General features: G+C 59.5%; 224 protein-coding genes and 1 riboswitch (2 of these 225 cut by a window edge). Of the genes, 104 read left to right on the top strand and 120 right to left on the bottom strand.

Features of this window, described 5'->3' with window-relative positions; all coding sequences use genetic code 11:
• Positions 1–1189, bottom strand: the 5' portion of a protein-coding gene (locus ACR0AC_RS14815; protein WP_480580400.1) for a helix-turn-helix domain-containing protein. The gene continues 101 nt to the left of window position 1, outside the view; only the first 1189 of its 1290 coding nucleotides appear in the window; its start codon is at positions 1187–1189; the stop codon falls past the left edge of the window.
• 193 nt (positions 1190–1382) lie between these two features.
• Here ACR0AC_RS14815 and ACR0AC_RS14810 point away from each other — a divergent pair, with 193 nt between their 5' ends.
• The 4 genes from ACR0AC_RS14810 to aat all read left to right on the top strand — a co-directional run bounded on the left by ACR0AC_RS14810 (position 1383) and on the right by aat (position 4607).
• The gene (locus ACR0AC_RS14810) at positions 1383–1919 is read left to right on the top strand and encodes a LuxR C-terminal-related transcriptional regulator (RefSeq protein WP_170454086.1); all 537 of its coding nucleotides are present in this window, start codon (positions 1383–1385) and stop codon (positions 1917–1919) included.
• A 150-nt stretch (positions 1920–2069) separates the two neighbouring features.
• Complete coding sequence (gene accB, locus ACR0AC_RS14805; RefSeq protein WP_170520700.1) at positions 2070–2567, top strand: acetyl-CoA carboxylase biotin carboxyl carrier protein; 498 nt, start codon at positions 2070–2072, stop codon at positions 2565–2567.
• 9 nt (positions 2568–2576) lie between these two features.
• Positions 2577–3926 carry an acetyl-CoA carboxylase biotin carboxylase subunit gene (gene accC, locus ACR0AC_RS14800; protein ID WP_170520698.1) on the top strand — a complete coding sequence of 450 codons (1350 nt, stop codon included), beginning with the start codon at positions 2577–2579 and terminating at the stop codon, positions 3924–3926.
• A 48-nt stretch (positions 3927–3974) separates the two neighbouring features.
• Entirely contained in the window at positions 3975–4607 is a 633-nt protein-coding gene (gene aat, locus ACR0AC_RS14795; protein WP_480874405.1) for a leucyl/phenylalanyl-tRNA--protein transferase, read from the top strand.
• Here the strand turns inward: aat and ACR0AC_RS14790 are convergent.
• The 6 genes from ACR0AC_RS14790 to ACR0AC_RS14765 all read right to left on the bottom strand — a co-directional run bounded on the left by ACR0AC_RS14790 (position 4562) and on the right by ACR0AC_RS14765 (position 8439).
• Positions 4562–4930, bottom strand: a complete 369-nt coding sequence (locus ACR0AC_RS14790) for a DUF2155 domain-containing protein (RefSeq protein WP_480874403.1) — start codon at positions 4928–4930, stop codon at positions 4562–4564. The two genes, aat and ACR0AC_RS14790, sit on opposite strands and share 46 nt — an antisense overlap.
• Positions 4927–5379, bottom strand: a complete 453-nt coding sequence (gene mlaD, locus ACR0AC_RS14785; RefSeq protein WP_170454095.1) for an outer membrane lipid asymmetry maintenance protein MlaD — start codon at positions 5377–5379, stop codon at positions 4927–4929. Before mlaD ends, ACR0AC_RS14790 begins: the two co-directional genes overlap by 4 nt.
• Before the next feature lie 12 nt (positions 5380–5391).
• Positions 5392–5775, bottom strand: a complete 384-nt coding sequence (locus ACR0AC_RS14780) for an NADH:ubiquinone oxidoreductase subunit NDUFA12 (RefSeq protein ID WP_170454097.1) — start codon at positions 5773–5775, stop codon at positions 5392–5394.
• Between the two features lie 78 nt (positions 5776–5853).
• Positions 5854–6216 carry a RidA family protein gene (locus ACR0AC_RS14775; protein ID WP_170454567.1) on the bottom strand — a complete coding sequence of 121 codons (363 nt, stop codon included), beginning with the start codon at positions 6214–6216 and terminating at the stop codon, positions 5854–5856.
• A gap of 186 nt (positions 6217–6402) precedes the next feature.
• Complete coding sequence (clpX, locus tag ACR0AC_RS14770) at positions 6403–7671, bottom strand: ATP-dependent Clp protease ATP-binding subunit ClpX (RefSeq protein WP_170454099.1); 1269 nt, start codon at positions 7669–7671, stop codon at positions 6403–6405.
• A 135-nt stretch (positions 7672–7806) separates the two neighbouring features.
• Positions 7807–8439, bottom strand: coding sequence for an ATP-dependent Clp protease proteolytic subunit (locus ACR0AC_RS14765; protein WP_170454101.1), 633 nt, complete (start codon positions 8437–8439; stop codon positions 7807–7809).
• A 348-nt stretch (positions 8440–8787) separates the two neighbouring features.
• Between ACR0AC_RS14765 and ACR0AC_RS14760 the strand changes: the two genes are divergently transcribed.
• The 12 genes from ACR0AC_RS14760 (at position 8788) to ACR0AC_RS14705 (ending at position 17120) form a co-directional block, all read left to right on the top strand.
• Positions 8788–9129, top strand: a complete 342-nt coding sequence (locus tag ACR0AC_RS14760; RefSeq protein WP_170454103.1) for a metalloregulator ArsR/SmtB family transcription factor — start codon at positions 8788–8790, stop codon at positions 9127–9129.
• A 61-nt stretch (positions 9130–9190) separates the two neighbouring features.
• Positions 9191–9328, top strand: a complete 138-nt coding sequence (locus ACR0AC_RS14755) for an entericidin A/B family lipoprotein (RefSeq protein WP_170454105.1) — start codon at positions 9191–9193, stop codon at positions 9326–9328.
• Positions 9329–9638: 310 nt separating this feature from the next.
• The gene (locus ACR0AC_RS14750) at positions 9639–10832 is read left to right on the top strand and encodes a tyrosine-type recombinase/integrase (protein ID WP_480874398.1); all 1194 of its coding nucleotides are present in this window, start codon (positions 9639–9641) and stop codon (positions 10830–10832) included.
• A complete protein-coding gene (locus tag ACR0AC_RS14745) occupies positions 10829–11722 on the top strand; it encodes a hypothetical protein (RefSeq protein ID WP_480874396.1) in 894 nt (297 codons plus the stop codon). The genes ACR0AC_RS14750 and ACR0AC_RS14745 overlap by 4 nt, the downstream gene beginning before the upstream one ends.
• A gap of 198 nt (positions 11723–11920) precedes the next feature.
• Positions 11921–12118 (top strand): helix-turn-helix transcriptional regulator, encoded by a 198-nt coding sequence (locus ACR0AC_RS14740; RefSeq protein WP_480874393.1) that lies wholly within the window; start codon positions 11921–11923, stop codon positions 12116–12118.
• Between the two features lie 116 nt (positions 12119–12234).
• On the top strand, positions 12235–12408 hold the full coding sequence (locus tag ACR0AC_RS14735; protein WP_480874390.1) for a hypothetical protein: 174 nt from the start codon (positions 12235–12237) through the stop codon (positions 12406–12408).
• Complete coding sequence (locus tag ACR0AC_RS14730; protein WP_480874387.1) at positions 12399–12782, top strand: hypothetical protein; 384 nt, start codon at positions 12399–12401, stop codon at positions 12780–12782. The genes ACR0AC_RS14735 and ACR0AC_RS14730 overlap by 10 nt, the downstream gene beginning before the upstream one ends.
• A 191-nt stretch (positions 12783–12973) precedes the next feature.
• Positions 12974–13636, top strand: a complete 663-nt coding sequence (locus ACR0AC_RS14725; protein ID WP_480874384.1) for a DUF7146 domain-containing protein — start codon at positions 12974–12976, stop codon at positions 13634–13636.
• Positions 13633–15153, top strand: a complete 1521-nt coding sequence (locus ACR0AC_RS14720; protein ID WP_480874383.1) for a YfjI family protein — start codon at positions 13633–13635, stop codon at positions 15151–15153. The genes ACR0AC_RS14725 and ACR0AC_RS14720 overlap by 4 nt, the downstream gene beginning before the upstream one ends.
• Positions 15150–15536: a hypothetical protein gene (locus ACR0AC_RS14715; protein WP_480874381.1), complete on the top strand. Its 387-nt coding sequence runs from the start codon at positions 15150–15152 to the stop codon at positions 15534–15536. The genes ACR0AC_RS14720 and ACR0AC_RS14715 overlap by 4 nt, the downstream gene beginning before the upstream one ends.
• The gene (locus ACR0AC_RS14710) at positions 15533–16192 is read left to right on the top strand and encodes a hypothetical protein (protein WP_480874378.1); all 660 of its coding nucleotides are present in this window, start codon (positions 15533–15535) and stop codon (positions 16190–16192) included. The genes ACR0AC_RS14715 and ACR0AC_RS14710 overlap by 4 nt, the downstream gene beginning before the upstream one ends.
• Positions 16193–16640: 448 nt before the next feature.
• A complete protein-coding gene (locus ACR0AC_RS14705; protein ID WP_480874375.1) occupies positions 16641–17120 on the top strand; it encodes an HGGxSTG domain-containing protein in 480 nt (159 codons plus the stop codon).
• Positions 17121–17263: 143 nt separating this feature from the next.
• On the opposite strand, the gene ACR0AC_RS14700 is transcribed toward ACR0AC_RS14705, so the two are convergent.
• A complete protein-coding gene (locus ACR0AC_RS14700; protein WP_480874372.1) occupies positions 17264–17722 on the bottom strand; it encodes a DUF4231 domain-containing protein in 459 nt (152 codons plus the stop codon).
• 285 nt (positions 17723–18007) lie between these two features.
• Between ACR0AC_RS14700 and ACR0AC_RS14695 the strand changes: the two genes are divergently transcribed.
• The 5 genes from ACR0AC_RS14695 (at position 18008) to ACR0AC_RS14675 (ending at position 22839) form a co-directional block, all read left to right on the top strand.
• On the top strand, positions 18008–18490 hold the full coding sequence (locus tag ACR0AC_RS14695) for a hypothetical protein (RefSeq protein WP_480874371.1): 483 nt from the start codon (positions 18008–18010) through the stop codon (positions 18488–18490).
• Positions 18490–18807, top strand: a complete 318-nt coding sequence (locus ACR0AC_RS14690) for a hypothetical protein (RefSeq protein ID WP_480874368.1) — start codon at positions 18490–18492, stop codon at positions 18805–18807. The genes ACR0AC_RS14695 and ACR0AC_RS14690 overlap by 1 nt, the downstream gene beginning before the upstream one ends.
• Before the next feature lie 95 nt (positions 18808–18902).
• Positions 18903–20219, top strand: coding sequence for a hypothetical protein (locus ACR0AC_RS14685; protein WP_480874367.1), 1317 nt, complete (start codon positions 18903–18905; stop codon positions 20217–20219).
• On the top strand, positions 20216–22432 hold the full coding sequence (locus ACR0AC_RS14680) for a hypothetical protein (protein ID WP_480874364.1): 2217 nt from the start codon (positions 20216–20218) through the stop codon (positions 22430–22432). The genes ACR0AC_RS14685 and ACR0AC_RS14680 overlap by 4 nt, the downstream gene beginning before the upstream one ends.
• A 185-nt stretch (positions 22433–22617) precedes the next feature.
• Complete coding sequence (locus ACR0AC_RS14675) at positions 22618–22839, top strand: HGGxSTG domain-containing protein (protein ID WP_480874362.1); 222 nt, start codon at positions 22618–22620, stop codon at positions 22837–22839.
• A gap of 530 nt (positions 22840–23369) precedes the next feature.
• On the opposite strand, the gene ACR0AC_RS14670 is transcribed toward ACR0AC_RS14675, so the two are convergent.
• Positions 23370–23654, bottom strand: a complete 285-nt coding sequence (locus ACR0AC_RS14670) for a DUF3892 domain-containing protein (protein WP_480874359.1) — start codon at positions 23652–23654, stop codon at positions 23370–23372.
• 1233 nt (positions 23655–24887) lie between these two features.
• On the opposite strand from ACR0AC_RS14670, the gene ACR0AC_RS14665 reads away from it, so the two are divergent.
• Positions 24888–25151, top strand: a complete 264-nt coding sequence (locus tag ACR0AC_RS14665) for a helix-turn-helix domain-containing protein (protein ID WP_480874357.1) — start codon at positions 24888–24890, stop codon at positions 25149–25151.
• 255 nt (positions 25152–25406) lie between these two features.
• Positions 25407–26267, top strand: coding sequence for an Abi family protein (locus tag ACR0AC_RS14660; protein ID WP_480874354.1), 861 nt, complete (start codon positions 25407–25409; stop codon positions 26265–26267).
• Positions 26268–26694: 427 nt separating this feature from the next.
• On the opposite strand, the gene ACR0AC_RS14655 is transcribed toward ACR0AC_RS14660, so the two are convergent.
• On the bottom strand, positions 26695–27255 hold the full coding sequence (locus tag ACR0AC_RS14655) for a hypothetical protein (protein WP_480874351.1): 561 nt from the start codon (positions 27253–27255) through the stop codon (positions 26695–26697).
• A gap of 319 nt (positions 27256–27574) precedes the next feature.
• On the opposite strand from ACR0AC_RS14655, the gene ACR0AC_RS14650 reads away from it, so the two are divergent.
• The 7 genes from ACR0AC_RS14650 (at position 27575) to ACR0AC_RS14620 (ending at position 31759) form a co-directional block, all read left to right on the top strand.
• Entirely contained in the window at positions 27575–27799 is a 225-nt protein-coding gene (locus ACR0AC_RS14650; RefSeq protein ID WP_480874350.1) for a hypothetical protein, read from the top strand.
• A gap of 11 nt (positions 27800–27810) precedes the next feature.
• Positions 27811–28506 (top strand): hypothetical protein, encoded by a 696-nt coding sequence (locus ACR0AC_RS14645; RefSeq protein WP_480874349.1) that lies wholly within the window; start codon positions 27811–27813, stop codon positions 28504–28506.
• Between the two features lie 19 nt (positions 28507–28525).
• Complete coding sequence (locus ACR0AC_RS14640; protein WP_480874347.1) at positions 28526–28900, top strand: hypothetical protein; 375 nt, start codon at positions 28526–28528, stop codon at positions 28898–28900.
• A 58-nt stretch (positions 28901–28958) separates the two neighbouring features.
• Positions 28959–29450, top strand: coding sequence for a hypothetical protein (locus tag ACR0AC_RS14635; RefSeq protein ID WP_480874345.1), 492 nt, complete (start codon positions 28959–28961; stop codon positions 29448–29450).
• Positions 29451–29575: 125 nt separating this feature from the next.
• Complete coding sequence (locus ACR0AC_RS14630; RefSeq protein ID WP_480874343.1) at positions 29576–29818, top strand: hypothetical protein; 243 nt, start codon at positions 29576–29578, stop codon at positions 29816–29818.
• Positions 29819–30148: 330 nt separating this feature from the next.
• Positions 30149–30508 (top strand): hypothetical protein, encoded by a 360-nt coding sequence (locus ACR0AC_RS14625; RefSeq protein WP_480874340.1) that lies wholly within the window; start codon positions 30149–30151, stop codon positions 30506–30508.
• Between the two features lie 534 nt (positions 30509–31042).
• Complete coding sequence (locus tag ACR0AC_RS14620; RefSeq protein WP_480874337.1) at positions 31043–31759, top strand: suppressor of fused domain protein; 717 nt, start codon at positions 31043–31045, stop codon at positions 31757–31759.
• 44 nt (positions 31760–31803) lie between these two features.
• On the opposite strand, the gene ACR0AC_RS14615 is transcribed toward ACR0AC_RS14620, so the two are convergent.
• The 6 genes from ACR0AC_RS14615 to lepA all read right to left on the bottom strand — a co-directional run bounded on the left by ACR0AC_RS14615 (position 31804) and on the right by lepA (position 37735).
• Positions 31804–32676: a competence protein CoiA family protein gene (locus ACR0AC_RS14615; protein ID WP_480874335.1), complete on the bottom strand. Its 873-nt coding sequence runs from the start codon at positions 32674–32676 to the stop codon at positions 31804–31806.
• A 1077-nt stretch (positions 32677–33753) separates the two neighbouring features.
• Positions 33754–34203 carry a hypothetical protein gene (locus ACR0AC_RS14610; RefSeq protein WP_170736980.1) on the bottom strand — a complete coding sequence of 150 codons (450 nt, stop codon included), beginning with the start codon at positions 34201–34203 and terminating at the stop codon, positions 33754–33756.
• Between the two features lie 129 nt (positions 34204–34332).
• Positions 34333–34653, bottom strand: coding sequence for a hypothetical protein (locus tag ACR0AC_RS14605; RefSeq protein WP_480874331.1), 321 nt, complete (start codon positions 34651–34653; stop codon positions 34333–34335).
• Between the two features lie 107 nt (positions 34654–34760).
• Positions 34761–34919: a hypothetical protein gene (locus tag ACR0AC_RS14600; protein WP_480874328.1), complete on the bottom strand. Its 159-nt coding sequence runs from the start codon at positions 34917–34919 to the stop codon at positions 34761–34763.
• 232 nt (positions 34920–35151) lie between these two features.
• Positions 35152–35859 (bottom strand): DUF4145 domain-containing protein, encoded by a 708-nt coding sequence (locus tag ACR0AC_RS14595; protein ID WP_480874326.1) that lies wholly within the window; start codon positions 35857–35859, stop codon positions 35152–35154.
• A gap of 76 nt (positions 35860–35935) precedes the next feature.
• Positions 35936–37735: a translation elongation factor 4 gene (gene lepA / locus ACR0AC_RS14590; RefSeq protein ID WP_170454113.1), complete on the bottom strand. Its 1800-nt coding sequence runs from the start codon at positions 37733–37735 to the stop codon at positions 35936–35938.
• 71 nt (positions 37736–37806) lie between these two features.
• Between lepA and ACR0AC_RS14585 the strand changes: the two genes are divergently transcribed.
• The 3 genes from ACR0AC_RS14585 (at position 37807) to ACR0AC_RS14575 (ending at position 40722) form a co-directional block, all read left to right on the top strand.
• Positions 37807–39276, top strand: coding sequence for a hypothetical protein (locus tag ACR0AC_RS14585; RefSeq protein WP_480874323.1), 1470 nt, complete (start codon positions 37807–37809; stop codon positions 39274–39276).
• A gap of 119 nt (positions 39277–39395) precedes the next feature.
• Positions 39396–39704, top strand: a complete 309-nt coding sequence (locus ACR0AC_RS14580; protein WP_480874320.1) for a hypothetical protein — start codon at positions 39396–39398, stop codon at positions 39702–39704.
• Between the two features lie 64 nt (positions 39705–39768).
• Positions 39769–40722 carry a LysR family transcriptional regulator gene (locus ACR0AC_RS14575; RefSeq protein WP_480874318.1) on the top strand — a complete coding sequence of 318 codons (954 nt, stop codon included), beginning with the start codon at positions 39769–39771 and terminating at the stop codon, positions 40720–40722.
• Here the strand turns inward: ACR0AC_RS14575 and ACR0AC_RS14570 are convergent.
• Positions 40719–41162: a low molecular weight protein-tyrosine-phosphatase gene (locus tag ACR0AC_RS14570; RefSeq protein WP_480874314.1), complete on the bottom strand. Its 444-nt coding sequence runs from the start codon at positions 41160–41162 to the stop codon at positions 40719–40721. The genes ACR0AC_RS14575 and ACR0AC_RS14570 overlap by 4 nt on opposite strands.
• A 28-nt stretch (positions 41163–41190) precedes the next feature.
• On the opposite strand from ACR0AC_RS14570, the gene ACR0AC_RS14565 reads away from it, so the two are divergent.
• The gene (locus tag ACR0AC_RS14565; RefSeq protein ID WP_170736964.1) at positions 41191–41883 is read left to right on the top strand and encodes an NAD-dependent deacylase; all 693 of its coding nucleotides are present in this window, start codon (positions 41191–41193) and stop codon (positions 41881–41883) included.
• 45 nt (positions 41884–41928) lie between these two features.
• Positions 41929–42537: a DUF308 domain-containing protein gene (locus ACR0AC_RS14560; RefSeq protein ID WP_170454127.1), complete on the top strand. Its 609-nt coding sequence runs from the start codon at positions 41929–41931 to the stop codon at positions 42535–42537.
• Positions 42538–42639: 102 nt separating this feature from the next.
• Here the strand turns inward: ACR0AC_RS14560 and ACR0AC_RS14555 are convergent, their stop codons facing one another.
• The 5 genes from ACR0AC_RS14555 to meaB all read right to left on the bottom strand — a co-directional run bounded on the left by ACR0AC_RS14555 (position 42640) and on the right by meaB (position 46677).
• The gene (locus tag ACR0AC_RS14555) at positions 42640–43131 is read right to left on the bottom strand and encodes a copper chaperone PCu(A)C (protein ID WP_480874311.1); all 492 of its coding nucleotides are present in this window, start codon (positions 43129–43131) and stop codon (positions 42640–42642) included.
• 43 nt (positions 43132–43174) lie between these two features.
• A complete protein-coding gene (locus ACR0AC_RS14550; protein WP_480874308.1) occupies positions 43175–43525 on the bottom strand; it encodes a hypothetical protein in 351 nt (116 codons plus the stop codon).
• 406 nt (positions 43526–43931) lie between these two features.
• Positions 43932–44219 (bottom strand): 50S ribosomal protein L28, encoded by a 288-nt coding sequence (rpmB, locus tag ACR0AC_RS14545; RefSeq protein WP_170454133.1) that lies wholly within the window; start codon positions 44217–44219, stop codon positions 43932–43934.
• A 191-nt stretch (positions 44220–44410) separates the two neighbouring features.
• Entirely contained in the window at positions 44411–45544 is a 1134-nt protein-coding gene (locus ACR0AC_RS14540) for a Hint domain-containing protein (RefSeq protein WP_170454135.1), read from the bottom strand.
• Positions 45545–45699: 155 nt separating this feature from the next.
• A complete protein-coding gene (gene meaB / locus ACR0AC_RS14535; protein WP_170454137.1) occupies positions 45700–46677 on the bottom strand; it encodes a methylmalonyl Co-A mutase-associated GTPase MeaB in 978 nt (325 codons plus the stop codon).
• 123 nt (positions 46678–46800) lie between these two features.
• Between meaB and hrpB the strand changes: the two genes are divergently transcribed.
• The 3 genes from hrpB (at position 46801) to ACR0AC_RS14520 (ending at position 51446) form a co-directional block, all read left to right on the top strand.
• On the top strand, positions 46801–49263 hold the full coding sequence (gene hrpB, locus ACR0AC_RS14530; protein ID WP_480874304.1) for an ATP-dependent helicase HrpB: 2463 nt from the start codon (positions 46801–46803) through the stop codon (positions 49261–49263).
• A gap of 155 nt (positions 49264–49418) precedes the next feature.
• Positions 49419–49895 (top strand): NUDIX hydrolase, encoded by a 477-nt coding sequence (locus tag ACR0AC_RS14525; RefSeq protein ID WP_480874302.1) that lies wholly within the window; start codon positions 49419–49421, stop codon positions 49893–49895.
• 72 nt (positions 49896–49967) lie between these two features.
• On the top strand, positions 49968–51446 hold the full coding sequence (locus tag ACR0AC_RS14520; protein WP_480580357.1) for an inorganic phosphate transporter: 1479 nt from the start codon (positions 49968–49970) through the stop codon (positions 51444–51446).
• A gap of 11 nt (positions 51447–51457) precedes the next feature.
• On the opposite strand, the gene ACR0AC_RS14515 is transcribed toward ACR0AC_RS14520, so the two are convergent.
• Together ACR0AC_RS14515 and ACR0AC_RS14510 are read right to left on the bottom strand one after the other, a co-directional pair.
• The gene (locus ACR0AC_RS14515; RefSeq protein ID WP_480874298.1) at positions 51458–52432 is read right to left on the bottom strand and encodes a 2-dehydropantoate 2-reductase; all 975 of its coding nucleotides are present in this window, start codon (positions 52430–52432) and stop codon (positions 51458–51460) included.
• A gap of 68 nt (positions 52433–52500) precedes the next feature.
• Positions 52501–53469, bottom strand: a complete 969-nt coding sequence (locus ACR0AC_RS14510; RefSeq protein ID WP_170454147.1) for a pirin family protein — start codon at positions 53467–53469, stop codon at positions 52501–52503.
• Between the two features lie 285 nt (positions 53470–53754).
• Here ACR0AC_RS14510 and ACR0AC_RS14505 point away from each other — a divergent pair, with 285 nt between their 5' ends.
• Together ACR0AC_RS14505 and ACR0AC_RS14500 are read left to right on the top strand one after the other, a co-directional pair.
• A complete protein-coding gene (locus ACR0AC_RS14505; RefSeq protein WP_480874294.1) occupies positions 53755–54243 on the top strand; it encodes a twin-arginine translocation pathway signal in 489 nt (162 codons plus the stop codon).
• A 15-nt stretch (positions 54244–54258) separates the two neighbouring features.
• The gene (locus ACR0AC_RS14500; RefSeq protein ID WP_480874292.1) at positions 54259–54846 is read left to right on the top strand and encodes a ferric reductase-like transmembrane domain-containing protein; all 588 of its coding nucleotides are present in this window, start codon (positions 54259–54261) and stop codon (positions 54844–54846) included.
• Here the strand turns inward: ACR0AC_RS14500 and argF are convergent.
• Both argF and ACR0AC_RS14490 read right to left on the bottom strand, forming a co-directional pair.
• On the bottom strand, positions 54843–55769 hold the full coding sequence (gene argF, locus ACR0AC_RS14495) for an ornithine carbamoyltransferase (protein ID WP_480874289.1): 927 nt from the start codon (positions 55767–55769) through the stop codon (positions 54843–54845). The two genes, ACR0AC_RS14500 and argF, sit on opposite strands and share 4 nt — an antisense overlap.
• 75 nt (positions 55770–55844) lie before the next feature.
• Positions 55845–57032: an acetylornithine transaminase gene (locus ACR0AC_RS14490; protein WP_480874288.1), complete on the bottom strand. Its 1188-nt coding sequence runs from the start codon at positions 57030–57032 to the stop codon at positions 55845–55847.
• Positions 57033–57325: 293 nt separating this feature from the next.
• Between ACR0AC_RS14490 and ACR0AC_RS14485 the strand changes: the two genes are divergently transcribed.
• Complete coding sequence (locus tag ACR0AC_RS14485) at positions 57326–58216, top strand: DMT family transporter (protein ID WP_480874285.1); 891 nt, start codon at positions 57326–57328, stop codon at positions 58214–58216.
• Here the strand turns inward: ACR0AC_RS14485 and ACR0AC_RS14480 are convergent.
• Positions 58198–59001, bottom strand: a complete 804-nt coding sequence (locus tag ACR0AC_RS14480) for an ABC transporter permease (protein WP_480626868.1) — start codon at positions 58999–59001, stop codon at positions 58198–58200. The genes ACR0AC_RS14485 and ACR0AC_RS14480 overlap by 19 nt on opposite strands.
• 128 nt (positions 59002–59129) lie before the next feature.
• Between ACR0AC_RS14480 and ACR0AC_RS14475 the strand changes: the two genes are divergently transcribed.
• Positions 59130–59705: a GcrA family cell cycle regulator gene (locus ACR0AC_RS14475; protein ID WP_170454159.1), complete on the top strand. Its 576-nt coding sequence runs from the start codon at positions 59130–59132 to the stop codon at positions 59703–59705.
• A gap of 26 nt (positions 59706–59731) precedes the next feature.
• A complete protein-coding gene (locus ACR0AC_RS14470; RefSeq protein WP_480874282.1) occupies positions 59732–60355 on the top strand; it encodes an NUDIX hydrolase in 624 nt (207 codons plus the stop codon).
• A gap of 8 nt (positions 60356–60363) precedes the next feature.
• Here the strand turns inward: ACR0AC_RS14470 and ACR0AC_RS14465 are convergent, their stop codons facing one another.
• Complete coding sequence (locus ACR0AC_RS14465) at positions 60364–61440, bottom strand: T6SS phospholipase effector Tle1-like catalytic domain-containing protein (RefSeq protein ID WP_170454161.1); 1077 nt, start codon at positions 61438–61440, stop codon at positions 60364–60366.
• Positions 61441–61626: 186 nt separating this feature from the next.
• On the opposite strand from ACR0AC_RS14465, the gene ACR0AC_RS14460 reads away from it, so the two are divergent.
• From ACR0AC_RS14460 to ACR0AC_RS14440, 5 genes are all read left to right on the top strand, one after another.
• Positions 61627–61923, top strand: coding sequence for a hypothetical protein (locus tag ACR0AC_RS14460; RefSeq protein WP_480874278.1), 297 nt, complete (start codon positions 61627–61629; stop codon positions 61921–61923).
• Positions 61924–62033: 110 nt separating this feature from the next.
• Positions 62034–62762, top strand: a complete 729-nt coding sequence (locus tag ACR0AC_RS14455; RefSeq protein WP_480580327.1) for a dienelactone hydrolase family protein — start codon at positions 62034–62036, stop codon at positions 62760–62762.
• Positions 62763–62841: 79 nt separating this feature from the next.
• Entirely contained in the window at positions 62842–65922 is a 3081-nt protein-coding gene (locus tag ACR0AC_RS14450) for a valine--tRNA ligase (RefSeq protein WP_480874275.1), read from the top strand.
• A gap of 138 nt (positions 65923–66060) precedes the next feature.
• Positions 66061–67224 (top strand): benzoate/H(+) symporter BenE family transporter, encoded by a 1164-nt coding sequence (locus ACR0AC_RS14445; RefSeq protein WP_170454174.1) that lies wholly within the window; start codon positions 66061–66063, stop codon positions 67222–67224.
• Between the two features lie 15 nt (positions 67225–67239).
• Positions 67240–67590: a DnaJ family domain-containing protein gene (locus tag ACR0AC_RS14440; RefSeq protein ID WP_480874272.1), complete on the top strand. Its 351-nt coding sequence runs from the start codon at positions 67240–67242 to the stop codon at positions 67588–67590.
• Here ACR0AC_RS14440 and ACR0AC_RS14435 read toward each other — a convergent pair whose 3' ends face one another.
• On the bottom strand, positions 67591–68373 hold the full coding sequence (locus ACR0AC_RS14435) for a crotonase/enoyl-CoA hydratase family protein (protein WP_170623700.1): 783 nt from the start codon (positions 68371–68373) through the stop codon (positions 67591–67593).
• A gap of 130 nt (positions 68374–68503) precedes the next feature.
• On the opposite strand from ACR0AC_RS14435, the gene ACR0AC_RS14430 reads away from it, so the two are divergent.
• Positions 68504–69613: a pyridoxal phosphate-dependent aminotransferase gene (locus tag ACR0AC_RS14430; RefSeq protein WP_170623702.1), complete on the top strand. Its 1110-nt coding sequence runs from the start codon at positions 68504–68506 to the stop codon at positions 69611–69613.
• Positions 69614–69711: 98 nt separating this feature from the next.
• Here ACR0AC_RS14430 and ACR0AC_RS14425 read toward each other — a convergent pair whose 3' ends face one another.
• The 6 genes from ACR0AC_RS14425 to ACR0AC_RS14400 all read right to left on the bottom strand — a co-directional run bounded on the left by ACR0AC_RS14425 (position 69712) and on the right by ACR0AC_RS14400 (position 78536).
• Complete coding sequence (locus ACR0AC_RS14425; protein ID WP_170454180.1) at positions 69712–70902, bottom strand: aminotransferase class V-fold PLP-dependent enzyme; 1191 nt, start codon at positions 70900–70902, stop codon at positions 69712–69714.
• A 51-nt stretch (positions 70903–70953) separates the two neighbouring features.
• Entirely contained in the window at positions 70954–71586 is a 633-nt protein-coding gene (locus ACR0AC_RS14420; protein ID WP_170454182.1) for a bifunctional 4-hydroxy-2-oxoglutarate aldolase/2-dehydro-3-deoxy-phosphogluconate aldolase, read from the bottom strand.
• A 3-nt stretch (positions 71587–71589) separates the two neighbouring features.
• Positions 71590–73395 carry a phosphogluconate dehydratase gene (gene edd, locus ACR0AC_RS14415; RefSeq protein ID WP_480874268.1) on the bottom strand — a complete coding sequence of 602 codons (1806 nt, stop codon included), beginning with the start codon at positions 73393–73395 and terminating at the stop codon, positions 71590–71592.
• Between the two features lie 2 nt (positions 73396–73397).
• Positions 73398–74843, bottom strand: coding sequence for a glucose-6-phosphate dehydrogenase (gene zwf / locus ACR0AC_RS14410; protein WP_170632942.1), 1446 nt, complete (start codon positions 74841–74843; stop codon positions 73398–73400).
• 164 nt (positions 74844–75007) lie between these two features.
• Positions 75008–77251, bottom strand: a complete 2244-nt coding sequence (gene ptsP / locus ACR0AC_RS14405; protein WP_170454187.1) for a phosphoenolpyruvate--protein phosphotransferase — start codon at positions 77249–77251, stop codon at positions 75008–75010.
• Positions 77252–77297: 46 nt separating this feature from the next.
• A complete protein-coding gene (locus ACR0AC_RS14400) occupies positions 77298–78536 on the bottom strand; it encodes an aspartate kinase (protein WP_170454189.1) in 1239 nt (412 codons plus the stop codon).
• A 165-nt stretch (positions 78537–78701) separates the two neighbouring features.
• Here ACR0AC_RS14400 and ACR0AC_RS14395 point away from each other — a divergent pair, with 165 nt between their 5' ends.
• Complete coding sequence (locus ACR0AC_RS14395) at positions 78702–79058, top strand: hypothetical protein (RefSeq protein ID WP_170454191.1); 357 nt, start codon at positions 78702–78704, stop codon at positions 79056–79058.
• On the opposite strand, the gene ACR0AC_RS14390 is transcribed toward ACR0AC_RS14395, so the two are convergent.
• The 5 genes from ACR0AC_RS14390 to ACR0AC_RS14370 all read right to left on the bottom strand — a co-directional run bounded on the left by ACR0AC_RS14390 (position 79052) and on the right by ACR0AC_RS14370 (position 82103).
• Positions 79052–79690, bottom strand: a complete 639-nt coding sequence (locus tag ACR0AC_RS14390) for an SDR family NAD(P)-dependent oxidoreductase (protein WP_480874263.1) — start codon at positions 79688–79690, stop codon at positions 79052–79054. The genes ACR0AC_RS14395 and ACR0AC_RS14390 overlap by 7 nt on opposite strands.
• A gap of 3 nt (positions 79691–79693) precedes the next feature.
• Positions 79694–80149, bottom strand: coding sequence for a DUF1178 family protein (locus ACR0AC_RS14385; protein ID WP_170454195.1), 456 nt, complete (start codon positions 80147–80149; stop codon positions 79694–79696).
• Positions 80150–80220: 71 nt separating this feature from the next.
• Positions 80221–80682 carry an NUDIX hydrolase gene (locus tag ACR0AC_RS14380; RefSeq protein ID WP_170454575.1) on the bottom strand — a complete coding sequence of 154 codons (462 nt, stop codon included), beginning with the start codon at positions 80680–80682 and terminating at the stop codon, positions 80221–80223.
• A 129-nt stretch (positions 80683–80811) separates the two neighbouring features.
• A complete protein-coding gene (locus ACR0AC_RS14375) occupies positions 80812–81555 on the bottom strand; it encodes an EcsC family protein (protein WP_480874259.1) in 744 nt (247 codons plus the stop codon).
• 53 nt (positions 81556–81608) lie between these two features.
• The gene (locus ACR0AC_RS14370; RefSeq protein WP_480874256.1) at positions 81609–82103 is read right to left on the bottom strand and encodes a GNAT family N-acetyltransferase; all 495 of its coding nucleotides are present in this window, start codon (positions 82101–82103) and stop codon (positions 81609–81611) included.
• A gap of 72 nt (positions 82104–82175) precedes the next feature.
• On the opposite strand from ACR0AC_RS14370, the gene ACR0AC_RS14365 reads away from it, so the two are divergent.
• The gene (locus ACR0AC_RS14365) at positions 82176–82781 is read left to right on the top strand and encodes a flavin reductase family protein (protein WP_480874254.1); all 606 of its coding nucleotides are present in this window, start codon (positions 82176–82178) and stop codon (positions 82779–82781) included.
• A gap of 134 nt (positions 82782–82915) precedes the next feature.
• Here the strand turns inward: ACR0AC_RS14365 and ACR0AC_RS14360 are convergent, their stop codons facing one another.
• Positions 82916–84550, bottom strand: coding sequence for a SulP family inorganic anion transporter (locus ACR0AC_RS14360; RefSeq protein WP_170454204.1), 1635 nt, complete (start codon positions 84548–84550; stop codon positions 82916–82918).
• A gap of 215 nt (positions 84551–84765) precedes the next feature.
• On the opposite strand from ACR0AC_RS14360, the gene ACR0AC_RS14355 reads away from it, so the two are divergent.
• A complete protein-coding gene (locus tag ACR0AC_RS14355; RefSeq protein ID WP_480580297.1) occupies positions 84766–85638 on the top strand; it encodes an S-methyl-5'-thioadenosine phosphorylase in 873 nt (290 codons plus the stop codon).
• 5 nt (positions 85639–85643) lie between these two features.
• Here ACR0AC_RS14355 and ACR0AC_RS14350 read toward each other — a convergent pair whose 3' ends face one another.
• Positions 85644–86507 carry an alpha/beta hydrolase gene (locus ACR0AC_RS14350; RefSeq protein ID WP_480874251.1) on the bottom strand — a complete coding sequence of 288 codons (864 nt, stop codon included), beginning with the start codon at positions 86505–86507 and terminating at the stop codon, positions 85644–85646.
• 170 nt (positions 86508–86677) lie between these two features.
• Between ACR0AC_RS14350 and ACR0AC_RS14345 the strand changes: the two genes are divergently transcribed.
• On the top strand, positions 86678–87307 hold the full coding sequence (locus ACR0AC_RS14345; protein WP_480874249.1) for a LysE family translocator: 630 nt from the start codon (positions 86678–86680) through the stop codon (positions 87305–87307).
• 1 nt (position 87308) lies between these two features.
• On the opposite strand, the gene ACR0AC_RS14340 is transcribed toward ACR0AC_RS14345, so the two are convergent.
• Positions 87309–87482 (bottom strand): hypothetical protein, encoded by a 174-nt coding sequence (locus tag ACR0AC_RS14340; RefSeq protein ID WP_170520607.1) that lies wholly within the window; start codon positions 87480–87482, stop codon positions 87309–87311.
• 324 nt (positions 87483–87806) lie between these two features.
• Between ACR0AC_RS14340 and ACR0AC_RS14335 the strand changes: the two genes are divergently transcribed.
• Both ACR0AC_RS14335 and ACR0AC_RS14330 read left to right on the top strand, forming a co-directional pair.
• Complete coding sequence (locus tag ACR0AC_RS14335) at positions 87807–88346, top strand: adenine phosphoribosyltransferase (protein WP_170454211.1); 540 nt, start codon at positions 87807–87809, stop codon at positions 88344–88346.
• Between the two features lie 169 nt (positions 88347–88515).
• On the top strand, positions 88516–88998 hold the full coding sequence (locus ACR0AC_RS14330; RefSeq protein ID WP_480874245.1) for a fasciclin domain-containing protein: 483 nt from the start codon (positions 88516–88518) through the stop codon (positions 88996–88998).
• 38 nt (positions 88999–89036) lie between these two features.
• Here ACR0AC_RS14330 and ACR0AC_RS14325 read toward each other — a convergent pair whose 3' ends face one another.
• From ACR0AC_RS14325 to coxB, 11 genes are all read right to left on the bottom strand, one after another.
• Positions 89037–90452, bottom strand: a complete 1416-nt coding sequence (locus ACR0AC_RS14325) for an FAD-binding oxidoreductase (RefSeq protein ID WP_480874242.1) — start codon at positions 90450–90452, stop codon at positions 89037–89039.
• A gap of 38 nt (positions 90453–90490) precedes the next feature.
• Positions 90491–91309, bottom strand: coding sequence for an MBL fold metallo-hydrolase (locus tag ACR0AC_RS14320; RefSeq protein ID WP_480874239.1), 819 nt, complete (start codon positions 91307–91309; stop codon positions 90491–90493).
• A 161-nt stretch (positions 91310–91470) separates the two neighbouring features.
• Positions 91471–92055, bottom strand: a complete 585-nt coding sequence (locus ACR0AC_RS14315; RefSeq protein ID WP_170454219.1) for a GNAT family N-acetyltransferase — start codon at positions 92053–92055, stop codon at positions 91471–91473.
• A complete protein-coding gene (locus ACR0AC_RS14310; protein ID WP_480874236.1) occupies positions 92055–93317 on the bottom strand; it encodes a M16 family metallopeptidase in 1263 nt (420 codons plus the stop codon). The genes ACR0AC_RS14315 and ACR0AC_RS14310 overlap by 1 nt, the downstream gene beginning before the upstream one ends.
• The gene (thrC, locus tag ACR0AC_RS14305) at positions 93314–94702 is read right to left on the bottom strand and encodes a threonine synthase (protein ID WP_480874233.1); all 1389 of its coding nucleotides are present in this window, start codon (positions 94700–94702) and stop codon (positions 93314–93316) included. The genes ACR0AC_RS14310 and thrC overlap by 4 nt, the downstream gene beginning before the upstream one ends.
• On the bottom strand, positions 94699–95376 hold the full coding sequence (locus ACR0AC_RS14300; RefSeq protein ID WP_480874437.1) for an SURF1 family protein: 678 nt from the start codon (positions 95374–95376) through the stop codon (positions 94699–94701). The genes thrC and ACR0AC_RS14300 overlap by 4 nt, the downstream gene beginning before the upstream one ends.
• Positions 95377–95631: 255 nt before the next feature.
• The gene (locus ACR0AC_RS14295) at positions 95632–96447 is read right to left on the bottom strand and encodes a cytochrome c oxidase subunit 3 (RefSeq protein WP_170454227.1); all 816 of its coding nucleotides are present in this window, start codon (positions 96445–96447) and stop codon (positions 95632–95634) included.
• Between the two features lie 22 nt (positions 96448–96469).
• Positions 96470–97045, bottom strand: a complete 576-nt coding sequence (locus ACR0AC_RS14290) for a cytochrome c oxidase assembly protein (RefSeq protein WP_170454229.1) — start codon at positions 97043–97045, stop codon at positions 96470–96472.
• Positions 97045–97206, bottom strand: a complete 162-nt coding sequence (locus tag ACR0AC_RS14285) for a hypothetical protein (protein WP_170454231.1) — start codon at positions 97204–97206, stop codon at positions 97045–97047. The genes ACR0AC_RS14290 and ACR0AC_RS14285 overlap by 1 nt, the downstream gene beginning before the upstream one ends.
• Positions 97203–98159: a heme o synthase gene (gene cyoE, locus ACR0AC_RS14280; protein WP_170454233.1), complete on the bottom strand. Its 957-nt coding sequence runs from the start codon at positions 98157–98159 to the stop codon at positions 97203–97205. The genes ACR0AC_RS14285 and cyoE overlap by 4 nt, the downstream gene beginning before the upstream one ends.
• Before the next feature lie 85 nt (positions 98160–98244).
• Positions 98245–99156, bottom strand: a complete 912-nt coding sequence (gene coxB / locus ACR0AC_RS14275) for a cytochrome c oxidase subunit II (protein WP_170454235.1) — start codon at positions 99154–99156, stop codon at positions 98245–98247.
• 176 nt (positions 99157–99332) lie between these two features.
• Here coxB and tldD point away from each other — a divergent pair, with 176 nt between their 5' ends.
• The 3 genes from tldD (at position 99333) to topA (ending at position 104917) form a co-directional block, all read left to right on the top strand.
• The gene (gene tldD / locus ACR0AC_RS14270; protein ID WP_480874228.1) at positions 99333–100754 is read left to right on the top strand and encodes a metalloprotease TldD; all 1422 of its coding nucleotides are present in this window, start codon (positions 99333–99335) and stop codon (positions 100752–100754) included.
• A gap of 238 nt (positions 100755–100992) precedes the next feature.
• Complete coding sequence (dprA, locus tag ACR0AC_RS14265) at positions 100993–102126, top strand: DNA-processing protein DprA (RefSeq protein ID WP_480874226.1); 1134 nt, start codon at positions 100993–100995, stop codon at positions 102124–102126.
• 163 nt (positions 102127–102289) lie between these two features.
• Positions 102290–104917, top strand: coding sequence for a type I DNA topoisomerase (topA, locus tag ACR0AC_RS14260; protein ID WP_480626810.1), 2628 nt, complete (start codon positions 102290–102292; stop codon positions 104915–104917).
• Here the strand turns inward: topA and ACR0AC_RS14255 are convergent.
• Positions 104914–105498, bottom strand: a complete 585-nt coding sequence (locus ACR0AC_RS14255; protein WP_480626811.1) for a TetR/AcrR family transcriptional regulator — start codon at positions 105496–105498, stop codon at positions 104914–104916. The genes topA and ACR0AC_RS14255 overlap by 4 nt on opposite strands.
• A 65-nt stretch (positions 105499–105563) precedes the next feature.
• On the opposite strand from ACR0AC_RS14255, the gene ACR0AC_RS14250 reads away from it, so the two are divergent.
• The 3 genes from ACR0AC_RS14250 (at position 105564) to ACR0AC_RS14240 (ending at position 107410) form a co-directional block, all read left to right on the top strand.
• Positions 105564–105992, top strand: coding sequence for a VOC family protein (locus ACR0AC_RS14250; protein WP_170454244.1), 429 nt, complete (start codon positions 105564–105566; stop codon positions 105990–105992).
• 87 nt (positions 105993–106079) lie between these two features.
• Positions 106080–106784, top strand: coding sequence for a CoA transferase subunit A (locus ACR0AC_RS14245; RefSeq protein ID WP_170736892.1), 705 nt, complete (start codon positions 106080–106082; stop codon positions 106782–106784).
• Entirely contained in the window at positions 106784–107410 is a 627-nt protein-coding gene (locus tag ACR0AC_RS14240; RefSeq protein WP_170520578.1) for a CoA transferase subunit B, read from the top strand. Before ACR0AC_RS14245 ends, ACR0AC_RS14240 begins: the two co-directional genes overlap by 1 nt.
• A gap of 41 nt (positions 107411–107451) precedes the next feature.
• Here ACR0AC_RS14240 and ACR0AC_RS14235 read toward each other — a convergent pair whose 3' ends face one another.
• Complete coding sequence (locus tag ACR0AC_RS14235) at positions 107452–108318, bottom strand: lytic transglycosylase domain-containing protein (RefSeq protein WP_480874220.1); 867 nt, start codon at positions 108316–108318, stop codon at positions 107452–107454.
• A gap of 353 nt (positions 108319–108671) precedes the next feature.
• Here ACR0AC_RS14235 and ACR0AC_RS14230 point away from each other — a divergent pair, with 353 nt between their 5' ends.
• The 15 genes from ACR0AC_RS14230 (at position 108672) to pdeM (ending at position 124347) form a co-directional block, all read left to right on the top strand.
• Positions 108672–108902: a hypothetical protein gene (locus ACR0AC_RS14230; protein WP_170632898.1), complete on the top strand. Its 231-nt coding sequence runs from the start codon at positions 108672–108674 to the stop codon at positions 108900–108902.
• Positions 108903–109175: 273 nt separating this feature from the next.
• Positions 109176–109517 (top strand): hypothetical protein, encoded by a 342-nt coding sequence (locus ACR0AC_RS14225; protein WP_170632696.1) that lies wholly within the window; start codon positions 109176–109178, stop codon positions 109515–109517.
• A gap of 270 nt (positions 109518–109787) precedes the next feature.
• Positions 109788–110666, top strand: a complete 879-nt coding sequence (cpaB, locus tag ACR0AC_RS14220) for a Flp pilus assembly protein CpaB (protein WP_170454253.1) — start codon at positions 109788–109790, stop codon at positions 110664–110666.
• A gap of 193 nt (positions 110667–110859) precedes the next feature.
• Entirely contained in the window at positions 110860–112233 is a 1374-nt protein-coding gene (locus ACR0AC_RS14215; protein ID WP_170454255.1) for a type II and III secretion system protein family protein, read from the top strand.
• Positions 112234–112249: 16 nt separating this feature from the next.
• A complete protein-coding gene (locus ACR0AC_RS14210; protein ID WP_170520576.1) occupies positions 112250–112882 on the top strand; it encodes an OmpA family protein in 633 nt (210 codons plus the stop codon).
• Positions 112883–113082: 200 nt separating this feature from the next.
• On the top strand, positions 113083–114318 hold the full coding sequence (locus tag ACR0AC_RS14205) for an AAA family ATPase (protein WP_170454259.1): 1236 nt from the start codon (positions 113083–113085) through the stop codon (positions 114316–114318).
• Positions 114319–114342: 24 nt separating this feature from the next.
• A complete protein-coding gene (locus tag ACR0AC_RS14200; protein WP_170454261.1) occupies positions 114343–115779 on the top strand; it encodes a TadA family conjugal transfer-associated ATPase in 1437 nt (478 codons plus the stop codon).
• 11 nt (positions 115780–115790) lie between these two features.
• Complete coding sequence (locus ACR0AC_RS14195; protein ID WP_170454263.1) at positions 115791–116759, top strand: type II secretion system F family protein; 969 nt, start codon at positions 115791–115793, stop codon at positions 116757–116759.
• Between the two features lie 10 nt (positions 116760–116769).
• Positions 116770–117744: a type II secretion system F family protein gene (locus tag ACR0AC_RS14190; RefSeq protein ID WP_170454265.1), complete on the top strand. Its 975-nt coding sequence runs from the start codon at positions 116770–116772 to the stop codon at positions 117742–117744.
• Between the two features lie 10 nt (positions 117745–117754).
• A complete protein-coding gene (locus ACR0AC_RS14185; protein WP_170454267.1) occupies positions 117755–118336 on the top strand; it encodes a tetratricopeptide repeat protein in 582 nt (193 codons plus the stop codon).
• A gap of 29 nt (positions 118337–118365) precedes the next feature.
• Positions 118366–119220, top strand: a complete 855-nt coding sequence (locus tag ACR0AC_RS14180; protein WP_170454269.1) for a tetratricopeptide repeat protein — start codon at positions 118366–118368, stop codon at positions 119218–119220.
• Positions 119221–119766, top strand: coding sequence for a prepilin peptidase (locus ACR0AC_RS14175; protein WP_170454271.1), 546 nt, complete (start codon positions 119221–119223; stop codon positions 119764–119766).
• 117 nt (positions 119767–119883) lie between these two features.
• Positions 119884–121191, top strand: coding sequence for an ATPase (locus ACR0AC_RS14170; protein ID WP_170454273.1), 1308 nt, complete (start codon positions 119884–119886; stop codon positions 121189–121191).
• A gap of 40 nt (positions 121192–121231) precedes the next feature.
• Positions 121232–123643, top strand: coding sequence for a ligase-associated DNA damage response DEXH box helicase (locus ACR0AC_RS14165; protein ID WP_480874210.1), 2412 nt, complete (start codon positions 121232–121234; stop codon positions 123641–123643).
• Positions 123644–123684: 41 nt separating this feature from the next.
• Entirely contained in the window at positions 123685–124347 is a 663-nt protein-coding gene (gene pdeM / locus ACR0AC_RS14160) for a ligase-associated DNA damage response endonuclease PdeM (protein WP_480874207.1), read from the top strand.
• Between the two features lie 2 nt (positions 124348–124349).
• On the opposite strand, the gene ACR0AC_RS14155 is transcribed toward pdeM, so the two are convergent.
• The 18 genes from ACR0AC_RS14155 to ruvC form a co-directional block, all read right to left on the bottom strand.
• Positions 124350–125093 carry a LytTR family DNA-binding domain-containing protein gene (locus ACR0AC_RS14155; protein ID WP_170520564.1) on the bottom strand — a complete coding sequence of 248 codons (744 nt, stop codon included), beginning with the start codon at positions 125091–125093 and terminating at the stop codon, positions 124350–124352.
• 206 nt (positions 125094–125299) lie between these two features.
• Positions 125300–126190, bottom strand: coding sequence for a bifunctional methylenetetrahydrofolate dehydrogenase/methenyltetrahydrofolate cyclohydrolase FolD (gene folD, locus ACR0AC_RS14150; RefSeq protein WP_170454281.1), 891 nt, complete (start codon positions 126188–126190; stop codon positions 125300–125302).
• Between the two features lie 51 nt (positions 126191–126241).
• Positions 126242–126547 (bottom strand): chorismate mutase, encoded by a 306-nt coding sequence (locus tag ACR0AC_RS14145; RefSeq protein ID WP_170454283.1) that lies wholly within the window; start codon positions 126545–126547, stop codon positions 126242–126244.
• Positions 126548–126604: 57 nt separating this feature from the next.
• Positions 126605–128281 (bottom strand): formate--tetrahydrofolate ligase, encoded by a 1677-nt coding sequence (locus tag ACR0AC_RS14140; RefSeq protein WP_170623747.1) that lies wholly within the window; start codon positions 128279–128281, stop codon positions 126605–126607.
• A gap of 165 nt (positions 128282–128446) precedes the next feature.
• Positions 128447–129022: an MOSC domain-containing protein gene (locus tag ACR0AC_RS14135; protein WP_170623749.1), complete on the bottom strand. Its 576-nt coding sequence runs from the start codon at positions 129020–129022 to the stop codon at positions 128447–128449.
• A gap of 96 nt (positions 129023–129118) precedes the next feature.
• On the bottom strand, positions 129119–131035 hold the full coding sequence (gene ftsH, locus ACR0AC_RS14130) for an ATP-dependent zinc metalloprotease FtsH (protein WP_480874202.1): 1917 nt from the start codon (positions 131033–131035) through the stop codon (positions 129119–129121).
• Positions 131036–131111: 76 nt separating this feature from the next.
• The gene (tilS, locus tag ACR0AC_RS14125; RefSeq protein ID WP_480874199.1) at positions 131112–132371 is read right to left on the bottom strand and encodes a tRNA lysidine(34) synthetase TilS; all 1260 of its coding nucleotides are present in this window, start codon (positions 132369–132371) and stop codon (positions 131112–131114) included.
• Complete coding sequence (gene ybgF / locus ACR0AC_RS14120) at positions 132362–133186, bottom strand: tol-pal system protein YbgF (protein WP_170454289.1); 825 nt, start codon at positions 133184–133186, stop codon at positions 132362–132364. The genes tilS and ybgF overlap by 10 nt, the downstream gene beginning before the upstream one ends.
• A 4-nt stretch (positions 133187–133190) precedes the next feature.
• Positions 133191–133700: a peptidoglycan-associated lipoprotein Pal gene (gene pal, locus ACR0AC_RS14115; RefSeq protein WP_170454291.1), complete on the bottom strand. Its 510-nt coding sequence runs from the start codon at positions 133698–133700 to the stop codon at positions 133191–133193.
• 84 nt (positions 133701–133784) lie between these two features.
• Complete coding sequence (gene tolB, locus ACR0AC_RS14110; RefSeq protein ID WP_170520554.1) at positions 133785–135104, bottom strand: Tol-Pal system beta propeller repeat protein TolB; 1320 nt, start codon at positions 135102–135104, stop codon at positions 133785–133787.
• Positions 135101–136198, bottom strand: coding sequence for an energy transducer TonB family protein (locus ACR0AC_RS14105; RefSeq protein ID WP_480874195.1), 1098 nt, complete (start codon positions 136196–136198; stop codon positions 135101–135103). Before ACR0AC_RS14105 ends, tolB begins: the two co-directional genes overlap by 4 nt.
• A gap of 15 nt (positions 136199–136213) precedes the next feature.
• Complete coding sequence (gene tolR, locus ACR0AC_RS14100) at positions 136214–136684, bottom strand: protein TolR (protein WP_170520550.1); 471 nt, start codon at positions 136682–136684, stop codon at positions 136214–136216.
• Positions 136685–136687: 3 nt separating this feature from the next.
• Positions 136688–137383, bottom strand: a complete 696-nt coding sequence (gene tolQ, locus ACR0AC_RS14095) for a protein TolQ (RefSeq protein ID WP_170520548.1) — start codon at positions 137381–137383, stop codon at positions 136688–136690.
• Positions 137384–137493: 110 nt separating this feature from the next.
• Positions 137494–137877, bottom strand: coding sequence for a tol-pal system-associated acyl-CoA thioesterase (gene ybgC / locus ACR0AC_RS14090; protein WP_170454300.1), 384 nt, complete (start codon positions 137875–137877; stop codon positions 137494–137496).
• Entirely contained in the window at positions 137874–138497 is a 624-nt protein-coding gene (locus tag ACR0AC_RS14085) for a hypothetical protein (protein WP_480874435.1), read from the bottom strand. Before ACR0AC_RS14085 ends, ybgC begins: the two co-directional genes overlap by 4 nt.
• A gap of 63 nt (positions 138498–138560) precedes the next feature.
• The gene (gene ruvB / locus ACR0AC_RS14080; RefSeq protein WP_480626819.1) at positions 138561–139580 is read right to left on the bottom strand and encodes a Holliday junction branch migration DNA helicase RuvB; all 1020 of its coding nucleotides are present in this window, start codon (positions 139578–139580) and stop codon (positions 138561–138563) included.
• 4 nt (positions 139581–139584) lie between these two features.
• The gene (gene ruvA / locus ACR0AC_RS14075; RefSeq protein WP_480626820.1) at positions 139585–140262 is read right to left on the bottom strand and encodes a Holliday junction branch migration protein RuvA; all 678 of its coding nucleotides are present in this window, start codon (positions 140260–140262) and stop codon (positions 139585–139587) included.
• Positions 140259–140756, bottom strand: coding sequence for a crossover junction endodeoxyribonuclease RuvC (gene ruvC, locus ACR0AC_RS14070; RefSeq protein ID WP_170623761.1), 498 nt, complete (start codon positions 140754–140756; stop codon positions 140259–140261). Before ruvC ends, ruvA begins: the two co-directional genes overlap by 4 nt.
• A 333-nt stretch (positions 140757–141089) precedes the next feature.
• Between ruvC and ACR0AC_RS14065 the strand changes: the two genes are divergently transcribed.
• Entirely contained in the window at positions 141090–141305 is a 216-nt protein-coding gene (locus ACR0AC_RS14065; protein ID WP_170520539.1) for a DUF1127 domain-containing protein, read from the top strand.
• A gap of 100 nt (positions 141306–141405) precedes the next feature.
• Here ACR0AC_RS14065 and ACR0AC_RS14060 read toward each other — a convergent pair whose 3' ends face one another.
• From ACR0AC_RS14060 to ACR0AC_RS14045, 4 genes are all read right to left on the bottom strand, one after another.
• Positions 141406–141750, bottom strand: coding sequence for a hypothetical protein (locus tag ACR0AC_RS14060; protein WP_170454312.1), 345 nt, complete (start codon positions 141748–141750; stop codon positions 141406–141408).
• A 107-nt stretch (positions 141751–141857) separates the two neighbouring features.
• Positions 141858–142730, bottom strand: a complete 873-nt coding sequence (locus ACR0AC_RS14055; RefSeq protein WP_170623763.1) for a 50S ribosomal protein L11 methyltransferase — start codon at positions 142728–142730, stop codon at positions 141858–141860.
• 66 nt (positions 142731–142796) lie between these two features.
• On the bottom strand, positions 142797–144029 hold the full coding sequence (locus ACR0AC_RS14050; protein ID WP_170454316.1) for an MFS transporter: 1233 nt from the start codon (positions 144027–144029) through the stop codon (positions 142797–142799).
• Positions 144030–144102: 73 nt separating this feature from the next.
• Positions 144103–146298: a primosomal protein N' gene (locus ACR0AC_RS14045; RefSeq protein ID WP_480874189.1), complete on the bottom strand. Its 2196-nt coding sequence runs from the start codon at positions 146296–146298 to the stop codon at positions 144103–144105.
• 88 nt (positions 146299–146386) lie between these two features.
• On the opposite strand from ACR0AC_RS14045, the gene fsa reads away from it, so the two are divergent.
• The 4 genes from fsa (at position 146387) to ACR0AC_RS14025 (ending at position 149653) form a co-directional block, all read left to right on the top strand.
• Positions 146387–147040, top strand: a complete 654-nt coding sequence (gene fsa, locus ACR0AC_RS14040; protein WP_170520531.1) for a fructose-6-phosphate aldolase — start codon at positions 146387–146389, stop codon at positions 147038–147040.
• A gap of 205 nt (positions 147041–147245) precedes the next feature.
• Complete coding sequence (locus ACR0AC_RS14035) at positions 147246–147953, top strand: DUF484 family protein (protein WP_170736863.1); 708 nt, start codon at positions 147246–147248, stop codon at positions 147951–147953.
• Positions 147950–148870, top strand: coding sequence for a tyrosine recombinase XerC (locus ACR0AC_RS14030; RefSeq protein ID WP_480874186.1), 921 nt, complete (start codon positions 147950–147952; stop codon positions 148868–148870). Before ACR0AC_RS14035 ends, ACR0AC_RS14030 begins: the two co-directional genes overlap by 4 nt.
• Before the next feature lie 87 nt (positions 148871–148957).
• Positions 148958–149653: a CDP-alcohol phosphatidyltransferase family protein gene (locus tag ACR0AC_RS14025; RefSeq protein WP_170520525.1), complete on the top strand. Its 696-nt coding sequence runs from the start codon at positions 148958–148960 to the stop codon at positions 149651–149653.
• A gap of 6 nt (positions 149654–149659) precedes the next feature.
• On the opposite strand, the gene ACR0AC_RS14020 is transcribed toward ACR0AC_RS14025, so the two are convergent.
• Positions 149660–150127: a hypothetical protein gene (locus ACR0AC_RS14020; RefSeq protein ID WP_480580196.1), complete on the bottom strand. Its 468-nt coding sequence runs from the start codon at positions 150125–150127 to the stop codon at positions 149660–149662.
• A gap of 76 nt (positions 150128–150203) precedes the next feature.
• On the bottom strand, positions 150204–150659 hold the full coding sequence (locus ACR0AC_RS14015) for a methylated-DNA--[protein]-cysteine S-methyltransferase (protein ID WP_480781460.1): 456 nt from the start codon (positions 150657–150659) through the stop codon (positions 150204–150206).
• A 244-nt stretch (positions 150660–150903) separates the two neighbouring features.
• Between ACR0AC_RS14015 and ACR0AC_RS14010 the strand changes: the two genes are divergently transcribed.
• Positions 150904–152319: a di-heme oxidoredictase family protein gene (locus ACR0AC_RS14010; RefSeq protein ID WP_480874183.1), complete on the top strand. Its 1416-nt coding sequence runs from the start codon at positions 150904–150906 to the stop codon at positions 152317–152319.
• Between the two features lie 209 nt (positions 152320–152528).
• Complete coding sequence (locus tag ACR0AC_RS14005) at positions 152529–154487, top strand: hypothetical protein (RefSeq protein ID WP_480874178.1); 1959 nt, start codon at positions 152529–152531, stop codon at positions 154485–154487.
• 41 nt (positions 154488–154528) lie between these two features.
• Here the strand turns inward: ACR0AC_RS14005 and ileS are convergent, their stop codons facing one another.
• The 8 genes from ileS to ACR0AC_RS13965 all read right to left on the bottom strand — a co-directional run bounded on the left by ileS (position 154529) and on the right by ACR0AC_RS13965 (position 165918).
• Entirely contained in the window at positions 154529–157441 is a 2913-nt protein-coding gene (ileS, locus tag ACR0AC_RS14000) for an isoleucine--tRNA ligase (RefSeq protein WP_170454336.1), read from the bottom strand.
• A gap of 163 nt (positions 157442–157604) precedes the next feature.
• Complete coding sequence (locus ACR0AC_RS13995; protein ID WP_480781457.1) at positions 157605–160316, bottom strand: DUF2339 domain-containing protein; 2712 nt, start codon at positions 160314–160316, stop codon at positions 157605–157607.
• A gap of 100 nt (positions 160317–160416) precedes the next feature.
• Complete coding sequence (locus ACR0AC_RS13990; protein ID WP_170623777.1) at positions 160417–160896, bottom strand: DUF2269 domain-containing protein; 480 nt, start codon at positions 160894–160896, stop codon at positions 160417–160419.
• The gene (locus ACR0AC_RS13985) at positions 160896–162212 is read right to left on the bottom strand and encodes an SDR family oxidoreductase (protein ID WP_170454341.1); all 1317 of its coding nucleotides are present in this window, start codon (positions 162210–162212) and stop codon (positions 160896–160898) included. Before ACR0AC_RS13985 ends, ACR0AC_RS13990 begins: the two co-directional genes overlap by 1 nt.
• 86 nt (positions 162213–162298) lie before the next feature.
• On the bottom strand, positions 162299–163009 hold the full coding sequence (locus ACR0AC_RS13980; protein ID WP_170454343.1) for a VIT1/CCC1 transporter family protein: 711 nt from the start codon (positions 163007–163009) through the stop codon (positions 162299–162301).
• Positions 163010–163068: 59 nt separating this feature from the next.
• Positions 163069–164058 carry a YcjF family protein gene (locus ACR0AC_RS13975; RefSeq protein ID WP_170454345.1) on the bottom strand — a complete coding sequence of 330 codons (990 nt, stop codon included), beginning with the start codon at positions 164056–164058 and terminating at the stop codon, positions 163069–163071.
• A complete protein-coding gene (locus tag ACR0AC_RS13970; protein ID WP_480626871.1) occupies positions 164051–164503 on the bottom strand; it encodes an N-acetyltransferase family protein in 453 nt (150 codons plus the stop codon). The genes ACR0AC_RS13975 and ACR0AC_RS13970 overlap by 8 nt, the downstream gene beginning before the upstream one ends.
• Positions 164503–165918 (bottom strand): YcjX family GTP-binding protein, encoded by a 1416-nt coding sequence (locus tag ACR0AC_RS13965; protein ID WP_170623779.1) that lies wholly within the window; start codon positions 165916–165918, stop codon positions 164503–164505. The genes ACR0AC_RS13970 and ACR0AC_RS13965 overlap by 1 nt, the downstream gene beginning before the upstream one ends.
• Positions 165919–166025: 107 nt before the next feature.
• Between ACR0AC_RS13965 and truA the strand changes: the two genes are divergently transcribed.
• Positions 166026–166793, top strand: a complete 768-nt coding sequence (gene truA / locus ACR0AC_RS13960; RefSeq protein WP_480874172.1) for a tRNA pseudouridine(38-40) synthase TruA — start codon at positions 166026–166028, stop codon at positions 166791–166793.
• Between the two features lies 1 nt (position 166794).
• Here the strand turns inward: truA and ACR0AC_RS13955 are convergent, their stop codons facing one another.
• The 4 genes from ACR0AC_RS13955 to ACR0AC_RS13940 are packed head-to-tail and all read right to left on the bottom strand — an operon-like array spanning position 166795 to position 170511.
• On the bottom strand, positions 166795–167757 hold the full coding sequence (locus ACR0AC_RS13955) for a nickel/cobalt transporter (protein ID WP_480874170.1): 963 nt from the start codon (positions 167755–167757) through the stop codon (positions 166795–166797).
• Positions 167742–168467 (bottom strand): DUF1007 family protein, encoded by a 726-nt coding sequence (locus ACR0AC_RS13950; protein WP_480874167.1) that lies wholly within the window; start codon positions 168465–168467, stop codon positions 167742–167744. Before ACR0AC_RS13950 ends, ACR0AC_RS13955 begins: the two co-directional genes overlap by 16 nt.
• The gene (locus ACR0AC_RS13945; protein ID WP_170454355.1) at positions 168464–169267 is read right to left on the bottom strand and encodes a thioesterase family protein; all 804 of its coding nucleotides are present in this window, start codon (positions 169265–169267) and stop codon (positions 168464–168466) included. The genes ACR0AC_RS13950 and ACR0AC_RS13945 overlap by 4 nt, the downstream gene beginning before the upstream one ends.
• A gap of 8 nt (positions 169268–169275) precedes the next feature.
• A complete protein-coding gene (locus ACR0AC_RS13940) occupies positions 169276–170511 on the bottom strand; it encodes an acyl-CoA dehydrogenase family protein (protein WP_480874164.1) in 1236 nt (411 codons plus the stop codon).
• Positions 170512–170638: 127 nt separating this feature from the next.
• On the opposite strand from ACR0AC_RS13940, the gene ACR0AC_RS13935 reads away from it, so the two are divergent.
• Positions 170639–171574: a 2-hydroxyacid dehydrogenase gene (locus ACR0AC_RS13935; RefSeq protein WP_170632835.1), complete on the top strand. Its 936-nt coding sequence runs from the start codon at positions 170639–170641 to the stop codon at positions 171572–171574.
• 5 nt (positions 171575–171579) lie between these two features.
• Here the strand turns inward: ACR0AC_RS13935 and ACR0AC_RS13930 are convergent, their stop codons facing one another.
• On the bottom strand, positions 171580–171936 hold the full coding sequence (locus tag ACR0AC_RS13930) for a hypothetical protein (RefSeq protein ID WP_480626830.1): 357 nt from the start codon (positions 171934–171936) through the stop codon (positions 171580–171582).
• 178 nt (positions 171937–172114) lie between these two features.
• On the opposite strand from ACR0AC_RS13930, the gene ACR0AC_RS13925 reads away from it, so the two are divergent.
• The 3 genes from ACR0AC_RS13925 to ACR0AC_RS13915 all read left to right on the top strand — a co-directional run bounded on the left by ACR0AC_RS13925 (position 172115) and on the right by ACR0AC_RS13915 (position 174411).
• Entirely contained in the window at positions 172115–172945 is an 831-nt protein-coding gene (locus ACR0AC_RS13925) for a bifunctional allantoicase/(S)-ureidoglycine aminohydrolase (RefSeq protein WP_170520745.1), read from the top strand.
• Positions 172946–173046: 101 nt separating this feature from the next.
• Positions 173047–173370 (top strand): hypothetical protein, encoded by a 324-nt coding sequence (locus ACR0AC_RS13920; RefSeq protein ID WP_480580149.1) that lies wholly within the window; start codon positions 173047–173049, stop codon positions 173368–173370.
• 54 nt (positions 173371–173424) lie between these two features.
• Positions 173425–174411: a type I glyceraldehyde-3-phosphate dehydrogenase gene (locus ACR0AC_RS13915; RefSeq protein ID WP_480874159.1), complete on the top strand. Its 987-nt coding sequence runs from the start codon at positions 173425–173427 to the stop codon at positions 174409–174411.
• A gap of 101 nt (positions 174412–174512) precedes the next feature.
• On the opposite strand, the gene ACR0AC_RS13910 is transcribed toward ACR0AC_RS13915, so the two are convergent.
• Both ACR0AC_RS13910 and puuE read right to left on the bottom strand, forming a co-directional pair.
• Positions 174513–175001 (bottom strand): ureidoglycolate lyase, encoded by a 489-nt coding sequence (locus ACR0AC_RS13910; RefSeq protein ID WP_480874156.1) that lies wholly within the window; start codon positions 174999–175001, stop codon positions 174513–174515.
• Complete coding sequence (puuE, locus tag ACR0AC_RS13905) at positions 174998–176416, bottom strand: allantoinase PuuE (RefSeq protein ID WP_480874154.1); 1419 nt, start codon at positions 176414–176416, stop codon at positions 174998–175000. Before puuE ends, ACR0AC_RS13910 begins: the two co-directional genes overlap by 4 nt.
• A 163-nt stretch (positions 176417–176579) precedes the next feature.
• Between puuE and uraH the strand changes: the two genes are divergently transcribed.
• Positions 176580–176936: a hydroxyisourate hydrolase gene (gene uraH, locus ACR0AC_RS13900; RefSeq protein ID WP_480874151.1), complete on the top strand. Its 357-nt coding sequence runs from the start codon at positions 176580–176582 to the stop codon at positions 176934–176936.
• A 205-nt stretch (positions 176937–177141) separates the two neighbouring features.
• Here uraH and ACR0AC_RS13895 read toward each other — a convergent pair whose 3' ends face one another.
• On the bottom strand, positions 177142–178053 hold the full coding sequence (locus tag ACR0AC_RS13895; protein WP_170454373.1) for a LysR family transcriptional regulator: 912 nt from the start codon (positions 178051–178053) through the stop codon (positions 177142–177144).
• Between the two features lie 96 nt (positions 178054–178149).
• Here ACR0AC_RS13895 and ACR0AC_RS13890 point away from each other — a divergent pair, with 96 nt between their 5' ends.
• From ACR0AC_RS13890 to ACR0AC_RS13880, 3 genes are all read left to right on the top strand, one after another.
• A complete protein-coding gene (locus tag ACR0AC_RS13890) occupies positions 178150–179373 on the top strand; it encodes a urate hydroxylase PuuD (RefSeq protein ID WP_170623801.1) in 1224 nt (407 codons plus the stop codon).
• Between the two features lie 144 nt (positions 179374–179517).
• A complete protein-coding gene (locus tag ACR0AC_RS13885) occupies positions 179518–181323 on the top strand; it encodes a BamA/TamA family outer membrane protein (RefSeq protein WP_170520482.1) in 1806 nt (601 codons plus the stop codon).
• Entirely contained in the window at positions 181320–185732 is a 4413-nt protein-coding gene (locus tag ACR0AC_RS13880; RefSeq protein WP_480874147.1) for a translocation/assembly module TamB domain-containing protein, read from the top strand. The genes ACR0AC_RS13885 and ACR0AC_RS13880 overlap by 4 nt, the downstream gene beginning before the upstream one ends.
• Here ACR0AC_RS13880 and ACR0AC_RS13875 read toward each other — a convergent pair.
• Positions 185729–186241, bottom strand: a complete 513-nt coding sequence (locus tag ACR0AC_RS13875) for a thioesterase family protein (protein WP_170454379.1) — start codon at positions 186239–186241, stop codon at positions 185729–185731. The genes ACR0AC_RS13880 and ACR0AC_RS13875 overlap by 4 nt on opposite strands.
• A gap of 217 nt (positions 186242–186458) precedes the next feature.
• Here ACR0AC_RS13875 and ACR0AC_RS13870 point away from each other — a divergent pair, with 217 nt between their 5' ends.
• Complete coding sequence (locus ACR0AC_RS13870; protein WP_170454381.1) at positions 186459–186824, top strand: eCIS core domain-containing protein; 366 nt, start codon at positions 186459–186461, stop codon at positions 186822–186824.
• Positions 186825–186912: 88 nt separating this feature from the next.
• On the opposite strand, the gene fdhF is transcribed toward ACR0AC_RS13870, so the two are convergent.
• The 4 genes from fdhF to ychF all read right to left on the bottom strand — a co-directional run bounded on the left by fdhF (position 186913) and on the right by ychF (position 194263).
• The gene (gene fdhF, locus ACR0AC_RS13865; RefSeq protein WP_480874143.1) at positions 186913–189696 is read right to left on the bottom strand and encodes a formate dehydrogenase subunit alpha; all 2784 of its coding nucleotides are present in this window, start codon (positions 189694–189696) and stop codon (positions 186913–186915) included.
• A 14-nt stretch (positions 189697–189710) separates the two neighbouring features.
• Positions 189711–191414 carry an NAD(P)H-dependent oxidoreductase subunit E gene (locus ACR0AC_RS13860; protein ID WP_480874141.1) on the bottom strand — a complete coding sequence of 568 codons (1704 nt, stop codon included), beginning with the start codon at positions 191412–191414 and terminating at the stop codon, positions 189711–189713.
• Positions 191415–191498: 84 nt separating this feature from the next.
• Positions 191499–192380 (bottom strand): LysR family transcriptional regulator, encoded by an 882-nt coding sequence (locus ACR0AC_RS13855; protein WP_170520472.1) that lies wholly within the window; start codon positions 192378–192380, stop codon positions 191499–191501.
• Between the two features lie 785 nt (positions 192381–193165).
• Positions 193166–194263 carry a redox-regulated ATPase YchF gene (gene ychF, locus ACR0AC_RS13850; protein ID WP_480874138.1) on the bottom strand — a complete coding sequence of 366 codons (1098 nt, stop codon included), beginning with the start codon at positions 194261–194263 and terminating at the stop codon, positions 193166–193168.
• Positions 194264–194465: 202 nt separating this feature from the next.
• Between ychF and ACR0AC_RS13845 the strand changes: the two genes are divergently transcribed.
• From ACR0AC_RS13845 to ACR0AC_RS13815, 7 genes are all read left to right on the top strand, one after another.
• Positions 194466–194954, top strand: coding sequence for an acyloxyacyl hydrolase (locus tag ACR0AC_RS13845; RefSeq protein ID WP_170454392.1), 489 nt, complete (start codon positions 194466–194468; stop codon positions 194952–194954).
• A 79-nt stretch (positions 194955–195033) separates the two neighbouring features.
• Positions 195034–195825, top strand: a complete 792-nt coding sequence (gene trpA, locus ACR0AC_RS13840) for a tryptophan synthase subunit alpha (protein ID WP_170454394.1) — start codon at positions 195034–195036, stop codon at positions 195823–195825.
• 163 nt (positions 195826–195988) lie between these two features.
• On the top strand, positions 195989–197155 hold the full coding sequence (locus ACR0AC_RS13835; protein WP_480874135.1) for an alpha-hydroxy acid oxidase: 1167 nt from the start codon (positions 195989–195991) through the stop codon (positions 197153–197155).
• A gap of 244 nt (positions 197156–197399) precedes the next feature.
• Complete coding sequence (locus ACR0AC_RS13830; RefSeq protein ID WP_170454398.1) at positions 197400–198053, top strand: 50S ribosomal protein L25/general stress protein Ctc; 654 nt, start codon at positions 197400–197402, stop codon at positions 198051–198053.
• Between the two features lie 124 nt (positions 198054–198177).
• Positions 198178–198858, top strand: coding sequence for an aminoacyl-tRNA hydrolase (pth, locus tag ACR0AC_RS13825; RefSeq protein WP_170454400.1), 681 nt, complete (start codon positions 198178–198180; stop codon positions 198856–198858).
• A gap of 82 nt (positions 198859–198940) precedes the next feature.
• Positions 198941–200104 (top strand): serine hydrolase domain-containing protein, encoded by a 1164-nt coding sequence (locus ACR0AC_RS13820; RefSeq protein WP_170454402.1) that lies wholly within the window; start codon positions 198941–198943, stop codon positions 200102–200104.
• 9 nt (positions 200105–200113) lie between these two features.
• Positions 200114–200491, top strand: coding sequence for a DUF2237 domain-containing protein (locus ACR0AC_RS13815; RefSeq protein WP_170623822.1), 378 nt, complete (start codon positions 200114–200116; stop codon positions 200489–200491).
• Between the two features lie 224 nt (positions 200492–200715).
• Here the strand turns inward: ACR0AC_RS13815 and trpB are convergent, their stop codons facing one another.
• The 6 genes from trpB to rpsA all read right to left on the bottom strand — a co-directional run bounded on the left by trpB (position 200716) and on the right by rpsA (position 205657).
• Positions 200716–201963 carry a tryptophan synthase subunit beta gene (trpB, locus tag ACR0AC_RS13810; protein ID WP_170454406.1) on the bottom strand — a complete coding sequence of 416 codons (1248 nt, stop codon included), beginning with the start codon at positions 201961–201963 and terminating at the stop codon, positions 200716–200718.
• A gap of 69 nt (positions 201964–202032) precedes the next feature.
• Positions 202033–202368: a hypothetical protein gene (locus ACR0AC_RS13805; protein ID WP_480580099.1), complete on the bottom strand. Its 336-nt coding sequence runs from the start codon at positions 202366–202368 to the stop codon at positions 202033–202035.
• Positions 202369–202414: 46 nt separating this feature from the next.
• Positions 202415–203056, bottom strand: a complete 642-nt coding sequence (locus ACR0AC_RS13800; RefSeq protein WP_480874129.1) for a phosphoribosylanthranilate isomerase — start codon at positions 203054–203056, stop codon at positions 202415–202417.
• Between the two features lie 10 nt (positions 203057–203066).
• The gene (locus ACR0AC_RS13795) at positions 203067–203417 is read right to left on the bottom strand and encodes a LapA family protein (RefSeq protein WP_170454588.1); all 351 of its coding nucleotides are present in this window, start codon (positions 203415–203417) and stop codon (positions 203067–203069) included.
• A gap of 7 nt (positions 203418–203424) precedes the next feature.
• Positions 203425–203709, bottom strand: coding sequence for an integration host factor subunit beta (ihfB, locus tag ACR0AC_RS13790; RefSeq protein WP_050603110.1), 285 nt, complete (start codon positions 203707–203709; stop codon positions 203425–203427).
• 271 nt (positions 203710–203980) lie between these two features.
• Positions 203981–205657 (bottom strand): 30S ribosomal protein S1, encoded by a 1677-nt coding sequence (gene rpsA, locus ACR0AC_RS13785; protein ID WP_170454410.1) that lies wholly within the window; start codon positions 205655–205657, stop codon positions 203981–203983.
• A 353-nt stretch (positions 205658–206010) separates the two neighbouring features.
• On the opposite strand from rpsA, the gene ACR0AC_RS13780 reads away from it, so the two are divergent.
• Positions 206011–206418 (top strand): hypothetical protein, encoded by a 408-nt coding sequence (locus ACR0AC_RS13780; RefSeq protein ID WP_170623827.1) that lies wholly within the window; start codon positions 206011–206013, stop codon positions 206416–206418.
• Between the two features lie 40 nt (positions 206419–206458).
• Here the strand turns inward: ACR0AC_RS13780 and ACR0AC_RS13775 are convergent, their stop codons facing one another.
• Both ACR0AC_RS13775 and ACR0AC_RS13770 read right to left on the bottom strand, forming a co-directional pair.
• Positions 206459–208144: a tryptophan halogenase family protein gene (locus tag ACR0AC_RS13775; protein WP_170454413.1), complete on the bottom strand. Its 1686-nt coding sequence runs from the start codon at positions 208142–208144 to the stop codon at positions 206459–206461.
• Between the two features lie 213 nt (positions 208145–208357).
• Positions 208358–208873 (bottom strand): hypothetical protein, encoded by a 516-nt coding sequence (locus ACR0AC_RS13770; protein ID WP_170454415.1) that lies wholly within the window; start codon positions 208871–208873, stop codon positions 208358–208360.
• Positions 208874–209093: 220 nt separating this feature from the next.
• Here ACR0AC_RS13770 and ACR0AC_RS13765 point away from each other — a divergent pair, with 220 nt between their 5' ends.
• A complete protein-coding gene (locus ACR0AC_RS13765; RefSeq protein WP_170454416.1) occupies positions 209094–209573 on the top strand; it encodes a YHS domain-containing (seleno)protein in 480 nt (159 codons plus the stop codon).
• A 22-nt stretch (positions 209574–209595) separates the two neighbouring features.
• Here ACR0AC_RS13765 and ACR0AC_RS13760 read toward each other — a convergent pair whose 3' ends face one another.
• Positions 209596–210219, bottom strand: coding sequence for a cytidylate kinase (locus tag ACR0AC_RS13760; protein WP_170454417.1), 624 nt, complete (start codon positions 210217–210219; stop codon positions 209596–209598).
• An 8-nt stretch (positions 210220–210227) separates the two neighbouring features.
• On the bottom strand, positions 210228–211580 hold the full coding sequence (gene aroA / locus ACR0AC_RS13755; RefSeq protein ID WP_170454419.1) for a 3-phosphoshikimate 1-carboxyvinyltransferase: 1353 nt from the start codon (positions 211578–211580) through the stop codon (positions 210228–210230).
• A 191-nt stretch (positions 211581–211771) separates the two neighbouring features.
• Here aroA and ACR0AC_RS13750 point away from each other — a divergent pair, with 191 nt between their 5' ends.
• A complete protein-coding gene (locus ACR0AC_RS13750; protein WP_170520454.1) occupies positions 211772–212578 on the top strand; it encodes a hypothetical protein in 807 nt (268 codons plus the stop codon).
• Here ACR0AC_RS13750 and trmB read toward each other — a convergent pair.
• From trmB to miaB, 8 genes are all read right to left on the bottom strand, one after another.
• Positions 212575–213285 carry a tRNA (guanine(46)-N(7))-methyltransferase TrmB gene (gene trmB, locus ACR0AC_RS13745; RefSeq protein WP_170520452.1) on the bottom strand — a complete coding sequence of 237 codons (711 nt, stop codon included), beginning with the start codon at positions 213283–213285 and terminating at the stop codon, positions 212575–212577. The two genes, ACR0AC_RS13750 and trmB, sit on opposite strands and share 4 nt — an antisense overlap.
• A 165-nt stretch (positions 213286–213450) precedes the next feature.
• On the bottom strand, positions 213451–214632 hold the full coding sequence (gene metK, locus ACR0AC_RS13740) for a methionine adenosyltransferase (protein ID WP_170454425.1): 1182 nt from the start codon (positions 214630–214632) through the stop codon (positions 213451–213453).
• 5 nt (positions 214633–214637) lie between these two features.
• A riboswitch (SAM-SAH riboswitch) is annotated at positions 214638–214686 on the bottom strand.
• 21 nt (positions 214687–214707) lie between these two features.
• Entirely contained in the window at positions 214708–216231 is a 1524-nt protein-coding gene (gene lnt / locus ACR0AC_RS13735; protein ID WP_480874122.1) for an apolipoprotein N-acyltransferase, read from the bottom strand.
• Complete coding sequence (locus tag ACR0AC_RS13730) at positions 216228–217115, bottom strand: hemolysin family protein (protein ID WP_170454429.1); 888 nt, start codon at positions 217113–217115, stop codon at positions 216228–216230. Before ACR0AC_RS13730 ends, lnt begins: the two co-directional genes overlap by 4 nt.
• Before the next feature lie 36 nt (positions 217116–217151).
• Positions 217152–217646, bottom strand: coding sequence for an rRNA maturation RNase YbeY (gene ybeY, locus ACR0AC_RS13725; RefSeq protein WP_170454439.1), 495 nt, complete (start codon positions 217644–217646; stop codon positions 217152–217154).
• A gap of 35 nt (positions 217647–217681) precedes the next feature.
• Positions 217682–218704: a PhoH family protein gene (locus ACR0AC_RS13720; protein WP_170520443.1), complete on the bottom strand. Its 1023-nt coding sequence runs from the start codon at positions 218702–218704 to the stop codon at positions 217682–217684.
• 136 nt (positions 218705–218840) lie between these two features.
• Positions 218841–219605 carry an outer membrane protein gene (locus ACR0AC_RS13715; protein WP_480580062.1) on the bottom strand — a complete coding sequence of 255 codons (765 nt, stop codon included), beginning with the start codon at positions 219603–219605 and terminating at the stop codon, positions 218841–218843.
• Positions 219606–219789: 184 nt separating this feature from the next.
• Positions 219790–221109 carry a tRNA (N6-isopentenyl adenosine(37)-C2)-methylthiotransferase MiaB gene (miaB, locus tag ACR0AC_RS13710; protein WP_170454444.1) on the bottom strand — a complete coding sequence of 440 codons (1320 nt, stop codon included), beginning with the start codon at positions 221107–221109 and terminating at the stop codon, positions 219790–219792.
• A gap of 122 nt (positions 221110–221231) precedes the next feature.
• Between miaB and ACR0AC_RS13705 the strand changes: the two genes are divergently transcribed.
• The gene (locus ACR0AC_RS13705; protein WP_480874115.1) at positions 221232–222095 is read left to right on the top strand and encodes a glycosyltransferase family 2 protein; all 864 of its coding nucleotides are present in this window, start codon (positions 221232–221234) and stop codon (positions 222093–222095) included.
• Positions 222096–222165: 70 nt separating this feature from the next.
• Here ACR0AC_RS13705 and ACR0AC_RS13700 read toward each other — a convergent pair whose 3' ends face one another.
• On the bottom strand, positions 222166–222849 hold the 3' portion of the coding sequence (locus ACR0AC_RS13700; RefSeq protein WP_170623837.1) for a phytanoyl-CoA dioxygenase family protein. 114 nt of this gene lie beyond the right edge of the window; only the last 684 of its 798 coding nucleotides appear in the window; the start codon falls outside the window, past its right edge — the gene reads right to left on this strand; it ends in the stop codon at positions 222166–222168.

Below are 222849 nucleotides of genomic sequence, written 5' to 3'. Positions count from 1 at the left end.
GTACCCCATCCCCGACCGGGCGCACCAACATCGCCGAGCGATAAGCAGGGTCCTGATCGTATCCGGGCGTTGAATGAAGCCAGGCATAGGCGTGGCATTCAAATTCAGCCGAACTGCGCCCAAGCTGCGCGATCTGCTTTCGAACCGGTACCAAGGGACGGCTTAACGCGGTGAACAGCGGCCATAACGGGCAGGCCTCTCCATGTCGCGGCAGAACAAAACCGGGAAGCGGCTTGAAGAACAGGATGCTGCCGGATGCGTCGCACAGAACCAACCCGGCCGGGCGGTGCAGTACACTTTCCGGCAGAAAGGCCAACCGCCGCAGAACCGTTGCAACATCGACCGAAAACAGGCGGGCCAGTTCGATTGGGTCCGGCTCTTTCTCCTCCATCAGCTTTTTAAGCTGGGCAAGCGGCATCGCCCTTGCGTCCTGTGCGCACAGGTCCAGAACCTCGCGCGCCACGGTGCGCGCGGCGGTTGTGTTCAGCCCGTCCAGATTGACATCGGCGGACCCGCCCTCCTCGAGTTCGGGGAAACTGTAACCGCGTGCAGCAAAATGGCTTTCGACCTCCTCCAAGGGTACGCCCCGCGGGTCCGTGGCCGAGTCGCTTTCGTCCAGATAGGTCACCAGCGCCTTGGAGCTGTCGGCCAACCGCTCGGCATCCTGATGAAGGTTCTTGTGAAACCGCTCCTGCCACTCGGCATCAATGTCCTGCGTGTCCGCCAGAATGCCCGCCGTCGAGCGAATCGCGGCTGCCGTCGACAGAACCTCGTGCATCGCGGCCGCCAGATGCGGGTCGTGGGTCAGGCGGTCTGACAGGGTTTCCACCGTGCGCTCTAACGAGATCACCCGCTGATGCATTTGCGCCAGGACACCCGCCCAGCCCGGAAAGCGCCCGGCGAATTCCTCAAGCCCGTCAACCTCAGCCTCTTGCCCGACCGCATCAACCGCCGCCTCTCGCAAGGCCGAGATCAGCGTAGCCTCGATCCCCTGCGTCAGCAGCGATGGCTCAACCGCCAGTGCCCCGGCAATATCGACCAGCAATTTGCCCCCGATCCGGCGGCGATTGTGCTCGATCAGGTTCAGGTAGGACGCAGAAATTCCGACACGACGCGCCAGTTCAGCCTGCCGCAGCCCGGCAATCTGGCGCCGTTCACGTATGCGGCTTCCGGTAAGAGTGTCGCGCATAGCTCCACCTCCTGAGCGTTGCGAATGATCCAGTTGTTTTCAGATTATTCTATTTTTTGCATTCAGTTAAGTCGTACTTTTCACTATGGATTTACAGCTTTGACACCGACGGCAAAAAGCACGATGGCGCAGAATATCCGGCGACTGCGCAAGGCCCCTTCTAATCCACCTCAATTCCCGGCACCATAAGACCATGAGCGACCCCGCATTCGAATACGCCCCCATTGGTCTGGTTGAACTGGAAAACCGGATCATCCGGCGGTGCAATCTGCAATTCGCACGCACCTTCGGGGGCGAGGAAGTCGATTATCGCAACATGCCGCTTTTGCATCTGTACCCTTCGGTCGCTGATTGGGAACGGATCGGGGAACGCAGCCTGCAGGTGATGCGCAGCACCGGCTATTATACCGACGAACGGGTGATGCGTCGGCGCGATGGCGATCTGTTCTGGTGCCGGGCGCGAGGACGGTCGCTGACACCCGACGACCCGTTTCGCCATGGAATCTGGAGCTTCTCCGATATCTCTGAAGAGCGCCCCCTCGTCGAGTTGACCGTGCGCGAACGCGAGGTCGCAATCCTGTCCTGCCGGGGTCTTTCGGCAAAAGAAATCGGCATGGAACTGGGGCTGAGCTACCGCACGATCGAGGCCTATCGCGCCCGCCTGCTTGAAAAATTCGGGGCGCGTAAACTGCCGGAACTGGTGGCGAAACTGTCAGGCATGCCCCTGTGACGCGAAACTGCCTGTGCAGCAGGGGCAAAAGGTTCGTTTTCTCCTGTCAGACTGCGCTTTTCATGACCGGTCGCTTGGCTTATAACGCTGCGTAATCATACCAAAGCCCGCGCGAACAGACGGGCCAAAGGGGAACCGTCGAGGACACTCATGACAGATACCAAACACGAAGCGGATGTGGCGTTCATCAAGGCACTGGCCGAATTGCTGCGCGAAAACGACCTGACCGAACTGGAAGTCATGCGCGAATATGGCGACGACGACAGCCTGAATGTCCGCGTCAGCCGTGCAGCTCAGGCGGTTGCCGCCCCGGTGCAGGTTGCCGTTCCTGCGGCTGCACCCGTCGCACCCGTTGCCGCAGCAGCCCCGGCCGCCGCCGAAGCCCCCGCCGCACAGGAAGATCCGGCCAGCCACCCCGGCGCTGTGACGTCACCCATGGTCGGCACGGTCTACATGCAGCCCGAACCTGGCGCGCCTGCCTTTATCTCGGTTGGTGCGTCCGTGTCCGAAGGCGACACGCTGCTGATCGTCGAGGCGATGAAAACCATGAACCACATTCACGCGCCCAAATCGGGCACCATCAAGCGTGTTCTGGTCGGCGATGGCGATGCTGTGGAATTCGGCACCCCTCTGGTCATCATCGAGTAAGGCGGGCCCATGTTCGACAAGATCCTGATTGCCAACCGAGGCGAGATCGCCCTGCGCGTCATCCGCGCCGCGCGCGAGATGGGGATTAAGACGGTTGCCGTGCACTCCACCGCCGACAGCGACGCGATGCATGTGCGCATGGCAGACGAATCGGTGTGCATCGGTCCTCCGCCCAGCCCGCAAAGCTATCTGTCGGTGCCTGCGATCATCTCGGCCTGTGAGATTACCGGCGCGCAGGCGATCCATCCCGGCTATGGCTTCCTGTCCGAAAATGCCGAGTTCGTGCAGATCGTCGAAGACCATGGCATCACCTTCATCGGCCCCACCGCTGAACATATCCGCGTCATGGGCGACAAGATCACCGCCAAGGACACGATGAAGGAACTGGGTGTGCCTTGTGTTCCCGGATCGGACGGTGGCGTTCCCACGCTGGAAGACGCCAAACGCATCGGTGAGGAATTCGGCTATCCCGTCATCATCAAGGCCACCGCAGGTGGCGGCGGGCGCGGCATGAAAGTCGCGATGAACGCCGCCGAGATGGAAAGCGCCTTCATGACCGCCCGGGCCGAAGGCAAAGCCGCCTTCGGCAATGACGAGGTCTATATCGAGAAATACCTGACCACGCCGCGCCATATCGAAATTCAGGTCTTCGGCGACGGCAAAGGCAACGCCGTCCATCTGGGTGAGCGTGACTGTTCCCTGCAACGTCGCCACCAGAAGGTGTTTGAAGAGGCCCCCGGCCCCTGCATCACCCCCGAAGAACGTGCCAGAATCGGCAAGATCTGCGCCGATGCGGTGGCCAAGATCAACTATATCGGCGCGGGCACCATTGAGTTCCTGTATGAAAATGGCGAGTTCTATTTCATCGAGATGAACACCCGCCTGCAGGTGGAACACCCCGTCACCGAAGGCATCTTTGGCGTCGATCTGGTGCGTGAACAGATCCGCGTTGCGGCTGGTGAACCGATGTCGTTCGGACAGGACGATCTGGAAATCAACGGCCACGCCATCGAGGTTCGGATCAACGCCGAAAAGCTGCCCAACTTCTCGCCCTGCCCCGGCAAGATCACCGCGTATCACGCGCCGGGTGGTCTTGGCGTACGGATGGATTCAGCGCTGTATGACGGCTATTCGATCCCGCCCTATTACGACTCGCTGATCGCCAAGCTGATCGTTCAGGGCCGCGACCGGGCCGAGGCTCTGGCCCGTCTGGACCGCGCTTTGGGAGAGTTGATCGTAGACGGCATCGACACCACCGTGCCTCTGTTTCACGCGCTGTTGCAGGAACCCGACCTGCATAGCGGCGACTATAACATCCACTGGCTGGAGCACTGGCTTGCGGAGAATATGGGCGAATAAAGTCGCAAGGCCGGACGGGTCCACCCGTCCGGCCTTCGGGCATATCCGATGAGCCTGACCCCCGAACTTCTGCTGCATGGATATTCCATCGGCATTTTCCCGATGGCCGAACATCGGGATGACCCGGACCTGTTCTGGGTCGACCCGAAACTGCGGGGCGTGTTCCCGCTGGACGGATTTCACATCTCACGCAGTCTGGCCCGGCGTATCCGCAATTGCGGTTTCGACGTCACTATCAACCGGGATTTTGCCGCAGTCGTCGACAGCTGCGCCGACAGGGCCGACACCTGGATCAACGCCGAACTGCGAGATCTCTATAGCCAGCTTCATCAGGCCGGCCACGCGCATTCGCTTGAAATCTGGGACCATGACCAATTGGTCGGCGGCGTTTACGGGGTTGTTCTGGGCGCAGCTTTCTTTGGGGAAAGCATGTTTTCGCGCCGCACCGATGCCTCAAAAATCGCCCTGGCCTATCTGGTCGATCGGCTTCGCCAAACCGGGTTTCAACTGTTCGATACCCAGTTTCTGACGGCCCACCTTGCCTCACTCGGGGCAATCGAAATACCGCGCAGCCGCTACAGGAAAGCATTGGAAAATGCGATCAGCGCCAGCGCCGATTTTACCGCCCCGATAACTCAGTCGGCCGAAGGTGTGATACAGCGGATCACCCAGACGTCATAGCGCGCGTGATCCAATGCGTTCAGCGCGGGCGACGTGGCGATCATCCAACCATCAAACAGCTGATCGGCTTTGCCGGTTTCCCAGATCGTCAGATAGGCAAAGGCATCGCCCGTCGGGTTGTCCGCCGGATAGCGGCAATCCCCTAGTGCGACGTCCAGACCAAACACCGGCTGAGTCTCGCCGCTTTGCATTTCGACATCGACCGTCTGACCGCTGACCTTGTCCAGGCCACGCAGCATCGCCCCGGGCCCGGATTCAACCTTCTGCTGCGCCGCCGCGCCCGTCGCACAGAGCAGCAGAGCGGTCAGCGCCAGCCCCCTCATTCGCCGCCGTCTCCGGCAACGAATTTGACCAGCAGCGAGATCAGGCTGACCGCGCCTTGTGTGTCCTCAATCTCGTCCCCTGGCTCAAAAAAGAACGGAGAGCCGCCAGGCATCACCTCAACAAAGTTGCCACCCAGCAACCCCTCGGACGAAATCACAATGGCGCTGTCATCGGGCACCAGAATGCCGTCAGAAATCGTGAAGGTCGTATCCGCGCGGTACGTGTCCGCGTTTAGTTCAACACCGGTTACGGTGCCGATCTTGACGCCAGCCAGACGGACATCTGTGCCGACACCAACCCCTTCGAGCGAGCGGAAGGACGCGCCCAGCTCGTAACCAGTGCCGCCCTGCGACAGGCCGGTCGATTGGCTGGCATAAACGCCAAATGCAACGGCAACGGCCAATACGGCGCCACCGACAAAAACTTCGGTCCAATTATGGGTCGACATTGCTCGCCTCTGTTATTCGGGGCTCCAGGCCTCGTAATCTTTGCGCTCGACCGGATCAGGCCTGCGCAACGATCCTGCCGGAGTGTACGCCAATGCAGTGCCCGTCAGGTTTTCCTGATGCGGCTTTTCCCAGGATTTGTGGGGCAGCGGCTTATCGGTCGGTGGCTCATCCCAGGTCCGGTGCAACCAACCGTGCCAGTCCGGATCAACGCGGCTGGCCTCTGCCTCACCGTTGAAGATCACCCAGCGTTTGCTGTCATCCGCATTGCGGTAAAACACGTTACCTTCATTGTCTTCACCAACTTTGACACCCTTGCGCGCTGTATAAAGTTTCGTGTTCAGGGTCGCCCCATTCCACCAAGTCACAGCCTGCAAAAGAGTGTTCAGAAGTCCCATAGGTGATCTCCGGCGTGTTCGTCAGGCAAGATATGACCGAAAGGCGGGCAAAGGTCCAGTACCACCCGCGTGACTGCGTCACTCGGGCAAGAACGCCGTCACTTCGATTTCAATACGATATTTTGGATCGATCAGACCACATTCGATCATCGTCGCCGCCGGAGGGTTTGCGCCAAAGGTTTCGGCCAGAATGGGCCAGCAAGGTTCAAATTCATGACGATCCGGCAACATGTAGGTGACGCGAACAACGTCTGAGAATTCCGCTCCGGCCTCTGCCAGTGCTTTTTCTATGATGGACAACGCAGACCGGCATTGTGAGACAACGTCATCTCCCTGCCCGACGGTCCCGGCGACATGTACCCAACCACCTGCAACCACGGCGCGGCAATACCCGGCCTTGGCTTCGAATTCGCCACCTGAAGAAATACGTTTCACTGCGATCCACCGTACCGAGAACTTAAAAGGACTCCACCACGCAAACCGGATTCATTGCGAGGCTCTGCCTCGCGCTCCGAGATATTTTTAGCCAGATGAAGAAAGGATCCGCACTTCTTCTGTTTCAAAATACCTCGGGGGAATCGTGGCTTGCCACGATGGGGGCAGAGCCCCCCTGAACCGTCGCTTGGGTTAACCTGCGGATGCAGATTCCGGTGCTGCATCTGCGTAAATGATCAGGGGCTGCGCGTCCGAACTGACCGCCTCTTCATTGACGACAACTTCGGTCACGTTCTTCATGCCCGGCAGCTCGAACATCGTATCCAGAAGAATATCCTCAAGGATCGACCGCAGTCCCCGCGCGCCCGTTTTGCGTTCGATCGCTTTCTTGGCAATCGCCTTCAGCGCATCGTCCGTAAAGCCAAGCTCGGCATCTTCCAGTTCGAACAGGCGCTGGTACTGCTTGACCAGAGCGTTCTTGGGCTTGGTCAGGATGGTGACCAGAGCATCTTCGTCCAGATCTTCCAGCGTCGCCAATACCGGCAGACGGCCGACAAATTCCGGGATCAGGCCAAATTTCAGCAGATCTTCAGGCTCGAGATCCTTGAAAATCTCACCCACGCCGCGGTCATCATTGTCACGCACATCGGCGCCAAAGCCCATTGCCGAACCCTTGCCACGTTGCGCAATGATCTTGTCGAGCCCCGCAAAGGCCCCGCCACAGATGAACAGGATGTTCGTGGTGTCCACCTGCAGGAACTCCTGCTGCGGGTGCTTGCGCCCCCCTTGCGGCGGAACGCTGGCCACGGTGCCTTCCATCAGCTTCAACAGCGCCTGTTGAACACCTTCGCCGGAGACGTCGCGCGTGATCGAGGGGTTCTCGGACTTTCGGGTAATCTTGTCGACCTCGTCGATATAGACGATACCGCGCTGCGCGCGCTCGACATTGTATTCGCTGGCCTGGAGCAGTTTCAGGATGATGTTCTCGACATCTTCACCCACGTAACCGGCTTCGGTCAGCGTGGTTGCGTCCGCCATGGTAAACGGTACATCCAGAATACGCGCCAGAGTCTGTGCCAAAAGCGTCTTACCGCAGCCCGTCGGGCCGATCAGCAGGATATTGGACTTGGCGAGTTCAATATCGCTGCCCGCTTTCTGGGCGTGGTTCAGACGTTTGTAGTGGTTGTGCACCGCCACGGACAGCACGCGCTTGGCGGTGGCCTGACCGATCACGTAATCGTCCAAAACCTCGCAGATATCCTTGGGCGTCGGCACACCATCGGATGACTTCAGCCCGCTGGCTTTGGTCTCTTCGCGGATGATATCCATGCACAGCTCGACACATTCATCACAGATGAAAACGGTCGGTCCTGCGATCAGCTTGCGCACCTCATGCTGGCTTTTTCCACAAAAGCTACAGTAGAGCGTGTTTTTGCCGTCACCGCCTGAATTCGTCGCCATGATCTACCTTTCGGGCTTCGTCCCTGCGCCCCTGTCTGCCGGGGCGCCCTTGCGCATGTTCGTGCAGCTTAGGCCAGCACTGTGGCGGCTACAATCTCAAAATGACCCCCGCGCGATGGGCGCGGGGTCCGTCTCTTAGGCCTCTTCCGTGTCCATCTTGGCACGGTTTTCAACGATCTCGTCGATGTGGCCCCATTCTTTCGCCTCTTCCGGGCTCATGAAATTGTCACGATCCAGCGCCTTTTCAACCGCCTTTTTGGTTTGGCCGGTATGACGCACGTAAATGTCATACAGACGATCCTTCAGCTTTTGCGTCTCGGCCGCGTGGATCATGATATCGCTGGCCTGGCCCTGATAACCACCACTGGGCTGGTGCACCATGATCCGGCTGTTGGGCAGCGAGAACCGCATCCCCTTTTCACCACCGGCCAGCAGAACCGACCCCATCGAGGCCGCCTGACCGATCACCAGCGTCGAACATTTCGGCTTGATGTACTGCATTGTGTCGTAGATCGACAAACCGCTGGTCACCACACCACCCGGCGAGTTGATGTAGATCGAGATTTCCTTGTTGGGGTTTTCCGCCTCAAGATGCAGCAGCTGGGCCACGACCAGATGGCTCATCCCGTCATGGATCGGACCGTTGATAAAGATGATCCGCTCTTTCAGCAGACGCGAGAAGATGTCATATGCGCGCTCGCCCCGGCTGGTCTGTTCGACCACCATGGGGACAAGCGTATTCATGTAGGTGTCTACTGGATCGAACATTCGTAACCTGCCTGATTTGCTATGGTTCGGGAGACTATCCCAACAAGTATTACCCGAGTCTTAGTGTCGCCACTGGGGGGCTGCAAGGGGGGCTGCAAACATCGGCCCCCGATTGTGGAATTGTTGGTGGTTTGCGACGGCTGACATGCCTGAAACCGACCTGTTCCGCGAATGCCTCTGGATCATAAGGGACAAGGGTTACGATAAATTCCCCTTACATTCATCACGACATTTTGATTCATGCATATAGGAAAATACGTCCAAACTACGTAACGGAGTGTTTCGCACGCAAAGCACTTATGGAATGAAAACAACGCCCGCTCATCGGGCCTGCAAGGAAAAGAAGTGATGGCCCTTCCCCAGCTATCTTCGGACATGACTCGAGATGATCTAGACCGAATGGTCGACAATGCGACCCGCGCCTCAAACTTTCTGAAGGCGATCAGCCACGAAGGTCGGTTGATGATCCTGTGTCATCTTGTGTCCGGCGAAAAATCTGTAACCGAACTGGAAGAGTTGCTGTCCGCCCGTCAGGCCGCCGTGTCGCAACAATTGTCCCGGCTGCGGTTGGAAGGTCTGGTCTTGCCGCGACGCGAGGGCAAAGCCATTTACTACCGGCTCGCGGATGATCGCCCACGTAAGATGCTGGAAACCGTCTACGAACTGTTTTGTCAGGACGACGTTGCCTAACGCTGGCCCGTCGTTGGAAAAGGTGCTACCGAACACAGGATCGAGCACTAAGGAGACAAGCATGATCCGCGCAATTCTGATTGGCCTGAGCCTGTTTGCACTGACCGCCTGCGAAACAGCCAAAGGCGCTGGTAAAGACATTGAAAAGGCCGGAGACGCGATCCAGAACGCCGCGACCGACGTTCAGGAAAGCATCTGACACGCCCAGCATATTGCGGGGTCGCGTAGAATTGCATCAACATCTTGTTGAAAACCTGATCCGAAGGCGCTAGGCTGACAAGCATAGGTGCATAGACGCGGCATTGCATTTCTGACGTTAAGACGGGGTTCTTTCGTTCGCGCGAAAGAACCCCGTTGCCATTTGCGGGGTCGTAAGTGGTAGCCTGTATGGCTACCCACCCTGATTGCCAACAGTTGCCACACATAGAAATAGTCTTATAAAAAACAGGAACCTTTGTGTTGCCCGTTGCCACCCGTTGCCGTACATTGACAAATAAATGTTGGGTATAATGGTAGGTAAACGCAAAGGAAAGCACCCGCACAATGCACTAGCCCCCGCGTTCGTTAAGTCGGCAAAGGGTCCAGCGCTCTATGCAGACGGGAACGGGCTTTACCTAAAAGTCGATGAAAGTGGTGCGAGCCGCTGGATACAGCGCATAGTGATCCGGGGCAAAAGAACTGAGATTGCTATCGGGTCAACAAAGCTGGTTTCCCTTGCCAGCGCACGGACAGCGGCTCTCGATAATCGTAGGATTGCCCGAGAAGGTGGCGATCCGGTGGCCGCAAAAAAGAAGCACGAGGCTATCCCAACATTCGAGGAAGCCGCCCGCGAGGTTCACAAAGCCAATAAGGCGTCTTGGCGCAGCCCTGCCCACGCAAAGAAGTATATCAGTTCACTTGAAACGTACGCCTTCCCCCACTTTGGCCGGGTCAGCGTTGCTGATGTTGACGGGGCGCATGTGCTGACCGCGCTATTGCCAATCTGGACAACTAAGGACGCCACCGCCCGGCGAGTGCGTCAGCGAATCGGCTCAGTGCTGAAATGGGCGATTGCAAATGGCTGGCGAGCGGACAATCCAGCGGAGTCTGTGAAGGCAGTGCTGCCAAAGCAGGATAAGACAAAGCGCACGAACCGAAAGGCACTGCCCTATCCCGAAGTACCAAGCTGCGTTTCAGATGTTCGTCAGTCCGAAGCAGAAGCGTCCGTGAGGCTGGCTGTAGAGTTTCTTGTGCTTACCGCTTGCCGCTCAATTGAGGTCAGGGAGGCGGTTTGGTCGGAATTCGACTTGGAAGGCCGCGTGTGGGCGATACCGGCTGTGCGAATGAAGATGGCCGAGGCGCACCAAGTACCCCTGACTGAGCGCTGCATCGAAGTCCTGAATGCGGCCCGCAAGCTTCACCAAGGTGAACTGGTTTTTCCCGGACGCATTCATGGCAGGCCCATCAGTGATGCAACTTTGCTCAATGTGGTTCGTGAGCAAGGCTATGACTGCGATGTTCATGGCTTCCGCGCCAGTTTTCGAACATGGGCACAGGAGCAAACAAACTTCCCTCGTGAAGTCTGCGAAATGGCTTTGGCCCACAAAATGGGTGACGAAACAGAGGCAGCTTACGCAAGATCCGACCTGTTGGCCAAACGGCTGGAGCTTATGCAGGCGTGGACAGGTTTTGTCCTGAATGAAAGCGATGGGGTGACAATATGATTCGAGATGAGAACAGGTATTATCCCCCCGGCTATTGCGGCACTTACTATCTGTTGGAGCGCGCCTATTATCATTTGTATCCCGAGCCTCTATCTGATCCCGAGCTAATAGAAGCCGCGCTGCGCTACCTCTCGTTTGAAGAAGATTTGGATAGGTGTATTCGGAACCTGGACGCTGTTGGCTTATCACGAAAGCAAGAGCAGAAGATCCGACGCAGGATAGGCGAGCTTACAACTGAGATTGCACTGTGCAGGTTTGTTGAGCGCGCTATTGCTGACAGAATATTCGACCCGATCCTATCTCTGTTCCCACCGTTTCCAGAGTTTGAATTCCTGCATTTTCCGAGTGACGGCAAGCTATACACAGATGGTCGCTCAGCTACAAAGCCTGACTGGCCCGAACACCAAGGCCCCCCGCACCACATTATTGAAATTGGCTTTGCTAGGTTTCGGCAGGTCACTAACTTGCTTCGCGATAAACTGTTTGCCGGTCAGCTAACGCCTTTCCTCTCTAGCGCCCTGACAGGAGTTTTTGAGTACAGGGACGAGGCATTTTGGCTTGATGTGAAAAACTCGAATTCTTGCTTTCTTTCCGGTCGGATCGCAGCAACAGGAACTGACCTAGAATTGGACGTTATGTTCGAAACGGATCGAGTCGAGGGCCTGCTCCCTGTATTGGGCGCAGAACTCGTGCAGTCTGAGAAGTCCCCCACCAACCGAAAGTACAAGCTGGAACCAACAATCGAGGCCCTAAGAAGGTTGCATCCAGAAGGAAGGCCGGACGCTACAGTGAACGAACTGCAAAGACAGGTGCAGTCGGAAACGGGGGTTCTCGTAGGCAAGACCACAATGGACAAAGCCATAGCAAAAGCTTGGCCGGGCAAAGATTGACGCCACCAAAACGAAATGAAGTGTGGCCAACTTGACCAATTTGGCCAAATGGCGCGCCCAGGATGGCCAAATACGCAGCCAAAATCCGTCAGTCTTTTGATGGGCATAATGGTTAAATTGTAGTATTTTCAAATACTTGTATGTGCCTAGAATAGCTAACCATTGAAGCCGCTGGACGCTGGTTGCCGGTGGCAGACAATGGTGAAAACGATGATAGAGAAGCACTATCGCCGTAAGGAAGTTGAGGAAGTAACCGGGCTGTCGTGCCGTCAGATTTACCGCCTCATGGACCAAGGGGAGTTTCCCCGCCCGGTCAAGATGTCAGCCAATATTGTAGCGTGGAAGGAAAGCGACCTGAGTGGCTTTCTTGAGAGCCGCAAGTCGGTTGCCGCCTAAAACGAAACCCGCGCCATGGGCACACATGGACACGGGACATTCGTTTTCAGTCGGTAGCAATGACTAATCGAAATGTAGCGTGTTCATGCCCTCGGCGCAAGCTTGAGGAAGCAAGCATGACTCTAAAATATCACGCAAACCACTGGCAACCTGATCCGTCCGAGCAGTTCGGATCGATGCCGGTTTTCCCCAACAACGACAACGCACCGCCGCGCCATTTGCTGCGCGACTGCCCGATTGTGGCGCTCCACTGGTTCGGCGTGGAATTGGAGGCGGCTCAATGTCAGTAACCACCACAACACCCCCGACACTCACGCCCCCAGCGAATACGCTTTCTGCGGATCGCTGGGCGGATTTCCCCAACACCACAGCGCCAACGCAGTACCTGATTGAGACGGAAGACGGCAAAAGCCACACCGTCACTGTCAGCAAGAACATGCGGCGCATCTTAGAGGCCCTGATGGTGGGGCCGGTTTACTGCGCCTCGCGGTGCCGGATCGGCGTGTATGTGCATCTGATGCGCAAGGACAAGCAGATTGACATCGTGACCGACGAATACCGCGAACCCGGTTCCGGGCTGGCGTGGTTCGGCGTGTTTCGCCTGAACTGCAAGGTGACCCGCATCAAACCGGACAACGTTGTAAAGGAAGGGGGTGCGTTATGAACGGCCCCGATGCTGCATACCGCCTCGGTGGAACTTGGAAGAACGGGCAGGCTCAAGTGCCTTGCCCGATTTGCCAGCCGGAGCGCCGCCGGGATCAAACGGCCCTGTCCCTCACGGAAGCTGATGGACGGTTGCTGATGTACTGCCACAAGGGTGGCTGCGACTTTCGCGAAATTGCGAAGGCGGCAGGCATGCCCCCGGGTTCGGTAAAAGTCGATCCGGTCGCACAGCGCGAGTCTGAACGCAAACGCAGTGAATACGAAGAATTCAAGCTGCGGCAGGCGCGCGGCCTCTGGGAAGCATCCCGGCCCATCGAACGCACCAAGGGCGAGAAGTACTTACGGGGGCGGGGCATCGCCTGTGAATTGCCGCCGACCTTGCGCTGGGCACCTGACCTGTTTCACAGCCCAAGCACCTCGTGGGCCTCGGCCATGGTGGCACAGGTCACCACAGGCGGCATTCACCGGACATTCTTCGACAAGAGGGGCGTCAGGGTCGCCAAATCCCCAAAGTTGATGTTGGGGCCGTGCGCTGGCGGCTCTGTGGTCCTGTCAGAGGCTGAGGGGCCGCTGGTGGTGTGTGAAGGCATAGAAACCGGCCTGTCCCTGCTGTCAGGGCTTCTGAGCGAGCCTGCGACGGTCTGGGCCACGCTTTCCACATCGGGAATGAAAGCACTGCGCTTACCGGATGAACCGGGGGCGCTGATTGTCGCAACAGACGGAGACCCAGCCGGACGGGAAGCGGGCGACAAGCTCGCCTCTCGGGCACACGCCCTCGGCTGGAAAGTATCGATGATGCCCGCACCAGACGGGCAGGACTGGAACGACGTCCTAAAAGACGGAGCAGTGAAATGAATGTAGCACAACCAATCCCATACAAAGCAGAAGGCCCCCAGCCTCTGCTGCGTGAAATTCCCCGAGGCGCTGACTATCCGGTTGACGCACTGGGGCCACTCTCAGGGTCTGTGAGGGCCGTCCAGCAGGCAACACAGGCACCCGTAGCCATTGCGGCTCAATCGGCCCTGTCAGTTGCGTCTCTGGCGGTGCAGGCTCACGCAGACGTTGAGACCCTGGCCGGGTTCTCGCCCACGTCCCTGTTCTGCCTGACTGTGGCTCAATCCGGGGAACGGAAAAGCGGGTGTGATAAGCTGGTGATGAACGGCGTGCGGGAATACGAGCGCGAGCAATCCAGTGAATACACCGAAGCTAAGGCAGAATGGTCTCTGGCCCATAAGCTCTGGAACGCTAAGCGCGACCGGCTGTTGAAAGAGGCGTCAGGTAGCAAGCCGGACAAAGCCGCTGCTGCGGAAGCAGATTTAAAGGCAATGGGGCCGGAGCCTGAACAGCCTCTGTCCCCGAAGCTGACAGCATCAGAGCCGACGATTGAAGGGCTGGTGAAGCTCTACCTTGTAGGCCAACCCAGCCTTGGGTTGTTCTCGGATGAGGGCGGCGGATTTCTGGGCGGTCACGCGATGAACTCTGACAACCGCATGAAAACCGTCGCCGGGCTTTCCAAGCTCTGGGACGGCGAACCACCTGACCGGGTTCGTGCAGGTGATGGGGCGGTTACCCTGTACGGACGCAGGCTCGCAATGCACCTCATGGTGCAGCCTGTTGCCGCAAGGCCCCTGCTTTCAGATCCGATAGCTTCTGGTCAAGGCTTCTTAGCTCGGTTCCTGATAACTGAACCGCCTAGCAATATCGGCGCACGTTTGAACCGGCCAGACCCGCAAGTAGCAAATGCAGCAGGTGTAGCAATGGCGGGCCGTTTGACCCAGATTTTGAGCCAGCCCGCGCCGGTTGACGAAGATAAGCCGCAAGAGTTGAAACCGAGAGCGCTGTACCTGTCGAGTGACGCCAAAGAACTGTTGTTCGAATACTACCGGGCCACAGAAATGGCACAGGGCAGCGGGGGTGACTTTGACCATATCAAGTCCTTTGCTTCAAAGTCTGCGGAACAGGCCGCGCGCATCGCCGGGGTGCTGACGCTCTGGCAGAATTTGAACGCCCGAGAGGTTTCGTCTGAGGTCATGGCCAATGCCATCCAACTGGCAATCTTCTACCTCGGCGAAGCCAAGCGGCTGGCTGAAACTGCGATGGTTACACAGCGCACCGAGGAAGCCGAGACGTTGCGCAAATGGGTTGTGGAATCCTGGCCCGACCACGCCAACAAGCTCGGGCGAGACAGCAAGACCATCCTGCCGCGCGATGTTGTTCTCTATGGCCCCGGCGCATTCCGGGAAACGCCGAAAGCCAAGTCTCTGCTTTCAACGCTCGCTGAGTATCAGTGGCTTCACCAACTGGACGCGGGAACCGTTGTAGACGGTGCCGCCCGGACATTGGCTTACCGCATAGATAGGGGGCAGGAATGACCTTCTTTTTCGACACTCAGGCCGCATTGGCAAAAATTCAAAATCGGCGGGATACCCCTGCTACATCTGCTACATCTGCTACACAGGAGGGGCAAAATAGGCCCCATGTAGCAAAAGTAGCAAAAGTAGCAGCCCCTACCGGCCAAAATGCAGAAAATCAGGTGGCTCAACCCGCGCCACATAAACCACCCCGACATGTCCCGTCACAGCCCCCAGAGCGTGGACCAGTACCTGACAAGGTAGGCGTAGGTGGCAGGCCCGTCACATGGACCGGCAAAGTCGTCAACCTGGAAGAATGGCGGAACATGACCGACTGGGAAAAGCATGGCCCGAACGGCAAGCACTGGAGCGGCAAAACTCAAAAATGGGAGCAGGCGAAATGAGTGAAGAAAAACAGAACGCAGAACTAGCAAGCGCCAGCACTAGCGTGGCTGAGGCGGACGAAGTTTACGAGGGCCTTTCTGATGCCGAGCGCGCAGCAGTGGTGGAGGTCAGGGAAATGAAGCGGTCACGTGTTCGCGCCCCCAAGCTGGAGCTCAACTTTGACAGCGAAGAGAGACGCCTCGAAATCGGTCATAAGGACAAAAACCCATTGGCTGCCGCTGCACTGGCCATGCATGAACTGGGTACGGCTGACCCCAGGTTCTACGGCGGAATCATCGGACAGGTTTCGATACTTGGAGAAAACGGTAGTGCTGTTTCTGAGAAAGCCTCTGACTTTGTTATGTCCGTCGTTGGCGGAGTAAAGCCAGAAGACGAGATTGAAGCGATGCTCGCGGTCCAAATGGGCGCAATCCACCAAGCAACAATGATGATGGCTCGCAGGCTCAATCATGTCGAAACCCTGCCTCAGCAAGACTCTGCGGAACGTGCGCTAAACAAACTAGCCCGCACATTTACCAGCCAAGTTGAGACGTTGAAACGGTATCGCTCAAAAGCGGATCAGACCGTCCGGGTTGAGCGTGTTGAAGTGAAAGAAGGCGGTCAGGCCATTGTCGGTGACGTACACCACGGGGGGCGGGTTGATGACAAAAAGTGACGACAACCCCATGCAAAAGGCTCACGCTGCTCCGCGATGCACCGCGAAGTCCAAGCGCACCGGCCTTCCATGCAAAAACCCCGCTGTTCGTGGCTGGACTGTCTGCCGGATGCACGGCGCGCGTGGTGGGCACGGTCGCGGAAAGGCAAACCCGGCATATAAGCACGGGATGCGCACCAGAGAGGCTGAAAGTAGCCGCAAGGCTGTAAATGAACTAACTCGCATGGCTCGCGCTCTCAGGCAATTAACGGGCGACATTGGGTAGCCGCATGCACTTATCATTTGGCAGTTTGGAGACCGATACACGCGCGCATGTAAGTGTCTTACTGGTTTGCCGGAAATTAGAGGCGGTCACGAGGACTTGCCGTATTTCCGCGCAGCACTCGCGCGCACGATATGGGGTGTTACCCTGCCGTATTTTGCCACCCCCTAAAAAGAGGGCTATGCAGTGAATGTAACCGGATCCGATATCAGAGCGGCCCGGAAGGCCAGAGGGCTGAACCAGACGGAACTAGGCAAGCTGGTGGGCTGTGGCAGGCACACTGTCAGTTATTGGGAAAACAAGCCCCTGCTTAGCCGCTGGGGCGCATGCGCGAAGATGTGTGAAGTTCTGGGCATCGCCCTGCCCCGCTGGACAAAGTGGCCGCAATTCCGGGATCACCAACTAGAGGCCATGGAACGCAAAGTAGAGGCTGAGCTACAGCGCGTCAGACAAGCCGAGGAACGGAAGAAAGCAACCCGCCGAGTGGTATGTGGCGCGAACACTCGTAAAGGCCGTCCCTGCCGCGCCAAGTCAGAGCCAGGAAAGAACAGGTGCCGGTTTCACGGGGGCATGTCCACAGGCCCAAAGACCGAAGCCGGAAAGCAGCGGATAGCCGAGGCGCAAAGGCGGCGCTGGGCTGCGTACCGAGCGCAGAAGTCACCCTAAGAATACCCTAAGGTTGGTAGAGTAAGTGCGGTGCGCCTAACTCGCACCCCCCTCAAATCCAGACTGAAAAGCCAGCAACACAACTAGCATGGTTGTCCTCATGCCGATGCTTTCAAAACCCAAACCGGTTAGCTTCGAAGCAGTCAACCCTCTACGGCCCTAAGCTGATCCCATTCCTCATTCATCTTATCGATGTTCTTCTGGCATTCTATTAAAATCGACTTGGCCAAACCTTGCGAGAGTGTATCAGTTCCCTCAGCGTGTTCCAGAATGTCCAGAAGTTGTTTGAAGCCTCTGTAGCCGCGCGCGCTTAGCAGCCATAAGTTCTTATGGTTAAACAATTTATCCCAGGCCACTACGACTGAGATTGCAGCGCTCAATACTAGTGCAGCAACTTGCAAAACTGTGTCGTATTGAGGAAAAAACTGGCTCAAACCAATTAGCGATGACGTGGTTGCACCCGCGCACGCAACCGAAAGTGTTATCCACTTTGTTCGTGCCTTATCCCGCTTCCGGTTCCTTTCGGTGCGGTCCAATTGTGCGTTTAATTGCTTCTTTAGTTTCTCTGGATCGACGTCAAATTCCTCTTCAAAAATAGACATCTGTTACCCTCCAATCGACAAATCAATCACGATAGCCAAACGATCCTGCATGGCGTAGTTCGGCATCTAATTGATAGCACAACCAAGGTAGTCCGCGTAACGCAACTTACTTGTTTGACCACTGGCTAGTGCTCCTTGGCCAGTATTCAGGTCATGCAACAAGATGCGCCAACTGCGCAGAAAACAAAGTGAAAATCGAACTGTTGCATGGTGGCAAATCTGCCTACCAAACACTCGGGCGTTCCCGTCCCGTTCTTGCTTTTTGTGGGGTACTATGATACCTCTATGCTAGGTAAATGGGGGCAGAAAATGGAAGCACAGCAGGCACAGGCGGACACGCCACAGGGAAACCCAGTCGGGGGCATTCGCAGCGCAACACTGGATGACATGCCGCGCGTCCTTGAGTTCAGTGAGAAGTTCCACAAGCAGGCCAAACAACCCTTCCCTTACCAACGAGACGCCTCGGAACAATTTGCCCACGCACTCATAGAAAATGACGATGCGGTAATCCTTGTCAGCGGCCACGGCATGATTGGGGGAATTTTGGCACCGACCATGTTCTCGCCCGATTGGGTCATGGCCGTAGAGCTTGCGTGGTGGGCTGAGAGGGGCGGTGTGAAGCTGCTAAAGGCCTTCGAGCAGTGGGCGAAGCGCAAGGGTGCGAATGAAGTTCGCATGACCTCTCTGGTTAACCTGGATCGAGCGGACACCCTGTTACGTCGCTTGTCCTACACACCTATCGAAGTCAGCTACAGGAAGGCGGGCTGATGGGCGTAGAAATCCAAAACATGATGGCCGAGGCTCGTACGGTTTCAACGGACAGCCCAGAGTTTGAAGAACTGTGCGAGTCACTGAGAAATTGCAGTACTTGGCGGTTGATTTGCAAACTCAACGCCGAGCGGGCGAAACATGAACGGCAGAGGGCTGCGCTCAGAAAGTGGTTTGCAGGCGGACGGAAGGGACTGCTTGCACCCGAACTCAAAGCGAAATGGCTGGAACTGGTTCTGGAGTGTGACGGTGTTGAAGCCGCCGTGCGCGAAATGGACCGGCTAACCACAAACGATATGCCGAGGACAATGCAGTGAATCAACTAAACCCGAACATCATCTTAGCGGGCCAGCAACCCGATTTAGTCAACGCCTTTGGTAAAGGCCAAATGCTCCGCGCGCGGCACGACCAAATGCAGCACCAGAACGCCTTGCGGGGGGTTTATCAATCTCATGGCGAGGGCATTCTCTCGGGCAACCCGGAAGCGATGAATGTGCTAGCGCAGATTGATCCGGGCCAAGCCGTCCAGATTCGTGGGCAGCATGACCTGCAGCGCCAGCGTCGGCAAAAAGAACAGTTCGACATGCAGGCCATGGAAATGCGTGTTCAGGAGCATATTGCCGGGAAAGAGGCGGCTGAGATTGAGAGGGACTTACAGTTTCTTCGCCAGGGTCTCGCACAGGCAACAGTTCTTGCTGAGCGTGGCGACATTAACGGGATTAACGGAATCCTGCGCCAAGTCGGACACCCTGACATTGAGTCCATGGACGAGTTTGAGGAAGTGCTCGCGAAATACTCGAACTCAGAGAAAATCATGGCGGCGTATCTGGATCAAACGCCAGACGACCCGGACTACAGCAACTTCAAGGTTGTCGGTAACCAGCTTTACGACCTCTCAACTGAAGGTGGCCCATCTGTTGTCGGCAGCAGCCAATTGACGCCCGGATTCAGCGTTACCACGTCAGACGGCACAACCGTTACGCACGGCTGGCAGGGCAACACCCCGCCGGGCCAGAATGCAAACGCGACGGGAACCCCGCGCGACCCCGGAAAACTCAGCAGCGAGTTGTCCAAGAAGGACGCCGCCACGCTTGAGGAAATCGGCACCGCCGCCCGCACGGCAACCGAAATTGAAAGCCTCGCAACCCAGCTTGAGACGGTAGCGCCTCAGGTGGGCTACACCGGCCCCGGTGGGCAGGTCTACGGCTTTATCGATGATGTGGTTGGATTCCTTCCCGGTGACAGCGGCGCGCGCGGCGCGTTCAAGTCGCTGGCGATGGAAGCGCAATTGACCTTCACCGAGAAAACCAAGGGCGCAATCACGGATCGCGAAATGGGCATGTTCAGAGCTGCCGTTCCGAACCTCAGCCAGACCCAAGAAGGTAACGCATCAATTGCTCAGGTTATGAAAGCTGGGGCTGCACGGACACAGACCCGCGCCGCATTCTTTGAGAACTGGGCGCGCAAGCATGGTAGCTTGGAAGGCGCACAAGAGGTCTGGTCGGAATACATGCGGGATAACCCGCTAATTGCCGAGGATGGCAACGGCATCAAGGCCAACCCCGAGGGTGACTGGCAAAGCTATCTAAGCCGTCAGCCCGCCATGTCCTATACGCCTGACAGCATCCTGCAGATGGACCTCAACCAGCTTAGCATGGTGCCCGTCGAGAAAATGACCGGGCCACAACTGGACGCCTTAGAGCGCCGCTTTCAGGAGTTAAACCAATGAACGGTGACCTACAGCAGCGTATCGCCAACAGGCGCGCGGAACTGGCCCAACAGGGCAATCTGGCAGGAATGCAGGACCGCATTGCCAAGCGTAGGCAGGAACTGTCCGGTGAGGTTGTCGCTACAACTGAGGATGGCGGCAAGGTCTATAAGCGACAGGACGGGTCGCTGTCCTTCACGTCGCCGGGCTTCGCCACCACTGACCAAGCCCGCATTCAGGAAATCATGCATGGTGCACAGCCGGTGGATCTGGTTCAGCGGGACTTTGACCAGCAACGGATTGCAGAAGATCCGGTGGCGGCTCGTGCGCAAGAGTTCATCCAGGGCACCCCGTTCATTGGGGAATGGGCTGACGAGGCGGTTGGAATGGTTTCACCGCAGGCAGCGGAAAACATGCGCCTCACGTCCGACGCAATGGAGCGTCAGAACCCCGGCCAATCAGCGGCGCTCAACGTATCTGGTGGACTGGTGACAGCGGCCCCGCTGGCAATAGGAGCAGGCGGTGCAAAGGCGTTGGATTTCATCGCCAAGGGTTCAAACATGCTCACGCGAGGTGCGAGGGCCGGAGCGGTTGCCGCACCAGCGGGTGCAGTTGAAGGCGCGGCCAGTTTTTCGGGCCGAGGTGATGAAGGCGAGCGCTTGCAGGAGGGTGGCAAAGGCGCAGCCATTGGGGGAACACTCGCAACGTTCCTTGGACCCGTGGCCTCGGTCACTGGTGAGCAGGTTGTCAAGATTGCCCGCCGGGTGAAGAAACTGGATGTTCGCACTATCGCCGACGAGCTTGGGATTTCTCCACAAGCCGCCCGGATCGTCAAGCAAGGTATCATGAGTGACAACTTGGACGAGGCTCAGGCGCGGTTGGCACAGTTGGGCGAGGATGCGCTTCTAGCCGACGCAGGGCCGTCTACAGGCGCTCTACTGGACGCAGCGGCCACAACGGGCGGAACTGCCCTTAAATCGGCTCAGGACGCCGTAGAGGGGCGCTCAGCGCGTGTTGGACAGCGACTGCCCCAGGTTCTTGATACCGTCTTCGGCGCATCCAAGGGCATCAAGACAGCAGCTAAGGAAATCTCGCAGGGCACTTCCTCAGCACGGCAGAAAGCCTATAACGCCGCATACGCCCGCCCGATTGACTATTCCGGGCCGAAAGGCAGGCAGATTGAATCCGTCCTGTCTCGGGTGCCGCCCAATTCTCTGAAAGCAGCGATAGACGAAGCCAACGACGCGATGATTGCGGCAGGTCAACGCAATCAGCAAATCATGGCCCAGATAGCCGATGACGGAAGCGTGACCTTCCGGGAAATGCCGAACGTTCAACAACTGGACGAGATAAAGAAAGCTCTGGACGGCATAGCCCGAGAGTCCGTGGATCAGTTCGGCAGAATGAATGCACGGGGTCTCAGGGCGCGTAAGCTGGCCTCTGAGCTACGGGAAGCCGTAAAGGACGCTGTGCCCCTTTATGGGCGCGCTCTGCGTCTTGGCGGCGATAAGGCTCAACAAGACGAAGCCCTAGTTCTGGGCAAGAACCTGTTGTTCAAGGGAACGACTGTCGAGGACGTGAAGGGCTTCCTGAACCAAGGCGTCTCCAACCAAGCCCGTCAGGCTATTCGACAAGGTGTCAGGGAAAGCATTGAGCAGAACCTGTCCAACGTTCGCCGGACTATCACAGATCCAAACACAGACGCGCGGGAAGCCATGCAACTGGTCAAGGAAATGTCCAGCCGCGCGAATGTCGAAAAGCTGCGCCTCGTACTGGGTGGCCCACGTGCGGATCGGCTCTTGAATGAGCTTGACCGCTCAGCGGCGGCGCTAGAGCTCAGGGCCGCTGTGGCTCAAAACTCCAAGACAGCTATTCGCCAGTCCATTCAGGACCAGGTGGCTGAAGAGACCGCTCCGGGTTTGATGAGACGCACGACCGGCAACATGGGCAACCCACTTGAGGCCGCACGGGAAATATCGCGGTCTATTGCCTCAATCGACCCACGCAGCATGTCTGCACGTGAACGGGGCATGTTTGTGGAAATCGCAAGGGCGTTGACGGGCATCAAAGGAAAGGACGCACAGGGCGCACTCAAAGCCGTGAGAGCGGCGTTAAAGGGACAACCGCTCAAAGATGCTCAGGCGGAACTTATTGGCCGTGTGACGGCGGGTGCATCCGCTCTTGGGCTATATCAGAGCGCCAAGCAATCCCTAGCACACACACAGTCCCGCTAAGGCAGGCGATAATGAAAGGGATCATTCCGAACTGATGATAAATCTGCATGTAGCCCCAGCCGATTGCGAGGACCGTGATGGGGCTGCAAGCCAAAATGAGAATAATTGCAATGTTGATAAGAAGTCTGCGCATAGCACAAACCTAAGCGCCGATGCGCCTCACGTCCAGATAGGAGGGTTAGAACATGTCGAGTGAAACCAAAGTCTGTGGAGCTAACACCCGAGACGGCGTGTGCATGGAAGCACCCGTACCGGGCAAGATCCGCTGTCGCCTGCACGGCGGACTATCGACCGGCGCAAGGACCGCAGAAGGCCGCAAACGTATCTCTGAGGCCAATGTAGCAGCATGGGCGGAACGCAAGCGCCTGATGGCTCTGGCACGTGAACTTGAACAGGTCGGAGCATGAGTTTTCGGACGCCATAAAAAGGGGAGCTGGGCCGAGGGGAGTTAAACCGGAAAGCCCAGCAATATCAAAGGCAGTTCCCGGCTAAGGTAACAGGATAAATGACGGACAGGGACAACAGCACAATCTGGGTAGAGGAACTGAACCCGCCGCATGTCCGTATGGGCTTCACCCACTACCCGTGGCAGAACTCAACCCGGATCGCTGAGCGGGCCAACAAGCTGGCACAGAACTATTCCCGAGGCTGGCACTGCGCATACTGTGGCGAACTCATGCCCGAGTGGAAAAGGATCGACGCTCAGTATTGCAAGGAAGGTTGTCGCAAGATGGCAGCGCGGAAAAGACGCGCTTCGATATCATCCACCAAAGCTAACGGAGTATTCAAATGAGTTTCATTCAACGCGAACTCGACAAAATATCATCCGCACTTCGAGAAAGCCCGGATGCGAATGATAGGGCTGAGCTGTTCGCCGCTCAGCAAGCACTTTCATGGGCACTTGAGCCCAACGGCTACAAGTCACCGATGGCCCAAATCAGGGGCACTCAGGAAGGCTCAGAAGGTTGTTTGGAAGATCCCCGTCCGCTTCCGTCTTAAGGTACTTGTTTCCGTATCGGCTGGTCGCAACAACCACCTTTACTTTGTCGCCATCGACGCTCACGTAAAAATCCCATTCCCCACGTTCGATTTTACCGATGGCGTCTTTTTGGGTCAGCTTCCACTGTTTGTTGCCAAAACCACCAACGTGGGTAATCGCTTCATGGGGACTATATCTGTCGTCTTTGTTGATACATTTTATGTAGGCCCATTTATCTGCCATAGAAATTCTCCAAGTTGAATGCCTTGGAAGCTATCCGCCTAAAGGGTGATTCTGCCAGCTTCGCCTTTCCTCAATGCAGGAAAGCAACTCGCCCGATCCGGTAGCAGGGTGCGTGATACCCGCACTGCTTTTTTGAGGCGGTCCATGGGGCCCTGATTTAGGGCCCCTTGAGACGGGGTGAACGAATTGTGCACCCTCACATATAGGTGAACCCAAACTTGGGGCGTCCTATCGCTTGCTGTCCGGGGTGCGCGTTTCCCGCACCTATGTTCATCCCCCATTGGGGGGCGTACCCAGATCCCGCCGAGGGAGAACGTTTCGTTCCTCCCCATCCGCCCCATAGCTGGGGGCGTCATGACCTTTCCCACAGAATTTCGCGGCAATCAGCACACTGCAAATTTGCAGGAAGCCCACAGGCCCCAAATAGGCCCGTCAGGCACAATTAGCGGTTCGGATGCGACCATGCGTCAGACAGCCTGTTTGCCGCCCTGTGGTCCGCATATCGCCTCTGTGGGGGTGTCGGTATTAACGATACCCTTGCGGCGGCAGGAGTGGCCAACTTGGCCAAGCTTAGAGCGACCTTTGCCCGTTGCCCCATTAATGGTCTCTGGATGCAGCGCCTCATACGCCGCCTATTTTGGCGGGTTAAACTGCGAACGGTGTTCGGTGTTTAGCGGGCTTAATTCTCAGCCGGTTATTACGGCCCAGTCGTAAAAGGTGACACTCAATCACCTTTCCGCAGGTTCTCGCATGAATACAGGCGGTTGCGCATCTTAAAATGGGGGTGCGCAAATTTGCGCATGCTCATACGTGCCCCGCCGTTGGTGGATGGCCTCAATTACGGAAAATCCCGCAATTAGCACGTCCCCCATTGGGGGTTGTCTAGCCGGAACTGCCAGTTCCACCAAGAAACCCCAACCGTCTGTGCGTGCAGACTCTTGGCAAATGTCGGCGCGCGCCGACAATCTTCGGACATGGCAACGGCAGGTTTCGGAACAAGTTGTTCCAATACTCGTCCCCCTAATTAGGAGGTTGGAACCAATCCCGTGTAGCGGATGTAGCAGATGTAGCAGGGGGTAACCGTCGAAACTGAGTTTTTCTGTTTAGCGGTTTTAGCGAGTTTAGCAGGCCCCTACCGTCGATTTCAGGCATTCCCCTCGCCGGGGAATCGTTGCTGTTTTTCGGGTTGTGTTGTCAGTTGCAGTCTACGGACTCACTTGAGGGCTCAAGCCGATGACCAAACTACTGACCATCGAACAGGCAAGCAAACTGCTGAACGTGCCAAAGGGATCGCTACGCGCCGCCGCCGAGGAACATGGTTTCTTGGTTCGCATAGGTCGAGCCGTGCGCATTGACCAAGACCAACTCGGGGATCTGGTTGAGAAGTGCAAAGAGCCGCCTATAAGCCGTTCTTTTTTGATATCTCGGGTGGCATTCACCGTCGATCCGATGAACAGACCGCCTACGCGTCAGCAAAGAGTGCAGCAGATGCACTAAAGAAGCTTGGAAAGCAGTAAAAGAAGGCTTAGCTGAGAACACTACTCATTTATTGTTTTGATAAGCGCCCACTTTTAACTTGATAGTAACCCGACCAGTTCATATATTTTTATTAACAACACCCCCCAGGCGACCAACCGCAAGGTTGAGCTCAATACCGGGGGGTTACTTATTTTTAGGCCACGGATTGATTTGAGATTTAACAAAGCCCCTTCAACTGTCGAAGAACAAACGCGCCTTCTAGTGCAGCGCGGCATGACAATCAGCGACCGATCCGAAGTGAGCAGATGGCTTGAGACGGTGGGCTATTACCGCCTAAGTGCTTACTGGTTGCCATTTGAGCACCCTCCCGAAGGCGGGCGCGCCCGGAGCAAACTTTTTTTGGACGGGACAACGTTTGAAAGAGTTCGTGACCTCTATGTTTTTGACCGCAAACTTCGGTTGCTGTTGCTTGAAGCTATTGAGCGGATTGAAATTAACCTGCGGTCGCGCTGGACCTATCACATGTCCCATGCCCACGGGCCACACGCCCATCTGAACCATCTTTTGTTTAAAGGGGGGACTTTCCATCCTGAACAATTGGCAAGGCTCGCCAGGGCCGTGGATAGGTCCGATGAAGTATTCATTCACCATTACAAAAACAAATACACAGAGCCATACTCGCCGCCGCTTTGGTCGGTAACGGAGCTCATGAGTCTCGGGGAGCTAAGCAAGTGGTTCCAAGCAACGAACGACCAAAGCATTAAGTCCGAGATAGGTAGAGAACTGGGACTTCCAACGCGTGAGGCTACGGAGGGTGTTCTTCAAGTGCTTTCGTTGGTTAGAAATGTATGCGCCCATCATTCGCGCTTGTGGAACAGGCGCTTCGTCAAACGGATTCCCAATATTAGGCGGTTTAGAAGTGACCTCGTCGTTGAGGTAAATGACGGCCAAAAGCAACTCTCGAACCGAATTTATAACACCATGGCTGTCTTGCAGCAGATGCTGCACAACCAGGCGACAGACAGTTCGTTCCCTGAGCGCCTAAAGTCGTTAGTTGATGAGGTTCAAGATGACGACAGACTGGCAATGGGATTTCCCGATGACTGGCGTGACAGACCGGCGTGGAACCTTTGAGTTCAAGACCGAAGGGAGCCGAAACAGCCGCTTATTCGTCCAACTTAAAGCCAGGGTCGCCGGTTTCGTCTATGAATACGAGCAATCAGGCTATCTCCGTTTGGGCCATGGCAGTGGTTTTCGCGGCCCTCCCCAAGCTGCGTCTGCGCTTGCGCATGCGTCATCATCTTCATCTAGGTAAGGCAACCGGTCTGCATACGCGTCGAGGTCGCGGATGTCGTACAATCTGTTCGCGCCAGATACCTTCACGGGAATATCCAAAGTTCGAAGCTTCGAGGCAGATACTCCAAGGTAATGGGCGGCTGCCTTCGCCTGCATCAGGCGGGGTGGGAACTGAAACGTCACTTTAAAACCTGTCTTTTGGTTTTCTTACGCGAGGGCAGTCCAAGGGCGCGCCGAATGCATGTTCACCCATGCGCCCAATGCCTCAACTCAAGTCTTTGACTATGATGAATGGGAGCACAGTTATGCTTTCGTTCAGAAGCGCCTCGTTGCCTGTTGTTCGAACTGCGATAACTGCGTTCGGAACACTTAGAAAATAGTAAACCGGACCAGGAGGGGGTCTCAAACTAGAGCTCGATAATTGAAATCGCCAAGATCCTTTAGTCAGGTCCGCCTGCAGGAAGGTATCAGTTGCATCTGCGGCGCTCGAATCTATTTCGCATTCGCTGAATTGGTCGCAGTGCTTCAACCAAGAAACAAAGCGAGCAATGTGTTCTGGAACGTCTTTGACCGGCTCAACCATTCCATTGACCAACGAGAGTTTTCCGTTGGACTTCACCCCAACTCCAATTGAACCCTTGTCGCTTGCCACAACGAGCTCGACGCCCGGCCTGCATTGGACCGTCAATTGGGTGGCTTCATTCGGTGTCCAAACCACAGCGCATTCTGGCGATGTGTTTTGTGGAAAGGACGGAAAAGTCTCTTGAGCATGCAGGTGGCTTGCCGCCAGCAGTAGCGCCAAGGCAGGTAAAGCGGTTGCCGTCATCACCGACCACCTTTCTTCACCAAAACCACCCCAACCCCGCTTGCTTTGTCGCCCTCGTCAAGGAACTGAATGCCTTGTGCTTCCAATGTGGTTCGTATTGCCTCTACTGTCTCTTGTCGCCCCCCAATTTCTCCGGATGACGCCTCCAGCCTCTTGATAGTAGGAACCGAGATTCTGGACGCATTGGCCAAGTCAGTTTGTGACCACTGCAATAAGGCTCTCGCGGCTTTGACCTGCTCTATTGATACTTTTAGTATTGACACCTATATACCCCTATGCTGATACTTTTAGTATTAATACTAAATCGGAGGAAACAGCAATGACTGAACAACGCGCCAGCGCGAACCGTGGAACTGTGCCTAAGGCCAAGGACGAAATCGTAACCGACGCATTGACCCTGAAAGGCCTAGCGAAAGCACTGGACGCGCTAACGTGGGAAGGTATCCCAGCGGACTGGGGGCCAACCGCTGCTCTAATCCGTACCATCAACCAGCAGGCGACAGAGCATTTCGAAGACCTTGCCCGCCAGCCAGAAACACCCTGAAAGGAGCCGATATGATTGACCGTCGAACCCTCATTCAATCCGCCCCTGTTGCCGCCCTGTCCATCGGCGCAACAGCCGCAGCCTCGGACACCACAGACCCGCATATCGCGTGGGTCGCAGAACATAAGGCGGGGTTCCAGAGTGTTTTCGCACCTGATGCGCCCGACCTTGAAGCCAACAACCCTGTCTGGGTTCAGTGCAAGGAACTTGAAAGGAAGATATGCCGGACACCGGCCAGCACCCCAGAGGGTGCGGCGGCGCAGCTTGAGTTTGCCCTGAGCGATGAGGCCAACTTTGATTTGGTTGGCGGTGTTGCTGGTGACTTGGACGGCCAAGTGCTGGACAACGTTCTGGGCACGCTTCAATCCTTGTCGGGGAAAGTAGGCCGTCCTACCGCGCTAGGCGCAATCGCAGAGGCCACACCCATTGAGCGGCTGTTCTCACGCTGGGAAACGGCACACGCTGAATATGAGCGACTGGCCGAAGAAGGCGATACAAACGGGAAAGGCCGGGGCTATGAACGCGAAGTCGTTGATCCGGCCTATCTCGCGATGGTGGAAATTGAATCCGAGATAATGGAACAGCCCATCGAAGGCCCGCGCGACCTTGCCGTGAAAGTCGTTATCGCCCTGCGCGTAGAGGGTGCCCACGATGAAAACCAGTATCGCACCCTGAACATTGACGCGCTGCGGCTTCTGAGCGTCTGAGATATGAAAGGGGGATAACATGCCGGGCTTTCCAACAATCCCAACCGACACGAATGAGAAGCCCATCCCTGACAACTTGGTTGATGAAATCATAGAACGGATGAGCGAGCTTGATATTGAAGACACTGCACTGGTCGCCCTGAAAATCCATGCACTACGTAGAGATGATGAAAAGCTCAGCACGGGCCTAGACAACTATGCTCTCACGCCCAGGCAGGACAAAGAAGATGTGTCATGCGAAATCGATTTTGACTTGCTCGCACGTTTGAAGTCGATTTGCGATGAGAACGAGGTAGTGTACTGGGGCCGGGTGATTTGCCATAGCGCGTTGCGCGGCGACGAACGTAGGGTTGAAGCAATTCAGGGTTTGATGCGTAGCCGAGTGGCAAACTGAGGTTGCTCCACCAACGGGCGCGGGACTAACTGCGCCCTTTTCTTTTGTGAGATTTGATATGAGCTATTACAGCGTCAACCGCCACTGGTCCGACCAGTTCTTGCCCGAGATAAAGAGCATCATCGGCAGCCACATCCTTCAGGCTGCGCCAGATCCGCTGGACCACTTCCAAGCCACGGATTTGTTGATGCTGGATGCCAAGGACATGCGTATAGCGGCCAGGGTCAGAAGGCACGGTTACGCCGACCGATACCCGCACCAATTCACCATCCGGGCCAAGCTACCGACAGGTGCTGAGACGGAGCTGTCCAAGATAGTGAACGGCCACGGAGACTGGATGTTCTACGGCCATGCGGGGCCAGACGGGCATACTATCCTGAGCTGGTGGCTCATTGACCTCAAGGCGTTCAGGGCGGCGCTGATACGGCATAGGACCACTGGGGCGCACTTGCTCATGGGTGACAAACGCAACGCGGATGGGACGTGCTTCAAGTGGTTCGATATACGGTCGTTTCCGAAGGACCCGCCGTTGGTGGTGGCGCGGGGTTGAGCGCGATGCCACGTCTCCAACCTGACGGTATTTCATTTTAGGGTGTCGTTTAGGGTCCAATATGCGGTTTACCTTCATAGTCACCATGTTAAGTCTTGGGATCAGGTAAGTATCTGGAAGCCCATATGATTTGGAATATTATTGACAATCGGACACGAAGGTATCGCTGGCGTTCCGTCAACGCAGTAATTGAAAATGTAGAGCACGACAATTCCGTGGAAGATACTGATATCTTTGACGAGCAGAACGACTTAGCTCCACTTTATGAGAGTAAGAAAGGGGTTCTGCTGCACGAAGCGATTGAATGGGCAGAACGCGAACCGGGAAAAGTTACGCTGTATCTCTACGACGAAGGTGCCGGTCTTTGAGTTTGAAAATATAGATGGCAGCTTTGTCCGCTTAGCGGACAACTGTCGAAGACAAGACGGACTTTGAAATGACAAGCCAATATGCAGGGATGACTGTCAATGAGCGCCTTGTTGTGAGTGGATTGATGGTCTCATACCAGCAAACCCTAGTTCGAGGGGATTTTGTAAAGGCTGCGGAAATCCTACGCAGGGTTGGTTTAGACGGAGAGAACGTTCGCGTAATTCTGGAAAAAGAAGGTAGCGATAAGCCGTAGCGCAAATCTTGGAGCGGTGCGGCTAGAGTGTCCACCATCCCTTGCGTCCAATATTCCGACACGGTAACGCTCTGTCATGTTCCACATCTATTGCAACGAAAAACTAATCGGAACTTCGGCCCTAGAGAATGGAGACCCACCAATGGGTTGCGCCGAGGGTGTATTCATCGCCGAGGAAGGTTTCAGAGACTTCCGAGCAAACATCGCACCTGAACCTGACTATGATCCGGCCATTAATCGTTGGGTCGGATTATCTGTGCGCACTGTAGATGGTGCCGAGCTCGAATGTTCAGATGTAGTCCTTTTTGAGTACGATTTTGGTGAGCAAAAAGAACTCCAAATCGATGTCTTGGGAATTCCACACCCTCGGTATGAGGAATTGTTCCCTGGACGTCACTCTGACTATGAGTTGAGCCTGGGCGAGGGTAAATCCTGAAGCTGCAAGCGACAGCAATGACTGGTTTATAGCCCAAACCCAAACTCCATTGCGCAACCAAACGCATATCGGCTACAGCTCGTTCTCAGTACGAATAGGGGGCAAGGATTTGAGACTAAGAATTTCCCTGGTACTTGAGACCGAGATTGAGAAGAACGCTCTGGCGGTTGTGTCTCGTCTCAATAGTCTCATCTCAGCCGGTTCTCCGAAACTAGAGAAATATCCTAAAGGCGGCACTAAAGCTTTGCTTGAAAAGGACTTGTCAGAGACCAGTTGGCCAGATGCCTTTTTGACGGGGATGACCTTAGCCCAGTCCTTCGGGCACTCTTGGACTGTCTTGGGTCGCGCAGACGAAGAGCTGAACCTTTTTGGAAGAGAGTTTTCGGTCACAGGTATCGAGTGGGCAGAACTCTCGATGGTTCGCTAGGACCTCAAGTTGGGCGCACCGGCGGCTTTGTCCGGTTTGAGTCTTTTTTGACGGTGCACCGTGAAGCGGCAAAAGTCAGATTTCGTTTAGGCGTTAGGACAAGAGAATTGGACATAAGAACGTACAAGACGCGATTTACGCCGGATTCTTCTCCAGGTTGGGATGCTATAGACGAGCATTTGGTCGCCTGTTTCGGTCGCGCTGAACCGGACTTCCACTTTGGAACGACCCACCGATTTGCGTTGGGCGGACAAGACCCGCTAGACGGCATAAGCGTCTACATCCGCCGCGATCCAAATCATTTGCACTTTGTATCTTATGGCCTGTCCAACCTGTATTACGATGAAGAAGCTGTAGACGGAGAATACAGTGGTTGGGGTTTCGAACTGACATTCCGTCTTGCGTTGGAGGCTTCTGAACTGCCCAACGAGGCGACAGAAGTTCCGCATTGGCCAATGAGTCTCATGCAGAACCTTGCCCGCTATGTCTACAATTCTCAAAAGTGGTTTGAAGCCGGTCATTACATCGATGCGAAAGGCCCAATCAAAGCGGATGCAACCACTGACAAGACCGCCATCGTTTTTTGTAGCGACCCAGAACTAACCTCGGCAGAGACGCCGCATGGACGTTTGGATTTCTTGCAGATTGTCGGCATAACGTCGGATGAGCTTGGCGGTCTCCAATCGAATTCGCTATCCGCCGAATCCCTGTTGGACAAAAAAACTACAAGTCAGCCGCTTCTAATCACGTCACTCGCTCAGGATTGGAATCGCAGTTTTCTCCCTGTGGTCCGTGACAGCAGTGTATCCCCGACCGTTCAATGACGGCGGAAAACGGCGAAACCTGCCCTTAGGCTTTTGCATCGATCCTAAAACCCGCCAGGGAATTTCTTGTAGTGCCTCGTGCTTTCAACCGTCGCATCGCAGTAAAGGTCGTCGCCAGCGAAACAGAGAGCGTGTTTGCAGTAGAGGCAATAGTTGAGCCAGTAGACTTTCCCCTGGAAAGCCTGCCGCTTTGCTGCGGACCTCCATCCGTTTCTTGGTAAATTGTCCAACAGTGCCTTCGTCGGAAGCGGACAAGAAACTACACCACCAGAGGTTTTTCTTGTGCAGCCTGCAAGCCGCTTTGTAGCCTTTGCGTTATAGAGCCATTTCTTCTGTTCGCCGCACTCGATGACGCGCCGTTTGATTTCTTCTTTTGGGGCATCATGCGGTAGTTCCGATACATCAACTTCGAGCGCCGACACTTTCATGGCTTCGTACTGCAGCGCTTTTTCTTCACTAACCGCGTGAGTGACCAGGATTTCGATGCACAGCGTGTGACCACTGGATGAGGCAGTCACGTCAGGAATGATACGTCCCAGACCTCGTTCCAGTTCCACTGTGTCAAATTGAACGCGCTTGGAGGCCGCGACAATATCGTGACCTTGTGGCCAATGACACCTACTCCCTTGATGTAGCCCGTCTGCAACGACAACCTCAGGGAGGACCATTTCCCGTGCCTCAGCAATCACGTCCTTGCATGCAAGGTGCAACGCGCTCTCACCGAGGCGAGTACAATCGACTTTCTGAGCGTGGGCGAAATGATGTATCCGCCGCTTACCCTTCCTCGCAATCAACTGCCCACCGCAACTCGGGCAGACGCAATCGCATGCTAACCCTCGCTCAACCTCACTTATGTGAACGGCCTTGCCATTCTTGCTCGCCCAGCCAGTGTTGTCCCAATTCGACAAGCTATCCATTGCGTTGCTCAATTCGTACCATCAGGAAAGTACCTACGCAGCGATACTAAGCAGGGGCGCTCAGCGTGGCTAGCTCGTTGGCCTCTACTTCAAAGGTGACCATTCCATTCCACAAGGATGGAAATAAACGGGGCTTTCTGCTGGTTGTCGGTTGCGTATCCTCAAACTGAGGAACCGGCGCGCTGCTTTAGAATGATGGAAAAGGCGCGGAGCGGCCTTGAAACCAGCATGAACGAATTTGCGTCCACATCGGCTGCCGTCAAAATTGAATTGTAGGGCAAAATGTTGGGCATTGACTGCAATCGACGGGGTAAATCGAATGCAATCAACATGTTAAGGAGATATTGTGGTAGCCTGTATGGAACCCTGATCTGGAATAGGAAAAGGCGTCAGGTGCGCAGACGCGGTCTTTGCATGCATCCTTTCGGACACTCCTGACGCCTTACCGGTCCGACTTGCCCCGAGGGGTGCATCGATCCAGTTACCTCAGCCCCTTGCGAAACTGCGGCTGCCGCTTTGAACCCGAAGGCCTCCGCAGCGCGCCTGAACCGTTTAAGACGTTGATCTCTCACCACTGGGCGGACACCCAACACTGACCGATCACCGCCTGGCAAACCTTTGCAAACTAAACAAAATCCTAAGATCTGCTCAACTTGCTCCGGCCACCTTGGCCCTTGCGCCCCGCCGCCCTATCCGAAGAAGTGCTGCGGTAATAAGACTGTTACATTGCGCCCTGTTTCCGGCAAGAAAATAGCACTGCAGCATGGAAATTAGACGGGGATAACCTGTTGATATCTGGCTGGAGGGCGATGTGGATAAATCGAGAAGTTTTGCAACCGCGCAGGCTTGGTGCCGGAAAAGTCGAAACACCGGACGCAGGCCCAAAAATCACCCGATGCTGCAGGTGCGAACTTGAAAACAGACGGTCACGCAGCCGAATCCACCCCAAAACCGCCCCGAATCGAACGACTCGGGGCCGTTGATCTGAGAAGCGTTCCGACCTGACCTTAGCTACCTATTACAGGCCGCCGGAATGGACGGCAGGTACCCCCTACATGCGATCAGGCCGGAAACGCTTCAGTTCACCTGTCGTTCCAGAACGGTGCTGTAGGTCGTTCCGGTCCGCAGGCTACGGAAATCCGCATAGATCCTGCCATCCTCATAGCGCGCATCGATCAGCGCGTTCACACCGACGGCTGGCTCGGCCGAGCTTTCGACGATCCCGATCTTGCCCGAGCCGTCCTGACTGATCGAACCGGTCGCCTCATACAACGTCCAGTCATCCATCGCATTGCGCCGCCACATGCTGGGCCCCCAGAACACGTTCTCCTGCTGCGTCTGGATCTCCAGCACCCATTCCGACTGGTTGAACCGAGGCGCATCGCCCGTGGCCGCGTTTGACGGCGACACGGTGGTCTGGCTGGCCGTCCAGGTGCCGCGCAGATCGGGCGTGGTGTCGGCAGCCGCGCTGCCAAGGGCGAGGGTCGAGGCCAAAGCGGCCGCTCCGGCAGTCATATATCTGGTCATGGTCTCTCCTCCGTCAGATCGTGGCCGTCAATGGCCTTGTCGAACAGATTGGGAGGGGGAGAGGCGGTTACAACTTACCTAAAGGAAACTTAACGGCGGGCTCAGCTTGGCGTTAGGTGACGCGCGCCCTCAGGCCCAGGCCAGCGCGGTGCCGAGGATGACCAGGCTGATGCCAAGGACCTCACGATACGAGAAATTCTCGCCGAACAGGAAATACGAGGCGACGGCGATCAGGATGACCTCAGCCCCCAGAATGCCGGTGTAGATGATGCCCAACCGCTCCTCGCGCAGAGCAGCGAGTTCCAGCGTCGCGCCCGCCAGTAGCGTCGCGACGATCAACAGGCCGAGGCCAACACCCGGGATTTTCCACCAGAACTTCATCGCGATCATGGCCACGGAATAGAGCCCCGCCGACCCGAGGGCGATGATGGGGATCATGGATGTGGACATTTGGGCCTCCTGCAGAGGGTTCCGTTGGGTCAAGTGTAGCAGGAGGATGGGGTTGGGGCTGTGAGGTGGTTCACAGTGCCACTCGCTTTTGACGAACAGCGATTTGGCTATTTCTTCCTGAACTCAGAAAACAGAATGCCCAAGCTGACAAGAAATACGATGGCGGCTGTAGGCCAGATACTCTCGCCTTGCGTCACGACTCTTGAAAAATAAAGGAAAACTGCTGCAAGGACGATGGCAATGATTTTCCAAATCAATGAAGCCATCACTGTCTCACTGCCTCTTCGTGCTTTCGCTTTACGCATTCTGAAGGAACAAGCAGCAAGAGCCAATTGATTTTGAGGACTTCAGTACATCAGATTGTGGAGCGGAGGGCAGCGCCGGCCCGAGGGGAGGCGCAAACGCGCCGCCCCATGGGGGCGGGTCGGCGCGGCCCCGGCGGTGCCGCCGGGCGGGACACAATCTTAATTTCCGATTCCCATTTGGATCGGCGGAACTTCAGTTTTCACGCCTTGCCGCTCGACGAGCTTCGGCCAGTTCAACCCGCTTGGGTTCAGTGTAAAGTCTGCGCATTAGCTCAAAACAGAAGTCATGAAGATCATGCGCATCTTCCTTCGTAAGCGTCCCATCATGAGCTCCATCATTGCCGTCTTGCTGGATACACTCAGCAAGCCCTTGCAGATCAGCAGGCAGCCGCTGTTCGTCAAACAGCCACTGGGTTCTAAGACCAAGACTACGACGAATTCTAGCAGGAGGATCTCCATCGATTGGCAGCAAGGCTTTTGTCGCCATGTCCAACGCCAAGCGGTACATCGCGGCCGCTGCATTCCAACACTCTGTTGCTAGACAAGCGTTTCCTTCGCGAATAACGGTATCAATTTCTTCCGGGACATGCTCAGGTGGAGCAGATTGCACCCTGTCACGAAGGGTGATATTGCGTTCAAATTTAACAATATCATTCAATGAACCGCCATAAGAACTCAATAAATTCTGACTTCGAACACCACCAAAGAACCTATCCAGCTCGCGGTTTGAACTCCTTCGGGAAACGATTTTCACGCTCATGGAGTGGCAGCTTCTACACACGCCAGAAATCTCAACAATTTGCATCCAATTGTGACGAACCGCGACCACCACACTAGAATGGACGTCATGGGTGGAAAGAACTGCTCCGCACCGAGGGCAATCCACTACAAACTCAGCCATTTATTGCTCTTTCAAAAGTTCTTTTTGTACAGGCTACGAAGCTCTTGTGAAAACACAACCGGTTAGGTCGCTGCACCTAGCTATCCATTTTCAACGCGCTAATAAACGCCTCCTGCGGGATATCCACCTTCCCGAACTGGCGCATCTTCTTCTTACCCGCCTTCTGCTTGTCCAGCAGTTTGCGTTTCCGTGTGGCGTCGCCTCCGTAGCACTTCGCGGTCACGTCCTTGCGCAGCGCCGAGAGGGTCTCGCGGGCGATGACCTTGCCTCCGATGGCGGCCTGGATCGGGATTTTGAACATGTGGCGCGGGATCAGGTCCTTGAGCTTTTCGCACATCGCCCGGCCCCGCATCTCGGCCCGGTCGCGGTGAACCATGGTCGACAGCGCGTCGACGGGTTCGTCATTCACCAACACCGACATCTTGACCAGATTATCCTCGGTATAGCCGGTCATCTGGTAGTCGAAGCTGGCATAGCCCTTGGTCACCGATTTCAGGCGGTCATAGAAGTCGAAGACGACCTCGTTCAGCGGCAGGTCATAGACGACCATGGCGCGGCTGCCCGCATAGGTCAGGTCCAGCTGGATGCCGCGGCGGTCCTGACAGAGTTTCAGCACGTCGCCGAGGTATTCGTCAGGCACCAGAATAGTCGCCTTGATGCGCGGCTCCTCAAGGTGGTCCACCTTGGACAGGTCCGGCATGTCGGCGGGGTTGTGCAGCTCGATCATCTCACCGTCTTTCATGTAGACGTGATAGATCACCGAAGGCGCGGTTGTGATGAGTTCGATATTATATTCGCGTTCGATGCGGTCGCGGATAACCTCAAGGTGCAGAAGGCCCAGGAAACCGCAGCGGAAGCCAAACCCCAGCGCGGCCGAGGTTTCCATTTCGTACGAGAACGAGGCGTCGTTCAGCGCCAGTTTCTCAATCGCGTCGCGCAGATCTTCGAATTCGGCGCTGTCCACGGGGAAGAGGCCGCAGAACACCACCGGCTGCGCGGGTTTGAAGCCGTCCAGCGCAACTTCGGTGCCGTTGCGATCATTGGTGATGGTGTCGCCGACGCGGGTGTCGCGGACCTGTTTGATGGATGCGGTCAGAAACCCGATCTCACCGGGGCCTAAGGACTCAACCATCTCCATCTCGGGCCGGAACACGCCGACGCGGTCGACGTGATGCAGGGTGCCGTTCGACATGAACTTGACCCGCATGCCCTTTTTCAGCGTGCCGTCCATGATGCGGACCAGAACGATCACGCCCAGATAGGCGTCGTACCACGAATCCACCAGCATCGCCTTGAGCGGCGCGTCCAGATTGCCCTGCGGCGCGGGCAGTTGGGTGACGATGGCCTCGAGCGTCTCGTGGATGCCCTGCCCCGTCTTGGCGCTGACCTGAATGGCGTCAGTGGCGTCGATGCCAATCACATCCTCGATCTGTTCGGCCACGCGGTCACAATCAGAGGCTGGCAGGTCGATCTTGTTCAGCACCGGCACGATCTCATGATCGGCGTCGATGGCCTGATACACATTCGCCAGCGTCTGCGCCTCGACCCCTTGGGTCGAGTCCACGACCAGCAGCGACCCCTCGACCGCGCGCATGGACCGGCTGACCTCATAGGCAAAGTCCACATGGCCGGGGGTGTCGATCAGGTTCAGCACGTATGCCTCGCCATTATCGGCGGTATAGTCGATGCGAACCGTGTTGGCCTTGATGGTGATGCCGCGTTCCCGCTCGATATCCATGCTGTCGAGCAGCTGCTCCTTCATGTCGCGATCCTTGACCGTTCCGGTCTCTTGGATGAGCCGGTCAGCAAGGGTGGATTTGCCATGGTCGATATGCGCGACGATGGAGAAATTGCGGATATGAGCGAGGTCTGTCATGGGTTGGGGATATGTAGAGGAATCGTGGGTTGGTCAAGCTCCGCTCAACACTTGAACTAGGGAAAACCGACATGATGGACGAACTGCCTAACAATACTGTCTTGTTCAGGCACGCTATGCGTCTTTTTCCTCTCGTTTTTAGGCACACTGTCGAAGATGACTATCCCATCTTCAAACTGCATGTATGCCGCACAATTATCAGTGCCTCCACCCTACTGAATTCGCCGACAAAAATGAGCACCGATCACAAGAGACTTATTGGGTTAGATGATCTTTTAGAAGAAGGGGAATACTCGCACCAGAAAGTGCTGAGAGATGTTTCTATTCCGACTTGGAGTAACAGTTCAACCAGCCAAAAAATGACCTGGCTGGAGGCCGCTCCGGTTAGTTCAGCAAAACGAGCTTTGGCCGCCACTTTGGGCACCGATCTAGATAACCAATTCATAATGCCGCTGCAAAATGAGATAGATTTTTTTGGTATACTCAAGGAGTTGAACAAAGACCTGTCTATTGATGAAGTTGAATTGAAGAAGCGCCCTCTCTGGGCCTCGAGACCTGGAGAAGCCGGCGAGGCGGAAGCTCTTCTAACTGTCGGCTTAGAATTTGCCAAACCCAGGGAAGAAGACAAATGGTCATTTTGGAGGGACTGGTACGCCGCCCATTTAGTCGGAGAACCGATGAACCCGGCTCTGGAGGAATGTATCGCATTTTTGCCAGACGAAGTCTGGGAGGCGGGTGTCGATGAGGTAGCACATGGAGTCGAGCGGATCAAAGCTGAGCTGCTTTCAAAAACACTCCCTCAGGCTGAAACGATCGAATACAATCAGGAAACTGAGCGGTTCTACGCCGTACCAATATCCGCTCAAAACTTGTCGCTTCTGTCCGCGACTCTAACCGCTGTTCATGACGCATTGGAAGATGCATTACACGGCGATAATGGCCTAACCATTCGTTCTAGCGAGTTCCGGAAAATCACACGTGTAGTTACTCGATATGGGAACGATCCCCAACAAGCGGAGTTGACCCTAACGACAGTTGCCAAAGGTCTCCGCAGACAAATTTATGAAACCTCGGAATTGCCCAATAACGTAGACAATCTCGCGTTACTCGACGCAGTCGAAGAAAGTGTGCGCGGTATACGAGCAAACCACCCTGAGGTGGCAGCTAATCGAGAACAACTTGCAAAGCAGGCTTTCGGAGAGCTACGAGATGAGGACATGCTGCTGCTGAGCAAAGCCCAGCCAATTTTGGCTGGTATCAGCGAGGGCGGCTTGGCCGAGGATTTTGCGGAAGACATTCCTTCACTTATCAACGATAGTTTATTACCGCTACCAAGTGGTGCCCCCCCTCTGCCTGGAACAGACGCCGCTACTCGCATATTTAGTCGAGTTTCGAAGATCGCATTGCTCATCGACAAAGCCGCAGATTTTCACGACAGCAAAGGTAACAAGGTGGTAAGTCTTGGAATGCAAGCGGTTGGTGTCTCCGGAGTATTGTATGCCGTCGTGCAACTAGGGTTGAAGCTTCTGGGTGTAGTCTGACCGGAAACAAACCGATGCAAATTTTGTGAATTGATTGAAAAGTCAGTTTGATTCATACTCCGCCGCAGACCGAGAGGGGCACAAGACCCGTCCGGGCAGGCAAAAAACGAGGCTCGAGTATGAAACAGTTCCTCCTAATCGCATTTTGTGCGGCATCGCTGACGGCGGTCGCTCCGGCAACGGACGCGTCGCAGATCAAACGGGCATGTCTGGCGTCAGATCGTCAGGCGGCGACGCGGGATCGGTGCAGTTGCATTCAACGCGTGGCGGATCAGGCTTTGACGCGCAGCGATCAGAAAACCGTCTCGAAGTGGTTTGAAGACCCCCATCAGGCGCAGGAATTGAAGATGTCGCGCACGGCGCGCGATGATGCGTTGTGGGATCGGTATCAGAACTTCGGCCAAATGGCGCAGGCGATCTGCAGCTAAACGCTTCCTCTTCTTGACCTGACGCCCGCTGCCCCTCAGAAAAGGCGCAGCGAAAGGACGTTGCATGGTAATGAAAGGGTTGACCCTGCGCGGTCTCGAAGTGTTCGAGGCGTTGGCGCGGACGGGATCGGTGGCGCAAGCGGCCGAGATCACGGGGCTCAGCCAGCCTTCGGTCAGCCAGCAATTGCGAAATCTGGAAAAGGCTCTGGGCACCGATCTGGTGGATCACGGGCGGCGGCCCATGCGTCTGACGCAGGCCGGGCGCAGCTTTCTGTCGCGGGCCGAAGCGGTTCTGGCCGAGTTGCAAATGGCGCAAAGCGAACTGACCGTGATGGACCTGGGGCATCTGACCACTCTGTCCATTGGCCTGATCGACGATTTCGACAATGACCTGACGCCACGGCTGGCCACCTTGCTGGCCGACAGCCTGACCCGGTCGAAATTCAAGCTGATTACCCTGCCCAGTCTGGACCTGTTTGCCGAGTTGGACGCGCAGCGACTGCATCTGGCGGTCTCGGCCCATAGCGGCGAAGTGCTGGAAGGTGTGGTCGAATACCCCCTGGTTCAGGATCCGTTCATTCTGGTGGCTCCCAACGGCGCAGGCTCAGCGGATGCCGTTGTGCAAGAGCTGCCATTCCTGCGCTATGCGCGCGAGCAACTGATCAGCCGCCAGATCGAAAGCCATGTGGCCCGACAACAGATGGAGTTCGAGGAACGGTTCGAGATCGGCTCGCATCTGGCGCTGATGGCCATGGTGGCGCGGGGGTTGGGCTGGGCGATCACGACACCGCTGGGCTATATGCGGGCGACGCGGTTCCATGATGATCTGCAGGCCCATCCCTGCCCGTTTGGCGCGTTTTCCCGGACAATCTCTCTGTTCACGCGGACCGATTGGTCCGATCAGGTTCCGCAAGAGGTCGCCGGGATGATGCGGCGTCTGATGCAAAGCCAGATCATCGATCCCGCCATGGCGAAACTGCCGTGGTTGAGCAGTCAGTTGAAGGTGATGGACGGCTAATCGCCCAAATGGTCCACAAGGCCGTCAACAGCGACCTCGATCAAATCCAAAGCCCCGTCGAAATCCCGCGTGTAGTAAGGGTCGGGCACGTGATCCGCCCCTGTCTGCGGTGCAAAATCTGTCAGCAGCCGTACAGGGGTCTCATTGCCTGAAGGACGCAGGGCTTCGATATCGGCGATGTTGTTCGCGTCCATCCCCACGATCAGATCGAACCGGTCAAAATCTTCAGCCACGAACTGGCGCGCGCGCAGATCGCTCAGGTCGATGTTGCGCGCGCGGGCGGTCTCTTGCATCGGGCCGTAAGGCGGGCTGCCGATATGCCAGCCCGAGGTTCCGGCACTGTCGGACTTGTGTTGAGGGGCACGGGCACGAAACACGCCTTCGGCCGCAGAGGACCGGCAGATATTGCCCAGACAGACAAAGAGGATACGGTGTGTCATGACTCATCTCATAACGCGCCGAGGATATATGGAAAAGATCGTCATTCTGACCGGGGCCGGTATTTCCGCCGAAAGCGGGCTCAGCACGTTTCGCGACGAAGATGGGCTTTGGGCGCAGCACCGGATTGAAGATGTCGCAACGCCCGAAGCCTTTGCCCGCAATCCGGCCCTGGTTCAGGGGTTCTACAACGCTCGCCGTGTTCAAGCCGCGCAGGTGCAGCCCAACGCGGCCCATCACGCTCTGGCCCGGCTTCAACGGGACTGGCCCGGCGAGGTCGTGATCGTGACGCAGAATGTCGATAGCCTGCACGAGGCCGGAGGGGCCGAGGGCGTCATCCACATGCACGGTCTTTTGGCTGGCGCGCTGTGCGCCTCTTGCGGACATCGCTGGACCGCGCCGCCCGAGATGGCCGTGGCCGAGCCCTGCCCGGCATGCAACGCCCCCGCCGCGCGGCCCGATGTGGTCTGGTTCGGTGAGATGCCCTATCACATGGATGACATCTTCGGCCATCTGGCGACAGCCTCGATCTTTGCTGCAATAGGAACATCCGGTCAGGTCTATCCCGCCGCTGCCTTTGTGAGCGAGGCGCAGGCATTCGGGGCGCATACGATCGAGATCAATCTCGAACCCACAGACAACAGCTTTGATGACAGGCTGGTCGGCAAGGCAACCGAAACTGTGCCGCTATGGGTTGATCGGCTGTTACAGGCCAAGACATAACAAACCATCTATAAGCGGACCACATAACCAAAGCGAGACCATGTCATGACAGACCAAGATCCCCGAACCGGTGAAATCATGGACGAAGGCAGCATGGCGGGCCGCGACATGCTGAGCGCGCAATTGGCCAGCCTGTGGTGGACCTTTCTGCTGCGCGGGGTGCTGGCCGGGGCTGTGGGCATCGCCGCCCTGTTCTGGCCCTCGGGCAGTATCGCCTTGTTGCTGAGGCTGGTGGGGGCGTTGCTGATCCTGGATGGCGCGTTGACATTGTTCGGTGTTGGGCGTCGGGGGCTGCTGGGCGGGGCCGCCATTGGCGGTGTTCTGATCGGTCTGATCCTGATGATCTGGCCCGAAGGCACCGTCAAACTGGCGTTTTTCCTGTTGGGGGCTTGGGCGCTTATCATCGGCATCGGTTCATTGGCGGCAGCCGGTCAGATGCACGAACGCGACCCACAGCGCGGCTCGATGCGCGGGTCGGGGTTTGCTGCACTGATTGTCGGGTTGGTGTTGATGATCTGGCCCGCCATTGCGCTCGTGGCGCTGGGATGGGCCATCGCGTTCTCGGCCCTGGCCATTTCAGCCGTCATGGTCTGGCTGGCGATACGTTTTCGCAATGCCAAAAGTCGCGTGGGACTAAAGACGGTGAACCGCTGAACACATACTCACCGACACCGGCCAAAAACGACAACAGGCCGGGCATCGCCCGGCCTGTCGCATGGATGACGGCCGCGGAGCGGCCCGAAGACAGGCGACGTCTTAGTTCGACTCCGATCCGTGCTCGTGCTTATGTTCGTGGCCGTGCTTATCCTGCCGCTCCAGATCGACCGGAACCTCGATCACAATCTCGCCCGCTTGTTCGAAAACCAGCGTGACCGGAACCGTCGCGCCCTGCTCGAACGGCTCTTTCAGACCCATAAACATGACGTGGTCACCACCACGTTTCAGCATGTGCATTTCACCCGCCGGGATGACAAAGCCCTCCTCGACATGGATCATCTGGGCGACCCCGTCATCGTTGATCTTGTGCGTATGCAACTCGACCCGGGCCGATACATCCGAGGTGACACTGACCAGACGGTCATCCGTGTCGCCGGTGTTCTTGATCATCATGAACGCCGCCCCCGCCTTGGCGGCCTTGCCTGCAGACCGGGCGTAGGCGTCGTCGACAACAATTGTGCCCTCGGCAAGGGCAGGACCAGCCAGAATGGCGGTTGCAAGGGCAGCAAACAGAGTGGTTTTGAGGGACATCTTACGTCTCCTTTTTCTTGAGATTTGAGTCTTTTGGAAAAAGTCAGACGATCGAAGGAGGCGCGCGCGCCGGTGTTTGCGGAACAGGCGGTGCAATCAGGCTTTCTGAGGCCCGCAAAAGGGGCAGCATTTCGGGCAACGGGGCTTGGGGCAAAGACGGCTGCGCAATCGCAACCGCCCCCAGCAGCGTCAGCGCATAGTCAGGACAATAGTGCGGGGGGGCCGTCGGTTGCCCGTTCTCGTCCATGTAAACGACAACCGGCCCGTTTCCGGTGCACAGCACCATTTGACCCACAGCCTTGTCCACGCCCCGAGAGACGGCGACACCCTGCCCGGTCAGAACCACAAACAGGCAAAGCACAATGGGGAACAGGCTATGAACAGCAGATCTCATCCTGATCCGCATATAATTCACAGAACGAAAACGCTTCAAGCGCCAAAGGGTCGCGCTTGAAGCGGATCTTAGTAGTCCAGCCCGGGCCGTTTGACGGTGCCCTTGGTCAGGCTGGTGTGGGAATGATTCACCCGACGCTGCATACGGGTACAAGCCAAGTATGCCTTTTTGAAAACACTGGTAAGCAACAGAAAAATATAGAAACTTTTAAATGACATCGGACGGCCCCCGCCAGAAGAATATCCCAACGGTACGTCGCGCCCGCCTGACTGTATGTGAACTAGTTCACGGTTCGGAGATTTTAGTTCCAAATCGTCAACAATAGCGCCACGCCAGAGCACCCCTAACACAGAAAAACCCCGCACCAGACTGGTACGGGGTCAAGAATGCTTGGCAGTGGAAGCAATCAGGCCGAGGCTTGCGCCTTGGCGATTTCCTTCTTCACTTTCAGCGCGTTCGCCGACAGATCTTCGTCCTTGGCTTTGGCCAGGAACGCGTCCAGACCACCGCGGTGGTCAACCGAACGCAGAGCAGCAGCCGAGATGCGCAGCTTGACGCCACGGCCCAGAGCTTCGGACTGCAGGGTGACGTCGTTCAGGTTCGGCAGGAAACGACGCTTGGTTTTGTTGTTGGCGTGGCTGACATTGTTGCCAGTCATCGGGCCTTTTCCGGTCAGTTCGCAACGGCGCGACATGGTTTCTTCCTTTGTTTCTGGAGGCCGGGCAAAATGCCTGCGGCCAAATCACAAGGGGCGCAACCCGAAGTCGCGCCCGAAAACTGGTTGGATGCGTGTAGTGGGAATCGCAGGAAGGGTCAAGACAGCCAGCACGAATTCTTTGCACTATGTCGGCAGGCATTGCCCGGCCCCAAGAACCTGTATCGGGATCAAGGGCGCTGCAACAGGGGTTTGTTGTTTTTCAGATGCCGTGCCACCAGTTTCATCTGATGCCGCCCCTTGGGCACAAAGCGCGCCAGATCCGACTGGTGGTTTATGTCCGCCAGTTCCGGGAATATCCCGAAAATCTCGGCCCGCGCGTCGCGGCTGAGGGATTTCAGCGCCTCGGGGCCGGTGAAAAGGCTTTCGGTCGGTGCGCCTTCAGCTTCGATGATTTCATGCCGGTCGAAGAGAAGGTGAAAATACTCAACCTCCTGCACCTCTTGGTCCACAAAAATACCGGGCAGCGCAGTCAGTTTGATCGCGGGGATCAAAACCTCGGCCGCGCCAAACATCCGTTGGGCGATCTCGGACTGCACCAGCATCCTGTGTTGCCGCGACACCAAAAGGTCCCGGTCCGGCACCCCTTGCCCCAAGGCACCGGCCAATATCCGAACCGGACGCAGCTTGGGGTCACGCTCCATCGCCGCCAGGTCGAACCGCCTTCTGCCCGCCCAGCGGATAGCCTGCAGCCCATTGCCAATGGTGAGAACCATGTCACCGGTCGCTAGGGTTTGAATAGGGCGGTTCCCCTGATCCGTCCGGATCAGGGTATCGCGTGTGAAACAAGGGAAGCCGGCCCCGTTTTCGAACGCCGAATATGTGACAGTCGTGCCCGATGGCAGCGTAAACGATCCGCTGGACAGGGAATAACTGGTCCCTGCCACAACCGTGATCGTCCCGAATGTGCTGTCATTGATCACCGTACCTTCCGGCAGGTTCAGCGTATCGGTGCCCCCGCCGCCATCAATCGAACCCGATACGGTTGAACTTTGAAAGTCCAGCGTGTCGTTGCCATTGCCCAGATTGATGTTCGAGATGTCCGATCCGCGCACAATGACGGTATCGGCCCCGCCTCCGCCGCCCACGGTTCCCACGGTACTGCCGGTGACTGTGATATCGTCATCACCGCCCCCACCGCCTACGATGCCAACAACCGTGCTGTTGGTGACCGTTATCTCGTCATCACCGCGTCGGCCGCGAACGTTGTCAATCGGCGTTCCCTGCGGCGTGCCGTTCAACGTCCCGTTGTCATCGGTGACGTCGATTATGTCATTGCCATTGGTGCCGCGAATATTGGGCATGGTCGGCAGTTCCCGTCTGTCAGCTTAGCACCAGACAAAACCGCCGGGGCCAAGACCGTTTAAAATCAATGTAAAAAGCAACGTATCAACACATTGCGTTCAGACTACACCGACAACCGGTCCCTAGCCAAGCGTTGCGCGCAAGGGCGGCCGGGTCAGTCCGCCGCCAGGGCGGTCAGCATCTGCCGCGCCGCAACCGAGGGGCTGAGCGTGCCTGCGCCGACCTCAGTGCTCAGCCGGTCCATTTCGGCGCGGGCCGAGGGCGTGTCCAGCCGGGCCAGCAGGGCATGCCGAACCTCCTGATCGAACCAGTACCGCGCTTGCGTTGCCCGGCTTGCGGCCCAATACCCCTTGTCGCGTCGCCATTGGCTAAGGGCCTGCATCTCGTCCCAAGCCTGATCCAGCCCATGTTCTTCAACCGCAGAAACGGTCATGGCCTTGGGAAACCCCTCGGGGTCCTGAGGTCGTTTTCGCAGCAGCCGCAGGGCCCCTGCATAATCGGCGCAGGTGCGCGTTGCCGTGGCCTTCAGATCGCCATCCGCCTTGTTGACCAGAATGATATCCGCCATCTCCATGATGCCGCGCTTGACGCCCTGCAACTCGTCCCCGCCAGCCGGGGCCAGCAGCAGCAGGAACAGATCAGACAGTTCGGAGACCACCGTCTCGGACTGACCGACGCCGACGGTTTCGATCAGCACAACGTCATTCCCTGCCGCCTCGCACAGCGCAATGGCTTCGCGGGTGCGACGCGCGACGCCGCCCAGATGACTTTGACTGGGTGAGGGGCGGATGAACGCGTTTGGCTCGCGGCTCAGGCGTTCCATCCGGGTCTTGTCGCCCAGAATCGAGCCACCCGACCGGGCCGAACTGGGATCTACCGCCAGAACCGCGACGCGCAGACCCTGACTGATCAGCATCATGCCGAAGCTTTCGATAAACGTGGATTTGCCGACACCCGGTGTGCCTGACAGACCAATCCGCAGCGATTGGCGGCCAGATTTGGCGAGGTAGGCCAAAAGCTCGGACGCCTGTGCCCGGTGATCGGCCCGGATGCTTTCGACCAGAGTAATCGCACGCGCCAAAGCACGGCGTTCGCCCTGCAAAATCCTCTCACCCAGTTCAGCAATATCCATGCGTGCGACCCTTTTGGAATTTTGCCCTAAATGAAGGGTCGGAACCCTGTTTGTCCAGAGCACTTATGCGTGGTTCCCGCCGGGCCTTCTGGACCTTGCCGCAAGCTTTGGCGATAAGGCGACATGACCCGACTGCCTATCGATGACGCCCTGCCCGAACTGCTCTCGGCCCTGACCGACCATCGCCGTGCGGTGTTGCAGGCTCCACCGGGCGCGGGGAAAACCACGCGCGTGCCGCTGGCCATGCTGCAGGCCGGGCTGTGCGACGGCAGGATCGTGATGCTGGAACCCCGCCGACTGGCCGCGCGTGCCGCCGCCGAACGGATGGCTGAAACGCTGGGCGAGCGTGCAGGCCAAACCGTCGGTTACCGCGTGCGCGGTGACGCCAAGGTCTCAAAACAGACCCGGATCGAGGTCGTTACCGAAGGCATCCTGACCCGGATGCTGCAATCCGACCCGGACCTGCCCGGGGTCGGAGCCGTGATCTTCGACGAATTCCACGAACGCTCGTTGAATGCCGATCTGGGTCTGGCGCTGTGTCTTGAAGTTGCAGGGGCGCTGCGTGACGATCTGATGTTGGTGGCCATGTCCGCAACACTGGATGCCGAGCCCGTCGGGCAGTTGATGGACGCCCCGTTGGTGACATCCGAAGGGCGCAGCTATCCGGTCGAAACCCGTTGGCTGGATCGGCCTTTGGGCACCCAAGCCCGCCGTTTGGATGCGCTGTGCGATCTGGTTGAAGCCGCAGTGCACGAGACTCGCTCAACAGGCGGCGGTGTGCTGGTCTTTTTACCTGGCGAAGGGGAAATCCGGCGGGCTGAGGCTGCTCTGACGCGACGCTTGCCGAAGGACTGCGTTCTGAGACCCCTGTTCGGTGCCCTGCCCTTTGCCGCCCAGCGCGCGGCCATTGCTCCGGTTGAAAACGGGCGCAAAATCGTACTGGCCACCTCAATCGCGGAAACATCGCTGACGATTCCCGATATTCGCGTGGTCGTGGACATGGGACAGGCGCGCCGGGCACGGTTCGATCCGGGCTCGGGCATGTCGCGTCTGGTAACCGAGCGGGTCACTCGGGCCGAGGCAACCCAACGCATGGGCCGCGCCGGGCGTGTGGCTGAGGGCGTCTGCTACCGGCTGTGGTCCAAGGGGGAAGAGGGAGCGCTGGCCGCCTACCCGCCTGCCGAAATCGAGTCGGCAGACCTGACCGGATTGGCGTTGGAGCTGTCCCTTTGGGGTGCGGATGCTGGCGATCTGGCCTTTCTGACGCCGCCCCCAGAAGGCGCGTTGACCGAGGCCAGAAGCCTGCTTGGTATGCTGAATGCCATCGACGGCAAAGGACGGATCACCGATCACGGGCGTCATCTGGCGGCTCTGCCTTTGCATCCGCGTCTGGGGCATATGCTGGTAAGCGCCCGGGCCCAGGCCGCGCCGCTTGCCGCCTTGCTGGCCGAGCGGGACCCGCTGCGTGGCGCTCCGGTCGATTTGGCGTTGCGGTTAGATGCAATACGGGACCTGCGCGCGTTTCAAAGGGGGAAGCCCTGGCAGGTGAACGTGGGCGCGCTGGACCGGATCAAGGCCGAGGCAAAACGCCTGCGGGCCGTCGCCCCACCCCAGACCGACACCCAAAGCCCCGCCGCGATGGCGGCCTTGGCCTATCCCGACAGGATCGGACAGCGGCGCAAAGGCGATGCGCCGCGATATGTGTTGTCAGGTGGCAAAGGGGTTATTCTGGAAAACGACGACACACTGGCCGCAGCCCCCTATCTAGTTGTGCTCAACACCGACGGAAACCCGCGCGAGGCACGGGTTCGGATGGCAGTTCAGATCTCGGAACGTGAGATTCGCGATCAATTCGGCGATCAGATTCGTTGGGTCGACAGTTGCGTCTGGTCCAAACGGGATCGTCGCGTCGTCGCCAGACGGCAGGAGCAATTCGGCGCGATCACGCTTGGGGATCGTATCTGGAAGGACGTGCCTGAAGACGCGGTGGCTGGGGCCATGCTAGACGGCGTGCGCGATCTGGGGCTGCACCTGGACGGAGCCGCCGCCCGCCTTGCCGCACGGGTGGAACTGGTGCGCGTGGACGGGGTCGATTTGCCCGATTTCTCGGTGGACGGCTTGATGAACGCGCTTGAGGATTGGCTGCTGCCGATGCTCACCGGCGTCCGCTCGGCCGAAGACTGGAAACGGTTTGACCTGTTGCACGCCCTGCGCGCCCGTCTGGACTGGACGCAAACGCAGGAACTGGACCGGCGCGCGCCGGGTTCGTTTGTCACGCCTTTGGGTCGCAAAGTTCCCATTGATTACAGTGGCGCAGCCCCGGAAATTGCGGTGCGCCTTCAGGAGCTTTTTGGTGTTACTCAGCACCCGGTTGTCGGGGGCACCCCGTTGAAGATCACCCTGCTCTCCCCGGCGCAGCGGCCCATTCAGATCACCCGCGACCTGCCCGGTTTCTGGGCCGGGTCCTACGCGGACGTGCGCAAGGACATGCGTGCGCAATACCCGAAACACCCCTGGCCCGAAGACCCAACGCAGGCCGATCCGACCCTGCGCGCCAAACGCAGGCATGGCCAGTCGAAAGGCTGAACCAGCCCGATGCACGGCTATACCCCACAAAAAGTCACATATTTTCGCCAAAACAGGCTAAAATTCACCGAAACTTTACGATTTCATTGAAATTACCTGACGTAATTGTTACCTCAGCCGCTCTGAAAGACCTGGGCTTATTTTAGACTGTGCCAATGACACACTGGTTTCGAAACATCTGGGAAGAGGTCGCAAGACCCCTGTTCCTGCGCCCGCGTCGGGTGCAGTTCGCTGCCATGTGCACACGTCAGACCGAAACCGGGATGGAAATTTTGTTGATCACCAGCCGCGACACCGGCCGCTGGGTCATCCCCAAAGGCTGGCCCATCGATGGGCTGGACGGGGCGGAAACGGCTGCTCAGGAAGCGTGGGAAGAGGCTGGCGTCCGGTCCGAGGCGGTCCGGAAAGAGCCGGTCGGTCACTACACCTATGACAAGGTCCTCAAAGACGGGTCTGCACAACCGGTTCTGACAACAGTCTACCATGTCACCGTGGCAGAATTGTCCGAGGATTTCCCCGAAGCCGATCAGCGCACCCGCAACTGGGTCTCACCCGAAACGGCGGCCACCCTGGTTGCCGAGCCGGAATTGCAGTCATTGCTGGCGAAATGTAACGAGATTGCAAAAATTTGATGACAGACACGTTGCCCTGCTGTCCGTAAACCGATAGCGGCCTGTGATCGCATAGATGATCTGATCGAGCCAATGTCGAATACACAATCCAAAGCCCGCTGGCAGTCGCTGGACACCGACCTCCACCGTATTTCGCGCGTCGAAACCGCGAACTCTCATGTCGCGCGCCCGCTGCTGGGACCCGGTCTGGCACTGGCCTTCATGGCATTGGCCGGACTGACGGCTGCGGTCTTTTTCGGGCGCTTTGACGGGGGCCTGATCGTCGTCGCTGCGGCAGCCTTCGGGGCGTATATGGCGATCAATATCGGCGCAAACGACGTGGCCAACAACATGGGGCCCGCGGTCGGGGCCAACGCACTGACCATGGGCGGAGCAATTGCCATCGCCGCTATCGCCGAAAGCGCTGGCGCGCTGCTGGCAGGGGGCGATGTGGTCTCGACCATATCCAAGGGCATTATCGACCCGATGTCGGTGCAGAACAGCAACGTGTTTATCTGGGCCATGATGGCCGCGCTGATCTCATCTGCGATGTGGGTCAATCTGGCCACATGGGTCGGTGCGCCGGTTTCGACGACCCATTCGGTTGTGGGCGGGGTGATGGGCGCCGGCATCGCCGCCGCAGGGATGAGCGCCGTCAACTGGAGCACCATGAGCGCGATTGCCGCAAGCTGGGTGATCTCTCCGGTTCTGGGCGGATTGATCGCAGCCGCCTTTCTGGCGCTGATCAAGGCCAAAATCCAATACCAAGACGACAAGATCGCCGCCGCCCGCCGCTGGGTGCCCATCCTTGTGGCGCTGATGGCCGGTGCGTTTGCCACCTATCTGGCCGTCAAGGGCCTGAAACGGATCGTCAAGATCGAACCCGAGACCGCCCTGCTGATCGGCTTGGCCACTGGTGCGCTGGCGTGGTCGGTCACCGTGCCATGGGTCAAACGAAAATCCGAAGGGCTTGAGAACCGCACGCGGTCGCTTAAAACACTGTTCGGCCTGCCGCTGGTGATCTCTGCCACGTTTCTGAGCTTTGCGCATGGGGCAAATGACGTGGCCAACGCTGTTGGCCCCTTGGCCGCGATCGTACATGCGGCAGAGTTCGGTGATTTCGCCGCCAAGGTCTCTATCCCGATCTGGGTCATGGTCATCGGCGCGTTCGGGATCTCCTTTGGTCTGTTCCTGTTCGGCCCGAAACTGATCCGGATGGTTGGCAGCCAAATCACCAAGCTGAACCCGATGCGCGCCTTTTGCGTGGCCCTGTCTGCCGCGATCACGGTTATCGTTGCAAGCTGGCTGGGCTTGCCGGTCAGTTCGACCCACATCGCGGTGGGGGCCGTGTTCGGTGTTGGGTTCTACCGCGAATGGCACTCGGACCGGCGCTGGAAACAGTCGAACCTGCAACGCCCCAGCGAAAAGCGACTGGCGCGCGAAGAACACCAAAGGCGCAAGCTGGTGCGGCGGTCGCATTTCATGACCATTGTTGCCGCGTGGGTCGTCACCGTACCGGCAGCGGCGACCATGTCTGCGTTGATCTTCTGGGTCTTGACAGCCTTCGCGTGAGGCCAGAGCCGTCAGGGCCGGATTTGATCCGGTGTCAGCCGGGTCGAAGGCTGTTGCAGGATCAGGTCTGAAACGCGCGTGCAAATCGGTGTCGGCACCCCGGTTTTCTGACCCAGACGCATGATCTCACCCTGCAGCGAGTCGATTTCCGTCGGCCGACCCTCCATCAGGTCATAGGCCATCGAGGTTCGCGCCGCCGGATCGATGGTCAGCATTTTGGACGCGATGCGGGTGAACAGAGGCGTCGGCAGGCGCAGAATGTGCGGCGTCATCCCGGCAGGCAGCGGGGTGGTCGAGGCAACTGGCTGGCCCGCCGCTTTCAGAACGGTCAAAGCCTCGACCATCTGGTCGGCCATCAGACGCCGCCAGTTGCGATCCGTCAATTGATCCACCAGCGTCAGACCTGACAGCGCATTCAGGGCGTTGTTGAGGTTGATCACCAGTTTGCCCCACTGAACCGCCTCGATCCGGTCGCTTTCCGAGACGGGCAGGTCCGGGCTGCTCAGCCGCGCCGCCAAACCGCCGGGGCCGCCTTCGATAACAATGTCGCCCGAAGTCGCCCGGTGATAGGCCCCCGGATCGGTCGGCACCACGTTGAAGGGCACCATCCCGGCGCGAACGTCATAACCGGGCAGGATGTCTTTCAGGACGCGCGCGTTCTCCATCCCGTTTTGCCAGGACAGGACGGGGATGTTTTGTGCAGCGTTCGACGCAATCAACTCGGCCATTTGGGACGTGGCCCCGGATTTCACGGTCACGATGACAAGCTCGGCCTCGCCCAGACAGGCGGGGTCTTCACTCAACACAAGGGCCTCAGCCGACACAGTGCGGCGCAGCCCGGTGAAATCGGTGACTGTCAGACCATCTTTCCGGACCGGGTCCAATACGCGCGCGCGCCCCAGCAAGGTGACCTCATGCCCCGAGGCGGCAAGCAAAGCCCCGCAATAGCACCCGATACTGCCAGCGCCTGCGACGACAATTTTCATGGCGATCCCTCCGTTCAGGGAAGGATCACAGCGTTACGGGGGCAGAACAACCCTGCCGCCGTATGACGTCACGTTCGACGCGCGAGCCGAGGCTTGGTGCGTTCCAGATCCTCGGAAATCGAAATGAATTCCTGATCGTCACCGGGCGGCAGGTGAAAGGCGCCGTTGGCCCAATCAGCCGTCTTCCATTCCCGCGTCGCAGTTTCGATCTTTTCCTTCGAAGAAGAGACGAAATTCCACCAGATATAGCGATCTTCATTCAAAGTCGCGCCACCCAGAAGCATCAGCCGCGCGCCCAAAGGCCCTGCCTTGACGGACAGCTTGTCGCCGGGGCGAAAGACCATCATGCGCCCGGCCTCGAACGCATCGCCCGCGATCTCAACCGAACCTTCGGTGACATAGACGCCGCGGTCCTCGTGGTCGTCGGGCAGAGGGAAGGACGCGCCGGGATCAAGCTGGACATCCAGATAGAAGGTCTCGGACATCATGGTCACCGGGCTTGTTTCGCCGTAGGCCGAGCCAAGGATCAGCCGCGCGGTGACGCCGGTATCTTGAATACAAGGCAGCGCACCCTGTTTGTGATGTTCGAAATCCGGGGCCATATCCTCATGCTGTTCCGGCAGCGCGATCCAGGTCTGAATGCCAAACAGGCTGTTTCTTTTGCCGCGCGTTTCGTCGCTTGTGCGCTCGGAATGCGTCACCCCGCGCCCGGCGACCATCCAGTTGACCTCGCCGGGGTAGATCATCTGATGCGTGCCAAGGCTGTCGCGGTGTTCGAACTCGCCCTTATACAGGTAGGTGACAGTGCCCAGACCGATATGCGGATGCGGTCGCACGTCGATGCCGCCTTCAGTGATGAATTCCGCCGGACCCATCTGGTCGAAGAAGATAAACGGGCCGACAAGCTGTCGCTGAACCGATGGCAGGGCGCGACGCACCTCGAACCCGCCCAGATCGCGCGCACGCGGGATGATCAGAGTATCCAACGCCGGGTTTTCGGACACGCATTCGGGATTGTGGGTCGGATTCCAACTCATTTCTCTTCTCCCTCAAGAAGCGGCCACTGCACCGCATTGTGTTCATGAGTGCAAATATATACCGCAAAACAAGTAGGGAAAGCGCACGAGCGCACAGTGCCCGTGCAAGCCGATGCCGAAGCGGCCGCCTCGACCCAACCGCTCACACAGGCGTGAGGAGAATCCTGCCGAATACTAAAGGGTAGAAACTCGGAATCCAGCTTGGGTGTGCTATGTTTAGCCATCGATTGCGCCTGAATGGTTGGATCACACAAGGTCGCCGCAGGATCGATAGGAGCGTTATTCATGACCCGTATACTGATGACACGTCGAACCCTTATCGCAACGGGTGCAGCAGCTGCGGTCGGCGTTGCAGTCCAAAGCCCAAACCCGGCGCGTGCAGCAGGTCTTGCCCCCACGCCATCGATGCGGGGCGGGTCGAACAATTACCGCCCCGGCGCACCGATCGTCAAACGGATTGGCGGCGGCGGCTTCTGGATGACCGGAACAGTGCGGCGCGCTGGTGATGGGGCACCCCTGCCCGGTCAGCGCATCCAGATCTGGGCACATACCACCGAAGGGCACGAGCGCGATCCGCACAGCCATGGGGCAACCCTGACCGACGCCAATGGTGAATTCCGGCTGGAAATGCCGCAGATCGTGCCCGCCTTTGGCCAGCCACACGGGCATCTGGCCTATGACAGTGGCGACTTCGAAACCGTGTTCCTGCGCCCGGTCATGTCCAGTGCAAGGGACAAAACCCTTGCGGCGCATTTCGTCCTTCAGCCCGTCTGAAGCGTGATCCGCAGCTTGGCAATCTGGGGGGCGCTGACGGCTGCCTTGCTTGTTCCGCTGATTGCAGCGGCGTCCAGCCCGTATCTGCAATGGCGTGACCCCATCTACATTACCGCCGGGTTCGCGGGTGTTCTGAGCATGGGTCTTCTGTTGCTGCAACCACTTCTGGCAGCCAAGGACCTGCCGGGACCGTCGCCCGTGACCAGCCGACGCTTGCATCGTGCGCTTGGAATAATACTGGTCTTGGCCATCCTGATCCACGTGATCGGGTTGTGGATTACAAGCCCGCCGGATGTCGTCGATGCCCTTCTCTTTACATCGCCAACTCCGTTTTCGGCATGGGGCGTGATTGCGATGTGGGCCGCATTTGGGGCCGCTGTTCTGGGCATCTGCCGGGCGCGCCTGAACCTGCGGTTTCGCCTGTGGCGGTTGAGTCATACGGGGCTGGCGATGATTACAATTCTGGGCAGCGTGATCCACGCCATGCTGATCGAAGGCACGATGGAGATCATGACCAAGACCGCTTTGTGCGTTCTGGTGGTACTGGCGAGCGCCCGGGCGCTCACCAAATTGCGGGTGTGGGATGTCAGGCGGCGGGCCTAGACGCCGAGACACCACCGCATGATCGACTTCTGCGCATGCAGGCGATTTTCAGCCTCGTCAAAAATGACCGAGTTCGGGCCGTCCATCACCTCGGACGTGACTTCTTCTTCCCGGTGCGCCGGCAGGCAATGCATGAACAACGCGTCGGGCTTGGCATGCGACATAAGCTCGGCATTGACCTGATAGGGGCGCAGCAGGTTGTGGCGGCGTTCCTTGGCCGATTGGGAATCGTGCATCGAGACCCATGTATCGGCAACGATCAGATCCGCGCCTTCGACCGCTTTGTACGGGTCCCGTTCCACTACGATCTTCGAGCCTTTCTGGCGAGCAAACCCCATGAATTCTTCCTCGGGATCGAACTGCGCGGGGCCGGTGAAGGTCAGGTCAAACCCGAACTGACCGGCAGCGTGCAGAAACGAGGCGCAGACATTGTTGCCGTCCCCGGTCCAGACCACCTTTTTGCCTTTGATCGGGCCGCGATGTTCCTCAAACGTTAACACGTCGGCCATGATCTGGCAGGGATGGGTACGATCGGTCAGGCCGTTGATGACGGGCACATCCGAGTATTCGGCCATCTCGGTCAGGATCGTTTCGTCGAATGTCCGGATCATGATCATGTCGACATAGCGCGACAGGACGCGGGCAGTGTCGGCGATGGTTTCGCCATGGCCCAGTTGCATGTCCTTGCCCGACAGCACCATGGTCTGACCGCCCATCTGCCGCACACCTACATCAAAGGACACGCGCGTCCGGGTCGACGGTTTTTCGAAGATCAGGGCGACCATGCGGTCCTTGAGCGGTTGTTCGTCGTCCAGTGCTGCCTTGGGGCGGCCCAGACGGGCCTGTTTCATTGCTGCGGCCTGATCGATCATGGCCCGCAGGTCACCCTGATCGGTCATGTGGATATCAAGGAAATGGTTCATATCGTTTCGCTTTTGGCTGATCGGCAGGTGGGGGCCAGCCCCCACACCCCCGGAGTATTTGGGAAAAGATGAAGATCAGGCGGTGGCAAGTTGGCCTTCGACCTGCGCGGCGGCTTTGTCCAGGCGGATGACAGCCTGCGCGATGTCGTCTTCAGTCAGCGTCAGAGGCGGCAGCAGGCGGATCACGTTATCGGCGGCAGGCACGGTAATAACCTGATTGTCGTAGCCTGCATTCACCACGTCCAGATTGGTCGCCTTGCATTTCAGCCCCAGCATCAGGCCAGAGCCACGGACCTCTTCAAAGACGTCCGGATGATCGGCGATCAAACCTTCGAGTTTCTGGCGCATCAGGCCCGCCTTACGGTTAACGCCTTCCAGAAATTCAGGGGTTGCGACGTGATCGATCACCGCGCATCCGACGGCGCAGCCCAGCGGGTTGCCGCCATAGGTCGAGCCGTGGGTGCCTGCGGTCATGCCGCTGGCGGCCTCTTCCGTGGCCAGCACCGCGCCCAACGGGAAGCCGCCACCGATGCCTTTGGCAACCATCATGATATCGGGCGTGATCCCCGCCCATTCATGGGCGAAGAGTTTGCCGGTGCGCCCGACGCCGCATTGGACCTCGTCCAGGATCAGCAGAAGCCCGTGTTCGTCGCAGATCTGGCGCAGGGCTTTGAGTTCCGCGTCGGGGACCGGGCGGATACCGCCCTCGCCCTGAACCGGCTCGATCATGATTGCGGCTGTCTGTTCGGTGATCGCATCGGTCACGCCATCCAGATCACCGAAGGTCAGGTGGACAAAGCCGGGCAACAGCGGGCCAAAGCCCTTTGTCATCTTCTCGGACCCCGCCGCCGCAATCCCGGCCGAGGAGCGACCGTGGAAAGAGCCGTCGAAGGTGATGATCTCGACCCGGTCCGGCTGGCCTTTGTCATAGAAATACTTGCGAGCCATTTTCACGGCCAGTTCGCAGGCCTCGGTCCCGGAATTCGTGAAGAAAACCGTGTCGGCAAAGCTGTGCTCGACCAGCTTGTCAGCCAGCGCCTGCTGCTGCGGGATGTGGTAGAGGTTCGAGACATGCCATATCGCCTCTGCCTGCTCGGTCAGGGCGTTGACCAGTGCCGGATGCGCGTGGCCCAGCGCGTTTACCGCGATCCCCGCGCCGAGATCCAGAAAACGTCGGCCATCCGCCTCGGTCAGCCAGGCGCCTTCGCCCTTCACAAAGGTCAGGGGCGCGCGGTTATAGGTCGGCAGAACGGACGGGATCATCGGATCATCCTTTTCGGGTAGGTTAAGCCCTGTGGTTGATACACAAGGGCCATGGTCGTCAACTGATTTGGTGGGGTTTGCGCGGATTTACAGCGCGCAATTGGATCAAACGGGCCGGTTACGCTGTGCGGCGTCGGCGTCGGAGGCGCAGGATATGTGCTGTTTTGATCATGGCCGGTCGTATAGCGGGATGTGCAGGATCTGAAAACCCCGAATCTGCGCTGATACCCGAAAGGCATAAGGCGCGGGTTTTCCCACTTGCCATTTCCCCGGATGTAACGCACCGCTTGGACATGACACCCACGCCCCAGAACCCGCCGCTTGCGGCTTTGCTGATCTTTGTCGCAAGCGCCCTGATCGCCGCCACGACGCTGTTGGCCAAGGCGTTGGGCACTGACACTTTGGGCCCGCCCTTGCACCCGATGCAAATCAGCCATGGGCGGTTTCTGTTCGCGTTTCTGGTGATCATCAGCGCTGTCGCCGTGCTGCGTCCCAGGCTTCGGCGGCCGCATTGGGGTTTGCACATTGGTCGCACCAGTTTTGGCTGGTTGGGGATCACGCTGATGTTTGCTTCGGTCGCTTACATCCCAATAGCGGATGCCACCGCGATCTCTTTCCTCAACCCCGTCTTTGCGATGGTGCTGGCCATCCCGCTGTTGAAGGAAGGTGTTGGGCCTTGGCGCTGGCTGGCCGCTGCGGTGGCCCTGACCGGGGCGCTTATTCTGCTGCGCCCGACGCCTGCAAGCTTTCAGCCCGCTGCGTTGCTGGCGCTGACGGCGGCGGCGGTGATCGGGATGGAGCTGATCTTTATCAAAAAGCTGGCGGGCCGGGAAATTCCGATTCAGATTCTGCTGGTGAACAATTCGATGGGTCTGGCCATTGCAACGGTCGCCGTGATCGCCGTGTGGCAGCCGCCTACACCTGCCCAATGGGCGGCGCTGGCTGGTATCGGAGGGTTGATGGCCTGTGCGCAGGCGTGTTTCGTCAATGGAATGGCGCGGGCGGATGCGTCATTTGTCGCCCCCATCAGCTATGCAACGCTGATCTTTGCTGCGCTTTACGATTTCGCGATCTTCGACGTGATCCCCGATGTCGTCAGTGTCATCGGATCCTCGGTCATCCTGACCGGGGCACTGATCCTGGTCTGGCGTGAAACACGGCAGCGTCAGGCCTTGAGCCGGTAACCGGTGCGCAGCATCTGCCAGGTGGCGCAACAGACGATCAACGTGGCCAACCCACACACCGCAAACCCCAAAACAGGTGCGCTGTCCGAGACACCGATCATGCCGTATCGCAACCCGTCGATCAGATAGAACACCGGGTTTACATGGCTGATCCGGTTCAGAAGCGGCGGTAGCGCCTCGACCGAGTAGAATGTGCCCGACAGGAAAGCCAGCGGGGTGACGATGAAGTTTGTGATCGCCGCCATCTGGTCGAACTTGTTGGCGAATATCCCGGCCAAAAGCCCCAGGGCCCCCATGAATGCGCCGCCCATGATGACAAAGATCAACGCGACCAGCGGGTGTTGCGGCACGATCCCCAACACCAAAGCCAGCGCAGCCGCAACGACACAGGCGATCAGCACGCCGCGCGCGATACCACCTGCCAGATAGCCCAGAAGGATCTCCAAAGGAGAGAGCGGCGGCATCAGAGTGTCGACGATATTACCCTGTACCTTCGAGATCACCATCGACGAGGACGTATTGGCAAAGGCATTCTGGATCACCGTCATCATCATGATGCCCGGGGCCAGAAAGGTCAGAAACGGCACACCCATGACGTCCGACCGGCTGGGGCCGATAGCGATGTTGAAGATCAGCAGAAACAGACCGGCGGTCACCAAGGGCGCCAGCAAGGTTTGTGTCCAGACCGCCAGAAAGCGCAGCGTTTCGCGTTGCGCCAGCGTATAAAGACCCATCCAGTTGACCGGACCAAACCGTGGTTCACTCTGTTCTGCGGGGCTCTGCATCATCTGACCTCAATCCGATTCGAAGACTGCTTGTAACTCGGGGCGCAGTGATTAGAATAGGGGGCTGACACGAATTCCCAAGGCGGCCCGAATCCGGGGCCGCTTTCCCGTTTTTTGAAAGGCAACCCATGTCCTGGACCGACGAGCGCGTAGAACTGCTGAAAAAGATGTGGGGCGAGGGCCAGTCGGCCAGTCAGATCGCCAAAGAACTGGGTGGCGTGACACGCAACGCGGTGATCGGCAAGGTACATCGTCTGGGCCTGTCGAACCGGGCAACCGGCGCCAGCCCGGCGAAATCCGAACCCAAGGAAAAACCGGCACCCGCACCCAAGGCCGAGGCCAAGCCCAAGCCTGCGCCCAAAACCGAACCGGCGCGCCCGGCCCCTGCCCCGGCGGCGGAAGCCAAACCGGCGGTTCCGGCCCGCCGTCAGATCATCCCTGCCGGTCAGCCATTGCCGCCGCAGCCCTCCGCCAACGAAATCAGCCCCGAGGCGCTGGCCAAGGTCAACGAGGTTGAGAAGAAGGCCAAGAAGCTGACGCTGATGGAGTTGACCGAGAAGACCTGCAAATGGCCTGTCGGCGACCCCGCGACCGATGATTTCTGGTTCTGCGGCCTGCCCGTTGAGGCTGGCAAACCCTATTGCGAGGCGCATGTGGGCGTGGCCTTCCAACCCATGAGCTCGCGCCGGGATCGTCGCCGCTAAATCCGATGCGCCAGGATCCGACTGCGATGGAGGATACCTGGCTTGCCCGGGCAAAAAGACTGCTGGCTCTGGCCGAAACCGGCCAGCATTTCACCAAAGACCCGTTCGACCGCGAACGCTATGACGAGATCGCCGACATGGCCCGCGCCATGCTGGCCGATCTGGGGCGCATCCCTCTGTCGGAACTCGACGGTTTGGTATCCGAACATGCGGGCGGCTACGCCACGCCCAGCATCGACATTCGAGGGGCCGTGATCCGCGACGGCCACATCCTGCTGGTGCGCGAGCGCAGTGACGGCAAATGGGCGATGCCGGGCGGATTTGCGGATATCGGAAGCTCTCCGGCGGAAAACATCGCGCGTGAAGTTTGGGAAGAGGCCGGATTGCGCGTTCGTGCACAGCACCTTTATGCGCTTCGGCACAAGGCACGGCACCCGTACCCGGCAGACATTCGGGATTTCTACAAGCTGTTCTTTCTGTGTGATGAGGCGGGTGCGGCCACACCGAAACCGGGACCTGAGACTAGCGACGTGGCGTTCTTTCCGATGAACTCTCTGCCCGATCTTTCTTTGACGCGGAACCTTGAACAGGACATTCAGGCGGCGTTCGAAGCGTTTCGGTCCCAACACCCCTCGGTACTGTTCGATTAAGCCGAAGGTTACTGCGCCGGATGTGACGGGAAATCCGGCATCGGCACCCAACGCGGCAACTCATCCGGCGCGACCGAGACATGCAGCCGTTCCGACCGATCCTTCCCCACTTTTCGATGCTTGCGCAGCAGGAAAATCTTGCCCCACCCGCGCCACGTGCCAACAGACGGCGCGTGGGCATTTGTGGGGAACCGGTCGCGCCACCCTTCGGGCAGCGGCAGACCGTGCATCTCGGCCTTATCCAGCATCCAGATCAGAGAGATATTGCTAAGCGGTCGCGCCTGCTCAAACCCGTTCAACTGGCCGCCCACATCGCCGTGGCTGCCGCGAAACCAGACCTGCTCGACATGGCCTTGAAAGTCGGGCGTGCATTTCCACAAGACGGGCTCAAAGACTTCGCGGGTCTCATCCAGCGCCATGGCGTGATAGCCGTGCCGGGTGGCGCGACCCAGATGATGGTTGTGAAAGGCATGCCGATCCTCGGCCCAGCGCCACAGCAGCGGCAGGCGTAGACCCAGTGCTTTCACCGTGTCCCACACGCCGATCATCTCGATAGCGATCTCGTCATGGCAAAACTGCTGTCGAAAATCCCGCGCCGCGGCGCCGCTGGGGTTGCACTCGTAATGACGGTAGGCCTGCTTGATATTGCGCTCGGTTGCGTGTTCGGCCTTGAGCAACCCGATCATGTCGATCACCCCGGCCAGGCTGCGCACCCCATAAGCCCCCCGCGAATAGCCGATGAAATAGATCCGGTCGCCCGGCTTGTACCGAGACGCCAGATACCCATACGCCCGGCGGATCTGCCGGTTGATGCCGCGCCCCATCATTACGTCCAGCGAAGACTTCCAGTTTTCCCACTGAACACCAGATTCGTAGAAGACCGAGACCTGACTTCCGGCCTCGCGGCACAGACGGTAGGTGTGACCGGCGTGGGTCTCAAACCCCGGCTCCAGCGTCGACATGGTTCCGTCAAGAATGATGACATGGCTGATCGGCTCGCGATGCGGCGTCTCGGCGGAATGCTCGGATCGCAATGGCCGTCCGAGCCATCCAAGAACCCTCCTACTCAACCGCGACAAATTCATCTTTCAGCACTTCCTATTCGTTTTGGGGTGTGGCGGACATTTCAGCCCGCTGCACCCTGTACGCCTTGGGCACGTCTCCGGCCGTATCTTCCAAGCGACCGGTGCGCCTGCCAAGCTGCCCCGGTCTCTGCCGCCGATCCCGAAGATACAGGTATCGCCAACACAACCGCCGGGGCAAACCTGATCATGGGTATCCCAAACGCCTGGGGCAAGGCACAGGCCATGAACGAAGGCGTGAGCCGTTGCCGATTGGCACCAAGGATCACGGCCAATCTCACCGCCGGATCGACAGCATCCCAAACCAGAGATTTCAAACGCGTTATGACCTTCATGACACTGAAACCATTAACAAAACACAAACAACACAACATATCAGACCAAAGCTATCACCTGAGCGTCGCAGCTACCCCAGATATGAGTTTTTGGGCAGCCGATCTGCTCGCGGTATTGCTATCTGAGTTACAATTTGTAGCAGATTGTTAGCGCATGGTCTGTGACGCGCCTCACGTTGCGAACCCACACCAAAGCAGCGATTTTCGGTACCCGTGCGCCCAAATGTTGCTGCGTTTCAGAAATCAGGTAGCATGCAAGCCATGGCTTGGACACATGACATCGTTTTCCCATTCACAGCCCCGCTGACCGGTGGGCAGAACACCACGCACGATGTTTATGTCGGCGGCAACGGCCCTCCGATCCTTATCCTTCAGGAATTGCCGGGCATCGGGCCTGAAACGCTGGATCTGGCAACCAAGCTGAACGCATCAGGGTTCCGCGTTTACCTGCCGCATTTGTTCGGCACCTATGGCAAGATTGAAATGGCCAAGAACGCCGCCCGGCTGTTTTGCGTGCGAAAAGAGTTCAACATCTTCGCAAGAGGCAAGCAAAGCCCCATCGCCGGATGGATGCGCGCCCTGACGCAAGAGATCAAGCAGCGCGAAAACAGCGCGGGCGTCGGTGTCATCGGCATGTGCCTGAGTGGCAGCTTCGCCCTGACGCTGATGGCCGAAGATGCCGTGGTGGGCGGTGTGGCCAGCCAGCCCGCCCTGCCCATTTTTGGCGGCAAGCACCTGCATATGAGCGCGCAGGACATCGCCGCAGCCTCGGCCGGTATGACGGCGAAAGGCCCCGGACTGGCAATGCGATACGAAGGCGACAAGCTGGCCCCGAAAAAACTGATGGACGCGTTGGAACGGGCCTTTGGCGATCTGCTGGAAACCAAGGAATATCCGGGCAAGGACCACTCGCTTCTGACCCTCGACTTCCACGAACCGGCCTATCAACGCGTCGATGCCTATTTCAAAGCCCGCTTTGGCATGACCTAGGCGCGCAGGCCCTTCCCCTTCCCGCGTCCATTCGCTATTGCAGGCGCTGACCCGAGATTGACGACGCAGGACGCACCCCATGGCGATGGAAAAGACATTCGACGCGGCCGAGGCCGAGGCCCGCATTTACAAGGCCTGGGAACAGGCCGGAGCCTTCAAGGCAGGCGCGAACAAATCGCGCGACGAAAGCTTTACCATCATGATCCCGCCGCCCAACGTAACGGGCGCTTTGCATGTGGGCCATGCGTTCAACAACACGCTGCAGGACATCCTGATCCGCTGGCACCGGATGCGCGGGTTCGACACGCTGTGGCAGCCCGGTCAGGACCACGCAGGCATCGCCACCCAGATGCAGGTGGAAAAGAAGCTGGCCGCCGAGCAACAGCCAAGCCGCCGCGAACTGGGGCGTGAGGCGTTTCTGGATAAGGTCTGGGAGTGGAAAGGCGAATATGGCGGCACGATCATCGAGCAGCTGAAGCGCCTGGGATCAAGCTGCGACTGGTCGCGCAACGCCTTCACAATGGCGGGCGCGCCACGCGACCCGCGCACGGGGCACGAAAATTCTCCGAATTTTCACGACGCGGTCATCAAAGTTTTTGTCGATATGTACAAAAAGGGCCTGATCTATCGCGGCAAGCGACTGGTCAACTGGGACCCGCATTTCGAAACCGCAATCTCGGACCTTGAGGTCGAGAATATCGAAGTCGCCGGTCATATGTGGCACTTCAAATACCCGCTGGCGGGTGGTGAAACCTATACCTATGTCGAGAAAGACGAGGACGGGAATATCGTGCTTGAAGAAGAGCGCGACTATATCTCCATCGCTACAACGCGCCCCGAAACCATGCTAGGTGACGGTGCGGTCGCGGTTCATCCGTCAGATGAGCGGTATGCGCCAATCGTTGGAAAACTCTGTGAAATCCCGGTTGGCCCGAAAGAGCATCGCCGTCAGATTCCAATCATCACCGATGATTATCCCGATCCTGATTTCGGCTCGGGCGCGGTGAAGATCACCGGCGCGCATGACTTCAACGACAACATGGTGGCCAAGCGTGGCGGCATCCCGATGTACCGCCTGATGGATACCAAAGGCGCGATGCGGGCCGATGGTGCGCCCTACGCCGACGAGGCTGGCAAGGCGCAGGAATACGCCCGTGGGCGCGCGTTCACCGAGAACGAGATCGACGCGATCAACCTCGTGCCCGATCACCTGCGTGGGTTGGATCGGTTCGAGGCGCGCGCGAAGGTCGTCGAAGAGATCACCGCTGACGGTCTGGCCGTCATGACCCGCGCCGACAACCCGGTTCTGGGCACCAAACTGGGCGAAGATGACGACCCGGCGGCGCTGGTCCCGCTGGTCGAGAGCAAGCCGATCATGCAGCCCTTCGGCGACCGCTCGAAAGTTGTGATCGAGCCGATGTTCACCGACCAGTGGTTCGTCGATGCTGAAAAGGTCGTCGGCCCCGCGCTGGATGCGGTCAAGGACGGTACGGTCAAGATCATCCCCGAGTCGGGCGAGAAGACCTATTACCACTGGCTGGAAAACATCGAGCCCTGGTGCATCTCGCGCCAGCTATGGTGGGGGCATCAGATTCCGGTTTGGTATGGGCCACGTGTGGTCGATATTTCCGATGAAGATGTAAATGGTTGGGAGTACGACTACCTCAACCCAGTACATTTTTGTGCGCCGACTATCGACGAAGCCAAGTCGAAGGCGATGGAGTACTACTACGCAAATGCTGGACCCGATGCCAAATGGGTCGGTGAAGCTCAGGATGCCATCCATGCGCATGATATGGGCGACGAAGCTGGATACATGCTTCCAGTTGCGTTGTGGCGCGACCCCGACGTCCTCGATACATGGTTCTCGTCCGGCCTCTGGCCCATCGGTACGCTGGGTTGGCCCGAGCAGACCGAGGATATGCAGCGCTACTTCCCCACGGATGTTCTGATCACCGGCTTCGACATCCTGTTCTTCTGGGTCGCCCGGATGATGATGATGCAACTGGCCGTGGTGAATGAAATCCCGTTCCACACCGTCTACCTGCACCAGCTCGTCCGTGACGAGAAGGGCAAGAAGATGTCCAAAACCACCGGCAACGTCATCGACCCGCTTGAGATCGTGGACGAATTCGGTGCCGACGCGCTGCGCTTTACCAATGCCTCGATGGCGGCGATTGGCGGCGTGTTAAAGCTGTCCAAAGAGCGCATCACCGGCTATCGCAACTTCGGCACCAAGCTCTGGAACGCCGTCCGCTTTGCCGAGATGAACGAGGTCTTCACCGACGCCGTGCCGCAACTGGACGTCGCCGACCTGAAACCCAAAGCTGCCGTGAACCGCTGGATCATCGGCGAAACCGCCCGCGTGCGCGAGGAGGTCGACGCCGCGCTGGAAAGCTACCGCTTCAACGACGCCGCCAACGGGCTCTACGCCTTTGTCTGGGGCAAGGTCTGCGACTGGTATGTGGAACTGTCCAAACCCCTGCTGCAAGGCGATGACGCCGAGGCGCAGGCCGAGACCCGCGCCACCATGCGCTGGGTTCTGGATCAGTGCATGGTCCTGCTGCACCCGATCATGCCCTTCATCACCGAGGAACTCTGGGGTCTGACCGGCGACCGCGCGAAAATGATCGTTCACGCCGACTGGCCGAGCTACGCCGCCGCTGACCTGATCGACGCGGACGCGGATCGTGAGATGAACTGGGTGATCTCGGTGATCGAAAACACCCGCTCGGCCCGTGCGCAGATGCGGGTTCCGGCGGGCCTCTATGTGCCGATGCTGGTGACGGAAATCGATGCAAACGGCCAATCAGCATGGGACCGCAACGAGACGCTGATCAAACGCCTTGCGCGGATCGACAGCCTGACCAAAGCGGATGAACTGCCCAAAGGCACGATCTCAATCGCCGCCCCCGGCGCGTCTTTCGGCCTGCCGCTGGCCGACATCATCGACATCGGCGCGGAAAAGGAACGGCTGGAAAAAGCCAAAGGCAAGCTGGCCAAGGAACTGGGTGGCCTGCGCGGGCGTCTGAACAACCCCAAATTCGTGGCTTCGGCCCCGGAAGAGGTGGTGGCAGAAGCCAAAGCCAACCTCGCCGCCCGTGAAGAGGAAGAGGCGAAACTGAACGAGGCGCTCGCCCGTCTGGCCGAAATCGCCTGATCTTCATCTTTTCGCAAATACTCAAATCCCGAACCCCGCCTCTCACCCGGCGGGGTTTTTTATGGGCGGCACGGCTTTCCCCTTGCTGATCATGGCCCGCGATTGTTAGCAATTTGCTCAAACAACCCCGAGGCAGCAATGGCGCACCCCCTTCCCCCCGTGCAGACAATCTCGACCGGCCTCGTGGTGGCGGTGGTCGGGTTCTTCAGCTCTTTTCCGATTGTGTTGCAGGGCCTTGCGGCGATGGGCGCCTCGGGCGCTGAATCCGCATCCGGCCTGATGATGGCGGCGATTGCGATGGGGCTGGCGGCCATCATCCTCAGCCTTTGGCACAAGCAGCCAATCAGCGTGGCATGGTCCACGCCCGGTGCAGCCCTGCTTGCGGTCTCGGCCACACCTGCTGCTGGCTTTTCGGGGGCCGTCGGCGCGTTTCTGTGCGCCGGAGCCCTGACCGTTCTGGCCGGGCTCTGGCGGCCATTGGGGCGGCTGGCCGCGGCGATACCGACGACACTGGCGCAGGCCATGCTGGGCGGAGTGCTGCTGCCCCTGTGCATCATTCCCTTCAAAGCGGCGGTCGATCTGCCGTGGCAGGCCCTGCCGGTGATCCTGACCTGGTTCATTGCGGGCCGTTTCAACCGGCTGTTCGCCGTCCCCGCCGCCGTGGTCGCGGCGGCCATCGTCGTTGTCCTGAACGCCGGAGGCAGCCCGGTCCGCCCCGAGCATCTGGTGGCCGCGCCGGTCTGGACCATGCCCACATTCTCGGTCGCGTCCGCTGTCGGGATCGGCATCCCGCTGTTCATCGTCACCATGGCCACGCAGAATATCCCCGGCATCGCGGTGATGCGCAGCTTTGGCTACACGCCGGATGCGGGCAAGCTGTTCCCGGCGGTCGGAGGGGCCAGCTTCCTGTCGGCCCCGTTCGGAGCGCCCGCCACCTGTCTTGCCGCAATCACCGCTGCGATGTGCTCGAACGAGGACAGCCACCCGGACCGGGACCAGCGCTATTGGTCGGCGGTCATGGCGGGGGTGTTCTACTGCCTGTTTGGCGTCTTTGCGGTGGCGATCACCGGATTTGCCGCCCATGCCGACCCGCTGTTGATGGGAACCCTGACCGGAGTTGCGCTGATCGGCGTAATGGCGAACGCAACCTTTGCCGCGCTCGAAGTGCCTGCCGAACGTGAAGCGGCCATCCTTACCTTTGCCATCACCGCTTCGGGGATTACCGTTTTTGGGTTGGGTGCCGCGGTCTGGGGACTGCTGGCGGGCGGCATTGCCTATCTGGCGACAAACCGAATCCGCTAGCTGCCGGGACCAAGATTGAGGTACAGTGAAGACGTGTTTGGACCGCTGGGAAAACTGATCGAACGCCAGATCAAAAAGGCGCAGGCCGAAGGCCAGTTGCAGGGGCTTGAGGGCGAAGGCAAACCCCTGCCCGACCGGTCTGCCGAGGCGCAAGGCGATCCCGCCATTGCCGCCGGGCACCGGATCATGGCGCAGGCCGGTGTGCTGCCCGAAGAATTCGAGATCCGGAAAAATCTGGACGCCGCCCGCAAGGATTATGCCGCGCTGACCGACCCCGAGGCCCGCAAGGCCGCCATGGCCCGCATCGCCGAACTTGAGATGCGATACAACATGGCCCGCGATGCGCGACGGGCCTTCATGCGGTGACTATTTGAACTCGGGCTTGCGGCCCTGCATCTGGGCCATCACGACCTCCATCTGATCCGGCTTGCCGATCAGTTCCACCTGCGCGGCGGACTCCTCAAGCAGCACGTCGGCGCGGGGCCGGGTCTCGGCCACATCAATCAGCCGTTTCGCCGCACGGATGGCCGAGGGGCTTTTGCCCGCGATGTCTTCGGCCAGTGCCTGCGCCTCGGTCAGCGGATCGTCCGAGAGTTTTGTGACCAGCCCCCACTCGGCGGCCTGTGCCGCGCCGATGGGGCGCGCGGTGTAGGTCAGCAGGCGCAGCACATCCGAGCGCACAAGATTCGGCAGCAGAACCATGCCGCCCATATCCGGGATGATGCCCCATTTCATCTCCATCAGGGCCAGCTTGGCCTCGGGGTGGGCGATGCGGATATCCGCGCCCAGCGCGATTTGCAGCCCGCCGCCATAGGCCACGCCCTGAATGGCGCAGACCACCGGCACCGGCACGCGCCGCCAGATCATCGCGACCTCTTGCAAGGGGTTGGCGTCCTCATGCGTGCGCGGCATCAGCATCTCGTTCGGATCGGCCTGCGCCAGCCCCGCCATGCTGGCCATGTCCAGCCCGGCGCAAAAGCTTTTGCCTTCACCCGACAGCACAACGGCGCGGGCGTCCGAGGCCGCGACGTCCTGCCCGGCCGACACAATCGCCTTGAACATCGCGTCATCCAGCGCATTCATCTTGTCGCCGCGTGTCAGCGTTACGTGGGCAATGTGGTCTTTGTATTCGACGGATACGCGCGCCATGCAGGGCCTCCCAACTCTGGTTTTTGTCAGCATGCCCCGAAAGGCGGGCCGAGTTCCACTGCGACGTCAGGGCAAAGGCCGGCCTTGGCTGAGCCTTGTCGAGCCGCGCGACTTGCGTTTATCTGCACGTATGACCGGACCACGATACACATCCCTTGCGCAATCCCTGCCTGCCACCGTGCCCTTTGTCGGTCCCGAAACACAGGAGCGTCAGCGCGGCGCGCCCTTCACCGCCCGGCTGGGCGCAAATGAAAGCGTGTTCGGCCCTTCGCCGCGCGCAATTGAGGCGATGCGACAGGCAGCGACCGAGATCTGGATGTATGGAGATCCGGAAAACCACGATCTGCGCGTTGCTCTGGCCGACCATCATGCTGTGTCAGCCGAGAATATCGTGGTTGGTGAAGGCATCGATGGGCTGCTGGGCTATCTCGTGCGTTTGCTTGTAGGTCCGGGCGACGCGGTTGTGACCTCGGATGGGGCCTATCCGACGTTCAACTATCACGTCGCGGGCTATGGGGGCGTTTTGCACAAGGTGCCCTATGCCGCAGACCACGAAGACCCGTCGGCCCTGTTTGCCAAGGCCACCGAGGTTGGAGCCAAGCTGGTTTATCTTGCCAATCCGGACAACCCGATGGGCAGTTGGCACAGCGGGGAGGATATCGTGACCGCGATGGAGGCACTGCCCAAGGGCTGCCTGCTGGTGCTGGACGAAGCCTATGTCGAATGCGCGCCCGAAGGTACGGCAGCGCCGGTATCGGCAGAAGACCCGCGCGTGATCCGAATGCGCACGTTTTCCAAGGTCTACGGGATGGCCGGAGCACGGGTCGGCTATGCGATTGGTGCGTCTGAACTGATATTGGCCTTCAACAAGCTGCGCAATCATTTCGGGATGAACCGCGCGGCACAGGCCGGGGCGCTGGCCGCGTTGGCGGATGGGGCCTGGTTGGCGCAGGTTCAGGGTTTGATCGACGCGGCTCGGGATCGGATCAACCAGATTGCGCGGGACAATGGGTTGGTGCCCTTGCCCTCGGCCACCAATTTCGTGGCGATTGACTGCGGTCGGGATGGTGTCTTTGCCAAGGCAGTATTGGAGTCGTTAGTCGCGCAGGGAATCTTTGTGCGGATGCCTTTTGTTGCCCCGCAAAATCGCTGTATCCGGGTCAGTTGCGGGACGGATGCTGATCTGGATGCATTTGCGGTCGCGTTGCCCAAAGCGCTGAACGCGGCGCGCGGGATGTGATCGGCGCAGGGGGGGCTGTCTGCCCCCCAATCGCGCATTGCGCGATTTCCCCCCGAAGATATTTTTGGCCAGATGAAGCAGCGGATCCTGTTGAGGGGTTACCCCGCAAGAACGGCAGCTGCAGCATCGAGCGCGCCTGAGCCGCGGGGAATGTTCAGCGCAGCAAGGCCGGATTCGACGCCACCCAGCATCCCCATGATCATCTGCCCGTTTACATGGCCCATATGGCCAAGGCGGAAACAGCCGTCTTCATCCGCCATTCCAAGCCCGATCCCCAGTGTCAGGCCCAATTGGGTCTCGGTGTATCTGCGAAGTGATGTTCCGCGTCCATCGGTCAGGCGTAGCGCGGTCACCGCGTGGCTGCGGTGCTGGCGGTCGGCGATGTTGATGTGCAGGGCATCGCCCTGGGACCAGATCTCGCAGGCGGCCCAAACGGCTTGTGCCAGACGTTCGTGGCGGGCCCAGACATGCTCGATCCCTTCCGCATGGATCATGTCCAGCGCGGCGCGCAAACCATATAAGTGGTGGGTGGGCGCGGTGCCGTTGAAATACTGGTAGAACAGATCGGGATTGGCGCGCGGCACCCAGTCCCAGTATTGCGAGACGCGGGGCATGGTTGCACGTTTCGCCTGTGCCTTGTCGTTGAAGAAGACAAAACCAACGCCTGCCGGGGTCATCAGCCCCTTTTGGCAGGCGGTCACCATGACATCGACGCCCCAGGCATCCATCTCGAACCGGTCGCAGCCCAGCGAGGCGATGCAATCGGCCATCAGAAGCGCCGGATGATCCAGATTGTCCAGCAGCGCGCGAAGGGTTGGAATATCGTTGCGGACCGAACTTGAGGTATCGACATGCACCGCAAGCACCGCTTTGATCTGGTGGGCGGTATCCGCGCGCAGGGCCTCGGATATCTGGTCGAAATCCCACGGCGACGCGGTGCCGAAATCCAGCAGTTGGACCTTGGCGCCGATCCCATCGGCCATCTCGGCCCAGCCATGGGTGAACCGGCCCGAAGCCGGGGCCAGCACCGTTTCACCCGGTGCGATCACGTTGGACAGCGCCGCCTCCCACGTGCCGTGGCCGTTGGAGATGTAGATGGCGACATTGTGATCCGTGCGGGCCACGCGACGCAGGTCGCGGGTCAACGCGGGCATCATCTCGATCAGCGCGCCTTCGTAGATATTGGGCGACGGTCGGTGCATCGCCTGCAGAACCGCGTCGGGTATGACGGACGGACCCGGAATCGCCAGATACCCGCGCCCCTGCGCAAGGGAGATTTGGTTTGTCATGGGATCAACCTGTATGAATTGATCCTTACCCTAGCGTTGCTTTGGGCGGCGTCAATCCGTCAGGCGGGACGCCTCGCGCGCAAGAGTTTCAATGCCTGCCCAGTCGCCATCCTGCACCATCTGTTTCGGCGCGACCCAGCTGCCACCGGCGCAGACCACGTTGGACAGGGAGAGGTAATCGCGCGCATTTGCCGGGGAAACTCCGCCTGTGGGGCAGAATTTGATCTGGGGCAGAGGTGCTCCGATCGCTTTCAATGCGGGCGCGCCGCCCGAGGCTTCGGCAGGGAAGAATTTCAGCATGTCATAGCCCCGTTCCAGCAGCGCCATCGCCTCACTGGCGGTGGCTGCGCCGGGCAGCAGGGGCAGGCCTTCCGCCTCACAGGCAGCAATCAATGCGTCGGTCGCGCCGGGTGAAACACCGAATTGCGCGCCCGCTTCTTTCGCGGCGCGGACATCGTCGGGCGTGACCAGTGTTCCGGCCCCAACGACACCGCCCGGCACGTCGGCCATGGCCCGGATTGCGTCCAGAGCCGCCGGAGTGCGCAATGTGACCTCAAGCGCCGGAAGGCCGCCAGCGACAAGTGCTTCGGCCAGCGGGCGCGCTGTGGCGGCATCGTCCACGACCAGAACCGGAACAATCGGGGCCAGGGAGCAAATCTCGCGCGTGCGTTGGGTTTTGGACATGGCTTACACTCCGAAAATGCTGGCACCGGTGTCGGCGGACCCGACATTGGCGCGGAATGTGCCGAACAGATCGCGCCCGACACCAAATTGATTGGCCGAGAGATCGGCCTTCGCAGGCACCCGGTCCAGAACCCCATCGGTGAGGATTTCCAGCTCACCTTTCACCGCATCGACCCGCACCAGATCGCCATCCTGCAGATATGCGATTGCACCGCCATCCAGCGCCTCGGGCGAGACATGGATTGCCGCCGGAACCTTGCCGGATGCGCCGGACATGCGGCCATCTGTGACCAGCGCAACCTTCTGTCCGCGCCCCTGCAGTATCGACAGAATCGGGGTCAGCGAGTGCAGCTCGGGCATGCCATTGGCTTTCGGCCCCTGGAAACGCACGACAACAATGACGTCATCGGTGAACTCACCGGCTTTGAAGGCGGCTTTGACTTCGTCCTGATCGTGGAACACGCGGACCGGGGCTTCGACCACCTGATGTTCAGGCGCGACGGCAGACACTTTCATGACCCCGGTGCCCAGATTACCGGTCAGGCGCGACAGGCCTCCGGTGGGTTGGAACGGGTCCTTGGCTGAACGGACGATCTTTTCGTTCAGGCTGTGGCCCGTGCCGTCTTGCCACGTCAATTCTCCGCCGATCAGCTTGGGTTCTTTGGTGTAGTTGTGCAGGCCCTGCCCAGCGACTGTCAGTGTGTCGGGATGCAGCAGGCCATCCTCGAGCAAGGTGCCGATGGTGTAGCCCAACCCTCCGGCGGCGTGGAAGTGGTTCACGTCGGCCAGACCGTTGGGGTAAACCCGCGCAACCAAGGGGACCACGGCGGAGACGTCCGAGAAATCCTGCCAGTCCAGCACGATACCACCCGCGCGGGCCATAGCGATCAGGTGGATCAGCAGGTTCGTGGATCCACCGGTAGCCATAAGACCCACGATCCCGTTCACAAAGGCGCGTTCATCCAGGATCTGGCACACTGGCGTATAGTGATCGCCCAAAGCGCTGAGCGACAGCGCACGGCGCGCGCCCTCTTCGGTCAGGGCATCGCGCAGCGGCGTGTTTGGATTGATGAAGCTGGAGCCCGGCAGGTGCAGGCCCATGAACTCCATCAGCATCTGGTTGGTGTTGGCAGTGCCGTAAAAGGTGCAGGTGCCGGGGCCGTGATAGGCGGCCATTTCAGCGGCCATGAGTTCTTCGCGACCGACCTCTCCTGCAGCGAATTTCTGACGGACCTTGGCCTTTTCGTCGTTCGGCAAGCCACTGGTCATCGGACCGGCAGGCAGGAACACCGCGGGCAAATGACCAAACGCCTGTGCGCCGATCACAAGGCCGGGGACGATCTTGTCGCAGACGCCAAGGAACACGGCAGCATCATAGGTATTGTGGCTAAGCGACACGCCGGTCGCCAAAGCGATCACGTCCCGCGAGAACAGCGACAATTCCATCCCCGCCTCACCTTGGGTGACGCCGTCGCACATGGCGGGCACACCGCCTGCGACCTGAGCGGTTCCGCCTGCGGCGCGAATGGCCTGACGGATCAGCTCGGGGTAGCGCTCGAACGGTTGGTGGGCGGACAGCATGTCATTGTAAGCCGTGACAATGCCGAGGTTTCCGGCAGTACCGGTTGCCATGGCCTGCTGATCATCGCCCGCCCCCGCATAGGCATGGGCCTGACCGCTGCAGGACAGATGACCCCGCGCGGGGCCTTTGGATTTTGCCTGTTCCATCCGTTCCAGATGCGGGCCACGCAGGTCGGCGCTGCGGTCGATGATCCGCTGGGTGACGTCCTTGATGACGGTGTGAACCATTCCTAACCTCCGATCTGACGCCAGCGGCGTCCATCGCGATGCATCAGCATCAGTGCTTCTTCCGGCCCCGAACTGCCCTGATCATACCGTGACGGGCGGTCGCCGCGTTGTTCCCACCCCTGAATGATAGGATCGACCCAGGCCCAGGCGGCTTCGGCCTCATCCCCACGCATGAACAGGGTCTGGTCGCCGCGGATGACGTCCATAATTAAGCGCTCATAGGCGTCCGGGGCGCTGGCATCGTCGCCCAGCGCGTCGGCAAAGCTCATATCCAGCGAGACGTCGGACAGGCGGAAACCGCCCGGACCCGGGTCTTTAATCGTGGTACGCAGGGTGATGCCTTCATCCGGTTGCAGGCGGATCACCAGCACATTGCCGCGCAAGGGGCCGACATTGGGGAAAATCGTATGGGGCGGGTCGCGGAAGAACACCGCAATCTCGGATTCGCGCGCTCGCAACCGTTTGCCCGTGCGCAGGTAGAACGGTACCCCGGCCCAGCGCCAGTTGCCCAGATGGACCTTGAGCGCAATGAAGCTTTCGGTACGGCTGGCCGGATCGCCGACGTGGTCGACATATCCGCCCTCGCCCTTATCCGCACGGTACTGGCCGCGTGCGATGTCTTTGGCATCAACCGGCTCCAACGCCTCGATCACCTTGACCTTTTCGTCGCGCACCGAGTTTGGCGAAAACTTCGACGGGGGTTCCATCGCGGTCAGACACAAAAGCTGCACAAGGTGGTTCTGGATCATGTCCCGCATAGCGCCGGACTGGTCGTAGTACGCGCCGCGCCCCTCGACCCCCACAGTTTCGGCCACTGTGATCTGCACGTGATCAATATGGGTCGAGTTCCACAGCGGTTCGAACAGCGAATTGGCAAAGCGCAGCGCCATAAGGTTCTGCACCGTTTCCTTACCCAGATAATGGTCGATGCGGTAAATCTGATGTTCCTCGAAACAGGCGCGCAGACCTTCGTTCAGCGCCTTGGCCGAGGCCAAGTCATGTCCAAACGGCTTTTCCACCACGATACGGCTGTCGGGTGTCGCAAGACCCTGATCCTGAAGGCGCTTTGCGATCCCCGAGAACAGGCTTGGCCCCACCGACAGATAGAACGCGCGGACCACATCCTCGCGCAAAACGGACTTGAGATCATCCCAGCCCGCCGCGCCCAGCGCGTCCACGGGGACATATTCGACCCGCTCAAGAAAGCGGTCCAGCGTGGCCTTGTCAAAGCCGGGCGCGAATTCGTCCATCGATTTGCGCACCTGATCCCGGAACGCGGCGCTGTCCATATCTGACCGCGCTGTGCCGATGATCCTGGCGTCTTCCGGCATCTGGCCCACCTGGAACCGATGATAGAGGCCCGGAATGATCTTCCGCTGCGCCAGGTCACCTGTCGCACCAAACAGCACCAGGTCGAACGGATCCACCGGAATTACGCGAGACACCATGGCAAGGTTCCTTTCGAATTCTCTGTCGTCAGCTTAGCACGACCGGCTTTTTCGGCACGAAGCGCCCAAAACGCGAAACTGTTATCGCTAACATTTAAGGCGTCAATAGAAAGGCCGCGAAGAAAAATCAAGCTTGGATTTGCGGAATGCGACAGGTTTTCCACCTATGGCTGGTTGCGCAGCCACTCCATCACCGATGGCCTTACGGATTGCTCACCCCTGTGGCGCGCATCCGCGATAATTTTGCGCACATCCTGCAGGTTCGAGCGCAGAAGAAGGGTTTTGACCGGACCAATCGAAGCCGGGCGCATCGACAAGGTCCGAATCCCCATGGCCGCAAGACACAGCGCCTCGACCGGACGCCCGGCATCCTCACCACAGAAGCTGAGCGGGGTGTCCGAGATATCGCAGCGTTCGACGATACGCTCGATAAAGCTGAGGAAGCTGACATTCAGCGTGTCATAGCGGCGGCGGACCAGTTCGTTTTCGCGGTCGGCAGCAAAGAAAAACTGCTTCAGGTCATTGCCACCGATCGAGATGAAATCGACCTCGTCAAAGAATTTCTGCGGCGCGAACCCCAGCGAGGGCGTTTCCAGCATCGCGCCCACTTCCAGCGTTTCGGGCAGTACGTGACCCAGACGCTTTTCCCGTTCGATGGTCTTGTTGACTTCCCACCGGGCCTCGCGGAATTCATCGGCCTGCGCGACAAAGGGGAACATGATCGTCAGCGGCCGCCCGTTTGCGGCCCGGATCAGCGCCTGCAACTGCATCCGCATCACGCCGCGCTTGTCCAGCCCAACGCGGATCGCGCGCCAGCCCAGCGCCGGGTTCGGCTCGGCCACGTGCTTCATGTAAGGCAGTACCTTGTCCGAGCCGATGTCGAGCGTGCGGAACACCACACGCTTGTCGCCCGCCGCATCCAGCACGCGCTTGTATTGCGTCACCAGTTCCGACCGTTTGGGCATCTGGTTGCGGACCAGAAACTGCAACTCGGTCCGAAACAGTCCCACGCCTTCTGCGCCCGAATTGTCCAGCGACGGCAGGTCCGCCATCAGTCCCGCGTTCATGACCAGATTTATCCGCGCGCCATCTTGCGTGACGGTCGGCGTTTCCCGGATCGAAGCATAGCGTTCCTGCGCCTTGGCCTGCATCGCGATCTTGTCGCGGAAGGCGCTGACCACAGTGTCCTCGGGGCGCAGATGCACCACGCCCTGATCGCCATCGACAAGGACATGATCTCCGTTCAAAGCCTCGGTCGTGATCCGACCTACATGCACGACCAACGGGATCGCCAAGGCCCGCGCCACAATGGTCGCGTGACTGCCGACAGATCCTTCTTCAAGCACGATACCTTTCAGCGAGCGACCATATTCCAACAGATCACCAGGGCCGATATTGCGCGCCACCAGAATCGGATCGGGCGGCAGGTCGGAACTGTCGGTTTTGCCCTGCCCTGTCAGAATGCGCAGCAACCGGTTGCTGAGGTCATCCAGATCGGCCAGCCGTTCCCGCAGATACGGGTCGGTCACCTGACCCATACGGGCACGGGCCTGCGATTGTTCCTTTTCCACCGCCGCCTCGGCGCTGAGGCCAAGCGCGATGTCCTCTTCCATCCGGCGCATCCAGCCCTTGGAGTTCGCGAACATCCGATAGGCTTCCAGCACCTTCAACTGATCCGAGTCGCCGCCCTGAGAAATCTCGAGCATCTTGTCGACGCCGACACGCAGTTCTTCGACCGCTTCGACCAGACGCTCACGCTCGCGATGCGGATCGTCGGCAATCGGGTTGGTGACCACCACGCGGGGTTCGTGCAGCCAGACATGGCCTTCTGCCGCCCCTTCCTGCGCCGGTCCGCCCCGCAGCAGAACAGATTGCTGGTGCAACGGCGACAGGGCCGCGCCCTCGCCGACAAAGGCGCCAAGCTCGGCCATTTCGGCCAGTACCATGGCGACAACTTCCAGCGCATATACCTCGTCCGAGGAAAACTCGCGCGCCTCGCGGGATTGCACGACCAGCACGCCCAGCTTCTGACCAAGCCGCTGCACCGGGACACCCACAAACGAGGAATACCGCTCCTCGCCGGTTTCGGGCATGAAACGGAAACCTTTGGCCGACGGCGCATCGGCCGTATTCACCACTTTGCCGGATTTGGCGACGCGCCCCACCAGACCTTCGCCCAGCCGCATACGGGTCTTGTGAACCGCCTCGGGCGACAGACCTTCGGTTGCGCAAAGCTCAAGGGTTTCCTCATCCCGGAACAGGTAGATCGAGCACACCTCGCGCTGAATGCTGTCCGCAATCAGTTGCGTGATCCGGTCAAGACGTTCCTGACCGGCGGCCTCGCTCGCCATTTCTTCGCGCAGCCGCCCCAGCAGCTTGCGGGATTCTGTTTCGGTGCCGTCCGCCATGGCCCACCCAAATTAGTGTGTCAGGCGAAACCTTTGGCCGATCAGCTTAGGCCGCCTTGTCCAGTTCAAAGGCATCATGCAGTGCCTGAACCGCAAGTTCCATGTATTTCCTGTCGACCAGCACGGAAATTTTAATCTCAGAGGTTGTAATAACCTTGATGTTGATCCCCTCATCCGAGAGCACCTTGAACATCTTGGCCGCCACACCCGATTGCGAGCGCATACCGATTCCCACAACCGAGACCTTGCAGACATCGTTATCCGCAACCAGTTCGGCATAGTTCAGCTCGCCCTTTTCCTTGATCGCCAGCAGCGCCTTTTCGGCACGGGCCACCTGATCGGTCGGGCACGAGAAGGTCATGTCTGTGCGCCCCTCGTCCGAGATGTTCTGCACGATCATGTCCACATTCACGCCCTCATCGCTGAGCGCAGTGAAGATGATCGAGGCGATACCGGGGCGGTCGGCCACCGATACAACGGTCATCTTGGCTTCGTCGCGGGAATAGGCCACACCGGCCACAACATTGGATTCCATGATATCCTCCTCGTCGCAGACCAGTGTACCGGCCTCGTCGGATTGTTCCTCAAAGCTTGAGAGAACGCGTAATTTCACCTTATAGCGCATCGCCAGCTCGACCGAGCGGGTTTGCAGAACCTTTGCGCCCAGCGAGGCAAGTTCCAGCATCTCCTCGAACGAAATCCGGTCCAGCTTGCGCGCCTTTTCACAGATGCGCGGGTCGGTCGTGTAGACGCCGTCCACATCCGTGTAGATATCGCAGCGCTCGGCATCAAACGCGGCGGCGAAGGCCACAGCGGTCGTGTCCGACCCACCGCGACCCAGCGTTGTGATACGGCCTTCCGGGCTGATGCCCTGAAACCCGGCCACAACGGCAACCTTCATGCCCTCACCAAACTTCTGGTTCAGGTTATCGGTCGGAATTTCCTCGATCCGGGCGGCGGAATGCGCCCCGTTGGTCAGCAGCGGCACCTGCCAGCCCTGCCAACTGCGCGCCGGAATATCCATTTCCTGCAAGGTCAATGCCATCAGGCCAGCGGTCACGTTTTCACCCGAGGACACCACGGCATCATATTCGCGCGCGTCAAACAGGGGCGAGGTTTCGTTGACCCAACCCACAAGCTCATTGGTCTTGCCGGACATGGCCGAGACGATGACGATCACGTCGTATCCCTTGGCCACTTCGACGCCCACGCGCTTTGCAGCGCGGCGGATGCGGTCAAGGTTGGCGACCGATGTGCCGCCGAATTTCATTACGAGTACGGGCATGGGGGCTGGTGTCTCCGCGCCTTGGACTTATGGTTCCGTGCCTCATATTCGAGGGGGGGAACAAGGGCAAGGGCGCAAACAGGCTTTGCCTGCGACGCAGGGCCGCTTTACAATGGGCGGGCGTGGTGTCAGCCTGCGCATCGCAATCATTCCAAGAGGTTATTCATGCTCCGTCTTGCCGCTGCCTTCGCCCTTTTGTCCTCTGCCGCCACGGCTCAGGTTACAAGCCTGGCTGGAACCGATGGTCAGAACGCATTGGGCACAATCCCATGCGCCGCAAACGCCGGAGATCCGCTGAAAACCTGCAATGCCGAACTGCGCCGGCGCGACGATGGCAGCGCAACACTTGCCGTTGGTCTGGGCAATGGCGAGGTGCGCAACATCTATTTCACCGATGGCATTCCCGATTCCAGCAGCTCGACCTCGAAACTCACCTATGAGACCCGTGGCGATTTGCTGGTGATCTTCATCGAACCCGGTGAGGTTTATGAACTGCCCAAGGCGGCCCTGAACACTCAGTAGGCGTGCGCCTGCCCGTCATAGGTTTCAAAACACCCCGAGGTATCCAGCGACAAGCTGTCGAAACGGTCAATCAGGCCGGATACGGCCTGATCCAAATGGATGTCTGCGGCCGATCCGCCCATATCCGTCTTGACCCAGCCGGGGTGATAAATTCCTACCGCAATACCGTCCGACCGCAGATCGGTGGCCAGGTTCCGGCCCAGGTTCAGCACGGCGGCTTTGGAAGACCGGTAGATATAGCTACCGCCCGGCGCACGTGTGTGTGATGCCATCTGAGATGAAATGATCGCAATCCGACCCCGCGCCGCGCGCAGGTTCGGCAACAGCGCCTGAACGGTCAGAAACACACCGGTCACATTTGTCGCAAAACTCTGCGCCCACATCTCGGCCGGGTAGCCATCAATGCCCTGCCCCTTGTCCAGATAGACCCCTGCATTGCAGATCAGCAGATCCACTGGCTGTCCCTGCAGATGATCCGCCATGGCGCTGTGGTGCGCGGGGTCAGACACGTCCAGACGGATTTCGGCACTGTCGTCCCGCGCCGTCCCCGTCACCTGATGGCCGTCGTTACGATACTGATCTGCCAGCGCTTTTCCGATACCGCGATTGGCCCCGGTAATCAGGATATGCATGTCTCAGTTGGTCTTTCTGCTGGGAACAAAGGGAAGCGGCGCAACTGGCACACCATCTTCGATCAGGGCTTTCGCCTCATCCGGTTTGGCCTCACCATAGATCGCCCGATCCGGCGCTTCGCCAAGATGGATTTTCCGCGCCTCGCTGGCAAAATCCTTGCCTACGTAATCCGAGTTTTCCTCGACCTTGCGCCGCAACTCGGCCAGAACTTTTTGGACATCGGGCGCGGGGGTTGCCACGCTGACATCGTTCTGCGCCGGCGCCGGAGCCTCTGGCTGTTTCGCGGCGCTGCGTGCAGGACGAACGCGCGGTGTCATGATCGCCTTTTCCACCTGCGCGCTGCCACAAACGGCACATGTCACAAGCCCCGCCGCCGCAAGCTTGTCATACGCTTCCGCTGACTGAAACCAACTTTCGAAAGTGTGGCCTTCACGGCATTTCAATGCGTATTGAATCATGGTCCGTCCAAAAATCGATTGCCGAATAGATACCGACCGACAAGGCAATATCAAGCCCCTCTGGCCGCCCTTCAATGCAGCCGAGGCTTAAAGTCGCGCAATATCGCGGCAAGTTCAGGTGACGCAACCTTTGCGGCCGCTTTTTTGGGCGAGAACCACTCTCGCCTGCGCTGCCCTTTCTCGGGAAAATTCCGAGCAACGGATTTTACGTATAGCGGGAAAACATCCACCATACACAGCGCTGGCCCTTTCCTGGCGCGCAGTTTGACAAAGGGAAATTGCCCCAGTTTTTGCGGGCTGCACCGCCCAATGATACCGGCTTCTTCCCAGGCTTCCTGCGCGGCGGTCTCAGCCTCGGACAGCCCCTGCATCAGCCAGCCTTTTGGAATGATCCACCGATGGGTTTGGCGCGTCGTTATCAAAAGAACTTCAGGCCGCCCTTTCTCGATCCGGTAGCACAAGGCGGCTGCCTGCGGCAAAACCGGAAGATTTCCGGTGCCGTGCAACAGATCGGATGAAAGCCGGGCATTCATCGCTGCCAATCCCTTCCGCCATGAGGGTCATGCCTGTCTGCCAGACCGCCGGTTTTTATCCTATTTTGCGGCCCTTACGTGTCTGGATACCACATAATGACGCTCAAGCCAAGGAACAGGCGGATTGGCCTACATTCTGGCCGACAGTTTCCGCACCAGTTCGTCATGTGGAATATCGGCGTCAATGGCCAGTCGGCGCAGGCCGAAATGCACATGAGCGATCTGCTGGTAGTAGCGTGTATAGACGTAATTGGTGCCGCCTCCGGCCAAGGCGCCCAGCACCGGTACAGACTGCGCCGCCAGCTTTTGCCCCAAGACAATCGACAGCCGAGGTGCCACAGCAGCAATCAAGCGCTGCATCGCCGGGCCCGTCAGCGTCAAACGCACGGAAAAGAACCCCAGATCCGCGCCATCATCATAGGACATCGGTCCAGCCGCCGACAGAACCCGAACGCAATCGAACTTGACGTTTTCCTCAGCCGGATCAAAGCCTTCCCGCGCCGCCGCCCCCTGAATAGAGCGCAGTAGCATCGCAGTCGTTGCAGGCAGTTCCATCAAAGCGGTGGACAGACCGCCCATTCCGCCCGCTGCCCCCATTGCGGTTGTCACAGCGGTATTGACCCAGGGTTTCTGATCCGGAATTGCGCGACGCGAACCCTGTGCCGCATGAATCGCCAACCACAGCGCCCGTTCCGTCGCTCCGGTCAGGCCCTGACGCACAGGGTCGGGCAATTGGTCCAGCAGAGACTCCGCCGATCCGCCCAGCGCGTTCAGCAGTTTCACTCCGGCCCCGCCAGCGGATTTGTAATGTTCCGCCAGCCGGTCCAGCTCGGCCTCGGCATCTACATTTTCGACAAGAACCACGTCCTGCATCTGTGCCCTCCTGTCATGGAAACATCGGGGCTGACGAGCGCGGTTTCAATAGCTCAGCGCATCCAGCGTGTAACGGGGCCGCGCACACCGACCCACGCATCGGGGTGCAATTCCAGACCCAAAACTCGGTCCGGGTTGGTCGGTGGGGGCATCTCCACCCCGCTCAACCGGGCAAAGCCAAACCGCGCGTAATAAGGCGCATCTCCCACCAACATGACCCGTTTCCACCCTTTGGCCTGCCCGGCCTCGACCCCGGCATGGATCAGGTATCCGCCCAATCCTTCACCCTGATGCGTGGGGTGCACCGCCACTGGCCCCAGCAGCAACGCATCATCCGCACCCACATGGACCGGCCAGAACCGAATAGCCCCTGCCAGAATACCCTGCCCGTCCCGTGCCACCAGTGATAACCCGGAAACCGGAGGGACATCGTCGCGCAGACGATAGGACGACAGCGCCTCGCGCCCCGGTGCAAAGCACAGGTCATAGAGGGCCTCGACCTCCCACCAATCGCCCGGCTCTTCCGGCCTGATCCCGAATTGCTGCACGCTTGCCCTCTTTTCCTTGCTGGCAATCGCCCTAGCACTTCGCTACGCCTTGGGCAAACGCTTGGAGATCAGATGTTCTATCGCCCCGAAGACGGCCACGGCCTGCCGCACAACCCGTTCAATGCCATCATCACGCCCCGCCCGATCGGCTGGATCTCATCCCGCGACGCGGATGGGATCAACAATCTGGCGCCATATTCGTTCTTCAACGGAGTCGCCTACACGCCGCCACAGGTGATGTTTGCAACCACCGGCACCAAGCATGATCAGAACGGCGGCAAGGACAGCATTGCGAATATCGAAGCCACACAGGTTTTTTGTGTAAACGTCGTCGCCCATGCCCATCAGGACGCAATGAACGCAAGTTCAGCGGGTTTGTCAAAAGAGACCGACGAGTTTGCACATGCCGGTTTGACACCTGTCGAGTGCGAAACCATCCTATGCGCCCGGGTCGCTGGCGCGCCAGCAGCACTGGAATGCAAACTGACCAAGATCGTCACCTTGCCGGGCGAAGCCAACAGGGTCGTATTCGGCGAGGTCACAGGCATCCACCTCCACGACGACCACATCCGCGACGGGAAATTCGACGTGACCTCATTCAAACCGCTGGCCCGGCTTGGGTATCGGGATTATTCCGTGGTCACCGAGCTATTCTCGCTGAACCGCCCCGACGATTGACGGGGTTGGGGGCTCTGCCCCCGCCGCGCTACGCGCGCCTCCCCCGAGGTATTTTCAGCCAGATGAAACAAGGGATCCTTCATTCATCTGACCCCAAATACCTCGGAGCGCGAGGCAGAGCCTCGCATAAAGACTCAGTGCCCGCCCAGAATGCCCGTGCGAACAGAATAGTCGACGGCAAGGCCATAATCCGGGTCATCGTCGCTATCCACCATCAGGTGGCCCGCCTTGTTCAGCAGTTTGTGGCAGTCGTGGCTGAGATGGCGCAGCATCACGCGCTTGCCTGCGGCCTCATATTTACCGGCAATGTTCTCGATGGCCTGCAGGGCGGACTGATCGACGACCCGGCTTTCGGCGAAGTCCACGATCACCGTGTCGGGATCGTTGGGCACATCGAACAACTCAACAAAGCCGTCTGACGAGCCAAAAAACAGCGGGCCCTGGATTTCGTAGACCTTTGCGCCTTTCTCGGTTTCGGAGTCGCGCGTGACCGCATGGATGCGCTTGGCATTGTTCCAGGCATAAGCAAGCGCCGAGACGATCACACCGACCACAACGGCAACCGCAAGGTCTTCCATCACGGTCACGACAGTCACCAGAACGATCACAAAGGCGTCCATGGCAGGGACCTTGCGCATGATCTTGAACGAGTTCCAGGCGAAGGTGCCGATTACCACCATGAACATCACGCCCACTAGTGCGGCCAGCGGGATTTGCTCGATCAGCTTCGAGGCAAACACGATGAAGATCAGCAGGAACAGGGCGGCCGCGATGCCCGCGATCCGGGTTCGGCCACCGGATTTCACGTTGATCATCGACTGACCGATCATCGCGCAACCACCCATGCCGCCAAAGAAACCGGTGACAATGTTCGATGCGCCCTGAGCGATACATTCCTGCGAAGCTCCGCCTCGTTTGCCGGTGATTTCACCCACAAGGTTCAGCGTCAGCAGGGATTCGATCAGGCCGATGGCAGCCAGAATGACGGCATAGGGCAGGATGATTTCAAGTGTTTCCCAGTTCAAAGGCACCATCGGGATGTGGAACGCGGGCAGCCCGCCTTCGATCGAGGCCAGATCGCCGACGCGCGGCACGTCCAGGCCAAAGCCGATCACCAGCGCCGCAACCACCAGAATACCGGCCAGTGGCGCAGGAATGATGCGCGTGATCCGAGGCATCACCCAGATCACCGCCATGGTCAGCGCCACAAGGCCCAGCATGGTATACAGCTGCGCGCCCGAGAGCCACTCGCCCCCGCTCATCCCATGGCCGGTGTTTTCCATGGAACCGGGCACTTTGAACTGGCCCATCTGCGCCAGAAAGATCACGATGGCCAGACCGTTCACAAAGCCCAGCATCACCGGGTGCGGCACAAGGCGAATGAACCGGCCCCAATGCATGGCACCGGCGATGACCTGCAAAATACCCATCAGAACCACAGTCGCGAACAGGTATTCCACCCCGTGTTGCGCCACCAGTGCCACCATCACAACGGCCAAGGCACCCGTTGCGCCCGAAATCATGCCCGGGCGACCACCGATCAGAGCCGTGATCAGACCGACCAAGAACGCCGCGTACAGGCCGACCAGCGGGTGCACACCCGCAACAAAGGCAAACGCCACCGCTTCGGGCACCAGCGCCAGTGCCACCGTCAGACCCGACAACAGCTCGATCCGCAGGCGCGAGACGGTCAGCCCCTCGTCCGGAACCCAACGCAGATCGGGTTTGGCTATACGGTTGGCAAAGCTTGCCAGCATGGCTCGGGGCATGAGACGGTCCTGTGGGTCGTTATGTTCGCGCGAAGGGGGCCTTCTACCGGTTAAGCCCGGGCTGAGATACCACATTAACGGGAACCCGCTATGCATTTCTTGCATAACTTCACCCTTAGGACACGTGCACAAGACACAAACAGTTGACTGCACTTGCCAATTTGATCGCCGGGTCGCAGAACTCGGGTATCAGAAATTCAGTGCGGAGGCCGAACGTGACCCAAACAAAAATCGCCGTGATCGGAGGATCGGGTATTTATGACATCGATGGCCTGCAAAACGCGCAATGGGTCACGGTCGAAACGCCATGGGGCGCACCGTCCGATCAGATCCTGACCGGATCGCTGGATGGGGTCGAGATGGCCTTTCTACCCCGCCACGGGCGCGGGCATGTGCATTCGCCCACCGAAGTGCCCTATCGCGCCAATATCGATGCGCTGAAACGCTTGGGCGTGACGGATGTGATCTCGGTCTCGGCCTGTGGATCGTTTCGCGAGCATATGGCTCCGGGCGATTTTGTGATCGTCGATCAGTTCATCGACCGGACGTTTGCACGCGAGAAAAGCTTCTTTGGCACCGGATGCGTTGCGCATGTCAGCGTTGCCCACCCCACTTGCCCGCGGCTGAGCGATGCGTGTGAGACCGCCGGTAAGGCTGCAGGTATCAACATCCATCGCGGCGGAACCTATCTGGCGATGGAGGGGCCACAATTCTCATCTCTGGCCGAATCCAAAATGTACCGCGAGCAATGGGGCTGTGATGTCATCGGAATGACCAATATGCCCGAGGCGAAACTCGCCCGTGAGGCCGAGCTTTGCTATGCCTCCATCGCAATGGTGACAGATTATGACAGCTGGCACCCGGACCATGGCGAGGTTGATGTCACCGCCATCATCGCAACCCTGACCGGCAATGCCGAAAAGGGACAGGCGTTGGTCAAAGGTTTGCCATCCTTGTTGGGGGCCGTGCGCGTGCCCTGCCCGCACGGATGTGACCGGGCATTGGAATATGCGATCCTTACGGCCCCGGAAAAGCGCGATCTGGTCATGCTGTCCAAGCTGGACGCGGTGGCCGGGCGAGTGCTTTGATGCGCTCAGGGCTGGGGCAGCGTGTCCTGAACCACCTGCCACAGCCCATGTGACCACAAATCATCATGTGTTCCACCGATGATCAGATACAGGCTGGCCGTATCCTCGGCCAGTGACGCCAAAGCCTGTCCGTGATGGGAAGGAACGACCGTATCCGCCGAGCCGTGGAAGATCAGCGTTGGGACCTCGATATCCGCGATGATATCACGGGTGGCGAAATGGTCCTTCATCAACGCTTTGATCGGCAGCCACGGGTAACGCTCACCCGCCACGTCAACGGTTGCGGTAAATGGGGCTTCAAGCACGAGCAACTCGGCCGCTGGACGCTGCGCCGCAACGGCCGCCGCGACTCCCGTGCCCAGGCTTTGGCCATGCAAAACGACGGGTTTGCCCTGATCGTTCAGCCAGTCGAACAGTTCCAGCCCATCCGACACGAACGCCACCTCGGACGGCTCACCTGCGCTGCCGGGATAGCCGCGATAGCTGGGCGCAAGCAGTCCGTAGCCGCTGTTGAGGATTTCCCGAAGGCGCTCAGCCCGATCGCCCAGATTGCCGCCCTGACCGTGGAAGAACAACACGGTTGGCGCATCTTCGGTGACTGGCGGCGCTGACCATGCGGTCAGTTCGGTTCCATCCGACATGGGCAATGAAATGACGTCCACATCCGCCAACCCGATTGCGCCGGGTTCTGGCAAATCCCCCATCGGTTTGAACAGCAAGTTGCGTTGATTGACGTACATGTATCCGACAGCAGCCAGATACAGAACGGCGACCAAAGCAAACAAGGCGACAAACAGCCGGATCACGCGACGCGTACCGGGCGCATCGCTTGGCGCGGTGCCCTGCCCTACTTTTTGAGTTTGGTTCATCGATGACTCCGCCGAATGCAGTGATGCCCTTAGTCTGGGGGCCGGTTTGCCAGATTCAAGAAACATACGCCAAGCTTAATCTAGGGTTAATGTTGTGGCGCTCACAGCAAAACTCTTGACCCCAGCGCGCCAAATGGGCTTGCTGCGGTTTGCACAAAACCGGGTGAACCATGTCTTTCGAACTCTGGCTGGCCTTTGTCGCCGCATCAACTGCGCTGCTGCTGATCCCTGGACCAACGGTGTTGCTGGTCCTCAGCTACGCGCTGTCCAAGGGGCGCAGCGTCGCCGTGGCCTCGGCCACCGGGGTTGCGCTGGGTGATCTGATTGCAATGACGGCCTCGCTTTTGGGGCTGGGCGCGCTGGTTCTGGCCTCGGCGACGTTATTCACCGTCCTGAAATGGGTCGGAGCGGTCTATCTGGTCTGGTTAGGGCTAAAGCTGCTGCGCAGCGCACCGTCTGGCGGATTGACCCCGGTAGAGACCGGGCGCGATGTAACCGCCCGAGGCGTCTTTGGTCACGCTGCCGCAGTGACCGCGCTGAACCCCAAATCCATTGCGTTCTTCATTGCCTTTGTGCCCCAGTTCCTGCGCCCCGCCGAGCCTCTGGGTCCGCAATTCGTTATCCTGATCGGCACATTCGTCGGCCTTGCCGCGCTGAATGCGCTGGCCTATGCGCTGTTGGCCGACCGGTTGCGCGTGATGATCGGACGCGCGGACGTGATTACCGCCCTGACACGCGCCGGAGGGATCGCGCTGATCGGAATGGGGATCGCAACCGCGGTACTGCGCCGTCCCGCCTGACCTATTCCTCGGCGTTTTCCTTCATGAAACCGCGAATAAAGCGGCGGATTTCGCGCGCTGCCGAGGTGTCGAGCTCTTTGCACAATTCAACAAAAGCATCGCGTTCATCTTTGTCCAGACGCAAGACCAACTGACTGTTTTTCTTGGTGGAACCCTTACCGTCTTTCTTTGCCACGCGTCTTTTTCCCGTCTGAACCTTGAATCTCTTTGCGATGCAATGTATATACATGGCATAGAAGTTGTAGATATCGGGCACATAACAACAAAAATAGGATTATGGCAATGAACCTTCATACTGCTCAGGCATTTCTTTTGCGAGATCAGCGCAACTGGCGCAAACCACACTTGTCGTGGTTGCCCGCTGCGCTGTACCGATATTACGGTTTGCCGAAGGCGTCCCCGGACCGCCGCAAATAGGCGCAGGCGGTATTCTTTTCTTGCATGACTGACCCCGATGGGCCAAACAGCCCGGCGTGTTTTGACGCCAAAGGGTTGCCTCATGTCCAGAAACAAGACGGTCAAAGATTACATCCGGACCATCGTCGATTTCCCCCATGAAGGGATCATGTTCCGCGATGTGACGACCCTGTTTGCCGATCCCCGCGGGTTTCGCATGGCCATCGACCAGATGCTGCACCCCTACGCGGGTGAACGGATCGACAAGGTTGTGGGGCTGGAAGCGCGCGGGTTCATTCTGGGCGGTGCCATCGCGCACCAGCTTAGCGTCGGTTTTGTGCCGATCCGCAAAAAGGGCAAACTGCCCGGCACCACCATCAGTCAGGATTACAAACTGGAATACGGCGAGGCGATTGTCGAGATCCACGATGACGCCATTCTGCCCGGCGAGAAAATCCTGGTGGTCGACGACCTGCTGGCGACAGGCGGCACTGCGGCGGCCGGGATCAAGCTGATCGAACGTTTGGGTGGCGAAATCGTTTCTTGCGCTTTCATCATCGACCTGCCCGAGCTTGGCGGGCGCAAGGTTCTGGAAGAGATGGGCATGGATGTGCACATCCTTTGCGAATTCGAAGGTCTTTGACCCAAACAAAATCACATATTTTTGAGTGGAAATCTGAAATGGCTCGGGCTTAGCCCGGCTTCGCCAGTTTTCAAGCCAATTCTTTGCGCGTTTCATGTGATCTGTTCCATGCGCCCGGCGTATCCCGGTTGATGCTGCTGAGAGCATCCCAAACCAGGGAGACTACGTTATGTTTCGCAAATTCGCCGCCGTCAGTGTTGCTTCAATCCTTCTGAGCACCTCGGCCATGGCCGATGGCCACGGCAAAGACATTGTCGATACCGCCGTCGCCGCCGGAAGCTTTGAAACCCTTGTTGCAGCTGTTCAGGCAGCCGAGCTGGTGGATACGCTGAAGGGCGAGGGCCCGTTCACCGTGTTTGCCCCGACCGATGAAGCCTTTGCAGCGCTGCCCGAAGGCACGGTTGCGGACCTGCTGAAGCCGGAAAACAAAGACCAGCTTGTGGCGGTCCTGACCTACCACGTCGTGCCGGGCAAAGTGATGTCGGGCGATCTGTCCGACGACATGACCGCTGCGACCGTTCAGGGTGGTGACATCACCATCGATCTGGACTCGGGCGTGATGGTCAATGACGCCAACATTGTTCAGGCCGATATCGAGACAAGCAACGGCGTGATCCACGTCATCGACAAGGTGATCCTGCCTGCGTCCTAAGCACTATTCTTCATGGCCCGGTCCCGGCTGGGCCGTGATCACATCTTTAGAACAGCGCCCGGGTTCATGATGCCCTTTGGGTCCAAAGCCGCCTTGATCGCCCGCATGGCAGAAAGTTTCGTCGGTTCAGAGAAATGCTGAAGATCTTCTGTCTTTAGCCGACCTATCCCATGTTCCGCGCTGACAGATCCTTCGAACGCATGCACGAGATCGTGCACCGCCTGTTTGACCAGCATGCGGTCTTCGGCAAAATCTGCCCGGCTCTGCCCCTTGGGCGGAAATACGTTGTAATGCAGGTTGCCGTCGCCCAGATGACCAAAGCAGTTGATCCGAAACGGCCCCAGCGCCCCGATAATCTCAGCCCCATGCTGAATGAACTCGGGGATCGCCGAAATCGGCACTGAGATGTCGTGGCTCGAGACCGAACCGATCAAGCGATTTGCTTCGGGGATGTTTTCCCGCACCGCCCAAAGCTCCTGACGCTGCGCCTCGCTTTGCGCGATCACCCCGTCATTGACCAAACCCCTTGCACTCGCAGCGCTGAACAGGGCCTCCAAAGCGTCATACGGGTCTTGCCCGGCAGGCAGGCCCAGCTCGATCAGAACGGACCAGTCTGGCGGCGTGTCAAACGGCTGGCGCACATCCGGCAACACCTCGGTCAAGAAGTCCAGCCCCTGCCTATGGATCAACTCAAACGTACTGACCGTCTCGCCCACCTGATCGCGCGCCACGCCAAGCAGATCAATCGCGGCCTCGGGTGAAGCAACCTGAAAAATCGCGGTCCCGGTCGCCGCGGGGCGCGGGAACAGCTTTAGCGACGCCGCCGTGATGATCCCCAACGTGCCTTCGGACCCAATCAGCAAATTGCGCAGATCATAGCCCGTGTTGTCCTTCCGCAACCGGCTGAGACCATGCCAAATCTCACCGGTTGGCAGCACGGCTTCAAGCCCAAGACACAGATCGCGGGCGTTGCCATAGCGCAGCACATTGACCCCACCCGCATTGGTCGCAAGGTTGCCGCCAATCCGGCATGACCCCTGCGCCGCCAATGCCAGAGGAAACAGCCGGCCCGCCGCCTCGGCCGCCGCCTGCACATCGGCCAGCACAGCGCCCGCTTCGGCGATCATGACATTCTCGGTGGGATAGACCTCACGTATCGCAGTCATGCGTTCCAATGAGATCACCAACGGGGTCGGCCCGTCGGGCATCACCTGCCCCCCGACCAGACCTGTACCGCCGCCATAGGGCAGAACGGGCACCGCCTGATCGGACGCAAGCCGGACCAGAGCGGAAACCTCTTCGACCGAATGCGGCAAAGCCAACAGGCCCGACTCCCCGGAAAACCGACCGCGCGGTTCTTCCAGATATCGCTCTGAAATCGGGCGCAGCACATCGATCCCCACGGTTGAGCGGATCAGGTCTGCAAGATGGTCATCAGCGGGGTTCAGGGTCATTGCTCTTCATTGCCCAAGGTGCACGGCACCCACAAGCCTTATTCCAGATCAATCAGATATTCCGGCTCAAGCACCACAACGGTTGGCCGGTCAGGCAACGTGCGCAACGATACGGTGATTTCGGACGTGCCTTCACGCACAACAGGGAACTCATCACGGATATCGACCAGAAACCGATCCAGCGAGAAACTGGAAAACCAGTGCATCGGGATGATGACCGAGCTTTTCAGCCGCCTCAGCACCGAAATCATGTCGGGCAATGGCATTGTCGTACCCCCATCCACCGCCGCCATGACCACATCCAACCGCCCCAGCGCCGCGAATTGCTCGTCCGAGGGCACGTGGTGCAGATGCCCCAGATGGCCGAGGCACAAGCCCTCAACCTCGAACACAAAGATCGAGTTGCCCTGCTCCTCAACCCCACCATAGACCGAGCGGATATCGGTCGAAACATTGCGCACCAGCATCTCACCCAGATCAAGGTAGTGATCGATGCCCTGACCGAACTCGCCCCATCCCGGCAGAACATGCGGGATCGCGGGGTCCGGGTGGGCCGTCCAATGGGTGCTGTGGGCGTGGTTCATGGTCACGATGTCCGGGATCAGGTCGGCACCACCGATGAACCCGGTGAAATCCGTCACTGCGTTCAACCCGCCGCGCGTCTGGATCAGAAAAGACGCATGGGCGACATAACTGATCCGGACCGAAAACTCAGGCACAGGGTCCTGCCAGGCCGCCTTGTGGATATACGCGATCCCCGGAGCTGCATCCGCAATGGCGATGCAATGGCTCGGCCGCCGCTCTTGCGCTGCGGCCCCGCCCGAAATCACCATCAATGCCGCAACCAACCAGCGCATACCCAGAGTGTAGCGCAGAACGCCCCCAAGTCATGCGCTTTAGTTGTGCATGTCAGAACGGCACAAATCAGGTGCCAACTTTTGTGCGACATGCCCCTTGTTCATCTGGCCAAAAATATCCCGGGGGAGTCGCGGCCTGCCGCGACGGGGGCAGCGCCCCCTTACCCCGCGTCCGTCTTGCCGCGCCGATCCGATCGAAGACTCGCGTACAGAACATGCGTCCGCCACCGCCCATTGATCTGCAAATAGGACTGCGCGACGCCCTCGTATTTGAACCCCGAGCTTTCCAACAACCCTCGAGAGGCCGCGTTTTCCGGCAGACAGGCCGCCTCGATCCGGCTCAGATCCAAACGCGTGAAAGCGTGGTGAACAACCGCCCCAATGGCCTCGCGCATGTAACCACGGCGTGCGAATGCCTGCCCGGTCCAATACCCCAGCGTGCCCGCTTGCGCCGGGCCGCGACGAATATTGTCCAGCGTGATTGCGCCCAACAGCACGTCATCTTCACGCCGGAACAGGAACAGCGGAATGGCGGTGCCGCTGGCAACCGAGCGCTGCGCCCAGTAGACGCGATTGGTAAAAGATTTCCGGCTCAGATGGTCCTTGGCCCAGATCGGCTCCCACGGGGTCAGGTAATCTTTCGAGGATCGCCGCAGCGCGGTCCAGTTGTTGAAGTCGGAATGGACGGGCGGGCGCAGGCTCAGGCGCTCGGTTTCGAGTTTCAGCTTGCGTCTGCCCAACAGCATCACGCCGCACGCCTCTCCTGCAATTCCGCCAGCAACGGCGCGCCCGAAACGGGGCCATACAGCGCCAGCGCCGCCGGGGCCTGCACCGCCATCTTCTCGGCAAAGGCACGTACATCCTCGGTGCTGACCGCGTCGATCTTGGCGACCGTATCCTCAAGCGAGGGCACCCTTCCCCAGATCTGCACCAGACGCGCCAGGCGTTCCGCGCGGTTCGACGGGCTTTCCAGCCCCATCAGCATCCCCGCCTTCATCTGGGCGCGGGCGCGGGCGACCTCTTCGGGGCTCATGTCCTCGGCCGCGCGCTTCATCTCATCAATTGTGATCGTCGCCAGTTCGCCCACCTGATCGGCCGAAGTTCCGGCGTAGATCGTGGTCGTGCCGGTGTCGGCATAGGCCCCGGTCTGGGCAAAGATCGTATAGCACAGCCCGCGTGTCTCTCGCACCTCCTGAAACAGGCGTGAGGACATGCCGCCGCCCAAGGCCGTCGAATAAATCTGCGCCGTATAGATCGCATCGTCGCGGTAGCCCGGACTTTCCAGCGCCAGCGCGAAATGGGCCTGCTCCAACTCTTTCTCCTGCCGCGCCTCACCGCCGGTGAAACGGGCCGCTTCGGGGATCAAACCCTTGCGCGGTTGCAGATGGCCAAACATTTCTTCGGCCAGTTTCATCAGCGCATCGTGATCCACGGCACCCGCCGCGGACAGGATCATCTGCTCGGGTCCGTAATGCTCGGCCACAAAACCCGACAAATCCTCACGCGAGAACGCGCTGACCCGCTCGGATGGTCCCAAAATGGTCCGGCCCAAAGGCTGGTCGTGATAACTCTGCTCCTGCAACCAGTCAAAGATCACATCGTCGGGCGTGTCATAGGCCTGACCGATTTCCTGCAGGATCACGCCGCGCTCGACCTCAATCTCGCGCGGGTCAAACACCGGGTTCAGAACGATGTCTCCGATCACATCCATCGCCAGCGCCACATCGTCTTTCAGAACGCGCGCGTAATAGGCCGTCACCTCGCGCGAGGTATAGGCGTTGATATAGCCGCCCACATCCTCGATCGCTTCGGCGATTTGCAGCGCGGATCGACGCTCGGTTCCTTTGAACGCCATATGCTCAAGGAAATGCGCGATGCCGTTCTGTTCGATCCGCTCATGCCGCCCGCCGGCGGTCACCCAGATGCCGATGGCCGCCGATTGCAGCCCCGGCATATGTTCACTGACGATACGAAAGCCGTTCTTCAGCTGGTCCTGTCTGACTGTCACTCAGCAATATGCCTTCTGATATGATCCTCAAGGGTACCCAGATCATTGGCAATCCGTGTCACCCGTTCCGGACGTTCATACAGATCAGACATGCGGGATGGAAGAGGCGGATGTTCGCCGCTCGCCTTCTCGACCGCCGCCGGGAATTTCGCCGGGTGCGCGGTGGCCAGAGTGATCATCGGCACGTCCGCCGCGCGCTGCGCTTCAGCGACCTTGATACCGACGGCGGTATGCGGGCAAACCAGCTCGGCGCTGTGGGCGAGCGTGGATTTGATCGTCTCCAGCGTCTCATCCTCGGACGCGCGTCCAGAGTCGAAATTCTCGCGCAGCGCCTCCATAGCGCCCTGACTGACGTTGAAGCCGCCATTCTTGAGTTCATCCATCAACTGCGCCACGACGCTGCCATCCTCGCCATAGGCGTAATACAGCGCGCGTTCAAAGTTCGAGCTGACCTGAATATCCATCGACGGGCTGATCGAGGGGATAGTGTCGCCCTTGAAATACCCCTCGCCCGAGAGACAGCGATGCAGGATGTCGTTCTGGTTCGTCGCCACCACCAGACGGTCGATGGGCAGGCCCATGCGCTTGGCGATGTAACCGGCAAAGATGTCGCCGAAATTTCCGGTGGGCACAGTGAAACTGACTTTGCGATGCGGCGCGCCAAGGCTGGTGGCCGCCGAGAAGTAATAGACCACCTGCGCCAGCACGCGGGCAAAGTTGATCGAATTCACGCCCGCCAGTTTCACCCCATCGCGGAAGTCGAAATCGTTGAACATATCTTTCACGGCGGCCTGACAATCGTCAAAATCTCCATCCACGGCCAGAGCATGAACGTTGCTGTCGGCGGGTGTCGTCATCTGACGGCGCTGCACCTCGGAGACACGGCCATGGGGGAACAGGATGAACACATCCACCGCATCCAGCCCCCGGAACGCCTCGATGGCGGCCGAGCCGGTGTCGCCGCTGGTCGCCCCCACGATGGTCACACGATCCCCGCGCCGTTTCAGAGCCACCTGGAACAGCTGACCGATCAACTGCATGGCGAAATCCTTGAAGGCCAGCGTCGGCCCGTGGAAAAGCTCCAGCAGGAAGTGGTTCTCGTTCAACTGCTTCAGCGGCGCGCGGGCGTCGTGGCCGAAACCTTCATAGGCGCGGGCGATGATGTCCTTGAACTCATCCTCGGCAAAGGACCCGCTGACATAGGGCCACATCACCCGAAACGCGATTTCCTCATAGGGCAAACCGGCCAAAGCGGCGATCTCGTCGTGGCTCATCACCGGGATCTCGGCGGGCAGGTACAGGCCACCATCACGGGCCAGCCCGGTCAGCATCGCCTCTTCAAAACTCAGTTCGGGCGCCTGCCCACGGGTCGAGATGTATTTCATGTCGCGTCACTTTCAGAATTGGCACGGCTGCGCCACAGGAAGTACCCGGTCATCACGGCCCAGACCAGAGCCAGACCAAACCAGGTGATTGCATATTGCAGATGATCATTCGGAATGCCGGTCGTGCTGACGGGCAAGGGCGTGATGCCGGGGTCGGTTTGCGACCGCGCGATCAGCAACACCGGCTCTGCCCCCAAAGCAGCGGCCAGATTGGGCACGTCGCGGGCAAACCAGATGTTGGCGTCGATATCGGCGTCGGGCGTGTAACTGTCGATCTCATCGGGCCAGTGCAGGTTGCCGGTGATCTGCATAGGCCCGGTCAGGCGATCGGTCTGTTTCGCCGTGGTGGGTACAAATCCGCGATCCACCAGAATGGTCCGGTCTTGTGTGCTGAACGACTGGATGATGCGATACCCTGCGCCGACCTGCTTGACCGAGACCAGAACGTGGATTTCACCCGGTTCCATGTCGCCCTCGACGACGACCGGCAGGTATTTGTCAACACCCTCGGACGGTTGCTGCGGCAGCGCCACAGGGTCGGCTGAAATGCGGCTTTCAATTTCGGACAGCACACCCTGTTTCCACGCCAGCCTTTGCACCTGCCACACACCCAGCGACACCAGCACGCTCAAACCGGCAAGGCCGAAGATCAGCAGAAACAAAAAGCGGCGCATGGCGGGGGCAAACCTCATTGCAGGAACCGGCGTCTTGTTAAGGGCGGCGCGGGCCGGATTGCAACCACGCAATTGTATCGGGCGCAATCTTGCGCCCTTGAAGCGCTTTTCGTTTGTTTTGAATCAGAATACGCTGCCTCTCCCTTCGGTCGAACGCGCATTCTGATGAAAAAGTCTAGATAAAACGAAAAGCGCCCCAATCGAGAAAAAGCCGCCCCAAGGGGCGGCTTTTGCAATTGGATCACCGGATCGGCGTTACATCAGCGGGGCCTGGCCCCAGATGTAGACGGCGAAGAACAGGAACAGCCAGACGACGTCTACAAAGTGCCAGTACCAGGCAGCAGCTTCGAAACCCACGTGCTTTTCAGGGGTAAAGTCGCCCTTGAGCGCGCGGATCAGACAGACAGACAGGAAGATCGTGCCGATGATCACATGCGCGCCGTGGAAACCGGTCGCCATGAAGAAGTTCGAGTAGAACTGGTCGCCACCAAACTTCCAATCCTCATGCGCGAGCAATTCATAATATTCGAAACCCTGCAGCGCGGTGAACGCGATGCCCAGAACGATACCGATGGCCAGACCGTTGATCAGCGCCTTGCGGTCATTGTCGTGCACCAGCGCGTGGTGCGCCCAGGTGATCGCACAGCCCGACAGAAGCAGGACCAGAGTGTTGATCAGCGGCAGGTGGAACGGGTCAACCGCATGGATATCCGGCTGGATGTATTCAGTGCCTGCATAGTCGTACATCGGGTACATGCGATGTTTGAAGAACGACCAGAACCAGGCAAAGAAGAACATCACCTCGGACATCACGAACAGGATGAAGCCATAGCGCAGACCGATGCGCACGACCGGCGTGTGATCGCCCTGGCGGCTTTCGACCACCACTTCGGACCACCAGGCGAACATGGTGTAAAGAACAGCCACCAAACCGGCCCAGAACATCCATGGCGTGATGCCGTGCATCCACAGGACGGCTCCGAACAGCATCACAAAGCCCCCAATCGCGCCGACAAGCGGCCAGATTGAGGGGTTCAGAATGTGGTAATCATGGTCTTTTGCGTGTGCCATCAGTGTCCCTCACCTAAAGGCGTTAGTTCGTGTTTGTATCGGTCTGCGCGTCCAGGGCGGCAAAGCCCTCGGGCAGGTCAATTTCGTAGAATGTATACGACAGAGTGATCGTATGCACATATTTCGCTTCCAGATCCTCGACCATCTCGGGATCGACGAAAAAGCTGACGGGCATCTCTACCCGCTCGCCCGGTTGCAGCACCTGTTCCTCAAAGCAGAAACAGGCGATTTTCTGGAAATAGCCGCCGGCCGAATATGGCGCCACATTGTACGACGCTTGCCCCGCGATGGGGCGGTCGGTCGGGTTGTAGGCCTCATAAAAGGCCAGACCAGTCTCGCCGATGCGCACTTCCATCTCACGTTCAACCGGTTTGAACTCCCATGCCATGCCCTTGGCCTTTGAGGCATCAAAGCGAATGGTGACGGTGCGGTCCAGGATGTCTTCGGGGGCCGCTTCGGCCACGCCGGTGGTGCCGCCAAACCCAGTGACGCGACAGAACCAGTCGTAGAAGGGGACAGCGGCCCAGGCCAGGCTGCCCATCAGGACAACCACACCCACCGTTTGTGCAACCGTCTTCTGCGGGCCGGTCAATGCCATCAGTTCTGTACCTCCTCAGTCGCCATGCCAAAGTCTGTGCCCGACACTTTCACGACCGTCAGGCCAAAAATGATCACGATGAACGCCGCCAAGGTCAGGCCGACCCCAAGGTTGCGGCCAAAGCGGCGTTTATGCAGTTCGTGGCTTTTGCGCAGGCTCATGACCAGCCTCCCAAGCCGTAAGGTTTCAGCAGGGCTTCGACCAGAATAGCCCCGAAATGCAGGAAGAGGTAGAGAAGCGAAAGCTTGAAGAACCCACGCTCGACTTTGAAGTTGTCTGCCTCGGAATCGTCCTCGGTCCGGCGCGCGATCTGCCATGCGCCGCGCAGGAACAGCGCGTTCAGCACCAGCGCGACGGTCAGATAGACCGGGCCGCCAATGCCCGAGAAGGACGTGCCGACTGCCAGCAGGGCCAGCAGCACGGTGTAAACCAGAATATGCCAGCGTGTTGCGCGACGACCATGCGTGACGGTCAGCATCGGCACGCCTGCGTCGTCATAGTCCGAGCGCATGAACAACGCCAGCGCCCAGAAATGCGGCGGTGTCCACATGAAAGTCAGGGCAAACATCAGCCAGGGCTCGATCGACATCGACCCGGTTGCCGCAACCCAGCCGATCACCGGAGGGAACGCACCCGCAGCGCCGCCGATCACGATGTTCTGCGGCGTCGTGCGCTTCAGCCACATCGTATAGACGACCACGTAGAAAAAGATGGTGAAGGCCAGAAACGCACCCGCGAACCAGTTGGTCGCAAGGCCCAGCATGATTACCGACAGACCGGACAGGGCCAGCCCAACTGCCAGCGCCTCGCCCTCTTCTACCTTGCCGGAAGGGATCGGGCGGTTCTTGGTGCGCTTCATCACCCTGTCAATATCCGCGTCCCACCACATGTTCAGCGCGCCCGAGGCTCCGCCGCCGATGGCAATGAACAGGATGGCGCAAAAACCCACGAAGGGGTGCACCGCAACCGGAGCTGCCAGCAGACCGACCAAGGCCGTGAACACGACCAGAGACATGACGCGGGGCTTCAGCAGGGCGAAGTAATCGCCAAAGCTGGCCTCATCCGCGTGCGCCTGTGCGGTCGTTGCGCTGGCATTGATGCTTGCGTCGGTCATTCCTGGTCCTTTTGCGGCGAAAGCTGCGCGATCCACCGCGCAGCTGGCTGTTTATTGCAGACAGGTCGCCCTGCCCGCACAGTGCTTAGTTCGAAGCAACCTGATAGCTTTGCGGCAGGCCCGCATATTCGTCGATCGCGCCTTGCAGCCACTGTTCATAGGCCGCTTCGCTGACGACCTTCACAGTGATCGGCATATAAGCGTGGTCCTTGCCGCACAGTTCCGAGCACTGACCGAAATAGATGCCTTCCTTGTCAGCCTCGAACCACAGCTCGGCCAGACGTCCGGGCACGCCGTCCTGCTTCACGCCGAAGGACGGGATGGTCCACGAATGGATCACGTCCGAGGCGGTGACTTGCATCACGATAACTTTGCCAACCGGAACAACCACGGCAGTGTCGGTGGCCAGCAGCCACTCATCATCGCTATAGCCCGAGTCGGCCAGCTTGGCGCGCATCGCATCGTCCAGCACGAACGGAGTGACGTCTGCATCCGCAGGCCGCGCACCTTCGTCCAGCGTGGCCGGATGACCCAGCAGATAGCTGTCAAACGCGAAATCGTGATCGACATATTCATAGGTCCAGTACCACTGGTTCCCGACCACCTTGATGGTGATGTCGCCTTCGGGAATCTCTTGCTGCTTGAACAGCACCGGCAGCGAGAAGGCACCGATAAAGACCAGAATCAGGATCGGGCCCAAGGTCCACGCAATCTCGACCGGGGTGTAGTGCGAGAACCGCGCCGGGGTTGGATTTACACGCTGGTTGTAGCGCACGATGCAGTAAACCAGCAGTGCAGCCACAAACACGCAGATCAAGGTGATGATCACCAGAATCATCGTATCCAACTTGTGGATGCCTTCGGCAAGGCTGGTGGCCGCAGGCTGGAACCCAAGGCCGCCATCGACCGGCTTGCCAATAATCTCAAGCTCCTGAGCCATGGCGGGAAGGCTGGAGAGGGCTGTCATAAAGCCCGAAAGCATCAAAGCATTCTTCATGTTCTGTCCTGATCGTTTGATCTTTGCGTCCCTGGCGAAAAGGTGTGAATCGGTCGCACCTCTCCCGTTGTCTTTGGCCGCGTTAAAAACCATATTCCTGCTGGTAGATAAAGCAAAATGCTTGCGTCAAACAGACGCTATTTTTGATCTGGATCAAACCCGAAAGGTCCCAACCCATGGCTCAAGCCCCGTTTCGCCCCTTTGAAAACGCTCTGCCGCATGACGAAGCGCTGTCTATACTGCAGTCCGCGACAGCCGGGGCCGAGGACGGAGAGCTGTTTGTCGAGCGGCGAAAATCCGAGGCTCTGGTCTTTGATGACGGGCGTTTGCGCACCGCATCCTACGATGCGTCCGAGGGGTTCGGCCTGCGTGCGGTACAAGGTGAGGTTGCCGGATATGCCCATTCGACCGAGGTTTCGATCCCGGCACTAAAGCGCGCGTCCGAGACGGCGCGACTGGCCGTTGGCGACGGTGGCGGTACTCTGGCCGAGGCCCCGCGCGCCACCAATACGCGGCTTTACACGGACGAGGACCCCATCGAATCCGCCGCCTTTCCGGTGAAAATCGAAACCCTGCGCGAGATTGACGCCTTCGCCCGCGACCTTGATTTCCGCGTCGTGCAGGTCAGCGCCTCAATCAGCGCCGAGGTGCAAGAGGTCGAGATTCTGCGCCCCGATGGTGTGCTGGTGCGCGATGTGCGCCCGATGACACGGGTCAATGTCTCGGTGATTGTCGAACAGAGTGGCCGTCGTGAAAGCGGCTCGGCAGGCGGTGGCGGGCGCATTGGCCTAAGCGGGCTGCTGGATCCGACCGATTGGCAGGACAAGGCGCGCGAGGCGTTGCGAATCGCTCTGGTCAATCTGGATGCGGTCCCTGCCCCGGCTGGCGTGATGGAAGTGGCGCTTGGCCCCGGCTGGCCCGGCATCCTGCTGCACGAAGCCATCGGTCATGGGCTTGAAGGCGACTTCAACCGCAAGGGCAGTTCGGCCTTTGCCGGGTTGATGGGCCAGCAGATCGCCTCGAAGGGCGTCACGGTGGTCGATGACGGCACGATCTCTGACCGTCGCGGCTCGATCAGTGTGGATGATGAGGGCACGCCCAGTTCGCGGACCGTGTTGATCGAAGACGGGGTGCTGACCGGCTATATGCAGGACCGCCAGAACGCGCGCCTGATGGGCGTTGCGCCCACCGGCAATGGGCGGCGGCAAAGCTATGCGCACAAACCCATGCCGCGCATGACCAACACTATCATGCTGGGCGGTGAGGCTGATCCGGCCGCGCTGGTGGCCGATATCAAGGACGGTATCTGGGCCGTTGGCTTCGGGGGCGGTCAGGTGGATATCACCAACGGCAAATTCGTGTTCTCCTGCACCGAGGCGTATCGGGTCGAAAACGGCAAGATCGGCGCGCCGGTCAAAGGGGCCACGCTGATCGGGGACGGGCCGTCCGCGTTGAAGCGGTTTCGGGGGCTGGGCAATGACATGGCGCTGGATCCGGGGATGGGCACCTGCGGCAAGGATGGCCAATGGGTTCCCGTTGGGGTCGGTCAGCCCACGGTTTTGATGGATGGTTTGACGGTCGGTGGCTCGGCCGCCTGAGTCGGACGAACCAGTTATTCGGAAGGCGCAGGGTTAACCTGCGCCTTTCTTTTGGCTTCGTGTCAACGCGTTCCACCGATTGACAAAAAATTCACTGCAGATTTTGTTTTGTTAAATTTCAACAGTTTAGCGAATGTTCTTGCCATTTCTCGAAAGAGATTGCGTATAATTTTCCAAGATTCACAGGCTGTTAACCCGCGCAATCGTAAACCAGTTCTGCAATCAGGCGGAGCATCGGATGACCGAAGAGCAGCTTTCTTCCAATCACCCCCCACTCCCACCCACCACGGAAGAGGACAGGTTTTCCTGGCTCCGTCTGTTGCGCTCGCGCAAGGTTGGTCCGGCGACGTTTCGTCGGCTTCTGCGCGAACATGGCTCGGCGCAGAATGCGCTGGCCGCGCTGCCGGAAATGGCACGCGCTGCCGGAATTGAAGGGTATGAAATTTGCCCCCCCGGCGTGATTGAGGCGGAGCTCAAGGCCGCAAAAGCCGCCAAAGCGCGGCTTTTGTGCCTTGGGTCCGCCGATTTCCCAGATGTCTTGAACGATTTGTCCGACGCCCCGCCGATGCTGTGGGCGATTGGGGATACGTCCGTCCTGAAACGGCGGTCGATTGCCATGGTCGGCGCGCGCAATTGCTCGTCCCTGGGGGCCCGCATGGCGCGCGGGCTGGCGAAAGAGCTTGGCGAGAAAGGGTTCGTCATCGTCTCGGGGCTGGCCCGAGGGATCGATACGTCCGCACATTTGGCCTCGGTCGATACCGGGACGATTGCGGTTATGGCCGGTGGTGTGGATGTGATCTACCCGGCTGAGAATACGGATCTTGCACGGGACATTGCCGAAACCGGCCTGCGCTTGTCCGAACAACCCATCGGCGTGACCCCGCAGGCGCGGCATTTTCCGCGCCGCAACCGGATCATTTCAGGTCTGGCGCAAGCGGTTGTGGTGGTTGAAGCCGCAGCCAAATCCGGCAGCCTGATCACGGCCCGCGACGCTTTGGATCAGGGGCGCGAGGTTCTGGCCGTGCCCGGACATCCGTTTGATGCACGCGCCGCGGGGTGCAATCTGCTGATCCGCGACGGGGCAACTTTAGTGCGCTCGGCGGAGGATGTGATTGACGCCTTGCCACCTGAACACGCCGAGATGTTCAGGGAACCGCTCTCCCCGGTTGCACCCGACCCAAAGCCAGCCTCCAACCCTGCCGCGCTGCATAACGAAATTCTGATGCGGCTGGGGCCCTCACCCATTGCCGAGGACCAGTTGATCCGAGACATCGCCGCGACCGCAGGGGAAATCGGCCCCATTCTGGTCGATCTGGAACTGGATGGGCGGATTCAACGCCAACCCGGCGGTCTTCTGTCCTTGGCCGGTTGACGCCAAAGTGGCGACAAAACGGGCCGTTAGCCCACCGGAAGACGCACCAAATCGACGCGCCCCCGCCGGTGACCAAAGGAACGCATTGACAATTCGATCTTGCCGCACACATTTTGCACGGCCATACAAAGCGCAAAGCCCGTCGAGCGAGGATTCCTCTTAAATGCCCGTAGTTGTTGTAGAATCTCCGGCCAAAGCAAAAACGATCAACAAGTATCTTGGCCCCGACTACACGGTTCTGGCCTCATACGGTCATGTTCGCGACCTGCCGCCCAAGGACGGATCTGTCGATCCCGACCATGAATTTTCGATGAAATGGGAGGTTGGAAATGACAGCCGTAAGCATGTCAAAGCCATTGCCGACGCGCTGAAGGAAGACAACGCGCTGATCCTCGCCACCGACCCCGATCGCGAGGGCGAGGCGATCAGCTGGCACCTGCAAGAGGCGCTGACCAAGCGCCGCTCGATCAAAAAGGACACACCGGTCAGCCGCGTCACCTTCAACGCCATCACCAAAGAGGCAGTGACCGAGGCGATGCAGAACCCGCGTCAGGTCGACATGCCGCTGGTCGAGGCGTATCTGGCCCGTCGCGCGCTGGACTATCTGGTGGGCTTCAACCTCTCTCCGGTTCTATGGCGCAAACTGCCGGGTGCCCGGTCGGCAGGCCGGGTGCAATCGGTCTGCCTGCGCCTGATCGTCGAGCGCGAGATGGAGATCGAGGCGTTCAAACCGGTTGAATACTGGTCCGTGCGCGCGCTGTTCGAAACACCGCGCGGCCAGACCTATGAGGCGCGTCTGGTCACTCTGGCCGGGAAGAAACTGGATAAGCACGATCTGGCCAATGCCACGCAGGCGGAACTGGCGGTTCAGGCGATCACCAGCCGTGCGCTGAGCGTTACCTCGGTCGAGGCCAAGCCTGCGGCCCGCAACCCCAGCGCGCCCTTCATGACCTCAACCCTGCAGCAGGAGGCCAGCCGCAAGTTCGGCATGGGCGCACGTCACGCGATGCAGGTGGCGCAGCGGTTGTATGAGGCCGGATATATCACCTATATGCGGACCGACGGCATCGACATGGCGCCCGAGGCTGTAGCCGCCACGCGTGAGACAATCGCGGATCGTTATGGTTCCGAATATGTGCCAGACAGCCCGCGCATGTATAAGAACAAGGCCAAGAACGCGCAGGAAGCCCACGAATGTATCCGCCCGACGGATATGTCGCGCGACGCCAAGGCACTGAAAGTCACGGATGAAGATCAACGCAAACTTTACGATCTGATCTGGAAACGCACCATTGCCTGTCAGATGGCCGCTGCACGGCTGGAACGCACAACCGTCGAGATCGGCAGCGATGACGGTCAGGTCGGCCTGCGCGCCACCGGTCAGGTGGTGCTGTTCGACGGATTCATGCGCGTCTACGAAGAAGGCCGCGACGATGTGGCCGACGATGACGAAAAGCGCCTGCCGCAGATCATGCAGGGCGATCCGGCGCGGTTCGCCAAGGTGTCGCTGCGTGATCAGTTTGCCAAAGCCGAAGATAAAGCCGCCATTCTGTCCGACAACGAAGCCGTGCTGGCGCTGCAACATCACACTCAACCGCCCCCGCGCTATACCGAGGCCACGCTGGTCAAGCGGATGGAGGAATTGGGGATCGGTCGCCCCTCGACATACGCCTCGATCGTGACAACGATTCAGGACCGCGAATATGTGCGCAAGGACAAGAACCGGCTGATCCCCGAGGAAAAGGGCCGGATCGTCACGATCTTTCTGCTGAATTTCTTCCGTCAGTATGTGGGCTACGAATTCACCGCCAATCTGGAAGAAGAACTGGATGATGTCAGCGCCGGTGACCGCGACTATAAGGACCTTCTCGGCAAGTTCTGGCGCGACTTCTCGGCTGCGATTGGTGAGACGTCGGAACTGCGCATTTCGGAAGTGTTGGACAGGTTGGACGAAGCGCTTGCGCCTCAGTTGTATCCGCCGCGCGAGGACGGGTCCGATCCGCGTGTCTGCCCGAAATGCGGCGTGGGCCAGTTGCACCTGAAAACCTCACGCACCGGCGGCTTTGTCGGTTGCGGCAACTACCCTGAATGCAACTACACCCGTCCCATCGCAGGTGAAGGGGCCGAGGGCGAGGAACGTCTGCTGGGCGAAGATGCGGGGGACGAGATCTGGCTGAAATCCGGACGGTTCGGCCCATATGTTCAGCGCGGCGAACCAACGCCCGAGAACAAGAAACCTCCGCGCGCCTCGCTGCCCCGCGGGTGGAGCAAGGATGACTTGGATCTGGAAAAGGCGCTGACCCTGCTGTCCCTGCCCCGCCAGATCGGCGAACACCCCGAGGGCGGTATGATCACCTCGAACTTTGGGCGGTTTGGGCCTTACCTGATGCATCAGCTGGCCGACGAGGCCAAACCGGTTTACGCCAATCTCAAAGACCCCAACGATGTGTTCGAGATCGGCATGAACCGCGCCGTTGAGCTGCTGGCCGAAAAACGCGCCAATCCGGGGCGCGGTCGCCGTGCAGCCGCCAAACCCTTGAAGGAACTGGGCGAGCACCCCGATGGTGGCGCGATGCAGGTCCTGGACGGACGTTATGGGCCCTATGTGAAGTGGGAGAAGGTGAACGCCACCATTCCCAAGGACATCAAGCCCGAAGACGTAACGCAAGAGATGGCCATCGAACTGGTCAACGAGCGGGCGGCGAAGAAGGGCACCAAGAAAAAGGCGGCCCCAAAGAAGAAAGCCGCAGCGAAGAAGACGACCAAGAAGACAACGGCCAAAAGCTCTTAACTGCGCGTTGCGGCCTCGATCAGTCGGGTCATGACCTGAACATAAGGCTTTTGCGGTTGTCCTTGGGCAATGGCCAATGCTGCGCGGTCGTAAGCGGCCGACAAGACGTCGGACAGCGCCTCAAGTTCAGCGGATTCAACTTGCGGCAACGCCGCTGCAAGCCCCTCGTGCAGACTGCGGCGGCCGCCGCCTGCATCGATGGCTGCCATTTCCTCGTGTCCCAGCACGGCGGGGCCGTCAATCAGTAACAAACGAGCCCGCCCGGATACACGCATGGCCTGAAAGAACGCCATGCTGCCTGCAGTCATCGGCGCCTCGCCCGCGGACTGTGCGCTTTTGTCGATCGCTTGCGCCAAGGCTTCAGCCTCGGCCCTGACAACAGCGCGGAAGAGGTCCTGCTTGTCCGTAAAGTGATGGTACAGCGCGCCACGCGTGACATTTGCGGCGCGCACGATCTCGGGTGTCGACGTGTCCGCATACCCTTTTTCAACAAACAACGCGCGGGCGTATGAAATCAGACGGGCACGCATCGCTGCGCGACGATCTGCATTCGGTATGGGTGTCGTAGTTTTTTCTTGCATACATACAGCCTGTATGTTTATTTCAACATACATACAGATTGTACGTAAATTTGAAGGAGCGCAACATGAAGACCACACAATATTACCCCGTCATCCAAACAAACGATGTGCAAGGCACTGCCGAATTCTATCAAACTCACTTTGGGTTCAGCCCTGCCTTTGCCGCCGACTGGTACGTTCACCTGCAATCCGACACGGACCCCAGCGTCAATCTGGCGATTCTGGATGCCCATCATGACACTATTCCAGCCGCTGGGCGTGGTTGTGCCGCCGGGCTGATCCTGAACTTTGAAGTGGCCGACGCAGCAGCTGAATACGAGCGACTGACCCACGCTGGTCTGCGAATTCTGAAACCGCTCTGCGATGAAGATTTCGGTCAACGGCACTTTATCGCTGCTGACCCCAACGGGGTATTGATTGACGTGATCACCCCGATCCCGCCCTCTGCCGCCTTTGCGGAACAATACAGCGCAGATGCTTTGCCGACCGGGTAGAAATACCTACGCGCTTTGGTTTCATTGACTTCCCAATGACGTGGCGGCACAACCTGCGGCATCACCATGTCATTGGGGGAGTTTTCCATGAAGAAAATCTATGCCAATGCCTCTGAGGCACTCGACGGAGTGCTGTCGGACGGCATGCTGATTGCGGCTGGCGGGTTCGGCCTGTGCGGTATTCCCGAACTGCTGCTGGATGCGATCAAACAATCCGGCGTGCAAAACCTGACTTTCGCGTCCAACAACGCGGGCGTCGACGATTTCGGCATCGGTATTCTGCTGCAGACCAAGCAGGTCAAAAAGATGATCAGCTCGTATGTCGGTGAGAACGCGGAATTCATGCGTCAATATCTGAGCGGCGAGTTGGAGTTGGAGTTCAACCCGCAAGGCACTTTGGCTGAACGGATGCGGGCTGGCGGCGCGGGCATCCCCGGGTTCTACACCAAGACCGGCGTCGGCACCGTGATTGCCGACGGCAAAGAGCACAAAGACTTCAACGGCGAAACCTACATCATGGAAGAAGGCATTTTTGCCGATCTGGCCATTGTGAAGGCGTGGAAAGCGGATGACACGGGCAACCTGATTTTCCGCAAGACCGCTCGTAACTTCAACGTCCCTGCTGCGACCTGCGGCAAGATCTGCGTGGCCGAGGTGGAAGAGATCGTGCCGCGCGGCTCATTGGACCCTGACCAGATCCACCTGCCCGGCATCTACGTGCATCGCATCATTCAGGGCGAGCATGAAAAGCGCATCGAACAGCGCACCACCCGCAAGAAAGAGGACGCATAATGCCCTGGGACCGCAATCAGATGGCCGCCCGCGCGGCGCAAGAGCTTGAAGACGGCATGTATGTGAACCTCGGCATCGGCATTCCGACGCTGGTGGCGAACTATGTGGGCGACAAGGACATCACCCTGCAATCCGAGAACGGTATGCTGGGCATGGGCCCCTTCCCGATTGAGGGGGAAGAGGATCCCGACCTGATCAACGCAGGCAAGCAGACGATCACCGAATTGTCCCGTACCTCGTATTTCGACAGCGCAACGTCCTTTGCCATGATCCGGGGCGGCAAGATTGCTGCGGCGGTACTGGGCGCGATGGAGGTCGATGAAGAAGGCGATCTGGCCAACTGGATGATCCCCGGCGTGCTGGTCAAGGGTATGGGCGGCGCAATGGATCTGGTGGCCGGTGTGGGCCGTGTGATCGTTGTGATGGATCACACCAACAAACACGGCAAATCCAAGCTGCTGAAAAAATGCACCCTGCCGCTGACCGGCAAGAAGGTGGTGGACCGCATCATCACCAATCTGGGCGTTCTGGATGTGGTTGAAGGCGGTCTGAAGATCATCGAATTGGCCGAGGGCGTGACCGAAGACGAGATCCGCGCCGCGACCGAAGCGCAATTGGTCAACTGAACCTGACCAAAAAGAAAGCCCGCCATCCAAGGCGGGCTTTTCTATCTGCTGGTCTGAAACACGCACCCGTCCGAGATCAGATCGGGCGGTGTGGTGCACAAAGCCCGCGCAATCTGAAACGCCGCCAGAACTTTGGGCACATAGTCCCGCGTTTCCGCATAAGGCGGCACTCCGCTGTGTTTGCGCACTGCGCCCTCGCCCGCATTGTAGCCAGCCAGAACAAGAATCGGGTCGTTACCGAACTCTTCCATCAGCCAGTTCAGGTATTTCACCCCCCCGGAAATGTTCTGACCGGGCTGTAAGCTGTCGCTGACGCCGAACCGAGCCGCCGTTGCGGGCATCAACTGCATCAATCCCTGCGCGCCTGCGGAACTTACGGCATCGGCGCGCCCGGCGGACTCGACGGCGATCACGGCCAGGACCAAAGCAGGCGAGACGTTGGTCCCAACGGTCGAGCGCAGAATCTCGATCCCCTGCTCTTGCGCGATGTTCTGCAATGTCTGCAAACGGGGGGACCTGATGCTGGTCGCGGCCAGCGCGTTGATCGCATCATCCAGACGCCCCGCCCCAGCCTGCGCCATCTCGGGCGATACGCGATCCCAGAACGCCTTATAGGACCCTTTGGGATTGCTTTTGACGCCTGCGTCAGGCGCGGTGGCGGGCGGAACCTTGGCGCGTTTGATGATTTCTGGCACCACAAGCTCGGTGCCGGTGCTGGGCGCAGAGGGCCGTGCTGCGTGTTCTTCAGGTGAAATCTGCACGGTCACGCGCCGACGCTCGCCCGGCTGTGGTGCCTTGATCCTTTTGTATACGCCACGGGGTTCGGGCTCGGTCGCGACCGCGGGCGCAACACCAGATGCCAGAAACACCAGTGCACCGGCGCATGTAAGTGCGTCCCGGAGATTCATTTGCCTGCCTCATGTTCTCTTTTTAGGTGATTTGAACCTCAAAACGTCCCGCAAGGCCAGAAAAACAAAGCGAATTGGGGCAATTTCGCCTCATTTGGCGCAATTTTGCACCGCCCACCCCTGAATCACATCGATTGTTTGTATTTTTATCTCTTGTATTTCAATGCTTTACGCAAATCGTATCTAAAAAGTTAAGGTTGACGAAAAAAAATATGCGTTTGGCCCAATTCCTGCCACGCGCAACGGGCAAACATAGATGCATACCGAGACGGACTGGAGCGGACTGAGAGAGAAAGCTCTGAAACACGCCAAGGTTTAACAGACTTATTTTGATCCTTTAGGAGGGACGTAACATGATCAAGTTCTTCAAGAACTTCCGCAAAGACGAAGACGGCGCAGTAACAGTTGACTGGGTTGTTCTGACCGCAGCAGTCATCGGCCTGGCAGCCGTTGCATACAACCAGATCGAAGGCGGCGCGACCGGCCTGGCGACTGACGTGAACACCGCTCTGAACGCAGCGACCATCTCGACCGGCGACAACACCGGCGCAGAAGGCGGCATCACCACGGCTGGCAGCAACTAAGCCAGCGCTTCGCAAAAAAACAAACCGCGCCAGTTTGGCGCGGTTTTTTTGTTGGTGCACAAACATCAATAAGATGCACGCTGGGCTTTGCACGCAAGGGTCTCTTTTTCTGACGGCTCAAAGTGAGAAATCCGGCAATCCTCGGACTAAGGCGTGAAATTCAATCTTTGGCCGCATTTCCGCCACTGACATCACGCTAAAATGAACCCAGGAAACTTGCACCCGGAAATAGGGCTATTGGGCTCTCGGGAACTGAGAGGGCGGAGAGGAAACATGCTCAGATTCGTTAACCGATTTTCGAGAGAAGAAGAAGGTGCCATCACCGTTGATTGGGTTGTGTTGACCGCCATGATCATTGGGCTGGGCTCGGCATTGTTTTTTGCTATCTCCACTGCGACGGACGACTTCGGCGGGAATGTGAACACAGCCCTAACAAGCGCAACCATTAGCACTGGTGACAACGACAACGCCGGCGGTATCACCGTTGCCGGTACCGCTGGCGGAAGCTCAGGGGCTGGATCATCTGGTGGTAGCTCCAGCGGAGGGTCTTCTTCGGGCAGCAGTTCCAGCGGAGGATCGTCTTCAGGTGGCGGAACAGTGGGTGGCGACGGCTAAGGCCAGACGCAACTTCCCAAAAAATGAACGTGTTGACACGACCGTTGATAGCGTGGCTTTGACGGTCGTTTTTCGCGCACCCCGCCAAACGAAGTTGCGACTGCTCTTCTTCCTAGGTTCGGCTGCAATCCTGTAGACGAATAGTAAAAATCCACGCTTACTGGCAATTTTGTCCCACATTTCGACACAATTGCCGTTTAGGAATAATGCTGTTCAAAAGTCGCGCTACTGTCGCTAACTTTTTGACCGACGAAATTATGAGGTGCATACATGCGAGCGGTATTCGGACTTGTTCTGATTGTCGGGGTGGCTTTGGCCGGGGGCGCGGTTTACATGGCGCGCAACTATATTGCCGAGTACCAGAATGAACTCGCCCGCCAGAAGCAGGCAGCGGCCGAAGCGCTGGCGAATGCTCAGGTCGAAGTTGTTCCAACGGTGACGGTATACGTTTCGAATCGACCTCTGAAATATGGTGAGCGCCTGACACAGGAAGATGTGCGTGCCGTCGACTGGCCCGAAAACGCGATCCCGGAAGGCACGTTCACTGAAATTGCCGCCCTGTTCCCGGAGACCGGCCCGCAAGAGCGCTTTATTCTGAGAACAATGGAAAAAGACGAGGCCATTCTGGCCGTTAAGGTCACCGAACCTGGTGAGAAGGCCGGGCTGACGTCTCGTCTTGAAAAAGGAATGCGCGCTTTTGCCATCAGCGTTGATGTGGCATCCGGCGTTTCGGGTTTTCTGCGCCCTGGCGACAACGTGGACATTTACTGGACCGGCTCCAGCGGTACGACCGAAGGGAACACCGGCGGGATCACGCGCTTGATTCAGACGAGCATTCAGCTTGTTGCCGTGGACCAAAGCACAGGTTCAGATGTGACAGGGACAACGATTGCACGAACTGTCACCGTCGCAGCCACACCGGAACAGGTCGCTGCGTTGGCTCAGGCACAAAACACGGGCCGGCTTTCTCTTGCCCTTGTAGGGGTTAGCGATGAATCGGTTGCAACTGCGATCGAAGTCGACCAGCGAAAGCTCTTGGGTATCGAAGAGACAGCGCCTGCACCGGAAGTCGCCAAGGAACAGATTTGCACCACGCGCATCCGCCGTGGCGGCGATACGTTCGAAACCCAGATCCCCTGTACAAACTGACGTCAATTCAGAGCGTTACAGGTTAAGAGCCGCGCCATTCGCGCGGCTCAATTTTTTGTTATTGTTGCCTATTGTCCACATAAACAAAATTCCAGAAACCATTGATTATTGCAATAAATTCGGAATTCGCGCAGTCTTTTGAACCATAGGGCATAAGACCCAAAAACGAGGCGTGATCGGAGAGGCAGGTCACATGACAATACGTTCCTGGATCAGCGCAACCCTGCTGGGGTTGACGCTTGTTGTGGGCCCGGTCGGCGATGCCGCCTGGGCTGAAACCCTTCGCGTGGTCAAAAAGGGCACAGTGGAAACACTGGAAGTTCCAATGAACCGCGCGATCGTTGTTGAAAGCGAGCAACCTTTTGCAGAACTCAGCATTGCCAACGCGGGCATTGCTGACATTTCGTCGCTTTCCGATCGTACAATTTATGTTTTGGGTAAAGCACCCGGTCTGACGACGCTGACGCTGTTTGACGGCGCCGGTATGTTGTTGGCCAACGTTCGGGTCCGGGTTGCCCCGGATGTGACCGAGTTCAAAGAGCGTTTGCGTCAGATCCTGCCCGCCGAACCGATTGAGGTTCGCACAGCGAATGACGGCATCGTTCTATCCGGTACGGTTTCAAGCGCAGCCAAACTGGCCCGCGCACTGGAATTGGCGGAACGTTATGCGCCTGAACGCGTTTCGAACCTGATGTCTGTTGGCGGCGTCCAGCAGGTCATGTTGAAAGTACGGTTTGCGGAAATGAACCGCTCTGTCGCGAAAGAGCTCTCTTCAACGCTTTCCATTGCAACCGATGACTTTGTTGGTGGTTTCAACCCGCAAAACCTCGTGCCGCCTGTCACTGTTGAAAACGGTGTGCTGCTGTTTGGCTTCGGGGTCGGGTCGGCGCAGGTCAATCTGCTGTTGCAAGCCTTGGAAACCAAGGGCCTTGTCCGCAACCTTGCTGAGCCGAATCTGTCAGCTCTGTCCGGTCAGGAAGCGTCCTTCCTTGCGGGCGGCGAGGTTCCAATCCCGGTTCCTCAGGACGATGGTGTCGTGGCCATCGAATTCAAACCCTTCGGTGTCGAAATGCTGTTCACGCCACGGGTTGTGGACGGCGATCTGATTAATCTTGAAATGGGCACGTCGGTATCGAGCATCGACACCAGCTCAAGCTTCACGATCAACGGGGACAACGTTCCCAGCTTTATCGTGCGTCAAGCAAAGACCACCGTGGAACTGCGCGACGGTGAGAGCTTTGCCATCGCCGGGCTTCTTCAGGACAACTTTGTCGATCAAGCCAGCCAAGTTCCCTGGCTGGGCGATGTTCCCGTCCTTGGCGCCCTGTTCCGCAGCGCCGATTTCCAGCGGGATCAGAGCGAACTCGTTATCATCGTCACCGCACATCTGGTATCACCGATACGCGGCGAGGCGCTTGCTCTGCCAACCGACCGTGTCAAGCCACCCAGTGAGTTCGACCTGTTTATTAACGGTAAGACAGCACGCACGACCCGCGCAGGTGTAGGTGCCGCTTCTGAAGTCGCCAAACAGGATTTCGGCAGCTCATACGGCTACGTCCTGGATTGATGAGGAGGATAGACCAATGAACAAGTGGATCATCACACTGGGTCTCACGGTCGCCGTCTCGGCCTGTACACGTGAGGCCGGTTACGAAGCCGACCAAGGGGCCTTTGGCAACGCGACGCTTAACAACGTTCAGGTTATGAATGGTGAACTGTCTTATGCTGAGATCCTGAGCCGTCGCTTTGCGGCTGATGTGCCCAGCCAGATCAACTTTGCCTTCGACAGTTCGCAACTGGATGCATCCGCCCAAAGCATTCTGTTGCAGCAAGCAGACTGGATCAAACAATTCCCCGAGGCACGGTTCCGGGTCTATGGGCACACAGATGCCGTCGGTTCAAACAGTTACAACCAGAGCCTGGGTTTGCGCCGGGCGCAGGCAGCGGTGAATTTCCTGGTCCAACAGGGTATTTCCCGGTCCAGATTGGAAGCCGTCGTATCCTTCGGCAAAACCCAGCCCCTGGTTGCTACTTCGAATCGCGACCGCCGCAATCGCCGCACAGTGACCGAGGTGTCAGGCTTTGTGGACGGTGGCCCGCAGACGCTGGACGGAAAATACGCCCAGGTCATTTACCGCGAATACGTCGAAAGCGCGACGCGACCGAGTTACATTGAAGATTCTTCCAATGTAGCCGACTCGGGGAGCGGTGGATAATACGACAGAAATGGGCGACATCGTCGCCCATTTCCCTACAATTGGTTCTTTTGCGCCAAATTCTCGCCCAACTTCACAGCGACATTGTCAACAATTGGGTGACCTGCGGCCTGAATTGACCGCATAGGGGCGACAGCAAATCAACCGGCACGATATCCGTCCGCAAGAGAAGCTGGCCTCTCTCAACGAGGATATTGTTTATGACCAGCGCGACGCCGCAAGATGACAACACCGGTATCTTGGCTTGCACGATCAGCCGGGATGTCCAGAACTTCGACCTGCTCATCGAAGACATGGAAGCCGCGCTGGGCGAACGGTGGGGTGATCTGGGCTTTGCCGAAGCGCTGGCCTTTTTCAGCCAGCCCGAAGCCGAATCACTGCAGTTTGTTGCGCTGGCCATCGATGGCGAGGATGAGGATAACCTGTCTTTGATGGGCGAGATCATCACCCAGGCAAAAGACAAAAAAATCAAAGTGGTCCTGATCGCCGAGGACGTCACACCTGCTGCCCTTCACCAATTGCTGCGCAAGGGCGCGGACGAGTTTGTCCCCTACCCTCTGCCCGAAGGCGAATTGCAGGAAGCCATCGAGCGGATGAACCAACCTGACCCTGTTGCCGTTGCGCAGGCGGCCGCGGTGCCGCTGGCGGGCGGAGATGCCAAAGAAGGTGCCCTGTTCGTTGTGCATGGTCTGGCCGGTGGTGTCGGATCGACCACAATGGCGGTGAACCTTGCGTGGGAGCTTGCCTGTGTTTCCGACAAGGACGCACCGACTGTTTGCCTGATCGATCTGGATCTTCAATACGGCACCGTTTCCACATATCTGGATCTGCCGCGCCGCGAAACCGTGTTCGAAATGCTGTCGGATACGGCCAATATGGACGATGAGGTCTTCTCGCAAGCGCTTCAAAGTTATGAAGAAAAGCTTCAGGTGTTGACAGCGCCCTCCGATATGGTCCCGCTGGACCTGATCACGCCGGAAGACATTCAGCGCGTCATCGACATGGCGCGCAAGCATTTTGACTATGTCATCGTGGACATGCCCAAGACGCTGGTTCTTTGGTCTGAAACCGTTTTGCAGGCGGCGCATGTTTATTTTGCCATGATCGAGCTGGACATGCGGTCGGCCCAGAACGCGCTGCGCCTGAAACGCGCCTTGCAGGCCGAAGAACTGCCCTTCAACAAGCTGCGCTTTGCCCTGAACCGTGCACCCAAATTCACCGACCTGAATGGAAAAGGCCGGGTCAAACGTATGGGCGAAAGCCTTGGGATTTCGATCGATCTGCAACTGCCGGATGGCGGTAAACCCGTGATGCAAAGCGGCGATCACGGTCTGCCCTTGGCAAGTTCTGCGGCAAAGAACCCATTGCGCCGCGAATTCGCAAAACTTGCGAAATCACTTCACAGCCTGGGCAGCAGCAGCGCCGAGGCCGCGTAAAACCATCCCAAGGGGGGATAAGCCGTGTTTTCAAGATACAAGAAACAGCCCGAAGCGCAGCCAGTACAAGCGCCGTCGAAAGCGCCTGAAGCGGCTGCACCGGCAGCGGCCCCTACCCCAAACGCCGTGGCCCGCAAACCACTGCAAAAGAAATCGGCCGAGGCGATGGGTTCGGACCGCGACCGCAAACGCAAAGAGCGTCTGGGCGAGATTAAGATCGAACTGCATCGCGAGCTTCTGGAAAATCTGAACCTCGCAGCGTTGGAGAACGCGGGTGAAGCGGAACTGCGCGCGGAAATCAGCGCAATCGCCAGCGAAGTGCTGGAAGCCAAGAACATTGTTCTGAACCGCGACGACCGGACCCAGCTGAACAAAGAGCTCTACGACGAAGTCACCGGCCTCGGCCCGCTGGAAACGCTGCTGCAGGACGACACGGTCAACGATATTCTGGTCAATGGTCCGCAGCAGATCTTTGTGGAACGCGCCGGTAAGCTGGAACTCAGCGACATCACGTTCAAGGACGAAAAGCACCTGATGCGGATCATCGACAAGATCGTGTCCGCCGTGGGCCGTCGTGTTGATGAATCAAACCCTTATGTTGACGCCCGTCTGGCCGATGGCTCGCGTTTCAATGCGATGGTGCCGCCGATTGCCGTCGATGGCTCGCTGGTTTCCATTCGTAAGTTCAAGAAAGACAAGCTGGGCATTGACGATCTGGTCAATTTCGGCGCGTTTACCGAAGAAATGGCCGCCTATCTGCAAGCTGCCGTATCGACCCGTCTGAACATCATCGTCTCGGGCGGTACGGGTTCCGGTAAAACGACCACCCTAAACGCCCTGTCCAGCTTTATTGACGATGCCGAACGCATCCTGACCATCGAGGATACGGCGGAACTCCAGCTGCAACAGACCCATGTGGGCCGGATGGAAAGCCGCCCGCCCAACGTCGAAGGCAAGGGTGAGGTCAGCCCGCGCGACTGTTTGAAAAACGCCCTGCGTATGCGCCCCGACCGCATCATCGTTGGCGAGACGCGTGGCGCGGAGGTGATCGACATGCTGCAGGCCATGAACACCGGTCACGACGGATCAATGACCACGATCCACGCCAACTCGGCCCGCGATGGTATATCGCGTCTGGAAAACATGATCGCGATGGCCGGGATTGAAATGCCGATCAAGGCCGTACGCAGCCAGATCTCATCCGCTGTGAACCTGATCGTGCAAGCCAGCCGTCTTCAGGACGGCTCGCGCCGCATGACTTCGATCACCGAAATCACGGGGATGGAAGGCGACGTGATCTCGATGCAGGAAATCTTTAGGTTTCAACGTGTTGGTCTGACACCCGACAACAAAATCATCGGGCATTTCACCGCCACGGGTGTGCGCAGCCACTATTCCGAACGCTTCCGTCTTTGGGGCTTTGATCTACCGGCGTCGATCTACGACCCAACCACAATGTAGGAGAAACTTACATGCAAGTGCCTATGGAGGCGATCATCTATGTCGCCATCTTTGTGGGGGTTCTCGCCTTGGTCGAAGGCATCTATCTTGTCGCCTTCGGCAAGTCGATCAGCCTGAACAGCCGCGTCAACCGTCGCCTCGACATGCTGGAAAAAGGCGCCGGGCGCGAGCAGGTGCTGGAACAGCTGCGCAAGGAAATGCAACAGCATATGAAATCGCAGAGCATCCCTCTGTATTCATTGCTGGCAGACAAGGCGCAGAAGGCGGCCATCGCGTTCTCGCCCCGCCAACTGATCATGATCATGTGCCTTGTGTCAGTTGTGGCATTCATGGGGCTGAGCATCGGAACCGCCACTGAGATGGTTCTGCGCGTCGCCATCTCGATCGCGATTGGCGTTGGTGGCGTCTACGCCTGGGTCAACCACAAGGCCAAAAAGCGCATGGGAATGATCGAAGAGCAATTGCCTGACGCTGTTGAACTGATGGTACGCTCGCTGCGGGTTGGTAACCCGTTTGTGTCGACTATTCAGGTGGTTGCGAACGAAGTGCAGGACCCGCTAGGCACCGAATTTGGTGTCATCGCGGATGAATGCGCCTATGGTCGCGACGTGGGCGAAGCGCTGAAGGATATGGCCGAACGTCTGGATATGCAGGACTTGCGGTTCCTAGCGGTTGCCGTGGGTATCCAACAGCAATCCGGTGGCAACCTTGCTGAGATTTTGGCAGGCCTGGCCCAAGTCATTCGCGCCCGGTTCCGCCTATTCCGCCGCGTCAAGGCGATCACGGCCGAAGCACAATGGTCCGGTAAATTCCTGTCCGGCTTCCCAATCTTCTGTCTGGTTTTCGTTTTGGTAAAAGATCCCGGATACTACGACGAGGTTCTGGACCACCAGTGGTTCATCCCGGCCTGTTTCATCGTTGGTATCATGTTGACGCTGAACCTGATCGTCATGAAGATCATCACAAACATCAAGGTCTGAGGGCGATCCCATGGAGTTTCTGACAAAAATCAATGATTTGCTTACGGAGAACTTGGGAGAGTTTGGCCCTCTGATCGTGGTTGGAATTCTTGGCCTTGTCCTGATCGGTGTTGCTGTCTCGCTGATGATGAGCCAGCCCGAGGATCCGCTCAAAAAGCTTCAGCGCGCCAATGCGGCACCAAAGGCAACCAAGAAGGACAAGAAAGACAAGCTGCGGCACGGCAGCCAGAATGAGCAGCTTGAGAAATTCGCAACTTTCCTTGAGCCGAAGGACCAGGAAGAATACTCGGCCGTCCAGCTGAAACTGAGACAAGCAGGTTATCAGTCCAAGGACGCGGTTCGGTTTTTCCACTTTGCGCAGTTCGCCCTAGGGATCATTGGTATTGTTCTGGGCGTTCTGTTGATAACCGTGTTTTCCGGTGACCAGGAATTCACCACTCAGCAAATGGTCATCCGGGTGCTGTTGCCGGGCGGCGTGGGATACATGATCCCGAAATACTGGATCACGCGCCGGGTCGCCGAACGGCAAGAGGCAATCACGTCCGGGTTTCCTGATACACTCGACCTTATGCTGGTCTGTGTCGAAGCAGGGCAGTCCCTTGATCAGGCCATCGTGCGCGTCGCAAGTGAAATGAAATCCTCCTACCCCGACATCGCTCAGGAATTTGAGGTCGTCGCCTATGAGATGAAGGCCGGTAAGGACAAGGACACCGTTCTGCGGGACTTTGGAACCCGTTGCGGTGTGCAGGATGTCAGTTCATTTGTGACCGTGATGATCCAATCGGCAACATTTGGTACATCGATTGCCGAAGCTCTGCGGGTTTATGCCGGTGAAATGCGTGACAAACGGGTCATGCGGGCAGAAGAAGCCGCAAACAAGTTGCCTACGAAAATGACTCTGGTCACAATGATGCTGACGGTGCCGCCGCTGTTGATCATTCTGGTCGGCCCCTCGGCAAACGTGATTTCGAGCTTCGGTCGCTGATGGATCGCTTATGAAAACAAAACTCAGGTGTGTCCTGTCCCGGCTACGCCGATTGCTTCAAGCCACTGTGGTTATCGCCACGGTGGCTTCTTGCACTGAAGGCGGTCTGTCCAATGGGCTGGATGCGCCGGGCGTCGATCCCAAAGGCAAGTCGGTCGACCACATCACCGTTGGCAACCGGTTGATGGCAGCGGGTGAATACGAACTTGCGTTGGAGAGCTTTACCCGCGCCGCATTGGATCAGGGGATGACCCCGGAGGTCCTGACCTCGATGGGAACCGCCAATGTTGGGCTGCGTCGATTGGGTCAGGCGGAGCCCTTACTGCGGCAGGCGGTCGAGGATGATACGGACTGGCCCATCGCCTGGAACAATCTGGGTGTTCTGCTGATGGAATTGCAGGAATACCCCGAGGCCGCTCAGGTCTTTCAACGGGCCTTTGCGCTGGACAATGGCGAAAGTGACGCAATTCGCGACAATCTGCGCTTAGCACTCGCAAAAATGGAAAATCCTGTTAATAATACCCCCCAAGAACAAGAATATACGCTGGAGCAGCTTGGCGACGGGCAATTTACGCTACGCAAGATCCAGTAATCGAGGCAAGAGCAGTAAAGGACGCAAAAATGCGCCACCAATTCTTGATTCCATCCCTCATTCTCAGTGGGCTCATTCTAGCCGCTTGCGAAAAGGAAACTGCCGAAGAAAAGGTTGAACGCACGTTTCAGGAAGTGAACGTCATCGACGAAACCAACCTGAACGATGTTCTACTGAACGCGGCCGACCCGAATGAGGCGGTGACCTATTTCCACAACGCAGCCAGCAAAAGCCCCAACCGGATCGACCTTCAACGCGGTCTGGCCATTTCACTTGGGCGCGCCAAACGCACGACCGAAGCGGTATCGGCGTGGAAACGCGTGACGACCATGAAAGGGGCCAACAGCTCGGACAAGGTCGAGTACGCGGATGCGCTGGTCAGAAATGGTGATTGGGCGCAGGCGAAATCGGTTCTGGACACGGTTCCGCCAACCTATGAGACGTTCAAACGTTACCGGCTTGAGGCGGTCGTGGCCGATTCCAGAAAAGAATGGAAACGCGCAGACCATTTCTATGAAACTGCGGTTGGCCTGACCACGCGCCCGGGCAGCGTGATGAACAACTGGGGGTTCTCAAAACTCTCACGCGGGCAATACGCCGAGGCAGAGCGTTTGTTCACCGATGCGATCCGGCAAGACAGTTCGCTGTTTACCGCAAAGAACAATCTGGTTCTGGCCCGCTCTGCACAGGGAAATTACAGCCTGCCGGTTGTTCCCATGTCACAGATCGAACGGGCGCGCCTGTTGAACACTATGGGGATCTCGGCTGTGAAGCAGGGCGACGTGACCACAGCCAAGAACCTGTTCCGCGAGGCGATCTCGACCCATCCGCAGCATTTCGACGAAGCCGTCCGTTCGCTGCGCGCGCTTGAGGAATCCACCTAAATGGACATCCCTGTTCGGGCGGCGGTGTGGTTCCTGCCGTTCATTCTGCCGATCTGTTTCTATGTCGCCTTCACCGATATGCGTGAGATGCGGATCAAGAACCACGCCGTTGTGGCTTTGGCGCTGGTCTATGTGGTTGTCGGGCTGATCGCCCTGCCCCCGTGGGCGACCGGCACACTCAGCGGAAAGCTGGGGCCATTCCCCGTCGCTTTTCCGCCTTATGTCTGGCAATTGCTGCATCTTCCCGTGATCCTGATCGCCGGAATGGTCCTGAATGCCATCGGCGCTGTTGGCGCGGGTGACGCCAAGTTTCTGGCGGCGGCTGCACCGTTTGTCTGGGTTCAGGACTTGGGTGTCGTGCTTGCGATTTTGATGGCAACCGTTTTGGGTGCCGTAGTCACGCATCGGCTGGCCCGCCACACCCGCTTGCGCGCAATCGCGCCGCATTGGGAAAGCTGGGACCGGGGCAAAAAGTTCCCGATGGGCCTTGCCCTTGCCGGAGCTTTGGCGATGTATTTGATTCTGGGCACTGTTTACGGTTCGTAAACTATCATCACCGCGCCATGTCGCTGCCTTGGTCCCGCCATAAAGCTGGGCCAGATTTCCCACAAGTCGCCCGTTTGCGGGCATTTGTGTGATTTTTTGGATGGACGAGCGTCGCTCATGAATATGCAAGCTTCCTCTGTTATGGCCCCTCCTGCCCCCAAAGGTTTGGGGGAGATGCAGCTCCCGCTGGTGATGATGCGGGACATTCTGCTGAAAACGATCTTCCGTAAGAACGCCAGCACTGTGTCCGAAGTTGCCGAGGCGGTCTGCCTGCCCGGTTCGGTCACGCAGGAACTGATCGACATCGCGCGCGAACAGAAACTGATCGAAGCGACAGGCACCCTGAACGCCAATAGCGGCAATGAAATGGGCTATCAGCTGACCGATGCAGGCAAGGCCCGCGCATTGGACGCGCTTAGCCAGTCTGAATATTTTGGCGCGATGCCGGTGCCGCTGGACGTTTATCGCGAGCAGGTCAAGCGCCAGTCGATCCGCAACATTCAGGTCACGCGTGAGCAATTGGTCGGTGCCATGGGCCATCTGGTCCTGCCCGATAGCCTGTTGGACCATCTTGGTCCGGCGGTCAGTGCGGGCCGCTCGATCCTGATGTATGGCCCTCCGGGCAATGGTAAATCCTCGATTTCGAACGGTATCCGCGATGCTTTGGGCGACAATGTTTATGTGCCCTATGCCATCGAATATGCCGGTCAGGTAATCACCGTCTATGACCCGATCGTGCACACCGCGATCGAGCAGGAAGCCGACGACCCCAACAGCCTGCGCCGCCGCAAACGGTTCGACTCGCGCTATGTGCAATGCGAACGCCCCACCGTTGTAACGGGTGGTGAACTGTCGCTGTCCATGCTGGATCTGGTCTACAACCCCACCGCGCGGACCTATCAGGCCCCGTTGCAGTTGAAATCGACCGGCGGCATCTTCATCGTGGACGACCTTGGCCGTCAGGCGGAACCGCCGCAGGCGCTGGTCAACCGCTGGATTGTTCCGCTGGAAGAGAACAAGGATATTCTGGGCTTGCAATCGGGTGAAAAGTTCGAGGTGCCGTTTGACACGTTGGTCATCTTCTCGACCAACTTCCACCCGAACGAGATTTTCGACCAAGCCGCCCTGCGCCGGATCTTTTTCAAGATCAAAATCGACGGCCCGAACCAGGAGAACTTCCTGAAAATCTTTGCCATGGTGGCCCGCAAACGCGGCATGCCGCTGGATGAGGCCGCTCTGGTCCACCTGTTGAAGGTCAAATACCCGACCATCGACAATATCTATGCGAACTATCAGCCGATCTTCCTGATCGATCAGATGATCTCGATCTGCGAATTCGAGGGCATCCCTTATCAGATGAGCCCAGACCTGATCGACCGCGCCTGGGCCAACATGTTCGTCAAGGACGAGAAAATCGTCAAATAACGCCGTGCCATTCCGGCACGAGGGCGGTTAATCTGCGCCTATGACGCAGATTCCCGCCCGGATCACCGATTGGTTTTCGGCCAAAGGCTGGTCCATCCACCCCCATCAGCAAGACATGTTCGACCGGGCGCGTGATCCGGCCACGCTGCTGACCGCCCCCACCGGGGGCGGCAAGACAATGGCCGGGTTTCTGCCGTCTCTGGCTGAACTGGCCGAGGGCGCACATAGCGGGTTACACACGATCTATGTCTCACCGCTGAAAGCCTTGGCGGCAGATATCAAACGCAACCTTCGCACGCCGGTGGATGAGATTGGCCTGCCCATCCGCATCGAAGACCGGACCGGCGATACATCCGCGACGCAAAAGAAACGTCAGCGCGCTGACCCTCCGCATATTCTACTGACAACGCCCGAAAGCCTTGCCCTGCTGACCTCTTACGAGGACGCTCCGCGCATGTTTGATGGGGTGCAGAGGGTGATCGTGGATGAAATCCATGCCCTTGCCGAAAGCAAGCGCGGGGATCAGTTGATGCTGGCGCTGGCACGGTTGCAAACCCTCTGCCCCGATCTGCGCCGCGTCGGCCTGTCGGCGACGGTCGAAGACCCCGAAGGGATCGCCCGCTTTCTGGCGCGGCACCCGGACCCGTGCCGGATCATACAGGCCGACCCCGGCCCTGACCCCGACATCGCGATGCTGGCAACCGAGGAAATGCCCCCGTGGTCGGGTGGCGGCGCGGCTTATGCGATCCCGGCAGTGCTGGAGCAGGTCCGGCGGCACAAGACCACGCTGATCTTTCACAATACCCGCGCGCAGGCCGAGATTTTCTTTCACAATCTGTGGCTTGCCAATGACGAAGGGCTGCCCATCGGCATTCATCACGGCAGTCTGGACCGTCAACAGCGTGAACGGGTCGAGGCCGCCATGGTGCGTGGTGATCTGCGGGCCATCGTCTGCACCGGCTCTTTGGATCTGGGCATCGACTGGGGGGATGTCGATCTGGTCATCCAGATCGGTGCGCCCAAGAACGTGAAGCGATTGGTGCAGCGGATCGGGCGGGCGAACCATCGCTACAACGCGCCGTCCAAGGCCCTTTTGGTGCCTGCCAACCGGTTTGAAGTGGTGGAATGCGTCGCCGCGCTAGAGGCTGCAAAAGCGCATGAACTGGATGGCGAGCCACGCGGCGCAGGCCCCCGAGATGTGCTCTGCCAGCATATCCTGATTGCGGCGGCGGCGGGGCCGTTCGAGGCTGACGCACTGTTCACGGAAATGACCTCAGCCGGGCCTTTTGCCGATCTGACCCGTCCGGAATTCGACGCGTGTCTGGAGTTCTGCGCAACCGGTGGCTATGCCCTGCGCGCCTATGACCGCTGGCAGCGGCTGCTGCAGCGTCCCGATGGGCTGTGGCAGTTGCGCGACCCCCGCGCCGCCGCGCGCATCCGTATGAACCTTGGGACGATTCAGGACACCGACACCCTGAAAGTGAGCCTGAAACGCAACCGCGGCGGCAAGCCACTGGGCGAGGTCGAGGAAGGCTTTGCCGCCTCGCTCACGCCCGGAGACACCTTCCTGATCGGCGGCCAGATCGTGCGCTATGAGGGCCTGCGCGAGATGGTGGTCGAGGTCAGCCGTCGGGCCGACAAAAAGCCCAAGATCGCCACTTTCATGGGGACGAAATTCGCCACCTCAACCCAGCTGAGCGACCGTATTCTGCGTATGTTCGCCCAACCCGACTGGCCGCAACTGCCCCGCCACACCGCCGACTGGCTGGCCCTGCAGCGGGACATGTCCCGCCTGCCCCAGCGCAACCGCCTGCTGATCGAAAGCTTTCCCAGCGACGGGCGCGAGCATCTGTGCGTCTACGGCTTTGCCGGGCGCAATGCGCAGCAAACGCTCGGCCTGTTGTTGACCAAACGGATGGAGGAGACGGGTCTGGCCCCCCTTGGCTTTGTCGCCACGGATTATGCCACCCTGATCTGGGGTCTGGACGCGGTCACGGACCCCAGCCCGCTGTTCCGTCTGGACGCGCTGCGGCAGGGGTTGGACACGTGGCTGGCGGGAAATGCCGTCATGAAACGGACCTTCCGCGCCTCGGCCACAATCGCCGGTCTGATCGAGCGCAACACGGGCGGGCAACGCAAAAGCGGGCGGCAGGCGACGTTTTCATCGGACATCCTGTATGACACGCTGCTGAAATACGACCCGGACCACCTGTTGATGCAAATCACCCGCGAAGAAGCCATGCGCGGTCTGGTCGATTTTGGCCGGATCGAAGCGATGATCGCGCGTATCGGCGACCGGATTGATCTGATGCGCCTTGATCGGGTTTCACCGCTGGCAGCACCGCTGTTTCTGGAAGTCGGCAAAATCCCGGTCAAAGGCGCGGCCGAGGAACGCTTGCTGGCAGAGGAAAGCGCCCGCCTGCTGGAAGCCGCCGGGCTGGACAATCTGTAAAATACCTTGCGTGCAACACTGAAACATATAATGAACTTACCATGAACAAACTGGGATTTTCCTTTTGCAGCGCGGATCTTTTTGCCCTGCCCTCCGGCGCGCTCTGGTGGCCGGGGCAGAGCATGCTCTGCGTCTCGGACCTGCATCTGGGCAAGTCCGAGCGGATAGCGCGGCGCAGTGGTTTAACCCTTCCGCCTTATGACAGCCGTGAAACGCTGGATCGGTTGTCGGCGGACCTTGACCGGACAGGGGTTGAGGTCGTGGTTTGTCTGGGTGACAGCTTTGACGATCTCGACGCCTCAAGCGCTTTGGCGGCGGATGAAAAGCTGCGAATAGCGGCGCTGCAAGCTGGACGACGTTGGATTTGGATCGAAGGCAATCACGATCCGGGACCGATCGAGCTGGGCGGCGCACATTTGTCTGAATGGACCTGCGGGCCGCTTGTCTTTCGCCACATCGCACAACCCGACGCAACAGGCGAGGTTTCAGGGCATTTTCACCCCAAAGCGCGTTTGACGCTCAGGGGCAGGTCGATTTCCCGGCCTGCCTTTCTGCTGGACCACGCCCGGCTGATCCTGCCAGCCTACGGAACCTATACCGGCGGGCTGCGCAGCACAGACGATGTTCTGACGACGCTATTGGGACCTAGGGCCAAGGCCATTCTGACCGGCCCAACCCCTCAGATGGTGCCGATGCCACGTTAGGCTCAGATCAGCCCGTCCTCTTCCAGCATTGGCTTGTACTTGCGGCTGACAGGCACGAGATCGCCATTGACCAGTCGCAGGAAGGTTTTGCCCTCGGCCTTCTCGACACCCATGATCGACGCGTCCGTAACCCAATGCGAGCGATGCGAGCAATGGCCCGGTACAGGCTCCATTTCATCGATGGCGTCTGTCAGTCGGGACCGAATTGTGAACGTCCCCTCAGAGGTGACGACATCCACGTTGTGGTCCTTCACGGTCAGGCGGAAAATCTTGCCTTCGAACCCGGCGGGCAACCGTCGGACCAGTCGCGGCTGGACAGGTTTTTCTTCGACCTCCCGCGTATGCAGATCACCGCGGCGGACCAGCACAAGACCTGCGGCGAACAGGATGCCGTAGACGGCGACCGCATGCGCCTCGGGCGCCATCTTGCCGATACAGGTGAAACACACCCAGGCCAGCAACCACAACATCGGCGTCAGCAAAGCCAGCATCACGGTGGCAAAAGCAAGATCACGCCACGGCAGTTTGACCAGCACCAATTTGTCACGCAGCAGTTTCCGGGCAGTCCATGTCGCGCTGAGCGCGATGATCATCACACCGACCCAGAACACAAGGCGCAGACCGAACGGCAATTCCCCGTCCATGAAGGGCGGAAACACATAAGCCAGCAATGGTAGAAAAACGAGCGCCGCGACGATGCGCTGAGGGCTTAGAACAGTTCTGATCTCACTGACTTCGATATTCATACGTATTCCGAGCGCAATTTCCCGCGTCACACAAACACTTGCCCGGAAAACTGCGGTCTTACTTAGTAACCACTTGGAATATCGGACATATCACGAAATCGAATACAAGCAAACCCATTCAAAGAAATGCCCTGCCCCCGGATATAGGGGACAGGGCATCTTGAATATTCCGGGTTATGGCACAGGGTGCACCCGCGCCAGCAGGGTCAAGCGGTCAGACCTTCGGGTTCCGGCAGACCGTTGGCACGACAGCACGCGGTCAGTGTGTTGGCCAGGAGGCAGGCAATGGTCATCGGACCGACGCCCCCCGGAACCGGAGTGATCGCGCCTGCGCGCTCAGCCGCGCTGGCATAATCCACGTCACCCACAAGTTTGTTCTTGCCGTCACGTTCGATGCGGTTAATGCCCACGTCGATCACGGTGGCCCCTTCCTTGATCCAGTCGCCCGGCACCATCTCGGGGCGGCCCACGGCGGCCACGACGATATCGGCGCGGCGGACCACATCCGGCAGGTCCTTGGTGCGAGAATGCGCGATGGTCACGGTGCAGCTATCGCCCAGCAGCAGTTGCGCCATCGGTTTGCCCACGATGTTCGACCGCCCGATCACAACCGCATCCATCCCGGACAGCGAGCCATGGTGGTCGCGCAGCATCATCAGACAGCCCAGTGGCGTGCAGGGCACCATCGACTTCTGACCGGTCCCCAGCAGACCCACATTCGAGATGTGGAAGCCATCCACATCTTTGGCCGGGTCGATCGAGTTGATCACCAGGTCTTCGTTCAGATGCCCCGGCAGCGGCAGTTGCACCAGAATGCCGTGCACCGCCGGATCATTGTTCAGCCTGTCGATCAGCGCCAGCAGATCCTCTTCCGAAGTGTCGGCCTCCAGCTTGTGCTCGTACGAGTTCATGCCGACCTCGACAGTCATCTTGCCCTTGGACCGCACATAGACCTGGCTTGCCGGGTCCTCGCCCACCAGCACCACCGCCAGACCGGGCGTGATGCCGTTTTCCTCTTTCAGCTTTGCGACCTGATCGGCGACCTGAGCGCGCACCTTAGCGGCAAAAGCCTTCCCGTCGATAACCTGGGCTACCATCCTGTGATCCCTTCTTTCAAAACGGATCGGGCGCAGGAAGCGCCCGGTTTCTCAGTCAGGGCCGAGCACGCGCTCTTCCCGCGCGATCGACCAGTCAATCAAAATGCGCCACAGCTTTTCGGCCAAATCCGGGTCCATGCCCAATTCGTCAGAGCTTGCGCGCACGCGCTGCACCACCTCTTCAACACGATCCGGGATACGGGCCGGCAGGCCCTCGGCCGGTTTCAACTGGGATGCGCGGTCGATATAGCCCGCGCGCGTCACCAGCAATTCGATCAGTTGGCGATCCAGCTTGTCGATCTGAACCCGCAACTCCGGCATCGAGTGACAGTCTTGCGGCAGTGTCAGAATGGACATTTTAATCTCCTGTGGTCCGGGGATACCCCCGAACCACGAGATGTATCATTCAGGCGCTTAGAACAAGCCCTCGATCTGGCCTTCGTCGTTGAGGCGAATCGTCTCAGCCGCGGGTTTGCGGGGCAGGCCGGGCATGGTCATGATCTCACCGCAGACAACCACGATGAAGCCCGCACCGGCGCTTAGCCGCACCTCGCGCACCGGAACCGAGTGGCCGGTAGGCGCGCCCCGCAGGGTCGGGTCGGTCGAGAACGAATACTGGGTTTTCGCCATGCAGACCGGGAGGTTGCCATAGCCCGCGTCTTCCCATTCGCGCAGCTGATTGCGGATCTTGTTGTCGGCCAGAACCTCGTCAGCGCGGTAGATGCGCTTGGCGATGGTTTCGATCTTTTCGAACAGCGGCATCTCGTCAGGATAGATCGGCGCGAAGTTCGCGGTGCCGCCCTCGACGATTTCGACCACTTTCTCGGCCAGCGGAGCCGAGCCTTCGGACCCCAGTTCCCAGTGACGTGACAGAACCGCCTCGACCCCGTGATCGCCGCAATAGTCTTTCACGGCCTTTACTTCGGCATCGGTGTCGGTGACAAAGTGGTTGATGGCGACCACAACCGGAACACCGAACGATTTCACGTTTTCGATGTGACGGCCCAGGTTGGCGCAGCCCGATTTCACGGCATCAACATTCTCGGCACCCAGATCAGCCTTGGCCACGCCGCCGTTCATCTTCATCGCGCGCACGGTGGCAACCAGCACCACAGCCGACGGAGCGATGCCCGCTTTGCGGCACTTGATGTTCATGAACTTCTCGGCACCCAGATCGGCCCCGAAACCCGCTTCGGTCACGACATAGTCTGCGACTTTCAGAGCGGTCTTGGTCGCGATGACCGAGTTACAGCCGTGTGCGATGTTCGCGAACGGGCCACCGTGGACAAAGGCCGGGTTGTTTTCCAGCGTCTGCACCAGGTTCGGCTGCATTGCGTCCTTCAGCAGCACGGTCATTGCGCCCTCGGCCTTGATATCGCGGCAGTAGACCGGGGTCTTGTCGCGGCGGTAGGCGACGATGATGTCACCCAGACGCTTTTCCAGATCCTTCAGGTCGTTTGCCAGACACAGGATCGCCATAACCTCAGAGGCCACGGTAATATCAAAACCGGCCTCACGCGGGAAACCGTTGCTGACGCCGCCCAGAGACGCCGTGATCTGACGCAGGGCACGGTCGTTCATGTCGACCACGCGACGCCATGCAACGCGACGGGTGTCGATCTCGGCCTCGTTACCCCAATAGATGTGGTTGTCGATCATCGCCGACAGCAGGCTGTGCGCGCTGGTGATCGCGTGGAAGTCGCCGGTGAAGTGCAGGTTCATTTCCTCCATCGGAACAACCTGCGCATACCCGCCACCTGCAGCGCCGCCCTTCATGCCGAAGTTCGGGCCGAGCGAGGCCTCACGGATACAGATCATCGCGTTCTTGCCGATGCGGTTCAGACCGTCACCCAGCCCCACAGTGGTCGTGGTCTTACCCTCACCTGCCGGGGTTGGGTTGATCGCGGTTACAAGGATCAGCTTGCCGTCTTCACGGTCCTGCACCGAGTTGATGAAGTCCTGGCTGACTTTCGCCTTGTCGTGGCCATAGGGCAGCAGATCGGCGGAATCGATGCCGATCTTGGCGCCGATTTCCTGAATCGGCTTCTTGTTCGCTTCGCGGGCGATTTCGATGTCGGATTTGTAGCTCATTGGCCAGGGTCCCTGATTGAATGCCTTGCAAAACCGACGCAGCGCGTCGGCGCTGTGCAACCCATACAGTCGTACACAATTCCGATGGCTATGGATTCCGACATATTCATGCCGCGAAACGGCGTCGCCGGATATCGTGAGTTTCAAATCGGAAACGAATGGGCCTTATGGCTGCCAGATTGGCTGATCAGGGACAAACAATCGCAATTTGTCGCCAATTCGCAGGGAACCGGGTCGTTCGACCCAACCCGTCACCCCGCGCCGCCCTTTGGCTGCGGGTTTGAAGGCGGCACCGTGACCGCTGTGATCCTGTTCAATCTCACGCCCCGGCAGAACGCAGGGGGCGTTTTCCATATCCACGGTGATCGTCGCACCGTTGTCGGCCTGCAAACGCGAGGATGGGGGAACATGTGAAAAATCGGGAATACCCTTCACGACAATCGACGCCCCAAGGTACGACGGATCGAGATCATCCACCCCCATCTCAGTCGCGATCCCGGCCAATTCCTCGGCTGACAGGACCGACAGCTGCCTGACGTTCCTGATCTCGGTGCCCTGCGGATACAGGTTCTTGACGCGCACGCAGGACGCCCGGTTAAGCCCTTCATGCCGTTCGCCGCGCACACCTTCGAAATCTAGCTTCAAGGTTTCAACCGGCTCAGCCCGCAACGACTGCCCCGCCGGTACATGGCCCAGCCAGATCACTTCGCCTGCGTATTCGGTTTCGCGCAAAAACGGCATGGGCCTTCCCTTCTTATCAGCGTCCTTGCGCGCATAATGCCCAGCACCGACCTGATGAAAAGAAAAAACCCGTAGGCTGGCTCCGGGTTTTTTTGTTTATGCAGTCGGCTCAGGTTCCATCCCACCTTCGGGCGGAGATTTCTTCGGCTTGGTCTTGGGAATGGCCGTAACGCTGGGCGCGCTGCCCTCATCCGTCTTGTCGCCTTCGTCGTCGCCTTCGGTGGGCGACTCGCCATTCATGACGCGCTTGATCTCATCGCCGGTCAGGGTTTCGTATTCCAGCAGCCCCTGCGCCAGACGTTCCCAAGCCTCGTTCTTGTCGGTCAGGATTTTATGTGCGCGCTCATAGCCTTGCTGGATCAGGCGCTTCACCTCTTCCTCAATCAGCTCTTTGGTGTGCGCAGAAACCGAGAAACCGGCGGTGTTGCCCTGATAGCCTTCATGCGCTTCGGCATAGTCGATATTGCCGACCTTGTCCGACATGCCCCAGCGCATGACCATCGCGCGGGCCAGTTGGCTGGCCTGCATGATGTCGCCAGCCGGACCGTTCGAGACGTGATCTTCACCGTATTTGATGACCTCGGCAGCCTTACCGGCCATGGTCATGGCCAGCTTCTGCTCACACTCATCGCGGTGATAGTTCAAACGGTCCATTTCCGGCAGAGACACAACCATACCCAGCGCACCACCGCGCGGAATGATCGTCGCCTTATAGACCGGATCGCACAGCGGCAGTTCAAGACCGACCACAGCGTGACCAGCCTCGTGATAGGCGGTCTTTTCCTTCTGGTCCTGGGTCAGCACCATCGAGCGGCGCTCGGCCCCCATCATCACCTTGTCTTTCGCGTTCTCGAAATCCTCCATGGTGACAAAGCGGCGACCCACACGTGCGGCCATCAACGCGGCCTCGTTCACGAGGTTTGCCAGATCGGCACCCGAGAACCCCGGCGTCCCGCGCGCGATGATGCGCAGATCGACATCGGGGCCCAAGGGGGTCTTGCGCGCGTGCACGCCCAGAATTTTCTCACGGCCTTTGATATCGGGGTTGCCAACGGTCACGTTCCGGTCAAACCGGCCCGGACGCAGCAGCGCGGGGTCCAACACGTCTTTACGGTTGGTCGCGGCCAGTATGATCACGCCTTCATTGGCCTCGAACCCGTCCATCTCGACCAGCAACTGGTTGAGGGTCTGTTCGCGTTCGTCGTTGCCACCGCCATAGCCTGCGCCACGATGGCGACCCACGGCGTCGATCTCATCGATGAACACGATACAAGGCGCGTTTTTCTTGGCCTGCTCGAACATATCGCGCACGCGCGAGGCACCGACACCCACAAACATTTCAACGAAATCCGAGCCCGAAATGGTGAAGAACGGCACACCCGCCTCACCCGCAATGGCACGGGCCAGCAGCGTCTTACCGGTACCCGGAGGGCCAACCAGCAGCGCGCCCTTGGGGATCTTGCCGCCCAGACGCGAGAATTTTTGCGGGTTGCGCAGGAATTCAACGATTTCTTCCAGCTCTTCCTTGGCCTCGTCGATACCCGCCACGTCGTCAAAGGTCACACGGCCATGCTTTTCGGTCAGCATCTTGGCCTTGGACTTGCCAAAGCCCATCGCACCGCCTTTGCCGCCGCCCTGCATCCGGTTCATGAAATAGACCCAGACACCGATCAGCAGCAGGAAGGGCAACAGCGTGATCAGGAACGACTGGAAACCCGATTGCTGCTGTTTCTCAGCGCGTACGGGGATGTTTTCGTCGATCAGCAGTTTGGTGACCTCGGCATCGCCGGGTTTGATCGTCACGAATGTCCCGCCGGTTTCTGTGGTATAGCGAATCTGTTCGCCATCCAGCGTCACATTCTTGACCTCACCGTTCTGCACGGCGCTGACAAAGTCGGAATAGGTTCGTTCATTGCTCTGAAGTGTTCCGCCTGGTCCGCTGAACAGATTGAACAGTGCAAGGATCAGCAAGAACAGAACGACCCAGAAGGCGATATTGCGAGCGTTGCCCAAGGAAATTCTCCCAAAAGATATCAGCAGATGGGGATCTGCCGGGTTGTCTCTTAAAATAGAGAGGATTGTGGCAGGTTCAATGCGATAAAAAAGAAGCGTAGAACTCGGGCCGGTTCGGCGCGGGCTCTGCGGTCCACCCATTCGGGAAACCTGCCAGAGGGGCCGCGCACAGGTCATCCCCGCGCCAGACCGCTGGCGAGGACTGCAACGCAAGGCGCGGGCGACCGGTCGCGCGCCAATCCGGCAGCAACGCCAGACCGGCCTCACCCAATGCGCGAATTTCTACGCCTTGGGGTGCGGGGCCGGTCAGGACCCAGCGATCGTCCCAACTGTCTGACGGGGTTGATGAGAGGTTGCAGACGGCCTGAAACTCTCTGCAAATCCAAGTATTCCCGCCCCTTGGCACCAGCAGGCAGCCGTTCAACGACCCGGCCTGCCCGCTTTGCAGGGCATCAATGGCCTGATCCACGGCCGTTTGGCGCGGGGGGTAACCGGGTCCGGAAATCCAGGCCACTATGCAAATCAGTACGCGCCGCTGGATTTCAGCGGGCAGCGCGGCAAACGCCGACCGATCAAGACACACGTCCCCGTCCACAACTGTGGTGGTCTTGCGTGCGGAATCCTGCGCATAAAGCGCCAGTGCCTCACGCGCTTGTGCAAGATTTTTTGCCACACGCGAAAGGGATTCTGCAGTTACGCCCAAAGGTTCCAGCCCGGCCAAAGCCTCGCGCGCCTTGATCCGGTCGAACCTTTTGTCCTGATTCGATGGGTCCTCGACCCATGTGACGCCCGTTTGGGTCAGGTGGTCACGCAGGCGTTGACGCGTGATCCCCAGCATGGGCCGGATCATTTCGATGGCGTCCCGATGATGCGAGACGGGCATCGCTGCCAAACCGGTGACACCAGCGGCGCGACCCAGTCGCATCAGCACCGTTTCCGCCTGATCATCCGCCGTGTGACCCAAGGCAATCATCGGAATCTCATTCTGCCGCGCCCAGTCCGTCAGCAGGGCATAGCGCGCCTGACGCGCCTGATCCTGCAGATTGCCCTTGCCGTCCCAACCTTGCCATTTCAGAACGTCGTGTCGAAGGCCAAGTTCAGCCGCCTGCCCTGCAACCAGCCGGGCCTCCTGCGCGGCTTCTGGGCGCAGGCCGTGATCCACGGTTGCGATGCGTAGGTTAACACCGTCGTTCGCCGCAATCTCAGCCAGCAGATGCATCAACGCCACCGAGTCACCCCCGCCCGAGACGGCAATGCCCAGCCGTTGCGGCAACCGTTCAGGCAGCCGCGCGCGAATCTCGGATGTCAGGCTGGTGGGGGTCTTGTTCAAGAACACCCCAAGGTGGCCATTTCCTGCGTGGCGCTTGCCGCCGGGCCAGAGGAGGGGAAGCGCACGCCAACCTCGCTGAGTGTTATGCAAGCCTGTTCGGTCTGGCCCAAACGGCCAAGCGCCGCGCCAAGTTCGAACAGAGCATCGGGCGCAACGGCCCCCTCGGAATCCCCGGTGAAGCTGGCCAGAAACGCCCGCGCCGCCTCGCGTGTGTCACCCAGACCTTCCAGCGCCTGCCCGCGTTTCAGATGCGCTTCGGGAGCCAACGGACTACCGGGATACGAGGTATCAAACTGTGCAAACATCGTCGCGGCGGTCTGGAAATCGCCATCGGCCAGCGCTTGCGAGGCATCGTCGAAATCGGCCCGCTCACCCACCGCCAGTTCACCTTGGTCCGAGGTACTGGGCTGCGTGGGCGCAGGGGTGATCGCGGCGGTCGTCTCAGTTTCTCCGCCCAGCGTTGACGTCTCTCCCAAAGTGGACAGATCGCCACCTTCCAGTTCGACCAATCGGAACTCAAGATCCCCGATCCGGTTGGTTCCATCGGTCACGATATTCTGCACCCGCTGGTTCAACTGCTCGGTCTGGCGTGTCAGCCGCTGCAACTCGGCCTCAATCGCGTCTACGCGCTCAAGGACCGAACTGCCGGACAGGTTTGGCGCGGGCGAGCCGGTGGTCGAAAACTCGCGCTTCAGGCGCTGTATTTCCACATGCAGCACCGTCAGTTCCTGCCGGATATCCGCCAGCGTCTGCTGATCCTGCGCTTGTGCCACGCCCGCCGTTGCAACAACTGCGGCCAAAACCCATCCTGCAAGTCTCATCGTCTTACCCCAAGGTTGAACCGGTCAGCACCGTCACCGCGCGGCGGTTTTTGGAATAGCAATCCTCGGTGCTGCAAATCTCGATCGGGCGTTCTTTGCCGTAGCTGACAGTGGTCAGACGGTTGCCCGCCACCCCGCGCGAAATCAGAAACTCGCGCGCTGCATTCGCGCGCCGTGCGCCCAGTGCCAGGTTGTATTCGCGCGTTCCCTGCTCGTCCGCGTGCCCTTCGATTGTGGCCACGTAGTCCGGGTTGGCCAGCAGCCAATCCGCCTGCCCTTGCAGTACCGTTTGCGCCTGTGGCGACAGGGTCGACTGATCCACCGCAAACAACACCCGATCCCCAACCGTCTGCTGGAAATACGCGGGTGAGCGTGGATCACTTGGCGAACCCGGTACAAGCGCGCCACCAGCACCGCCCGAGCCGAAGCCCCCCAAATCCGAAGGATCATTGCTGGTGCAGGCCGCAACAACGCTCAGCGCGCCCACGGCCAGGATTTTGCCCAATACGTTCATCTCATGTGCCTCGTCGTTTTGTTTATTGCCGCCTGTCTATCACAGAGACGGTTTCTTGTGAACTTTGCCGCGCTTTTGCGGTGATCAATTCTGCAACGGTCCCCAGGACGGGTCGCTGCCCCCGTCCGGCGTGCGCACCGGGCGCAGGTTTCGACCTGATATATCCACCGAATACAGTGTCGCCCGACCGCTGGCACCCTGCGTTTCGCGGGTAAACATGATGACGCGCCCGTTCGGCGACCATGTTGGCCCTTCATCCAGGAAGGAAGAGGTCAATAGCCGTTCCTCATCTCCATTGGTGCGCATCACACCGATATGGAACCGGCCTTTGTTTTGCTTGGTGAACGCAATCAGGTCACCGCGCGGAGACCAGACGGGCGTGCCATAGCGGCCCTGACCAAAGCTGATCCGCGTCGCCTCACCGCCATTAGCGGGCATGACATACAGCTGAGGCGTGCCCGAACGGTCGCTTTCAAAAACGATCTGGCTGCCGTCCGGCGAATAACTGGGGGCAGTTTCAATGGCAGGTGTGTTGGTCAGGCGTGTGCTTTGGCCCGAGGCCAGATCCATTTTCCACAAGTCAGTATTCCCGCCTTGGATCAGCGAATAGACAATCGACCGCCCATCCGGCGAGAAGCGGGGCGAGAAGCTCATGGTGCCGCCCTGCGTGTTCAACTCCTGCCGCCGAACGCTGCCCACGTCCAGCACGTAAATGCGCGGGCTGCCGGTTTCGTAACTGGTATAAAGCAGCCGGTCCCCGGTCGGCGAAAAGCGCGGGGCGAGAACGATGGCGGAACTGTCGGTCAGGTACTGAACATTCGCCCCGTCGTAATCCATGATCGCCAACCGCTTGAGGCGCTGATCCTTGGGGCCGCTTTCCGACACAAACGCAACACGGCTGTCGAAATACCCGCCCTCGCCGGTAATCCGGCTGTAGACCTGATCGGCCACCTTATGCGCCATCCGCCGCCACCCGTCGGTGGTTCCGGCCAGTTGCAGACCGTTGCCCAACTCCTGCCCCGAGAACACATCCCACACCCGGAACCGGACCGTCAGACGTTTACCCGAGACATTCACCGCCCCGGTCACCAGCGCCTGCGCGTTGATCGCTTTCCAGTCCGCGAACTGGACAGGCGCGTCAAAGCTGCTGACACGGCTGATGAACGCGTCCGAAGAGATTTCGCGGAACAGCCCCGTTCCGGTCAGATCAGCCGCGACGACCCGGGATATATCAATTGCATATTGCGACGCCGAAGGCCCGTCCGGCACGAAATTCGGAACCGCAAAAGGCAAGGGTTCGATGATCCCTTCGTCGATTTCCAGACGCAACGGCCCGCTTTGCGCGTATACCGGGGCCGACATCAGGGTCAGACCAAGGAAGAGGCTGGTCAGAAGTTTCATCATTTGATCCGCATCCTCTCGGGATTGAATGTAATCTCAATATCCTGCCACTGATCGTATTTGTCAGCAGGCAGATCGTATCCACGCGCGCCGCAGCGCAAAATTGCGCGCCGGGCGGCCTGATAAGCCTGATTTTCAGCGCCTGCCGACCCACCAGAGCTGTCCAGCAGCCGAACGCTTCCCCCAATAACCGTTCCATCGGGGTTGAGCGAAAAACCAACGACCACAACGACGTTCAGTGCGTCGGTCGACAATGACCCAACATTCCAGCACTGGGACACCGCCACGCGCATGGCGTCTTTCTCGCCACTGGTCAGCGGCGGGCCGGACGGTTCGCTGCCTCCGCCCAAGGCTTCGGCCAAGGCGTCATTGATGGCATCATCATTGGTTTGCGCCGGGGCTTCCGGCTCGGGATCCGGGGTTTCGGCGACCTCTGGTTGCGGCGCGGGCGCAGGGCGGTTCGGACGCACACGTGGACGGGGCGAGGTCAGCGGCGATTGCTCCTCGGTTTCCTCGGCCTCGGTCACGATCTCGGGCGCGGCCTCTTCCGGGGCGGTCTGATCCTGCTGTTCCTGCTGCGTCTCGGCTCCCTCGTCCAAGGACACTGGCGGCGTTTCCACCTCGTCCGGCTTGGCTTCGGGCGGCGGTGGCGCGATGGCTTCGGGCGCGACCCGCTCGGACGGGCTGGGCTGCGCCTCGGGGCCCGGCGGTAAGGGCAAGGCTGCCGTTTCCGGCTCGGTCAGGGTTGGCGGTTCTTCCGGCAACTCGGGCTCTGGCGGGATTTCAACCGTTTCCGGGACGGTCTCAGGTTCCGGCTCTGGCGGGGCCACCGGCTCAGGCCGCGGCTGTTCTTCCGGCGTCGCCTCGGGGGTGCTGGCCTCGATCTCAGGTTCCGGCGGTTGTTCCAGAGTGCCGGGCTGTTCCGGCACCTCGGGCGCGTCGGTCTGCGCACGCAGCGCCGCAAACTGCTCAGACGAAATCACGGAAACATCCTGCACAGCCATCGGCAACGGCTCGGACCGGAAGGTGCCACCGAACAGGGCCCAGCCGATCAGGCCGACATGCGCAATCGCTGAGATTTTGGTGCCGGTATCCACCGCGCAACCCCACCTTTACCCGTCGTCCAGCGTCGGCCCGCCGGTATCCGTCACCAGACCCACATTCGAAAAACCGCCCGCATTCAGCGCGCCCATAACCTGCATGACCTGCGCGTAGGGGATCGCCCCATCTGCCCGCAGGAACACACGGTCACTGCTGCGTTCCGCCGCGATGGCGCGCAACCGTCCCACCAGTTCTTCCCGCAACACATCCGTCGTCTGGATCTGAACACGACCATCGGCTGTCAGCGTCACGGTCAGCGGCTCTTCACTGTCGCCGGGCAGCGCACTTGCGGCGGTTTTGGGCAAATCAACCGGCACGCCAACTGTCAACAACGGGGCCGCCACCATGAAGATGATCAGCAACACCAGCATGACATCGACAAAAGGCGTCACGTTAATCTCGGCCATAGGCTGCGCGCGCCCACGCCGCCGTCCGCGTCGGCGCCCATTCCCGCCCGCAGGTTGCTGAACCGCCGCCCCCATGTCTCAGCTATCCAACTGACGCGACAGGATCGTCGCGAATTCATCGGCAAAGGCTTCGTAACCGCCTACAATCCGGTCACTATCCGCGCTGAGCTTGTTGTAGAAAATCACCGCCGGGATCGCAGCCAGCAGGCCCAAACCAGTGGCCAACAACGCCTCGGCAATCCCCGGAGCGACCACGGCGAGGTTGGTGTTCTGCTGCTCGGCAATCTCGATAAAGGCATTCATAATGCCCCAAACGGTTCCGAACAGGCCGATAAACGGCGCGGTCGATCCGACGGTGGCCAGAATGGGCAAGCCTTTCTGCAAGGTCTCAGCCTCTTTCGCGATGGCCACGTCCATCGACCGATCAATCCGCGCCGTCGCCCCGGCGATCAAGCCGCCATCGGTGCGATGCGACCTGCGCCATTCGATCATCCCCGCTGCAAAAATCTTCTCGGAACTGCCATCGGGTTGCGAGCCGATCTGCTCGAACAGCTCGTCCAGAGGGTTCCCGGACCAAAAGCTTTCATCAAACACCTGCGCCTCGCGCCGCGCGGCCCGGTAGTTGATGAGTTTCTGGATGATGATACCCCACGACCAGATCGATGCCCCGATCAGCATCAGCATCACCAGTTTGACGATAAAGGTCGCGCGGGCGTACAGCCCCCACATGGAGAAATCGATCTCCTGCGCCAGCGCCAGCGTTTCAGCTTCCATGAACCTGCTCTTTGTTTTTGCCTGACGGCCGTTCGTTTGGCCTTGTTTTGCCAAACGCTAACGCAGTTGGGGCTGAAAAGCCAACAGAACCACCCTTGCCCTACAAATTGTTACATCAATGCGCGAATCTCTGCCGGAAGGCGGATCGGCTTGCCGTCCTTGTTGATGCACACAGCGGTGACCGAGGCGCGGAATATCTCGGTCTCACCCCGCCGCACAAGCTGCGCCATGGTCAGGCGCACGCCCGATATGTCGGTCACTTCGGTTTCGACAATCAACTCATCATCGAACTTCGCAGGCGAAAGGTAATCGGCCTCGACCCGGCGCACGACCCAGACAATGCCTTCCTCGCGCATGGCGTTCTGGTCGTTGCCAAGATTGCGTACCCAATCCGAACGCGCGCGCTCGATAAACCGCAGGTAATTCGCGTGATAGACGACGCCGCCCATGTCGGTGTCTTCATAAAAAACGCGCACCGGGTAGATGTGTTTCATTGCGACGGCTCCAACCGGGCAAACAGCCTGAGCGCATGTGACACATCCTGCGCCGCCCCCGGCAAAACAGGATCATAAGCAGCCCGGATCAGCCCGGCAATGTCAGGCCGCAGGATCGTCGCCCCGCCCGCCACAGCCAAGGGCGACTGCGCGCGAAACGCGGTGTCGGACCACAGCAGGATGGTCTGCACCACCTGACTCAGCGCAAGGGTTTCCGCAGGCACCTTGGACAATTCCTTATCCATTCGCAGGAACACAAAGGCCGCCCGGATCGCGCCATCTTCTTCAAACCTGAAAATCCGGTATTGATTGGCATCCGCTGCCAACAATCGCTCGACCAGAGGGCCAAGATCGGGAACCAGACGATCCAGATCCGGCACCTCCAGCAGTTCCTGCCAGTCGCGAAAGAAAAACACCATGCAGTTGGCACCCAATTCAGGGTCAGTCTCGGCCATCTTGTGCCCGGCCAGCGTCACGACTGCCTCGAACGCGCCCTTCACTGTTGCAAGCGTCTCATCCTCAACCCCAAAAACGATCGGCACGATGGGCCGCCCCCACCGCGCAAACAGAAACTCACCGCTTTCGCGCGTGAACAGCGCCTCGATCTCTTCTGGTGTCACGCCCAACCCTTCTTCTTGTTTCAAATGCGGCCGCCGGAGGCATAAAATCTAACGCGCGCCGCTTCAACCAAACAGATCGCTTTGACCCTTTGGTGCGGCCATCCCCAAATGCGTCCAGGCCTTCTGCGCCAACATCCGCCCGCGTGGCGTGCGCTGGATCAGGCCCTGCTGCAACAAATAGGGCTCGATCACCTCTTCCAGCGAATCCCGGCTTTCCGACAAAGCCGCTGACATTGTCTCAATCCCCACAGGCCCACCGCCGTAATTCTCGGCGATCAGCTTCAGATACCGCCGGTCCGCACCATCCAATCCCAGATGATCCACACCCAGCCGCGTTAGTGCTCCGTCAGCCAGGTCGCGGGTAATCCGCCCGTCGCCTTCAACAATCGCAAAATCCACCACCCGCCGCAGCAACCGCCCTGCGATCCGAGGCGTCCCGCGTGACCGCCGCGCAATTTCGCGCGCGCCATCATCATCAGCGGGCGCGCCCAGCTTGCGGGCGTTTCGGGTTACGATCTCGTGCAACTCATCCACCGTATAGAACTGCAACCGCGTCGGGATTCCGAACCGATCCCGCAGCGGCGTCGTCAGCAGCCCCATCCGCGTCGTCGCCCCCACCAGTGTAAACGGCTGCAACTCGATCCGAACCGTCCGCGCAGCGGGGCCTTCGCCGATCACCAGATCCAGCTCAAAATCCTCCATCGCGGGATAAAGCACCTCTTCCACCGCAGGGTTCAGGCGGTGAATCTCATCGATAAACAGCACATCGCGCGCTTCGAGATTGGTCAGGATCGCCGCCAGATCGCCCGCCTTGGCCAAAACCGGGCCGGACGTCATGCGAAAGTTCACCCCCAACTCGCGCGCCATGATCTGCGCCAGAGTCGTTTTCCCAAGCCCCGGAGGCCCATGGAACAGCGTGTGGTCCATCGCCTCGCCGCGTTGCTTGGCGGATTGGATGAAAATGCGCAGGTTGGCCCGCGCCTCGGCCTGACCAATGAACTCATCCAGACCCTGCGGGCGCAGGGCACGGTCGTTATCCTCGGGCAACGGATCGGGGCGCAGGGTGGGATCAGCGTCTACCATTCACTCACCCTTTCGGTGCCAGTAGTTTCAGCGCAGCGCGGATCAGGTCCGCCTCACCCGCCTCCGGCAGGTTGGCCGCCGCTTCGGCCACGGCCGAGGCCGCCTCGGACGGGCCATACCCCAGATTGGACAGCGCAGACAAAGCCCCGGCCGATGCCGCAGCCGAGCCCGAGGCCGCTTTTGCCGCCCGCCTTGGTGCAGGCGCAGGTTCGGACGGCTCAACCACGTCCAGCGCGGGACCATCCAAAGCCTCGGTCACAGTGCCGCCCATGGCCATCACACCCGGCGCCTTGTCTTTCAGGTCCAACACGATCCGCTGCGCCGTTTTAGGGCCCACGCCCTTGGCCGCCTTGACGGCAGCCCAATCACCCAGCGCAATCGCACGGCTCACGCCATCCGGCCCCAACGCCGACAGAATGGCCAGCGAGACCTTAGCCCCCACACCCTGAACCGAGCAAAGCAGCCGATGCCACTCCTTCTCGACCAGCGACAGGAATCCGTAAAGCTGCATCAGATCTTCGCGCACGACCATGTCGGTATAGATCGAGGCCGCCTCGCCTACGCCGGGCAACGCCGCCATTGTCCGGTCCGAGCAATAGACGATGTACCCAACCCCGCGCACGTCGATCAGAATGTGATCCGCCGCGCGATAGTCCAAACGCCCCGTCAGCTTTCCGATCATGCCCGTACCTCTTTCACCCGCGATTGCTGCGTCTTGCCGTAATACGCATGACAGATCGCAATCGCCAGCGCATCCGCCGCGTCCGCGCCTTTCGGCGCACAGCCGGGCAGCTGCAGTTTGACCATGTGAAGAACCTGTTCTTTCTCGGCATGGCCGACGCCGACCACGGTCTTTTTGACCCGGTTGGGTGCATATTCCCCCACCGGCAGACCGGCCTGCGCCAGTGTCAGCAGGGCAACCCCTCGCGCCTGACCCAGTTTCAGGGTCCCTGCCCCGTCCTTGTTCACGAATGTCTGTTCGATTGCGGCCTGATCCGGCTGATGATCCGCGATAACCTCGACAATCTGATTGTGCAGGGACAGCAGCCGTTCACCCAGATCATCCCCATCCGACTTACACAAGCCATTGGCAACGTGGCTCAGGCGGCTGCCATTTGATTCGATGACGCCCCATCCCAGGGTTCTCAGCCCCGGATCAATGCCCAGAATTCGCATGTTGTGCCTCGGCCTGCTCGGGTTATGTGATGTTTTTTCAACGCCTAGCACGAAGCGTGAACATTTTCCAAGCGAATTGACCGGAAGTCTGAAAACGACACCAGTATCCCACCCGCGACCCAAAGGTGTATTTGCGACCTGAAACGGGTCTGAAAGCGGCACCCGGATGAAGGTAAATTCACCAAATATTTAAGGGGATTACAGCCTCGTGAAGCCTTGCAAAAAATGCATAGGACACATGCAAAAAATGATCTTGTGAAGGTTATATGACAACACTAGATGCCGCTCAGATCGACTGATCAAACGTAAACACAAACCAGAAGGAAACAGGATATGGCTGCACTGGACACCACCCGCATCGCCACCACTGGCTCGTTCGGCCTCGCTGGCCGTATCGGCGCGTTTTTCGTATCGGCGTTCAACGTCGCTGCAGAATGGAACGACGCCCGCGCAACCCGCAAGGCGCTGGCTGGCCTGACGGATCGTGAACTGAGCGATATCGGCCTGTGCCGTGGCGATATCGACGACATCATCCAGCGTCGTCGCTAAAAGCGGCGACCGCGTATAGGCCCCTTCCTCCTCCCTGAGGGGCAAAAAAGAACACCGCGTGCCATTCAGCATGCGGTGTTTTTTTCTTCAGGAGGTTCGTTTAGTAGAGAATTTTGTTCAGTTGGACCGCGAGAGTCTCGGACAGAGGGTCAATCTGCATGACCCAGGCACCCGCTTTCTCGACCGAGGTTCCTTCGTTCAGGCTGTCGATCCGGAACTGGTACCCCGTTGGTCCGAGGCTGGAGAGCAGGAACGCCTTGAACCCGAAGAACCCGAGCAGACAGAACAGCAGCACCTTTGCGGGCACCGCAGATCGGACCCGCTGTGGTTTCATGACAACCAGGCCGTCTTTGCGCATCGTGGCGCGGTAGCCCCGGCTCATCTTCTGATGTTTCTTGTTCAGGCGATGAACGCGCTGATCGAAATCCAGTTGCTTTACCGTCATGGCAGCCTCCTCAAAACCGCCCCCCTCGACTTGATTGGAAAACGGTAAGTAGAGATTGCGACAAAAGCGTGGCGAAAATCCACAAAACTCCTGTAAATGGCCTAAATTCAGCCCTGTTTGCTTAAGATTAGCGTCGTCCATTCACCAATCTCGGCTCGATTTGCCAGATTAAATCCATTTTGGGAATAAACGGTTACAACATCATCGGCCTGCTCATTCAGGATTCCCGACAGAATGGCATAGCCTTCGGGCCGCAGATTCGCGGCGATTTCCGGAGACAGGGCCACCAGCGGACCTTTGAGGATATTGGCGAAGATCAGGTCGTAAGGTGCCAGGGCCTGCAACTCGGAATGGTCAAATCCCGCCGCCTCGACACAGCGCACGGCACCGGACATGCCATTGGCGGTCAGGTTTGCTTCGGCTACATCGACGGCAACCTGATCGATGTCGCTGGCGATGATGTCGCCATCCCAAACGCGCGCGGCGGCCATGGCCAGAACGGCGGTTCCGCAGCCGATATCGGCCACTTTCGAGGCGGTGAAGCCTTGATCCAGCAAATGATCCAACGCTTTCAGACAGCCCAGAGTCGTGCCGTGATGTCCGGTGCCAAAGGCCATCGCCGCCTCGATCAGCAGCGGAATGCGGCCTTCGGGCAGTTTGTCGGCATCATGGCTGCCATAGACGAAAAACCGCCCCGCCTCGACCGGGGCCAGTTCACGGCGCACATGGGCGACCCAATCGGTTTCGGGCAGTTCCGAGACGACAAAGGGCTTGGCGTCAAACGCAGCCGCAAGCACGGCCAGCGCGGTCTCATCCGGCGCTTCGGTGAAATAGCCGCCAACCTCCCACAGGCCCGAGCCGTCTTCGACCTCGAACACGCCGACACCGGTTGGTTCCGGGTCCAGACGCTCCATCGCTTCGCCCAGACCTTCGGCGGCGGTCTTGCCGGTCAGAGTGGTAAGCGCGGTGAATGTGGGCATGGGGGCCTCCTGTCTCAGTTGAAACAGCGCCTATGGCGCGGGCCCGCCAAGGTCAAGCACTGGTGCTTATTCAGCGGGGGCCGGGGCGTATTTCGCCAGGATTGTTTCATTGCCCGGTTCCGGGTGGCGCGGGATCAGCAGCGACAGCGCCAACGAGATCAGCGCCATCGCCGCGGCCAGCCCGAACACCGCACCGGGTGAGACGACCCACAGCAAGCCCAGAAGCGCAGGCAGGAACACCGCCGCAATGTGGTTGATGGTAAAGGCCACCGCCGCCGTGGGCGCGATATCCGCCGGGTCGGCGATTTTCTGGAAATAGGTTTTCAGGGCCAGCGCCAGCGCAAACAGCACGTGGTCGATCACATAGAGGATCGCGGCCAGCAGCACGCCCCAGCCGAACCAGTAGATGCCGCCATAGGCCGCGAAGACAATCGCAAGGCCAGCGTATTCGAAAATCAGCGTGCGGCGTTCGCCGAACCTGGCCACCGCTTTTCCCAGCAGCGGCGCGGCCATCATATTGATCATCAGGTTGATCAGATACAGGCTGGTCAGTTCGTGCACTTCGAACCCGAATTTCTCGACCATCATGAAGCCCGCGAAGACGACAAAGATCTGCCGCCGCGCGCCAGCCATGAATTGCAGCGCGTAGTACAGCCAGTAGCGGCGACGCAGTATGATCTTTTTGGTCTGCGGCGTCGGCGCGTCGAATTGCGGATAGGCAATCAGGCTGAACAGCGCCAGCAGGACGGTCACGCCGCCCGCAGCCATGAAGACGAAGTTATAGGACAGATCGAACCGGTCCCAGGTCAGCACGATCAGCCCATAGACCACCATCGTCGCGGCTGAGCCCATCGCCACCAGCCAGCCCAGCACCTGCGGCGCGCGGTCCTTGGGCAGCCATTGCAGTTGCAGCGACTGGTTCACCGTCTCGTAATAGTGAAACCCGATCGAGCTGAACAGCGTCACAAACAGCAGCCCGCCAAGGCTGGGAAACCACGCCGTGACCGCCGTTGCCACGCCCAGCATGATCAGCGAGATCATCGCTAGAACCTGCTCGCGGATAAAGATGATCACCGCGATGACACCGACCGCCAGAAAGCCGGGGATCTCGCGCACCGTATGCAGCAACCCGATATCCGCGCCGTCGAAATTCGCCACTTCGATAACGAAGTTGTTCAGCAGCGCGCTCCACCCGTTGAAGGCAATCGGCATGGTCATCGCCATCACGAACAACAGCGTGATGGGGCGGCGCCAGAACGGTAGGCTTTGCGCCTCGGAAAGCGGCATGGGTTTCAGCATGAGACCCCTCTACGCCTATTTTCGCAGCTTGGCGAGGGGTTTGCTGCACAGCCGCCCTGCGCAGATGCAGAGGTCAGTAGAAACTCTGCGGATCGATATCCACGGTCAGGCGAATATCGCCTTTCAGACGCAAAGGCGCGATCCAGCGGGCGATGGCGTCCTGAATAGGAGCACCCTTGGGGGCCTTGACCAGCAAACGCACGCGGTGTCGGCCCCGAATACGGGCAATCGGCGCGGGTGCGGGGCCAAAGACCTGCGCGCCGATCTGGCGCAAAGGCGCATCGTTGCGGGCCATGGCGTTGCCGATGTCGAACACCGGCCCGACCTCTGGCCCCGACAAGACGATCCCGGCCATGCGCCCATAGGGCGGCACCCCGGCGGCTTGTCGCCCAGAGGCCTCGGCCTTCCAGAAGCCTTCCTCGTCGCCCGACAGAATCGCCCGGATCACCGGATGTTCCGGCTGAAAGGTCTGTAGCAGAGCCTGCCCCGGCTTGTCGGCCCGCCCTGCGCGCCCGGCCACCTGCCGCATCAACTGGAACGTCCGCTCGGCAGCGCGCAGATCGGCACCATGCAGGCTGAGGTCGGCGTCAATCACGCCCACCAGCGTCAGCTTGGGAAAGTTGTGCCCCTTGGCCACCAGTTGCGTGCCGATGACGATATCCGCATCCCCTTCGGCAATCTCTTCGATCTTGGCCTTCAGCGCCCGGGCCGAGTCGAACAGATCGGAACTGAGCATCGCAATCTTCGCCTCGGGAAAGGTTGCCTCGGCCTCTTCCGCCAGCCTCTCGATCCCCGGCCCGACCGGGGCAAGCTTACCCTCGACCCCACAAGACGGGCAGGTTTCAGGCATCGGCTTGGTCTCACCGCATTGATGGCACATCAGGCGTTTCAGGAACCTATGTTCCACCATGCGCGCGTCGCAATGGTCGCAGGCGATCTGCTCGCCGCAGGCCCGGCAAAGGGTCACGGGCGCATAGCCGCGACGGTTGATGAACAGCAACGACTGTTCGCCCCTCTCGATCCGCTGCCGCACCGCCTGCCGCAGCGACGGAGAAATCCACGTCCCCGGCTGCATCTGCTCGGCCCGCATGTCGATGGGCTTCATCTCGGGCAGAACCGCCGCCCCAAAACGCGAGGTCAGGTCGAGCCGCTCATACTTCCCCGCTTCGGCATTGGCCCAGCTTTCCAGCGACGGCGTCGCGCTGGCCAGAATCACCCGCGCGCCACAAATGGCCGACCGCAAAACCGCCATGTCACGAGCGCTGTAATGCACGCCGTCTTCCTGTTTGTACGAGGTGTCGTGTTCCTCATCGACCACGACCAGCCCCAGATTGCGGAACGGCAGAAACAGCGCCGAGCGCGCGCCGACCACCAGTTGCGCATCCCCCTGCCCGACCATGCGCCAGACCCGACGACGCTCGGTCATAGTTGCCCCCGAATGCCATTCCGCCGGGCGCGCACCAAACCGCGCCTCGACCCGGGTCAGGAATTCGGCGGTCAGAGCAATCTCGGGCAGCAGCACCAGCGCCTGCCGCCCCTGCCGCAGCGCCTCGGCCACGGCTTCCAGATACACTTCGGTCTTGCCAGACCCCGTCACGCCTTTCAGCAGCGTGGTGCCATAGTCCCCGGTCCGCTGCCCGGCCTGCAACCGCGCCACAGCTGCGGCCTGATCCTCGGTCAGGTCCTTGCCGGGCAAATCCGGGTCCAGATGCGGATAGGGCAGATCGCGGGGGCTGTCCTCTTCGCGCACCGCGCCCTGCTTGACCAACCCTTTGACAACAGACGAGGTCACACCCGCCTGCTCGGCCAGTTCCTTCAGCGTGAAAGCCAGGCCGCCATAGTCGCGCAACACCTCAAGCACCCGCGTCCGGGCATCGGTCATCCGGTCCGGCTCACGGTCGCCCAACCTGTAAATCTTGCGCATCGATGGCGGATCACCCAACCCCGGCGCGCGCGTCGCCAGACGCAGCATCGCAGGCATGGGTGTCAGCGTGTAGTCGGCCACCTTGCCCAGAAACAGGCGCATCTCTTCCCGCATCGGCGCAACGTCCAGAACGCGGATCACCGACCGCGCCTTGGCAAGGTCAAAACCGCCCTGCCCCGGCCCCCAAACCACGCCCAACACCTTGCGCGGCCCCAACGGCACCTCGACAAACGCGCCCAGAAAGCACCCACCCTCGGGCGCTTTGTAATCCAGCGTCCGGTCCAGCGGCTGCGTTGTCAGCACCGCAACCAGCTCTCCTTCGTCGAAAAATCCGTTAGCGCTCACGGCATATCCTATGCAGGGGGTTCCAGCAGGGGTTTCTTTGAGGTAAAGCCATCCGCGACCAAGGCCAACCCATCAAAGGACTGCCCTCATGAAATTCTTCGTAGACACAGCCGAGATCGACGCCATCGCCGAACTGAACGATCTGGGCATGGTGGACGGTGTAACCACCAACCCCTCGCTGATCCTGAAATCGGGCCGCGACATTCTGGAAGTAACCAAAGAGATCTGTGATCTGGTCGACGGCCCCGTGTCCGCCGAAGTGGTCGCGACCGAGGCCGAGGACATGATCGCCGAAGGCCGCAAACTGGCCAAGATCGCGCCGAACATCGCGGTCAAAGTACCGCTGACATGGGCCGGTCTGAAAACCTGCAAAACCCTCAGCGACGAAGGCCAGATGGTCAACGTCACCCTGTGCTTTTCGACCAATCAGGCGATTCTGGCGGCCAAAGCGGGCGCAACCTTCATCTCGCCCTTCATCGGCCGTCTGGACGACATCAACCTCGACGGCATGGACCTGATCGCCGATATCCGTCAGGTCTATGACAATTACGGTTTTGAAACCGAAATCCTCGCCGCCTCGATCCGTACCGTGAACCACGTGACCGACAGCGCCCGCATCGGTGCAGACGTGATCACCGCACCACCTGCCGTTATCAAGAAACTGGCCGATCACCCGCTGACCGATAAGGGCCTTGAAACCTTCCTGGCCGACTGGGCCAAAACCGGTCAGAAGATCCTCTGACCTCAAAGCCTTAGCGCCCGCGCGGCACCGACAGGTGCCGCACTCGGCCCAACTGCAAACGCCTGATCCCCGGATCAGGATGTTGCAGGCGGGAGCCGTTCGAGCACAGATCGCACCAAAATCCACCCATACGTGCATTTTTTCCAAGGCAATCCCGACCTGTCATGGTATAAGCCGCCAAAACAAAAAACCGACCGGACGGGACATGAGCAGCAACCCAAAACTCGAGGATAACCTCCGCGCCGCGATTCTGGCCAAGCCCGACGCGTTGCTGGACGACAAGGATCTGATGCAGGCGCTTGTGGCCGCCAATGAACAGGCGCGCGGCGACAATGTGATCGACCTGCGCGGTATCGCCATGCAACGGCTTGAGGCCCGGCTGGACCGGCTGGAAGACACGCACCGCTCGGTCATTGCCGCGGCTTATGAAAACCTGGCAGGAACCAATCAGGTGCATCGCGCCATTCTGCGGCTGCTGGAACCGGTCGAGTTCGAGGACTTCCTGAAGGTTCTGGGCAATGACGTGGCCGAGATCCTGCGGGTCGACCGCGTCACGCTGGTTCTGGAAACCACCGTGGTGCAGGACGATCCCGCAATCGACAAGCTGGGCGGTGTTCTGACCGTCGTCGAGCCCGGTTTTGTCGATACCTACCTGACCTATGACCGCGGCGGCCCGGCCCGCGAGGTCACGTTGCGCGAAATTCAACGCGCAAACCCGCGCGTCTATGGAACCGGCGCAACTCATCTGCGGTCCGAGGCCTGCCTTAAGCTGGATCTGGGCGTGGGCCGTTTGCCCGGCATGATCGTGATGGGCGCGTCGGATCCGCGCCACTTTACCCCGCAGCTTGGCACTGATCTTCTGGCCTTTTTTGCAGGCGTGTTCGAACGGTCGATGCGTCACTGGCTGTCGTGAGCCTGATCTCCCCGGCCTGCCGGGACGCCGTCCAACACTGGTTGGAGAGCCTCAGCGCGCTGGCCGGGCGGTCGGACAACACGCAAACCGCCTATCGCGGTGACGTCACCGATTTCCTGTCCTTCATGACCCTGCATCACGGGGATCGTCAGGGATTGGCCGCTTTGGAACGTATTACCGTATCGGATATGCGGGCCTGGATGGCGGATCAGCGCGGATCGGGCGTCGGCGCGCGGTCACTGGCGCGTAAACTCTCCGCTGTCAAAAGCTTCTACCGCTGGCTGGCCGAGCGTGAAGGGTTCGAACCCACCGCCGTCCTGTCCACCCGCGCGCCCAAGTTCACCAAGAAACTGCCCCGCCCCCTTGCCGAAGACGCCGCCCGCGCGATGATCGACACGGTCGAGCTGCAATCGACCTCGGACTGGGTTTCTGCCCGCGATGTGGCAGTGGTCACTCTGCTTTACGGTTGCGGTTTGCGGATATCCGAAGCCTTGTCCCTGACCGGAGCCGACGCCCCGCTGCCTGCAACCCTGCGCATCATGGGCAAAGGTGGGAAAGAGCGCATTGTTCCGGTCATACCCGCCGCGCGTGAGGCCGTGACCCGATACCTGAAACTCTGCCCGCACCCTCAGGCCAACGATGCGCCCTTGTTTCGCGGCGTGCGCGGCGGGCGGCTGAACCCGCGGGCCATTCAGGGTGCGATGGCCAAGGCGCGGATGCAACTGGGCCTGCCGTCAACGGCCACACCTCATGCCATGCGACACAGCTTTGCCACCCACCTGCTTACGGCCGGGGGGGATTTGCGTGCAATTCAGGAACTGCTGGGCCACGCCTCATTATCGACCACTCAGGCTTACACAGCCGTCGATACCGCGCGGTTGATGGAGGTTTACAACCGTGCGCATCCCAAAGCGTGACGCCTGGAACGCTGCGTCCTGAAGACTTCTGCAACTTAAGCGGGCTTTTGATTTGCATCTCGCCAACGCATCGTACATGACAGCCGCATGACACTTAGATTCAAAGCATTAGCCGTCCATCTTTTCACCGCAACGGGCGCCGTTTTCGCCATGCTGGCCATGCTGGCCGCCGTCGAGGAAAAGTGGAGCCTGATGTATCTGTGGCTTGTCGTTTCCTTCATCGTTGATGGCATCGACGGTCCTTTGGCCCGACACTATCACGTCAAGAAAAACGCGCCGGAATTCGATGGCGTCCTGCTGGACCTGATCATCGATTACCTGACCTACGTGTTCATTCCGGCCTATGCCCTATTCAAATCCGGGTTGATGGATGGCTGGACCGGGTGGTTTGCAATCATTGTCATCACCTTTGCAAGCGCGATGTATTTTGCCGATACGCGCATGAAAACCAAGGACAACTCCTTTTCCGGCTTCCCCGGATGCTGGAATATGGTGGTTATCGTGATTTTCGCGCTTGAACCCAACTTCTGGTTCAGCCTGGTGCTGGTGACATTGCTGTCGATTGCAATGTTCCTGCCGCTGAAATTCGTCCATCCCGTACGGACCGAACGCTGGCGCAGCCTGACCTTACCGATGGCCTTGGCCTGGACATTCTTTGCGGGCTGGGCAGCCTGGGTCGATTTCCACCCTGAAAGTTGGGCGCATTGGGGGCTGGTTGTCACCAGCCTGTATCTGACCTTTGCCGGTATCGCGCAGCAGATCATACCGCAGCGCAATGCTTAGGCGGGGTTACAGGACGTCCTGAACCTCGAACTCGGTGCCGTTATGGGTAAAGACATCTCCAGCCTGTAGCCCAACCATGGCCAGATAGATCGGGCTTTGCGTTGAAATGCCCATATAGGTTTTGCCGTCCACGTCAAACCGCGTCGTGGAAACGCAGACAACAAAGCGGCGGTTGTTGAACTTGATGATCGCGCCCGGCTGCACCGTATCGGTCAGGCCGAAATCGGTGTTTTCAATGACGTCGATCTTGGCATGGTGCGCATGGACCGGGGCGTCAAAAGCGGCCGCCAGATCCGCATTCTCACGCGAGGCCGCGATATCGTCCTTGTCGTGGCCCTCGCGGTCATCCAGCTGAGCGTCTTTCAGGAAGGCATCGTAATGCGCCTGAGCGGTCGCCAGTTCCTGCGCCTCTAACGACATCAGCTTGTCAATAATGGCCTTCTTGCGGGCGGCACGGTCTGCGTCGGTCATCATGCAATAGGATCCTTCAAAATCAGCATCAAATATAAGTTGAGCATCCGGATTTCGGATTGCAACTGATTTCCGTCACTCAGATCAACAGGCCCGCTGCCTTTTCATGGCGCAAAAGGGCGACCTTCGTCTCGATCCCGCCATCACCGGAAAACCCGCCCAGACCGTTGGCGGCCAGCACCCGATGACAGGGAATAATGACCGGGATCGGGTTTGCCCCGCAGGCTTGCCCCACCGGCTGCGCAGGTTGGCCCAGCTCTTTTGCGATGTCCCCGTAAGTGCGTGTCTCACCCAATGGGATCGCGTACATCAGATCGCAAACCTGCTTTTGAAACGCGGACCCTTCGACGCAGTACGGCAGGTCGAAACGGTCAAGCTGACCCGCATCATAGGCCCGCAACTGGGCCGCGGCCTCGCGCAGCAAAGCCGTCGGTTCACCTTCGTCTGCACCATGCCAAACAAGACGCCTGACAAAGCCGTCCTGCTCTTCCACCCCAAGGCATCCAAAACGCGTTTCAACGGCAATCATCGGCATGTCGCGATGCTGTCAGAGCGGGCTCAGTTTCGCAAGGCTCGGCGCTCATCCACTTAAACAAACACGCATTCACATAAAACGTTGTCGTGATGAATTGTTATCCCTAACGTGAGGGCAGCTGAATTCAACGCCAATGGGGGATGGGATGCGAAATCAGATTCGCGTTATTGTTGTAGGTTCGCTTGTTTTATCAGCTTCAGTTGCTTTGGCCGAAACGCCTCCGCCAGTCGATCAGAAAGACCTGATGTCGCGGTTGGGCAAGGACCGGCTCGAGGCTTTCGTTTATGCCTTTGAGGCCGGCGACGAAATAACCGAAGCGGACTATACGATGGAGCGCGGGGTTGGTGCACGCGTCTCAGATGGCCAGTATTTCTCGCGCCTGCCACGCGCCGATCTGGCCAGCGCCGGGGATTGGGCCGAACATTTTCCCGCCCGCGAAGGCGGCCCTCAGGCGCATTCGTGCATTTCCTGCCACTCGGCCCCGCTGGCCAACGGGGCGGGACCGATGGCGATGAACGTTGTGATCGACCCGACGCATTCGGGTGATCCATCCAGCTTTCTGGAACGCAACACCCTGCATCTGTTCGGCCTTGGCGCCGTGCAGCGGGTCGCCGAGGAAATCACCCAAGACCTGAAGCAACAGGAAGCCGCGCTGGCCAAGGAAACCTGCGAGGAAAGCTTCCCGATCAAGCACTATCTGGTGTCCAAGGGTATTTCCTTTGGCGCGCTTACAGCCTCGGCCGAGGTGGACGAAACAACCTGCAAGGCCAACATTAACTACGATGAGGTTTATGGAATCGATGAGGACCTGATCGTGCGTCCTTTCGGTTGGAAAGGCTTGCACGCGACCCTGCGCAGCTTTGCCAGAAGTGCGGCCCATAACGAGATGGGAATGCAGGCGGTCGAGTTGGTCGGAAACGAGGACGGGGATTTCGATGGCGTGACCGGCGAACTGACGGTCGGAGACGTCACCGCTGTCACGCTCTATATGGCCGCGTTAGAGCGGCCAACCTCCAAGCTGGAACTTGCGGAACTGGGTCTGGTCGAGTTGACCCAGGATGAGAAATACAAGCTGTTGCGCGGCGAACAGAGGCTGGTGGATGCCGGGTGCACGTCCTGCCATGTGCCAAGCGTCGATCTGAGCAACGCGGTGTTTTCCGAACCCAGCGCCGTGCCGGGATATAGCGAGGAAGAACTGCCCAGCGGCGCAATCGCTGCCAAATTGGGTTTGGACGGGAAAAACCCCATGTGGTTTGACCTGACCAAAGATCAGCCCAACAACCGGATCGCAATGGCCGATGGCAGCGAGGTCCATTTGGGCGCGTTCCCAAGCAAGGGCGAGACCGGCGCAACCGTGTTCTGGTACACCGATTTCCGCCGTCACGACATGGGTCCCAAGCTTGCCGATCCGATTGACGCTTATGGCTTTGGTGCCTCAGTTTGGCCCACGCGGTCGCTGGCGGGTGTCGGCTCGACGGGTCCGTGGCTGCACCACGGCCATGCCACCACATTGCGAGAGGCGATTATGGCCCATGGCGGCGCGGCGGAGCTTAGCAAGAACGCGTTCATTGCGCTGCCCGAGGAACAGCAGGACGAGTTGATCGCATTCCTCGAAAACCTTGTGATCGCGAATTTCGATCCCGAGGAAGAGGAAGGCTGACCGTCCGCCTGACAACGCCGCAGAAGCCCAAGTTCATCCTGCGCCTGCCTGCTGAAACAGCGCGGGCGCAGTTGGTCTTGGCCGGGCCCAGTTGGCCAATTCCCGCGTCGCAAATTTAGACAAATCGCCAGATAAGCGCGTCCTTTTGGGAAAACCCTCGGCCCGTGCTATGCTGATGGCATTGTTTTATGCGTTGGAGTTTTGGGGGAATGGGACGGCATCTTGTCCTCACAGTTCATGGTATCGGCGAACAGAAACCCGGTGAAACGGTAGATCAGGTAGTTGGCGCGGCCACGACCTGGCTGGACGGGCGACCCAAACCCCCGATCGAGGTCGAACGCGGCATGATCGAGCTGGCCGAGACAACGTTCAACGGCACCCCGCGCAATGCCAAGCTCTATAAGGTTAATCTGCGGAAAGTAACCAAACCCTCGGTCCCCAGCGACGAGGCCCTGTTTGCCGAGGTTTATTGGGCAGATCGTTCGCCCGCGCCAAAAGGGGCCATCAAGACAATACTGGATCTGATCTGGGTGGTTCTGGCGCTGGGCTATCTGGCGATGGACAATGTCGAACAGACCCATCAGCGCAAGAATATAGCCCCGGACGCCCCCAACGGCAGGAACACTTTCGCCGCACAGTTGGTTCATCTGTTCACCTGGATCTTTTTCGGCGCGGTCGCGACCCTGAACGCCTATCTGTTGCTGGGCGCGGCGGTGATAATGATCGACAGAATCCCGGTCGGATTTTTTCAAAGCCCGACATTGCTGTTCTGGCTGCTTCTCACGCTTTACGCGGGCGGAGCTGTTGTTGGTCTGCTGCGTGGTTTTTCCGCCCCGACCTATCTGCGGCGGGTATTTTGGCGTGGCATGTTCGGAATGGGCGTCGTTCTGGCACTTGGCCTGGCCCTCGGGCCGGTTGGCGCTGAATTTCGCAACTGCATCCCGTCAGAGACAACTTTCTGTCCTTTGATCCTGGAACCCTTTGTGGGCTTTCAGATCTACATATTGTCGGTCTTTTGGGCCACGCTGATCTTCCTGACACTATTTCTGTACTTGATGTCCGCCGCCCCCATTCAGATCAACGACAATCTGACAGAACACAGGCGGCTTTATCCAAGCATTTGCGCCGGCATGATGATCTTCTGGATGTTCTTCATTTCGGGCTTGTGGCTAACCATCGAACAGATGTTGAAAACCGTTGATTTCTTGTCGGACGGTCAGCTCCAGACCTTGTTCGACGCCAACCTGCGCGACTCGATCGAAACGCTAAGCGCCGTGTTCATCGCCATCGTTCTGTTGCTTTTGGTCGGTGGCGGGCTGTTTGCCGGTCGCCGAAAGTTCAAGGCGAACCTGCATGCCCGCAACGGGCTGATCAGCCGCGCGATTGTCAATCGGTTTGCGCAATGGGTCTTTTTGTTTGGGGCGATTGTGCTGGTTCTGGTGACGATCCGCGAGATTGTCACGAACCCGCACCATGGCTCTGTCTGCAAAACCACCCTGAACGACGCTTATGTCATTGCCTGGGCTTTGGATCGGCTTGCTTGTTTTCACGGTGAGATCGGCCTGATCGTGCTGGGCGCGACGGCCTTGATGTACCGGTTTTCGGATTTTGTTGCTGCCGGGCTGGGCGTGGCGCGGGACATTGTGACTTATGCCATTCGCGACAGATGTTTCATCAGCGCAGATCTGAACAGCAGAATCCACAACTACCCGGACCGTACCGCCATTGACGAGCGGTTCTATCGCACAATGCACTATGTGCTGGACGTCTTTCCGGCGGACCATATCACCGTGATCTCGCACTCTCAGGGCACTGTGATTGCGACCCAGATGTTGGCCGACCCGCGGGTGCAACGGCTGATAAACGGGCGGAACCTGACATTGATCACGATGGGCTGCCCGGTCACGCATATCTACCAGCGCTATTTCCCCGAGATGTTTACGGTCGTTGCCGGTAAACTGAATGCCGCGTGGTTCAACATCTTCCGGCAGGATGATTTCGTCGGCACTGAAATCGAAGGCGGCCTGATATTCTCGGATCGCAACATATCGGTCAATCCCGGAGGGCATTCCGGGTATTTTACCGATTATGAGGTCTGGAAAGCTTTGACGGATCCGAAAATCGGGTTCGACCTGTTCAACCCGACACCTCAGACCAAGCAGTCCTGAACTGAAATCGCCCCCTCAGATACCCGAGGGGGCGGTTCGCTTTAGCCCAGTGCTTCGTTGCAGCGTCCACATACGCCTTCATGCGCGTGCAGCCCGACATCCGGCAGGATCTTCCAGCAGCGCTGACATTTTTTTCCCTCGGCTTTCTCGAAAATCACCGCGACGCCTTCGATTTCCGGCACGCGGAACGCCTCGGCCGGGGCTGGATCGCCCGTGACGGTCAAGCCGGAGGTGATGCACATGTCATCCACGTCAAACGTCGCCAGCAAGTCGCGGGTTTCGCCATCCTCGACATTTACAATCGGCGCGGCCTCAAGGCTCGATCCGATCACCTTGTCCTGGCGCTGCACCTCAAGCGCGGCGGTCACGGCGCGGCGCACGCGACGAACCTTGGCCATGTTGGTTTCCAACTCGACGTCGCGCCAATCGGCGGGCGTTTCGGGGAAATCCACCAGATGGACCGAACTGTCGTCGCCCGGGAACCGCTCCAGCCAAACCTCTTCCATGGTGAAAACCAGAACAGGGGCCAGCCATGTGGTCAGGCGGTGGAACAGGATGTCCAGCACCGTACGGGCCGAACGGCGGCGCAGGGTATCACCGTCGCAATAGAGCGCGTCTTTGCGGACGTCGAAATAGAAAGACGACAGATCGACCGTGGCAAAGGTAAACACCGCGCTGAACACACCCTGGAAGTCGAAGGACGCATAGCCCTTGCGCACCTGTTCATCCAGTTCCGCCAGACGGCTGAGCACCCAGCGTTCCAGACGCGGCATGTCCTGCGGATCGACCCGGTCGGCTTCGGTAAAGTCTGCCAGAGAGCCCAGCATGAACCGCATCGTGTTGCGCAAACGGCGATAGCTGTCAGCGGTGCCCTTCAGGATTTCCGGCCCGATCCGCTGGTCAGCGGTATAGTCGGTCTGAGCAACCCACAGGCGCAGGATATCCGCGCCGTATTGCTTGACGATCTCCTCCGGGACAATGGTGTTGCCCAGCGACTTGGACATCTTGTTGCCCTTGGCGTCCAGCGTGAAGCCGTGGGTCACCACGTTCCGATATGGCGCGCGTCCCTTGGTGCCGCAGGCCTGCAGCATGGACGAATGGAACCAACCACGATGCTGGTCGGTGCCTTCCATGTAGACATCGGCGATGCCGTCCTCGGTCCCGTCCTCACGGTCGCGCAAAACGAAGGCGTGGGTCGAACCCGAGTCGAACCACACGTCCAGCACATCGAACACCTGGTCGTAGTCGTCCGGGTTGGCAATGCCGTCCAGCACTTGCTCTTTGAAGCCTTCGGTATACCAGATATCCGCGCCGTCCTTCTCGAACGCCGCCTTGATGCGGGCGTTCAGGTCTGCGTTGCGCAGCAGGTAATCCGCGTCGGTGGGCAGAGCACCTTTCTTGGTGAAGCAGGTCAACGGCACACCCCAGGCGCGCTGGCGCGACAGAACCCAGTCCGGGCGCGCCTCGATCATCGAATACAGACGGTTGCGGCCGGTCTGCGGCGTCCATTTCACCAGCTCGTCGATGGACCGCAGCGCACGTTCGCGGATGGTGTCGCCCATCTCACCCATGCCGTCATCCAGCTTGCGGTCGACCGAGGCAAACCACTGCGGCGTGTTGCGGTAGATGATCGGCGCTTTCGAGCGCCACGAATGCGGATAGCTGTGCTTGATCTTGCCGCGTGCCAGCAGCCCACCAACCTCGACCAGCTTGTCGATCACGGCTTTGTTCGCATCACCCTCACCGCCCTTGCGGGACAGGATGTATTTGCCGCCGAAGAACGGCAGATCAGCGCGGAACGAGCCATCGTCCATCACGTTATAAGTGATGACCTGCTCGAGCATCCCCAGATCGCGGTACAACTCGAATTCTTCCATCCCGTGTGACGGCGCACAGTGGACGAATCCGGTGCCTTCGGTGTCGGTCACAAACTCAGCGGCGCGGAAATCGCGAAGATCATCCCACTCGCCATTGCCGCCCTCGGCCCCGGCCAGCGGGTGGGTCAGTTGCACGCCTTCCAGTTCATCGGTGGTTACATCGCGGACACGGGTCCACTGGTCGTCGTTCAGACGGGCACGGCCCAGCACATCCGCGGCCAGATTGTCGGCCAGCAGGAACTTGTCGCCAACACTGGCCCAGCATTCGTCCGGCGTGTCGGTGACTTCGTACAGGCCGTAGGAGATATCCTTGCCGTAAACGACCGCCTTGTTCGACGGCATGGTCCACGGAGTCGTCGTCCAGATCACCACATAGGCATCATCCAGATCGCCTGCATTCACGACCCTGAACTTCACCCAGATGGTAAAGCTTTCCTTGTCGTGATACTCGACCTCGGCCTCGGCCAGCGCGGTCTTTTCAACAGGCGACCACATTACGGGTTTCGAGCCCTGATAGAGCGTGCCGTTCATCAGGAACTTCATGAACTCGTCGGCGATCACTGCCTCGGCGTGGTAGTCCATGGTGATATAGGGATCGGCCCAGTTGCCGGTGATGCCCAGACGCTTGAACTCTTCGCGCTGGATATCGATCCAGCCCTCGGCGAACTTGCGGCATTCCTGACGGAAGTCGACGACGTTCACCTCGTCCTTGTTCTTGCCTTTCTTGCGGTACTGCTCCTCGATCTTCCATTCGATGGGCAGACCGTGGCAGTCCCAGCCGGGCACATAGCGCGCGTCAAACCCCATCATCTGATGGGACCGCACGATCATGTCTTTGATGGTCTTGTTCAGCGCGTGGCCGATATGCAGGTGGCCGTTCGCGTAGGGTGGGCCGTCATGCAGGGTAAAGGGCGTGCGGCCCTCTTTCTCGCGCAGGCGGTCATAGACGCCGATCTTTGCCCAACGGTCCAGCCATGCGGGCTCGCGCTTGGGCAGGCCGGCGCGCATGGGGAAATCGGTCTTGGGCAGGTTCAGCGTGTCTTTGTAGTCAGGTGTTTGGGTCGTGTCGGCGCACATTGGGGGCGTCCTTTGGGTGATCTGGTCGTACTAGGATCGAAGCGGTCGGTGCGAAGTCTCAAACACCTTTGCCCGGCGTCTCGAGGATCAGAGCGCCGGGGATATAATTCGAATAATGATGGCCAAACGGTCAAACATGCCCGCGCTTATATGACGCCCGCTCTCAATGGTCCAGAGGTTCCGAGCCTTGCGGCAAATGGCGCAGCTTGGCCCAACGATTGAGCCATGCAAGCCCCGCCAGCGCGAGGCCCAGCGCCAGCAGCGAGAAGACGCGGATCAGACCGCCAAGGCCCGCGATGTCGATCAGGAACACCTTGGCCACGGCCAGCCCGATCACCGCCAGCCCCGCCTTGCGCATCAGGTCGGACCGCCGCGCGAGCGATTGGTAGAACAACGCCGCACCGACAATCAAAAGGGTCAGGGTATAGGTATAAAGCTCGGGCTGGGTTACGCCGTTGCCCTCGTACATGCCCTCGGCACCCTGCCAGACATGGCGGATGGTCAGGCCCAGCCAGACGGTCACTAAACCCGCAGCCACACCATAGCTGACCTGCCGCAAATGCTTGGGCATGGACGTAATCCTCCAGGCCGAAAACCCGATGGCCAGTGCGGGGATCAGATAGGCCACCGCCAGTGTGTTCAACAGCGGAGGGCCCAGAACCGGCTCGGCCAAGGGGTTCAGCAACGGATTGCGATCTACCAGAGCTTCGACCAGACGCAGCACCCCGTGACCAGCGAAGAAGATCGCCAGAGCATAGCGCGCATAGGTCAGCTTGCCGCCCAGTTCGAAGCGTTGCACCTGCGCATAGGCCAGCAGCAGCCAGATGACGGACAGCAGGCCCAGACCCCAATGGCTGTTCTCGGCCCCGCCCTCACCAAACGCCTCCAGCCAGCGCAGCAGAAGCAGCGATAGCAAAATGCCTCCGGTCGCCCAGGCCGCGCTTTCGAGCAGCAGCTTGGCAATCGGGCGATCCAGCGGTTTGATCAGCACCCAGCCGACAAAGAACCCAAGCGTCGCCGAAGCGTAGACCAGCGCCATCTCGGCAAGTGGTGCGCTTTCGGCCCAGCGCAGACCGGGGTCCAGAACCAGCCGTACGGTTACCGTGAACACACCTGCCCAGATAAACCAGCTCATCGGCGGCAAAGTGAACCGGCGATCCAACGCCGCAGCGACCACGATGGTCACGACCAGCGCAATCGTTAGCGCTGCGGAACTGAGGACGATCACGCAGGCAAAGGCCAGACAGGACAGCGCTGAAAGCGTGGCCAGCGCGGGCCGCATCCGGTTCTCGCCATCAACGCGGGCGAAGCGTTCCGCTATACCAACCATCACCGCACCCAGAACGATGGCGTGCAGCGCCCAGGGGTACGGGCCGATCACCTTGGCCGGATGCCAGCCGACCTCCAGCGCGATGGCCATGGCGGGCGCGAACACGGCGGCCGCCCCGGCCCATATGGCGGCGTATCGGTCTGCGTTGCAGGATCGCCAAGCCGCAAGAACTGAGACCAGCACGCCCAATGCGACCAGTATCGTGACAACTAACGGGGCGTCTGCTTCGGGCGTCTCGGCATAGGTGGCCGCGAAGGTGCGCGCGACGGTGCCGTTTTCGAGGCCATGCGCGACGACAAAGCCGATCAACCCAACAGCCGGGAACACCGTGGCATCCTGCAAGGCAGGCGCGTCCTTGGCCCACAAAAGCAGTGCCAGAGCCAACCCGAGCAGCAAGCATGTGGTCAGCCAGAACTCACCCGCTGAATCCGCCCAGTGCAGGGACAGGATGGCCGAGCTGACGGCCACTGCGGCAAATGCCACGCGGGTCGGGAAAGCAGGCCACGGATCACCCTTCTTGCGCCGGATGATCTCGGCCACCATGGGGCCCGCGTGATCGGGCCAGATGCGCCGGTTGGGGATCGCAATGGCCAGAAGTGCCAGCACGGTAACGCTGGTCAGATAACCGGGCTCGGTCAACGGGGAAGACAGAACCAGCAGCAGGCAGGCAATATAGGCGGCAAAGAGCGTAAGCACCGAAATCCAGGCCCAGCGCCGCACCGTATCGATGCCCAGACCCAGCAAGGTCAGGATGACAAAATACCCATACAGCCATGTCGGATCATCGGATGAGCCTCCTACCATAAAGGGGGCCGAGAAGGCTCCGATCAGTCCCACAGCAGCCAGCAGCGGCCCGTGGAACCAGCCCAGCACCAGACCCACCAGCGCGACAAGAACCATGCCAACCAACGCCGTTTCGGGAGAGATCAGGTCATAGAGTTGCCGGGCGGCCAGAATGCCGCCGAACAATGTTACCAAGCCCGCACCGGAAAAGACCGATGGCAGATACGCGGTCGAGGCTGTTTCGTCATCGCCGAACCTGCGGCGAATGACTTCGCCCACCACGATCAGCGCGACCCCAAAGGCCAAAGATGCCGCGACCCGCGCAGCCGGTGGCAGCAGCCCATTTTCAACCCCGTACTGAACCAGAAAGATACCGGCCAAGGCCAAGGACAGGGCCGAAACCGCATAAAACCAGTTCTCGCGCAGCCACAGCCCGAGGGCCGCAAAGCGATCCTGCCGGAAAACAACGGCCCCTGATGGCTCGGTCTCTTCGGCAACCGGAGGATCCTGCTTTTGGTCAGGTGGCGACCATGGGCCGGGCGCGGCCTCTGATGCGGGCAAATCCACCTCGGCTTTTGGCTCTGGCGCCGATGCCACGGCCTCTGGCAGTTCGACCTCAGCCTGACCCGGCGACAGCGCCTGTACTTGCCGCTCAAGGTGCTCAACCCGGCGGCGCAAGCGCGCTTGGCCAACCAAAAGCACGACAATCGTTACCGGAATGGCCAGTACAATCAGGCCAAGAAGAACAAGCAGCGATTCCAATTCAGGCTCCGTTCAATATCGTCCGGGCAAGCTATACCGCGCGAGCTATCGGGCGACAGTACGGAAATCCCGGTACCGTCGCGGTGTTGCGGGAAACACGCTAAAGGACCGAGATCGCCGGGCGCGCGATCATGAGCCAAAGGATCACCAGCACCGACAGAAAAGCCGGAATTCCGCATATAAACCAGATACGGAACAGGCGGGTGTAGTCTGCGGGCATTGGGCTTCCTGCATCCGCAGCAACCCGCGCATAGGCCCGCAGCCTGATCTGTATCCACACCACCGGCAACCAGAACAACCCGGTCAGCACATACAGCACCAGCGACAAGGCGATCCAACCCTCGCTCAGCGACCAGCCCAACCGCCAGGCCAGCGCGGTCCCGGTGATCGGCTGCAGGATGACGGCGGTTGTTGTGAAGATCAGATCAGCCAGCACCACGATGCCTGCGGTATGCGCAATCAGATGTGCGTCCCGGCTACGGTGTGCCATCAGCATGAAAAACGCGATGCCAGCGCCGGTTCCCAACAACACGCACGCTCCAATGACATGCAGCCAGAGCAGGATCAGATCGGGGTCCATCAGCGGCTCTCCAACATCGGAATGGCAATCAGGGACAAGGTCATTGCAGGAAGCACTTTGACCAACGGACCCAGCGGATCGGCCCACAAGCCGGGCACCAGAACCGAGGCTGAAATCAGGTAAATCAGCGCCACCCCGATCTGCGCCAAACATGCGCGGGTGGCCCAGGGCCGCCACAGAATGGCCAGCCCAAGCGCAATGTCGACCACCGACCAGAACGCCACGCCAAGCATCGCGACGGGCACCGCCCATCCTGCCCCGATCAGGACCTGCGCCGCATTGGACAGCCCCAAAAGCCCGAAAAGACCTGAGAGCAGCCAAAACAGGCTCAGCACCCCAACGACCAGTGGCATCAGAAGGGTCATGCGCGCGGTCAGCCTGTGTTCGCGACCGCAGGGCAATCCGGCGTAGATCTGCGGCAAGGACGCCAGCGCCTGCCCCGAGGCCTGCCGAAATGGTGCAGGATCACCGATCACGCCTTGCGCCATGACCGTCATTGCCGTGCTGCGCAGCGGGGATCGCCACCCCAACCGACCCAGCAGATCAGCCCCGGCAGCGATGGGTTTGATCAATGCGGACGGAATCCTCAAATGGGTCGAGGCTGGGCGAAACCCAAGCCAACGACGCGTGGCCGCAACCACCTCTGCCAGCGGATGGGGCGTATCCTCGACCAGATCATAAGTGCCTTGCGGCAGCCGATCCATGGCGGCAGACAGAACGACGCGACACAGATCCGGCATTCCGATGCACTGCACAGGGGTGTCCGGATAAGCCAGCGGCTGTACCCACGGGATCGCGGCCAGCATGCGCAGCAGCGCGGTACCACCGTAGTCGCTCTGCCCAATCACCAGCCCTGGCTTCAGCACCCAAAGCGGCATGCCCGAGGCCCGCAAAGCGGCGTCCCCGGCGGCTTTGGTGTTCAGGAATGGCGTCGGCGCATCCGGCTCAGCCCCAATGGCCGAGATTTGGATCACCGCGATTTCCCGTGCAGCGCAAGCCTGACCCAAGGCCGCGATTGCAGTGTGGTGGACCACTTCAAGATCGTCCTGCCCGCCATCCTGCAGGGCACCTGCGCAATTGACCACGATATCGACCGATTGCAGCAGGTCCTGCCAGTCCTTCGATCGGTTCAGATTGCGCAGATCGCCCTGTATGAGTTGTGTCCCCGGAAGAACCTTGTTCCCCATCGGCAAGTTGCGCACCAGCCCGCGCACGCTTGCACCTTCAGCCGTCAGCGCACGCGCAACAGCGGCGCCGATAAACCCGTAGGCGCCCAGAATCAGTATGTTTTTCCCACACAGATCGTCAGAATGCATTGGTTGTCAAATCCGTTTTGCCTCAGCCTAACGGAAACATCGGAACACGCCAGACAGGTCAGGCGATCTGCGACAAAGCCGCAGGGTCAGGGGTGAAACAAGGACCCCACCAGATAGGCAATAAGTGCCGCCACGCCGCCGATCAGCAGCGTCTCCAAGCCCGAACGCCACCACGGGGCCAGCGACCAGCGGCTTTTCAGCGCTCCGATGGCGAAAAAGACGCCCATCGTCATCCACGCCGAAACAGCGAAGGCGTTGTTCAGCGACACCAGAAACGGCAACAAAGGGATCATCCCGGCCACCAGAAAGGCAAAGAACGTGGCAAGAGCGGCCTTCATCGGGTGCGGATCGACACTGCCCAGCCCATATTCGCCTTCGATCATCAGGTCTATCCAGCTTTCGTGGTTCGAGGTTATGGCCGCGGTCGCATCCTCCAGCACGGGCCCCGATAGACCCTTCTGCGCCAGAATCGCGCGCACCTCGTCGCGTTCGCCTTGTGGGTAAAGGGCGATGTGGCGTTCCTCGATGGCGCGGATCCGCTTGATGTTGTCCAGTTCCGCCTTGGTGCCCGAGTAGTTGCCCGCCGCCATGGAAAACCCATCGGCCAGAACATTCGCCAACCCTAGCGCCACGATGACAAAGGACGACAACCCTGCCCCCGCAACACCTGCCACGATGGCGAAGGTGGTGACCGAACCGTCGATACCGCCATAGACCACATCGCGCAGAACGCCGCGCCCGGGCGGGGCATTGATCCGCTGGGCGATCTCCTGCTGGCTGTGACCGTGATCTGTCATGGCTGGCCCTCCGTCACATTCAGTGTGACGAATGGCTGGCAGGTGCGCTTTGCGTCAGATCAACCCTTGGAAAACAGACCCTTCAAGGCGCGTTTGATCACGGCCCTGGTCGACGGTTTGTGACGATCCGAGAACGGCAAGGGTCTGCACACCTCCATCGCGGCAACGCCAACCCGGGCGCTGAGTGCGCCGTTCACCAGCCCCTCACCAAACCGGCGGGACAGTTTGCTGAGGACCGAGCCGCCCAAAACCGGCTCCAACAAATCGTCGCCCACTGCGACTGCGCCGGTTGCGACCAGATGAACAAAAACGGCGCGGGTCAGACGCCAACTGCCCAGAAACCCGGCCCGCCCGCCATAGATTTCCGCTATCCGCCGGATCATCCGCAGCGAGGCGGCCAAAGCCGTCACCACATCCGCCAGCGCCAGCGGCACCAAAGCGGTCACAGTCGCCACCTGCCGGGCAGCCGCCTCAACCTCGCGGCTGGCGGCAGCGTCCAGAGGGGCCAGAATTTCATCTTCGGCTAAACCCAGAAGGCCTGAGGCGTCAAATTGCTCGGGCATTCGTTCGGACAGGCGGTCGCGGCCCCATTGGGTCTCATGCCGACCTTTGTAGAAGGCGATCAGGCGAGACGTAACAGCACGGGCCTTGGCAAGATCGGCGTCGGCCAGCGCTTCATCCGCAGCGCGGCGCAGCCCGTCGACACGGGACAGACGGCCAATCGCCGCCAACTCCCGGATTGCGATGATCAGCGCGACAAAAACCAGCGCCGCGATCAATCCAGTGACGATCCACCCCAGCACAGGCGCGCGGGCGACCAGCGAGGTGGCGAAATCCCATGCGGCGACCGAGATCGCAGCGCCAACAACCGCCAGCGCCAAGCCCCAGAACCACCGCGACAGGGCCGAGGGCTTGCGGGCAGCAATTCGGGCCGCGCTTTGCATCGCCTGACCCTGAGGCTGCGCAAGGTCCGGCACCGGCGGGGCCATGGCCACGTCGGCGGCGGGCGCATCTTCCTCGAGATCGATCAGTACCGGGCCTTTAGCCATGTGCTGCCCTTTCGATACGCCAGACATATTTGATATCCGGCAGGTTTTCATCATTGTCGGCCCCGTCGCTGCGGGCAACCTCGGCAAAGCCATGACGTTCGTAGAACCTGCACGCGTCGGTATTGGCCTGAAAGGCAAAGAGGCTGAGTTGCGGGTGTCGCGCCTTGGCATGGTCGAGCAACTGCGCCCCGATCCCCTGCCCGCGCGCAGAGGCCGTCAGGTACAGCGAATGAATATCCGATCCATTCAACGCCAGAAACCCAACCACCCCATCCGAGGTTTCAGCCACCGTGACCCAGCCCTGATCAATCATGCGACCGCAAAAGGCGATGGTTTCGGCGCAGCTATGCAGTTCCGGCATCCAGTCGTTTTCGCGGGCAAACCCGTGCAGGATTTCCCCGGTCGTTCCGGCATCGGTGCTGCGGGCCGGGCGCAAAGTGACCATCACAACCGGTCTCCGATCAGGAACTGCGCGGCCCGGTCCAGCCGGATATGCGGTGGGCCATCGCCGGGGCGTAGGGTCAGATGCGCCGGAGCGAACCTCATGAAGCCAAAATCATCGCCCAGCCAAGTCTCGGCCCCGTTCCGGGCCGGGCCCAGCAAGTGGGCCGGATCGTCCGGCAGCTCACCGGGGTAAAACGCCGCCTGCTTGCCACTGTCCTGCAACGTGCCGCGCACGCAGGGCAATTCGACCCCGTCATGGCTGCGCATCTCTTCGGTTGTGGCCCGCAGCGAGGCCAGCGACAGCGCCGCTGTTTCGGCCCCCGCAAAGCTTGCCCGGTCGCGCGCCTCACGTGTCAGCGCCTCCATGATCGCGGTCAGGCGGGGGTGCTGCGTGTGATGCAGGTGATCGGCCTTGGTGGCGGCGAACAGGATGCGTTCGACCCGTTTGCCCAGCAGCAACTGGCTGAGCCACGCGTTACGGCCCGGACGGAAAGCCGACAGGATATCGCCCATGGCCCGGCGCATATCCTCGACCGCTTGCGGGCCTTTGTGGATCGCGCCCAGCGCATCGACCAGAACCAACTGCCGATCAATGCGCGAGAAGTGGTCGCGGAAGAACGGCTTTACTACCTGCGCCTTGTAGGCCTCATACCGCCGCTCCATCTCGCGCTGGAGGGTACGGCGGCGCGAGGGCTCGGACACCGGCAATGGCGCGAAGGTCAGAACCGGAGAGCCTGCCAGATCGCCCGGCAGCAGGAACCGCCCCGGCGTACAATCGTAGAACCCGACCTCGCGTGCCTGATTCAGATAGGTGGTAAATGCGGAAGACAGGGCCTGCGCGGTCGGTTCGTCATGAATGGCTGTCAGATCGGTTGCGCGGGCTTGTTTCAGAAACTCTGCCGCGTCAGGTCGGTTTTCGATGCGCGAGAGGGTCTCGCGCGACCAATCCTCATAGGATTTGTCCAACAGCGCGAGGTCCAGTAGCCATTCACCCGGATAGTCCACGATGTCCAGATGCACGGTGCGCGGCCCCTGTAGACCGGCCAGCAACCCGGCAGGACGTGCCTTGAAAGACAAGCGCAACTCGGACACGGCGCGGGTGCTGTCGGGCCAGTGTGGTTGAGGGCCAGTCAGGTCGGAGAGGTGCGATTCATAGTCAAATCGGGGGACGATGTCGTCAGGTTGCGGTTGCAGATAAGCGGCGTTGATCCGGCCTTCCTGCTGCGCGACAAGGCCGCTCATGCGGCCCCGGTCAAGCAGGTTTGCCACCAGCGAGGTGATGAAAACCGTCTTGCCAGATCGCGCCAGACCGGTGACGCCCAGACGGATGACCGGCTCGAAAAATGTCTCGGACACGCTGTCGCCAATGGTTTCGACGCCGCGCACAAGACTGTCTGCCAGGGATGAGATGACCAAACTGTCGCCCCGCAATTATCGTTTTGCCCAAGATAGGTAGCCGCCTTCGGACATGCCAGTGCTTTCGCCCCCTTGCCCGTTTGCGCGCCGCACGCTACCAGCGGCGCATGCCCAGATATGCGTTGAAAGTCGAATACCAGGGGGAACCGTTTGCCGGTTGGCAGCGGCAGAAGGACTTGCCGTCGGTACAGGGTGCCATCGAGTACGCCTTGTCCCGCATTCAACCGGGCGATCACACCATTGCCGCCGCCGGGCGTACCGATGCGGGCGTGCATGCGCTGGGGCAAGTGGCCCATTGCGATCTGATCAAGGATTGGGACCCGTTCCGCCTGTCCGAAGCGTTGAACTATCACCTCAAGCCGCAACCGGTGGCCATTGTGCAGGCCGCGCAGGTCGCGGACGACTGGCATGCGCGGTTCACGGCGGTCGAGCGCCAGTACCTGTTCCGCATCCTGATGCGCCGTGCGCCTGCGACCCATGACAAGGGGCAGGTCTGGCGCGTCAATCATCAACTGGATGTCGATGCCATGCAGAAGGGCGCCGACATGCTGATCGGGCGGCATGACTTTACCACGTTCCGCTCGTCGATCTGTCAGGCGGCCAGCCCGGTCAAAACTCTGGATGAGTTGCGGGTCGAGCGGGTTCAGGGCTTTTCCGGCCCCGAGGTTCATTTCCACGTCCGCGCCCGGTCCTTCCTGCACAATCAGGTGCGCAGTTTCGTCGGCACGCTGGAACGCGTTGGCGCGGGCTCGTGGTCACCCGAGGACGTGCGCGACGCGTTGCAGGCCACCGACCGCGCGGCCTGTGGGCCGGTATGCCCGCCGCAAGGGTTGTATCTGGCGCGGGTCGGCTATCCCGAGCCGGTTTTCGACTGACCTAGATCGCGCGCAACAGCAGACCACCCGCTATTACCGCGATCACCAACCCCGCCACCAATTCGATGGTCGGGGCCAGAACGGAGGCAAACCGGGTGGCCGAGGCCGAAGCAAGCAGCCCGCCGCGCAGCCCAAATGACGTCCAGCCGACCAAGGTAGTAACCAGTGCCGTGCCCAGCGCCATCGAGAAGGCTCCGGCGATACCGACCATTGCGATACCCATCTGCCAGGTCAGAATCAGAACGAACAGCGCGCCGGTACAGGGGCGCGCGGCTATGCCTGCGATCAGGATGATCGCCTCGCGCAGGCTGCCGACATTGGCGACTTCTTCCGCGCTGGGGCCGTGGCGGTGGCCGCAATCCGAACAGACCTCGCCCTCGTGGTGATGATGGTGGTGGTGATCGTGATCGTGTTGGTGGTGATGGTCATGGTCGTGATCATGGGCATGGGAAGGCTTGGCGTCGTTACGGGACCGCCTGACAAAGCTACGTACACCACGGAAAACCAGCCACAGGCCAATCGCGGAAATCGCCGCGTAGCTGATGGGGGCCATTACCTGCTCGGTCGTGCCTACCAAGGTCTCGCGCGACAGCTGAAAAACCAGCACTCCGGCATAGACCAAAACAACCGCCGTCACCGCCTGACCAAGACTGGACAGCACACTGATCGCGGACAAGCGCCAGAACGCGACGCGGCGGCCCAGACCGTACCCTCCGATCAGGACCTTGCCGTGACCGGGGCCGATCGCATGAAAGAACCCGTAGGCGAAACAAACGGTCAGTAGCGTTGCCACAGCCTGAGGCTGCTCGGCCCGCGCTGCCCGCAAGGCCCGTGCGATCTGATTCTGGAACTCGCGCTGCTCACCCGCGGCCCAGGCGGCGAGGCTGTCAAAGCCACCGCTTCCCCAGAACCAGGCCAGCAGGCCAAAGGCGATGGCGACCGGAATAATCAGGTATTTGGACATGACACGAGGATCTCAGTCGCGAAGTTCTCGCCCACCAGCGGGATGTCGTTTTCCTCCAGATCGTAATCCGCGTCCAATGTCAGCAGAAACGCCCGCATCTGCGCCAACTGACCATCGATATCGGGATCGACACGCTCGATGAAACATGTGGACGGGCCGGACACGGTCACGGGCCGGTTGACTTCGTATGCTGTATAATAGGTCTCATCAAACGGTTTGGCCGACAGGGCGTCCGCAGGTACGGCACCGCCTTCGACCTGACGCAGATGCGTGGTCACGACGCGCCCGTTCTCGGTTGTCGCGTGGGGTTCCAGCGGACCGGACAGTTTGACCGGCACGCCACCAGCAGTCACCACCAGATCGCCGTTGTAACCTTCGATCCATTGCGCGTCGAACCCGGTCAGGAACGCTTCTTCGCTTTCTGTCAGGACACCATCTGCGTCCTGATCCAGCTTCAAATCCTCCAGAACCAGCAGCGAGTAAAACTCGTCATACGCCCAGGTCACGCGCACATGGGTCAGGTTGCCTGCCTCGTCCACGATGAACTCCAACCCGGTGTCGATGAAGACATGCGGGTGGGCCAGCGCGGGGATCGGCAGGCAGCAAGTCAGAATGGGTATCAGCCAACGCATGACGGCAAGATAGGGCGGCAACACCGCAGCGGCAATGCGTTTCCCCGCTGCACCGCAGAAACCGGCCGAGCGCATCATGTGGGCGGGAACAGAACCAGCGTTTGCAGCGCTGTCCCCACTGGCCCTTCGGTATCATACAGAACCGATTGCGACATGCCGACGCCCGAAGGTTGCCAGTGCGAGATCGAGTCGGCTGCCAACCAGTCCGAGACCGGCTCGCGATGGATATTCACCGTCAAATCGGTGTTCATGAAACCCATTTCCGCCGTTGGCGCGTTCCACGAGATACCGTTGCCGCAATCGGCCAGCGGGCAAAGCGACTGGATCGGCGATTGCACCTCACCCTCCAACAGGTTCGGCGTGCGCATCCAGATGGCTTTCGGCCCGGCCCCCTGTTTGCCCCCAGCCGGGTATCTGATGTCGCTGTAATGGGCAAATCCCGGAAGGTCGTGGCGCAATTCTCCGATCGGGAAAGGGCCATTGACCGCATCCTCGAACCGCAGCGGAGTGACTTGGACATTGGGCACTGTGCCCAGATCACGACGCGCCAGATGCATGGTTGTCGCCGTAGCGCACAGGGTGTCGTCCAGATCGTGCACCGTCACCCGCGTGGTGGCGAGCGTTTTGGTGTGGCGAGTAGTCTCTGCCGCCACCCGCAAGCCCGACAGGGGCAGAGGGCGCAGCAGATCAACCGTCAGACGGGTCAGCATCTTCTCGGGCCCAACCTCGGTTTCAGCAGCGCGCACGATCAGGCCACTGACGGGCCCCGCGTGACAATGATCGGCTGACCAGGGGCCGCGCGCCGGGTCGTTGCCGACAAAAGCCCCATCTTCTCGCTGATGAAAATAGGCGAGGTTGTCGAATTCGTACCTGGTCATGTGGTGCGTCAGACCTTTTCCTGCGTATGTTTCTTCAACTCGGCCCGCGCGACCTGACGGCGGTGAACCGCGTCAGGTCCGTCGGCCAGTCGCAGTGTTCGCACATGGGTCCAGGCGGTGGCCAGAGGTGTGTCCTGGCTGACCCCCTGCCCGCCGAACATCTGCACCGCCTCGTCGATCACCTTCAGCGCGACCCGAGGCGCGACCACCTTGATCTGGCTGATCCACGGCGCTGCAGCCAGCGCATCGCCCTGATCCATGTACCACGCCGCTTTCAGACACAGCAGGCGGGCCATCTCGATCTCCATCCGGCATTCGGCGATGATGTCGTAATTGGCACCCAGCTGCGCCAGCTTCTTGCCGAACGCTTCACGCTGCATGGAACGTTTGCACATCTGCTCCAGCGCGCTTTCCGCCTGACCGATGGCACGCATGCAATGGTGAATGCGCCCCGGCCCCAAGCGGCCCTGCGCAATCTCGAACCCGCGACCTTCGCCCAAGAGGATATTCTCTGCGGGCACGCGCACGTCGGTAAACCGAATATGCATATGGCCGTGTGGCGCGTCGTCGTGGCCGTAGACCTGCATGGGTCGCAGAACCTCGATCCCGGGCGTATCGGCAGGCACCACGATCATCGACTGGCGCTTGTGCTTTGGCTGACCCTCGCCGCCGGTTTTGACCATCACGATATAGACCTTGCAGCGCGGATCGCCCGCGCCGGATGACCACCATTTCTCGCCATTTAGGACATAGTCATCGCCGTCCCGCACGCAGGCCATCGACACATTGGTCGCATCGGATGAAGCCACATCCGGTTCGGTCATCAGATAGGCCGAGCGGATCTGGCCGTCGAGCAGTGGCTTCAACCACTGTTGTTTCATCGCCTCGGTGCCGTAACGCTCGAACACTTCCATATTGCCGGTGTCGGGGGCGGAACAGTTGAACACCTCGGCCCCAAGGGGGGTCTTGCCCATCTCTTCGGCGAAATAAGCATATTCAACCGTGGTCAGCCCGAACCCTTTGTCGCTGTCGGTCAGCCAGAAATTCCACAGACCGGCGGCCTTGGCTTTGGCTTTCAGCCCCTCAAGGATTTCGGCCTGGCGTTCGGTATATTGCCAGCGGTCGTCCTTGTTGATCTCGGCCTGGTATTCTTCTTCCAGCGGCATGATCTCATCCCGGACCATGTCGGCGACACGTTGCAAAAGGGCGCGGTTTTCCTCGCGCAAACCAAATGACATATTCATGAAATTCCCTCCTGCCGGGTGAAATCCGGGCTGTACCTTACGGACCGAGGATGGCTTAACTGTTGCGACTCTGTCCAGTTGCGTGACGGAACGTCACCACGTTCAATTTCAAGGGAAGGAACCGCCCATGGCGCTGTTGATAGACACCGGCCTGACCAACTGGATCAGCGATGCGGACATCGCCAATGACATCCGGTCCGCGATCCCCGGTGCCGATATTCGCACGCCGGACGCAATCGGCAACGCCGATGAGATCACGATGGTTGCGGTCGTGGGCCTGAAAGACGACCACCTGCACCAGCTGCCGAACCTGAAACTGGTGCAAAAGCTTGGGGCGGGCGTAGAAACGATTGTCGGCAATCCCAACCTGCCGGATCACATGCGGGTTGCGCGCCTGAAACCGGATGCACCGGCACAAGGCATTGCCGAATGGTTCGTCGCCTACATTCTGCGCGCCCAGCGTCACATGGCATTTCACGAAGCCGCGCAGGCCCGTGCTGAATGGCTGCCCAAGGAACCAACCTTCACGCCCCATACAACCGTCGGCGTTCTGGGTCTGGGTCATATCGGGGACCGCACGGCGCGAATGCTGCGCGCTGTCGGGTTTCAGGTTCTGGGCTGGAGCCGGTCGCCTAAGCAGATCGAGGGCGTCACCTGCGTGCACGGCGACGATGCCTTGCCCGGTCTGCTGGGGCAGTGCGATCATGTCTGCGCCATCCTGCCCTCGACCCCGCAAACGGTGGGTCTGTTCGACGCGCAGATGCTGGCGACTATGAAACCCGGCAGTCAGCTATTGAACGCCGGTCGCGGCGATCTGATTGACGAGGGTGCGCTGATTGCCGCGCTGGATCAGGGCACGCCCGGCCATGCAATTCTGGATGTGACGTGTCACGAGCCGCTGCCAGCCGACAACCCGCTTTGGCAGCACCCAAGCGTGACGATCACGCCCCATGTGTCCGGTTGGCATCTGGGCGATGCGCTGTCGGATGTGGCAGAAAACTTCCAGCGGCTGACAACCGGCGCGCCACTTCTGAATGAGGTCGACAGGGCGCGCGGTTACTAGCGCAATCAGGGCGCCATCACCCAGTTGCCGCCCGCGTCCTTGCATTGACGGGTTCTGACCCCGCGCGAGGCCTCTTTGCCTTCGGGCTGAATGTCGTGTTGCAGCCGGACGCAATTGCCTTCGACCGCATCAATCCGGATTGTCCCCTTTGATCCGGTCTCGACATTGCTCCACCCGATCTCCTTGCCGACGCTGGGCGTGCCGTCGGTCAGCAAGCTGCGCGAGGCTTTGTTTGCCACCTCGAAATCCGCAGGCGAAAGCCCCATTTCGGCGATGATTCGGGACAATGGTTTGGCCGAGGCGGTCGTCGTAACGCCTGCCATGCTAAGTAGTGCCAATGCGAAAAAGACCCGGGCTTTCATTTCTGCCTCGCTGAACTGAAATCAATTTTGACTTCAAGGATATACCTGCGCGGGGGCGCGGCCAACCCCTATGGCGGCGACCTTCAAATTATCCCGAACAAACCTATCGCAAGCCCAGCGCTAGAGGCCACACCCGGTTTGGTCGCATAGTGCAACGCAAACGAACCCGAGGCATATGATGACACACCCAACCTATTTTTCGCCCCTCGGCGGGCACCCCGGCCAGGACCAGCTTTTGACCGACCGCGCTGTGTTCACAGATGCCTATGCGGTCATTCCCAAGGGTACGATGCGCGACATCGTGACCAGCTATCTGCCGTTTTGGGAGGGCACGCGCCTGTGGGTCCTGTCGCGCCCGCTCAGCGGCTTTGCCGAGACGTTTTCGCAATACATCATGGAGGTTCAGCCCGGCGGTGGCAGCGATCAGCCGGAAACAGACCCACGCGCTCAGGCCGTTCTGTTTGTGGTCGAGGGGGCCGTGCATCTAACGCTGAACGGAACGGAATACGGTTTGGATACAGGGGGATACGCCTATATCCCACCGGGCGCGGACTGGGCATTGCACAACCGATCCGACGCCGTGGCGCGGTTTCACTGGGTTCGCAAGGCCTATGAGGCCGTGAACGGGCTGCCCGTCCCCGATCCGATCATCACCAATGAACGAGACGTGACGCCTATCGAGATGCCCGGAACCGAAGGGCGCTGGTCCACAACGCGCTTTGCCGACCCGCAGGACCTGCGCCATGACATGCATGTCAACATCGTCAATTTCGAACCCGGCGGCGTGATCCCCTTTGCTGAAACCCATGTGATGGAACACGGGCTTTACGTGCTGGAAGGCAAGGCCGTCTACCGGCTCAATCAGGACTGGGTGGAGGTCGAGGCGGGCGATTACATGTGGCTACGCGCCTTTTGCCCGCAGGCCTGTTACGCGGGTGGGCCGGGGCGATTCCGGTATCTTCTGTACAAGGACGTGAACCGGCATATGCCGTTATCCTTGCCCCGCTAAACCCGGTTTCATCGCCTTTTACCCCTGCAGGGGTTCACAGCGGCCCCGGAATTTGCTGAAATCCCAGCAAATTCCATTGTTTGAGTATTGGAGACTGGCTGATGAAACTGCGTACCCCCCTGATGGCTCTGGCCGCATGCGCCATCGTGGCCGCAACCTTGTCCACGCCGGTCGCTGCCAAGGATGAGACCAAATCGGTCTTTGTCATGAGCCGGACGTGGGCCGTGACCAAAGTCTCGGACGAGCCGGTCATCTACCGCGCCACCCGCGACAACAACAACCTCAACCCGTTCGGCCCGCCCCCGCGCCTGCGCACCCTGCAGGCCATCGCGGCGATCCAGCAGGCAACCGGATGCAAACCGATCGTGGCCAGCATGTATCAGAACATCTCGGGGCAGTTCTTCTCGCAGGTCAGTTGCGGTTGAAATTGGTACAATACTTTCGTTGAGATCGCCTGATCTGCCTGCCATAGCTTGCGCATGAAACTCGCGATCAACGGATTCGGCCGCATCGGCCGCACGATCCTGCGGCAGGTTCTGGCCCAGCCGCGAGGATCAGATATCGAGCTGGTGCTGATCAACGACATCGCACTGCTGGACACCTGCGCCTATCTGTTCAAATACGACAGCACCTTTGGCCCCTATGCGGGGGACGTGTCCGCCGGTGACGAAGCCCTGATCATAGACGGGCGCACGGTGCCGATGACGCACAGTTCCGATCTGGCGAATATCGATCTGTCAGGCGTTGACGTCCTGCTGGATTGCACCGGCATTGCACGCTCATCCGATGTCGCCCGCCGGGGTCTGGCGGCTGGCGCACGCAAGGTGCTGATCTCGGGGCCCTCGCCCGCCGCTGAACTGACGGTGGTTTTGGGTGCCAATGAGGATCAGCTGGGCGACGCCAACATCGTCTCGAACGCGTCCTGCACCACCAATGGCCTCGCGCCGCTGGTTCGGGCACTGGATCAGATCGGCGGCATCGTCTCGGGCCATATGACGACCATTCACTGTTACACCAACAGCCAGCCGATGGTTGACGCGCCGCGCGGCGATCTTGCGCGTTCGCGCGCAGGGGCGCTGTCGATGGTGCCAACCACCTCCAGCGCAACCCACCTGATCGACGTTGTTCTGCCGCATCTGGCCGGACGGATTTCGGGCGCAGCGGTGCGGGTTCCAACTGCCAGCGTTTCGGCGGTGGACCTTGTGGTGACGCTCGGGCGCGGCATGAGCGAACAGGCTTTCGACACCGCGTTTCGCGAAGCGGTCGAGGCTTCGGCGGTTCTTGGCTGGACCGATCTGCCTTTGGTCTCGTCCGATCTGCGATCCCGCCCCGAATCGCTGGTTATCGCAGGCCCCGAGACCCGAATGGTCGGCAACAATCAGGTCCGTGTCTTCGGCTGGTATGACAATGAATGGGGCTTTTCCGCCCGCATGCTGGACGTGGCCCGTTTGATGGCGACGGGTTGATCCGGACTGACCGCAGCGGGCGGGCCTGCCCGCGCGCTGCCCGGCCCAACGGGTCAGCGCGCATCTTCGATGCGTTCTGACCGGGCGGGAGCCTTCCGGGGTTAGCCCGCAATCACCTCATAGGGGGTGTCGAACCAGAATTCCTCGAGGTTCGCACCCTCACCGATGCGATCCACCACGGCAAACAGGCCCGGGCCGTGCAAAGGCGTCAGCACCCCATGCCACGTACCGCGATGATAGTTCACGGCCTGCCCGGCTCGTGTCATGAACGCCCTGGGCCGCCCAGGCTGCCCTCCTTCATCGGGTGCTACGACGACCAGAAACGGCTGATGGGTCATCGGGATAAGCGCCTGACTGCCCTCCGGGTGCCGCTCGACCATATCCAGCGCATATGGCAGCGCGCGCGGGTTGGCGTTGAACAGGCTGATCCCGGCGCGCCCGTCGGTGAAATCCAGCAGCGCCCGATCATGATACCGGCCACACTGCCCCTGGTTGATGATCTTGTCGGCATCGCCAGACACTTCGATCACATCACCAAAAGGCGCAAATAGCTTGGCAGTCAGCGGCTCGGCAACGATCTGGCGGCTCATGAGGGCAACACGTCCCGCAGCCGGAATTCGGCGATGCGTTCAACCTGACGGCAGGCCTCGGCAAACTCGGTATCGCGATCCTGTTCAATCCGCCGCTGAAAGGCCGCAAGGATCGAGGCCTTGTCATGATCCCGCACCGCAATGATGAACGGAAATCCGAACGTTTCAGTGTACCGCGTATTCAATTCGGTGAAGGTCGCGCGCTCCTCATCCGTCAGCGCGTCCAACCCGGCCGAGGCCTGCTCGGACGTGCTTTCCTGCGTCAACCGCTTGGCCTGCGCCAGCTTGCCCGCCAGATCAGGATGCGCTGTCAGAACCCCCAACCGCTCGGCCTCAGAGGCCGACCGGAAGATCCGCGCCAAAGCGTTGTGCAACCCGCCTGCGGTGTCATGAGCAGGCCCAAGTTCCAGATCATAGGCCCGCTCGGCAATCCAGGCCGAGTGTTCGAAAATGCCCCCATAGGCTTCGACAAACGCGTCCCGTCCCATCTGCGACGGCTTCGGATGGGATTGCGGCGGGTGGGTCTGTGCCCAGTGTTCAGCAATCTGCAACCGGGTGGCAAACCACACATCCGAGAAGCTGCGCGCGTATTCCAGAAAACGTTTCAACGCCATGACGCGGCCCGGTCGCCCAATCAAACGACAATGCAACCCGATGGATAGCATCTTGGGCGCCCCCGCCTGCCCTTCCTCATACAATGCGTCGAAACTGTCCTTGAGATAGGAAAAGAACTGATCGCCCGCATTGAACCCTTGCGGCGTGGCAAAGCGCATATCGTTGCAATCCAGCGTGTAGGGCACGATCAGCTGATCCCGACCGTCGATCTGTGTCCAATAGGGCAGATCGTCGTCATAGGTGTCGGCGACATAATCGAACCCGCCCTCTTCGGCCACCAGACGCACCGTGTTCTCGGAACAGCGCCCGGTGTACCAGCCGCGCGGGCGCTCACCGACGACCTCGGTGTGAAGCCGGATCGCCTCGGCAATTTCGGCGCGCTCCTGCGTCTCGGGCATGTCTTTGTGTTCCACCCATTTCAGCCCATGGCTGGCAATCTCCCAACCGGCGTCTTTCATCGCGGCCACCTGATCCGGCGATCGGGCCAAAGCCGACGCCACGCCGTAAACCGTGATCGGCAGGTCCTGCATCAACCGATGCAGCCGCCAGAACCCGGCCCGCGCGCCGTATTCATAGATCGATTCCATGTTCCAATGGCGCTGGCCCGGCCATTGCGCCGCGCCGACGATCTCGGACAGAAACGCCTCGGATACGGCATCACCGTGCAGAACGCAGTTCTCGCCGCCCTCTTCGTAATTCAGTACGATCTGGACGGCCAGCTTGGCCCCGCCCGGCCATTGCGCCGCTGGCGGGTTGGCACCGTATCCAATCATGTCGCGGGGGTATCGAGGCGGTTGCATGGCGTCTTCCGGTTTTGGATGTTTCGACAGGCTTATCCTAGAAATTCGCCGATGATTATCAAATCAATCCGAACGCTGTTTCCGGTTCTTTCGGCATTTCCCCTGTTTTGATCTTTGCGCCACACTGTGGCACAGCAAAGCGACGCATCTGAGGGAGGCATTCGTGGCAGGCTATCTGACAACTCATGTTCTGGACACCGCCCGGGGCTGCCCCGCCGCCGGGTTGAAAATCGCGTTGTACAGCGTGTCCGGCAATTCCCATCGCAAGCTGGTCGAGATGGAAACCAATGCCGATGGTCGCACGAACAGCCCGATCCTGCCGCGGGAGACATTCAAGACAGGCACATACGAGCTGATCTTCTTCGCCGGCGATTACCTGCGCGCGACAGGACAAGACGGGGATGACCCCCTGTTTCTGGATCAGGTGCCGATCCGGTTTGGTATGTCCGACCCCGAGGCACATTACCACGTGCCCCTGCTGCTTTCCCCTTACGGCTACTCGACCTATCGCGGCAGCTAACCCTCCCGCCGGTCAGAGACCCTTTCAGGGTCCCTTCCCGTTGGGCCCAGCGCCGTGCCCTGCGCCCGGCGCGATTGCGCTTTTATCAATGGCAGCGCCACACCGGATCCCATCGCCCCCGCGCCGCAGCATAGCTGCGGCGCCCGGCCCACCGCTGTGCGGTGCCGGAACGACACAAACAGGGGGGGGAGCCCTACCCGGCTGGCTATTCCGAGTTTCGGACGACTTTTCCGATCCGCTCGATCATGAAATCCATGAACAGCCGCGCCTTGGGGTCCTGATGGCGGCGGTGTGTATAAAGGCACGCCATCTGCACCGGCACGGGCGGCGTTTCCTGCGCGACGGCCACCAGACGACCAGCGCTTAGGTGATCGGCCACTTCAAACACCGGCTTCATGGCAATGCCCTGCCCGGACAGCGCCCAATCTGTCAGGACGTCTCCGTCATCACATTCGAACCGGCCTGACACCGCATAGCGTTTCGGGCCGTCGGCGGTTTCCAGCATCCACTGAAACTCGGTCGCGCCAGGAAAGCGCAGGTTCAGGCATTCGTGTTTGTCCTTCACCAGATCAGCCCCCGTTGCAGGCATACCCCGCCGCGCCACATAGTCGGGGGCAGCGCATAGCACGCGCTGGCAATCGGCGATTTTGCGGATGCGCAAGGTGCTGTCCTCGGGCTGACCGATGAAAAAGGCCAGATCCAACCCCTCGGTCGTCAGATCAACGGACCGGTCCGTCAGGCGCAAACGCACATCGATCTCGGGGTATTCCGCCAGAAAATCAGGCACATGCGGGGCAAGTAACCGCCGCCCCACCCCCAGCGGAGCCGCCACGAACAGAGACCCGCGCGGGGCTTCGGTCAGGTGCGTCACCTGCGCTTCGGCCTCATCCACCGCATCCAGCACCGCCACCGCGCCGGGATAAAACGCTTTGCCCTGCTCGGTCGGTGACAGGTTCCGCGTCGTGCGTTGAAACAGACGCACGCCCAGATGATCCTCAAGCTGAGAAATCCGCGCCGAGGTCACAGCCGGTGAAATCCGCAAATCGCGCCCGGCGGCGGACATGCTGCCCAGATCATAAACCCTGACGAAGGTGCGGATATTGTCGAGATAGGACATCTTATCGTTTTTTTTGATACAGTTTGACAATATACGGGAATACCGAAGAAAAGCCCGTTTGCCTAGTGTGGCGGCAACCAATCGGAGACCTCATTCATGTACGACTTTGCCGTGTTCTGGGACTGGATGGCATTTGCCGTGCGCTGGCTGCATGTGATCACGGCCATGGCGTGGATCGGATCGTCCTTCTACTTCATCGCGCTGGATCTGGGCCTGAACCGCAATATCCCCGGCCCTGCGGATGGCGAGGAATGGCAGGTGCATGGCGGCGGCTTCTACCACATTCAGAAATATCTGGTCGCGCCCGAGCGGATGCCCGACCATCTGACCTGGTTCAAATGGGAGAGCTATTCAACCTGGCTCAGCGGTGCGGCGCTGTTGATGATCGTCTACTGGGTCGGCGGAGAACTATACCTGATCGACGCCGAAAAGGCCGATCTGGCACTGTGGCAAGGCATTCTGATCTCGGCAGCGTCCCTGACTATCGGATGGCTGGTCTATGACTTTCTGTGCAAATCCGGTCTGGGCGAGCGTCCAACCCTGTTGATGGTACTGCTGTTCGTCCTGCTGGTGGCTATGGGCTGGGGATACAACCAGATTTTCACCGGGCGCGCGATGATGCTGCATCTGGGGGCCTTTACCGCCACGATCATGACGGCCAACGTGTTCTTCATCATCATGCCGAACCAGCGCATCGTTGTGGATGACCTGAAGAACGGGCGCACACCCGACCCGAAATACGGCAAGATCGCCAAGCTGCGTTCGACCCACAACAACTATCTGACCCTGCCGGTTCTGTTCCTGATGCTGTCCAACCACTACCCGCTGGCCTTTGCGACCCAATACAACTGGATCATCGCCGCGCTGGTGTTCCTGATGGGCGTCACCATCCGGCACTATTTCAACACCCGCCACGCGCGTGCAGGCAACCCCACCTGGACCTGGCTGGCAACCGCCATGCTGTTCATCGCCATCATGTGGCTGTCGACCGCACCGATGTATGAACCGGTTGAAGAGGCCGAGGCGCAGCCGTTGACGCCCTATGAACAGAAATTCGCAGCAGCCGAAGGGTTTGAGCAGGCACACGACATCGTTCTGGGGCGCTGTTCCATGTGCCATGCACGTGAGCCGGTTTGGGAGGGCATCCTTTGGGCCCCCAAAGGCGTTTTGCTGGAAACCGAGGCGGATATTGCCCGCAACGCGCAGCAGATTTACCTGCAGGCCGGTGTGACCCATGCGATGCCGCCGGCCAATGTGACCTTTATGGAACCAGAAGATCGCGATGCCATCATCCGATGGGTCCGCAACGCCGGGCTGTAACGCGGTCACGGATCACGGCAATTCGGCGCATCGCGCGATTAACCCCTTCCCCCAAACGGTTTCAGATGCTCTAACTTGAATTCAAAGAGCCGTGCAGAAACACGGCACAAGAGATTTCGACTCGGGGGCAGTTGGAGCCAACTGATGCAGGGAAGCAAGCCGCGACGCGGTCTGAGATGCTGGCTATTGGGCGCTGTCGCCGCCCTTGCGCCAACAACGCTGGTTGCGTTGGAAACCACACTGACCGCCCCCGGAGCCCCCAAGGAAGTTGTCGAGCGCCTGAAAGAAACCTCTTCCGTCGCCACCGCCGAAGATCGCGGGCTGGACACGCCGCTGGAAATTCTGTCTGCCGCCCTGTCGGATTATCGGACGCTGGTGCAGATCCTATATGACGAGGGGTATTTCAGCCCGGTCGTCAGCATCAAACTGGACGGGCAGGAAGCAGCCGAGATGAGCTCGCTCACCGTTCCCAATCAGATCAACCGCGCGGTTATCACAGTGGAAACCGGCCCGACCTTCAAATTCGGCACGGCAATTGTGCAACCTCTGGCCCCCGACACGGTGCTGCCCGAGGAATTCGCCACCGGCAAGCTGGCCACCACGGGCGCGATCCAACAGGCGGCCTCGGCCGGTGTTCAGGCGTGGCGGGACGCGGGTCATGCCAAGGCAAGTGTGGCCGGGCAGCGAGTGATCGCGCGCCATGCTCAGGCGCGGCTGGATGCAGAGATTGATCTGGACCCGGACAGGCGACTGACTTTTGGCCAGATGTTCATCAAGGGCGACACCGATGTTCGCCACCGGTCGATCGAAAAGATCGCGGGCTTTCCCAGCGGCGAGGTCTATTCGCCCGCCAAAATCCAGAAAGTCGGCACGCGCCTGCGCCGCACCGGAACCTTCAACGTGGTGTCCCTGCAAGAGCGTGAGAAACCGAACCCAGATGGTACGCTGGATTTCGATGCGACCTTCGAAGACCTACCCAAACGCCGTCTGACCTTCGGTGTCGAGCTCGCATCCCGCGATGGTGTCGACGTCACCGCCACCTGGACCCACCGCAATGTCTTTCGCCGGGCCGAACGTCTGCGGTTCGAGGCCGCCCTGCGCAATATCGGCGGGGCCGAGGATCTGGACGGACGCATTGGCCTGCGACTGGATCAACCCGACCGGCTGGGCCCGGACGACAACACCTTCTGGAGCGCGCTGCTGGAGCGTCGAAACACCGACAATTACAACGTGACCGTGGCATCGCTGGCTTATGGTGCGCGGCGCACCTTTTCGGATCAGCTATACGCCGAAGCGTCGGCGGGCTTTCAGTGGTCGAACGCAGATGATGCCTATGGTGACGGGCGCAAGTTCCGGTATTTTATCCTGCCATTCCGATCCGAATGGGATCAGCGCGACAGCAAGGTCAGTGCGACAAAAGGGTTTTATCTGGATTCGCAGGTCATGCCGTTTGTTGGGCTTTCGGGTACGGATACCGGCATCCGGCTGTTCTTTGACGGTCGCGCCTATACCAGCCTTGGAACCGGTGGCAGGCTGGTTCTGGCGGGTCGGGTCCAGCTGGGCTCGGTCATCGGGCCACCACCGGATGGGGTGACGCCGGACTTTCTGTTCTTCTCAGGCGGGGCCGGGACGGTGCGCGGGCAACCGTTTGAAAGCCTTGGCATTCCGGTCGGCACCGGCGTTGCGGGCGGCAAATCGTTCCTGGGCTTTTCGGGCGAGGTGCGCGGCAAGATCACCGACACCCTGTCGCTGGTCGGGTTTTATGACTACGGTATCGTAGACACGTCCTCATTCGTCGGCACCGGGGCCGAGGATCATGCCGGGGCTGGGCTTGGGGTCAGATATGATCTGGGCGGTTTTGGTCCGCTGCGCTTTGACCTCGCAGTGCCTGTTCAGGGCGACACGGGCGATGGGTTGCAATTCTATATCGGGATCGGACAGGCCTTTTGATACAGCGTCTTTCATACCCCGTTCTGGTCGTCACACTGACCTGCGCGCCGGTTGCGGCATACGCACAGGACGAAGGCGGCAGCATGATCGAGCGGTTCCTGCAGGACACGCTGTCGGGAGACGATCAGAACGTCACTGTAAAAGGCTTGGAAGGCGCGCTGAGTTCACGCGCAACGATAGAAGAGATCACGGTGGCCGATGACGAAGGCGTTTGGCTGACGATCAAAGGGGCGGAACTGGACTGGAACCGTCTTGCCCTGATCCGGGGCCGGTTTTCAGTCAACGCCCTGACCGCGCAAGAGATCGACGTGGCCCGCGCTCCGGGCACTACAACGACTGAAGCCCCACCCCCGTCAGCAGAAACCCAGCCGTTTCAATTGCCGGAATTGCCGGTCTCAATCGAAATCGGCGAGATTCGGATCGATGAGCTGGCCTTGGGCGAGCCCTTGATCGGCGTGGCCGCGGAACTGACGGTCACTGGCGACCTCTCGTTGGCGGACGGTACACTGGACACAAATCTCGACATTACAAGGCTGGACCGTGCAGGGGATGAGATCACGCTGGCGGCAGGGTTCCAGAACTCGAACAGTCAGATCGATCTGGATCTGAACGTGACCGAAGCCTCGGGCGGGTTGATCTCGACTGCGTTGAAAATCCCCGATAGCCCGCCCATTGGACTGACCGCCAAGGGATCAGGGCCGCTGACAGATTTCACCGCCGATATCGGACTGAGCAGCGACAACCAGCAACGGGTGGCCGGTCAGGTCAGGTTGCGTTCGGCAACGGCCGAGGATGAAACGGCCGAAGACGGGATTGCCTTCACTGCGGACCTAAGCGGTGATCTGACCCCCTTTGTCGCCGACGACATGGATGTATTCTTTGGTCAGGACACGCGCCTGTTTGTCGACGGCAAAACACAGCCCGAGGGCGCATTGCAGATCAGCGATCTGGATTTCACGTCCCAGGCCCTGAATCTGGAAGGCGAATTGCAACTGGCGGCGGGTGGGACCTTGCAACTGGCCGCATTGCAGGGGCGCATATCACCGCCCAATGGGGAAACTGTTGTCTTGCCAGCCTCGGGCGGCGAAACTTCGATTGAAGCCGCTCAAATCTCGGCCCTGTTCGATCAGGCGAATGGCAATCTGTGGGACCTGAGTCTGACGGCCAACGCGTTCAAATCGCCTCAGATCAGTCTGGACCGGGCGCAGATCACCGCGCAGGGCACGCTGGAACAGGGCGACATCGTCAACGTCGATGGCGACGTGCAGGCGGCGCTGGACGGGCTTGACCTAGCAGACCCTGCGCTGAACACCGCGCTGGGGGGGCGGATCACGCTGGACGGGGTGTTCGACTATGGCAGCGATCAGTCGCTTGACCTGTCGGGGTTCGAGCTGGTGGGCTCGGACTATACGCTGGGCGTCGATGCGCTGATCAGCGGTTTGACCAGCGGGCTGGCCGTGGATGGCTCGGCCTCGCTGGACGCAACAGATCTGTCCCGGTTCTCTAATCTCGCGCAGTTGCAACTGGGCGGGCAGGCCTCGGCCCGGCTGGTGGGCAAAGGCTCACCGCTTGAGGGCAGCTTTGATGGCAAGCTAGAGGTCAAGGGCAGCGATCTGTCCACCGGGCGCGACGACATCGATCCGGTAATCCGGGGCGAGACAACAATCATAGTCGATGCCAAGCGCGGAGCCGATGGAATCACGCTGCGCGACTTTACCTTGATTGCGGATGCGGCACGGGCGCAGGCAAGCGGGACGGTCACAACCCCTGATGGCAACCTGTCAATCGACGGTCAGGCCAAACTGTCCGCGCGCGATCTGTCAGTTTTTTCCGGTCTGGCGAAACGCGAACTTGGCGGCTCGGTTCAGGCCAGCCTGCAAGGGGCCGGAACGGTTCAGACCCTTGAATTCGACGGCACAGCCAGTGTTACGGCACGCGACATCAAAACCGGGATGGCCGAGATTGACCCCCTTCTGAAAGGCGAAACCATTGTCGAATTCGACGGGGCGCTGTCGCAAGATCAGATCACGATCCGCGAGGCAACGATCAACGGGAATGCCGTAACGGCCCAAGTCGCGGCCACGATTGACGATCCAACCGGCGACATTGCTTTCGATGGCGCAACCAGTGCGTCTATTCCCGACCTGTCGCTGTTCTCGGGCCTTGCGGGCCGCGATCTGGCGGGATCGGTCAGCGCCAGTGTCCAAGGGAGCGGGGCCGTTAAAACGCCTCGGTTTGATGGTAAGGCCAGTATGACAAGCCGGGACATCAAAACCGGGATGGCAGATATCGATCCGCTTCTGACAGGGCAAACTTCGGTCGAGTTTGACGGGGCCGTGTCTGAGGATCAGATCACGATCCGCGAGGCCAAGGTCAACGGAAACGCCGTGACAGCCCAGGTCGCGGCCACGATTGACGATCCCACCGGAGATATTGCGGTTGATGGCTCGGCCAGTGTGGATATTCCCAACCTGTCCTTGTTCTCGGGCCTTGCAAGCCGCGATCTGGCGGGATCGGTCGAGGCGCAGCTTCAAGGCAAGGGCGCAGTGGGCAGCAAGGCATTCGATGTGAACGGCAGCGTCATGGCAGATGACATCCGCGCGGGGATCGAGCAGGTGGATGCGCTGCTGCAGGGGCGCACGACTCTGACCGTGGATGCCCTGAACGATGAGAACGGGTTGAACATCCGCACCTTCCGCCTGAAAGGAACAGCCCTTTCCGCCAATGCTTCGGGTCAGTTGAGCCGCGAGACCGGGGGGCTGAACTTTACCGCCGCCCTCGACGATCTGGGGCGGTTGTCGGAAACACTCACCGGACCCCTGAAACTGGACGGCAATGTTGCGCCAACCGGATCGGGGCTGGAAGGCACGGCCAATTTGCAGGGGCCCGACAGCTCTTACGCCAGCCTTGTCGGAACGGTTGATACCGATGGCTCTGCCGATCTGGACTTTGACGCCAAGCTCAACCGGATCGAGCGGTTTGTGCCCGATTTCCCCGGCACCGTCGCAGCAACCGGCAATGCAAAGCGGTCAGACGGGGTCTGGACCATTGATGCCAAGGCTGAAGGACCTGCCGGGATCAACAGCACCGTGGCGGGGACCTTCGACGAAACCGCCAGCACGGCTGACCTGAGGGCACAAGGCGGCGTAAACCTTGGCATCGCCAATATCTTCATCACACCGAACAAGATCGAAGGTGCGGCCCGGTTCGATCTGGCGCTGAAGGGCGCACCGGCGCTTGAGTCCCTAAGCGGGTCTATCACCACATCCGGAACGTCCTTTGCGATTCCAACTGCGGGACAGACGGTGACCGGGATCAGCGGGTCGGTTGATCTGGCGCAAAGCCGCGCCACCATCTCAATGAATGGCGGCATGCGCGCCGGTGGCGGGTTTACCGTGTCTGGCCCGGTCGATCTGACGCCGCCGTTCAACGCCCAGATCACCACCGCATTGAACAGCCTCGTGCTGACCGATCAACTGCTGTATGAGACAACGCTCAACGGTCAGATCGTCATGGCGGGGGCTTTGGCCGGAAACAGTTCCCTGTCCGGTCAGATCACGTTTGAGGAAACCAATATCAACCTCGCCGCCGCCTCGGGTGCCGTGGGCGCGGCACCAATCCCCGAGATCACGCATATCGGCGAAAGCCGCGCGCAATATGTCACCCGCGAACGGGCGCAATTGGTGGTGAAAGAGGAAGCCGCCCAAAGCGACTCGCGCATTGCGCTGGATATCAGTCTGCTGGCCCCCAAAGCCGTCTTTGTGCGCGGGCGCGGCGTGAACGCGGAACTGGGTGGGCGGATTTTCATCGGAGGCACGACACGATCCGTTGTCCCCTCGGGCCAGATTGAACTGATCCGGGGTAATTTCGATATTTTGGGCCGCAGGCTGGCCCTGACCAAAGGGATCGTGACACTGCAAGGCGATCTGACCCCGTATATCGAGTTCGAATCGTCTGCCAGCACCTCGGATGGAACCGCCACGATTGAAATCGCCGGGCCGCTGGATTCCCCGGAAGTCGATGTATTCTCGGACCCCGAACGCCCCGCCGAAGAGGCGCTGGCCATGTTGTTGTTCGGCAACCGGTTCTCGGAACTCTCGCCGTTTATCATCGCGCAAATGGCGGCGTCGCTGGCGCAGCTCAGCGGTGCGGGCGGTGACGCCACCAAAGGGCTGCGCGACTCTACCGGCGTCGACACAATCGATATCGGCGCGACCGAGGGCGGCGCAGGTCGTCTAGGCGCGGGCGCGTATCTCAGCGACAACCTCTACACGGACTTCACCGTCAACACCGAGGGCGATACCGAGGTGAACCTGAACCTGGACGTGAATGATAACTTTACGGTCCGGGGCACGGTCGATGGCAGGGGCGAAACCGGCATAGGCCTGTTCTTCGAGCGCGATTACTAACGGCGAATACCGATTGAGCGACCGATCTGAGGGGCGCTCTCCAAGGTTTTGTGGTCTTCCACCATCCGCGCCAGGCGCGCAATGGCCCAATCCGGGTAAGCAACCGACCGCCCGGTCTGATGGCTGACATTCATGAACAGCGCCTCTTGCGTCGCGCAGACGGCGTTGTCTTCCTCTGAGATCATCTGAGCGAAATAGAGGCCGCGCTTGTGATCAGCGTCCAGCAATCGGAACCGAAAGTAGAACGGCGCGCCAGCGATCACCTCACGCAAAAAATGCAGATGGGCCTGCAGAATGTATGGCCCCTGCCCGTAGGCCTGTACCTGAGGTTCACCAAGCCCCAGATGTTCGACCAGCAGAACCTCGAAGGCATTGTCGAAGGCGACGCCGTAATAGCCCACATTCATATGGCCGTTATAGTCGATCCATTCCGGTTTCACGCCAAAGCCCCGGATTTCCACAGGGGTCGGGTAAGGTCCGTCATATCCGGACAGGGGGCTATTGGTCATCTCATGTCGTCTCCGCTGGGTCAGAATATGAGGCCGATAAACTTCCCGTCTGTCCAGTGTGGAAGTGCGTGACCACAACTCTGCGCTACCTACGTGGGATAAAATTCAATCCTTTCTCAAAAAGTAAAAAATCTGATTTCTATATGTGAAACGTGTCACTGAACCCAGAACCGGGTCGGCGCAAAAAAGGCTTCGAAATCAATACGGAGAGCCATTTATGAAAGCGGAAGAAGCCGAGAAAATCGTCGGGGCATTGAAAAACAAAAAGGCGAAAGTAAAGGCGATCGGAACCGAAGTGTCCGGGACCAAGGCAACCAAGTTGGAAAAGAAACTGCGCGACGGGTTGGAAGGCGCGTTGGGTGCCGACCTGTCCAAGGTCCGCGTTCACATCGGCGGGAATGCCGCCGATATCCGCAAAGAGCTAAAGGCAAAGGCCTTCACCAACGGAAACGACATTTACTTTGGCAAGGGTACGGATTCAAAGAACAACAAGTTGATTGCCCATGAAATCACTCATGTCGTGCAGCAGGCAAAAGGCAAGATGCCAAAACCCCAGAAAGGCAAGGTTCTGGTCTCGGGCTAATTCTTTCCGGTCGTGGGGAACAAAAACAGTGCAACCAAGGTCGGCTCTTGCTTGGGCCGACCTTGGTCGTTTCAGAAGGCTTTCCTGCCTATTCCGCCGCGATAGCGTCTTCGATCTTTTCGACGCGAATGGCCGAGAACTTGAACTCGGGGATTTTACCGTAAGGGTCGATGGCCGAGTTGGTCAGGATATTCGCCGCCGCCTCGACATAGGCAAACGGGATGAACACCATATCTTCGGCAATCGCCCGGTCGGCCCGCACCATGATCTCAATCGAGCCGCGACGCGTGGTCAGGCGGATCGTTTCGCCCGGCTCGATCCCCATCAGTTTTAGCTGACGCGGGTTCATCGAACAGTTCGCTTCCGGTTCCACGGCGTCCAGAACGGTGGCACGGCGGGTCATCGACCCCGTATGCCAATGCTCCAACTGACGGCCCGTGGTGGCGATCATCGGGTATTCGTCATCCGGCGCTTCATCCGGCGGGATGACACTGGCCGGGGTGAACCGCGCCCTGCCATCCGCGCGTGGGAAGCCATCGCCAAACACAATCGCCTGCCCCGGGTCGGTTTCGGAAAGCGACGGGTAGGTGATGGTTTCGGTCTCAAGCCGCTCCCACGTGATGTTGTCCAGCGAGGCCATGGTAAGCTTCATCTCGGCAAAGACCTGAGACACATCGGTGTAATCCCAGTTCAACCCAATCCGCTGCGCCAGTTCTACCGTGATCTTCCAATCCTCGCGCGCTTCGCCCGGAGGGGTCACGGCGGGCCGCACCCGCTGCACCTGACGGTTGGTGTTCGACACCGTGCCGTTCTTTTCATACAGCGCCGAGGCGGGCAGGATGATATCGGCATAGTTCGCCGTTTCGGTCAGGAAAATGTCCTGCACGATCATCAGATCCAGCTTGGCCAGCGCATCGCGCGCGTGGTTCACATCCGGGTCGGACATGGCCGGGTTTTCGCCCATGATGTACATGCCCTTGATGTTGCCCGCATAGGCTTGATCAATGATCTCGGTAACGGTCAGGCCCTTCTCGTTCGAAAAGTCGTCCGAGTTCCAGACGTTGTTGAATTTGGCGCGAATACCATCGTCCATGACCGACTGGTAATCCGGCAGGAACATCGGGATCAGACCTGCGTCCGAGGCGCCTTGCACGTTGTTCTGCCCCCGCAGCGGATGCAGACCCGCGCCGGGCTTGCCGACATTGCCGGTCATCAGGGCCAGCGAGATCAGACAGCGCGAGTTGTCGGTGCCGTGAATGTGCTGGCTGACGCCCATGCCCCAGAAGATCAGACCGGCCTTGGCCTGCGCAAAGGTCCGCGCGACGCGGCGCAGTTGGTCCGGCTCGATGCCGCAGATCGGGGCCATCGCCTCGGGCGTGAAGGCGCGCAGATGCTCTTTCTCGGCCTCCCAGTTTTCGGTCCAGCGGTGGATGTACTGGCTGTCATACAGCTCTTCCTCGACGATCACATTCATGATCGCGTTCAGCATCGAGACATCGGCCCCCGGACGGAATTGCAGCATCTCATCCGCAAACTTGCGCATGCCGACACCGCGCGGGTCCATCACGATCAGCTTGCCACCGCGCTTGGTGAACTGCTTGAAATAGGTCGCGGCGACGGGGTGGTTTTCAATCGGGTTCGCCCCGATGATGATCGCCACATCCGCGTTTTCGATCTCATTGAAGGTCGCGGTCACAGCACCTGAGCCCACGTTCTCGATCAGCGCTGCCACGGATGAGGCGTGGCACAGACGGGTGCAGTGGTCAACGTTGTTGTGCTTGAAGCCCTGACGGATGAACTTCTGGAACAGATACGCCTCTTCGTTGGTGCATTTGGCCGAACCAAAGCCCGCAACGCTGCGCGGGTCTTCTTCGCGCAGGGCTTTCAGCTTGGAGGCGGCCAGATCCATCGCCTCTTCCCAGGTCGCTTCGCGGAAATGGGTGCCCAGATTGCCGGGATCGACGTTCAGCCCCTTTTCAGGCGTATCCTCGCGCCGGATCAGCGGTTTGGTCAGGCGGTGCGGGTGGTGGATATAGTCGAACCCAAACCGGCCTTTGACGCACAGACGGCCTTCGTTCGCGGGGCCGTTGATCCCTTCGACATATTTGACCTTACCGTCCTTGACCTTCAGCGAGACCTTGCAGCCAACGCCGCAGAACGGGCAGACGCTTTCGGTCTCGGAATCGTAGTCCTTGCTGTCGCCCTTTTGCTGATCGTCCAGCACGGTGGCAGGCATCAGGGCGCCGGTCGGGCAGGCCTGAACGCATTCGCCACAGGCCACACAGGTCGAATCCCCCATCGGATCGTTCTGGTCGAACACCACCTGCGCCGTATGCCCGCGACCGGCCATGCCAATCACGTCATTCACCTGCACTTCCCGGCAGGCACGGACGCAGAGGTTGCAGTTGATGCAGGCGTCCAGATTGACGCGCATTGCAACGTGGCTGTCGTCCAGCAGCGGGATTTTCTCGGCCTCTTTTGCCGGGAAACGGCTGTCTGAAACATCGTTCAGCTTGGCCATATCCCAGAAATGGCTTGAGGTGTCATGCGCCTCTTCGGGCTGGTCGGCCACCAGCAGTTCCATGACCATCGCGCGCGATTTCTCGGCGCGGTCGCTGTCGGTCTTGACCACCATGCCGTCCGCCGCCGGACGGATGCACGAGGCGACCAACGTGCGCTCGCCTTCGACCTCGACCATACAGGCGCGGCAGTTGCCGTCGGGGCGATAGCCCGGCTGCGGCTTGTGGCACAGGTGCGGAATGGTGAACCCCTGCCCCTTGGCGGCTTCCCAGATGGTCCAGCCTTCGGGCACGGTGACGTCTTCGCCGTTCAGGTTGAAGGTGACGGTCTTGTTTGGGCTTGCATCAAGCATGGCTCTGTCTCCCCTCAGATTTCATCAGCGAAATGTTTCATGACAAGGCGGATCGGGTTCGGGGCCGCCTGCCCCAGACCGCAGATCGAGGCGTCGCCCATGACCTGACACAGATCCTCCAGCAGGTCCTGATCCCACTTGTCCGCCTGCATCAGCTTCACTGCCTTTTCACAGCCCGCCCGGCAGGGCGTGCACTGGCCGCAGCTTTCATCTTCGAAGAAGCGCAGCATGTTCAGCGCCGCATCGCGGGCGGTGTCCTGATCGGACAGGACCACCACGGCGGCCGACCCGATAAAGGTGCCATGCGGTTGCAGCGTGTCGAAATCCAGCGGGATATCATCCATCGATGCGGGCAACAGGCCCGAGGACGGCCCACCCGGCTGATACGCCTTGAAGGTCTGCCCTTCGGCCATGCCACCGGCAGCCTCGATCACGTCCAGAATGGTCGAGCCCGCAGGCAGCAGGTAGACCCCCGGCCGCGCCACCCGGCCCGAGACCGAATAGCTGCGGAGGCCCTTACGACCATTCTTTTCTGTGCTGTTGAGGCATTCCGGACCTTCGCGGCAGACTTTGGTGACCCAATACAGCGTCTCAACGTTGTGCACCAAGGTCGGACGGTTAAAGACCCCAACCTGCGCCACAAACGGAGGACGATGACGCGGCAAGCCCTTCTTGCCCTCAATCGACTCAATCATCGCGGATTCTTCACCGCAGATATAGGCACCGGCACCGCGGCGCAGATCGATATAGCCTTTCTCGACAATCCCCGCGTCTTCCAACGCGGCGATCTCGGTCGCGAGAATTTCTAGCACCGCCGGATATTCGTCGCGCATGTAGATAAAGCAGGTCTCGGCCTCGACCGCCCAAGCGGCGATCAACATGCCTTCGAGGAAGACATGCGGCGTACGTTCCAGATAGTAACGGTCCTTGAACGTGCCCGGCTCGCCCTCGTCCCCGTTCACGGCCAGATAGCGCGGGCCTTCGTTCATGCGCACGAAACCCCATTTCTTGCCGGACGGGAAGCCAGCGCCGCCCAGACCACGCAGGCCCGAGGCCAGAACGTCCTCTTGCACCTTCTCCCAATCGCCGCTGTCGCGCAGGTCTTTCAGCTTGGCATAGCCGCCATTTTCGGCGTAGGCGGCAAAGGTTTCGTAGTCGGGCAGATGAGCGTGGGTGTCACCTGCCGCAATCGCCGCCTGCACCTTTTCGGGGGTGGCGCGGTCGATGTGGTTATGACCGATCTCAAGCACCGGAGCCGTGTCGCAGCGGCCCATGCAGGGCGCGCGCACGACGCGGACCTCAGCCGGGTCCAATCCGTCTTCCAGCGCCTTCTGCAACTGCTGGGCACCGGCCATTTCGCAGGACAGGGAATCGCAGACCCGGATGGTCAGCGCGGGCGGGGGCGTCTCGCCCTCTTTCACCACGTCGAAATGAGCGTAGAAGGTGGCGGTCTCATAAATCTCGGCCTGCCCGATCCGCATTTCGACTGCCAAGGCGGCGATATGGTCGGCGCTGATATGGCCATGCGCATCCTGTATCAGATGCAGGAACTCGATCAGCAGGTCGCGGCGACGCGGGCGGTCGCCCAGCAGGCGTGTGATTTCCGCCTGCGCCTCATCCGTGAACTGACGGCCTTTGGGCGTGTGCCGCCCCTTGCCTTTACCTGACTTCCAGACGCCCTTGGGTGCGCCTGATGGCTTGGTGTCTAATGGTGCCATGATGCCCTCCGATTAAGGCCCGTGTCTCATCAGACTAACATATCGTCAAATCGCTTGTCGCAATCGTACGATAACGACAGCTTATCACCGCAAAGACGTCACCACAGCGCGCAGGGCCTCGACCGTGGGCAGCTCCGGGTCGCGGGTCAGGGTCGCCAGACAAATCGGTTTGCTGACTACGGGATCGACCAGAGGCAACACTCGCGTCCCCCTCAAATCGCCCAGCGCCCGCACCAGAACCCGGGGGACCACGGTGGCCGCCAACCCCTCACGCGCCATCACCATCGAGGCGGTGAAGCCGCTGGTTTCAGCCACCACATCCGGGTGCAGGCCCTGTTCAGCGAAAATCCGATCCAGAATGCGCCGGTTCTGCATCTGCGGCTCCAACAGGCTGAGCGGGAATTCGGCCACCTGCGCCCATGGGATCGGGCCGGTTTCATCCGTCATGTGGGACGGGACCAGCAGCACATAGGTCTCTTCATACAAGGGTTGCACCTGCCGCAGATCGGTGCCGATGCTGTCGCCATAGGTGATGCCCGCATCCAAACTGCCCTCGTCCAGCCGGTGCTGGATCGCGGTCGCGGACATGGTCTCGATCCGCGTGACGATACGGGGATGAGCGTCCCGCAACCGCTTGACCAGACGCCCGGTGAAAGCAATCGCAGTCGGAATCACGCCGAGGATCAGCGTACCGGTGATCTCACCCTTGGCGGCTAGCACCTGCTGTTCCAATGCCTTGGTGTCGTCCAGAATGCGCCGCGCCCGCTGGACAATCATCTCGCCCTCTTCGGTCAATCCCTGAAACCGGTTGGCACGGCGGACGATTGACACACCCAGCCGGTCTTCGAGGTTGCGGATACGCATTGAGAAGGCGGGCTGCGAAATCCCGCATTCTTCAGCTGCCTTGGCAAAATGACGATGCCGCGCAAGGGCGCTGAGGAGTTGGAGGTCGCGGATTTCGATCATTTGGAGATGTTTCTGATACAAGGCCACCGGGTTTTACACGATACCGAAGTGGGGCGCACGCCTTTGTGCACGAACAAGAACTCAATAACCACATTCTGCTTGTCCTTAGCATATTTAGAAAGGGAGAGCGCGCGGTCGACAGGATCCAGCCTGCACTTACCGCTTTAATAAAATACAGTGGTTTCATAAGGTAAGGTGGAATGAATGACAGAGCTGAATACGTTTGTAGTTGCGGTGAGAGTCCTAATAAACAATGCTTGATTTTGATCCCGGCCAACTAACCTTGGCCGCGCGCCGAAAAATAATTAAGCGTGCACGGCGAAATGTCAGTTCAGAAGTCGTCCTGATTTTGACTGCCGGTTTCGCATTGCTGTTGATAACGTCGTTTTGGTTTGGAAACCTGACGTTTCTGCCGCTAGCAGGAATACTGAACATGCGACCAACGGTAGTTTGGATTTGCTTGTCCGCATTCCTCTCAGGCGCTGCCGGCTTGGTTCACGGACTAATCGGAGTAAAGGTTGTTTCGCGTGCACGGGAACAGGAGTTCTTGATTCATCAATTCGACGAACTAAGAAACCGCTCTTAAAAAAAGATCAGTCGATCACCAAGCAGGCAACCGGCAAAAATCTAGTTAGTAGAACGATCCCCGCCCGGCCTTACGCGGCCAGCGACGGATCATTTTGTCACCAAGCTCGGCCGACGCGACGCCTATGCGTTGCAAGCCTTGCTCTACTGGTGACTTAACCAAAATAAGGCACGTCGCAGGCGACCTAACCAGTTCCGGTTCAGGTATTAAACAAAAAGTGCATCACATCGCCGTCCTTGACGATGTAGCCCTTGCCCTCGGCCCGCATCTTGCCCGCCTCTTTCGCACCCTGCTCACCATTCGCAGCGATGTAGTCGTCATAGGCGATGGTCTCGGCGCGGATGAAACCCTTTTCGAAATCGCCGTGGATCACACCAGCAGCCTGAGGCGCGGCGGTGCCGGTGCGGATGGTCCAGGCGCGGGCCTCTTTCGGGCCGACGGTGAAATAGGTTTCCAGTTTCAACAGGTCGTAGCCCGCGCGGATCAGGCGGTCGAGGCCGGGTTCTTCCAGGCCCATCTCTTCCAGGAACATCTGCGCTTCGTCCTGTTCCAGCAGGCTGATCTCTTCTTCGATCTTGGCGCTGATGATGACATGCGCGTTACCCTGCGCGGCGGCCATTTCGGCCACGCGGGCCGAATATTCATTGCCCTCGGCGGCTTCTTCCTCGGACACGTTGCAGACATAGAGCACCGGCTTGGTGGTCAGCAGTTGCAGCATTTTCCACGCTTTGGCGTCCTCGTCGGAGACTTCGACCAGACGCGCGGGTTTGCCGTTTTCCAGCATGGCCTGCGCCTCGGCCAGCAGACGCTCCTGCTGCTGCGCTTCTTTGTCGTTACCTTTCAGCTTGCGCACCAGATTGGCACGGCGCTTTTCGATGCTTTCCAGATCGGCCAGCATAAGCTCGGTCTCGATGGTATCGGCATCGGCTACCGGATCAACGCGGCCATCCACATGGGTCACATCGCCATCTTCGAAACAACGCAGCACATGGGCAATGGCATCGGTCTCGCGAATATTGGCCAGAAACTGGTTGCCTAGCCCCTCGCCCTTCGAGGCCCCTTTGACCAGACCGGCAATGTCCACGAACGTCATCCGGGTCGGGATGATCTGCTTCGATGAGGCAATCGCCGCCAGCTTATCCAGCCGGTCGTCAGGAACCGCCACATCCCCCACATTGGGTTCAATGGTGCAGAACGGGAAATTCGCCGCCTGCGCCGCCGCGGTCTTGGTCAGCGCGTTGAAGAGGGTCGACTTGCCCACATTCGGCAGACCCACGATTCCCATTTTAAAGCCCATTGCGGCCTCCTGAAAGCGATGTGACGGCGTCTTCTATGCACCTGCGGTGGAATGCGCAAGCAGTAGCGTGACGCGAAACGGACCGAGCCCAAATGGCCACATCACGAAACTGTTCCTAAATCGTGTTCTTGCGCGAATTGAAATTTACATCTTACGATAACCACTTAGCGCGTAACGATGTAACAGCCTTAGAAATACGGTTATGAAGAAGTTCCTTTTCGCCTCTGCTTTGGCGCTTGCCCTTCCTGCAGCAGCCCAGGCTCAATCCTTGATTTTTGGTGCCGGATACGCGGATTTTTCCGATGATGCCGCCGATGATCAGGCCCTTGTTTCGCTGGAATACCAGCATCAACCCTTTCACCAGGCGACCCGGTTCAGCGCCGGTTGGGGTGCGGCCCTGTCAGTTGACGCCGATGGCGGCGCCCATCTCGGGGCCGGTCTGATCGGGGTATACAGCCTCAATGACCGCTGGTTTGTCGAAGGCAGCGTGATGCCGGGATACTACAATGAAGGCAGCGATGAAAACGATCTGGGCGGCAGTTTCCAGATCCGCAGCCTTCTGGGCCTCGGCTATACGCTGAATGGCGGCGACAAGATCTCGGTTGCGATCACCCACAAGTCGAACGCCAGCACGCAGGACCCGAACCCGGGCGTGAACACCCTGCTCTTGCGGTATCATCTGGGCTTCTGATCCGTTCTGGTCCGGGCGGGATTGATTTTCGGTGAAACTTTCTGCACATCAGGTCCAAACCTGATTGCAAGGACATCCGATGACCCGTATCGACGCCAAGTTTGCCGCCCTGAAAGCTGAAGGCAAGAAAGCATTTGTTGCCTATGTCATGGCCGGCGACCCCGATTATGACACCTCGCTGGAGGTGGTCAAAGGGTTGCCGGGCGCAGGCGTGGATGTGATCGAGCTGGGTTTACCCTTCACCGACCCGATGGCGGACGGCCCCACCATTCAGGCCGCAGGCCAACGCGCGCTGGACGGTGGGATGACGTTGCAGCGGACGCTGGATCTGGCGCGCGCTTTCCGTGAAAGCGACGACACCACGCCGATTGTGCTGATGGGCTACTACAACCCGATCTACAGCCGGGGCGTGGACGCGTTTCTGGCGGATGCCAAGGCCGCGGGAATCGATGGCCTGATCGTTGTTGACCTGCCGCCGGAAGAAGATGAAGAGCTTTGCCTGCCCGCTCAGGCGGCGGGCCTGAATTTCATTCGCCTGGCCACGCCAACAACCGACGACAAACGCCTGCCGCGCGTGCTGCAGAATACCTCGGGCTTTGTCTACTATGTCTCGATCACGGGCATCACCGGCGCGGCAGAGGCCGAAGCCACCAATGTCGGACCCGAGGTCGCACGGATCAAATCCGCGACCGATTTGCCCGTCATCGTAGGCTTTGGCATCAATACGCCTGAAAAATCGCGCGCGATTGCAACTGTTGCAGACGGCGCGGTCGTCGGTTCGGCCATTGTCAGCCAGATCGGCGCAGGCAAGCCGGTTGCCGAGGTGCTGGATTTTGTCAAATCCCTGTCCGACGGGGCCCATTCCGTCTGAATAAACGCATCCTAAACTACTTGAGCAAAGCCGCAGCCGGGTCACCCCGCTGCGGCTTTTGTTTTACCGGGGAGTGAACACGGAAAAGGCAATCACGAAAGGCGTAGTGAGGATCTTCAAAACTTGGTAAGAATTTCTAACCAAAACCTCAAAGGTCTGCTACATGCCCGTGATTACCAATATCGATGACCTCAAACGCATCTATGAACGCCGCGTGCCGCGCATGTTCTACGACTATGCGGAAAGCGGCAGCTGGACCGAGCAGACCTTTCATGAAAACAGCTCGGATTTCCAACAGATCCGGCTGCGCCAGCGGGTCGCGGTGGACATGGCGGGGCGTTCGACAGCGTCGCAAATGATCGGACAGGATGTATCGATGCCTGTTGCGCTTGCGCCTGTCGGACTGACCGGAATGCAACATGCGGATGGGGAAATGAAAGCCGCCAAGGCCGCCGAGGAATTCGGCGTGCCGTTCACCTTGTCCACCATGTCCATCAACTCGATCGAGGATGTGGCCGAGCACACAACCAAACCGTTCTGGTTTCAGCTGTATACGATTAAGGATACAGACTACGTCAGCCGACTGATCCAGCGCGCGAAAGATGCAAATTGTTCCGCTCTGGTCATAACGCTGGATCTGCAAATCCTGGGCCAGCGGCACAAGGATCTGAAAAACGGCCTGTCCGCCCCGCCCAAGCTGACCCTGAAAACCATCGCGAACCTGATGACCAAATGGTCTTGGGGCATCGAAATGCTGCGCGCCAAACGGCGAGAGTTCGGGAATATCGTTGGCCATGTCGAGGGCATTTCAGATGCGTCCTCGCTGGGCGCATGGACCGCGGAACAGTTCGATCCAAGCCTGGACTGGACGAAGGTCGAAAAGCTGATGGAGCAATGGGGCGGTAAGGTGATCCTGAAGGGTATTTTGGACGCCGACGACGCAAAAATGGCGGCCAAACTGGGGGCAGACGCTATTATTGTGTCAAACCACGGCGGTCGCCAACTGGACGGCGCGCTCAGTTCGATCCGGGTGCTACCGGAAATCATGGATGCGGTTGGCGGAGATACCGAAGTGCATCTGGACAGCGGCATCCGGTCGGGGCAGGACGTTCTGAAAGCTTTGGCGCTTGGTGCGAGAGGCACCTATATCGGCCGCGCCTTCGTCTATGGCCTGGGTGCGATGGGACAAGCCGGTGTGACCACCGCCCTTGAGGTGATCCAAAAAGAGCTCGACACCACTATGGCGCTTTGCGGGGAACGCAAAGTGACCGATCTGGGCCGTCACAACTTGTTGGTCCCCGAAGATTTTGGTGGGCGTTGGCAAAGCTGATGGGCGTGCGCAGGGGGCTCTGCCCCCGCCGCCCTTCGGGCGGCTCCCCCGAGATATTTGTAGCCAGATGAAGCATGGATCCTTTATTCATCTGGCTATAAATATCCCGGAGCGCGAGGCAGAGCCTCGCAAAAAGGAAAACCGCCAAAAACCCCTTTCCAAACCCAATGAATCAAGCTAAGGACGCGGCTTCACGCGGGCATACAGCCTTGGAGGATGCCCGCCCTAACATTGGAGAATTATCATGGCTGGAGAGATTCCTGATCTCGTAGCTCTGGAACGGACGGGGACAGGCAAGGGCGCCGCTCGTCAGGCACGCCGCGACGGCATGGTTCCGGGCATTGTTTTTGGTGGCGATAAAGAGCCGCTGCCGATTCAGATCCCGTTCAACGTTCTGTTCAAGCGCCTGAAAGCGGGTCGGTTCAAGTCGACACTGTGGAACCTGAAGGTCGAAGGCCACGAAGACGTTCGCGTCATCTGCCGCGACGTTCAGCGTGACGTTGTCAAAGACCTGCCGACCCACCTGGACCTGATGCGCCTGCGCCGGACCACCAAGATCGCGCTGTACATCCCCGTTGAGTTCATCAACGAAGAAGCAGCACCCGGCATCAAGAAGGGCGGCGTTCTGACTGTCGTCCGCCCGGAAGTCGAACTGATGTGCACCGCCGGTGACATTCCTGAGAAGATCACCGTTGATCTGACCGGCCTGAACATCAACGACGTTGTCACCATCTCGTCGGTTGATCTGCCTGCTGGCACCAAGCCGACCATCGACCGTGACTTCGTGATCGCCAACATCTCAGCGCCGACCGGTCTGTCGACCAGCGACGATGAAGAAGGCGAAGAAGTGGCCGCGGACGAAGTAGAAGTCGTCGGCCAGGAAGCTGCAGAAGAATAAATCCGGACCCAACGATTTGGATTTTGAAACGGGGCTCATTTCGGGCCCCGTTTTCTTTTGGTCGGGCTGGAATCGGGTGGTATTCCGTGCCATCAACCCCCTGCACTGCACGAAGGACGAGACGATGAAACTGTTTGTCGGATTGGGGAACCCGGGTTCAAAATACGCCCGCAACCGGCACAATATCGGCTTCATGGCCGTGGACCGGATTGCCGAGGATCACGGGTTTAGCCCCTGGAAGTCCAAATTTCAGGCCGAGATCGCCGAAGGGCGTCTTGGCGGCGAAAAAGTGCTGCTGATCAAGCCCCAGACCTTCATGAACCGTTCGGGTCAATCCGTGGGCGAGGCGATGCGGTTCTACAAGCTGGACTCGACCGACGTGACGGTGTTTCACGACGAATTGGATCTGGCCCCCGGCAAGGTGCGCGTCAAGGCGGGCGGCGGGCATGCCGGGCATAACGGTCTGCGTTCGATCCACGAACATATCAGCCCGGCCTACGACCGGGTTCGGCTGGGCATCGGGCATCCGGGGCGCAAGGAAATGGTGTCGCCCTATGTGCTAGGCGATTTTGCCAAAGCCGATGGCGATTGGCTTGAGGATGTGCTGCGCGGTGTCTCGGATGGTGCTGGGCACCTGGCCGATGGCGATGGCGGCAAGTTCATGAATGCGGTCGCCCTGCGCACCGCTCCACCGCGATCATCCAAACCCCCTGCAAAACCGGCTGCGCCTGCCATCAAAGCCGAACCAGAGCCCCAGCCGGACGACCGTTCGGCGATGCAAAAACTGCTGGATAAGTTCAAGTAGAATCCGCGTGCAGTGCCGCCACGTCCCAATCGCGAATTGAACGAACCGCGTTCTACAACAATCCGCAAATTGGAGGAGATCTATGAGAAAATTGTTGAAGTGGGTGCTGCGCATCCTGCTCATTCTGGTGCTGGCAGCGGCGGTTGTCGGATTCTGGAAGCGCGAAGAGATCAAGCGCCTGATGGCCGTGAACTCTCTGTTTTCGGAGGAGAAAATTGTCTACAATTTCTCTCATATGGATGAGGCATTCCTGACGGCGAACCTGCCGCGCGGTGACGGGCCGGTGTCCGAACTTCCTTATGGCGCTGGTATCGAGCTGCCTGACGGAACCGACCAATGGCTTGAGGAACGGTCGCTGACATCCTTGCTGGTGATCAAGGACGGGCAGATTCTGTTCGAAGACTATTATCAGGGCACCACGCCCGAGGATCGGCGAATCTCCTGGTCGGTCGCCAAAAGCTATCTTGCCACCTTGTTCGGTATCGTGATGGCCGAGGGGGCTATCGACTCGCTGGATGATCCGGTGGTGAAATACGCGCCAAGCCTGAAGGGCACAGCTTATGACGGCGCGACGATCCGCAATGTGTTGAACATGGCCAGCGGCGTCACCTTCGACGAAGACTATCTGGACTACGACTCGGACATTAACCGGATGGGCCGCGTTATTGCTTTGGGCGGTGAGTTGGACGATTTCGCGGCCTCGTTGCAGGACACGTTCGTAACCCCGGGCGAGGATTGGCAATATGTATCGATCGACACCCATGTCATCGGCATGGTGATCCGTGGTGCGACCGGGCGCAGCGTGACAGACCTGTTGACGGAAAAGGTCATACAGCCGCTGGGTCTGGAACAGGATGGCTTCTACATCACCGATGGTGACGGGGTTGCGTTTGTGTTGGGCGGTCTGAACTTCACCACCCGAGACTTCGCCCGGTTCGGTCAGATGATCCTGCAAGAGGGCGAATACAACGGAAAGCAGATCGTTTCGGCTGAATGGATCGCCGAAGCCGTTGCGCCCAGCGCCCCGACAGCGCCCGATGAATACGGCTACGGCTATCAATGGTGGATCCCGCCCGGCGCGCATGAAGGTGAATTTATGGCCCGTGGTGTCTATGGACAGCACATCTATATCGACCGGGCGCGCGGTGTTCTGATCGTCTCGACGGCTGCGGATCGTAAGTTCCGTGAACCGGGCATGAACGATGTGAATTTGGGAATGTTTCGCAAGATTGCCGAAAGCCTGTAAGGTAGGTCCATGCAAAAGCAGGACAGCATCAATGTGTTGGGGGGCGTTCTCGCCCCCTGCTCGCGCGATCCCCTGACCGGGTTCTTCCGCGATGGGGCCTGCAACACCTGTCCCGAGGATCAGGGCAGCCATACGGTCTGCGCCGTGATGACCGCCGAGTTTCTGGCCTATTCGAAATATGTCGGAAACGATTTAAGCACCCCACGTCCCGAATTCGATTTTCCCGGCCTCAAACCCGGCGATAGCTGGTGCCTGTGCGCGGGTCGGTTCCTGCAAGCCCATGACGAGGGCTGCGCCCCGCAGGTGCATCTTGAGGCCACGCATCATCGGGCGCTGGAGATTGTGCCGCTGGACATATTGCGTCAACACTCCACCAAGACCGACTGACGCCACCTGAAATTCGGCATCAAAGACCACAGCCCGCCACGACCCGATAAGCCAACGCACCCCGAGAACTTACGAGGGAGCACCTGAGCTTTATCGCAATGAACCGTTTTTAGGTCCGTTTGGCACCGCGTAATTCGAAGGGCTAGAGACCGCTCAGCACGAAGGACAAAGAAAAACCGGCCCCCACATGTGGGCCGGTTCTATCCGTTCGAAGGTTTCAGCGCTTAGTCCGCCGTGCGGCCTTCGGTGTCTGACATGTCGAAGTTCAGGTACTTCGCAACGGTCTGCACATCCTTGTCCCCGCGACCGCACATGTTCATGCAGATCAGGTGATCTTTGGGCAGATCGGGCGCGATTTTCATCACATGGGCCAGCGCATGGCTGGGCTCAAGCGCCGGAATGATACCTTCGGTGGCGCAGCACAGCTGGAACGCCTCCAGCGCTTCTTTGTCGGTGATTGCGACATAGTTTGCGCGACCAATATCATTCAGCCACGAGTGTTCGGGCCCGATACCCGGGTAATCCAGCCCGGCAGAGATCGAATAACCTTCGAGGATCTGGCCATCGTCATCCTGCAACAGATAGGTGCGGTTGCCGTGCAGCACACCGGGGCGACCACCGGTCAAAGAGGCGCAGTGTTCCATCTTCTCGTTCACGCCCTTACCGCCGGCCTCGACGCCGATGATATTGACCTCTTTGTCGTCGAGGAACGGATAGAACAGGCCCATCGCGTTCGAACCACCGCCAATGGCGGCGATGATCGTGTCAGGCAGACGGCCCTCGGCCTTCATCATCTGCTCTTTGGCTTCCTTGCCGATGATCGACTGGAAGTCACGGACCATTGCCGGATAGGGGTGAGGGCCAGCGACGGTGCCGATGCAGTAGAACGTGTCGCGCACATTGGTTACCCAATCCCGCAACGCGTCGTTCATCGCGTCTTTCAGCGTTCCTCTGCCGCTTGTCACCGGGATCACCTCGGCCCCCAGCAGACGCATGCGGAACACGTTCGGGGCCTGACGCTGTACGTCATGGGCACCCATGTAGACGATGCATTTCAGGCCGAACTTGGCGCAGACGGTGGCGGTGGCAACGCCGTGCTGCCCTGCCCCGGTTTCGGCGATGATCCGGGTCTTGCCCATACGGCGTGCCAGAATGATCTGGCCCAGCACGTTGTTGATCTTGTGTGCGCCGGTGTGGTTCAGCTCGTCACGTTTCAGGTAGATCTTCGCGCCGCCCAGATGCTCGGTCAGGCGTTCGGCGTAATACAGCGGCGAGGGGCGGCCCACATAATTGGCCCACAGATCATCCATCTCGGCCCAGAAGGTCGGATCATCCTTGGCCTTGTTGTATTCCTCTTCCAGCGACAGGATCAGGGGCATCAGCGTTTCACTGACGAACCGTCCGCCGAAGATACCGAAACGCCCCTGTTCATCGGGGCCGGACATGAAAGAGTTGAAAAGATCGTTGGCCATGGGTGTCTCCACTCGTCGTACCCGTTGTTCATAGGAGGTGGCGGCGGGATTTGCCATGGGCAAAACGCATCATGACGCGCGATCTGTGTACTGCTGCCAAACGTCCACGGCCTGCTGGGGCGTCGGTACGCCAATGCAAGGAAAGTGATAAAACCGGTTCACATTTGCCAGCCGGTCAGCCGCCAGCATCACGCGGCGATGCGGGCCGGATTGCGCGAAGGTCAGCATCGCCTCGATATCCTGCCAGACGCTGAGCGAGAAATAGAGGCCCGCCTGATGGAACACGTCCGCATGGACGCATAGCGGGTCGCCCTTGGCCTGATGCAACGCCTGTCGCGTGCGCCAGAAGAACTCGGGCGCGTTGTACCAATGTTTCAGCGAAATACCGCCAATGGCTGCCAGCATGTTCCATCTCCCCTTGCAGGAGATACGAAACAAGGCGCGGATCAGATCACCCCAGCGCGGCTGCGAAGGCTTTGATCAGGGCCGCGTCCTTTTCGCCCGGGGCCGATTCAACGCCGGATGAAACATCGACCTGCTGCGCACCGGTCATGCGAACAGCCTCTGCCACGTTTTCAGGCGTCAGGCCGCCGGCCAGCATCCAGGGACGCCGCCAGTATTTGCGACCGGCCAGCAAGCGCCAATCAAAGGCCAACCCGTTGCCGCCGGGAAGCTCTGCATTGCGGGGCGGTTTGGCATCGATCAGCAGTTGGTCGGCCACATCCGAAAACAGGTCAATCGCGGCCAGATCCTCGGCCTCGGCCACGCCAATGGCTTTCATCACAGGCAGGCCGTAGCGGGTACGCACCTGCGCCACGCGGTCGGGGCTTTCCTTGCCATGCAGTTGCAGCATGTCCAGCGGGACGGTCGAGGTAATGGCGTCCAATTCCTCATCCGTCGCGTTGACGACCAAGGCCACTTTTGCGACGCCTGCCGGAACCTGATGCGCCAATACGGCTGCGTCTGCTGCCGTCACATTACGGGGCGATTTGGAAAAAAACACAAACCCAACATAGCCCGCCCCGGCCTCGGCCGCAGCGCGCACATGTTCAGGGGCGGACAAGCCGCAGATCTTGAACCTTACATCGGACATTGGGTGCGCCTTAGCTGGCTTCGTCCAGAATGGCCAGAACTTCGTCTTTGCCTTCGTTCTGCTTTTTCTTCAGCTTCTTGACTTCACGCTCAAGCTTGCGGACTTCGCCTTTTTTCACGGTCGCGTCCTTGCGATGCTTGTGCTCGCGCAGCCATTCCCACAGGAACCCGATGACCAGACCGGCCACAACGCCACCCAGCACCACCAGAAACAAGGGCAAAGTGGTGGTCAGATTGAACCCCAGCAATTCGGCCAGAGCGTCAGGCATCAGCTTGAGTTCAACCGATTGAACATTGGCCAGAGACACCGAAATCAGGATGATCCCCAGGGTCCCGAGAAAAGCATATCGAAGGTAGCGCATCATGGGGTCAGGCTTTACCGTTCAATCGGTCCCTTAGCAACTTACCCGTCTTGAAAAATGGTACACATTTTTCTTCGACCTGAACGGTCTCACCGGTGCGGGGGTTTCGCCCGACACGGGCATCGCGCTTTTTCACAGAAAATGCACCAAATCCGCGCAGCTCGACCCGGTCGCCGCGGGCCATGGCATCTGTCACTTCCTCAAATACGGTGTTCACGATCCGCTCGACGTCACGCTGATAAAGATGTGGATTTTCGTCGGCAATCTTCTGAATCAATTCTGAACGGATCATTCGTACTACCCCTCCCAGGCGGCCGGTGTGACAGGTCTACTGTTCTGACAGTATAGGGAAAAAGCCGGATCAGGGGAAAGCAAACTATGGGCGAAGGCATGGGAATTTGGCGCGGACTCACGCGATTTTTTGCCAGTTTTCCCGTTTTCCACACTTAATGCGCGAGCGATACCCCGAATAAGCCGATGAATCGGAACATATTGATTCGCAACAAAAACGGCCCCGCGCGGGTGCGCGAGGCCGTAATTCATGATTGGGACTGCGCCCGGGCTTAGTCGCCCGATTTCAGCGCTGCACCCAGGATATCGCCCAGCGATGCGCCCGAGTCGGAAGAACCGTACTGTTCCACGGCCTCTTTCTCTTCGGCGATCTCGCGTGCCTTGATCGACAGGCCCAGACGGCGGGTCTTGCTGTCAACGTTGGTGACGCGAACGTCGACCTTGTCACCGACCGAGAAACGCTCGGGGCGCTGTTCGGCACGGTCACGGCTCAGGTCCGAACGGCGGATGAAGGACTTCATGCCTTCGTATTCGACCTCGATGCCGCCATCTTCGATAGCAGTCACTTCGACAGTGATGACCGAGCCACGCTTCACGCCGCCCACGGCTTCGGCGAACTTGTCACCGCCCAGGGCTTTGATCGACAGCGAGATACGCTCTTTCTCGACGTCCACTTCCGAGACAACCGCCTGAACGACGTCGCCCTTGCGGTAGTTCTGGATCGCATCCTCGCCACGCTCGTCCCAGGACAGGTCGGACAGGTGAACCATGCCGTCGATGTCGCCTTCGAGGCCAATGAACAGACCGAATTCGGTGATGTTCTTGACTTCGCCTTCGACCTCGGTGCCCTCGGGGTGGGTTTCTGCAAACACTTCCCACGGGTTGCGCATGGTCTGCTTCAGGCCCAGAGACACGCGACGCTTGGCGCCGTCGATTTCCAGAACCATAACGTCGACTTCCTGGCTGGTCGAAACGATCTTGCCGGGGTGGACGTTTTTCTTGGTCCAGGACATCTCGGACACGTGCACCAGACCTTCGACACCGGCTTCCAGCTCGACGAACGCGCCGTAATCGGTGATGTTGGTGACGCGACCCTGATGAACCGAGCCCAGCGGGTATTTCGCAGCAACCAGATCCCACGGATCTTCCTGCAGCTGCTTCATGCCCAGGCTGATGCGGTGGGTCTCTTTGTTGATCTTGATGACCTGAACCTTGATGGTTTCGCCGATCGTCAGGATCTCGGACGGGTGGTTGACACGACGCCATGCCATGTCGGTGACGTGCAGCAGGCCGTCAACGCCGCCCAGGTCAACAAATGCACCGTATTCGGTGATGTTCTTGACGACACCCTCGACGGTCTGACCTTCGGACAGGTTGCCGATAACCTCGGCACGCTGTTCGGCACGCGATTCTTCCAGGATTGCGCGGCGCGACACAACGATGTTGCCACGGCGGCGGTCCATTTTCAGAATCTGGAACGGCTGCTTCAGACCCATCAGCGGGCCAGCGTCGCGCACGGGGCGGACGTCAACCTGCGAGCCGGGCAGGAACGCAACTGCGCCACCCAGATCGACGGTGAAGCCACCTTTGACGCGACCAAAGATTGCACCTTCGACGCGCTGGTCGTCGGCATATGCTTTTTCCAGACGGTCCCATGCCTCTTCACGGCGAGCCATCTCGCGCGAGATGACGGCTTCGCCACGGGCGTTTTCTGCGGCGCGCAGGTAAACTTCGACCTCGTCACCTACAGCGATTTCAGGGGCTTCGCCGGGATTTGCGAATTCTTTCAGATCAACGCGGCCTTCCATTTTGTAGCCGACGTCGATGATGGCTTGGCCGGCTTCGATCGCCAGAACCTTGCCTTTGACAACAGAACCCTCTTCGGGTGTGTCCATTTCGAAGCTTTCATTCAGGAGGGCTTCGAATTCCTCCATGGATGCGTTAGCCATGTGGCGTTGTTTTCCTTTACATACGTTTTTGCTGGCCGAGCGGTTGTCTCCGCCGGTCTTGTTTGATGGTGCCTTCAGGCGTGATCCGGGGCGCATCCGATTACACAAACACAAAGGGCCGAGGTGACCCGGCCCTGCTCAGATACGTCATCCGGACGTTGACCGCCCGTGTTAAGACGGGTGCTCTATAGCGGGTTGGGTCCGGTCCCGCAAGTCGAAAGCCATCTGCGCCCGAAGACATGCCCGAACTTGCCGGTTTCACAATTACTTGATGCCGCGCGTGTCCGGTTGCCCCCGCTGGCGGGACACGGCACCTGACGGTCAATCACAACAAGACACGGAGCCGTCGCCCCATGGGAGAGTTCGACCTTATCGTTTCACAGCAGCCACAGTGGATTCAGATCTGGATGAAAATCCTGACCCTCGGGGCCTTTATCCTACCCTTTGCGCTGCTGATCTGGCGGCAATCGCGCCTTGTTGCGGTTGTCACGGTCGTCGGCACCGTGCTGGCGGCGCTGGGGGTCAAGTTTATCTTCACCCAGATGGGGTATGTGCGGCTGATGGGGCTGGGCCATATCCCGTTCTGGACACCGCTGGCCATTTACCTGTGGTTCCAGCAGGCCCGCGCCGATATGCCGACGCCGCCCCGGTGGATCATCCGCTTCGCCCTGCTGACAATCGTGATCTCGCTTGCCTTCGACTACATCGATGTGATCCGCTATCTGCTGGGTGAGCGGACGCCGGTGCCTGTACCGGCGTAAACCGTCACCATCTTGGTTTTTCGCGCACCCGAAGGGCTTGCTAGAACAACTGCAAGTCCTTCTCGCCGCGTTGAATCTCGGCAAGGTTCGGCATGTTCTGCACCACCAGCGGCGCCGGAGCCGTACCGGGCATCGCCACTGTAGGTTTCGCCGCAACGGCCTTGTCAAAGGCAGGTCGCTTCAGCTCACCCCGGATATCGCGCAGCAGGGTCTTGTGGTCCGGCATCGTCTTGAGGATCTGCGCAAGGTCCACTTTCGCGCCCTTCCACCACTGGAACCAGATCGGCTTTTTCAACGGACGAATACGATCCCGAATGCCGGTGCCATATCCCGTGTCATAGACCTGTTTGCCCAAAAGCACCGTCTGATAGACGCGGAAATTGAAAAGCGTTGCAAACTCGATATCGTGTTCCATCGGCAGGCGGTGCTGCCACAGTTCCAGATTCTCGGCCAGTCGATCCGGGATTTTCATCTCGGTGCGCGCGTCGATCCAATATTGATCATCCGTGCGGTTGCCCAACCGGTAGTGCAGACAGATGAAATCCAGAACCTCGTCATACAGCTTGTTCACCTGCCGATTGTATCTGTCGCGCAACTGCGGCTCGATGTCCCGCGTGGGCAGATGCTCGGCAAACCAGCGGACGGCGTGGTCGATCATGTGGATCGCGGTGCTTTCCAGCGGCTCGATGAATCCACCGGACAAGCCGATAGCGACGCAGTTCTTGACCCAGGCATTGCGCACGCGCCCGACGCGCATCGGGATGACGCGCGGCGTCAGACCTTTGCCGCTGTCGCCCAGCCATTCAAGGTATTCATCCGCCGCCTGATCATCGGTCCGATGCGCCGACGAATACACATATCCGGTGCCCACACGGTTATAGAGCGGCACCCGCCACGTCCAGCCCGCACCCAATGCAGTCGACCGCGTGACGCTTTCGATCTTTTCCGGATCGGGATGTTCGACCTGCAACGCCATGGCGCGATCATTCGGCAGGTATTCAGAGTAGTCCTTGAACGGCTCGCCGAGGGCCTGATTGATGATCAATCCGCGGAAGCCGGTGCAATCTATGACCATCTCGACGTCATGGCGGCCCTTGCGTTCCAGCATCAGGTGGCTGACATTGCCCTGCTCGTCCAGTTCGACCGCCTGCACCTCATCCTGAATATGTTCGACGCCGCGCTTGGTGCAGACCTTAGTCAGCATGCCTGCAAATTTCACGGCATCCAGATGATAGGCATAGCCAAAGCGCTGCTCGAATTCCGGCTGCCCCAAGGCCCGCGCGCCTTTGCACAGACGGGCCAGATCGTCATGAGGTGAGATCGATTGCGTAAAGTCCCGATCCCCATTGCCAAAACGCAGGAAATACTCGGCGGCCTCCAACCCCTCAAGCAACTGCCCATGGGCAAAGGGGTTTACGTAGTCGATCCGATTGCCCTTGGCGTCTTTGTTCCAGTTGCAGAACTTCACGCCCAGCTTGAACGAGGCATTGGTTTCACGGAAAAAGTCACGCTCGGAAATACCCGCCTGACGCAGTGTGACCGGCATGCGCGGTACTGTCGCCTCGCCCACACCCACGGTCGAGATATTGGGGCTTTCGATCAGGCAGATGCGCGGGCGGTCTTTGGGGGCGGATGTGCGGGAAAGCACCATTTCGAGGATAAGCGCGGTCATCCATCCCGCCGTGCCGCCACCCACGATGGTGATCTTGCGCAAACGATTGTTCATGTATTTCTGTCCCTGTTGGCTTGGGGGATTTTATGGCTGCTACCCCTTATTGTTTGGGGTTTTTGTAGCAGCTGTCCCTTTTTTGCTATGGGAGACTATAGCATCTTTCTTGTGTCCAGCTAGGGTCTATGACGCTATATTTTGTTGGGGGTTCCAACACCGCCCGGACCGGTGAATGCTGCAAGCGGCAGGCATCAAGTTCAACGTAAACCCCTAGATTTCCTCGCCCTTCTTCAGCAAGTCCTCGATCAGCTGCCGCTGCAACTCATCGCTGTCGCCGCCACCGAATTGAATCGCGCCACCGGTATAGGATGTGCCATAGGTTGCGGCGATATTCACCGTCTGCGCCAGACCCGAGATCAGCTGGTCTTTCTGCAAGGATGCAAGCGGGTGGATGAACGTCGCCCAAACGGTTCCGTTGGCAATCGCGTAACGGGCATCAAGGGCGGTGTCGAAATTGGCCTGCATCATGCGGTGAAGTTCCTCTTTCGACAGCTCATCGGCACTGCGAACCGCCACCATCGCACGCATCCGGTTGGTGCTGACATCGGTGACAACCAGAACCGGCACGTCCGAGATCGTAAGCTGAAACCCTGGCCCAATCGGTTGCGCCTCGGGGTCCAGGGCAAACAGGATTTTGCCCAGCCTTTCATAATCCATCGGAGGCTCAGCCTCTTGGGCGGCAAGACTTCCGGCCAGTAACATCAGCGCAAGGGCGAGGCGGATCATGATCAATCTCCTGCAAGTGTCCAGCCAACCATAGGCGCTGCGACAGACCCTGACCAAACAAAGCTTAGTGAACAGGATTTTATGCAAGGCCTGCAGGTTTGAACGATCTGCAAGAAACGCGGACCTTCCTGCGATAACGCGTTCAAAACCCCGCCTCTATGTCTGTTTCACAGGCCGACACCCGGTTCGGCCCGAAACAGAAAATGAAAAGGACTACACCATGAAGAAACTTGTTTTGACCTCTCTGATCGCAACCCTGCCGCTGGCCGCCGCACCCGCTTTTGCGGCAGATGAAATCAATGTGTCCAACGGCATCTCCGCCGCCGGAGCGCCATTGGCCGCCCACGGAGTCGACCTTGTTGCGCTGGTCAATGACGGCAACCCGGTCGAAGGTTTTGCGACCCATTCCGCCACCTATGACGGGGCGTCCTACTACTTTACCACCGCCGCAAACCGCGAAGCGTTCGAGGCCAACCCAGCCGCCTTCCTGCCACAACATGGTGGCTTCTGCTCGTTTGGTGTTTCGGTCGGCAAGAAGTTCGACGGCGACCCGGATCAATATCTGGTCGCAGATGGCAAGCTGTATCTGTTCCTGAACGCCGAAACCCGCGCCGCCTTCCTGAAAGATGTTGCGGGAACGGCGAAAACTGCTGACGATCAGTGGTCAAAGATTCAAAGCATCGCCGTGGGCGAGTTGTAATCTGACCGATCTGCCCGCGTCGCTACCGTGTCGCGGGCAGTTTCTTTGTTATCACCGCAAGCGCCTCGGCCAGGGCTTCGTCGATGCTCAGGTCGGACGTATCCAGAAGAACGGCATCATCCGCCGCTTTCATCGGGGCTGTGCTGCGTTCGGCGTCGCGGGCATCGCGCTCGCGCACATCCTCAAGCACCTGTGCCCGCGTCACGTCGGCCCCTTTGGCGTGAAGTTCCAGAAACCGCCGTTCCGCCCGCACCTCGGGGCTGGCGGTGACGAACAGTTTCACCTCGGCCTGCGGGCAAATCACGGTACCAATGTCGCGTCCGTCTAGAACCGCCCCCCCTGCCCGCCGGGCAAAGGCACGCTGGAAATCAACCAATGCGGCTCGTACCTCGGGGATCACAGCCACTTTGGACGCGGCCTGAGCGATTTCTGCCGTGCGCAGATCACCCTGATCCAGTTCTTCTGCCGTCAGGGACTGCGCCGCTTCCACAGCTTCCACACCTTGCAGCGTACGGCGGCCAACCGCGCGGTACAGAAGCCCCGTATCCAGATGCGCAAACCCGAAATGCGCCGCGACGGCCTTTGATACTGTGCCCTTGCCCGCCGCAGCCGGACCATCAATCGCAACGGTGAAACTGCTTGTCATTGTCCGACTTACCGATTGTTTCTGACAAGCTGCGCCCCAAGGCGCGCCATCAAAGGCTCGAAGATCGGGAACGAGGTCGCAATCGGGCCCGCATCATCCACCGTCACAGGGCTCTTGGCGCCCATCCCAAGGATCATGAAGGACATTGCAATGCGGTGATCCAGAAAGCTTTCACAGGTGCCGCCGCCGGGGGTGTTGCCAATGCCCAGCCCCTCAACCGACCACCAGTCGTCGCCTTCGTTCACCGTGACGCCGTTGGCCCGCAAGCCGCGCGCCATCGCGTCGATCCGATCGCTTTCCTTGACGCGCAGCTCTTTCACGCCGCCCATCATGGTGGTGCCGGTGGCGTTGGCCGCAACGACGGACAACACCGGGTATTCGTCGATCATCGACGCCGCGCGCTCGGGCGGAACTTCAATCCCCTGCATATTCGGAGAGTATTTCGCGCGCAGATCGGCAACCGGTTCGCCGCCCTCTTCACGCTCATTCTCATAGGTCAGGTCCGCACCCATTTCGCGCAGCGTGGTGAACAGGCCCGCGCGGGTCGGGTTCAGGCCGATGCCCGGAACCAGCACGTCCGAGCCGGGCGTGATCAGCGCCGCGCAGACGGGGAAGGCCGCGCTGGAGGGATCACGCGGCACGGCAATGACCTGCGGTTTCAACTCGGGGCGACCGGTCAGGGTGATGACCCGCCCCTCATCGGTGTCCTCAACCGTGATTTCGGCCCCGAAGCCCGCCAGCATCCGTTCGGAATGGTCGCGCGTGGCCTCTTGCTCGATCACCACGGTTTTGCCGGGCGCGTTCAGACCGGCCAACAGAACAGCCGACTTCACCTGCGCCGAAGGCACGGGAACCTCATAGCGCACCGGCACAGGCTCTGCCGCGCCCACGATGGTCATCGGCAAACGCCCACCCGAACGGCCCACCGATTGCGCCCCGAACAGCGCCAGAGGATCCGTAACCCGCGCCATCGGCCGTTTGTTCAGGCTGGCATCGCCAGTGAAGGTCGCCGTGATCGGGCAGGTCGCCATCGCACCCATGATCAGCCGCACGCCGGTGCCCGAGTTGCCGCAGTCGATCACCTGATCGGGTTCGGCAAAACCGCCGACACCCACACCGTGAACGGTCCATTCGCCGCCGCCGTGATCTGTCACCTCGGCCCCGAAGGCGCGCATGGCCTTGGCGGTGTCCAGAACGTCCTCGCCCTCCAGAAGGCCCGAGATCCTTGTCTCACCAACCGCCATCGCGCCCAAAATCAAGGACCGGTGCGAGATCGACTTGTCGCCGGGGACTTCGGCAGTACCGGTCAGCGGACCGCAGGGATGCGAAGTCATCGGAATGGGCGTACCGTGTCCGGACATGGGGGCTCCTTTTGCGCTATCAGTGCCCAAGCCGCTTAGCGAATTGGGACCGGTTGGTCCAGCGTCAAAGGTCCCGCAAAACGCCGCTTTGGTCCGGCGAACGGCTAATTCTGTGAGAAACGCCGCTTCGGTGCTACAATACCGCCATTCGATTTGATTGATTGTTGAACCTGACATTGAAGGAACACGCCATGGCCGACGCCTTACCCCTGATGGCCCGAGGGCCCCGAGACCTGTTTCACCCCAAAGATCCACTGCGCCCTGAAAGCAAGATTGAGCAAAGGCTGGCTTTCCTTGTCGGCCTCGTTGCCTTCGGCCTACCGTTGATTCTGGCCGGCGGAGCAATCTTTGGCGGCAGCTGCTTTCGCGACAGTATCAGCCATTTCTACTATGCCCAGTTTCTGGGGGCGATCTTTGTCGGGTTGCTTTATTTCGTTGGTGGATTCCTGATCGCCTATACAGGTGATACATTCTTTGAGGACACGCTGAGCAGCGTCGCCGGGTTCGGCGCTTTTATCGTTGCCTCAGTCCCCACATTAGACAGCGGCTGCGAAAGCCATCAGACATTCCTGTCGCGCGTCTTTGTCGAGGTCAAAAACGCCCCGCCCATCAAGGTCGGCCAGGCACCGGATCAAGGCTTTTTCAACCTGTTCAGCACCGCCAGCAACTGGCACATGATCGCCGCAGGCATTCTGTTCGTCTATCTGGGTCTCTACTGTCTGATCGTGCTGAAACGGGTCATCCCGCAACGGCACGAGAAGGACGGCGTGATGATCGACAGCAAGCGGCGGCGCAACAAGCTTTACAGCATTTGCGGATTAACCATTCTGGCCTGCGTCGCGGTGCTGGCGATCAAAGGCGAAATCGGCGGGCCGGGTTTCCTTAAATGGTGGAACAGCCTGAACCTGACCTTCTTTGTCGAGGCCATCGCCTTATGGGCCTTTGGGATCGCATGGTTTGCCAAAGGGCGTGCATTCCCTGCGCTGAACGACAGCTAACCCAGTCGACGGAACGTCAGATAGTGGGGCGTACGCCCTTCGCGCAGCGCCTTCTGTTCGTACCGGGTGGAAATCCAGTCGTCCCACGGCTCGCGCCAGTCCGAGGGGCGCTCGGCCAGCCATTCGAACCCTGCGCGGGGGACTTCCTCAAGCGTCTGGCGAACATAATCGGGAATGTCGGTCGCAACCCGGAAGATCGACCCCGGCTTCAGGGCGCGGGCCAGAGGTTCCAGATGCTCGGGCGTGACAAAGCGGCGGCGGTGATGCCGCGTTTTGGGCCAGGGGTCAGGATACAGCAGGAAGGCGCGTGAGATACTCGCCTTAGGCAAAACGTCGAACAGGTCGCGGGCATCGCCGGGATGTACGGCCAGGTTTTCAACCCCGGCCTGACGGATCTTGCCCAGCAACATGGCGACGCCGTTGATATAGGGCTCGGCCCCGATGATCCCGATATCCGGATTGCTTGCGGCCTGATGCACCAGATGCTCACCCCCGCCAAAGCCGACCTCAAGCCAGACCTCCTTTCCGCCGAACAGGGCGTCAAGGTCCAGCGGGTGGCGTTCGGGATTGCTGTCCCAATCCACTGCGCCCGGCGACAAAGCGTCAAGGTCTTCGTTCAGATACGTCTTCTGGCTCTGCTTCAGGGTCTTGCCCTTGAAGCGGCCATAGAAGTTTCTGCGGGGGCGTTGGGGGGTCTCGGTGCTCATGGCGGTCGCCTTACTGTGACAACTCACGAGTGGCAAGAGGCAGAGGTGGGGGCAAGCCCGTCGCCCTTGGTTTCTCGGACCAATGGCGCAACCAATAGCGACCGCCGAGATATTTCAAAAAAAGAAGAGCGCGCCCGTCAGGGCGCACCTTTTGATAGCAGAAAGTCAGACCGCCGCTTTCAACGCATCCGTCAGGTCGGTCCGTTCCCAGCTGAAACCGCCATCAGCATCAGGTGTGCGCCCGAAATGGCCATAGGCTGCGGTACGCTGGTAGATCGGCTTGTTCAGTTGCAGATGCTGGCGAATACCGCGTGGGGTCAGGTCCATGACCTGCCCGACGGCCTGCTCAATCTCGGCATCCGAGATTTGCCCTGTACCATGCGTGTCCGCGTAGATCGACAAAGGCTTGGATACGCCAATCGCATAGCTGAGCTGAATGGTGCAGCGTTCGGCCATACCCGCGGCAACTACGTTCTTCGCCAGATAACGGGCCGCATATGCAGCCGAGCGGTCCACTTTGGTCGGGTCTTTGCCCGAGAACGCGCCGCCGCCATGCGGGGCCGCGCCGCCATAGGTGTCCACGATGATCTTGCGCCCGGTCAGACCGGCATCGCCATCGGGGCCGCCGATCACGAACTTACCTGTGGGGTTCACGTGCCATTCGGTTTCGTTGGTCAACCAGCCTTCGGGCAGAGTTTCGCGAATGTAAGGCTCAACAATGGCGCGGATGTCGGCAGAGCTTAGCGCCTCGTCCAGATGCTGGGTCGACAGCACGATCGAGCTGACGCCAACCGGTTTACCGTCGCGATACACAACCGACAGCTGCGATTTGGCGTCAGGGCCCAGCGCAGGCTCGGACCCGTTTTTACGCACCTCGGCCAGACGCCGCAGGATCGCGTGCGAATACTGGATCGGCGCGGGCATCAGCGCGGGCGTTTCGGTCGTTGCGTAACCGAACATGATGCCCTGATCACCAGCACCTTCGTCCTTATCGCCCGAGGCATCCACGCCCTGCGCGATATGGGCCGATTGTTCGTGCAGCAGGTTCGTCACCTCGACCGTTTCGTGGTGGAACTTGTCCTGCTCGTAGCCGATATCCTTGATACAGGCGCGTGCGATCTCGTCGATGCGGCCCATATAGTCGTGCAGCTTTTCCTGATCAGACAGACCTACTTCGCCACCAATCACGACACGATCCGTGGTCGCAAAGGTTTCGCACGCCACGCGTGCTTCGGGTTCTTCATTCAGAAATGCGTCAAGGACGGCATCCGAGATCCGGTCGCAAACCTTATCCGGGTGCCCTTCGGAAACCGATTCCGAAGTAAATGTATAGTTCTGTCTGGACATAAAAGTGCTCCATTAAGATTTCTCTGTCACGCCAGGAAGCCGTTGTGACAGGCTTTTGCGGGGATACGCGCCTTGTTAAACCGGGTCAATCGGTAATTCAGATCGCCCCCTGCGGGCAAAGGCCAAGACACCGGCAAAAAGCAACAAAAGCGCGACAAAGACAGCTTTATCCCCGATTTGGGAATAAATGGTCTGAGCCTGCGGTTGTGGCAAAACGGCATCGACATAGCCCGCCTCACCCAAGGGCAAGGACGCGGTAACCCGACCCAGCGGGTCGATCATCGCCGACACTCCGGTATTGGCGGCGCGCATCAGGGGCAGGCCTTGTTCAATGGCGCGCATACGAGCCTGCACCAAATGCTGGTAGGGGCCGGACCGGGTGCCGAACCACGCATCATTGGTGATCTGCAACAGGAAATCCGCCCGCCCCGGCGCGTCGTTGACGTCCTGCGGGAACACGGCCTCGTAACAGATCAGCGGCACGGCACGGCCCAAGGCGCCAATGTCCAACAGCTCTGGCCCCGGACCCGCGCTGAAGCCGTGGCCCGTCGTTGCAGCCAGACCGTGAATGCCGAACTGGCCGAGCAGATCGCCAAACGGGATGTATTCCCCAAACGGGGCAAGATGGTGCTTGTCATAGAGCCCTGTCCGCGCGCCGACCTCATCGAGATAGATCATCGAGTTATAGATCCGCGGGCCGTCGCCGCGCTGAATGCCCAGCACGACGGGCGTGCCCTGCGCCGCATCGGCAATGGCTTCGAGATATGGATCGGCGCTGCTGAGCCATGCGGGAACCGCGGTTTCCGGCCAAACGATCAGATCGGGCCGCGGCTCGGCCGCGGTGAACTCGATCTGCCGCATGAAGAACAAGGGCGCATAGGCCGGGTCCCATTTCTGGTGCTGAGGCGCGTTTGGCTGGACCAGCCGCACTGTGTTTTCGGTGTTCAGAACAGATGGCCTTGAACCGGCATAGCCCAGTGTCAACGCAACGCTTGCCACAACAAAAACGGCGGGTACAAGAAACCCACGCCCGGTTCGCTGGCCCGTCAGCGCCGCACCAACAGGAAGCGTCACCATCAGCATCAGCGCCCCCAGACCGTAAGGCCCAATCAAGGACAAAAGCTGCGCTGCAGGCGTATCGATCCAGACCTGAGCCAGTCCAGCCCAAGGAAATCCGGTCAGCACATATCCCCGCGCAAACTCGGCAAGCGACAGGGCCAAAGCCAAAAACAGGGCCTGTCGCATTGCGGTCCCGCGCCCGTGCGAGACCCAGAACGCCGCCGCCCAAAACAGCGCCAACCCACCCGCCATGAAGACAAGGGCGAAAGGGGCCATCCAGGCGTGGCGTTCTGCATCTACCTGAAACGGCTCGATAATCCAGCTTAGAGCATGGGCGAAATATCCGGTCGCAAAAGCCCAGCCCAACCAAGCCGCACGAGCACGGGTTTCAGATGACAGGAACAGCGGAGCTATCAGCACAAAAGCCAGCAGAGTGGCGACCCAGTACCCGAAAGGGGCCAGACCAAATGCGCCCAGCGCCCCCATCGCGGCGGCTGCAACAAATCTCAGGCTGAAGGGCCAGCCCCGGACAGGGGTCATGCAGTCACGTCCGGCAGCATGACACGCAGGCGTTTGATGCGCCGGGGATCGGCGTCCAGAACCTCGAACTCGGGGCCTTCTGGGTGCAGGACGACCTCGCCCCGCGCAGGCACGCGACCCGACAGCAGGAACACAAGACCGCCCAAAGTGTCGATTTCTTCCTCGTCCACATCCTCGTGGCTGGTCAGGGACCGGCCGATCTCGGCCTCGAAATCCTCAAGCGGCACGCGGGCCTGAACGATGTAGCAGCCAGGCTTTTCCTGAACCCATAGCTGATCTTCGTCGGCGTCATGCTCGTCGGCGATCTCACCCACGACCTGTTCGATCAGATCCTCGATGGTGACCAGACCATCGACGCCGCCATATTCATCGATCACAAGCGCCATGTGGCGGCGTTCGGTTTGCATCTTGGTCATCAGCACACCGATCGGCATCGACGGCGGCACAAAAAGCAAGGTGCGCAGCATTGACACCAGATCGAACTCGGCCGATCCGCCGTTGAACCCATGCGTCAGCGCGAAATCCTTGAGGTGAACAAACCCAAGCGGCGTGTCCAACGTCCCTTCATAGACCGGTATGCGTGACAGGCCGCTTTCGCGGAACAGCTGCGCCAACTCGTCCTTGGTGGTTGTCGAGGGAACCGAGATGATCTCGGCCGTGGGGATCGCAACGTCTTCGACCCGCATCCGGCGCAGGTTGATCATGCCTCGGGGCTGATGGGCCGCGACCTGCTGGCCGTTGACAGAACTTTCCTGATCTTCGTCCTGACCGGTAAACGCGTCAAAAATCCGAGAAAAGAAACCGCTTCTCTCAGCTATTTCCGTGGTGCTGTCCTGTGGTTGCGCGCTGTGCGCCGCCCTAGAACTGCCGTCTGTGTCGCCCATTTTCCTGTTCCAATTGTCCGGGTGAAAGTACCCGCTTCATCCATTATATGGGTTATCGATACCCAGTTTGCCAAGTATCTCGACCTCAACAGCCTCCATCAAGGTGGCATCCGGGTCACGAATGTGATCATAGCCCAGCAAATGCAACATTCCGTGAATGATCAGATGTGTCACGTGATCATCTGTGGATTTCCCCGCCTCGGCAGCCTCGCGCGCGCAGGTGTCATATGAGATCGCGATGTCGCCCAACGCAATTTCGCCAGTGAAATCCGGATCGGGCCGGTCGGGTTTGCCGCCCGGCTCCTCGGCGGCAAGATCCTCGGCGGGCCAGCTGAGCACATTCGTGGGCGTGGGTTTGCCCCGGAACTCAGCGTTGAGCTGTGCGATGCGGTCGTCATCGCAGCCCAGAACGCTGATCTCGCAGATTTCGGCGTCCAACGCGCAATACTCCAGAACCGCCGCAATTGCTGGCTTGGTCAACGCCTCCAGCCCCTGCCAACGCGCATCTTCGATTGTTACTTCCAGGTTCATATTGTCAGCCCAAAGCCCCGTTTCGGGGCCATGGATCAACCTGTCTCACGGCCCGCATCGGCCTCATACGCTTCGATAATGGCGGCGACAAGCGGGTGGCGCACCACATCCTTGGACGTGAAGTAGTTGAAACTGATATTTGGAATGGTCTTCAGCAGACGTTCGGCATCGGCCAGCCCCGATTGCACGCCGCGCGGCAGATCGACCTGCGACCGGTCGCCGGTGATGACCATGCGGCTGCCCTCGCCCAATCGCGTCAGGAACATCTTCATCTGCATCGTCGTGGCGTTCTGCGCCTCATCCAGCACCACAAAGGCGTTGGCCAGCGTGCGACCGCGCATGAACGCCAGCGGAGCGATCTCGATTCGCTTTTCCTCGATCAGTTTCGCCAGCTGCTTGCCCGGCAGGAAGTCGTTCAGCGCGTCATAAAGCGGCTGCATATAGGGATCGACCTTGTCCTTCATATCGCCGGGCAGATAGCCCAGCTTTTCGCCCGCCTCGACGGCAGGACGGCTGAGGATGATGCGATCCACGTGTCCCCCAAGGAACATCGACACGCCAACGGCCACGGCCAGATAGGTCTTGCCGGTCCCCGCCGGCCCGATGCCAAAGGCCAATTCGTTGTTGAACAGCGATTGCACATAGGCTTTTTGCGCATCCGTGCGCGGCTCGACCAGTTTCTTGCGCGTCTTGATCTCAACCGCGCCGCCCTTGAACATCTCAAGCTGATCGCCGTCGCGACTGCCCGTGCCCTGTTCGGAATTGCCCATGCGCAATTCGCGGTCCACATCGGCGGCTTCGACGTCGCGGCCACCCTCCAGACGGGCATAAAGCGACTGCAAAACCTCAATCGCCTGCTTCTGAGCATCCTCTTCGCCCATCACAACCAACTGGTTGCCACGGCGCACGATCTGCACGGACAGCTTGTGTTCGATGTCGGTCAGATTGCGGTCATATTCGCCGCAAAGATCAATCAACAAACGGTTATCGGGAAACTCTACAAACGCCTCGCGCTGGGGCATTTCATCTTGCGGTGGGGTCAGGGCACCGATGGCCAATCCGTTCTCCTGTCTTGGCGTTTCACCCCGAGCGTAGACAACAAATCTTGGTGGGCGCAAGCCACAGATTCAAAAATTCCGATTCGGATGACAAAACCGCCAACCGGCCAGCACGAAAGGACATCAAGGACCCGTGTCAGAACGTGTAGTTGAGGCCAAATTTCAGCCCCTGATATCCGGGCGTGGATTTGGTGGAAAAGTCGGATCCGAGATCCACATCGCGCGAGTCGAAGCGGATATATTCATACTCTCCGGTGATCGACCAATTGTCGTTCAACTTATGCTCGGCCCCGATACTGGCCGAGAATCCTCCACGGCGGTCCGAGTCTTCAAACGACTGGCTGGCGAATTCGGACGAGATACTGCTGGTGGTTTCGATATCGCCCCAGACATATCCAACGCTCACGAAATACAGGATACGTCCGCTTTTGTTGGTCAGGCCATTTCGCAGGCGCACGGACAGCACATTCGAAATCTCGGTTCCGCCGCGCACCGTATCGCTGCCGATTTGCGTTGAGACAGTGTCGTCCAACGAGCCGAAATTGTAGCCAACCTCGAACCCGTAGACATAGTCTCGACCCAGGCTTGTCGGGACAACGCCCCGCCAACCGCCGCGGATTTCACCGTAAGATCCGCTAACGTCCTGTTCGCCAATCGCAAAAACATCGGTACTGGTCCTCAGGCCAAAGCGATCATCGCCGCCCGATCCGTAACCTGCCCCCAATCCAAGGTAGAACGCTTGGACATCGCTGCTGTAACGCAACGGGCTGACCACATCCGGTTCGGTGATATCCCCGATCACATCCCCCGCCATGGTCGCACTGGCCAGAATGGTCACGACCGAGGCCACCGGCAAAACACGCCAGGGACCCGGTATTTTCAATGCCCTAAGAACTTCCACTCGTACCCTCCATCACACGTCGACAAGGCCTGTGATTCGACGCCCAACGACAATTGAAAGACGCTTCCATATTCGTCTGTCAAAAATCTGACCTTCGTCGGAACATAGTTCCAAGCAATAAATCAAGGGTAAATTTTGGAAACAAACACCACAATTGGCCATTCATCGACGGATAATCGTCAACCTAAAGCAGTTCACCCGCCAGCGAATTTGCCCCCGATTCGGTGATGCGAACGTCGCGCAGATCTCCAACCGCTATTTCAGGGCCCTTGACGTGAACCGAATGCAGATACTCGGATTTACCCACCATCTGCCCGTCAAGACGCCCGGATTTTTCGAACAGGACACGCACCGTCCGGCCCACCATCGCATCCTGAATTTCGCGTTGATGGCGCGTGATCAAGGCCTGCAAGCGCTGTAAACGATCATCGGCCGCATCCGGATCCACCTGCGCCCGCTCTGCCGCCGGAGTACCCGGTCGGGTCGAGTATTTGAACGAATAGGCATAGCCGTATTTGACCTGCTCAACCAAATCCAGCGTCGCCTGAAAATCCTCTTCGGTTTCTTCCGGGAATCCGACGATGAAGTCACCCGACATAACGATATCGGGACGCGCCGCCCGGATACGCTCGATCAGGCGCAGATAGCTTTCAGCCGTGTGGCTGCGGTTCATCCGTTTCAATATCCGGTCGGAGCCCGACTGAACCGGCAAATGCAGATACGGCATCAGTTTCTCGCAGGTGCCATGCGCCTCGATCAGATCATCCGCCATGTCGTTGGGGTGCGAGGTGGTAAAGCGGATACGCTTCAGCCCATCAACCTTGTTCAACTCCCAGATCAAACCCGCCAGCGTCATGTCGCCATTTTGGCCCGCCCCGTGATAGGCGTTGACGTTTTGACCCAGCAGGGTGATTTCGCGGACCCCACGTTCCACCAGATCCTGCGCTTCGCGGATGATACGATCCGCCGGGCGGCTGACCTCGGCCCCGCGGGTATAGGGCACGACGCAAAAGGCACAGAACTTGTCGCAGCCTTCCTGCACTGTCAAAAACGCCGTCGGGCCGCGCTTGGCCTTGGGGCGGTTCTTCAGCTTCTCGAACTTGTCCTCTTCGGGGAAATCCGTGTCCAGCGCCTTGGCCCCGGTACGCGTCTTGGCCTCCATCTCGGGCAAGCGGTGATAGCTTTGCGGGCCAACCACCAGATCGACCAGCGGTTGACGGCGCATGATCTCTTCGCCCTCGGCCTGCGCTACGCACCCGGCAACGCCGATCTTCAGATCGGGTTTCTCGGCCTTCAGGCCCTTGAACCGACCCAGTTCGGAATACACTTTCTCGGCCGCCTTTTCCCGGATGTGACAGGTGTTCAGCAGAATCATATCCGCATCATCCGCCGACTTGGTCTCGACATAACCCTGCCCGCCCAGCGTCTCGGCCATGCGCTCGCTGTCATAGACGTTCATCTGACAGCCATAGGTCTTGATAAACAGCTTTTTCGGTTCGGACATGGATCGGGCCTTTGCAGTCGCTGGATCGGCGTCATCTATATGCTTCGAACGCCGCTTGCAATGCGGGCGCAATTACCCGAATTTGGCGGAACTTTCCAGCAAGGCGCGAACGAAAACAGGCGATGCAGTACGAATCCCTCGATACCTTTCTGAAATCGGGTCAGTCCGCCCTGCGCAAAGGCCCCGTCGCGCTTGTCTTCGCCGAGGATGAGGTCGAGGTCGAAAGCACGCTGCACCACCATCTGAGCCTGGGGTTCAAATCCGTGATCGCCTTCATGCCCGCCGAGTTCGATCTGAGCGCGGCCATCAGCGAACAGGTGCACCGCGTTACGTTGAAATGCGCCCCGGGGTCCGTTGTCTTCGACACGGTCAACCGCATCACAAAGGCCGCGCCGGGTATCTGGCTGTATTACTGCTACAATGCCGAATACCTGTTCTACCCGTTCTGCGAAACCCGCAGCATTGGCGAGATGCTGGCCTTCCATACCGAGGAACGCCGCGCGTCGATGCTGTGTCACGTGATCGACCTGTACGCGGATGATCTGACGCAATTCCCCAATGGCGTCGCCCCGAACAGCGCCATGCTCGACAGTACCGGTTACTATGCCCACACCCGCCACGACGCCACGGGGCAACCGCTCGACCGTCAACTCGACATGTCCGGCGGTCTGCGCTGGCGGTTCGAGGACCATATCCCCTATGAACGACGCCGCATCGACAGAATCGCCCTGTTCAAGGCCGAAGAAGAGCTAACGCTTCAACCGGACCACACATTCAACCAGCCCGAACACAACACCTATTCCTGCCCCTGGCATCACAACCTGACGGCCGCGATCTGCTCGTTCCGCGCTGCAAAAGCCCTGAAAAGCAATGCGGGCTCCACCTTCGACATCCCCAGCTTCCGCTGGCGCAACTCGGTTCCGTTCCAATGGCGGTCAGGTCAGTTGATGGAGCTGGGTCTGATGGAGCCCGGCCAGTGGTTCTGATCCGCTCTTCATCTGGCCAAAAATATCCCGGGGGAGCCGCGGCTTGCCGCGGCGGGGGCAGAGCCCCCCATCAGCGTTGCAGCAAGACCGGGAACCAATCCTCGCGCAGGCGCTGACCCGGAACCATGTCATGCCCCGGAAATGGCGGTGAGGTCCGGCCCGGACGGTCCACATACCGCGCGTCGTCCCCAACCAACCGCAATGAGAACGCCCTGCGGCGGCTGTCCGAATGATTGCCACGCGCACCGTGCAGCGTGCGGTAGTTGAAGGCCACGGCGTCGCCCGGCTCCATCTCAAACTCAACAACCTTCATGCCCTCGGCATCCGGATCGGGAACGGGAATGTACTGGCCTTCATCCGGAAAGAACCCCTCTTCACTGACCCAGCGGGTCGGCAGAACCTCTTTCTCCCAGCGATGCGATCCGGCAACGCAACGCAACGTGGCCTGTTTCACCGGGTCCAGCGGCGACCAGAAGCTGATGGTCTGCTGCCCTTCGACAAAGTAATACGGCCCGTCCTGATGCCAGGGCGTCGCCATCGAGGTTCCGGGCTCTTTGACCAGCACATGATCGTGGAACATCTGCACACTGTTCGACTGCATCAGATCAGCCGCCACTTCGGCCGCCGGAGAATTCTCAATCACCTCGCGAAACTGCGGAATTCGGGTCCAGTTGCAGTAATCGTCAAAGAACAGGCCGGTTTGACCCTCTTTTCTGTTCTCCGAGGCATAGGGCCCAGGCTCTGCCATGTTCGC

It is taken from the genome of Ruegeria sp. H7, from assembly GCF_056532945.1.
This window is presented reverse-complemented; position numbering and strand designations above follow the sequence as displayed.

What these genes read in the sequence shown, in the direction of transcription:
- mlaD (WP_170454095.1), bottom strand. Translation starts at nt 5,379, where the DNA reads ATGTCGACCCATAATTGGACCGAAGTTTTTGTCGGTGGCGCCGTATTG.
- ACR0AC_RS13930 (WP_480626830.1), bottom strand. Translation starts at nt 171,936, where the DNA reads ATGAAAGCCCGGGTCTTTTTCGCATTGGCACTACTTAGCATGGCAGGC.
- ACR0AC_RS13920 (WP_480580149.1), top strand. Translation starts at nt 173,047, where the DNA reads ATGAAACTGCGTACCCCCCTGATGGCTCTGGCCGCATGCGCCATCGTG.
- ACR0AC_RS14435 (WP_170623700.1), bottom strand. Translation starts at nt 68,373, where the DNA reads ATGGCGCGCGTATCCGTCGAATACAAAGACCACATTGCCCACGTAACG.
- ACR0AC_RS13795 (WP_170454588.1), bottom strand. Translation starts at nt 203,417, where the DNA reads ATGCGCTACCTTCGATATGCTTTTCTCGGGACCCTGGGGATCATCCTG.
- ACR0AC_RS14680 (WP_480874364.1), top strand. Translation starts at nt 20,216, where the DNA reads ATGAACGGTGACCTACAGCAGCGTATCGCCAACAGGCGCGCGGAACTG.
- ACR0AC_RS14050 (WP_170454316.1), bottom strand. Translation starts at nt 144,029, where the DNA reads ATGCTGAAACCCATGCCGCTTTCCGAGGCGCAAAGCCTACCGTTCTGG.
- ACR0AC_RS14485 (WP_480874285.1), top strand. Translation starts at nt 57,326, where the DNA reads ATGACACCCACGCCCCAGAACCCGCCGCTTGCGGCTTTGCTGATCTTT.
- ACR0AC_RS14165 (WP_480874210.1), top strand. Translation starts at nt 121,232, where the DNA reads ATGACGCAGATTCCCGCCCGGATCACCGATTGGTTTTCGGCCAAAGGC.
- ACR0AC_RS14750 (WP_480874398.1), top strand. Translation starts at nt 9,639, where the DNA reads ATGGTAGGTAAACGCAAAGGAAAGCACCCGCACAATGCACTAGCCCCC.
- tolQ (WP_170520548.1), bottom strand. Translation starts at nt 137,383, where the DNA reads ATGGAAGCTGAAACGCTGGCGCTGGCGCAGGAGATCGATTTCTCCATG.
- ACR0AC_RS14175 (WP_170454271.1), top strand. Translation starts at nt 119,221, where the DNA reads ATGGACATCCCTGTTCGGGCGGCGGTGTGGTTCCTGCCGTTCATTCTG.
- ACR0AC_RS13945 (WP_170454355.1), bottom strand. Translation starts at nt 169,267, where the DNA reads ATGACCAGGTACGAATTCGACAACCTCGCCTATTTTCATCAGCGAGAA.
- ACR0AC_RS14755 (WP_170454105.1), top strand. Translation starts at nt 9,191, where the DNA reads ATGATCCGCGCAATTCTGATTGGCCTGAGCCTGTTTGCACTGACCGCC.
- ACR0AC_RS13775 (WP_170454413.1), bottom strand. Translation starts at nt 208,144, where the DNA reads ATGAACAATCGTTTGCGCAAGATCACCATCGTGGGTGGCGGCACGGCG.
- ACR0AC_RS14690 (WP_480874368.1), top strand. Translation starts at nt 18,490, where the DNA reads ATGGGCGTAGAAATCCAAAACATGATGGCCGAGGCTCGTACGGTTTCA.
- trpB (WP_170454406.1), bottom strand. Translation starts at nt 201,963, where the DNA reads ATGGCCAACGATCTTTTCAACTCTTTCATGTCCGGCCCCGATGAACAG.
- ACR0AC_RS14685 (WP_480874367.1), top strand. Translation starts at nt 18,903, where the DNA reads ATGCAGCACCAGAACGCCTTGCGGGGGGTTTATCAATCTCATGGCGAG.
- ACR0AC_RS14565 (WP_170736964.1), top strand. Translation starts at nt 41,191, where the DNA reads ATGGAAAAGATCGTCATTCTGACCGGGGCCGGTATTTCCGCCGAAAGC.
- ACR0AC_RS14610 (WP_170736980.1), bottom strand. Translation starts at nt 34,203, where the DNA reads ATGACCAGATATATGACTGCCGGAGCGGCCGCTTTGGCCTCGACCCTC.
- ACR0AC_RS14420 (WP_170454182.1), bottom strand. Translation starts at nt 71,586, where the DNA reads ATGTCCAAAACCCAACGCACGCGCGAGATTTGCTCCCTGGCCCCGATT.
- ACR0AC_RS14250 (WP_170454244.1), top strand. Translation starts at nt 105,564, where the DNA reads ATGAAGACCACACAATATTACCCCGTCATCCAAACAAACGATGTGCAA.
- ACR0AC_RS14225 (WP_170632696.1), top strand. Translation starts at nt 109,176, where the DNA reads ATGCTCAGATTCGTTAACCGATTTTCGAGAGAAGAAGAAGGTGCCATC.
- ACR0AC_RS14060 (WP_170454312.1), bottom strand. Translation starts at nt 141,750, where the DNA reads ATGACGGTAAAGCAACTGGATTTCGATCAGCGCGTTCATCGCCTGAAC.
- truA (WP_480874172.1), top strand. Translation starts at nt 166,026, where the DNA reads ATGCCCAGATATGCGTTGAAAGTCGAATACCAGGGGGAACCGTTTGCC.
- coxB (WP_170454235.1), bottom strand. Translation starts at nt 99,156, where the DNA reads ATGAAGAATGCTTTGATGCTTTCGGGCTTTATGACAGCCCTCTCCAGC.
- ACR0AC_RS13925 (WP_170520745.1), top strand. Translation starts at nt 172,115, where the DNA reads ATGACACACCCAACCTATTTTTCGCCCCTCGGCGGGCACCCCGGCCAG.
- ACR0AC_RS14240 (WP_170520578.1), top strand. Translation starts at nt 106,784, where the DNA reads ATGCCCTGGGACCGCAATCAGATGGCCGCCCGCGCGGCGCAAGAGCTT.
- ACR0AC_RS14790 (WP_480874403.1), bottom strand. Translation starts at nt 4,930, where the DNA reads ATGAGGGGGCTGGCGCTGACCGCTCTGCTGCTCTGTGCGACGGGCGCG.
- ACR0AC_RS14215 (WP_170454255.1), top strand. Translation starts at nt 110,860, where the DNA reads ATGACAATACGTTCCTGGATCAGCGCAACCCTGCTGGGGTTGACGCTT.
- lepA (WP_170454113.1), bottom strand. Translation starts at nt 37,735, where the DNA reads ATGACAGACCTCGCTCATATCCGCAATTTCTCCATCGTCGCGCATATC.
- pal (WP_170454291.1), bottom strand. Translation starts at nt 133,700, where the DNA reads ATGAACGTATTGGGCAAAATCCTGGCCGTGGGCGCGCTGAGCGTTGTT.
- ACR0AC_RS14315 (WP_170454219.1), bottom strand. Translation starts at nt 92,055, where the DNA reads ATGCTGTTGGGCAGACGCAAGCTGAAACTCGAAACCGAGCGCCTGAGC.
- ACR0AC_RS14600 (WP_480874328.1), bottom strand. Translation starts at nt 34,919, where the DNA reads ATGGCTTCATTGATTTGGAAAATCATTGCCATCGTCCTTGCAGCAGTT.
- ACR0AC_RS13835 (WP_480874135.1), top strand. Translation starts at nt 195,989, where the DNA reads ATGCCCGTGATTACCAATATCGATGACCTCAAACGCATCTATGAACGC.
- ACR0AC_RS14400 (WP_170454189.1), bottom strand. Translation starts at nt 78,536, where the DNA reads ATGCCCGTACTCGTAATGAAATTCGGCGGCACATCGGTCGCCAACCTT.
- ACR0AC_RS13975 (WP_170454345.1), bottom strand. Translation starts at nt 164,058, where the DNA reads ATGGCTAAAGGCCCGGTACTGATCGATCTCGAGGAAGATGCGCCCGCC.
- ACR0AC_RS13875 (WP_170454379.1), bottom strand. Translation starts at nt 186,241, where the DNA reads ATGACCAATAGCCCCCTGTCCGGATATGACGGACCTTACCCGACCCCT.
- ybgF (WP_170454289.1), bottom strand. Translation starts at nt 133,186, where the DNA reads ATGAGACTTGCAGGATGGGTTTTGGCCGCAGTTGTTGCAACGGCGGGC.
- ACR0AC_RS14595 (WP_480874326.1), bottom strand. Translation starts at nt 35,859, where the DNA reads ATGGCTGAGTTTGTAGTGGATTGCCCTCGGTGCGGAGCAGTTCTTTCC.
- ACR0AC_RS14285 (WP_170454231.1), bottom strand. Translation starts at nt 97,206, where the DNA reads ATGAGCCTGCGCAAAAGCCACGAACTGCATAAACGCCGCTTTGGCCGC.
- folD (WP_170454281.1), bottom strand. Translation starts at nt 126,190, where the DNA reads ATGGTAGCCCAGGTTATCGACGGGAAGGCTTTTGCCGCTAAGGTGCGC.
- ACR0AC_RS14455 (WP_480580327.1), top strand. Translation starts at nt 62,034, where the DNA reads ATGGCTTGGACACATGACATCGTTTTCCCATTCACAGCCCCGCTGACC.
- ACR0AC_RS13800 (WP_480874129.1), bottom strand. Translation starts at nt 203,056, where the DNA reads ATGTCCGATGTAAGGTTCAAGATCTGCGGCTTGTCCGCCCCTGAACAT.
- ACR0AC_RS14015 (WP_480781460.1), bottom strand. Translation starts at nt 150,659, where the DNA reads ATGCCGATGATTGCCGTTGAAACGCGTTTTGGATGCCTTGGGGTGGAA.
- ACR0AC_RS14010 (WP_480874183.1), top strand. Translation starts at nt 150,904, where the DNA reads ATGTCGCGGTTGGGCAAGGACCGGCTCGAGGCTTTCGTTTATGCCTTT.
- tolB (WP_170520554.1), bottom strand. Translation starts at nt 135,104, where the DNA reads ATGATGAAACTTCTGACCAGCCTCTTCCTTGGTCTGACCCTGATGTCG.
- ACR0AC_RS14295 (WP_170454227.1), bottom strand. Translation starts at nt 96,447, where the DNA reads ATGGCACACGCAAAAGACCATGATTACCACATTCTGAACCCCTCAATC.
- ACR0AC_RS14135 (WP_170623749.1), bottom strand. Translation starts at nt 129,022, where the DNA reads ATGCCGTTTTTGCGCGAAACCGAATACGCAGGCGAAGTGATCTGGCTG.
- ACR0AC_RS13955 (WP_480874170.1), bottom strand. Translation starts at nt 167,757, where the DNA reads ATGTCCAAATACCTGATTATTCCGGTCGCCATCGCCTTTGGCCTGCTG.
- ACR0AC_RS14725 (WP_480874384.1), top strand. Translation starts at nt 12,974, where the DNA reads ATGCCCCCGGGTTCGGTAAAAGTCGATCCGGTCGCACAGCGCGAGTCT.
- ACR0AC_RS14665 (WP_480874357.1), top strand. Translation starts at nt 24,888, where the DNA reads ATGACCAAACTACTGACCATCGAACAGGCAAGCAAACTGCTGAACGTG.
- ACR0AC_RS14365 (WP_480874254.1), top strand. Translation starts at nt 82,176, where the DNA reads ATGTTCTATCGCCCCGAAGACGGCCACGGCCTGCCGCACAACCCGTTC.
- ACR0AC_RS14555 (WP_480874311.1), bottom strand. Translation starts at nt 43,131, where the DNA reads ATGTCCCTCAAAACCACTCTGTTTGCTGCCCTTGCAACCGCCATTCTG.
- ACR0AC_RS13820 (WP_170454402.1), top strand. Translation starts at nt 198,941, where the DNA reads ATGAGAAAATTGTTGAAGTGGGTGCTGCGCATCCTGCTCATTCTGGTG.
- ACR0AC_RS14155 (WP_170520564.1), bottom strand. Translation starts at nt 125,093, where the DNA reads ATGAATATCGAAGTCAGTGAGATCAGAACTGTTCTAAGCCCTCAGCGC.
- ACR0AC_RS13815 (WP_170623822.1), top strand. Translation starts at nt 200,114, where the DNA reads ATGCAAAAGCAGGACAGCATCAATGTGTTGGGGGGCGTTCTCGCCCCC.
- ACR0AC_RS14635 (WP_480874345.1), top strand. Translation starts at nt 28,959, where the DNA reads ATGAGCTATTACAGCGTCAACCGCCACTGGTCCGACCAGTTCTTGCCC.
- ACR0AC_RS14740 (WP_480874393.1), top strand. Translation starts at nt 11,921, where the DNA reads ATGGTGAAAACGATGATAGAGAAGCACTATCGCCGTAAGGAAGTTGAG.
- ACR0AC_RS14245 (WP_170736892.1), top strand. Translation starts at nt 106,080, where the DNA reads ATGAAGAAAATCTATGCCAATGCCTCTGAGGCACTCGACGGAGTGCTG.
- ACR0AC_RS13970 (WP_480626871.1), bottom strand. Translation starts at nt 164,503, where the DNA reads ATGGTCACTTTGCGCCCGGCCCGCAGCACCGATGCCGGAACGACCGGG.
- ACR0AC_RS13980 (WP_170454343.1), bottom strand. Translation starts at nt 163,009, where the DNA reads ATGACAGATCACGGTCACAGCCAGCAGGAGATCGCCCAGCGGATCAAT.
- ACR0AC_RS14255 (WP_480626811.1), bottom strand. Translation starts at nt 105,498, where the DNA reads ATGCAAGAAAAAACTACGACACCCATACCGAATGCAGATCGTCGCGCA.
- rpmB (WP_170454133.1), bottom strand. Translation starts at nt 44,219, where the DNA reads ATGTCGCGCCGTTGCGAACTGACCGGAAAAGGCCCGATGACTGGCAAC.
- ACR0AC_RS14180 (WP_170454269.1), top strand. Translation starts at nt 118,366, where the DNA reads ATGCGCCACCAATTCTTGATTCCATCCCTCATTCTCAGTGGGCTCATT.
- ACR0AC_RS13895 (WP_170454373.1), bottom strand. Translation starts at nt 178,053, where the DNA reads ATGTCCTATCTCGACAATATCCGCACCTTCGTCAGGGTTTATGATCTG.
- ACR0AC_RS14765 (WP_170454101.1), bottom strand. Translation starts at nt 8,439, where the DNA reads ATGTTCGATCCAGTAGACACCTACATGAATACGCTTGTCCCCATGGTG.
- ACR0AC_RS14025 (WP_170520525.1), top strand. Translation starts at nt 148,958, where the DNA reads ATGACACTTAGATTCAAAGCATTAGCCGTCCATCTTTTCACCGCAACG.
- ACR0AC_RS14380 (WP_170454575.1), bottom strand. Translation starts at nt 80,682, where the DNA reads ATGAATGCCCGGCTTTCATCCGATCTGTTGCACGGCACCGGAAATCTT.
- ACR0AC_RS14605 (WP_480874331.1), bottom strand. Translation starts at nt 34,653, where the DNA reads ATGTCCACATCCATGATCCCCATCATCGCCCTCGGGTCGGCGGGGCTC.
- ACR0AC_RS14695 (WP_480874371.1), top strand. Translation starts at nt 18,008, where the DNA reads ATGCTAGGTAAATGGGGGCAGAAAATGGAAGCACAGCAGGCACAGGCG.
- ACR0AC_RS13750 (WP_170520454.1), top strand. Translation starts at nt 211,772, where the DNA reads ATGGCCGACGCCTTACCCCTGATGGCCCGAGGGCCCCGAGACCTGTTT.
- ACR0AC_RS14730 (WP_480874387.1), top strand. Translation starts at nt 12,399, where the DNA reads ATGTCAGTAACCACCACAACACCCCCGACACTCACGCCCCCAGCGAAT.
- ACR0AC_RS14445 (WP_170454174.1), top strand. Translation starts at nt 66,061, where the DNA reads ATGGCGCACCCCCTTCCCCCCGTGCAGACAATCTCGACCGGCCTCGTG.
- ACR0AC_RS14560 (WP_170454127.1), top strand. Translation starts at nt 41,929, where the DNA reads ATGACAGACCAAGATCCCCGAACCGGTGAAATCATGGACGAAGGCAGC.
- ACR0AC_RS13910 (WP_480874156.1), bottom strand. Translation starts at nt 175,001, where the DNA reads ATGAGCCGCCAGATCGTTGCCGAGCCGCTGACTGCCAAGCTATTTGCG.
- metK (WP_170454425.1), bottom strand. Translation starts at nt 214,632, where the DNA reads ATGTCCAGACAGAACTATACATTTACTTCGGAATCGGTTTCCGAAGGG.
- ACR0AC_RS14505 (WP_480874294.1), top strand. Translation starts at nt 53,755, where the DNA reads ATGACCCGTATACTGATGACACGTCGAACCCTTATCGCAACGGGTGCA.
- ACR0AC_RS14140 (WP_170623747.1), bottom strand. Translation starts at nt 128,281, where the DNA reads ATGAGCTACAAATCCGACATCGAAATCGCCCGCGAAGCGAACAAGAAG.
- ACR0AC_RS14470 (WP_480874282.1), top strand. Translation starts at nt 59,732, where the DNA reads ATGGAGGATACCTGGCTTGCCCGGGCAAAAAGACTGCTGGCTCTGGCC.
- zwf (WP_170632942.1), bottom strand. Translation starts at nt 74,843, where the DNA reads ATGGTGTCTCGCGTAATTCCGGTGGATCCGTTCGACCTGGTGCTGTTT.
- ACR0AC_RS14710 (WP_480874378.1), top strand. Translation starts at nt 15,533, where the DNA reads ATGAGTGAAGAAAAACAGAACGCAGAACTAGCAAGCGCCAGCACTAGC.
- ACR0AC_RS14585 (WP_480874323.1), top strand. Translation starts at nt 37,807, where the DNA reads ATGATGGACGAACTGCCTAACAATACTGTCTTGTTCAGGCACGCTATG.
- ACR0AC_RS13940 (WP_480874164.1), bottom strand. Translation starts at nt 170,511, where the DNA reads ATGAATATGTCATTTGGTTTGCGCGAGGAAAACCGCGCCCTTTTGCAA.
- ACR0AC_RS13885 (WP_170520482.1), top strand. Translation starts at nt 179,518, where the DNA reads ATGCAGGGAAGCAAGCCGCGACGCGGTCTGAGATGCTGGCTATTGGGC.
- ruvA (WP_480626820.1), bottom strand. Translation starts at nt 140,262, where the DNA reads ATGATCGGAAAGCTGACGGGGCGTTTGGACTATCGCGCGGCGGATCAC.
- ACR0AC_RS14035 (WP_170736863.1), top strand. Translation starts at nt 147,246, where the DNA reads ATGAGCAGCAACCCAAAACTCGAGGATAACCTCCGCGCCGCGATTCTG.
- ACR0AC_RS13860 (WP_480874141.1), bottom strand. Translation starts at nt 191,414, where the DNA reads ATGGCACCATTAGACACCAAGCCATCAGGCGCACCCAAGGGCGTCTGG.
- ACR0AC_RS14675 (WP_480874362.1), top strand. Translation starts at nt 22,618, where the DNA reads ATGTCGAGTGAAACCAAAGTCTGTGGAGCTAACACCCGAGACGGCGTG.
- ybeY (WP_170454439.1), bottom strand. Translation starts at nt 217,646, where the DNA reads ATGAACCTGGAAGTAACAATCGAAGATGCGCGTTGGCAGGGGCTGGAG.
- trmB (WP_170520452.1), bottom strand. Translation starts at nt 213,285, where the DNA reads ATGAGCACCGAGACCCCCCAACGCCCCCGCAGAAACTTCTATGGCCGC.
- ACR0AC_RS14290 (WP_170454229.1), bottom strand. Translation starts at nt 97,045, where the DNA reads ATGGCATTGACCGGCCCGCAGAAGACGGTTGCACAAACGGTGGGTGTG.
- ychF (WP_480874138.1), bottom strand. Translation starts at nt 194,263, where the DNA reads ATGGGCTTTAAAATGGGAATCGTGGGTCTGCCGAATGTGGGCAAGTCG.
- topA (WP_480626810.1), top strand. Translation starts at nt 102,290, where the DNA reads ATGCCCGTAGTTGTTGTAGAATCTCCGGCCAAAGCAAAAACGATCAAC.
- aat (WP_480874405.1), top strand. Translation starts at nt 3,975, where the DNA reads ATGAGCCTGACCCCCGAACTTCTGCTGCATGGATATTCCATCGGCATT.
- ACR0AC_RS14235 (WP_480874220.1), bottom strand. Translation starts at nt 108,318, where the DNA reads ATGAATCTCCGGGACGCACTTACATGCGCCGGTGCACTGGTGTTTCTG.
- ACR0AC_RS14550 (WP_480874308.1), bottom strand. Translation starts at nt 43,525, where the DNA reads ATGAGATCTGCTGTTCATAGCCTGTTCCCCATTGTGCTTTGCCTGTTT.
- ACR0AC_RS14205 (WP_170454259.1), top strand. Translation starts at nt 113,083, where the DNA reads ATGACCAGCGCGACGCCGCAAGATGACAACACCGGTATCTTGGCTTGC.
- ACR0AC_RS13730 (WP_170454429.1), bottom strand. Translation starts at nt 217,115, where the DNA reads ATGGGCGACACAGACGGCAGTTCTAGGGCGGCGCACAGCGCGCAACCA.
- ACR0AC_RS14515 (WP_480874298.1), bottom strand. Translation starts at nt 52,432, where the DNA reads ATGAAAATTGTCGTCGCAGGCGCTGGCAGTATCGGGTGCTATTGCGGG.
- ACR0AC_RS14330 (WP_480874245.1), top strand. Translation starts at nt 88,516, where the DNA reads ATGTTTCGCAAATTCGCCGCCGTCAGTGTTGCTTCAATCCTTCTGAGC.
- ACR0AC_RS14625 (WP_480874340.1), top strand. Translation starts at nt 30,149, where the DNA reads ATGTTCCACATCTATTGCAACGAAAAACTAATCGGAACTTCGGCCCTA.
- cyoE (WP_170454233.1), bottom strand. Translation starts at nt 98,159, where the DNA reads ATGACCGACGCAAGCATCAATGCCAGCGCAACGACCGCACAGGCGCAC.
- ACR0AC_RS14615 (WP_480874335.1), bottom strand. Translation starts at nt 32,676, where the DNA reads ATGGATAGCTTGTCGAATTGGGACAACACTGGCTGGGCGAGCAAGAAT.
- ACR0AC_RS14395 (WP_170454191.1), top strand. Translation starts at nt 78,702, where the DNA reads ATGCTCCGTCTTGCCGCTGCCTTCGCCCTTTTGTCCTCTGCCGCCACG.
- ACR0AC_RS14350 (WP_480874251.1), bottom strand. Translation starts at nt 86,507, where the DNA reads ATGAACCAAACTCAAAAAGTAGGGCAGGGCACCGCGCCAAGCGATGCG.
- ACR0AC_RS14065 (WP_170520539.1), top strand. Translation starts at nt 141,090, where the DNA reads ATGGCTGCACTGGACACCACCCGCATCGCCACCACTGGCTCGTTCGGC.
- ACR0AC_RS14170 (WP_170454273.1), top strand. Translation starts at nt 119,884, where the DNA reads ATGAATATGCAAGCTTCCTCTGTTATGGCCCCTCCTGCCCCCAAAGGT.
- aroA (WP_170454419.1), bottom strand. Translation starts at nt 211,580, where the DNA reads ATGTCCGGACACGGTACGCCCATTCCGATGACTTCGCATCCCTGCGGT.
- ACR0AC_RS13985 (WP_170454341.1), bottom strand. Translation starts at nt 162,212, where the DNA reads ATGCATTCTGACGATCTGTGTGGGAAAAACATACTGATTCTGGGCGCC.
- ruvB (WP_480626819.1), bottom strand. Translation starts at nt 139,580, where the DNA reads ATGGTAGACGCTGATCCCACCCTGCGCCCCGATCCGTTGCCCGAGGAT.
- ACR0AC_RS14375 (WP_480874259.1), bottom strand. Translation starts at nt 81,555, where the DNA reads ATGCAGGACGTGGTTCTTGTCGAAAATGTAGATGCCGAGGCCGAGCTG.
- ACR0AC_RS14540 (WP_170454135.1), bottom strand. Translation starts at nt 45,544, where the DNA reads ATGCCCAATATTCGCGGCACCAATGGCAATGACATAATCGACGTCACC.
- ACR0AC_RS13765 (WP_170454416.1), top strand. Translation starts at nt 209,094, where the DNA reads ATGAAGAAACTTGTTTTGACCTCTCTGATCGCAACCCTGCCGCTGGCC.
- ACR0AC_RS13845 (WP_170454392.1), top strand. Translation starts at nt 194,466, where the DNA reads ATGAAGAAGTTCCTTTTCGCCTCTGCTTTGGCGCTTGCCCTTCCTGCA.
- ACR0AC_RS14390 (WP_480874263.1), bottom strand. Translation starts at nt 79,690, where the DNA reads ATGCATATCCTGATTACCGGGGCCAATCGCGGTATCGGAAAAGCGCTG.
- ACR0AC_RS13935 (WP_170632835.1), top strand. Translation starts at nt 170,639, where the DNA reads ATGGCGCTGTTGATAGACACCGGCCTGACCAACTGGATCAGCGATGCG.
- ACR0AC_RS14655 (WP_480874351.1), bottom strand. Translation starts at nt 27,255, where the DNA reads ATGACGGCAACCGCTTTACCTGCCTTGGCGCTACTGCTGGCGGCAAGC.
- accB (WP_170520700.1), top strand. Translation starts at nt 2,070, where the DNA reads ATGACAGATACCAAACACGAAGCGGATGTGGCGTTCATCAAGGCACTG.
- ACR0AC_RS13915 (WP_480874159.1), top strand. Translation starts at nt 173,425, where the DNA reads ATGAAACTCGCGATCAACGGATTCGGCCGCATCGGCCGCACGATCCTG.
- ACR0AC_RS14810 (WP_170454086.1), top strand. Translation starts at nt 1,383, where the DNA reads ATGAGCGACCCCGCATTCGAATACGCCCCCATTGGTCTGGTTGAACTG.
- ACR0AC_RS14190 (WP_170454265.1), top strand. Translation starts at nt 116,770, where the DNA reads ATGGAGTTTCTGACAAAAATCAATGATTTGCTTACGGAGAACTTGGGA.
- hrpB (WP_480874304.1), top strand. Translation starts at nt 46,801, where the DNA reads ATGACCCGACTGCCTATCGATGACGCCCTGCCCGAACTGCTCTCGGCC.
- ACR0AC_RS13950 (WP_480874167.1), bottom strand. Translation starts at nt 168,467, where the DNA reads ATGATGCGCTCGGCCGGTTTCTGCGGTGCAGCGGGGAAACGCATTGCC.
- ACR0AC_RS13830 (WP_170454398.1), top strand. Translation starts at nt 197,400, where the DNA reads ATGGCTGGAGAGATTCCTGATCTCGTAGCTCTGGAACGGACGGGGACA.
- ACR0AC_RS14475 (WP_170454159.1), top strand. Translation starts at nt 59,130, where the DNA reads ATGTCCTGGACCGACGAGCGCGTAGAACTGCTGAAAAAGATGTGGGGC.
- fdhF (WP_480874143.1), bottom strand. Translation starts at nt 189,696, where the DNA reads ATGCTTGATGCAAGCCCAAACAAGACCGTCACCTTCAACCTGAACGGC.
- ACR0AC_RS13705 (WP_480874115.1), top strand. Translation starts at nt 221,232, where the DNA reads ATGCAGTACGAATCCCTCGATACCTTTCTGAAATCGGGTCAGTCCGCC.
- ACR0AC_RS14185 (WP_170454267.1), top strand. Translation starts at nt 117,755, where the DNA reads ATGAAAACAAAACTCAGGTGTGTCCTGTCCCGGCTACGCCGATTGCTT.
- ACR0AC_RS14715 (WP_480874381.1), top strand. Translation starts at nt 15,150, where the DNA reads ATGACCTTCTTTTTCGACACTCAGGCCGCATTGGCAAAAATTCAAAAT.
- ACR0AC_RS14700 (WP_480874372.1), bottom strand. Translation starts at nt 17,722, where the DNA reads ATGTCTATTTTTGAAGAGGAATTTGACGTCGATCCAGAGAAACTAAAG.
- ACR0AC_RS13760 (WP_170454417.1), bottom strand. Translation starts at nt 210,219, where the DNA reads ATGACAAGCAGTTTCACCGTTGCGATTGATGGTCCGGCTGCGGCGGGC.
- ACR0AC_RS14520 (WP_480580357.1), top strand. Translation starts at nt 49,968, where the DNA reads ATGTCGAATACACAATCCAAAGCCCGCTGGCAGTCGCTGGACACCGAC.
- clpX (WP_170454099.1), bottom strand. Translation starts at nt 7,671, where the DNA reads ATGGCGACGAATTCAGGCGGTGACGGCAAAAACACGCTCTACTGTAGC.
- ACR0AC_RS14735 (WP_480874390.1), top strand. Translation starts at nt 12,235, where the DNA reads ATGACTCTAAAATATCACGCAAACCACTGGCAACCTGATCCGTCCGAG.
- ACR0AC_RS14345 (WP_480874249.1), top strand. Translation starts at nt 86,678, where the DNA reads ATGTCTTTCGAACTCTGGCTGGCCTTTGTCGCCGCATCAACTGCGCTG.
- dprA (WP_480874226.1), top strand. Translation starts at nt 100,993, where the DNA reads ATGACCGAAGAGCAGCTTTCTTCCAATCACCCCCCACTCCCACCCACC.
- ACR0AC_RS14630 (WP_480874343.1), top strand. Translation starts at nt 29,576, where the DNA reads ATGATTTGGAATATTATTGACAATCGGACACGAAGGTATCGCTGGCGT.
- puuE (WP_480874154.1), bottom strand. Translation starts at nt 176,416, where the DNA reads ATGCAACCGCCTCGATACCCCCGCGACATGATTGGATACGGTGCCAAC.
- ACR0AC_RS14525 (WP_480874302.1), top strand. Translation starts at nt 49,419, where the DNA reads ATGACACACTGGTTTCGAAACATCTGGGAAGAGGTCGCAAGACCCCTG.
- ACR0AC_RS14745 (WP_480874396.1), top strand. Translation starts at nt 10,829, where the DNA reads ATGATTCGAGATGAGAACAGGTATTATCCCCCCGGCTATTGCGGCACT.
- ACR0AC_RS14490 (WP_480874288.1), bottom strand. Translation starts at nt 57,032, where the DNA reads ATGATCCCGTCCGTTCTGCCGACCTATAACCGCGCGCCCCTGACCTTT.
- ACR0AC_RS14670 (WP_480874359.1), bottom strand. Translation starts at nt 23,654, where the DNA reads ATGGCAGATAAATGGGCCTACATAAAATGTATCAACAAAGACGACAGA.
- ACR0AC_RS14230 (WP_170632898.1), top strand. Translation starts at nt 108,672, where the DNA reads ATGATCAAGTTCTTCAAGAACTTCCGCAAAGACGAAGACGGCGCAGTA.
- ACR0AC_RS14650 (WP_480874350.1), top strand. Translation starts at nt 27,575, where the DNA reads ATGACTGAACAACGCGCCAGCGCGAACCGTGGAACTGTGCCTAAGGCC.
- lnt (WP_480874122.1), bottom strand. Translation starts at nt 216,231, where the DNA reads ATGACCCCTGTCCGGGGCTGGCCCTTCAGCCTGAGATTTGTTGCAGCC.
- ACR0AC_RS14145 (WP_170454283.1), bottom strand. Translation starts at nt 126,547, where the DNA reads ATGTCCATTCTGACACTGCCGCAAGACTGTCACTCGATGCCGGAGTTG.
- ptsP (WP_170454187.1), bottom strand. Translation starts at nt 77,251, where the DNA reads ATGGCGGACGGCACCGAAACAGAATCCCGCAAGCTGCTGGGGCGGCTG.
- ACR0AC_RS14760 (WP_170454103.1), top strand. Translation starts at nt 8,788, where the DNA reads ATGGCCCTTCCCCAGCTATCTTCGGACATGACTCGAGATGATCTAGAC.
- ileS (WP_170454336.1), bottom strand. Translation starts at nt 157,441, where the DNA reads ATGTGCGCCGACACGACCCAAACACCTGACTACAAAGACACGCTGAAC.
- ruvC (WP_170623761.1), bottom strand. Translation starts at nt 140,756, where the DNA reads ATGCGAATTCTGGGCATTGATCCGGGGCTGAGAACCCTGGGATGGGGC.
- ACR0AC_RS14385 (WP_170454195.1), bottom strand. Translation starts at nt 80,149, where the DNA reads ATGATTCAATACGCATTGAAATGCCGTGAAGGCCACACTTTCGAAAGT.
- ACR0AC_RS13990 (WP_170623777.1), bottom strand. Translation starts at nt 160,896, where the DNA reads ATGGACCCCGATCTGATCCTGCTCTGGCTGCATGTCATTGGAGCGTGC.
- thrC (WP_480874233.1), bottom strand. Translation starts at nt 94,702, where the DNA reads ATGAAATACATCTCGACCCGTGGGCAGGCGCCCGAACTGAGTTTTGAA.
- ACR0AC_RS14195 (WP_170454263.1), top strand. Translation starts at nt 115,791, where the DNA reads ATGCAAGTGCCTATGGAGGCGATCATCTATGTCGCCATCTTTGTGGGG.
- ACR0AC_RS14450 (WP_480874275.1), top strand. Translation starts at nt 62,842, where the DNA reads ATGGCGATGGAAAAGACATTCGACGCGGCCGAGGCCGAGGCCCGCATT.
- pth (WP_170454400.1), top strand. Translation starts at nt 198,178, where the DNA reads ATGAAACTGTTTGTCGGATTGGGGAACCCGGGTTCAAAATACGCCCGC.
- ACR0AC_RS14360 (WP_170454204.1), bottom strand. Translation starts at nt 84,550, where the DNA reads ATGCCCCGAGCCATGCTGGCAAGCTTTGCCAACCGTATAGCCAAACCC.
- ACR0AC_RS14430 (WP_170623702.1), top strand. Translation starts at nt 68,504, where the DNA reads ATGACCGGACCACGATACACATCCCTTGCGCAATCCCTGCCTGCCACC.
- ACR0AC_RS14580 (WP_480874320.1), top strand. Translation starts at nt 39,396, where the DNA reads ATGAAACAGTTCCTCCTAATCGCATTTTGTGCGGCATCGCTGACGGCG.
- ACR0AC_RS14570 (WP_480874314.1), bottom strand. Translation starts at nt 41,162, where the DNA reads ATGACACACCGTATCCTCTTTGTCTGTCTGGGCAATATCTGCCGGTCC.
- ACR0AC_RS14645 (WP_480874349.1), top strand. Translation starts at nt 27,811, where the DNA reads ATGATTGACCGTCGAACCCTCATTCAATCCGCCCCTGTTGCCGCCCTG.
- cpaB (WP_170454253.1), top strand. Translation starts at nt 109,788, where the DNA reads ATGCGAGCGGTATTCGGACTTGTTCTGATTGTCGGGGTGGCTTTGGCC.
- ACR0AC_RS14020 (WP_480580196.1), bottom strand. Translation starts at nt 150,127, where the DNA reads ATGATGACCGACGCAGACCGTGCCGCCCGCAAGAAGGCCATTATTGAC.
- ACR0AC_RS14510 (WP_170454147.1), bottom strand. Translation starts at nt 53,469, where the DNA reads ATGAGTTGGAATCCGACCCACAATCCCGAATGCGTGTCCGAAAACCCG.
- ihfB (WP_050603110.1), bottom strand. Translation starts at nt 203,709, where the DNA reads ATGATCCGTTCAGAATTGATTCAGAAGATTGCCGACGAAAATCCACAT.
- ACR0AC_RS14480 (WP_480626868.1), bottom strand. Translation starts at nt 59,001, where the DNA reads ATGCAGAGCCCCGCAGAACAGAGTGAACCACGGTTTGGTCCGGTCAAC.
- pdeM (WP_480874207.1), top strand. Translation starts at nt 123,685, where the DNA reads ATGAACAAACTGGGATTTTCCTTTTGCAGCGCGGATCTTTTTGCCCTG.
- ACR0AC_RS14460 (WP_480874278.1), top strand. Translation starts at nt 61,627, where the DNA reads ATGGGTATCCCAAACGCCTGGGGCAAGGCACAGGCCATGAACGAAGGC.
- ACR0AC_RS14055 (WP_170623763.1), bottom strand. Translation starts at nt 142,730, where the DNA reads ATGCCCACATTCACCGCGCTTACCACTCTGACCGGCAAGACCGCCGCC.
- ACR0AC_RS14325 (WP_480874242.1), bottom strand. Translation starts at nt 90,452, where the DNA reads ATGACCCTGAACCCCGCTGATGACCATCTTGCAGACCTGATCCGCTCA.
- tldD (WP_480874228.1), top strand. Translation starts at nt 99,333, where the DNA reads ATGGCTCAAGCCCCGTTTCGCCCCTTTGAAAACGCTCTGCCGCATGAC.
- ACR0AC_RS14210 (WP_170520576.1), top strand. Translation starts at nt 112,250, where the DNA reads ATGAACAAGTGGATCATCACACTGGGTCTCACGGTCGCCGTCTCGGCC.
- argF (WP_480874289.1), bottom strand. Translation starts at nt 55,769, where the DNA reads ATGAACCATTTCCTTGATATCCACATGACCGATCAGGGTGACCTGCGG.
- ACR0AC_RS14300 (WP_480874437.1), bottom strand. Translation starts at nt 95,376, where the DNA reads ATGCGCCGCTTTTTGTTTCTGCTGATCTTCGGCCTTGCCGGTTTGAGC.
- ACR0AC_RS13890 (WP_170623801.1), top strand. Translation starts at nt 178,150, where the DNA reads ATGTACGACTTTGCCGTGTTCTGGGACTGGATGGCATTTGCCGTGCGC.
- meaB (WP_170454137.1), bottom strand. Translation starts at nt 46,677, where the DNA reads ATGGATATTGCTGAACTGGGTGAGAGGATTTTGCAGGGCGAACGCCGT.
- tolR (WP_170520550.1), bottom strand. Translation starts at nt 136,684, where the DNA reads ATGGGGGCGGCGGTTCAGCAACCTGCGGGCGGGAATGGGCGCCGACGC.
- trpA (WP_170454394.1), top strand. Translation starts at nt 195,034, where the DNA reads ATGACCCGTATCGACGCCAAGTTTGCCGCCCTGAAAGCTGAAGGCAAG.
- ACR0AC_RS13780 (WP_170623827.1), top strand. Translation starts at nt 206,011, where the DNA reads ATGGGAGAGTTCGACCTTATCGTTTCACAGCAGCCACAGTGGATTCAG.
- fsa (WP_170520531.1), top strand. Translation starts at nt 146,387, where the DNA reads ATGAAATTCTTCGTAGACACAGCCGAGATCGACGCCATCGCCGAACTG.
- ACR0AC_RS14320 (WP_480874239.1), bottom strand. Translation starts at nt 91,309, where the DNA reads ATGCGCTGGTTGGTTGCGGCATTGATGGTGATTTCGGGCGGGGCCGCA.
- ybgC (WP_170454300.1), bottom strand. Translation starts at nt 137,877, where the DNA reads ATGAAACACATCTACCCGGTGCGCGTTTTTTATGAAGACACCGACATG.
- ACR0AC_RS14005 (WP_480874178.1), top strand. Translation starts at nt 152,529, where the DNA reads ATGGGACGGCATCTTGTCCTCACAGTTCATGGTATCGGCGAACAGAAA.
- ACR0AC_RS14465 (WP_170454161.1), bottom strand. Translation starts at nt 61,440, where the DNA reads ATGAATTTGTCGCGGTTGAGTAGGAGGGTTCTTGGATGGCTCGGACGG.
- ACR0AC_RS13770 (WP_170454415.1), bottom strand. Translation starts at nt 208,873, where the DNA reads ATGATCCGCCTCGCCCTTGCGCTGATGTTACTGGCCGGAAGTCTTGCC.
- ACR0AC_RS14640 (WP_480874347.1), top strand. Translation starts at nt 28,526, where the DNA reads ATGCCGGGCTTTCCAACAATCCCAACCGACACGAATGAGAAGCCCATC.
- ACR0AC_RS14575 (WP_480874318.1), top strand. Translation starts at nt 39,769, where the DNA reads ATGGTAATGAAAGGGTTGACCCTGCGCGGTCTCGAAGTGTTCGAGGCG.
- ACR0AC_RS14660 (WP_480874354.1), top strand. Translation starts at nt 25,407, where the DNA reads ATGACAATCAGCGACCGATCCGAAGTGAGCAGATGGCTTGAGACGGTG.
- ACR0AC_RS13805 (WP_480580099.1), bottom strand. Translation starts at nt 202,368, where the DNA reads ATGCTGGCAGCCATTGGCGGTATTTCGCTGAAACATTGGTACAACGCG.
- ACR0AC_RS13855 (WP_170520472.1), bottom strand. Translation starts at nt 192,380, where the DNA reads ATGATCGAAATCCGCGACCTCCAACTCCTCAGCGCCCTTGCGCGGCAT.
- ACR0AC_RS14780 (WP_170454097.1), bottom strand. Translation starts at nt 5,775, where the DNA reads ATGGGACTTCTGAACACTCTTTTGCAGGCTGTGACTTGGTGGAATGGG.
- edd (WP_480874268.1), bottom strand. Translation starts at nt 73,395, where the DNA reads ATGGTTCACACCGTCATCAAGGACGTCACCCAGCGGATCATCGACCGC.
- ACR0AC_RS14425 (WP_170454180.1), bottom strand. Translation starts at nt 70,902, where the DNA reads ATGACAAACCAAATCTCCCTTGCGCAGGGGCGCGGGTATCTGGCGATT.
- miaB (WP_170454444.1), bottom strand. Translation starts at nt 221,109, where the DNA reads ATGTCCGAACCGAAAAAGCTGTTTATCAAGACCTATGGCTGTCAGATG.
- ACR0AC_RS13870 (WP_170454381.1), top strand. Translation starts at nt 186,459, where the DNA reads ATGAAAGCGGAAGAAGCCGAGAAAATCGTCGGGGCATTGAAAAACAAA.
- accC (WP_170520698.1), top strand. Translation starts at nt 2,577, where the DNA reads ATGTTCGACAAGATCCTGATTGCCAACCGAGGCGAGATCGCCCTGCGC.
- ACR0AC_RS14335 (WP_170454211.1), top strand. Translation starts at nt 87,807, where the DNA reads ATGTCCAGAAACAAGACGGTCAAAGATTACATCCGGACCATCGTCGAT.
- rpsA (WP_170454410.1), bottom strand. Translation starts at nt 205,657, where the DNA reads ATGGCTAACGCATCCATGGAGGAATTCGAAGCCCTCCTGAATGAAAGC.
- ACR0AC_RS14720 (WP_480874383.1), top strand. Translation starts at nt 13,633, where the DNA reads ATGAATGTAGCACAACCAATCCCATACAAAGCAGAAGGCCCCCAGCCT.